This is a genomic window from Moraxella marmotae (assembly GCF_042219885.1).
Lineage (GTDB): Bacteria > Pseudomonadota > Gammaproteobacteria > Pseudomonadales > Moraxellaceae > Moraxella > Moraxella marmotae.
Map to the genome: position 1 here is coordinate 1,326,123 of NZ_JBHJHR010000002.1, position 230,686 is coordinate 1,556,808.

185 protein-coding genes, 7 tRNA genes, 3 rRNA genes and 1 pseudogene (2 of these 196 only partly in view) are annotated in these 230,686 nt (G+C 45.0%); 104 read left to right on the plus strand and 92 right to left on the minus strand.

Annotated features, from left to right (window positions below; all coding sequences use genetic code 11):
• A protein-coding gene (locus tag ACFBZI_RS06145) for a pseudouridine synthase (RefSeq protein ID WP_375715518.1) crosses the window boundary here: on the plus strand, positions 1 to 391 show its 3' portion. It extends 359 nt beyond the left edge of the window; 391 of the gene's 750 nt are visible here — the last part of the coding sequence; its start codon lies off the left edge, out of view; its stop codon occupies positions 389 to 391.
• 5 nt (positions 392 to 396) lie between these two features.
• Here the strand turns inward: ACFBZI_RS06145 and ACFBZI_RS06150 are convergent, their stop codons facing one another.
• Both ACFBZI_RS06150 and ACFBZI_RS06155 read right to left on the minus strand, forming a co-directional pair.
• Positions 397 to 801 carry a hypothetical protein gene (locus tag ACFBZI_RS06150; protein WP_375715519.1) on the minus strand — a complete coding sequence of 135 codons (405 nt, stop codon included), beginning with the start codon at positions 799 to 801 and terminating at the stop codon, positions 397 to 399.
• 147 nt (positions 802 to 948) lie between these two features.
• Positions 949 to 2,715: a M61 family metallopeptidase gene (locus ACFBZI_RS06155; protein ID WP_375715520.1), complete on the minus strand. Its 1,767-nt coding sequence runs from the start codon at positions 2,713 to 2,715 to the stop codon at positions 949 to 951.
• Positions 2,716 to 3,218: 503 nt separating this feature from the next.
• Between ACFBZI_RS06155 and ACFBZI_RS06160 the strand changes: the two genes are divergently transcribed.
• Positions 3,219 to 3,704 (plus strand): FKBP-type peptidyl-prolyl cis-trans isomerase, encoded by a 486-nt coding sequence (locus ACFBZI_RS06160; RefSeq protein WP_375715521.1) that lies wholly within the window; start codon positions 3,219 to 3,221, stop codon positions 3,702 to 3,704.
• Between the two features lie 277 nt (positions 3,705 to 3,981).
• On the opposite strand, the gene nqrF is transcribed toward ACFBZI_RS06160, so the two are convergent.
• Genes nqrF through ACFBZI_RS06190 form a run of 6 tightly spaced genes read right to left on the minus strand, consistent with a single transcriptional unit; the run spans position 3,982 to position 9,877 of the window.
• Positions 3,982 to 5,217: an NADH:ubiquinone reductase (Na(+)-transporting) subunit F gene (gene nqrF / locus ACFBZI_RS06165; RefSeq protein ID WP_375715522.1), complete on the minus strand. Its 1,236-nt coding sequence runs from the start codon at positions 5,215 to 5,217 to the stop codon at positions 3,982 to 3,984.
• A gap of 10 nt (positions 5,218 to 5,227) precedes the next feature.
• Positions 5,228 to 5,833, minus strand: a complete 606-nt coding sequence (nqrE, locus tag ACFBZI_RS06170) for an NADH:ubiquinone reductase (Na(+)-transporting) subunit E (protein ID WP_375715523.1) — start codon at positions 5,831 to 5,833, stop codon at positions 5,228 to 5,230.
• Positions 5,833 to 6,492, minus strand: coding sequence for an NADH:ubiquinone reductase (Na(+)-transporting) subunit D (locus tag ACFBZI_RS06175; RefSeq protein WP_375715524.1), 660 nt, complete (start codon positions 6,490 to 6,492; stop codon positions 5,833 to 5,835). Before ACFBZI_RS06175 ends, nqrE begins: the two co-directional genes overlap by 1 nt.
• Before the next feature lies 1 nt (position 6,493).
• Entirely contained in the window at positions 6,494 to 7,306 is an 813-nt protein-coding gene (locus ACFBZI_RS06180) for a Na(+)-translocating NADH-quinone reductase subunit C (protein ID WP_375715525.1), read from the minus strand.
• Positions 7,290 to 8,519 carry an NADH:ubiquinone reductase (Na(+)-transporting) subunit B gene (locus ACFBZI_RS06185; protein ID WP_375715526.1) on the minus strand — a complete coding sequence of 410 codons (1,230 nt, stop codon included), beginning with the start codon at positions 8,517 to 8,519 and terminating at the stop codon, positions 7,290 to 7,292. The genes ACFBZI_RS06180 and ACFBZI_RS06185 overlap by 17 nt, the downstream gene beginning before the upstream one ends.
• Before the next feature lie 2 nt (positions 8,520 to 8,521).
• The gene (locus ACFBZI_RS06190; RefSeq protein WP_375715527.1) at positions 8,522 to 9,877 is read right to left on the minus strand and encodes a Na(+)-translocating NADH-quinone reductase subunit A; all 1,356 of its coding nucleotides are present in this window, start codon (positions 9,875 to 9,877) and stop codon (positions 8,522 to 8,524) included.
• Positions 9,878 to 10,375: 498 nt separating this feature from the next.
• Between ACFBZI_RS06190 and hisA the strand changes: the two genes are divergently transcribed.
• Positions 10,376 to 11,101 (plus strand): 1-(5-phosphoribosyl)-5-[(5-phosphoribosylamino)methylideneamino]imidazole-4-carboxamide isomerase, encoded by a 726-nt coding sequence (gene hisA, locus ACFBZI_RS06195; RefSeq protein ID WP_375716325.1) that lies wholly within the window; start codon positions 10,376 to 10,378, stop codon positions 11,099 to 11,101.
• A 120-nt stretch (positions 11,102 to 11,221) separates the two neighbouring features.
• On the opposite strand, the gene rnr is transcribed toward hisA, so the two are convergent.
• Positions 11,222 to 13,540, minus strand: a complete 2,319-nt coding sequence (gene rnr / locus ACFBZI_RS06200; RefSeq protein WP_375715528.1) for a ribonuclease R — start codon at positions 13,538 to 13,540, stop codon at positions 11,222 to 11,224.
• A 101-nt stretch (positions 13,541 to 13,641) separates the two neighbouring features.
• On the opposite strand from rnr, the gene rimI reads away from it, so the two are divergent.
• Entirely contained in the window at positions 13,642 to 14,223 is a 582-nt protein-coding gene (gene rimI, locus ACFBZI_RS06205) for a ribosomal protein S18-alanine N-acetyltransferase (protein WP_375715529.1), read from the plus strand.
• Between the two features lie 53 nt (positions 14,224 to 14,276).
• On the opposite strand, the gene ACFBZI_RS06210 is transcribed toward rimI, so the two are convergent.
• The 3 genes from ACFBZI_RS06210 to thrS form a co-directional block, all read right to left on the minus strand.
• Positions 14,277 to 14,573, minus strand: a complete 297-nt coding sequence (locus ACFBZI_RS06210; RefSeq protein WP_375715530.1) for a hypothetical protein — start codon at positions 14,571 to 14,573, stop codon at positions 14,277 to 14,279.
• Between the two features lie 169 nt (positions 14,574 to 14,742).
• Entirely contained in the window at positions 14,743 to 15,240 is a 498-nt protein-coding gene (infC, locus tag ACFBZI_RS06215) for a translation initiation factor IF-3 (protein WP_375716326.1), read from the minus strand.
• A gap of 295 nt (positions 15,241 to 15,535) precedes the next feature.
• Positions 15,536 to 17,464 carry a threonine--tRNA ligase gene (gene thrS, locus ACFBZI_RS06220; protein WP_375715531.1) on the minus strand — a complete coding sequence of 643 codons (1,929 nt, stop codon included), beginning with the start codon at positions 17,462 to 17,464 and terminating at the stop codon, positions 15,536 to 15,538.
• A 127-nt stretch (positions 17,465 to 17,591) separates the two neighbouring features.
• On the opposite strand from thrS, the gene ACFBZI_RS06225 reads away from it, so the two are divergent.
• From ACFBZI_RS06225 to ACFBZI_RS06255, 7 genes are all read left to right on the plus strand, one after another.
• A complete protein-coding gene (locus ACFBZI_RS06225; RefSeq protein WP_375715532.1) occupies positions 17,592 to 18,602 on the plus strand; it encodes a threonine aldolase family protein in 1,011 nt (336 codons plus the stop codon).
• 603 nt (positions 18,603 to 19,205) lie between these two features.
• Positions 19,206 to 20,734 (plus strand): 16S ribosomal RNA (locus ACFBZI_RS06230).
• Positions 20,735 to 20,795: 61 nt separating this feature from the next.
• Positions 20,796 to 20,872 (plus strand) — tRNA-Ile (locus ACFBZI_RS06235).
• 5 nt (positions 20,873 to 20,877) lie between these two features.
• Positions 20,878 to 20,953: transfer RNA gene (locus tag ACFBZI_RS06240), tRNA-Ala, on the plus strand.
• A 260-nt stretch (positions 20,954 to 21,213) separates the two neighbouring features.
• Positions 21,214 to 24,068, plus strand: a 23S ribosomal RNA gene (locus ACFBZI_RS06245).
• 143 nt (positions 24,069 to 24,211) lie between these two features.
• Positions 24,212 to 24,325, plus strand: a 5S ribosomal RNA gene (gene rrf, locus ACFBZI_RS06250).
• The 16S, 23S and 5S rRNA genes sit together here with 2 tRNA genes alongside, the layout of an rRNA operon.
• A gap of 204 nt (positions 24,326 to 24,529) precedes the next feature.
• A complete protein-coding gene (locus ACFBZI_RS06255; protein ID WP_375715533.1) occupies positions 24,530 to 26,038 on the plus strand; it encodes a M48 family metalloprotease in 1,509 nt (502 codons plus the stop codon).
• 221 nt (positions 26,039 to 26,259) lie between these two features.
• Here ACFBZI_RS06255 and ACFBZI_RS06260 read toward each other — a convergent pair whose 3' ends face one another.
• A complete protein-coding gene (locus ACFBZI_RS06260) occupies positions 26,260 to 26,913 on the minus strand; it encodes a YcxB family protein (protein ID WP_375715534.1) in 654 nt (217 codons plus the stop codon).
• Between the two features lie 295 nt (positions 26,914 to 27,208).
• On the opposite strand from ACFBZI_RS06260, the gene serS reads away from it, so the two are divergent.
• The 19 genes from serS (at position 27,209) to exaC (ending at position 52,125) form a co-directional block, all read left to right on the plus strand.
• Positions 27,209 to 28,477: a serine--tRNA ligase gene (gene serS, locus ACFBZI_RS06265; RefSeq protein ID WP_375715535.1), complete on the plus strand. Its 1,269-nt coding sequence runs from the start codon at positions 27,209 to 27,211 to the stop codon at positions 28,475 to 28,477.
• Positions 28,478 to 28,754: 277 nt separating this feature from the next.
• The gene (gene tkt / locus ACFBZI_RS06270) at positions 28,755 to 30,743 is read left to right on the plus strand and encodes a transketolase (RefSeq protein ID WP_375715536.1); all 1,989 of its coding nucleotides are present in this window, start codon (positions 28,755 to 28,757) and stop codon (positions 30,741 to 30,743) included.
• A 191-nt stretch (positions 30,744 to 30,934) separates the two neighbouring features.
• Positions 30,935 to 31,660, plus strand: coding sequence for a UMP kinase (pyrH, locus tag ACFBZI_RS06275; RefSeq protein ID WP_375715537.1), 726 nt, complete (start codon positions 30,935 to 30,937; stop codon positions 31,658 to 31,660).
• A gap of 136 nt (positions 31,661 to 31,796) precedes the next feature.
• Positions 31,797 to 32,351, plus strand: a complete 555-nt coding sequence (gene frr / locus ACFBZI_RS06280) for a ribosome recycling factor (RefSeq protein ID WP_375715538.1) — start codon at positions 31,797 to 31,799, stop codon at positions 32,349 to 32,351.
• An 88-nt stretch (positions 32,352 to 32,439) separates the two neighbouring features.
• Positions 32,440 to 33,204, plus strand: a complete 765-nt coding sequence (uppS, locus tag ACFBZI_RS06285; protein ID WP_375715539.1) for a polyprenyl diphosphate synthase — start codon at positions 32,440 to 32,442, stop codon at positions 33,202 to 33,204.
• A gap of 68 nt (positions 33,205 to 33,272) precedes the next feature.
• Positions 33,273 to 34,121 (plus strand): phosphatidate cytidylyltransferase, encoded by an 849-nt coding sequence (locus ACFBZI_RS06290; RefSeq protein ID WP_375715540.1) that lies wholly within the window; start codon positions 33,273 to 33,275, stop codon positions 34,119 to 34,121.
• Between the two features lie 196 nt (positions 34,122 to 34,317).
• Positions 34,318 to 35,565: a 1-deoxy-D-xylulose-5-phosphate reductoisomerase gene (dxr, locus tag ACFBZI_RS06295; protein ID WP_375715541.1), complete on the plus strand. Its 1,248-nt coding sequence runs from the start codon at positions 34,318 to 34,320 to the stop codon at positions 35,563 to 35,565.
• Positions 35,562 to 36,938 carry an RIP metalloprotease RseP gene (gene rseP, locus ACFBZI_RS06300; RefSeq protein ID WP_375715542.1) on the plus strand — a complete coding sequence of 459 codons (1,377 nt, stop codon included), beginning with the start codon at positions 35,562 to 35,564 and terminating at the stop codon, positions 36,936 to 36,938. Before dxr ends, rseP begins: the two co-directional genes overlap by 4 nt.
• Before the next feature lie 166 nt (positions 36,939 to 37,104).
• Positions 37,105 to 39,537, plus strand: coding sequence for an outer membrane protein assembly factor BamA (bamA, locus tag ACFBZI_RS06305; RefSeq protein ID WP_375715543.1), 2,433 nt, complete (start codon positions 37,105 to 37,107; stop codon positions 39,535 to 39,537).
• Positions 39,537 to 40,550, plus strand: coding sequence for a UDP-3-O-(3-hydroxymyristoyl)glucosamine N-acyltransferase (lpxD, locus tag ACFBZI_RS06310; RefSeq protein WP_375715544.1), 1,014 nt, complete (start codon positions 39,537 to 39,539; stop codon positions 40,548 to 40,550). The genes bamA and lpxD overlap by 1 nt, the downstream gene beginning before the upstream one ends.
• Positions 40,551 to 40,575: 25 nt before the next feature.
• Entirely contained in the window at positions 40,576 to 41,103 is a 528-nt protein-coding gene (fabZ, locus tag ACFBZI_RS06315) for a 3-hydroxyacyl-ACP dehydratase FabZ (RefSeq protein WP_375715545.1), read from the plus strand.
• Positions 41,104 to 41,146: 43 nt separating this feature from the next.
• Positions 41,147 to 41,920, plus strand: a complete 774-nt coding sequence (gene lpxA / locus ACFBZI_RS06320) for an acyl-ACP--UDP-N-acetylglucosamine O-acyltransferase (RefSeq protein WP_375715546.1) — start codon at positions 41,147 to 41,149, stop codon at positions 41,918 to 41,920.
• 560 nt (positions 41,921 to 42,480) lie between these two features.
• On the plus strand, positions 42,481 to 43,968 hold the full coding sequence (locus tag ACFBZI_RS06325; RefSeq protein WP_375715547.1) for a sodium-dependent transporter: 1,488 nt from the start codon (positions 42,481 to 42,483) through the stop codon (positions 43,966 to 43,968).
• A gap of 12 nt (positions 43,969 to 43,980) precedes the next feature.
• Positions 43,981 to 44,109, plus strand: coding sequence for a methionine/alanine import family NSS transporter small subunit (locus ACFBZI_RS06330; protein WP_375715548.1), 129 nt, complete (start codon positions 43,981 to 43,983; stop codon positions 44,107 to 44,109).
• A 428-nt stretch (positions 44,110 to 44,537) separates the two neighbouring features.
• Positions 44,538 to 46,130, plus strand: coding sequence for a cytochrome ubiquinol oxidase subunit I (locus ACFBZI_RS06335; protein ID WP_375715549.1), 1,593 nt, complete (start codon positions 44,538 to 44,540; stop codon positions 46,128 to 46,130).
• A 17-nt stretch (positions 46,131 to 46,147) separates the two neighbouring features.
• Complete coding sequence (gene cydB, locus ACFBZI_RS06340) at positions 46,148 to 47,287, plus strand: cytochrome d ubiquinol oxidase subunit II (RefSeq protein ID WP_375715550.1); 1,140 nt, start codon at positions 46,148 to 46,150, stop codon at positions 47,285 to 47,287.
• Positions 47,288 to 47,403: 116 nt separating this feature from the next.
• Positions 47,404 to 47,541 (plus strand): cytochrome bd-I oxidase subunit CydX, encoded by a 138-nt coding sequence (cydX, locus tag ACFBZI_RS06345; RefSeq protein WP_375715551.1) that lies wholly within the window; start codon positions 47,404 to 47,406, stop codon positions 47,539 to 47,541.
• A gap of 451 nt (positions 47,542 to 47,992) precedes the next feature.
• Positions 47,993 to 50,134 (plus strand): protein-disulfide reductase DsbD, encoded by a 2,142-nt coding sequence (locus tag ACFBZI_RS06350; RefSeq protein ID WP_375715552.1) that lies wholly within the window; start codon positions 47,993 to 47,995, stop codon positions 50,132 to 50,134.
• Between the two features lie 479 nt (positions 50,135 to 50,613).
• Complete coding sequence (exaC, locus tag ACFBZI_RS06355) at positions 50,614 to 52,125, plus strand: acetaldehyde dehydrogenase ExaC (protein WP_375715553.1); 1,512 nt, start codon at positions 50,614 to 50,616, stop codon at positions 52,123 to 52,125.
• Positions 52,126 to 52,421: 296 nt separating this feature from the next.
• Here the strand turns inward: exaC and ACFBZI_RS06360 are convergent, their stop codons facing one another.
• Together ACFBZI_RS06360 and ACFBZI_RS06365 are read right to left on the minus strand one after the other, a co-directional pair.
• Positions 52,422 to 53,930, minus strand: coding sequence for an alanine/glycine:cation symporter family protein (locus tag ACFBZI_RS06360; protein ID WP_375715554.1), 1,509 nt, complete (start codon positions 53,928 to 53,930; stop codon positions 52,422 to 52,424).
• Between the two features lie 583 nt (positions 53,931 to 54,513).
• On the minus strand, positions 54,514 to 57,612 hold the full coding sequence (locus ACFBZI_RS06365) for an autotransporter domain-containing protein (RefSeq protein WP_375715555.1): 3,099 nt from the start codon (positions 57,610 to 57,612) through the stop codon (positions 54,514 to 54,516).
• 281 nt (positions 57,613 to 57,893) lie between these two features.
• On the opposite strand from ACFBZI_RS06365, the gene ACFBZI_RS06370 reads away from it, so the two are divergent.
• The 6 genes from ACFBZI_RS06370 (at position 57,894) to zupT (ending at position 62,227) form a co-directional block, all read left to right on the plus strand.
• Complete coding sequence (locus ACFBZI_RS06370; protein ID WP_375715556.1) at positions 57,894 to 58,541, plus strand: LemA family protein; 648 nt, start codon at positions 57,894 to 57,896, stop codon at positions 58,539 to 58,541.
• 63 nt (positions 58,542 to 58,604) lie between these two features.
• Entirely contained in the window at positions 58,605 to 59,726 is a 1,122-nt protein-coding gene (locus ACFBZI_RS06375) for a TPM domain-containing protein (protein WP_375715557.1), read from the plus strand.
• Positions 59,720 to 60,337, plus strand: coding sequence for a TPM domain-containing protein (locus tag ACFBZI_RS06380; protein ID WP_375715558.1), 618 nt, complete (start codon positions 59,720 to 59,722; stop codon positions 60,335 to 60,337). Before ACFBZI_RS06375 ends, ACFBZI_RS06380 begins: the two co-directional genes overlap by 7 nt.
• A 236-nt stretch (positions 60,338 to 60,573) precedes the next feature.
• Complete coding sequence (gene rplU / locus ACFBZI_RS06385) at positions 60,574 to 60,885, plus strand: 50S ribosomal protein L21 (RefSeq protein ID WP_375715559.1); 312 nt, start codon at positions 60,574 to 60,576, stop codon at positions 60,883 to 60,885.
• A 65-nt stretch (positions 60,886 to 60,950) separates the two neighbouring features.
• Positions 60,951 to 61,208: a 50S ribosomal protein L27 gene (rpmA, locus tag ACFBZI_RS06390; protein ID WP_003659274.1), complete on the plus strand. Its 258-nt coding sequence runs from the start codon at positions 60,951 to 60,953 to the stop codon at positions 61,206 to 61,208.
• A 227-nt stretch (positions 61,209 to 61,435) separates the two neighbouring features.
• Positions 61,436 to 62,227, plus strand: a complete 792-nt coding sequence (zupT, locus tag ACFBZI_RS06395) for a zinc transporter ZupT (RefSeq protein ID WP_375715560.1) — start codon at positions 61,436 to 61,438, stop codon at positions 62,225 to 62,227.
• Between the two features lie 140 nt (positions 62,228 to 62,367).
• Here the strand turns inward: zupT and ACFBZI_RS06400 are convergent, their stop codons facing one another.
• The 3 genes from ACFBZI_RS06400 to ACFBZI_RS06410 form a co-directional block, all read right to left on the minus strand.
• Positions 62,368 to 63,003 (minus strand): DUF2057 domain-containing protein, encoded by a 636-nt coding sequence (locus ACFBZI_RS06400; protein WP_375716327.1) that lies wholly within the window; start codon positions 63,001 to 63,003, stop codon positions 62,368 to 62,370.
• 185 nt (positions 63,004 to 63,188) lie between these two features.
• Entirely contained in the window at positions 63,189 to 63,971 is a 783-nt protein-coding gene (locus ACFBZI_RS06405; protein ID WP_375715561.1) for a DnaA ATPase domain-containing protein, read from the minus strand.
• Positions 63,972 to 64,240: 269 nt separating this feature from the next.
• Positions 64,241 to 65,365: an AI-2E family transporter gene (locus ACFBZI_RS06410; RefSeq protein WP_375715562.1), complete on the minus strand. Its 1,125-nt coding sequence runs from the start codon at positions 65,363 to 65,365 to the stop codon at positions 64,241 to 64,243.
• A 538-nt stretch (positions 65,366 to 65,903) separates the two neighbouring features.
• Between ACFBZI_RS06410 and purM the strand changes: the two genes are divergently transcribed.
• Together purM and purN are read left to right on the plus strand one after the other, a co-directional pair.
• Positions 65,904 to 66,947 (plus strand): phosphoribosylformylglycinamidine cyclo-ligase, encoded by a 1,044-nt coding sequence (gene purM, locus ACFBZI_RS06415; protein ID WP_375715563.1) that lies wholly within the window; start codon positions 65,904 to 65,906, stop codon positions 66,945 to 66,947.
• Positions 66,947 to 67,609, plus strand: a complete 663-nt coding sequence (gene purN / locus ACFBZI_RS06420) for a phosphoribosylglycinamide formyltransferase (protein WP_375715564.1) — start codon at positions 66,947 to 66,949, stop codon at positions 67,607 to 67,609. Before purM ends, purN begins: the two co-directional genes overlap by 1 nt.
• Positions 67,610 to 67,668: 59 nt before the next feature.
• On the opposite strand, the gene ACFBZI_RS06425 is transcribed toward purN, so the two are convergent.
• Together ACFBZI_RS06425 and ACFBZI_RS06430 are read right to left on the minus strand one after the other, a co-directional pair.
• Entirely contained in the window at positions 67,669 to 69,366 is a 1,698-nt protein-coding gene (locus tag ACFBZI_RS06425) for a LeoA/HP0731 family dynamin-like GTPase (RefSeq protein ID WP_375715565.1), read from the minus strand.
• Positions 69,367 to 69,404: 38 nt separating this feature from the next.
• Positions 69,405 to 71,840, minus strand: coding sequence for a hypothetical protein (locus ACFBZI_RS06430; protein WP_375715566.1), 2,436 nt, complete (start codon positions 71,838 to 71,840; stop codon positions 69,405 to 69,407).
• Between the two features lie 365 nt (positions 71,841 to 72,205).
• On the opposite strand from ACFBZI_RS06430, the gene ACFBZI_RS06435 reads away from it, so the two are divergent.
• The 3 genes from ACFBZI_RS06435 (at position 72,206) to ACFBZI_RS06445 (ending at position 72,456) form a co-directional block, all read left to right on the plus strand.
• Positions 72,206 to 72,281: transfer RNA gene (locus ACFBZI_RS06435), tRNA-Lys, on the plus strand.
• A gap of 20 nt (positions 72,282 to 72,301) precedes the next feature.
• Positions 72,302 to 72,377: transfer RNA gene (locus ACFBZI_RS06440), tRNA-Lys, on the plus strand.
• A 3-nt stretch (positions 72,378 to 72,380) separates the two neighbouring features.
• A tRNA-Asn gene (locus ACFBZI_RS06445) sits at positions 72,381 to 72,456 on the plus strand.
• Positions 72,457 to 72,611: 155 nt separating this feature from the next.
• Here the strand turns inward: ACFBZI_RS06445 and ACFBZI_RS06450 are convergent.
• From ACFBZI_RS06450 to leuS, 5 genes are all read right to left on the minus strand, one after another.
• On the minus strand, positions 72,612 to 74,597 hold the full coding sequence (locus tag ACFBZI_RS06450) for a MacB family efflux pump subunit (RefSeq protein ID WP_375715567.1): 1,986 nt from the start codon (positions 74,595 to 74,597) through the stop codon (positions 72,612 to 72,614).
• A gap of 19 nt (positions 74,598 to 74,616) precedes the next feature.
• Entirely contained in the window at positions 74,617 to 75,915 is a 1,299-nt protein-coding gene (locus tag ACFBZI_RS06455; protein ID WP_375715568.1) for an efflux RND transporter periplasmic adaptor subunit, read from the minus strand.
• 468 nt (positions 75,916 to 76,383) lie between these two features.
• Positions 76,384 to 77,436, minus strand: coding sequence for a DNA polymerase III subunit delta (holA, locus tag ACFBZI_RS06460; RefSeq protein ID WP_375715569.1), 1,053 nt, complete (start codon positions 77,434 to 77,436; stop codon positions 76,384 to 76,386).
• Positions 77,390 to 77,896 carry an LPS-assembly lipoprotein LptE gene (locus ACFBZI_RS06465; RefSeq protein ID WP_375715570.1) on the minus strand — a complete coding sequence of 169 codons (507 nt, stop codon included), beginning with the start codon at positions 77,894 to 77,896 and terminating at the stop codon, positions 77,390 to 77,392. Before ACFBZI_RS06465 ends, holA begins: the two co-directional genes overlap by 47 nt.
• Positions 77,896 to 80,532: a leucine--tRNA ligase gene (leuS, locus tag ACFBZI_RS06470; RefSeq protein WP_375715571.1), complete on the minus strand. Its 2,637-nt coding sequence runs from the start codon at positions 80,530 to 80,532 to the stop codon at positions 77,896 to 77,898. Before leuS ends, ACFBZI_RS06465 begins: the two co-directional genes overlap by 1 nt.
• A gap of 133 nt (positions 80,533 to 80,665) precedes the next feature.
• Here leuS and ACFBZI_RS06475 point away from each other — a divergent pair, with 133 nt between their 5' ends.
• Together ACFBZI_RS06475 and ACFBZI_RS06480 are read left to right on the plus strand one after the other, a co-directional pair.
• Positions 80,666 to 81,031 (plus strand): ArsC/Spx/MgsR family protein, encoded by a 366-nt coding sequence (locus tag ACFBZI_RS06475; RefSeq protein ID WP_375715572.1) that lies wholly within the window; start codon positions 80,666 to 80,668, stop codon positions 81,029 to 81,031.
• Positions 81,032 to 81,041: 10 nt separating this feature from the next.
• On the plus strand, positions 81,042 to 81,791 hold the full coding sequence (locus ACFBZI_RS06480; protein ID WP_375715573.1) for a DUF4850 domain-containing protein: 750 nt from the start codon (positions 81,042 to 81,044) through the stop codon (positions 81,789 to 81,791).
• 187 nt (positions 81,792 to 81,978) lie between these two features.
• Here ACFBZI_RS06480 and ACFBZI_RS06485 read toward each other — a convergent pair whose 3' ends face one another.
• The 3 genes from ACFBZI_RS06485 to ypfJ all read right to left on the minus strand — a co-directional run bounded on the left by ACFBZI_RS06485 (position 81,979) and on the right by ypfJ (position 87,393).
• Positions 81,979 to 82,842, minus strand: coding sequence for an ATP-binding protein (locus ACFBZI_RS06485; RefSeq protein WP_375715574.1), 864 nt, complete (start codon positions 82,840 to 82,842; stop codon positions 81,979 to 81,981).
• A 259-nt stretch (positions 82,843 to 83,101) separates the two neighbouring features.
• Positions 83,102 to 86,104 carry a TonB-dependent hemoglobin/transferrin/lactoferrin family receptor gene (locus ACFBZI_RS06490; protein WP_375715575.1) on the minus strand — a complete coding sequence of 1,001 codons (3,003 nt, stop codon included), beginning with the start codon at positions 86,102 to 86,104 and terminating at the stop codon, positions 83,102 to 83,104.
• Between the two features lie 392 nt (positions 86,105 to 86,496).
• Entirely contained in the window at positions 86,497 to 87,393 is an 897-nt protein-coding gene (gene ypfJ, locus ACFBZI_RS06495) for a KPN_02809 family neutral zinc metallopeptidase (RefSeq protein WP_375715576.1), read from the minus strand.
• A 682-nt stretch (positions 87,394 to 88,075) separates the two neighbouring features.
• Here ypfJ and ACFBZI_RS06500 point away from each other — a divergent pair.
• Entirely contained in the window at positions 88,076 to 88,747 is a 672-nt protein-coding gene (locus tag ACFBZI_RS06500) for an alpha/beta hydrolase (RefSeq protein WP_375715577.1), read from the plus strand.
• Between the two features lie 232 nt (positions 88,748 to 88,979).
• On the opposite strand, the gene ACFBZI_RS06505 is transcribed toward ACFBZI_RS06500, so the two are convergent.
• Positions 88,980 to 89,951, minus strand: a complete 972-nt coding sequence (locus ACFBZI_RS06505) for a hypothetical protein (RefSeq protein WP_375715578.1) — start codon at positions 89,949 to 89,951, stop codon at positions 88,980 to 88,982.
• Between the two features lie 232 nt (positions 89,952 to 90,183).
• On the opposite strand from ACFBZI_RS06505, the gene ACFBZI_RS06510 reads away from it, so the two are divergent.
• Together ACFBZI_RS06510 and lolD are read left to right on the plus strand one after the other, a co-directional pair.
• A complete protein-coding gene (locus tag ACFBZI_RS06510) occupies positions 90,184 to 91,428 on the plus strand; it encodes a lipoprotein-releasing ABC transporter permease subunit (protein ID WP_375715579.1) in 1,245 nt (414 codons plus the stop codon).
• Between the two features lie 9 nt (positions 91,429 to 91,437).
• Positions 91,438 to 92,112, plus strand: a complete 675-nt coding sequence (gene lolD, locus ACFBZI_RS06515; protein WP_375715580.1) for a lipoprotein-releasing ABC transporter ATP-binding protein LolD — start codon at positions 91,438 to 91,440, stop codon at positions 92,110 to 92,112.
• A gap of 193 nt (positions 92,113 to 92,305) precedes the next feature.
• Here lolD and ACFBZI_RS06520 read toward each other — a convergent pair whose 3' ends face one another.
• From ACFBZI_RS06520 to ACFBZI_RS06530, 3 genes are all read right to left on the minus strand, one after another.
• Positions 92,306 to 92,650: a DUF3144 domain-containing protein gene (locus ACFBZI_RS06520; RefSeq protein WP_375715581.1), complete on the minus strand. Its 345-nt coding sequence runs from the start codon at positions 92,648 to 92,650 to the stop codon at positions 92,306 to 92,308.
• Positions 92,651 to 92,761: 111 nt separating this feature from the next.
• Positions 92,762 to 93,922, minus strand: a complete 1,161-nt coding sequence (gene metK, locus ACFBZI_RS06525) for a methionine adenosyltransferase (RefSeq protein WP_375715582.1) — start codon at positions 93,920 to 93,922, stop codon at positions 92,762 to 92,764.
• 359 nt (positions 93,923 to 94,281) lie between these two features.
• Positions 94,282 to 94,947, minus strand: coding sequence for a DUF2062 domain-containing protein (locus ACFBZI_RS06530; protein ID WP_375715583.1), 666 nt, complete (start codon positions 94,945 to 94,947; stop codon positions 94,282 to 94,284).
• 200 nt (positions 94,948 to 95,147) lie between these two features.
• Between ACFBZI_RS06530 and orn the strand changes: the two genes are divergently transcribed.
• Positions 95,148 to 95,735 carry an oligoribonuclease gene (gene orn / locus ACFBZI_RS06535; protein WP_375715584.1) on the plus strand — a complete coding sequence of 196 codons (588 nt, stop codon included), beginning with the start codon at positions 95,148 to 95,150 and terminating at the stop codon, positions 95,733 to 95,735.
• A gap of 242 nt (positions 95,736 to 95,977) precedes the next feature.
• On the opposite strand, the gene ACFBZI_RS06540 is transcribed toward orn, so the two are convergent.
• The 4 genes from ACFBZI_RS06540 to ACFBZI_RS06555 form a co-directional block, all read right to left on the minus strand.
• Positions 95,978 to 97,057 carry a zinc-dependent alcohol dehydrogenase family protein gene (locus ACFBZI_RS06540; protein ID WP_375715585.1) on the minus strand — a complete coding sequence of 360 codons (1,080 nt, stop codon included), beginning with the start codon at positions 97,055 to 97,057 and terminating at the stop codon, positions 95,978 to 95,980.
• Positions 97,058 to 97,413: 356 nt separating this feature from the next.
• Positions 97,414 to 99,246, minus strand: coding sequence for an autotransporter domain-containing protein (locus ACFBZI_RS06545; RefSeq protein ID WP_375715586.1), 1,833 nt, complete (start codon positions 99,244 to 99,246; stop codon positions 97,414 to 97,416).
• 146 nt (positions 99,247 to 99,392) lie between these two features.
• The gene (locus ACFBZI_RS06550) at positions 99,393 to 100,193 is read right to left on the minus strand and encodes a UDP-2,3-diacylglucosamine diphosphatase (RefSeq protein WP_375715587.1); all 801 of its coding nucleotides are present in this window, start codon (positions 100,191 to 100,193) and stop codon (positions 99,393 to 99,395) included.
• Positions 100,194 to 100,210: 17 nt separating this feature from the next.
• Entirely contained in the window at positions 100,211 to 100,720 is a 510-nt protein-coding gene (locus ACFBZI_RS06555; protein WP_375715588.1) for a peptidylprolyl isomerase, read from the minus strand.
• A gap of 603 nt (positions 100,721 to 101,323) precedes the next feature.
• Between ACFBZI_RS06555 and nirK the strand changes: the two genes are divergently transcribed.
• From nirK to ACFBZI_RS06590, 7 genes are all read left to right on the plus strand, one after another.
• On the plus strand, positions 101,324 to 102,826 hold the full coding sequence (gene nirK / locus ACFBZI_RS06560; RefSeq protein ID WP_375715589.1) for a copper-containing nitrite reductase: 1,503 nt from the start codon (positions 101,324 to 101,326) through the stop codon (positions 102,824 to 102,826).
• Positions 102,827 to 103,066: 240 nt separating this feature from the next.
• Entirely contained in the window at positions 103,067 to 103,834 is a 768-nt protein-coding gene (locus ACFBZI_RS06565) for a formylglycine-generating enzyme family protein (protein ID WP_375715590.1), read from the plus strand.
• Between the two features lie 103 nt (positions 103,835 to 103,937).
• Positions 103,938 to 104,627 carry an SCO family protein gene (locus ACFBZI_RS06570; RefSeq protein ID WP_375715591.1) on the plus strand — a complete coding sequence of 230 codons (690 nt, stop codon included), beginning with the start codon at positions 103,938 to 103,940 and terminating at the stop codon, positions 104,625 to 104,627.
• 190 nt (positions 104,628 to 104,817) lie between these two features.
• Complete coding sequence (locus ACFBZI_RS06575) at positions 104,818 to 105,672, plus strand: WG repeat-containing protein (RefSeq protein ID WP_375715592.1); 855 nt, start codon at positions 104,818 to 104,820, stop codon at positions 105,670 to 105,672.
• A gap of 135 nt (positions 105,673 to 105,807) precedes the next feature.
• Positions 105,808 to 107,568 (plus strand): glutamine--tRNA ligase/YqeY domain fusion protein, encoded by a 1,761-nt coding sequence (locus ACFBZI_RS06580; RefSeq protein ID WP_375715593.1) that lies wholly within the window; start codon positions 105,808 to 105,810, stop codon positions 107,566 to 107,568.
• 90 nt (positions 107,569 to 107,658) lie between these two features.
• A complete protein-coding gene (locus ACFBZI_RS06585; RefSeq protein WP_375715594.1) occupies positions 107,659 to 109,530 on the plus strand; it encodes a DEAD/DEAH box helicase in 1,872 nt (623 codons plus the stop codon).
• On the plus strand, positions 109,520 to 110,599 hold the full coding sequence (locus ACFBZI_RS06590) for a type I glyceraldehyde-3-phosphate dehydrogenase (RefSeq protein ID WP_375715595.1): 1,080 nt from the start codon (positions 109,520 to 109,522) through the stop codon (positions 110,597 to 110,599). The genes ACFBZI_RS06585 and ACFBZI_RS06590 overlap by 11 nt, the downstream gene beginning before the upstream one ends.
• Positions 110,600 to 110,675: 76 nt before the next feature.
• Here the strand turns inward: ACFBZI_RS06590 and ACFBZI_RS06595 are convergent, their stop codons facing one another.
• The 9 genes from ACFBZI_RS06595 to ACFBZI_RS06635 all read right to left on the minus strand — a co-directional run bounded on the left by ACFBZI_RS06595 (position 110,676) and on the right by ACFBZI_RS06635 (position 118,090).
• Positions 110,676 to 111,305: a histidine phosphatase family protein gene (locus ACFBZI_RS06595; RefSeq protein ID WP_375715596.1), complete on the minus strand. Its 630-nt coding sequence runs from the start codon at positions 111,303 to 111,305 to the stop codon at positions 110,676 to 110,678.
• 230 nt (positions 111,306 to 111,535) lie between these two features.
• The gene (gene fdx, locus ACFBZI_RS06600; protein WP_375715597.1) at positions 111,536 to 111,874 is read right to left on the minus strand and encodes an ISC system 2Fe-2S type ferredoxin; all 339 of its coding nucleotides are present in this window, start codon (positions 111,872 to 111,874) and stop codon (positions 111,536 to 111,538) included.
• Between the two features lie 33 nt (positions 111,875 to 111,907).
• The gene (gene hscA / locus ACFBZI_RS06605) at positions 111,908 to 113,767 is read right to left on the minus strand and encodes a Fe-S protein assembly chaperone HscA (protein ID WP_375715598.1); all 1,860 of its coding nucleotides are present in this window, start codon (positions 113,765 to 113,767) and stop codon (positions 111,908 to 111,910) included.
• A 153-nt stretch (positions 113,768 to 113,920) separates the two neighbouring features.
• Positions 113,921 to 114,454, minus strand: a complete 534-nt coding sequence (hscB, locus tag ACFBZI_RS06610; RefSeq protein ID WP_375715599.1) for a Fe-S protein assembly co-chaperone HscB — start codon at positions 114,452 to 114,454, stop codon at positions 113,921 to 113,923.
• An 88-nt stretch (positions 114,455 to 114,542) separates the two neighbouring features.
• Positions 114,543 to 114,863 carry an iron-sulfur cluster assembly protein IscA gene (gene iscA, locus ACFBZI_RS06615; RefSeq protein WP_446221237.1) on the minus strand — a complete coding sequence of 107 codons (321 nt, stop codon included), beginning with the start codon at positions 114,861 to 114,863 and terminating at the stop codon, positions 114,543 to 114,545.
• Between the two features lie 69 nt (positions 114,864 to 114,932).
• Positions 114,933 to 115,316, minus strand: a complete 384-nt coding sequence (iscU, locus tag ACFBZI_RS06620) for a Fe-S cluster assembly scaffold IscU (protein ID WP_375715600.1) — start codon at positions 115,314 to 115,316, stop codon at positions 114,933 to 114,935.
• Between the two features lie 119 nt (positions 115,317 to 115,435).
• Positions 115,436 to 116,659 carry an IscS subfamily cysteine desulfurase gene (locus ACFBZI_RS06625; protein WP_375715601.1) on the minus strand — a complete coding sequence of 408 codons (1,224 nt, stop codon included), beginning with the start codon at positions 116,657 to 116,659 and terminating at the stop codon, positions 115,436 to 115,438.
• The gene (locus tag ACFBZI_RS06630) at positions 116,656 to 117,162 is read right to left on the minus strand and encodes an Rrf2 family transcriptional regulator (RefSeq protein WP_375715602.1); all 507 of its coding nucleotides are present in this window, start codon (positions 117,160 to 117,162) and stop codon (positions 116,656 to 116,658) included. Before ACFBZI_RS06630 ends, ACFBZI_RS06625 begins: the two co-directional genes overlap by 4 nt.
• 250 nt (positions 117,163 to 117,412) lie before the next feature.
• Positions 117,413 to 118,090 carry a hypothetical protein gene (locus ACFBZI_RS06635; protein ID WP_375715603.1) on the minus strand — a complete coding sequence of 226 codons (678 nt, stop codon included), beginning with the start codon at positions 118,088 to 118,090 and terminating at the stop codon, positions 117,413 to 117,415.
• Between the two features lie 582 nt (positions 118,091 to 118,672).
• Between ACFBZI_RS06635 and hbs the strand changes: the two genes are divergently transcribed.
• The 3 genes from hbs (at position 118,673) to dusA (ending at position 122,326) form a co-directional block, all read left to right on the plus strand.
• Complete coding sequence (hbs, locus tag ACFBZI_RS06640) at positions 118,673 to 118,945, plus strand: non-specific DNA-binding protein Hbs (protein WP_375715604.1); 273 nt, start codon at positions 118,673 to 118,675, stop codon at positions 118,943 to 118,945.
• 280 nt (positions 118,946 to 119,225) lie between these two features.
• The gene (locus ACFBZI_RS06645; RefSeq protein WP_375715605.1) at positions 119,226 to 121,076 is read left to right on the plus strand and encodes a SurA N-terminal domain-containing protein; all 1,851 of its coding nucleotides are present in this window, start codon (positions 119,226 to 119,228) and stop codon (positions 121,074 to 121,076) included.
• A gap of 230 nt (positions 121,077 to 121,306) precedes the next feature.
• Complete coding sequence (gene dusA / locus ACFBZI_RS06650) at positions 121,307 to 122,326, plus strand: tRNA dihydrouridine(20/20a) synthase DusA (protein WP_375715606.1); 1,020 nt, start codon at positions 121,307 to 121,309, stop codon at positions 122,324 to 122,326.
• A gap of 146 nt (positions 122,327 to 122,472) precedes the next feature.
• On the opposite strand, the gene ACFBZI_RS06655 is transcribed toward dusA, so the two are convergent.
• Both ACFBZI_RS06655 and ACFBZI_RS06660 read right to left on the minus strand, forming a co-directional pair.
• Positions 122,473 to 123,291 carry a CPBP family intramembrane glutamic endopeptidase gene (locus tag ACFBZI_RS06655; protein ID WP_375715607.1) on the minus strand — a complete coding sequence of 273 codons (819 nt, stop codon included), beginning with the start codon at positions 123,289 to 123,291 and terminating at the stop codon, positions 122,473 to 122,475.
• 204 nt (positions 123,292 to 123,495) lie between these two features.
• Positions 123,496 to 124,407 (minus strand): alpha/beta hydrolase, encoded by a 912-nt coding sequence (locus ACFBZI_RS06660; RefSeq protein WP_375715608.1) that lies wholly within the window; start codon positions 124,405 to 124,407, stop codon positions 123,496 to 123,498.
• 409 nt (positions 124,408 to 124,816) lie between these two features.
• Here ACFBZI_RS06660 and glmM point away from each other — a divergent pair, with 409 nt between their 5' ends.
• The 20 genes from glmM (at position 124,817) to ACFBZI_RS06760 (ending at position 147,103) form a co-directional block, all read left to right on the plus strand.
• Complete coding sequence (glmM, locus tag ACFBZI_RS06665; protein ID WP_375715609.1) at positions 124,817 to 126,172, plus strand: phosphoglucosamine mutase; 1,356 nt, start codon at positions 124,817 to 124,819, stop codon at positions 126,170 to 126,172.
• Between the two features lie 312 nt (positions 126,173 to 126,484).
• Positions 126,485 to 127,126 (plus strand): pyridoxamine 5'-phosphate oxidase, encoded by a 642-nt coding sequence (pdxH, locus tag ACFBZI_RS06670; RefSeq protein WP_375715610.1) that lies wholly within the window; start codon positions 126,485 to 126,487, stop codon positions 127,124 to 127,126.
• A 322-nt stretch (positions 127,127 to 127,448) separates the two neighbouring features.
• Positions 127,449 to 128,111: an outer membrane lipoprotein periplasmic chaperone LolA gene (gene lolA / locus ACFBZI_RS06675; protein ID WP_375715611.1), complete on the plus strand. Its 663-nt coding sequence runs from the start codon at positions 127,449 to 127,451 to the stop codon at positions 128,109 to 128,111.
• Between the two features lie 202 nt (positions 128,112 to 128,313).
• Positions 128,314 to 128,529, plus strand: a complete 216-nt coding sequence (locus ACFBZI_RS06680) for a heavy-metal-associated domain-containing protein (protein WP_375715612.1) — start codon at positions 128,314 to 128,316, stop codon at positions 128,527 to 128,529.
• Positions 128,530 to 128,818: 289 nt separating this feature from the next.
• Positions 128,819 to 129,421: an NADH-quinone oxidoreductase subunit A gene (gene ndhC / locus ACFBZI_RS06685; protein ID WP_375715613.1), complete on the plus strand. Its 603-nt coding sequence runs from the start codon at positions 128,819 to 128,821 to the stop codon at positions 129,419 to 129,421.
• A 147-nt stretch (positions 129,422 to 129,568) separates the two neighbouring features.
• Positions 129,569 to 130,240 (plus strand): NADH-quinone oxidoreductase subunit B, encoded by a 672-nt coding sequence (locus ACFBZI_RS06690; RefSeq protein ID WP_375715614.1) that lies wholly within the window; start codon positions 129,569 to 129,571, stop codon positions 130,238 to 130,240.
• A gap of 132 nt (positions 130,241 to 130,372) precedes the next feature.
• Entirely contained in the window at positions 130,373 to 132,121 is a 1,749-nt protein-coding gene (gene nuoC / locus ACFBZI_RS06695; protein ID WP_375715615.1) for an NADH-quinone oxidoreductase subunit C/D, read from the plus strand.
• Positions 132,122 to 132,151: 30 nt separating this feature from the next.
• Positions 132,152 to 132,598 (plus strand): GNAT family N-acetyltransferase, encoded by a 447-nt coding sequence (locus tag ACFBZI_RS06700; RefSeq protein WP_375715616.1) that lies wholly within the window; start codon positions 132,152 to 132,154, stop codon positions 132,596 to 132,598.
• 146 nt (positions 132,599 to 132,744) lie between these two features.
• Positions 132,745 to 133,254 (plus strand): NADH-quinone oxidoreductase subunit NuoE, encoded by a 510-nt coding sequence (nuoE, locus tag ACFBZI_RS06705; protein WP_375715617.1) that lies wholly within the window; start codon positions 132,745 to 132,747, stop codon positions 133,252 to 133,254.
• On the plus strand, positions 133,251 to 134,675 hold the full coding sequence (gene nuoF / locus ACFBZI_RS06710) for an NADH-quinone oxidoreductase subunit NuoF (RefSeq protein WP_375715618.1): 1,425 nt from the start codon (positions 133,251 to 133,253) through the stop codon (positions 134,673 to 134,675). The genes nuoE and nuoF overlap by 4 nt, the downstream gene beginning before the upstream one ends.
• Complete coding sequence (gene nuoG / locus ACFBZI_RS06715; RefSeq protein WP_375715619.1) at positions 134,675 to 137,671, plus strand: NADH-quinone oxidoreductase subunit NuoG; 2,997 nt, start codon at positions 134,675 to 134,677, stop codon at positions 137,669 to 137,671. The genes nuoF and nuoG overlap by 1 nt, the downstream gene beginning before the upstream one ends.
• On the plus strand, positions 137,671 to 138,702 hold the full coding sequence (nuoH, locus tag ACFBZI_RS06720) for an NADH-quinone oxidoreductase subunit NuoH (RefSeq protein ID WP_375715620.1): 1,032 nt from the start codon (positions 137,671 to 137,673) through the stop codon (positions 138,700 to 138,702). The genes nuoG and nuoH overlap by 1 nt, the downstream gene beginning before the upstream one ends.
• Before the next feature lie 12 nt (positions 138,703 to 138,714).
• A complete protein-coding gene (nuoI, locus tag ACFBZI_RS06725) occupies positions 138,715 to 139,263 on the plus strand; it encodes an NADH-quinone oxidoreductase subunit NuoI (RefSeq protein WP_375715621.1) in 549 nt (182 codons plus the stop codon).
• Positions 139,260 to 139,901, plus strand: coding sequence for an NADH-quinone oxidoreductase subunit J (gene nuoJ / locus ACFBZI_RS06730; protein WP_375715622.1), 642 nt, complete (start codon positions 139,260 to 139,262; stop codon positions 139,899 to 139,901). The genes nuoI and nuoJ overlap by 4 nt, the downstream gene beginning before the upstream one ends.
• Before the next feature lie 50 nt (positions 139,902 to 139,951).
• Entirely contained in the window at positions 139,952 to 140,272 is a 321-nt protein-coding gene (gene nuoK / locus ACFBZI_RS06735) for an NADH-quinone oxidoreductase subunit NuoK (protein WP_375716329.1), read from the plus strand.
• 3 nt (positions 140,273 to 140,275) lie between these two features.
• A complete protein-coding gene (nuoL, locus tag ACFBZI_RS06740; protein ID WP_375715623.1) occupies positions 140,276 to 142,147 on the plus strand; it encodes an NADH-quinone oxidoreductase subunit L in 1,872 nt (623 codons plus the stop codon).
• A 1-nt stretch (position 142,148) separates the two neighbouring features.
• The gene (gene nuoM, locus ACFBZI_RS06745) at positions 142,149 to 143,924 is read left to right on the plus strand and encodes an NADH-quinone oxidoreductase subunit M (RefSeq protein ID WP_375715624.1); all 1,776 of its coding nucleotides are present in this window, start codon (positions 142,149 to 142,151) and stop codon (positions 143,922 to 143,924) included.
• Between the two features lie 2 nt (positions 143,925 to 143,926).
• Entirely contained in the window at positions 143,927 to 145,405 is a 1,479-nt protein-coding gene (locus ACFBZI_RS06750; RefSeq protein ID WP_375715625.1) for an NADH-quinone oxidoreductase subunit N, read from the plus strand.
• Positions 145,406 to 145,639: 234 nt separating this feature from the next.
• Positions 145,640 to 146,449 (plus strand): ferredoxin--NADP reductase, encoded by an 810-nt coding sequence (locus tag ACFBZI_RS06755; RefSeq protein ID WP_375715626.1) that lies wholly within the window; start codon positions 145,640 to 145,642, stop codon positions 146,447 to 146,449.
• 33 nt (positions 146,450 to 146,482) lie between these two features.
• Complete coding sequence (locus ACFBZI_RS06760; RefSeq protein WP_375715627.1) at positions 146,483 to 147,103, plus strand: nicotinamidase; 621 nt, start codon at positions 146,483 to 146,485, stop codon at positions 147,101 to 147,103.
• Positions 147,104 to 147,248: 145 nt separating this feature from the next.
• Here ACFBZI_RS06760 and ACFBZI_RS06765 read toward each other — a convergent pair whose 3' ends face one another.
• The 8 genes from ACFBZI_RS06765 to murB all read right to left on the minus strand — a co-directional run bounded on the left by ACFBZI_RS06765 (position 147,249) and on the right by murB (position 153,608).
• The gene (locus tag ACFBZI_RS06765) at positions 147,249 to 147,611 is read right to left on the minus strand and encodes an AzlD domain-containing protein (RefSeq protein WP_375715628.1); all 363 of its coding nucleotides are present in this window, start codon (positions 147,609 to 147,611) and stop codon (positions 147,249 to 147,251) included.
• A 67-nt stretch (positions 147,612 to 147,678) separates the two neighbouring features.
• Complete coding sequence (locus ACFBZI_RS06770) at positions 147,679 to 148,365, minus strand: AzlC family ABC transporter permease (protein WP_375715629.1); 687 nt, start codon at positions 148,363 to 148,365, stop codon at positions 147,679 to 147,681.
• A 41-nt stretch (positions 148,366 to 148,406) separates the two neighbouring features.
• Positions 148,407 to 150,134 (minus strand): arginine--tRNA ligase, encoded by a 1,728-nt coding sequence (argS, locus tag ACFBZI_RS06775; protein WP_375715630.1) that lies wholly within the window; start codon positions 150,132 to 150,134, stop codon positions 148,407 to 148,409.
• A gap of 349 nt (positions 150,135 to 150,483) precedes the next feature.
• The gene (locus tag ACFBZI_RS06780; protein ID WP_375716330.1) at positions 150,484 to 151,116 is read right to left on the minus strand and encodes a LysE/ArgO family amino acid transporter; all 633 of its coding nucleotides are present in this window, start codon (positions 151,114 to 151,116) and stop codon (positions 150,484 to 150,486) included.
• Between the two features lie 91 nt (positions 151,117 to 151,207).
• A tRNA-Ser gene (locus ACFBZI_RS06785) sits at positions 151,208 to 151,298 on the minus strand.
• 102 nt (positions 151,299 to 151,400) lie between these two features.
• Positions 151,401 to 151,491, minus strand: a tRNA-Ser gene (locus ACFBZI_RS06790).
• A 334-nt stretch (positions 151,492 to 151,825) separates the two neighbouring features.
• Positions 151,826 to 152,572 carry a YdcF family protein gene (locus ACFBZI_RS06795; protein WP_375715631.1) on the minus strand — a complete coding sequence of 249 codons (747 nt, stop codon included), beginning with the start codon at positions 152,570 to 152,572 and terminating at the stop codon, positions 151,826 to 151,828.
• Entirely contained in the window at positions 152,565 to 153,608 is a 1,044-nt protein-coding gene (gene murB, locus ACFBZI_RS06800) for a UDP-N-acetylmuramate dehydrogenase (protein ID WP_375715632.1), read from the minus strand. Before murB ends, ACFBZI_RS06795 begins: the two co-directional genes overlap by 8 nt.
• A gap of 520 nt (positions 153,609 to 154,128) precedes the next feature.
• Here murB and ACFBZI_RS06805 point away from each other — a divergent pair.
• The 5 genes from ACFBZI_RS06805 (at position 154,129) to ACFBZI_RS06825 (ending at position 165,575) form a co-directional block, all read left to right on the plus strand.
• Positions 154,129 to 155,361 (plus strand): porin, encoded by a 1,233-nt coding sequence (locus tag ACFBZI_RS06805; protein WP_375715633.1) that lies wholly within the window; start codon positions 154,129 to 154,131, stop codon positions 155,359 to 155,361.
• Positions 155,362 to 155,386: 25 nt separating this feature from the next.
• The gene (locus ACFBZI_RS06810) at positions 155,387 to 156,688 is read left to right on the plus strand and encodes a porin (protein ID WP_375715634.1); all 1,302 of its coding nucleotides are present in this window, start codon (positions 155,387 to 155,389) and stop codon (positions 156,686 to 156,688) included.
• Positions 156,689 to 156,796: 108 nt separating this feature from the next.
• Entirely contained in the window at positions 156,797 to 159,484 is a 2,688-nt protein-coding gene (locus ACFBZI_RS06815) for a prolyl oligopeptidase family serine peptidase (protein WP_375715635.1), read from the plus strand.
• A 330-nt stretch (positions 159,485 to 159,814) separates the two neighbouring features.
• The gene (metH, locus tag ACFBZI_RS06820) at positions 159,815 to 163,576 is read left to right on the plus strand and encodes a methionine synthase (RefSeq protein ID WP_375715636.1); all 3,762 of its coding nucleotides are present in this window, start codon (positions 159,815 to 159,817) and stop codon (positions 163,574 to 163,576) included.
• 316 nt (positions 163,577 to 163,892) lie between these two features.
• Positions 163,893 to 165,575 carry a DUF262 domain-containing protein gene (locus tag ACFBZI_RS06825; RefSeq protein ID WP_375715637.1) on the plus strand — a complete coding sequence of 561 codons (1,683 nt, stop codon included), beginning with the start codon at positions 163,893 to 163,895 and terminating at the stop codon, positions 165,573 to 165,575.
• A gap of 103 nt (positions 165,576 to 165,678) precedes the next feature.
• On the opposite strand, the gene ACFBZI_RS06830 is transcribed toward ACFBZI_RS06825, so the two are convergent.
• The 6 genes from ACFBZI_RS06830 to ACFBZI_RS06855 form a co-directional block, all read right to left on the minus strand.
• Positions 165,679 to 166,176, minus strand: coding sequence for a DsbA family oxidoreductase (locus ACFBZI_RS06830; RefSeq protein WP_375715638.1), 498 nt, complete (start codon positions 166,174 to 166,176; stop codon positions 165,679 to 165,681).
• A gap of 40 nt (positions 166,177 to 166,216) precedes the next feature.
• Positions 166,217 to 166,543, minus strand: a complete 327-nt coding sequence (locus ACFBZI_RS06835; protein ID WP_375715639.1) for a carboxymuconolactone decarboxylase family protein — start codon at positions 166,541 to 166,543, stop codon at positions 166,217 to 166,219.
• A gap of 611 nt (positions 166,544 to 167,154) precedes the next feature.
• Positions 167,155 to 167,334 carry a hypothetical protein gene (locus ACFBZI_RS06840; RefSeq protein ID WP_375715640.1) on the minus strand — a complete coding sequence of 60 codons (180 nt, stop codon included), beginning with the start codon at positions 167,332 to 167,334 and terminating at the stop codon, positions 167,155 to 167,157.
• 329 nt (positions 167,335 to 167,663) lie between these two features.
• Positions 167,664 to 167,867, minus strand: coding sequence for a hypothetical protein (locus ACFBZI_RS06845; protein ID WP_375715641.1), 204 nt, complete (start codon positions 167,865 to 167,867; stop codon positions 167,664 to 167,666).
• A gap of 945 nt (positions 167,868 to 168,812) precedes the next feature.
• Positions 168,813 to 170,270: an NAD(P)H-hydrate dehydratase gene (locus ACFBZI_RS06850; RefSeq protein WP_375715642.1), complete on the minus strand. Its 1,458-nt coding sequence runs from the start codon at positions 170,268 to 170,270 to the stop codon at positions 168,813 to 168,815.
• Positions 170,271 to 170,330: 60 nt separating this feature from the next.
• The gene (locus ACFBZI_RS06855; protein ID WP_375715643.1) at positions 170,331 to 171,029 is read right to left on the minus strand and encodes a MiaE family protein; all 699 of its coding nucleotides are present in this window, start codon (positions 171,027 to 171,029) and stop codon (positions 170,331 to 170,333) included.
• 685 nt (positions 171,030 to 171,714) lie between these two features.
• On the opposite strand from ACFBZI_RS06855, the gene ACFBZI_RS06860 reads away from it, so the two are divergent.
• Positions 171,715 to 172,668: a porin gene (locus tag ACFBZI_RS06860; protein WP_375715644.1), complete on the plus strand. Its 954-nt coding sequence runs from the start codon at positions 171,715 to 171,717 to the stop codon at positions 172,666 to 172,668.
• 141 nt (positions 172,669 to 172,809) lie between these two features.
• On the opposite strand, the gene ACFBZI_RS06865 is transcribed toward ACFBZI_RS06860, so the two are convergent.
• From ACFBZI_RS06865 to rsmD, 6 genes are all read right to left on the minus strand, one after another.
• Positions 172,810 to 173,466, minus strand: a complete 657-nt coding sequence (locus ACFBZI_RS06865) for an esterase/lipase family protein (protein ID WP_375715645.1) — start codon at positions 173,464 to 173,466, stop codon at positions 172,810 to 172,812.
• A gap of 145 nt (positions 173,467 to 173,611) precedes the next feature.
• Positions 173,612 to 173,833 carry a translation initiation factor IF-1 gene (gene infA, locus ACFBZI_RS06870; protein WP_029102801.1) on the minus strand — a complete coding sequence of 74 codons (222 nt, stop codon included), beginning with the start codon at positions 173,831 to 173,833 and terminating at the stop codon, positions 173,612 to 173,614.
• Positions 173,834 to 173,930: 97 nt separating this feature from the next.
• On the minus strand, positions 173,931 to 174,737 hold the full coding sequence (truA, locus tag ACFBZI_RS06875; protein ID WP_375715646.1) for a tRNA pseudouridine(38-40) synthase TruA: 807 nt from the start codon (positions 174,735 to 174,737) through the stop codon (positions 173,931 to 173,933).
• A complete protein-coding gene (locus tag ACFBZI_RS06880) occupies positions 174,734 to 175,729 on the minus strand; it encodes an asparaginase domain-containing protein (RefSeq protein ID WP_375715647.1) in 996 nt (331 codons plus the stop codon). Before ACFBZI_RS06880 ends, truA begins: the two co-directional genes overlap by 4 nt.
• A gap of 212 nt (positions 175,730 to 175,941) precedes the next feature.
• Positions 175,942 to 177,060, minus strand: coding sequence for an aspartate-semialdehyde dehydrogenase (asd, locus tag ACFBZI_RS06885; protein WP_375716331.1), 1,119 nt, complete (start codon positions 177,058 to 177,060; stop codon positions 175,942 to 175,944).
• A gap of 313 nt (positions 177,061 to 177,373) precedes the next feature.
• Positions 177,374 to 178,000: a 16S rRNA (guanine(966)-N(2))-methyltransferase RsmD gene (gene rsmD, locus ACFBZI_RS06890; protein WP_375715648.1), complete on the minus strand. Its 627-nt coding sequence runs from the start codon at positions 177,998 to 178,000 to the stop codon at positions 177,374 to 177,376.
• A gap of 364 nt (positions 178,001 to 178,364) precedes the next feature.
• Between rsmD and ACFBZI_RS06895 the strand changes: the two genes are divergently transcribed.
• From ACFBZI_RS06895 to adk, 6 genes are all read left to right on the plus strand, one after another.
• Positions 178,365 to 179,687, plus strand: coding sequence for a DUF445 domain-containing protein (locus tag ACFBZI_RS06895; RefSeq protein WP_375715649.1), 1,323 nt, complete (start codon positions 178,365 to 178,367; stop codon positions 179,685 to 179,687).
• Positions 179,688 to 179,969: 282 nt separating this feature from the next.
• Complete coding sequence (locus ACFBZI_RS06900; RefSeq protein WP_375715650.1) at positions 179,970 to 181,979, plus strand: heme lyase CcmF/NrfE family subunit; 2,010 nt, start codon at positions 179,970 to 179,972, stop codon at positions 181,977 to 181,979.
• Positions 181,980 to 181,981: 2 nt separating this feature from the next.
• The gene (locus ACFBZI_RS06905) at positions 181,982 to 182,560 is read left to right on the plus strand and encodes a DsbE family thiol:disulfide interchange protein (protein WP_375715651.1); all 579 of its coding nucleotides are present in this window, start codon (positions 181,982 to 181,984) and stop codon (positions 182,558 to 182,560) included.
• A gap of 9 nt (positions 182,561 to 182,569) precedes the next feature.
• A complete protein-coding gene (locus ACFBZI_RS06910) occupies positions 182,570 to 183,127 on the plus strand; it encodes a cytochrome c-type biogenesis protein (protein ID WP_375715652.1) in 558 nt (185 codons plus the stop codon).
• Between the two features lie 12 nt (positions 183,128 to 183,139).
• Positions 183,140 to 184,399, plus strand: coding sequence for a c-type cytochrome biogenesis protein CcmI (gene ccmI / locus ACFBZI_RS06915; protein WP_375715653.1), 1,260 nt, complete (start codon positions 183,140 to 183,142; stop codon positions 184,397 to 184,399).
• A gap of 328 nt (positions 184,400 to 184,727) precedes the next feature.
• Positions 184,728 to 185,384 (plus strand): adenylate kinase, encoded by a 657-nt coding sequence (adk, locus tag ACFBZI_RS06920; RefSeq protein ID WP_375716332.1) that lies wholly within the window; start codon positions 184,728 to 184,730, stop codon positions 185,382 to 185,384.
• A gap of 153 nt (positions 185,385 to 185,537) precedes the next feature.
• On the opposite strand, the gene ACFBZI_RS06925 is transcribed toward adk, so the two are convergent.
• The 3 genes from ACFBZI_RS06925 to ACFBZI_RS06935 form a co-directional block, all read right to left on the minus strand.
• Positions 185,538 to 187,712 (minus strand): lipase family alpha/beta hydrolase, encoded by a 2,175-nt coding sequence (locus ACFBZI_RS06925; protein ID WP_375715654.1) that lies wholly within the window; start codon positions 187,710 to 187,712, stop codon positions 185,538 to 185,540.
• Positions 187,713 to 188,056: 344 nt separating this feature from the next.
• Entirely contained in the window at positions 188,057 to 188,878 is an 822-nt protein-coding gene (locus tag ACFBZI_RS06930; RefSeq protein WP_375715655.1) for a tetratricopeptide repeat protein, read from the minus strand.
• A 158-nt stretch (positions 188,879 to 189,036) separates the two neighbouring features.
• Positions 189,037 to 190,368, minus strand: a complete 1,332-nt coding sequence (locus ACFBZI_RS06935; RefSeq protein WP_375715656.1) for an MFS transporter — start codon at positions 190,366 to 190,368, stop codon at positions 189,037 to 189,039.
• A gap of 122 nt (positions 190,369 to 190,490) precedes the next feature.
• Between ACFBZI_RS06935 and ACFBZI_RS06940 the strand changes: the two genes are divergently transcribed.
• Both ACFBZI_RS06940 and ACFBZI_RS06945 read left to right on the plus strand, forming a co-directional pair.
• A complete protein-coding gene (locus tag ACFBZI_RS06940; protein ID WP_375715657.1) occupies positions 190,491 to 193,418 on the plus strand; it encodes an autotransporter assembly complex protein TamA in 2,928 nt (975 codons plus the stop codon).
• Positions 193,419 to 193,614: 196 nt separating this feature from the next.
• Positions 193,615 to 198,648 carry a translocation/assembly module TamB domain-containing protein gene (locus ACFBZI_RS06945; protein ID WP_375715658.1) on the plus strand — a complete coding sequence of 1,678 codons (5,034 nt, stop codon included), beginning with the start codon at positions 193,615 to 193,617 and terminating at the stop codon, positions 198,646 to 198,648.
• Between the two features lie 382 nt (positions 198,649 to 199,030).
• Here the strand turns inward: ACFBZI_RS06945 and hemP are convergent, their stop codons facing one another.
• Positions 199,031 to 199,192 (minus strand): hemin uptake protein HemP, encoded by a 162-nt coding sequence (gene hemP, locus ACFBZI_RS06950; protein WP_375716333.1) that lies wholly within the window; start codon positions 199,190 to 199,192, stop codon positions 199,031 to 199,033.
• 295 nt (positions 199,193 to 199,487) lie between these two features.
• Between hemP and ACFBZI_RS06955 the strand changes: the two genes are divergently transcribed.
• The 4 genes from ACFBZI_RS06955 to ACFBZI_RS06970 all read left to right on the plus strand — a co-directional run bounded on the left by ACFBZI_RS06955 (position 199,488) and on the right by ACFBZI_RS06970 (position 203,437).
• Positions 199,488 to 200,564 carry an NUDIX domain-containing protein gene (locus ACFBZI_RS06955; RefSeq protein WP_375715659.1) on the plus strand — a complete coding sequence of 359 codons (1,077 nt, stop codon included), beginning with the start codon at positions 199,488 to 199,490 and terminating at the stop codon, positions 200,562 to 200,564.
• Between the two features lie 205 nt (positions 200,565 to 200,769).
• Complete coding sequence (locus ACFBZI_RS06960; RefSeq protein ID WP_375715660.1) at positions 200,770 to 201,282, plus strand: hypothetical protein; 513 nt, start codon at positions 200,770 to 200,772, stop codon at positions 201,280 to 201,282.
• Between the two features lie 100 nt (positions 201,283 to 201,382).
• Complete coding sequence (locus ACFBZI_RS06965; RefSeq protein WP_375715661.1) at positions 201,383 to 201,769, plus strand: hypothetical protein; 387 nt, start codon at positions 201,383 to 201,385, stop codon at positions 201,767 to 201,769.
• Positions 201,770 to 202,093: 324 nt separating this feature from the next.
• Positions 202,094 to 203,437: a glyceraldehyde-3-phosphate dehydrogenase gene (locus tag ACFBZI_RS06970; protein WP_375715662.1), complete on the plus strand. Its 1,344-nt coding sequence runs from the start codon at positions 202,094 to 202,096 to the stop codon at positions 203,435 to 203,437.
• Between the two features lie 85 nt (positions 203,438 to 203,522).
• Here the strand turns inward: ACFBZI_RS06970 and ACFBZI_RS06975 are convergent, their stop codons facing one another.
• The 7 genes from ACFBZI_RS06975 to ACFBZI_RS07005 form a co-directional block, all read right to left on the minus strand.
• Positions 203,523 to 204,044 (minus strand): GNAT family N-acetyltransferase, encoded by a 522-nt coding sequence (locus tag ACFBZI_RS06975; RefSeq protein WP_375715663.1) that lies wholly within the window; start codon positions 204,042 to 204,044, stop codon positions 203,523 to 203,525.
• Positions 204,045 to 204,279: 235 nt separating this feature from the next.
• Positions 204,280 to 205,254 carry an NAD(P)H-dependent flavin oxidoreductase gene (locus tag ACFBZI_RS06980; protein ID WP_375715664.1) on the minus strand — a complete coding sequence of 325 codons (975 nt, stop codon included), beginning with the start codon at positions 205,252 to 205,254 and terminating at the stop codon, positions 204,280 to 204,282.
• Between the two features lie 125 nt (positions 205,255 to 205,379).
• Positions 205,380 to 206,738 carry an NtaA/DmoA family FMN-dependent monooxygenase gene (locus ACFBZI_RS06985; protein ID WP_375715665.1) on the minus strand — a complete coding sequence of 453 codons (1,359 nt, stop codon included), beginning with the start codon at positions 206,736 to 206,738 and terminating at the stop codon, positions 205,380 to 205,382.
• A gap of 152 nt (positions 206,739 to 206,890) precedes the next feature.
• Positions 206,891 to 208,903 (minus strand): DNA cytosine methyltransferase, encoded by a 2,013-nt coding sequence (locus ACFBZI_RS06990; RefSeq protein WP_375715666.1) that lies wholly within the window; start codon positions 208,901 to 208,903, stop codon positions 206,891 to 206,893.
• A gap of 234 nt (positions 208,904 to 209,137) precedes the next feature.
• Entirely contained in the window at positions 209,138 to 209,326 is a 189-nt protein-coding gene (locus ACFBZI_RS06995) for a YgaP family membrane protein (RefSeq protein WP_375715667.1), read from the minus strand.
• 3 nt (positions 209,327 to 209,329) lie between these two features.
• Complete coding sequence (locus ACFBZI_RS07000; protein ID WP_375715668.1) at positions 209,330 to 209,875, minus strand: rhodanese family protein; 546 nt, start codon at positions 209,873 to 209,875, stop codon at positions 209,330 to 209,332.
• 10 nt (positions 209,876 to 209,885) lie between these two features.
• Positions 209,886 to 210,194 carry an ArsR/SmtB family transcription factor gene (locus ACFBZI_RS07005; protein WP_375715669.1) on the minus strand — a complete coding sequence of 103 codons (309 nt, stop codon included), beginning with the start codon at positions 210,192 to 210,194 and terminating at the stop codon, positions 209,886 to 209,888.
• Positions 210,195 to 210,393: 199 nt separating this feature from the next.
• Here ACFBZI_RS07005 and ACFBZI_RS12100 point away from each other — a divergent pair.
• Both ACFBZI_RS12100 and ACFBZI_RS07010 read left to right on the plus strand, forming a co-directional pair.
• Positions 210,394 to 210,618 (plus strand): annotated as a pseudogene (locus ACFBZI_RS12100) (IS1/IS1595 family N-terminal zinc-binding domain-containing protein); the annotation flags it as partial.
• Between the two features lie 32 nt (positions 210,619 to 210,650).
• Positions 210,651 to 210,968 (plus strand): hypothetical protein, encoded by a 318-nt coding sequence (locus ACFBZI_RS07010; protein WP_375715670.1) that lies wholly within the window; start codon positions 210,651 to 210,653, stop codon positions 210,966 to 210,968.
• Positions 210,969 to 211,403: 435 nt separating this feature from the next.
• On the opposite strand, the gene ACFBZI_RS07015 is transcribed toward ACFBZI_RS07010, so the two are convergent.
• Genes ACFBZI_RS07015 through ACFBZI_RS07025 form a run of 3 tightly spaced genes read right to left on the minus strand, consistent with a single transcriptional unit; the run spans position 211,404 to position 213,325 of the window.
• The gene (locus tag ACFBZI_RS07015; protein WP_375715671.1) at positions 211,404 to 212,522 is read right to left on the minus strand and encodes a DNA-methyltransferase; all 1,119 of its coding nucleotides are present in this window, start codon (positions 212,520 to 212,522) and stop codon (positions 211,404 to 211,406) included.
• A 1-nt stretch (position 212,523) separates the two neighbouring features.
• Entirely contained in the window at positions 212,524 to 212,790 is a 267-nt protein-coding gene (locus ACFBZI_RS07020) for a hypothetical protein (RefSeq protein ID WP_375716352.1), read from the minus strand.
• The gene (locus ACFBZI_RS07025; RefSeq protein ID WP_375715672.1) at positions 212,759 to 213,325 is read right to left on the minus strand and encodes an HpyAIV family type II restriction enzyme; all 567 of its coding nucleotides are present in this window, start codon (positions 213,323 to 213,325) and stop codon (positions 212,759 to 212,761) included. Before ACFBZI_RS07025 ends, ACFBZI_RS07020 begins: the two co-directional genes overlap by 32 nt.
• A 423-nt stretch (positions 213,326 to 213,748) precedes the next feature.
• Here ACFBZI_RS07025 and ACFBZI_RS07030 point away from each other — a divergent pair, with 423 nt between their 5' ends.
• From ACFBZI_RS07030 to ACFBZI_RS07040, 3 genes are all read left to right on the plus strand, one after another.
• The gene (locus ACFBZI_RS07030; protein WP_375715673.1) at positions 213,749 to 214,579 is read left to right on the plus strand and encodes a type II restriction endonuclease; all 831 of its coding nucleotides are present in this window, start codon (positions 213,749 to 213,751) and stop codon (positions 214,577 to 214,579) included.
• A gap of 5 nt (positions 214,580 to 214,584) precedes the next feature.
• Positions 214,585 to 215,481: a DNA adenine methylase gene (locus ACFBZI_RS07035; RefSeq protein WP_375715674.1), complete on the plus strand. Its 897-nt coding sequence runs from the start codon at positions 214,585 to 214,587 to the stop codon at positions 215,479 to 215,481.
• 91 nt (positions 215,482 to 215,572) lie between these two features.
• Positions 215,573 to 216,052 carry a TetR/AcrR family transcriptional regulator gene (locus tag ACFBZI_RS07040; RefSeq protein ID WP_375715675.1) on the plus strand — a complete coding sequence of 160 codons (480 nt, stop codon included), beginning with the start codon at positions 215,573 to 215,575 and terminating at the stop codon, positions 216,050 to 216,052.
• A 71-nt stretch (positions 216,053 to 216,123) separates the two neighbouring features.
• Here ACFBZI_RS07040 and ACFBZI_RS07045 read toward each other — a convergent pair whose 3' ends face one another.
• On the minus strand, positions 216,124 to 216,426 hold the full coding sequence (locus ACFBZI_RS07045) for an NIPSNAP family protein (protein ID WP_375715676.1): 303 nt from the start codon (positions 216,424 to 216,426) through the stop codon (positions 216,124 to 216,126).
• Between the two features lie 158 nt (positions 216,427 to 216,584).
• Here ACFBZI_RS07045 and ACFBZI_RS07050 point away from each other — a divergent pair, with 158 nt between their 5' ends.
• A complete protein-coding gene (locus ACFBZI_RS07050) occupies positions 216,585 to 217,145 on the plus strand; it encodes a TetR/AcrR family transcriptional regulator (RefSeq protein ID WP_375715677.1) in 561 nt (186 codons plus the stop codon).
• Between the two features lie 49 nt (positions 217,146 to 217,194).
• Here ACFBZI_RS07050 and ACFBZI_RS07055 read toward each other — a convergent pair whose 3' ends face one another.
• Positions 217,195 to 218,097, minus strand: a complete 903-nt coding sequence (locus tag ACFBZI_RS07055; protein ID WP_375715678.1) for an alpha/beta hydrolase — start codon at positions 218,095 to 218,097, stop codon at positions 217,195 to 217,197.
• 106 nt (positions 218,098 to 218,203) lie between these two features.
• On the opposite strand from ACFBZI_RS07055, the gene ACFBZI_RS07060 reads away from it, so the two are divergent.
• Entirely contained in the window at positions 218,204 to 219,073 is an 870-nt protein-coding gene (locus tag ACFBZI_RS07060) for a LysR family transcriptional regulator (protein WP_375715679.1), read from the plus strand.
• Positions 219,074 to 219,406: 333 nt separating this feature from the next.
• On the opposite strand, the gene ACFBZI_RS07065 is transcribed toward ACFBZI_RS07060, so the two are convergent.
• Positions 219,407 to 219,853 (minus strand): hypothetical protein, encoded by a 447-nt coding sequence (locus ACFBZI_RS07065; protein ID WP_375715680.1) that lies wholly within the window; start codon positions 219,851 to 219,853, stop codon positions 219,407 to 219,409.
• Between the two features lie 156 nt (positions 219,854 to 220,009).
• On the opposite strand from ACFBZI_RS07065, the gene ACFBZI_RS07070 reads away from it, so the two are divergent.
• Both ACFBZI_RS07070 and ACFBZI_RS07075 read left to right on the plus strand, forming a co-directional pair.
• Entirely contained in the window at positions 220,010 to 220,447 is a 438-nt protein-coding gene (locus ACFBZI_RS07070; RefSeq protein ID WP_375715681.1) for a MarR family winged helix-turn-helix transcriptional regulator, read from the plus strand.
• Between the two features lie 262 nt (positions 220,448 to 220,709).
• Positions 220,710 to 221,234, plus strand: coding sequence for a DUF1643 domain-containing protein (locus tag ACFBZI_RS07075; protein ID WP_375715682.1), 525 nt, complete (start codon positions 220,710 to 220,712; stop codon positions 221,232 to 221,234).
• A 165-nt stretch (positions 221,235 to 221,399) separates the two neighbouring features.
• Here the strand turns inward: ACFBZI_RS07075 and ACFBZI_RS07080 are convergent, their stop codons facing one another.
• From ACFBZI_RS07080 to ACFBZI_RS07115, 8 genes are all read right to left on the minus strand, one after another.
• On the minus strand, positions 221,400 to 223,187 hold the full coding sequence (locus ACFBZI_RS07080) for an aminopeptidase P family protein (RefSeq protein ID WP_375715683.1): 1,788 nt from the start codon (positions 223,185 to 223,187) through the stop codon (positions 221,400 to 221,402).
• 250 nt (positions 223,188 to 223,437) lie between these two features.
• Positions 223,438 to 223,878: a nuclear transport factor 2 family protein gene (locus tag ACFBZI_RS07085; protein ID WP_375715684.1), complete on the minus strand. Its 441-nt coding sequence runs from the start codon at positions 223,876 to 223,878 to the stop codon at positions 223,438 to 223,440.
• Between the two features lie 78 nt (positions 223,879 to 223,956).
• Positions 223,957 to 225,405, minus strand: a complete 1,449-nt coding sequence (locus ACFBZI_RS07090) for an oligopeptide:H+ symporter (RefSeq protein WP_375715685.1) — start codon at positions 225,403 to 225,405, stop codon at positions 223,957 to 223,959.
• Between the two features lie 680 nt (positions 225,406 to 226,085).
• Positions 226,086 to 226,490 (minus strand): Hsp15 family ribosome-associated heat shock protein, encoded by a 405-nt coding sequence (locus ACFBZI_RS07095; RefSeq protein WP_375715686.1) that lies wholly within the window; start codon positions 226,488 to 226,490, stop codon positions 226,086 to 226,088.
• A gap of 38 nt (positions 226,491 to 226,528) precedes the next feature.
• Positions 226,529 to 228,070 (minus strand): threonine ammonia-lyase, biosynthetic, encoded by a 1,542-nt coding sequence (ilvA, locus tag ACFBZI_RS07100; protein WP_375715687.1) that lies wholly within the window; start codon positions 228,068 to 228,070, stop codon positions 226,529 to 226,531.
• Between the two features lie 18 nt (positions 228,071 to 228,088).
• Entirely contained in the window at positions 228,089 to 228,634 is a 546-nt protein-coding gene (locus ACFBZI_RS07105) for a hypothetical protein (RefSeq protein ID WP_375715688.1), read from the minus strand.
• Between the two features lie 112 nt (positions 228,635 to 228,746).
• On the minus strand, positions 228,747 to 229,496 hold the full coding sequence (locus tag ACFBZI_RS07110) for a YebC/PmpR family DNA-binding transcriptional regulator (protein WP_375715689.1): 750 nt from the start codon (positions 229,494 to 229,496) through the stop codon (positions 228,747 to 228,749).
• 88 nt (positions 229,497 to 229,584) lie between these two features.
• Positions 229,585 to 230,686, minus strand: the 3' portion of a protein-coding gene (locus ACFBZI_RS07115) for a sugar transporter (protein ID WP_375715690.1). It continues 95 nt past the right edge of the window; 1,102 of the gene's 1,197 nt are visible here — the last part of the coding sequence; the start codon falls outside the window, past its right edge; the stop codon is at positions 229,585 to 229,587.

Genomic DNA, 230,686 nt, shown 5'->3' on the forward strand with positions numbered 1-230,686 from the left:
GCATTTGCCCATCACGCTTTGGCAACGCCAGCCACCAATCCGCCAACGCATGAGCATTCCCACGGCATGGCTTGCTATCAGCATTTGCGAAGGTAAAAACCGCCAAGTGCGGCGTATGCTGGCACAGGTGGGATTGCCGTGCTTACGCTTGATTCGCTATCAAGTGGGGCAGTGGCAGCTGGGCAATTTGGCAGTGGGCGAAAGTCGCACGCTGCACATCAGTGATGACCAATTGCTAAAGCTGGGGGTTAATGACACAACAAAACCCCAAACCAATCAACAACCGCTCAAATTCGCCAAACCATTTACCAAAAAACCCAGCAAATACACGCCCAAGCAAACCAAAAACCTGCGAACACGACCACCAAAATTCACAGGCAAAGCTAAGTAACCAAGCTAAAAGAACAGTGTTTTTGTGGGTAAATCATGAAAAAAGATACCACCATGACCGTAATCTTCTTCACGAAATTCTACATTTTTCATCTCGCCTTTGTACGCCTTGGGTAGTGCAAAATTTGAGATGACGATTTTGTGAGTTTGGTTATTAACGGCGACATAAGGCTCGGTTTCAAGCGGGTATTCGGCATAATTTTTATAGTATAATTGAACAGTGCTATATATTCTACCTTCATAAACTCTGATAAAAGTATCCCTGCCTTGATAAAATTTCACAAAAGTGACACAGTGATTGTCGTGACAAAAGTAGTTGGTTTCACGATAAAATACACACGCCTGTATCACATATGCGATAAACAAAAATATCGCAAAAATTGTCAGGTATAAAAATTTCTTAATACTCATTTTGGCTTTACCTTTTTAAGATACTGATTTGCTTGGTTTTATCGCCTTTAGTTTTACCATTTTTAAAAACAAAACACCGACCGCCAAGGCTAAATGTCTGGCAGGTCGGCTATGATTAATAATGGGTAATTAACTAACTAACTAATATTATAAAATGGTATCAAAATTTAACCATTTGCCACCATCGCCAGATAGGGCGATTTTTTGGTGGGTGGTTTTGGCAGGGTGGATATGCACACAAATCAGCTCATCACGGCGAAACGCATGCACCGCCAAGGCTTGATTGCTGGTAGTTTGCTGCTCAATCAAGCGTGTCAGCACGGCAGTTGTCGCCTTTAGCCCATCAATGGCGATGATGGTATCGCCATAAGACAGCCCGGCACGACTGGCGGCACTGTCTCGGTGAATGTGCTTGATTTTTAGCCCATCGGCTTCCTCATCAAGGGTTAGCCCCCAAGGTTTTTGGGTATCTGTCAGCTGGCTTTGGACGGCAAATTTATCAAAATACTCAAGCAGCGGTAGCTCATCAGTACCGATCACAAAGCGAGTATAAAACGCTTGCCACGCTGCTACGCCCATCATTTGGCTGACGATGTCGCCCAAGATTTCTGTGGATAGAGCAAAGGGCTGATTGTTGCTGCGTTGATAGCAGGTTTTGATGACATCAAACAGGCGGTATTTGCCATCGGTGGTATCAAGCAGTGTCATATCCAACAGCAAAGCAACCAACGCCCCCTTGTTATAATAGCTGATGCCTTGATTGGCGGTGTTTTCATCGGTGCGGTACAGCTTAATCCAAGCATCAAAGCTGGATTCGGCGACACTTTGATGGAATCGTCCATCGGTCTGGTAATAGCGATTGATTTGAGCATCTAAAAGTTTTAAATAGCTTGGCTTATCAATCACGCCAGAGACCAGCAGCATCAAATCGTCCAAATACGAAGTAAAACCTTCAAACACCCAAAGCAGCGGCGTGTAAGCTTCATCGGTCAGCTGATTACCAAGCATCACATCAGGCTTGACGGTCTTTACCCACCATGCGTGGAAATATTCGTGGCTACACAAGCCCAAAAAGCGTTGATAGGCATCGCTTGGCACGGCAGGCTCGGTGATGCTTGGCATATCGCTGCGTGGGCTGATGAGTGCGGTAGAATTGATATGCTCAAGCCCGCCATAGTCGCTGCCTGTTACCATTGTCAAAAAAGTATAATCGGCAAATGGGGCATCGCCAAGCCAGTCAAGGTAGGTTTGGCAAATTTTTTGTAAATCCTGCTCTAGGCGTGGCAAATGGCCGTGATGACGACCTGCCAAAAAAAATTGGTGCAAAATGCTGCGTTTGGCTGCTTTGATTTGAAAATCAAAACCGTCCTGTGTGCCAATCTCAAATGGATAATCTAAATAATCAAACGCTGGCATGGCAGCAAACCGATAGCAAAGCCCATCTGGCGTTTGCTCGCTTTGATGCACCAAGCCACACGCCATGCGACAATCTGGGTGCTGTGCCAAAAACGCCTTAGGAATGTGCAAACCAAGCGTGGCTGGTGTGAATTTGTCAGCGTCAGGCAGTAGCAGCAGCGAGCTAAAATTGCCAAAAATCCGCTGATTGTCAATAAACGCTGTCCGCACGGACAAATCACGGCAATACGCTTCATAACTGACATCGAGCCAGTCGCCAGCCTTGGCATGGCTCAGCACAAAAGTGTTTTTGTTTTGTTTGTCGGCACGGTGGCACTCATCGCCGATTTGGTAATGCACCGCTGTGATATGGCGGCTAAATTCTCGAATCAAATAACTGCCAGCAATCCAAGTAACCATCGACAAACTTGGGGCGTGGCAAGGTGCTTGCAGGCGAATGCGGACATCTGCCAAATGCTCGTTAAACCGCTCAAAGCTGATTTGATAATCTAAGTTCATGATTTTCCTTAGTAATTTTGATTTTAAATGTGAATTTGATTAAAATTTGACTGTTTTTATTTGTGTTGCTCGAAATGCCGATTTCTCCACTTTGCCGATTTTGACCATTTTATCAATGCTGATAATTTTGGTTTGGCGAAAGCTGATGGACAACATGGCTTGATGGATAATGCACTGACACTGTATTGATATTGGCGTTTGCTAAGCTATGCCATTTGCTTAAGGTTGTAAAGTAAGCCAAAACAATGCAAAAAACAACTCTAAACAAGTCAAAATACAAACACGACAATCATAACAAAAAATTTGCCAAATTGAAAAATATTCTTTAGCCGATGGCATCTTTTACATGTTGTAACGAGTTTTTTGTCAATCATTGGCAAATCGTTGGGAAATTTTTGGCAAAATATGGCGGTTTTCTGTTATAATGTGAGTGATTTTTGCCATTTGATAAGCCTTGGCATTCGCCAGAGTTTCGATGGCTAATTATTTTTAAGGAATTTTTTATGACAACTATCACCAATGATACCGTTGTACAATTCAACTACACGCTGACCAATGCACAAGGCGAAGTTCTTGACCAATCTCGTGAAGCACCGTTGGCATATTTACACGGACATCACAACATTATCCCGGGTCTAGAAAGCGAAATGGCCGGCAAAAAAGTGGGCGATAAGTTCACTGTAACCGTCGCTCCTGAAAATGCCTATGGCGAATATGTGGCAGAAGCGGTGCAAGAAGTACCCCGTGCCAACTTCCAAGGCGTGGACAATATCGAAGTGGGTATGCAATTTCAAACACAAACCCAAGACGGTCATGTGATGCTGGTTAGTGTCAAAGATGTGACGGACGATGTTGTCGTGGTTGATGGTAATCACCCATTGGCAGGCGTTGAGCTGACCTTTGATGTTGAGATTGTTGAAGTGCGTGAAGCAACCGCTGACGAAATCGCTCACGGACACGCTCACGGTGTTGGCGGTCATCATCACTAATTTGACGCCAGATTCTAATCCAAAAAGCCTAAGCAATTGCTTGGGCTTTTTTGTTGTCAAATTTATCATTGTGAGTTTTGGCTTTGGTGTTTTTGATTTGTCATTTGAGATTTTAAGTTTATAATAAGTTTAAAATTTAAATCAACGAACAACAATGAACAACAATTAAGCCAAAAAACACCCAAATAAAAGGTCTTAGCAAAATCACTAAGACCTTTGTTCATCTTTGCCAGTGTACCAAAATTGGTTATTGGTTCGTTATGGCAAAGTATGGCGATTAACCACCAAAGTTATCCAGCATGATGTTTTCATCTTCTACGCCTAATGATTTGAGCATTTTGATGACCGCATCGTTCATTACTGGTGGCCCACACATATAAAATTCACAATCTTCTGGTGCTGGGTGATCTTTGAGATATTCTTCAAACAGCACATTGTGAATAAAGCCAGTGTAGCCTTCCCAGTTGTCTTCTGGTTGTGGATCTGATAGGGCAACATGCCATTCAAAGTTATCAAACTCTTTGGCAAGTCCATCATAATCTGCGACATAGAACATCTCACGCTTTGAGCGTGCGCCATACCAAAAACTGATTTTGCGGTCAGTTTTTAGGCGTTTTAATTGGTCAAAGATGTGCGAACGCATCGGTGCCATACCTGCACCACCACCGATAAATACCATTTCAGCTTTGGTATCTTTGGCAAAAAATTCGCCATAAGGACCTGATACGGTAATTTTATCGCCCGGTTTTAGGCTAAAGACATACGATGACATCTTGCCCGGTGGGATACCTTCAGGGCCACGGGGTGGCGGACTGGCGATACGAATGTTAAATTTGATGATGCCTTTTTCTTCAGGGTAGTTTGCCATCGAGTAAGCACGAATCACTGGCTCATCAACCTTTGAAGTATAACGCCACAGATTGAAATTGTTCCAATCTTCGTGGTATTCTTCGGCAATGTCAAAGTCCTTATAGTGGACTTCGTGTGGCGGTGCTTCTAGCTGCACATAGCCACCTGCACGAAACGGCACGACTTCGCCTTCAGGAATTTTTAGAGTCAATTCTTTGATGAATGTGGCGACATTGTCATTAGAAATGACTTCACATTCCCATTTTTTGACATCAAAAAATTCAGGGTCAATCTCAATTTGCATGTCTTGCTTGACGGCAACTTGACACGCCAAACGCATACCGTCACGGATTTCACCTTGGGTAAAATGACCTTCTTCGGTCGGCAAAATATCACCGCCGCCAGAGATGACTTTACAGCGACATTGGGCGCAGCTACCACCGCCACCACAGGCTGATGATAAGAAAATGCCTTGTGAAGCTAGGGTTTGTAGTAGTTTGCCGCCAGCTTCGACGCTGATGTTGTTATCAGGGTTGTCGTTGATATTGATGGTAACTTTGCCAGTGTTTACCAGTCTGGCACGAGCCAACAGGATAACCACGACCAAGCTCATGATGATGACGACAAACATGCCGACGCCACCAAATAAAATGCCAAAATCCATTATCCGCTCCTTATAACGACATACCGCCAAAGGACATGAAGCCAAGAGCCATCAGTCCTGCGGTAATAAAGGTGATACCAATGCCACGCAAAGGGGCTGGCACATCTGAGTATTTGAGCTTTTCACGGATACCTGCCATGGCGGTAATTGCCAACGCCCAGCCAATGCCTGAGCTAAAGCCATAAACCAACGATTGGCTAAAGTTATAATCACGCTCAACCATGAACAGCACACCACCCATGATGGCACAGTTTACGGTAATCAATGGCAAGAAAATGCCCAACGCATTATAAAGTGCTGGCATGAACTTATCTAGGAACATTTCTAGAATCTGCACCACAGCAGCAATCAAGGCGATGTAGCTCAAAAAGCCCAAAAAGCTCAAATCTGCATTGGGATAACCTGCCCAAGCCAATGCACCGTCTTTTAGCAGATATTGGTACAAAAGGTTGTTTAGCGGCAAAGTGATGGTCATCACCACGACAACGGCGATGCCCAGACCCAATGCGGTAGAAACTTTCTTTGATACGGCGATAAAGGTACACATTCCAAAAAAGTAGGCAAGAGCCATATTTTGGATAAATACCGAAGTAATAAATAAATTGATATAGTCCATTAATGCCCTCTCATACCTTTAGATTGTGGTTTTAGTACAAAATCGGCAGGCTCTTGTAGGTTTTTGTATTTCATACGCAACAAAGCGATGAACAAAGCAATTACAAAGAACGCTGATGGTGGTAGCAGTAGCAGACCGTTTGGTACATACCAGCCGCCATCGGTAACTTTTTGTAGGATTTGGATATCAAACAATGAACCATTACCAAAAAATTCACGAATCACCGCCACCAAAAACAGCATCAATGAATAGCCCAAGCCATTACCGATACCGTCCAAAAAGCTTGGTACGGGCGGATTGCTCATGGCGAACGCTTCGGCACGACCCATGACGATACAGTTGGTAATAATTAAGCCAATAAATACCGACAGCGATTTACTGACATCATAGACCACCGCTTTTAGGATCTGATCGACCACAATGACCAAAGAAGCGATGATGACCATCTGCACGATGATGCGAATGGACGACGGAATCTTATTGCGAATCAATGAGATAAAAAAGTTAGAAAATGCCGTAACCAAGGTCAGGGCAATGCCCATCACCAACGCATTTTTGATGCTAATGGTTACTGCTAACGCCGAACAGATACCCAAGACTTGCACGGCAATGGGGTTGTTCTGAATAATTGGCGAAATGAGAATTTTTTTGTCAGCCATATTAATTCTCCTTACCTTGACTGCCGTTTTGACGCAAGTTATCCAAGAATGGCTTATAAGCTCGCTCGCTTAGCCAAAATTGAATCATGGTGTTCACGCCACTGCTGGTTAGGGTTGCCCCAGTGATGCCGTCCACATAGTTGGGTGTTGGCTTATGTGCGCCTGATTTGACCACACCAGTAACGATTTTGTCGCCATCATAGGCTTGTTTATCATGCCATGTGGCACGCCATTTGGGTTCTTCGATCAATGCACCCAAGCCCGGCGTTTCTTTGTGTTGATAAAAACTGATGCCTTCGATGGTGTTAATATCGCTTTTTAGGGTCAAAAAGCCATAAATTTGTCCCCACAAGCCATAACCATTAATCGGCAGGACGATGTTTTTTAGTTGTCCTTGCTCATCATTAATGATGTACACTTTGGCAAATTGTGGCAAAGCACCGATACGAGCTGGATCATCACCGCCCAAGTCAATGCGAGTTGCTGGATCTTTGGTGGCTTTGGCGACATCATAGCTGGCGACATCGCTGATGCCTGCTGCCGACAGCTCATCGACACTGGCAAATTGACCTGTTTTTAGATTGATCAATTTGGTTTCGACATTTTCAAACAATTTGGCAGCATCACTGGCATTGTCCTTGGTGGGGTCAAATAAATTTGCCGCCATTAGGATATTTTTGTTACGGTCAAGCTCGACATTGGCCAGCTGCTTGGATTTCATGCTAATGGCTGCGGCAGAAACCATCACCGAGCAGACCAAGCACAAGACCAATGCTGTGGCAAGCGTGCTGATATTACTATTCTTGGCTGACATGGCTTAATCTCCGTGCAGTTTGGCGTTTGATATTGGCTTGAATGACAAAGTAGTCAAACAATGGGGCAAACAAGTTGGCAAACAAGATGGCAAGCATGATGCCTTCTGGGAATGCTGGGTTGATGACACGGATAACCACGGTCATAAAGCCAATCAGCAAACCATAGCACCAGCGGCCTGTGTTGGTATGTGCTGCTGACACTGGGTCAGTTGCCATAAATACCGCACCAAACATAAAGCCACCGATCACCAAATGCCAATGAGCAGGTAGGTTCATCATTGGGTTTTCGCCGCCGATTAGGTTAAAGATAAAGGCAGTTACCACCAAGCCAATCACCGAGCCTGCAATCACACGCCATGAAGCGATGCGAGTCCAAATCAAGCCAATCATACCGATTAAGATGGCAAGGGTAGAAACTTCGCCGATAGAGCCTTGCATATTACCAATAAAGGCATCTGCCCAAGTGATGGTTTGTCCATAGGCGTCCACGAATTTATCAGGGCTGACACCCAATGCTGACAAGCCAAGCGGCGTTGCTCCCGAAAAACCGTCCACCGCCGTCCATACTGCATCGCCTGACATATACGCAGGATAAGCAAAGTATAAGAAAGCACGACCAGCCAAGGCAGGGTTAAGGAAGTTTTTACCAGTACCGCCAAACACTTCTTTGGCGACCACGACACCAAAGCTGATGCCTAAGGCAACTTGCCACAGTGGCACATCAGGCGGTAGCGATAGGGCAAATAGCACCGAAGTGACAAAAAAGCCTTCGTTGATTTCATGGCCACGCACGACGGCAAAGATAACTTCCCATAGGATACCTACGGCAAAGGTTACGATATAAATCGGCAAAAACTGCATCGCCCCATAGATAAAACACGCCCAAATGCTTGTGGCGTCATAGCCTGCCATATCGGTGATGATGGTACGCCAGCCTTCTGGCGTGATGCCCATCGCTTGAATGGCGGTCAATGCCTGAAAGCCGACATTATACATACCCCAAAACATCGCTGGGAATGTGCATAGCCAAACGGTAATCATGATGCGTTTTAGATCGACACCATCACGCACATGCGAAGCACTGTAAGTCTGAGATGATGGCTGACGGAAAAAAGTGTCAAACATCTCAAATACAGCATAATATTTTTCGTATTTACCACCCTTAGTGAAGGCTGGCTCCATACGGTCAAAGAGATTGTGAATGAACTTCATGCTTAGCCTTCCTGCTCAATACGGGTCAAATTATCACGCAAAATATCACCAAATTCATATTTGCCAGGTGATACAAAGGTGCATAATGCCAAATCTTCTTCATCAAGCTCTAACGCCCCCAAATCCACCGCCGTAACGATATCTTCGATGATTAAGGCACGCAGTAGCTGGGTTGGCAGATAGTCTTGTGGCATCACGGTTTCAAACAAGCCGATTGGCACCATCGCACGGGGTGAGCCGTTGGTACTGGTGGTAAAATCGTATTTTTTGTTTTTGAAAAATTGCGAAATGTAGATTGGCAATTTTGAAAAACGATTTGCCCCCAGTGTAAAAAAGTGCAAAGCAGGGCGTTCACGACCTTCGCTCAATGCCGATACTTGGTTATGAAAGCGACCCAAAAACGCCACCACGCCTGTGGCAGTGCGACCTGACAGCACTGAGCCTGAGATGACACGGTTGTCATTGCCAGTCAGCTCACCAGCGGTCAGCTCATTTAGGTCAGCACCACGAATGGTACGCACAAGGCGGGGATTTTTTACCGCAGGGCCAGCCAGACTAATCAGACGCTGGGTGTGAATGCGGCCTGTGGTAAATAATTTACCGATGGCGATGACATCTTGATAATTAATCGTCCAAACGCTGGTACCACGAGCCAATGGGTGCAAAAAGTGAATGTGCGTGCCAGCGTTGCCAGCAGGGTGTACGCCATTAAAGCCGTGATAAGTGGTTTTGTTACCTTCGGCAGTTTTGCTAATTGCTTCTGGAGCGACATCGCCATGACAAACATAAGTTTTTGCCGATAAAGTGGATAGCACCGCCAAACCGTCATTAAATGCTTGAATTTCTTCAAATAGCACCATTGCAGGATCAACAGCCAGTGGATTGGTGTCGGTGGCAGTAACAAAAATGGCACTTGGAACACTGTCAATCTCTGGAGTGCGGCTAAATGGGCGTGTGCGAAAAGCTGTCCATTCGCCAGAAGCCACCAACTGATTGACGACAGTTTGGCGGTCTAGGGCGGGCAAATCTTCAGGGTGATAGGCGTCAAAAGTGATTTCGCCTTTGTCGGCTTGTGCATCGACAGCGATGATTAGGCTTTTAAAGACACGGCGTTCGCCACGGTTGATGGCAACGACAGTCCCACTCACTGGTGCTGTATAACGCACGCCGATGCGTTTTTTATCTTCATACAGCACTTGTCCTTTGACAACTGTATCACCTTCTTTGACATACATGGTCGGACGCATGCCCACATAATCGTAGCCGACTAACGCCACCTTAGTGGGCGTGTGCTCGCTAATTTGCTTGGACGGCTCGCCAGTAATCGGCAAATCCAAGCCTTTTTTGATGGTAATCATAAGCGGATACTTAAATTGAGATCAGAACATACCAGCCAGTACCAAATGGCAAAACTTAAGGCTGGTTACCAAATTTCCTAAAAATATCAAAACCGCAGCGGCCGATGGGTGGCTTGGCGGATTTGTTCTAAAGGATGGGCATGAATTGCACAGAGTTGTCAAAACTTGCAAAAACTTGACAAAGCTCACGCAATTTTTGCTAAAAAACAATTATTCACACCATTAACCTACCAATTATACGCTAAAATGGCAAAAAATCACAGGGCTAAGGGTGGATTGTATGGTAAAAAATCATGGAAATATTTACAAAATTCATAATAAAAGCCAGATTTTTGATTATTTTAAGTTAATTTAATAATTTTATAAATTAATGAATTGCTGCCGATTTTGCATTGGCTAGGATAATTTGCCAAAAGCTGTTACAATAACTGGGCATTTGAGTGCAGCTGTCGTGGTATTAAGATTGGTTGAGTTAAAAATAAGGAAAAGTTTATGTCTATGCTGATAATTCCTGCCATCGATTTAAAAGATGGCAAATGCGTGCGTCTAAAACAAGGTCGTATGGAAGACGATACGGTATTTGGCGACGATCCTGTGCAGATGGCGAGCCAGTGGGTGGCTCAAGGGGCAAGGCGTTTGCATTTGGTGGATTTGAACGGAGCGTTTGATGGCGTGCCAGTGCATAAAGCGGTGGTTACCAAGATTGCCAAAGCACACCCAAATTTGCCCATTCAGTTGGGCGGCGGCGTGCGTAGCTTAAGCACCATCGAGCATTATTTGCAAGCAGGGCTAAGCTATATCATCATCGGCACTAAGGCGGTGGAGTTGCCAGAGTTTGTTGAAGAAGCCTGCCGTGAATTTGCAGGGCATATCATCGTGGGCATCGATGCCAAAGACGGCATGGTGGCAACGCACGGCTGGGCAAATGTTACCGACACCAAAGCGACCGATTTGGTGAAGCGATTTGCCGATGCTGGCGTATCAAGCATTGTCTATACCGACATTGCCAAAGATGGCATGATGCAAGGGGTTAATATCGAGCAGACCGTTGAGCTGGCTCGCCATAGTCAATTACCAGTGATTGCATCGGGCGGCGTAACCAATCTGGACGATTTGCAGGCACTCAAGCCGTACAGCGAGTATCTGCTGGGGGCGATTACTGGCCGTGCGATTTATGAAGGCACGCTCAATCTTGCCGAAGCTCAAGCCTTGCTTGATGCCTAAGATTGTTTTGATTTTAATAAATCTCAATCAAACAAAATTAAAAACCCTTTAAGAGTTGACTTAAAGGGTTTTATTTGGCATAAAATTTTCCAATGCTTGATTAAATGGGCAATTCACCACTCAACTGGCGGATTTGCGCTTTTTGGCTTTTGTGTTGGTATTGGATTTTTTAACGCCAGCCTTATTTGCTGATTTACCTGCCGATTTGCTCGATGGCTTGTTAGTTTTTGGTGTGGCGGTGCTGCCTAATTGTTCAATGAGTTGAAAATCAATTTGTAGTAAATCCATATTCACGCCAGCGACTTGAATGAGCAGGCTGTCGCCCAAGCCAAAACTTGTGCCACGCTCACCGATGAGTTTTTGTTCACGCTCATCGTATTCAAAGTACTCATTGCCCAAGCCTGAAATGTGAATCAAGCCTTCGATAAACAAGTCATTTAATGTTACAAACAAGCCAAAACTGGTAACTGTGCTGACCGTGGCGGTGAACTCATTACCCAAATGGCGTTGCATATAGTGGCATTTTAGCCAAGTTTCGACATCTCGAGATGCTTCTTCAGCACGGCGTTCAGTTAGGCTGGTTTGTTCGCCAGCTTCGTCAAGTGTCTTATAAATCGGCGTCTCTGGCTTGTGATGACCGACTTTGTCTTTGATGGCACGGTGCAACATCAAATCTGGATAACGGCGAATCGGACTGGTGAAGTGGCTGTATTCATCATACGCCAAGCCAAAATGCCCGATATTATCAGGGCTATAATTGGCTTGCATCATCGAGCGTAGCAGCATACTGTGAACGCTGATGGCATCAGGTCGGTCGGCGGTCGCTTTGATGATGCGTTGATAATCTTCGTGTGTGGGCGATTCGCTGGGGAATGATAAGCCAAAACTTTTGACATATTCGTGCAGGCGTGCCGATTTTTCGTCATTGGGCTTGTCGTGATTACGGTACAGGACGGGCAATTCGTGCTTTAGGGCAAAATTTGCCGCACAAGTATTGGCAAGCAGCATACATTCTTCGATTAATTTGTGAGCATCACCACGAGTGCGTGCGACAATATCGACAATGTCGCCATCTTTATCAAACTTAATATAAGTCTCTGCCGTCTCAAACGCCATCGCACCACGCTCTTCACGGCGAACATCAAGGATTTGATACAGCTGATGCAGCGTGTCGATGGATTTTAGCGCGCCGCTATTATGAATCAAATCATCAGGCAGCGTTTCGTTGGTCGGATTGTCAAAATAGGCATTGACTTGGTTATAAGTCAAGCGAGCTTGCGAGTGCATGACGGCTGGATAAAATTCATAGCCAGTCACTTTGCCGGCACGAGACAGCTTAATATCAGCAACCATGCACAAGCGATCGACTTTGGGATTGAGCGAACACAGCCCATTTGATAACGCTTCTGGCAGCATCGGTATCACTCGATGGGGAAAATACACCGAAGTGCCACGCTCATAAGCATCGCTATCCAATGCCGAGCCTGTCGTTACATAATGGCTGACATCGGCAATGGCGACAATCACCCGATAATTACCGCCAGCACGCTTTTCGGCATAGACAGCATCGTCAAAATCTCTGGAATCTTCGCCGTCAATGGTTACCAGTGGTAAATGTCGCAAATCCACACGGTTTTTGAAGTCTTTTTCGCTAGGCTCATGAAAACTTGCCGCTTGCTTGTGGGCGGCGTGGCTAAATTCGTGCGGAATGGCATAATTGTACAGCGTCGTTTCGATGATTAACTCACGGTCGTTTAAGCTGGTCAAAAGCTCCGTGATTTTGCCTGTGGCAAATTCTTGATAAGTCGGCAAGTCAATCAAGGCAACTTTGACATCATCGCCAACGCCAGCATTCATCGCTTCGACATTGTCCGTGGTAACGGTGATGGGCTGATGGGCATTAGCACCTGACAATTGCACAAAATAGCCTTCATCGTCCGAGCTTAATTTGCCGATAAATTCCAACTGGCTGCGTTTGGTAACATTGACGATACGAGCTTCTGCCTTGCCACGATATTCGCTGGCAACCACTTCAACGCAATCGCCATCAAACACCAGCCGCATCTGTTTTTCGTGCAAGAACAAATCTGGCATATCATCAAGCACCACAAAGCCAAAGCCTTTGGGATTGGCAGACACCGTACCGCTTAGAATGCTTGGCACAGGAGCGACGCTAAAATGAATGCCGTCCTGACGCTCCAGCTGTCCATCACGCAGCATGGCCTTTAGGCGATTGGTTAGGGCAAAAAACTTGTCTTCATCGTCCAAAAAGCCAAAATGCATCGCCAAAGATTCTTGAGTGGCAGGGTTGCCTTGATTGGTGATGCCAGCGACTGTCTGCAAAATCAGCAGGCGTGATGGAATGGGATTGGTGTATTTTGATGCTTCGATATCGGCATTTGGGTCATTCCATTTGGTTTTTTTTGTTGTGTTTGTCATATTACTTACCTAAAATTATTTACCTAAATTTACTTTTTCATAAAATCGCTTTATTGTATCATAAAGCCCAAGTCGTGTGTTGTGTGTGTTTGGAGTGTCGTATGTATTTATCTGTTATCCAAAAAAATCAATTAACCAGCCAATCTGCTCAGATGATTTTTGGGCAAATCATTGCCCAAATCGCCGAGCTTGAATTGCTGCTGCTGCCTGATGATGCTTGGTGTCAAAAAGACATTGATGAGATTTTGGGGCAATTTGGTGCAGGGCTTATGGTGATGACCAATCGGGCGATTGATTGGAACGGAGTGGAAAAAAGTTTTCAGATTGAGCAAAATTATCAAACTGGGCAAACTGACGAAACGACTCAAAATTTAAAAGCCCCCATCGCAGTTTTGGGTTATTGCTTGTACCAAATCGTCTTTGAGACAGGCGAGCTGCACCGCATCGGCGTCAGTCCAAGCCATCAAAGGCAGTCGATTGCCAGTCGGCTGATAGCGGCATTGATAAGCACCATGCAAAAGGCAGATGCCGATAATCTGCTACTAGAAGTGCGTGCGGATAATTTGCCTGCCATTGCTCTATATCGGCGTATGGGTTTTGATGAAATCGCTGTCCGCAAAGGCTATTATCAAGTTGCCAATCGGCGTGTTGATGCAAAAATTATGCAATATCTTTTGAGTTAAAATTAAAATAAATACAGTTTGATAATTGTGATTTTACCAATTTATTACCAATCTCAAACTTCAAACGAAAAATAATATATCATTATTAAATACAAAATCAATAGCAGGATAAACCAATAAGCTCGCTCTAGCTTGCTATCCGTAGATTCTATTTTAGAACCAAACGACCAAAAATCTTCACCTTGGATATAATTCCAAATATCTTTAAACACCAGCAAAGAAAAGGGTAATATAATAAAAAACTCGGAAAGGTTAAAATAATAAGGTGCATCAAAATTAATAGATACAATAATGCTGGCTAAAATCGGAATAATAACAAACCATTTGTTTTGGCTTTTTTTGATACGCATAATTCTGTTTGCCGTTTATTTAATTTCAATGCGGCTAAATTTTGGTCATTTGCCAAATTTCAGATTCTAAAATTTAAAGCACCCAACCAAGCAAAAAGCAAGCGATGGATAACCACGGCTTGCTTGTTGTCAAAATCGGTAAAGCTGTACGCCCATTTTGGGTGCTGGGTTATTTTTTCTTGGCAGGACCAAGCAGCATACCCATTTGGCGGCCTTCGACCTTTGGTGCTTGCTCGACACTGGCAATCTCGGCGGTGTCGGCGATGATGCGTTCTAGCTGGGCTTTACCAATTTCTTGGTGAGCCATTTCACGACCACGGAAACGAATGCTGACTTTGACCTTGTCTTTATCGTTTAAAAATTCAATAATTTTACGCAATTTGACCTGATAGTCGGCTTCTTCGGTACCAGGGCGTAGTTTGATTTCACGCACTTGGGTCTGTTTTTGGTTCTTTTTGGCTTCTTTGGCTTTTTGTTTTTGCTCGTAGATATAACGCTTGTAATCCATCACTTTACAGACAGGTGGTTTTGCGTCAGGTACGATTTCAACCAAATCCAAGCCGTCATCATTGGCGACTTTTAGGGCGGCTTGAATATCTACCACGCCAAGCTGTTCGCCGTCTTCTTTGACCAAGCGGACTTCTTTGGCACGGATTTCTTCATTGATGTTTAAGCGGTTTGACGGTTTAATAATGGATACTCCCAAAGATAAAAATAGCCTTTCAATTCTACTTAAAATTGTTGCTAATTTCAAGGGGTTTTAGTGTTTTACTAAAAATAATAATCCGCCCTGTGTTTTTAATCGGATTTTATGCCAGGCTTTTTCTTTTGGTAAAGAAAACCAAACTGTATTTTATCGCAAATTCTTTTTTTTTTAAAAAAAAAAAAAAGTCCATCTTTGGTTAATTTTAAGAATAAAAAAACGCCAACCGAACCGATTGGCGTTTTTGGGTAGATTGGGATTACTCTGCTTTTTGTTCAATCCGACCTTTTTTGTCAATGGCTTTTTGTAGCACAGCGATAAAGTCGTCAAGGCTCATACTGCCTAAGTTCTCGCCTTCACGAGTACGGACATTAACCGTGCCGCTTTCTACTTCTTTGTCGCCCAGCACCAGCATGAACGGAATCCGCTCTAGGGTGCGTTCACGGATTTTAAAGCCGATTTTTTCGTTACGCAAATCGCTGATGGCTCGATAGCCTTTGGCGGTAAGTTTGGCGGTCGCATCATTGACGGCATCGGCTTGCTTGTCGGTGATGTTCATGACGACCACTTGTTGTGGGGCAAGCCATGGCGGCATAAAGCCAGCGTAGTTTTCGATCAAAATCCCAATAAAACGCTCAAACGAACCCAAAATCGCACGGTGCAGCATCACAGGGCGTTCACGCTCGCCTTGTTCGTTGATGAACTCAGCACCCAGACGCTCTGGCAAGTTAAAATCAAGCTGGATTGTGCCGCATTGCCACACACGACCTAGGCAGTCTTTTAGGCTAAATTCAATTTTTGGGCCATAAAATGCCCCTTCGCCTTCTTGTAATTCCCAAGCCAATCCCGCTTCGTCCAAAGCGTCCGCCAAGCCTTTTTCGGCATCGTCCCACATTTCGTCAGAGCCGACACGCTTTTGGGGGCGAGTGGAGAGTTTCATTGAAACTTCATCAAAGCCAAAATCTTTATAGACATCTAAAGTCAGCTTAATAAAGTCTTGAGCTTCTTGTTTGATTTGGGCGTGCGAACAAAAAATGTGGGCATCATCTTGGGTAAAGCCACGCACACGCATGATGCCGTGTAGTGAGCCAGACGGTTCGTTGCGGTGGCATGAGCCAAATTCAGCAAGGCGAATTGGCAAATCACGGTAGGATTTTAAGCCTTGGTTGAACACTTGTACATGACAAGGGCAGTTCATTGGTTTGATGGCATAATCACGGCTTTCAGAGCTGGTGGTAAACATATTTTCGGCATAGTTTTCCCAGTGTCCTGATTTTTCCCACAGGCTGCGATCGACAATTTGCGGCGTTTTGATTTCCAGATAGCCGTTGTCTTTTTGGACTTGACGCATATATTGCTCAAGCACTTGCCAGATTGTCCAGCCATTTGGGTGCCAAAACACCATGCCGGGGGCTTGCTCTTGCATATGAAATAGGTTTAATGCCTTGCCGATTTTGCGGTGATCACGCTTTTCGGCTTCTTCGATGCGAGCGATGTAGGCTTTTAGCTCTTTTTTATCCGCCCAAGCTGTACCGTAGATGCGTTGTAGTTGCTCATTTTTGGCATCACCACGCCAGTAAGCACCGCTCATTTTGGTCAGTTGAAATGCTTTGAGAAATTTGGTGTTTGGCACATGTGGGCCACGGCACATGTCGATGTATTCTTGGTGATAATACAGACCCATGTGCGTCTCATCAGGCATATCGTCAATCAGACGCAATTTATAATCTTCGCCACGAGATTTAAAGATTTCAATCACTTCATCACGGGGCGTCATTTTTTTGATGACATCATAATCTTGGTCAATCAAGGTTTTCATGCGAGCTTCGATGGCTTGCATGTCTTCAGGGGTAAAAGGGCGTGGGCTATAAATGTCATAATAAAAGCCATCTTCAATCACAGGACCGATGACCATTTTGACTTCAGGATACAGCTGCTTGACGGCATGGCCAAGCAAGTGGGCGCATGAGTGGCGGATAATCTCCACGCCTTCTTGATCTTTAGCGGTAATGATCGCAACGGTTGCATCGGTGGTGATGGGATCGCAGGCATCAACCAATTTGCCATTGACACGACCGGCAATGGTGGCTTTGGCAAGGCCGGGGCCGATATTTTGAGCGATTTGCATGACTGTGGTTTCGCCATCAAACTGGCGGACGCTACCATCTGGTAAAGTGATTGCAACCATAATATTACCTTATGTGTTGATAAATAACTGTTGATATAAAACACTTGATTATAGCAAAGTTTTCCTTGTGTGGCGATAGTTAAATGATGCTATAATGTAGTTTTTTAGCAAGTTGGGCGATAATTTGATGAAACATTTTGCTTCTGATAACTATGCAGGCGTGCATTCGAGCATCATGCAGGCGTTGATTGATGCCAATCACGGACACGAACCAGCGTATGGGGCAGACAGCTACACCAAGCGGCTGGGCGATGTGATTTGCCGTGAGTTTGGTGAGCGGGCAGTGGCTTTTCCTGTATTTAATGGCACTGGGGCAAATGTGCTTGGCTTACAAAGCCTGATGCCACGCTACGGTGCGGTGATTTGTGCCGAAACTGGGCATATTAACCAAGACGAGAGTAACGCCCCACAAGCGGTTGGCGGCTTTAAATTGTGGACTGTACCGAGCGATGACGGCAAATTAACCCCAGAGCTGATTGAGCCTGTTGCCAAGGGTTTTGGTGATGAGCATCGAGCTCAGCCTTTGGTGGTGTATATCAGCCAAGTCAGTGAGTGCGGCACTTGTTATAGCATCGATGAAATTGCTCAGCTTGCCGATTTTTGCCATGCTCGTGGTATGAAATTGTTTGTTGATGGGGCTCGCTTGGCAAATGCAGCAAGTTTTTTGGATTGCAGTTTTTATGAGATGATTACCAAAACAGGCGTGGATATGGTGTCGTTTGGCGGTACCAAAAATGGCTTGATGTTTGGCGAATGCTTGATTGATGTGACAGGCAATGCTGCCCAAGATATGAAATTTTTACGCAAAATGAGTATGCAGACAGCATCAAAAATGCGGTTTATTTCGGCACAATTGTTGGCGTTATTTGACAATCAATTATATAAGCAGCTGGCAGATCATAGCAATGCGATGGCAAAATATCTGGCGGATAGGCTTTGCCAGTTGGACGGCGTTGAGCTGGTTTATCCCGTGCAGTCTAATGGCGTTTTTGTCAAAATGAGCCAGCAAATGATCGAATCGGCTCGCAAACAAAGCATATTTTATGATTGGCACGATGGGGCGGTGCGACTGATGTGCAGCTTTGACACCACCAAGGGTGATATTGATGCGTTAATTGATGCAACAAAAACCCCCTAAAAACCAACAACTTACAAACTTTCTCCCCACCACCCAAAAAAACCCCTTTACAAGACAAACAATGATACCTATAATACGCACCACTCAAGCAAAGCAGATAAACAAAATCTTCTGCTAAATCAATAACTTAGCTAACACTTTATCATATTACTTTATCATACAAAGTATCATAAAGCTGCCTAAGATAAATTGATTGATCACCGATTTAAAATTTGACAATTTGACTTGACAATTTGCATCAAATCAATCAAATTGAAAAATTTTAAAAAAAAGTGAAAAAGACGCTTGACAACAAATTTTAAGCGTGTATAATACGCAACTCATTGAACAACTGGACGACAGTGTTCAACACTATTTAAAATCCAAACTAAAGAACAACTTGTGTGGATTTTTGTCAATACAAGATACTTAAAAATATTATCATTTATTGATACTTTTACTTATCTTAGTATTACACTTATTTAAGTAAGGCAAAAATACTCAAAGTTAATTCATTTACACGATGAGCAAATATTTGCTAGTAAGTACGATAAATGAGCCAACATTAAAGCCCTATCGATTTAACTTAGTTTACTAAGTCAAACTCATAGGCAAAACAAGATTAAACTGAAGAGTTTGATCATGGCTCAGATTGAACGCTGGCGGCAGGCTTAACACATGCAAGTCGAACGAGGTTAGAAAGCTTGCTTTTGATACCTAGTGGCGGACGGGTGAGTAATGCTTAGGAATCTGCCTAGTAGTGGGGGATAACTTGGGGAAACTCAAGCTAATACCGCATACGACCTACGGGTGAAAGGGGGCGCAAGCTCTCGCTATTAGATGAGCCTAAGTCGGATTAGCTAGTTGGTGGGGTAAAGGCCTACCAAGGCGACGATCTGTAGCTGGTCTGAGAGGATGATCAGCCACACTGGGACTGAGACACGGCCCAGACTCCTACGGGAGGCAGCAGTGGGGAATATTGGACAATGGGCGAAAGCCTGATCCAGCCATGCCGCGTGTGTGAAGAAGGCCTTTTGGTTGTAAAGCACTTTAAGTGGGGAGGAAAAGCTAATGGTTAATACCCATTAGCCCTGACGTTACCCACAGAATAAGCACCGGCTAACTCTGTGCCAGCAGCCGCGGTAATACAGAGGGTGCAAGCGTTAATCGGAATTACTGGGCGTAAAGCGCGCGTAGGTGGTTACTTAAGTCAGATGTGAAAGCCCTGGGCTTAACCTAGGAATTGCATCTGATACTGGGTAACTAGAGTAGGTGAGAGGGGAGTAGAATTCCAGGTGTAGCGGTGAAATGCGTAGAGATCTGGAGGAATACCGATGGCGAAGGCAGCTCCCTGGCATCATACTGACACTGAGGTGCGAAAGCGTGGGTAGCAAACAGGATTAGATACCCTGGTAGTCCACGCCGTAAACGATGTCTACCAGTCGTTGGGTCTCTTGAAGACTTAGTGACGCAGTTAACGCAATAAGTAGACCGCCTGGGGAGTACGGCCGCAAGGTTAAAACTCAAATGAATTGACGGGGGCCCGCACAAGCGGTGGAGCATGTGGTTTAATTCGATGCAACGCGAAGAACCTTACCTGGTCTTGACATACACAGAATTCGCTAGAGATAGCTTAGTGCCTTCGGGAACTGTGATACAGGTGCTGCATGGCTGTCGTCAGCTCGTGTCGTGAGATGTTGGGTTAAGTCCCGCAACGAGCGCAACCCTTTTCCTTAGTTACCAGCACTTCGGGTGGGAACTCTAAGGATACTGCCAGTGACAAACTGGAGGAAGGCGGGGACGACGTCAAGTCATCATGGCCCTTACGACCAGGGCTACACACGTGCTACAATGGTAGGTACAAAGGGTTGCTACACAGCGATGTGATGCCAATCTCAAAAAGCCTATCGTAGTCCGGATTGGAGTCTGCAACTCGACTCCATGAAGTCGGAATCGCTAGTAATCGCAGATCAGAATGCTGCGGTGAATACGTTCCCGGGCCTTGTACACACCGCCCGTCACACCATGGGAGTTGATCTCACCAGAAGTGGTTAGCCTAACGCAAGAGGGCGATCACCACGGTGGGGTCGATGACTGGGGTGAAGTCGTAACAAGGTAGCCGTAGGGGAACCTGCGGCTGGATCACCTCCTTAACGAAGATATCTGATTGGCAAGAATTCACAACAAGTTGTTCTTTAGTAAGATGTTTAAAACGGGTCTATAGCTCAGTTGGTTAGAGCACCGTGTTGATAACGCGGGGGTCATAAGTTCAAGTCTTATTAGACCCACCATTTATGGGGCCATAGCTCAGTTGGTAGAGCGCCTGCCTTGCACGCAGGAGGTCAGGAGTTCGACTCTCCTTGGCTCCACCAATCATTAAACATCAAGCATACATAAGCGATTTAAGAAAGATTTCTTATCTATGCTTTAACTTTATAAACTGACGAAGTTTATATTATTATTTAACAACATGATTATGAGTCTGGGTTAATAAATTATCCAACGTAATTTATTAACCATGCTAAGTACACCCCAAAATGTACTTAGCTAAAGTAAAGAGAACTGAATCAAGCGTAAACATAGGTGAATCGTTACACATTACCCATACATTAAAGACCCTTTGGGGTTGTATGGTCAAGTAATGAAGTGCACATGGTGGATGCCTTGGCAGTCAGAGGCGATGAAAGACGTGATAGCCTGCGATAAGCGTCGGTGAGGTGGCAATATCCTGTGACCCGGCGATTTCTGAATGGGGAAACCCACCTAAGATAACTTAGGTATCATAATTTATTTTATGAGGCAAACCGGGAGAAGTGAAACATCTCAGTACCCCGAGGAAAAGACATCAATTGAGATTCCCCAAGTAGCGGCGAGCGAACGGGGAGGAGCCGATCAATTAAACAGTAGCAAAATGGCGTGGGAAAGCCAACCATAGTAGGTGATAGTCCTGTATGCGAAACTGTTTAAGCGACATATTAAGTAGGGCGGAACACGAGAAATTCTGTCTGAAGATGGGGGGACCATCCTCCAAGGCTAAATACTCCTGACTGACCGATAGTGAACCAGTACCGTGAGGGAAAGGCGAAAAGAACCCCTGTTAGGGGAGTGAAATAGAACCTGAAACCGTGTGCATACAAGCAGTCGGAGCGGACTTGTTCCGTGACGGCGTACCTTTTGTATAATGGGTCAGCGACTTATATTCTGTAGCAAGGTTAACCGTATAGGGGAGCCGTAGGGAAACCGAGTCTTAATAGGGCGTTTAGTTGCAGGGTATAGACCCGAAACCGAGTGATCTATCCATGAGCAGGTTGAAAGTGCCGTAACAGGCACCGGAGGACCGAACCCACTCCCGTTGAAAAGGTAGGGGATGACTTGTGGATAGGGGTGAAAGGCTAATCAAACTCGGTGATAGCTGGTTCTCCCCGAAAGCTATTTAGGTAGCGCCTCGGACGAATACCATTGGGGGTAGAGCACTGTTTCGGCTAGGGGGTCATCCCGACTTACCAAACCGATGCAAACTCCGAATACCGATGAGTAATATCCGGGAGACAGACGGCGGGTGCTAACGTCCGTCGTCAAGAGGGAAACAACCCAGACCGCCAGCTAAGGCCCCAAATTCCTAGTTAAGTGGGAAACGATGTGGGAAGGCACAGACAGCTAGGAGGTTGGCTTAGAAGCAGCCACCCTTTAAAGAAAGCGTAATAGCTCACTAGTCGAGTCGGCCTGCGCGGAAGATGTAACGGGGCTCAAACTAGGAGCCGAAGCTGCGGATTTAATTGTTTCAATTAAGTGGTAGGGGAGCGTTGTGTAAGCCTGTGAAGGTGTATCGTAAGGTATGCTGGAGGTATCACAAGAGCGAATGCTGACGTGAGTAACGACAAAACGGGTGAAAAGCCCGTTCGCCGGAAGACCAAGGGTTCCAGTCCAACGTTAATCGGGGCTGGGTGAGTCGACCCCTAAGGCGAGGCCGAAAGGCGTAGTCGATGGGAAATCGGTTAATATTCCGATACTTGTTTATGATGCGATGGAGGGACGGAGAAGGTTATGCCAGCCTGGCGATGGTTGTCCAGGTGGAAGGATGTAGGTAGGTTTAGTAGGCAAATCCGCTAGACTATTACTGAGATCTGATAGCAAGCCAGTTTACTGGCGAAGTGGCAAATACCATGCTTCCAGGAAAAGCTTCTAAGCGATAGTTATAAACAAATCGTACCCGAAACCGACACAGGTGGTCAGGTAGAGAATACCAAGGCGCTTGAGAGAACTCTGCTGAAGGAACTAGGCAAAATGGTACCGTAACTTCGGGAGAAGGTACGCTGCCGACGGTGAAACCCTTGCGGTGTAAGCTGTTGGCAGTCGCAGATACCAGGCTGCTGCAACTGTTTATTAAAAACACAGCACTCTGCAAACACGAAAGTGGACGTATAGGGTGTGATGCCTGCCCGGTGCTGGAAGGTTAATTGATGGGGTTAGCGTATGCGAAGCTCTTGATCGAAGCCCCAGTAAACGGCGGCCGTAACTATAACGGTCCTAAGGTAGCGAAATTCCTTGTCGGGTAAGTTCCGACCTGCACGAATGGCATAATGATGGCAGCGCTGTCTCCAGCAGAGACTCAGTGAAATCGAAATCGCAGTGAAGATGCTGTGTACCCGCGGCTAGACGGAAAGACCCCGTGAACCTTTACTACAGCTTTACATTGAACTTTGACCTAACTTGTGTAGGATAGGTGGGAGGCTTTGAAGTGGCGACGCCAGTTGCCATGGAGCCAACCTTGAAATACCACCCTGGTTATGTTGGGGTTCTAACTCAGATATCACAATATCGAGGACAATGTATGGTGGGTAGTTTGACTGGGGCGGTCTCCTCCTAAAGAGTAACGGAGGAGTACGAAGGTGCGCTCAGAACGGTCGGAAATCGTTCAAAGAGTATAAAGGCAAAAGCGCGCTTAACTGCGAGACCCACAAGTCGAGCAGGTACGAAAGTAGGTCTTAGTGATCCGGTGGTTCTGTATGGAAGGGCCATCGCTCAACGGATAAAAGGTACTCTGGGGATAACAGGCTGATACCGCCCAAGAGTTCATATCGACGGCGGTGTTTGGCACCTCGATGTCGGCTCATCTCATCCTGGGGCTGAAGCAGGTCCCAAGGGTATGGCTGTTCGCCATTTAAAGAGGTACGCGAGCTGGGTTTAGAACGTCGTGAGACAGTTCGGTCCCTATCTACCGTGGGCGTTGGAAATTTGAGAGGATCTGCTCCTAGTACGAGAGGACCAGAGTGGACGAACCTCTGGTGTTCCGGTTGTCACGCCAGTGGCATTGCCGGGTAGCTACGTTCGGATGGGATAACCGCTGAAAGCATCTAAGCGGGAAGCCCACCTCAAGATAAGATTTCCCTAAAGAGCCGTTGTAGACTACGACGTTGATAGGTTGGGTGTGGAAGCGTAGTGATACGTGTAGCTAACCAATACTAATTGCTCGTTTGGCTTGACCATACAACACCCAAGTGGTTTAGTATGATAAAGTGTAAAGATTTTACCTAGCAAGCTTGAATCAATCTTGAATAGCTTTAAAAAGATAACAATTTAAAGTAAAAATTAAATAACAGACTCATAAGCAGCGTTGTTAATCCTTTTACGCTGACGACAATAGCAAGATGGAACCACCTGATCCCTTCCCGAACTCAGAAGTGAAACGTCTTAGCGCCGATGGTAGTGTGGTTCGCCCATGTGAGAGTAGGTCATCGTCAGCACCTTATTTCAGACCCCCGTACGAGAGTGCGGGGGTTTTTGGTTTGGGGGGATATTAATAACAATTTTATGCAGAATAAACAGACTGCTGTGATAATTTTTGCGGTACAATCAACATAATATTGATCTGATAAATAAAACAAATCAGTGGTGATAAGATGCCAAGCAGTTGTAATTTAAAACTCTTAACCTTGATAAATCCCATAATGATTGCTCTGTTAAGTATGATCATGTCGGCACAGGCGATGGATCTGCCTTATCGCTCAATGCAGCCATCTCAGCCATTGCCAATATTGCAGCCGCAATCATCAGCAAACTATCAATTGCCCAGCTCAACCAGCGGCCAAGGTTTTTATGATAAATATCGCAATGAGCAAATCGCCGCTTGGTCGCTGCGACAGATTCACGCCAGCTTGCCTGTGATTGATGATCCGTGGGTCAATCAAGTGCTGACACAGATGGCTGGGCAGATGAACGGTGTGGTGCGTACTGTACCTTTGTATCACACGGTGCTGCTCAATGATACCAATATCAATGCATTTGCGGTGCCGGGTGGGCTGATTGGTATTAACGCAGGGGTGATTTTATCCACTCAGAGCATCGATGAAGTGGCGAGCGTACTGGCTCATGAGATTGCTCACATCAGCCAGCGGCACTACGAGCATCGACTGGACAATCGCAAGCAGCTCTTGGCTTGGCAGCTGGGCGGCTTGCTTGCAGCATTGGCGGCGGCATCGTCAGGGGATTCTGATGCAGCATTGGTAGCGATGGCAAGCTCGCAAGCTGCCAGTGCCGAAACTGCCGCTAACCATAGCCGAGAGCATGAGCGTGAAGCGGATAGAGTGGGTATGCAGATTTTGGCACAAGTGGGTTATGATGCCGAAGCGATGCCCAGATTTTTTGCCAAAATGCAGCGGCAATTGTCGCTCAATCAAGCCAAAAACGCTTTTGTGCCAAGTTTTGTTCAATCGCACCCATTCACTGCCGAAAGGCTTTCTGAAGCGACAACACGAGCTAAAAGTTATCGGCGACCAAGTCAAAAAGCCCTGCATGAGCAGGCGGTACTGTTTGACCAGTTGTATTGGCGGGTCAAATATTTAAGCAAACAAACCAGCAAGACTGAACTTATAGCAAATGCCAAACAAAGCCAAGGGGCAAGCCTTGCCCTTGCCATGCATCTGGCGGATAATGGTGCGTTTGATGAAGCGTTTAATCAGCTGGATTTGGTGTCTTTGGATAAGCATGAGCCTGTGATGTGCTTGACCAAGTCGCACATTTTGGCAGCTGCCAAGCGTCATGCCGACAGGGTGGCTGTGCTACAAAATTGCCAGCCAATTTACCCTGAACGCCGTGATTTGCGATTGGCGTTGGCGGACGCTTTGGTGGCGGATAGTCAGCCCACACAGGCTTTGCTGATGCTGACGCCTTTGACAAAAGACGGCTCGCTGGATATTTTGGCTTGGCAAACCGCCTACCGTGCCTACGAGCAGCTGGCAGGGCAGGCGCAGGACGAGACCGCCAAAAAACTGGCGGAGATTCACGCATTACGCAGTCGCAGCCAAATTGAACTTTGGCATGGCGAATACACCAAAGCCTTACAGTCGCTTGCTCAAGCAGAGCAAATCGCCCAAACCGACCCCAAGGCAGCAACTTTATCAACTTTATTAAAAAAGGACAAAGAGCAAATCAACACCGCCAAAGATTTTAAACCGTGATTTATTTTATTTGATAAGTTTGGTAAGTTTATTTATCATTTTTAAAATTTGCCAAAAATTATTTTAAACTTTTTTGTCAATTATTTTTTATCATTTATGCCAAATTAAAAATAAACACTTGGCAAGAGTTCGACCCATTGCCCAAGTGCTTAAAATTATTTAATAGCATTGATAAATTTATCAAAAAACGCCAGTAAATTGATAAAATCCATCAAAGTCAATTATGGCATTTGCACCATCGATTCTAAGCCTTGTGGTTTAATTTCGCTTAGGTGTTTTTTGATGGTATCGATGGGTAAGCCTTGATTTTCTAGGCGTTTTGGGATAATTTGACTGCCTTTTTGTCCTTTGAGTTCAAACATCACAAACACAAATTTATCAGTCTCGTCCCAGCTGCTGACTGCTGACCAAGGGATACTTGCCGATTGCGTCGCCCCTGCACGCATCTGCATACCACGCATTTGCGGTGCGTTGAGCATTTCGCTTGGTGCAGGCATCGCCATCACCAGCCCATGCGACTGCACGCCAAGCTGCAGCTGCTGCATTTGCTCAGGCATCTGCGTACCCAGCACTTGTTTTTCGTACTCACGCTTCATGTACCATTTTAGCCCCAAAGTTCGTGCCACCAGATATAATGCCGACAAAATCAGCATCAGCCAAAACAAAATGGTTGAGTAGCCATTGACCAGTACCAAGCCTGCAATCGCTGCCACAACCACCACCGCCAGCACAATCCACTCGGTGGTTTTTAGTGATTTTAGCGAAAAATTGCTGGCACTTTTTTCAAAAAGCGACAACTGGGCGGCACGAAATTCCGCTTCGCTCATGTTCAAGGCGACAGGTTTTAGGGTATAAGGATAAAGAGCTTTGGTCATTGTAAAAATCCTAAAAATAAACTTTGTCTATATTACCGATTTTATGAACAAAAATAAACTAAAAGTTAGAATTTAGCAAATTTTTTTGGCTTTTATGCCATCTGCGGTGAAATGGACTTAAATTTTGGGGGGAAATTTGCTATCATAGAGCCATTATTTATCTCATAAATTATCTCACAAGTTGTCTCACAAATTTTATTCAAAATTACTTTGATAAGTTTTTATGAATAATTATAAATTGTTATAAAACGCTGCCTTGTGTCGGTAAGCGTTTTATTGATTGATAGGATTGGATATGTTAGACCCAAAATTTTTGCGAAATCATTTGAAAGAACTTAAGGAAAAACTTGCCACTCGTGGCTATGAATTGGATATCAATTTTTGGCAAAATGTCGAAGAGCAACGCAAATCTATTCAGGTAAAAACCGAAGAATTGCAAGCTCAGAAAAACGCAGGTGCCAAAAAAGTCGGTGAATTAAAGCGTCAAGGCGAAGATGCCAGCGAGCTTTTGAATCAAATGCAAGCCATCAGCGAGCAGATGAAACTTGCCGAAAATGAGCTTAAAGAGCTGCAAGCCACCATCAATGCAGCAGCATTACAAATCCCCAATATCCCAGCCGATGGCGTGCCTGTGGGAGCAGACGAAGCGGATAATGTGCAGGTGCGAGTATGGGGTGAACCCAGAGTCTTTGATTTTGAGATCAAAGACCATACCGATGTCGCCGAAGGTTTGGGCATGCTGGATTTTGAATTGGCAGCCAGACTGACAGGCAGCCGCTTTAGCGTCCTAAAAGGCAGCATCGCACGGCTAAATCGTGCCTTGATTCAATTCATGCTGGATACGCATACCCAAAAATACGGCTACACCGAAATGTATGTGCCGTACATGGTCAATGCCGACAGCTTGCATGGCACAGGTCAGCTGCCTAAGTTTGAAGAAGATTTGTTCAAATTGCGTGGCGAAAAAGAATATTATCTGATTCCGACATCTGAAGTGCCACTCACCAACAGCGTGCGTGATACGATTTTATCGCCCAAAGATTTGCCAATTAAGCTGACTGCACATACGCCATGTTTTCGCAGTGAAGCAGGCAGTGCAGGGCGTGATACTCGTGGCTTGATTCGCCAGCACCAATTTGAAAAAGTGGAAATGGTGCAAATCGTCAAGGCCGAAACTTCGATGCAGGCTCTCGAAGAGATGACGGCACAGGCAGAATTTATCCTACAAAGCCTAGAGCTGCCTTATCGTGTGGTGCAGCTATGCACAGGCGATATGGGCTTTAGTGCGGTTAAGACTTATGACATCGAAGTGTGGCTACCAAGCCAAAACACCTATCGTGAGATCAGCAGCTGCTCAAACTGTGGCGACTTTCAGGCACGGCGTATGGCAGCTCGCCTAAAAGATGGCAAACAAACCGAACTTGTGCATACACTGAACGGCTCAGGCTTGGCGGTCGGCCGTACGCTGCTTGCCATCTTGGAAAACCACCAAAATGCTGATGGCACGGTAAATATTCCTGCGGTGTTGCAGCCATACATGGGCGGCATGACAGTGATTGCTTAAGTTTTGGTTTTATTTTGATATTAAAAAGTAAAAGACAAAAACAAAAAGCAAAAAAGCTCAGTTACCATACTGGGCTTTTTGTTCATCTTGGACTGTTAAACCAAATCACAAATCAGCCCAAATGGTTGGACAGATAAAATTTGTAAATGCCATAGGCAGGTTAATTTTGATATCAAATGGTATTTGCCAATTCAAATTAGGGAAAATGTGCTATAATTTGCCCAATTTTAGTTTGATTGCAATCCAATTTATTTGATCAATTTGTTAGGAATAGCCAATGCCAAGCCAGCTTAATCAACGACCAAATGCCAATGCCATTCGTATTTTAGCGATGGACGCCGTCCAACAAGCCAATTCAGGACACCCCGGAGCGCCGATGGGCATGGCAGATATTGCCGAAGTTTTGTGGCGTGAGTTTTTAAAACATAACCCAAAAAATGCCAAATGGGCAAACCGAGATCGTTTTGTGTTATCAAATGGTCATGGCTCAATGCTAATCTATGCATTGCTGCATTTGACAGGCTATGACTTGTCCATTGACGACATCAAAAATTTCCGCAAATTGCATTCTAAAACCGCCGGCCACCCAGAGCATGGCTATGCTGACGGTATCGAGACGACCACAGGCCCATTGGGTCAAGGCATTGCCAATGCAGTGGGTTTTGCTTTGGCAGAAAAAACTTTGGCGGCACAATTTAACAAGCCAGAGCATGCCATCATTGACCATTACACTTATGCGTTTTTGGGCGATGGCTGCTTGATGGAAGGGGTTAGCCACGAAGCCTGTTCATTGGCAGGTACTTTGGGCTTGGGCAAATTGATTGCTTATTATGACGACAACGGCATCTCAATTGATGGCGAAGTGGAAGGCTGGTTTGGTGATGACACTGCCAAACGCTTTGAATCCTATGGCTGGCAAGTGCTGGCAGTCGATGGGCATGATCAAGATGCGATTCGTGCCGCCACCGAGCAAGCACGAGCTGAGACCAACAAGCCAACTTTGATTATCTGCAAGACCATCATCGGCTTAGGCTCACCAAACAAACAAGGCAAAGAAGACTGCCACGGTGCGCCGCTTGGTGTTGATGAGATTGCTTTGGCTCGTGCCGAGATGGGCTGGGCGGACAGTACGCCATTTGCCATTCCATCGCAGATTTATCAAGCATGGGACGCCACCGAAAAAGGAGCGTCGCAAGAAGCGGCTTGGAATGCACAATTTGCCGATTATCAAGCCAAATATCCAGCCGAAGCTGCTGAGCTGTTACGCCGCCTAAGTGGTGAATTACCAGCGGGTTTTGACAAAATTGCCGATGATTATATCAAAGCGTGCAACACCAAAGCCGAAAGTATCGCCACTCGCAAAGCCAGCCAAAACGCCATCGCAGCCTTAGTGCCAAATTTGCCAGAGATTCTTGGCGGTTCGGCGGATTTGGCAGGGTCAAATTTGACTCTATGGAGCGGTGCTAAGGGCGTACAAGACCATGCAGATGGTAACTATGTGCATTATGGCGTGCGTGAATTTGGCATGACTGCCATCGCCAATGGCGTGGCGTTGCATGGTGGCTTTATTCCTTATACAGCGACTTTCTTGATGTTTATGGAATATGCTCGCAATGCCGTGCGTATGTCGGCATTGATGAAACAGCGTGTGATTAATATTTATACGCATGACAGCATTGGCTTGGGTGAAGATGGCCCAACGCATCAGCCAGTTGAACAAGTCGCCAGTCTAAGAAATACGCCAAATCACTTCACATGGCGACCATGCGACACGGTGGAGACGGCTGTGGCTTGGAAAGTGGCACTAAAAACCACCAATGCACCATCATCGCTGATTTTATCACGCCAAAACTTGGCATTCCAAAGCCGTGATGATGCCCAAATCGCCAATATCGAAAAAGGCGGTTATGTCTTGGCTGCCGAAAAAGGCGAGCTAAAAGCCATCATCATCGCCACAGGTTCGGAAGTTGAATTGGCAATGAATGCCTACGAACAGCTGGACGGCGTGCGTGTGGTGTCGATGCCATGTGCCGAGATTTTTGTTAAGCAGTCTGCCGACTATATCCAAAGTGTGCTGCCAAGCGATGTCCGTGCTCGTGTGGCGGTGGAAGCAGGCATCAGCGATTATTGGTATAAATTTGTCGGCTTGGACGGCAAAATCATCGGCATGACCACTTTTGGTGAGTCAGCCCCTGCCAAAGAGCTGTTCAAGCATTTTGGTATCACCACAGAAGCGGTGGTGGAAGCGGTGCAATCGCTCATTTAATCGCACTTTAATTGCATTTTAAATATCCCAAAGCCACAAATCAGACATTGCCAGCCAGTGTCTGATTTTTTTATTGTTTGCAGCTTTTAAAATCGGCAACATTTGGCTATATCAAAAGCAAGCAAAATATGCTAAAATTAGACAATTTGTCTAAGACTTGATCGGTGAATCTTGATATTCTAGAGGGTGCTATGTCTAATAAAAATCCAAAATTTTCTCGCATTTTATTAAAACTGTCAGGCGAAGCATTGGCAGGTGGTCGTGATATGGGGATTGATGCTTCTATCCTAGATCAGATGAGCCTGTCCATCGCTCATTTGCGTGGTCTGGGCGTGCAAGTGGGTATCGTCGTTGGCGGCGGCAACTTGTATCGTGGCAGCACCCTACAAAAAGAAGGCTTGGTCGGTCGTGTGACTGGCGATCAGATGGGCATGCTTGCCACAGTGATGAATGGACTTGCCATGCGTGATGCATTGGTTCGTCGCAACATCAAAACTCGCCTGATGTCAGCGATTGCCATCGATACGGTCGTTGAGTCGTATTCTAGCCGTGATGCTATTCGCCATCTAAATAATGGCGAAGTGTGCATTTTTGTGGCAGGTACGGGCAATCCATTTTTTACCACAGACACAGCGGCGTGCTTGCGTGGCATTGAGATTGAAGCAGGTCTGATCTTAAAAGCGACCAAAGTTGATGGTGTGTACGACAAAGACCCAACCACCAACGAAGATGCGATCAAATATGATAGCCTAAGTTTTGATGAAGTCTTGGAGAAAAAATTGGGCGTGATGGATTTGACCGCCATCGCCTTGTGCCGTGAGCATAGCGTCCCATTGCAAGTGTTCGACATGAACAAACCAAACGCACTGCTTAATGTGGTGATGGGTAAAGACGAAGGCACTCGAGTGTATCACTGATTTTGGTGTTTTGGCAATTTAATTTTTGTAGATTTATTAAACAATTTGCCGATTTGTCCAAATTTTGATTTTAATCAACAACTGTTTTAGATTAATAGCAGTTCTAGATTTAGATTGGTAATATTAAGGAAAAATGATGATTAACGATATCAAAAAAGACGGCGAAAGTCGCATGCAAAAATCTATTGACGCACTTGAAAATGCGTTTAGCAAATTGCGTACGGGTCGTGCTCACCCCGGTGTGCTGTCAGGCGTGATGGTGAGCTATTATGGCTCAGAGACGCCACTAAACCAAGTGGCAAGTATCAATGTCGAAGACAGCCGTACTTTGTTGGTGCAGCCGTTTGATCGCTCGATGGTGCAGGCGGTGGATAAGGCAATCCGTGAAGCCGATTTGGGTCTAAACCCAATGACTGCCGATGTGATTCGTGTGCCGATGCCAGCTTTGACCGAAGAGACTCGCCGTGATATGCAAAAAATCGCCCGTGCCGATGCCGAGCAGGCTCGTGTATCGGTGCGTAATATCCGCCGTGATATGCTGGGCGATATTAAAGATTTGCTAAAAGAAAAAGAAATCTCAGAAGATGACGAGCGTCGTGCTGAGACCGACATTCAAAAGCTGACCGATGATTTTATCAAAGCCATCGATACTCGCCTTGCCAAAAAAGAAAGCGAATTGATGGAAGTATAGGCCAAGTTTTTATCAACATGGGTGATGAGTTGCCCATGTTGATTATTTATTTATATTAAATATTAGATTAATACGGCATTGACAGATTATGAACATATCAAGCAAGCCTGCGGTTATCCCTAAGCACATTGCCATCATCATGGACGGCAATAATCGCTTTGGCAAATCCAAAAAATTGGCCATGGGTGCAGGGCATATTGCTGGTAAAGATGCTTTGGATCCGATTGTTGAGCATTGCTTAACGCTGGGCGTGCAGGTCTTGACTGTCTTTGCCTTTTCTAGTGAAAACTGGGCTCGCCCAAAAGATGAAGTGGATTTGTTGATGCAGCTTTTGGCTCAGACGATTCATGAGCAGATGCCACGCATGAACAAATACCGCATTCGTTTACGCTTTATTGGCGATCGCAGTCAGTTGTCTGCGGATTTGGCGGCACTGATGGCAGATGCTGAAGCAAAAACGGCACATTTTGAAGCGATGACCTTGGTGATTGCCATCAGTTATGGTGGGCGTTGGGACATTGCTCATGCTGCCAAGCAGTTGGCTTATGAAGTCGAGCAAGGCAAAATCTGTGCCGATGATATCGATGATAATGCTGTCGCCAAGTGGCTGCAATTGTCCGATTTGCCTGAAGTGGACATGCTGATTCGCACAGGTGGCGAGTATCGGATTTCCAATTTTTTATTATGGCAAGCGGCATATGCTGAGCTGTTTTTTACGCCAACTTTATGGCCAGAATTTGGCAGTGATGAGCTTGATGAGATGATTGCTATTTTTGCCAATCGTGAACGCCGATTTGGCAAAACCAGCGAGCAAGTCCAAAATTTGCAATCAAGCAATTTGCCCAATAATTAATTATTTTTAATAAAATATTTATAAACAAATCGCCAAATTTTATCAACACCCAAGAGAGCAACTCAACCATGTGGCAACGAATCAAAACGGCAATCGTACTGGTACTTATCGTGGGATTTGCATTGTTTGCAAGTTCGTTGCCGATTTTTATTCTGCCCTTGTTGGCGGTGGGGGTGCTGATTGCATCGCACGAATGGACAAAGCTGATGCCAAGATGGCAGCCGCCCATTTATTTTGTGCTAACAACCTTTGCCATCACGACAATATCGCTTTATTTTGCCCAAAGTTGGCTCTTTTGGTGGGCGGCATCGCTGATGATTTGGGCGATGGCGAGCGTGTGGGTGCTGCAGTACCCTACCAAGCAAAGCTGGCATAACAAGGGCTTGGCAGTGATTGGCGTGGTGCTATTGACTGCTGCCATCACCGCCATGTACGCACTGTGGCAAATGTCGCCGTGGTGGCTGATGTATGTGTTTTTGTTGGTGTGGTGTGCTGACAGCGGTGCGTATTTTGTGGGGCGAAAATTTGGCAAACGCAAACTTGCCCCTGCTGTGTCGCCCAACAAAAGCATCGAAGGTTTATTGGGTGGCTTGGCGGTGGCAGGCATCGTTACGGTGCTTGTTGGCAATTATTTGCAATTATCAGGCGTGGCGTTGCTGCTGTTTTTGTTATTATCGTGGCTGACAGTGCTGGCAAGCGTACTGGGCGATTTATTTGAATCAATGCTCAAACGCCGTGCCGACATCAAAGATTCTGGCAATATCCTACCGGGACATGGTGGCGTGCTGGATCGCATCGATTCGTTGTTATCGGCGATACCGATTTTTGCCCTTGGCTTTTGGCTATTGTCAAAACTGGGTGTTTTTGCCGAAGTGTGGATACAGGCACATTCGGCGATTATGCAAGTGCCGTTTTGATGACACAATCTTGACAGATGGCAAATCCATACTTTTTATTTTATAAAATGATGGAATCATTTTGGCCATGATAAATAATAAAAAGCACATTGGCAAAATACTGCTGCAGATTATGGCAGATTATGAATGCAAGCCTTAGCCAATTTGCCGTATGAATTGATAAATTTACTAATAAAATTGATAAAGATAATTTAATATGACAACACAATCCCCCCAATCCATCGCTGTGCTGGGTGCAACAGGGTCTATCGGTGATAGCACGCTGGCATTGGTGCGTCAGCATGCCGACCGCTATCGGATTTATGCTTTGACAGGGTTTGGGCGTGTGGATAAGTTATTTGCTTTGGCACAAGAATTTTTGCCACAAAAAATCTGCACTTCTGATGATAATCACGCCATTTTAAGCCAAAAAATCCAAGCGGCAGGGCTGGCCATTGAAGTGCTATCAGGTGATGATGGATTGGTGCAAATCGCCAGCGACCCAAATGTAGATACCGTGGTGGCGGCAATTGTCGGAGCAGCAGGGCTGTCATCGACCTTGGCAGCGGCACGAGCGTCCAAGCGGATTTTGCTTGCCAATAAAGAATCTTTGGTGATGGCAGGTGAGCTGGTGATGCGGACAGCACGCCAGCATGGGGCGACGATTTTGCCGATTGATTCTGAGCATAATGCCATTTATCAATGCCTACCCAAAGCGGTGCAGGCGGACAATACCGCCATTCACGACGGCAAGCATGGCATCAAACGGCTGTGGCTGACGGCATCAGGTGGTGGATTTTTGTACAAATCGCTTGAGCAAATGGCGGCTGCCAGCGTCGCTGAAGCGGTCAAGCACCCCAATTGGTCAATGGGTCAAAAAATTTCCATCGACTCAGCAACGATGATGAATAAAGGTTTGGAGCTGATTGAAGCCTGCCATTTGTTCAATCTTGACGAGCAGCAAATTTCGGTGGTCATTCACCCAAACAGCGTGGTGCATTCGTTGGTTGAGTATGTTGATGGCAGTTTTTTGGCACAGCTTGGCAGCCCTGACATGAAAACGCCTATCGCTCATGCCTTGGCGTATCCTGACAGGATTGATGCTGGCGTGGCAAGTCTTGATTTGTATCAATTGTCGGCATTGACTTTTTTGGAGCCTGATTTGCATAAATTCGCCTGCCTGCGACTGGCAAGAGATGCCGCCAAGCAAGGCACTGGGGCATGTATCACGCTCAATGCCGCCAATGAAATCGCCGTTGCTGCATTTTTGGCAGGGCAAATTCGCCTAACCGACATCGCCTTAATCGTTGAATCTTGCCTGTCTGATCAGGCGATTGTTGCCGATTATGAGCAAGATTTTTTGGACGAACAAACCGCCTTGCCGACTATTTTGGCGATGGATCATAAAGTCCGCCAAATCGCCAGCGACAAGGTCAATCAACTGGCACAAGGTGCGTTATCATGACGGCATTATTGATGATATTGGCGGCATTTTGTGTGCTGGGGCCTTTGGTGGCGTTGCACGAGTTTGGGCATTATTTTATCGCCAGACTTTGTGGTGTCAAAGTACAAACTTATTCTATTGGTTTTGGGCCAAAATTATTCGGCTGGCAAAGTCGCCGCTCAGGCATCAATTATCAAATCGCTGCCATTCCATTGGGCGGCTACGTCAAAATGCTCGATGAACGCAATGAACCTGTGCCAGATGAGCTTAAGCCAGTGGCGTTTAATAATCAACACCCCTTAAAGAAAATCGCCATCGTCGCTGCCGGCCCTGTGATGAATTTTCTTATCGCCATTGGGCTGTTTTGGGTGCTGTTTTTGTTCCCCAGTGAGCAGCTAAGCACTCGCATTGGTAAGATTGTCGCCGATTCACCAGCAGCAAACAGCGGCTTGATGGTTGATGATAAAATTGTCGCCATTGACAATAAAGCCATCGACAGCTGGCAGCAGATTGTCTATGCTTTGACCGCCAAAATGGGCGAAAATACCGACATCGTCGTCAGTGTTGAGCGAGCTGGGCAAATCCAGCACGAGTCAGTGGCGGTGTCGCATTTTATGCAGACTGTGGACGACAAACGCCCCAAAGATCCGCTGGGTAGCCTTGGTGTGCTGCCATATCAGCCGCACATTGCCCCAGTGGTTGGCGAAGTGCTGGCAGATGGCCCAGCGGCTTTGATGGGACTTAAAACTGGCGATCGCTTTGTCAGCATCAATCAGCATCAGGTTGATGACTGGTTTGCAGTCAGTCAAATTATCCACCAAAGCCCAGAAATCATGCTTGACACGGTCATCATCAGAGATGGCAAAACGCAGTCGCTTAAGCTGATGCCCAAAGGCGTCAAAACTCGTGATGGCGTGATTGGACAGCTGGGGATTCGTCCGCAGATGGATAAGCAGCCAATTCCTGACAAATATCTGACCACCATTCATTATACGCCGACCCAAGCACTCATGCAGGCACTGCAACGCACTTATGATCTGTCGATGATGACAGTGGGAGCGATTGGCAAGATGATTGCTGGCGTGATTGGCATTGACAATTTGTCAGGCCCTTTGACGATTGCTGAAGTGTCAAAGACGAGTTTTGAGATGGGTTTTATGCAGGTGCTTGCCACGGCAGCGATGATTAGCCTAAGCCTTGCGGTACTCAATTTACTACCGATTCCGATATTGGACGGCGGACATTTGCTGTTTTATACTTATGAATTAATCGTGGGCAAGCCGCTTGCCGAGTCGTTTCAGATGGCGGCATTGCGGCTGGGGGCGTTATTGCTTTTTTGTTTCATGCTGCTTGCAATTGGTAACGATATCATGCGATTTTTTGGCCAGTGGTGAAATTATCGACAAATTCACAAAAAATTTGCTGTTTTTGCTGTGAAATACTTGCTAAATTTAACTTTTTGGCTTACCTTTACACAATGTAAATTTGGCCAATGCGTCATTTTGTGGTGCAGACGGTTGATTTTTTATATAAATTTTAAAATTAAGTTTGGATAGACTTATGAATAATACATCTTTGAAAGGTTTTAAATTCAATGCCCTTGCCTTGGCTGTCGTGATGATGGCAACCCAAGCTCAGGCGGCAGATGTCATGGCAACCGACATTGCCATCACAGGCTTGCAGCGGGTTACTATCGAAAGTTTGCAGACGGTTTTGCCGATTCGCACAGGTCAAGCGGTTAGCGATGAGCAGCTTGCCGAAGGGGTAAAGGCACTGTATGCCACAGGGAATTTTTCTGATGTGCAGGTCTATCACCAAGACGGACGCATTATTTATCAAGTTACCGAACGCCCATTGATTGCCGAGATTAACTTTGACGGCAACCGCCTAATTCCCAAAGAAGGCTTGCAAGAAGGCCTAAAAAGCGTGGGCTTGACTGTGGGTCAGCCGCTCAAACAATCCACCGTGCAGCTCATTGAATCAGAGCTGACCAATCAATACATCTCACAAGGCTACTACAACACCGAAATCAGCATTAAGCAAACCGAGCTTGATGGCAACCGTGTGCGGTTGGATTTGATTTTTGCCGAAGGTAAGCCTGCTCGTGTGGTGGATATTAATATCATTGGCAATGAGCATTTTAGCGATAAAGATTTGATTGATGAATTGGCAATCAAAGACCATAAGATTAATCCGCTGTCCAAGGCAGACCGTTATAGCCAAGAAAAATTGGTGGCAAGCCTTGAAAAATTGCGTGCCAAATATCTCAACGCTGGTTTTGTCCGATTTGAAGTCAAAGACGCCAAGCTCAATATTGACGAAGATCAAAACAAGGTCTTTATTGAGATTTTGGTGAATGAAGGTCAGCAGTACCAATTTGGCGACATCAAATTTTTGGGCAATTTGACCTATCCAGAGCCAGAGCTTGCTAAGCTACTTACCTTTAAGACAGGTGAAGGTTATTCACAAGCCAAGCTGGATCAGACCGCTTTAGAAATCGGCAGTAAATTTGGCGATGATGGCTATTATTATGCTCAAATTCGTCCAGTGATGCACATTGATGATGCCAATCGCACGGTTGGTGTGGATTATTATATCGATCCTGTGCGTCCTGTGTATGTTCGCCGTATCAATTTTACAGGGAACTTTAAGACCAAAGACGAAGTGCTACGCCGAGAGATGCGTCAGCTGGAAGGGGCGTTGGCGTCCAACCAAAAAATCCAGCTATCACAAGCTCGCTTGATGCGAACAGGGTTTTTTAAGAATGTGACTGTGGATACTCGTGCTGTACCCAATTCGCCAGATCAGATTGATGTCAATTTTGTGGTCGAAGAGCAGCCATCAGGCTCATCAACCATCGCCGCAGGTTATTCGCAAAGTGGCGGTGTAACTTTCCAATTTGATGTTTCCCAAAATAACTTTATGGGAACGGGCAACCGTGTCAATGCGGCGTTCTCACGCTCTGAGACTCGTGAAGTGTATAACTTGGGTCTGACCAATCCGTATTTCACCACCAATGGCGTCTCTCAAAGTCTAAACGCCTATTATCGTAAAACCAAATACGACAACAAAAACATCAGCAACTATGTGCTGGACTCACTGGGTGCGTCATTAAGCTATGGCTATCCGATCGATGAGCATCAGCGCCTGAGTGCCGGCCTAAATGTCGATAACACCAAAGTGCGTGGCGGCGGCTACATGGGTATCAGCAATGTCAAGCAAATTTTGGAAGATGGCGGCACGGCAGACTTTGATGGTGGTGTCAGCTTCCAAAACGACTACACCACTTATAATGCGATTTTGGGCTGGAGCTATTCAAGCCTTGACCGCCCTGTATTCCCAACTAAGGGCATGAGCCACAATGTGGATTTGACACTGGGCTTTGGCGATAAAAACTACCAAAAAGTGGTTTATCAAGGCAATATTTACCGACCATTTATCAAAAAGAGCGTCCTGCGTGGCTATGCACGCTTAGGCTATGGTAATGATTTGCCATTTTATGAAAACTTCTACGCTGGCGGCTATGGCTCGGTGCGTGGCTACGACCAATCCAGCCTAGGCCCACGCTCGCAGGCGTACGATGTCGCCAGACGCAGTAAAGAAACTTTGCGTGGCGAAGTGGTGGGTGGTAACGCCTTGGCAACTTTTGGGGCGGAGTTGATTTTGCCATTGCCATTTAAAGGCGACTGGGTAGATCAAGTGCGTCCTGTGCTGTTTGTCGAAGGGGGTCAAGTCTTTGACACCACAGGCTTGGACAAAGAAACGATTAACTTAGCCAAATACGGCGACCCAAATGTTGAGACTTCTCAAGGTTCGGCAGCATTAAACTATCCGCTATTAAAACAAGACAAAGAGCTGCGTTATAGTGCTGGTGTGGGTGCGACTTGGTACACGCCGATTGGTCCATTGTCCATCAGCTACGCCAAAGCGTTTAATAGCAAAGACACGGACGAAACGGACAAAGTCCAATTCCAAATCGGTAGTGTGTTCTGATGATTACTTTAGCTCAACTTATCGATGCCATCGAGACACGCCAAGCGGTACAAAACAAAGACCGCTTGGTACTGGATAAGCCAATTGATGGCGTGGCAAATTTGACCACTGCGACAAGCTCACAAGTGGCTTTTTTGGCACAACCCAAATACGCCGACGATCTAAAGACAACGCAAGCAGGCGTGGTATTGGCATCGGCACGCTTTGTCGATGCGATTGATACGGATAATCTAAGCACCCAGCTTGTCATCGTCAAAGATGCTTATTTGGCCTATGCTTGTATCAGTACGCTGTTTGTGCCGACAGCGACAGCCGATAAGCACCCAACCGCCATCATCGACCCATCGGCTCAACTGGGGCAAGGCGTGAGCATTGGTGCTTATGCGGTCATCGGCCGTGGTGCGGTGATTGGCGATGGCGTGGTGATTGGCACGCATACAGTGATTGGCGATGGCGTGGTGATTGGCAATGACAGCCACATTGACGCATCGGTGGTGATTCATCACGGTTGTGTGGTTGGCGAGCAAGTGCGTATCCACAGCCATGCCAGTATCGGCTCAGAAGGCTTTGGCTTTGCTCCAACGGTGGCAGATGGCACTGTCCGCTGGCAACGCATCGCCCAGCTGGGGCGTGTGGTGATTGGTAATCGTGTCCGTATCGGTAGTAACACCTGTATTGACCGTGGTGCGGTTGAAGACACCATCATTGCTGACGATGTGATTATTGATAATTTGGTGCAAATTGCCCACAATGTACACATCGGACAAGGCACAGCAATCGCTGCCAAAGCTGGCATCGCAGGCAGCACCAAGATTGGCAAAAACTGCATCATCGGTGGTGCGGTGGGGATTAATGGTCATCTGACCATCGCCGATGGCGTAACTTTCACAGGCATGAGCATGGTGATTGGCGACATCAGTGAAGCGGGGACTTATTCATCAGGCACAGTTGCCATGCCACAGGCAAAGTGGCGACGAGCAGCCGTCAAATTCCGCCAGATGGGCGAAAAATAGTTTTATGGATTGTAAGGAAAAATTTATGTCAGTTGCACAGATTGATTTTGATTTGCTCACCGAAGCGGACATCGCTGCACTTGATGAGCGTGGGATTAGCTTGCCACTTCGCTATGACCAAATCAAGCACTATCTACCGCATCGTTATCCGTTTATGCTCATTGACCGTGTTACTGCTTGCCGTCCTAACAAATGGATCACTGGTTACAAAAACATCAGTATTAACGAAGAGTTGTTTAACGGCCATTTTCCTGATAACCCAATCATGCCGGGCGTGCTGATGGTTGAAGCGATGGCACAATTGTCTGGCATGTTGGGCTTTATCAGTGCTGGCCAAACTTCAGACGATGGGTATCTGTATCTGTTTGCTGGTGTGGATAAGGTGCGTTTTAAAAAGCTGGTTACGCCCGGTGATCAGCTGGTGATTCGCTCAAAAGCTACGATGAATAAGCGTGATATTTATAAATTTGAATGCACCGCCCATGTCGAAGGGCAGTTGGCTTGCAGTGCTGAGATTATGATTGCTCGCCAAAAGGTTGATGGCATGAAATGATTTTTCAATCTTATGCTCAATCATTTCAAAATCGGAGACAATCATGACAATTCACCCAACCGCCATCATCGATCCCAGTGCCAAGATTGACGAAACGGCAACCATTGGCCCTTATTGTATCATCGGCAAAAACAGCAAAATCGGCGCTCATACGGTACTGCGTCGCCATGTCATCGTTGGCGAAAATACCAGCATCGGTGCGTATAATGACATCTATCAATTCGCCAGCGTCGGCGAAAATCCGCAGGATTTGAAATATCAAGGTGAAGATACCTATCTGCAAGTGGGCGATTATAACCGCATTCGTGAGTCCTGCACCATTCACCGTGGCACTGCCCAAGATGGCGGCATCACTCGCATCGGCAGCCACAATCTATTAATGGTCAATGTGCATATTGCCCATGATTGCGTGGTAGGCGATCACAATGTGCTTGCCAATAATGTCGGTGTGGCAGGGCATGCACACATCGGCAACTATGTGATTATCGGTGGACAGTCTGGCGTGCATCAATTTTGCCGTATCGATGATTATAGCATGATCGGTGGGGCAAGTTTGATCGTCAAAGATGTGGCGGCATTTGTAACCGTCTCGGGCAATCCTGCCAAAACGCATGGACTGAACAAAGAAGGCATGCGTCGCAAAGGCTGGTCAGCACAGACGATTAAGGTCATTGATGAGGCTTATCGTGTGATTTTTCGCTCGGGGCTATTGCGTGATGAGGCGTTGGTTGAACTTCATGCTTTACTTGAACAAGAGCCAAAAGTGCAGCTGTTGATTGACTCAATCAAGCACAGCAAGCGCGGTTTGGTGCGTTGAGTTTAGTTAAATCTTTATTTTGATTGAATTTTAGCTAAATTTCAATACCAAATGGCGATGTGAACAGCTTTGAGCAATTTTGAGTAGTTTTGAGCAGCTTTAAAAAAACTTGAAAAACTTGAGCAAGTTTTAGTCATCATAATCATTGTTATCAATTTGACCAAAATTTTGTCAAGTTAGCTCAAATCGGCTCAGATTGTCTCAAATCGTCCCAAAATCCGCCAATATTGCAAACCTGTAACGATTTGTTGCAGGTTTTTTGTTAATAATGACAATTTTTTATTTGTTTTTATTTGACATTTCTTAATTGTTAATTCAAACTATGCTAGTCGTTTTCTTTCTTGGAATTTGCTGATTGACGATTGGGCAAACTTTAGGGATAAAACACTGTAAAATAAAAATTGGGTGCGGCAAGTGTGCCTTGTGCGACTTAGGTGGCTTGGGCATAAAGATGTGGTGTAATGGATTTATCATTAAATAACAAATCTTGTATAACAAATCTTGCCGCAAGGTATTGAATACTTCATAAACTGAAGTGAATTGAATGAATTGGAGGGCTTATGTCGGCACAACGAGAAAGTTGGTCAGCACGCTCTGGCTTTATTTTGGCAGCGATTGGTTCTGCCGTTGGTTTGGGGAATATTTGGCGTTTCCCTTATGTTTCTTATGAAAATGGTGGCGGTGCTTTCTTTTTGCCATATTTGATTGCCTTGGCAACCGCTGGTTTTCCGCTGCTGTTTTTGGATTATGTCGTTGGTCAAAAATACAAAGGCGCACCACCGACCGCTTATCGCCGTTTGGTCAAATCCGCCGAAGGCATCGGCTGGTGGCAAGTGGCGGTGTGTACCATCATCGGCATCTATTATGCTTCGGTTTTGAGCTGGGCAGGTAACTACACCTTGTTCGCCTTTGGGCAACAATGGGGCGAAGACACCGAAAACTTTTTCTTTAACACCTATCTACAAAATGCCAGCGAATTAACGCTGACTTATTCATCGCAGCTTTTGACAGGCTTGGTGATTGTCTGGGCACTGATTTTGTTCATTTTGTATGGTGGTATCCAAAAAGGCGTTGAATTATCAAACAAAATTTTTATCCCCTTGCTGGTGGTGATGTTTGGTATTTTGGTGGCTCGTGCTGTGATGCTACCAGGGGCAACTTTGGGTCTAGAAACTTTCTTTGCACCAAACTGGGAAAAAATGGCCGATCCAAAGGTTTGGCTGGCGGCTTATGGCCATGTGTTTTTCTCCATGTCCATCGGCTTTGGTATCATGGTAACTTATGCGTCCTACCTAAATCGCAATGCCAACCTGACCGCATCAGGCTTGGTGGTCGGTTTTGCCAACTCATCGTTTGAGCTGTTGGCAGGTATCGGCATTTTCTCGGTGCTGGGCTTTATGGCTCAAGCGTCAGGCGTGCCAGTGGCAGAAGTGGTCAAAGGTGGCATCGGTCTTGCCTTTATCGCTTTCCCAAAAATCATCTCAACAATGGGCGATGCAGGCAACTTGGTTGGCATCTTGTTCTTTGGCTCGCTGTTCATCGCTGGTGCAACTTCGATGGTATCGATTTTGCAAGTGCCAATCTCGGCGGTGCAGGACAAATTTGGCTGGTCAAAAAACAAAGCCGTTACCATCGTTGGTGTGGGTTCGGCGGTGATATCGATTGCCTTATTTGCTACCCAAAACGCCATCACTTTTGTGGACATCATCGATAACTTTGCCAATAACATCGGCATCGTCCTTGGTGCGATTTTGTCAATCGTGTGGGTAACTTGGTTTAACCGTGAAAAATTGCCAGTGCTGATTAACCACATCAATGCCATCTCAAGCATGAAAGTGGGTGCGGTATGGTCGTTTATGCTGACGGTGGTTACACCAGCGGCATTGATTGTGACGCTTGGCTTGACCCTAAAATCATTGGCAACCGAAGGCTACGGCGGCTATCCTGCCAGCGTGCAACTCATCTTTGGTTGGGGTGTGGTGATTGTCTGTGCCATCATTGCACTCTTGCTACCACGCATCAAAGGCCATTCATCGCACGAAGAATAAGGAGCAACTGACATGCAAACATTAACTTTGGTAATCATGATTTTTGCGATGGTGGCGATTTGGGGCGGCTTGATCGTCTCGGCGATTCACTTGGCAAAAAACCCTGACATTGACATGGATAAAGTGCCTGCCGATCATTGATTTGGTGAGTTTGTCAAATTGGTTAAAATTTATCAAATTTGTGAAATTTACTGATAAATTAATAAATTGACAATGCACTTTATCTGATTTTATCTGATAAAACACGCTAAGATAACTTGGCGTGTTTTATTTTTATTTTTTTGGCGTTTTTGATTATTTTGGTAAATTTGCACGGTTTTGCAATATTTTGTTAAATATATAAATAAAATACATGAAATAATTATTGAACTTTGTATAGTATTTGTACAATTTATCCGATATAATGTTGCTTTATGCAAATTTTGCAAAATGTTATCAGTCAATCATCGCAGCTTGGCAACATTAGGCATCGTTGATGGCGTTTTTACCAAAAGCAATCAAAAAGCAACCGCCACTGGCAGTGTTTTGGGTTTAAGGCGGTAAGGCTTTTATCACACAAGGGGGCTGGCATGATTAGCGAGCATTTGGTGGATATTTCTCGGCTGCAATTTGCCGCAACGGCATTATTTCACTTTTTATTTGTACCTTTAACGCTTGGTATGACTTGGATTTTGGTCATCATGGAAGCGGTGTACCTGACGACTGGCAAGGCGATTTGGAAGGATATGACTCGCTTTTGGGGTAAGTTGTTCGGTATCAATTTTGTGCTTGGCGTAACGACAGGCATTACCATGGAGTTTCAATTTGGCACCAACTGGGCGTATTATTCGCACTATGTCGGTGATGTGTTTGGTGCGCCACTTGCCATCGAAGGCTTGATGGCGTTTTTTCTTGAATCCACGATGGTTGGCTTGTTCTTTTTTGGTTGGGATAAAATGTCTCGCCTGCAGCATTTTGCCACCACTTTGCTGATGGCATTGGGAACCAGTTTGTCAGCGTTGTGGATTTTGGTGGCAAATGGCTGGATGCAAAACCCTGTTGGTGCTGAATTTAACTATCAGACCATGCGTATGGAAATGGTGAGTTTTGCTCAGATTTTTCTAAATCCTGATGCCCAAAATAAATTTGTGCATACCGTGTCGGCAGGCTATGTGACAGGGGCGTCTTTTGTGCTGGGGGTTTCGGCGTGGTATCTGCTTAAGGGGCGAGATGTCGCCTTTGCCAAACGCAGCTTTCATGTGGCGGCGGCATTTGGGTTTGCGGCGATTTGTAGTGCCATCGTGCTGGGCGATGAGTCAGGTTATTCGATTGGTCAAGCACAGCAGACCAAACTTGCCACGATGGAAGCGATGTGGCAGACCGAACCTGCTCCAGCAGGATTTAATATCATTGCTGGCATTAACGAACAAGAGCAAAAAAACGATTGGGCGTTACATGTGCCGTATGTGATGGGCTTAATCGGTACTCGTTCGGTGGATACTGAGATTTTGGGCATTAATGATATCAAAAAACTCAACGAAGAGCGTATCACTAATGGCATCACGGCGGTTAAGGCGTTGGATATTATGCGTGCCAATCAAACCAATGGCGTGGACAACCCGCAGGCACTGATTGATGAATTTACCGCTCACAAAGACGATTTGGGGTTTGGGCTTTTGCTCAAAAAATACACCAGCGATATGGACGCCGTCACGCCAGCGATGATTGCCCAAGCGGTCGATGACAGTGTGCCAGCGGTGACGCCGATGTTTTGGACATTTCGTGTGATGGTTGGCATGGGATTTTTGATGTTGATTTTATACGCTTTGTGCTTGTTTTTTACTTTGCGGGGTGATTTTTTATCAAAACCATGGCTGCTTAAGTTTGCTCTGTACATGATACCAGCACCTTGGATTGCTCTTGAAGCAGGTTGGTTTGTCGCCGAATATGGCCGTCAGCCGTGGACAGTTTATGGGGTTTTGCCAACGCATTTGTCGGTGTCAAATATTGACGCTGCTCATGTGTTGTGGTCGCTGCTCGGCTTTGTGCTGTTTTATGTGATTTTGGCGGTGGTTGAGATGTATTTGATGGTCAAATATGTGCGTCTAGGCCCAGCATCGCTAGGAACGGGCAAATATTTTGGTGAGCAATCATCGGCTTTTTTAATCAAGCCAAATAAATAAGCAAAGGGGTGTGTGAGATGTTATTTGATTATGAAACGCTAAAGTGGATTTGGTGGCTGCTGGTTGGTGTGCTGCTCATTGGCTTTGCGATTATGGACGGTCATGATATTGGCGTGTGTGCATTGCTACCTTTTGTGGGTCGAGATGACAGCGAACGCCGTGTGATTGTCAATACCATTGGCCCACATTGGGAAGGCAACCAAGTCTGGTTCATCACTGCAGGTGGGGCGGTTTTTGCGGCATTGCCTTTGGTGTATGCCACGGCGTTTAGCGGTTTTTATTGGGCGTTGATTGCGGCATTGTGGGCGTTATTTTTTCGTCCTGTGGGTTTTAAATATCGCAGTTTGATAAAAAACGACACATGGCGTAGCGTGTGGGATTGGCTGCTATTTGTTGGCTCTGTCGTGCCTGCGTTAATCTTTGGCGTGGCGTTTGGCAATTTACTGCTGGGCGTGCCATTTACCCTTGACCAAAATTTACTGTCAATGTACACAGGGACATTTTGGCAGCTGCTGACGCCATTTGCCCTGCTTTGTGGCGGGGTGAGCGTGGCGATGCTCACCATGCAAGGCGGTGTTTATTTGGCACATCGTACGACAGACGGCATACATCAGCGAGCCAAAGCAGCAGCCAGCTTGGCGGCAGTTTTGACGGTGCTGCTGTTTGTGGTGGCAGGTTTTTGGGTGTATCAGCTTGATGGCTATGTGCTGGTGGGTGAGATTGATACCAATGGCGTGATTGACCCTTTGGCCAAACAAGTACAAATCCAAGCAGGTGCATGGCTCAATAATTACGCCGATTATCCTGCCTTATGGACGATACCGCTGCTTGGCGTGTTGATGCCATTATTGACGGCGGTATTACTAAAATTCAATCGCACTTTGCTGGCGTTTGTTACTTCAAGTGTGGCAGTGCTTGGTGTGATTGCCACCGCTGGCGTGGCGTTATTTCCATTTTATATGCCATCGTCTGCCGATCCACGCTCCAGTCTCACCGTTTGGGATTCGACATCGAGCCATTTGACCTTGATGATTATGCTGTATGCGGTGGTTGTGCTGCTGCCTGTGGTGCTGGCTTATACCAGCTGGGGTTATGCGGTGATGCGTGGCAAAGTAACCAAGGCGTATATTAAAGAAAACGAACACACGGTTTACTAATCATGATCATTTGGCAAGTTTATTTGATAAATTTAATTGTTAATTGACTTTATAAAATCAAAAATAAGCCAAATGAACATTAAAAATTAACCGTATCAATAACAAAAGGAGTAACCATGTGGTATTTTGCTTGGATTTTGGGCTTGGGTTTTGCGGTGCTGTTGGCGATTTTAAGTGCCGTTTGGGTGGAGTTTGAGAGCAGTCGACAAGCATCGTTTGGCGATGCGGATAATGTGGACAATACAGACGATTGATTTGGCGACAATTTTCCCAGTTGATTGGTCAATCTATCGATTGGGAAAATTGCTAAAATTGCTTAAGTTTGCCACTTGCTCACCATTTATCCGCAATTTGCTTGAAATTTATCCGCAATTTGCCAAAACCCATTTAATCAATTGCCCAAACTTATCTAAACTTATTTAAAAAACTACCCAAAAACCACCAAAGGATTACCAAAACAAGTCTTGATTATCGCCGTCAAAGTCGCTAAATTTGACTGGCGATGACCCAGCGATAACAAATTGTAAAAATTTATGCCGACTGGATAAGCATTGTGTGATATTTTTGTGTTATCATATCACAATTTGTTATTATGCCATAATCAGCGGTGAATGGCATGGATTGGCGTATTTTTGCGTATTGCCAATTGCCATCGCTGATTGATTAGAATTTTATCGTTATCATTTGGTCTTTTGGGGGTGTGTCGTGTTACAAAAAACTTGGGCGTATTTGCCAATTTTTACTGCTGCCGTGCTGGGCGTGGGGTCATTGCCGAGCGTATCAGCACACGCCAACGATTTGACGACATTGTTTGCTCAAGCAGACGATCAGCCAGAGTTTTTGCCAGTTGAAAAGGCTTTTGCAATCAAGCCTACACAAATGGGTGATGAATTGGTGGTCAAATTCACCGTAACGCCCAAGCATTACATCTACCAAAACCGCTTATCGCTAAAACTGCCTGATGGCATCACTGCTGAGCCGTGGACTTTTGATAAGCAGGCCAATCTGATTGATGATCCGACTTTTGGCTCTGTGCCTGTGTTTGAAGAAAATGTCGTCGCGCGCACTCGCCTAACCAGCACAAGCCAGATGAGTAATCAGCCGATTACCATTCGCTGGCAGGGCTGTGCCAAGGCAGGGCTGTGCTATCCGCCCCAAAACACCGTGCTAAAGGTGAATTTGGCAACGCACGCCAAAACTTCGGACGCCAAAAACTTAGCAAAAACTGGCGAAACAACCGCCAACCCAAAAGCTGATGACAAAGCTGGCAACAAAATCAGCAATACCAAAACTGCCGACAAATCCGACAAAGCCGATAAAAACGACAAAACCGCTACTCAGTTGGCACAACAAAAAACCGATGCGGACAAATCAGCATCTGATGCCAAAACTGCCGATAAAGCAGACGATAAAAACAGCAATCTGGCTGCCCAAGATACAGCGGCCGACACCGCCCAAAATACAACGGCGGACAATGCCGATGACCAAAATCTGCTTGAGCAGCCAAACGATGACGAAAAAACTGCCCAAGATGATGCAGCATTGGCAAGTGCATCTGATGAAGTGGCGGCAGATGACGCAGCTGATGATGGCAAATATACGCTAAATCACAGCTTGCCTGCGGTGGAAAAAGAGACGACAACGCCGATTTTATTTATTGGGCTGTTATTACTGGCGGGGCTTTTGTTGTCATTTACACCGTGTGTGTATCCGATGATTCCGATTGTGGCGAACATTGTCGCCAAACAGCACGCCAAAGCCAATGCCAAGCGTGGCTTTATGTTGTCGTTGGCGTATGGCGTGGGCGTGTCCAGTGCTTATGGCATTTTGGGGGCATTGACGGCATGGTTTGGGCAGGCGTTGGGCATCGCCACTTGGTTGCAGCGTGCCGAAGTGCTGATGGTCGTTGCTGCTTTGTTTGTGATTTTTGCTTTGGTGATGTTTGGCTGGCTGCAGTTGAGATTGCCCAGTGCCATTTCGGACAAATTGTCCGCCAAATCCCAAGCGGCGGATAAGTGGCTTGGGACATTGGCAGGCAGTTATTTGTCGGGTCTTTTGTCCGCTTTGGTGGTGTCGCCGTGCGTGTCAGCACCGATGGCAGGGGCTTTGACCTTTGTGGCGACCAGTAATAATGTGCTGTTTGGCTTTGCTGCCTTGTTTGCGTTTGGGCTTGGTTTATCTGTACCGCTGATGATTATTGGCACGATGCAGGGCAAATGGATGCCAAAATCTGGTGCGTGGATGCAGCACATTCGCACGCTGGGCGGATTTTTGCTACTTGGCGTGGCGTTGCTGTTGATTGAGCGAGTGCTGCTCAATTCGGCAATGCTGGCACTGTGGGCGGTGTGGTTTGTGGCATTGGCGGCTTGGCTGTTCGTTGCTGTTGGTCGTCATACACGCATTTTTAGAGCGTTGGCAATCATTCCGATGGCGTGGGCAATCGTGCTGCTGTATGGCGTGAGCCTAGGTTCGGCGGACGCATGGCACCCATGGCAAAAACCGACCGCCAGCCAAATCGCTCAGCCAGACATTCATGCCGAAACGCTGGCACAGCTTGATGCTGTATTGGCAAGCCATGATAAGGTACTGGTTGATGTAACTGCCGATTGGTGTATCGAATGCCGAATCATGGAACGCACTTTGTTTACCAATCGCCCAGAGCAGTTGGCAGAATATCAAGTGGTCAAGCTCGACATCAGCGAAACCAACGAAAACAGCCAAGCGATATTGGCACGCTATCAGTTGTTTGGGCCGCCAGCGTTATTGATTTATCATCAAGGACAGCTGACCCAAGTGCTGCTTGGCGAGACCAAATTGGACACATTTAAGGCAGCTTTGAGCAAATAATTGGTTATCAATTGATTAAAAGCTGACAAAACTTATGCCAAACTTGGTTAAAACCCAGCTAAAATTTGGTTAAAGTTTAGCCAAATCTGAGTTAAAAACGCTCTAAAATTCATGTAATTTTGGGGCGTTTTTGATTTTAAAATTTAAAACCTTTGATAAGCCTTTGATAAAAATGCATCTTTGCTCAATCATTGGTTAAAATCAGCAGGATAAATTTGGCAAATTTTTGGCAAACTGTTATCAAATTTTTATCAAAATTATCATCAAGTTAGCAAGCAATTGAGCAAATCATTGAGCAAATCTTGGACAGGTTTTGGACAAATCATTGAGCGATTGACTGGCGTGATGGCGTGGATAAAATTGGCAAATAAACTTGCTTTTCGCCCCAAATTGATGCATGATAGATAAACCAAGTCATGTGTACACCAAAAATGGCGTGCCAACCTGGTATCTATCAATCAGAACAAAGGAGTTGTTTTATGCGTTATGCCAATCCAAATACCGAAGGCAGCAAAGTCTTTTTTAAAGAAAAATACGACAATTTCATTGGCGGCAAATGGGTTGCCCCAGTTGATGGCGAGTATTTTGACGACATTTCTCCAGTGGACGGCAAGCCTTTTGCTAAGGTTGCCAGATCCAATGCCAAAGATGTTGAGCTGGCTTTGGACGCTGCCCACGCCGCCAAAGATGCGTGGAATCAATCATCACCCACCGAACGCTCAAACCTATTGCTAAAAATTGCCGACCGCCTAGAAGCCAATTTGGAGCTGCTTGCTGTTGCCGAAACTTGGGAAAATGGCAAGCCTATCCGTGAGACTTTGGCGGCAGACATTCCGTTGGCAATTGACCATTTCCGTTATTTTGCTGGCTGTATCCGAGCCCAAGAAGGTTCGATTGCCCAGATTGATGCCGACACCGTGGCGTATCATTTTCATGAGCCGATCGGCGTGGTTGGACAGATTATCCCTTGGAATTTCCCAATTTTGATGGCGGCATGGAAGTTAGCCCCAGCCTTGGCGGCAGGCAACTGCGTGGTGCTAAAACCTGCCGAGCAGACGCCTGTGAGCATCATGGTGCTGATTGAGCTGATTGAAGATTTGCTGCCAGCAGGCGTGCTAAATGTGGTCAATGGCTTTGGGCCAGAAGTTGGCGAACCTTTGGCGACCAACCCACGCATTGGCAAAGTTGCCTTTACTGGCTCAACCGAAATCGGTCAAAAAATCATGCAATTTGCCACCAAAAACATCATTCCAGTCACTTTGGAGCTGGGCGGCAAATCCCCCAATGTGTTCTTTGCTGATGTGATGGACAAGGACGATGAGTTTTTGGACAAGGCACTTGAAGGCTTTGCCATGTTTGCCCTAAACCAAGGCGAAGTTTGTACTTGCCCATCTCGTGCCTTGGTACACGAAAGTATCGCCGAAGCGTTTTTGAAAAAAGCAGTCGAGCGAGTACGCCGTATCAAGACAGGCCACCCACTGGACACCGAGACGATGATTGGGGCTCAAGCATCACAAGAGCAGCAGGACAAAATTTTAGGCTGCATCGCCAAAGGCAAAGCCGAAGGGGCGGCAGTGCTGACAGGCGGTGAAGCTCGCCACGATGTCGAAGGCGGTTATTATATTGAGCCGACCATCTTTAAGGGCGAAAACAGCATGGAGATTTTCCAAGAAGAGATTTTTGGCCCTGTGCTGGCGGTAACGACCTTTAAGGACTTCGATGAAGCGATGGCAATCGCTAATGACACCATGTACGGACTGGGTGCAGGCGTGTGGTCTCGTGATGGCACGACCGCCTACCGTGCTGGGCGAGCGATTCAGGCAGGGCGTGTGTGGACAAACTGCTACCACATCTATCCTGCTCATGCGGCATTTGGCGGCTACAAAAAATCAGGCATCGGTCGTGAAACCCACAAAATGATGCTTGATCATTATCAACAAACCAAAAACCTACTGGTCAGCTATTCGCCAAAAGCGATGGGATTTTTCTGATCTGACCGATCGGATTAATTTGATTTGACTGGATTTGACCAGTAGTTCAAAAACTTGGCTTAAATTTAAGCCAAGTTTTTTTTTATTTAAGTTTCAATAAAAGCTGAGAATTGCAGGTTAAAAGCTGAAAGTTAAAAACTAAAAGCCAAGCGTCATACTGTAAAATTAAACTTCAAGAATTAAAAGTTGCAAATTGACAGTCAAAAATTAAATGGCGATAAAAACCAAAAGCCCCGTGAATTGATCACAAGGCTTTTGGTGCTGTTGGTGAAGTGAGCTAATGATCTAAGAATGGCTTATTTTTGGGCATTCTTTTTGTTCAGCTCTTCCCAGAAAGTGGCGTTTTTGATACCCAATTTGACAGGGTCAAAGGTGTATTTTTTGATGCCAGCTTTTTGTTGGGCTTCATAGTCTTTGAGTGCCAACAGGGTTGGTTTTGCCATAAAGAAAATCACCAAAATGCCGACAATGTTTAGCCAAGCGGTCATACCAGCACCGACATCGCCCATTGTCCAGATATAGCCTGAGCTATTGACCGCACCATAAGCCACGGCAAAGATTAGCACCAGTTTGATGATAAACAGTGCTGCTGTACTTTTCATTGAGCGAGTCAAATAGGCGACATTCACTTCAGCGATATAATAATAGGCAATGATGGTGGTGAATGAGAAAAAGAACACCGCCACCGCCACAAAGATGTTACCAAAGTGGCCAAAAATGCTAGAAACCGCCATCTGAGTAAAGGCAGGGCCATTGATGATGGTATCGGTGGCGACATTTTGGACAAGGAATTGACCGTCAGGCAGCGTGCCTTGGATATTGTACATGCCAGTCATCAAAATCATAAATGCCGTCGCCGAGCAGACAAACAGCGTATCGACATAGACAGAGAACGCTTGTACGATGCCTTGTTGGGCGGGGTGTTGTACTTCGGCAGCAGCAGCATGGTGCGGGCCTGTACCTTGACCAGCTTCGTTAGAATACACGCCACGCTTGATACCCCAGCCGATGGCAGCACCAAAGCCAGCTTGGGCTGACCAAATATCGCTAAAAATCAAGCGAACCACATCAGGCAGCTTGTCGATATTAAATAAAATAATCAATACCGCCATCAAAATGTAGCCCAATGCCATAAATGGTACGACAAATTCTGCCACACGAGCGATACGCTTGATACCACCAAAGATAATCAAGCCCAAAATAACGACAATCACCAGCGTAACCACCAGCGTGTTCGTGCCGATATTACCAAAAGCAGTATCAACCATCGCACCTTCGCCAGTGATGCCTGTGATGGCTTTGACGACACCGTTTGACTGTACGCCCGGCAAGAACAGACCGCAAGAAATCAAAAACGAGATGGCGACCAAAGTGCCGTAGAATTTACCAAAGCCACCGCCAAAAAATTTCTCAAAATAATACGCAGGACCGCCACGGTATTGCCCACGGTCATTTTCTTTATAAATCTGACCTAGGGTTGATTCGACATAAGCGGTGGCTGCACCCAAAAATGCCACTGCCCACATCCAAAAGACCGCACTGGGGCCACCAAAGCCAATGGCAGCGGCGACACCAGCGATATTGCCCATGCCGACACGGCCAGACAGCGACACAGACAACGCCTGAAATGAGCTGATGCCTTCTGGTGAGTCATTGCGAGCAAACAGCAAGCGGAGCATTTCTTTGAAATGACGCACCTGCATAAAACGAGTAATGATTGAAAAAAACAAACCGGCTGCCAAGCACAGATAAACCAGTGCAGGACTCCAAATAATGCCGTTTAGCGTATTAATCACGCTTTCCATAAACACATTCCTTATCGTATCCCTTGTTGTCATTAGGGGATTTAATCATGATTGATTGACCAAGCCAAAAACCAACGCCCACCGACCGCTCATGAGTCATCGCTTGACTGGTACAAATCCACTTGCCCAAGTCTGATACAAAACTTCACAATCAATGGCATGATTGCAACATATTGACTTAGATAATTGCAATTTGCCACAAATCGCCAATAAAATCTAGTAAAAAATGCAATTTTTCATAAAAATTTATAAATTTTTTAGAAGTTCCAATAATTTGTTATAAAATATAAATTAAATCTGAACAATCTCACCAAAAATTTTAAATTCTTATCAACAGATGGATTCATTGGGTTATCAAGAAAAATGATACAAATCAAACCAATTCAAATCAATTTCAGCCAAGCCAATTTAAAAATAATCTCAGCCAATTTACAATAATCTTACTATAAAAGCCAAAAAAGCAGCCCTGCACCAAATTGGCATAGGGCTGCTTGATGGTCATTTTAAAATCAGTTGTGTGATTATCTTGTGCAATGATTAAAATGATTAACAATCATCACCAAAAGACAATCTAAAACCAACATTAAAAGACGGTTTTGATGCCGATGACACCGCCTTGGCTGTCGTAGTGTGAACGCCATTCGCCACCATACGCCGCCGAGATGCTAACTTTTGGTGTGATGTCATAAGACACACCCAGATTAGCAATGCCAGCACCACGGCCGATTTTATGGCCTTTGGTGTCAAATTGACGGTCGCTGCCGATAAAGCTGGCGGTAATGTCAGTTCGCTTGTCGCCATTTTCTAGTACGCCAGCGATGGTGGCAGTCACGGCAAGTTCTGGCGTGATGGCTTGTTTGAGCGATACACCAGCCGTGGTGCTGATACGCTCATGAGTGGCTTTGGCGACATCAAGGTTATAGACACCAGCACCAGTTTCACGATAGGCATCTGAACGAACCTTGGCATAATCTAGGCGAGCAAATGGCGTGATGTTGCGGCTGTCATCACCGATTTGATGGCGAATGCCAATGCCAGCACCGTAGGTATTGACATCATAGTCAGATTTGGCGGTAGTAGAGCGATTATTTGTCAAAGTCTGAATGCGGCGTTCACCTTCGACATTGCTACGAGCAACAGCGATATGACCGTGCAACAAGGTATTATCCGCCACCGCATAATCGCCATAAACGATGGCTTGGGCGGTCTTAGCGGTAACATCGTGATAAATGGCGTGCTTGTCGGTGTCGGCATCGCTTTGGGTATAAGCTGCTGCAATGCCCAGCGTGCCTTTGCCAATGGCAGCATCACCACCGATGATAAAGCCCTTATTGGTGTTATCATAGCCGACCAAGCCTTGTGGGCGGTGATCCAGTGTGGATTGATTGCCCAAAACTTTTGCCCACAGCGTGTGTTTGCGGTCGCTGTCGGTTGGTAGGGCATTGATGGCATCACGATGGGTGTCGTAGATGATACGATTGACCGAGCCGACCAGTAGCGGTTGTAGTTCGCTAACACCTTGGGCAAGGCGTTCTTGGCTTAAGCCGTGTTTGGTCAGTGTCAGTGTTGTACCCAGTAAACCACCATTATCAATCGCAGTATCCAAAGCCTGTGCCAGTGACGGATTTGCTGATTGCTCGGCATTGGCAGCATTAGCAAAACTTGTATTTGGTTTGGTCGGCTCAACTGGTTTTTCAGGTTGAACAGGTTCAGCTGGTTTAACTTCTTCCGCTGGCTTTGGTTCAGCTGGTTTGGCTGGTTGTTCAGCTGGTTTTTCCGCAGGTTTCTCTGTAGGCTTAGCTGGCTGTTCCGCTGGTTTTGGTTGCTCCGTTGGTTTTTCAACAGGTTGTTCCGCTGGCTTAACAGGCTCAGCTGGTTTCTCAGCAGGTTTGGTAGGTTGCTCCGCTGGTTTTGTCGGTTCAGCTGGCTTAACTTCTTCCGTTGGCTTTGGTTCAGCTGGTTTGGCTGGCTCTGTTGGTTCAACAGGTTTTTCAGGCTCTGCTGGTTTTGGTTGCTCCGCAGGTTTCTCTGCAGGCTTGATGGGTTCAATAGGTTTTGACTCAACAGGTTTTTCAGGTTGAACTGGCTTAACTTCTTCCGCTGGTTTTTCAGGCTCCGCTGGTTTTGTCGGTTCAGCTGGCTGTTCTGCTTTTGGTTTGATAACCAAGTGAACTTTATTGGCATCGCTATAATCAGCGGTTAATAAAGTGTCAATGGTGCTACCATCTTCATTTAATAAAACAGATACACCCTTAAATTTACCCACCAATTTATCTGCACTGACGATATTTTTGTATTCGCCTGTTGGATTGTCGCCAGTGATCAGTTTTTCGGTGATTTCATCTGCCCAGACTTTAAGATAACCATTGCCAATATCGGCAGTGCCAGTAACCACCAATCTGCCTATTTCATCATCGTCCACTTTGCCATCTTCATTCCAGTCCAAAAGACCAATAACAAGATTTTCGCCATTATTGATGGTATAGTTACCGTTAATTTTTAGCGTACCTTGTGTAACGGCAATATCACCTTTGAATTGTTTGCTTTTTTCAGAAATTTCTAGCGTGCCTAAACCATATTTAGCAAAGCCACCAAATAAGTCATCATCTTTTAGAGAATAACGGAAATTACCAGCATCACCAGTGATGACAGCATTTGGATTGATGGCAACATAGATTGGCAAGTGTTCTTCACCATTGGTAGTGGTTGCGATTTTGTGAGTTTCAAATGTTACACCACGATTGCCGATTTCAATGGTGTCATTGTGGTCAAAACCAGCAAATAAATTGGGCTGATCGTCTGTAATGCCGATGGTGCCGCCATCAATATAGATGCTAGACGATTTGGCATCTGCACCACGGCTGATTTGCTTAACATCAAGCTCTGTCAAATACTCATCAGAATTTGTGCCTTGTAGTTTTAGCACACCTGTGCCTTTGTTACCAACGACAAGTTCATTGGTAACAAAAGTGCTATCCTTTAGGATAAATGTACCAACGCCTGTCGAGTCAGCACCCAAAGTGACATTATCAGCTCTGGCATGACCAACATCGTATCGTGAATTATCATTTAAGATAACTTCACCATGACCCTGCTCGCCGATGATTAAAGTGCCGTTGATATTGATAGGTACATAGCCATTGGTTGTCAGTTTGCCATGAGCGTTATTAAAATCGCCAAGCACCACACCGCCCAGCGTTCCCAAGCTGCTATCTTGTTTGTGACCAGATTGTGCCATAGCATATTCTGCGGCATTCAGCGTTAGTGTACCAGCGGCATTTTCACCAATAATGAGTGCTTTGGGGTCTTTGGCTTTGATTTGAATACCCTGTGCTGACTCTAGCGTAATATCGCCACCATGATCGATGACAGCGGAATTGGCAATGGCGGTTGCACCATCTTTGATCAGTAGTTTGCCATCAACTCCAATGTTTAAATCTTGAAATTCCACCGTCACATTTTTGCCAGAGATGGTATCATTTTTGACGGTGTAAAGATCTTGTGAAACGGTTGTGTTGGCGGTGTAATCAGTTGCCCATGCGTGGCTTGCCATGATGGCAGTTGCCAAAGCAGCGGCTTTGACGGTTTTGCTTTTACTTTTGCCTTTGGCACGAGCCAGCTCGCTGACACATTGCCATACGCCAGTGGCGTGGTTAAAGATAACTTTAAAATTACGATTCATCAGATTTCCTTAATAAATCCAGAACACACAAAACACTCAATACGATTGTGGTATTATAAGCCAAATTGAGCAAATAGGGAAAGATTTATCATTTCGGCGTGTGCAAATGATAAAGCTTTTGGGCAGTTTGTCTGTTTTTGGTAAGCTTGATTGCAAAATTTGCCCAAAAACGCTATGGTATGGGTAAATGACCAATAATTATCCGTGCTAAGTTTACGAAATATTGGTTGCAATGATAAGTTTATTTATATATTAAATTTATTAATTATCAAAAATTGGAGATGATGATGAAAAAACAACTGCTATTATCCAGCATTTTGGTGGCGACGCTTGGGCTGTCAGGCTGTGGCTATAACACCTTGCAAGCCCAAGATGAGCAAACCAACGCCGCATGGTCAGAAGTGGTCAATCAATACCAACGCCGAGCGGATTTGGTACCCAATTTGGTACAAGTGGCAGAGCGTTATGCGACGCATGAGCAGAGCGTTTTTAGTGAAGTAGCACAAGCTCGTGCCAAAGTCGGCAGCGTGCAGCTGACCCCTGAGACGCTCAACGACCCACAGGCGATGCAGCAATATCAAGAAGCACAGGCTCAGATGGGTTCGGCATTGTCTCGCTTGATGGCGGTGTCTGAGCGTTATCCAGAGCTAAAGGCGGATGCTGTGTTCCAAGATTTGCAAGCCCAGCTTGAAGGCACCGAAAACCGCATCGCTGTGGCACGCAACCGCTATATCCAAGAAGTTCGCACCTACAATACCACCGTGCGTCAATTCCCCACCAATCTGACCGCCAAAGTGTTTGGGCTACACACCAAGCTAAATTTTACTGTCGAAAATGAAACCGCCATCTCAACCGCTCCCAAGGTGGACTTTGGCAATCACGGTGGCAGTCGCAATGGCAATGATAATGCCCCAAGCGATGCCAAATAAAGCTGTGCCAAATAATTTGATAAAATTGATAAAATTTGCCAATCAAATCACGGTAGGGTGCTTATGAGTTATCCAATATTTCGCCAAATGCTGATGCGTGGTGGCTGGGTGCTGCTGTCACTGATATTGTCAATGCTGTCGGTATTGGCGATGGCAAATCCTTCGCCTGCTCATCAGATGGCAGATGCTGAAGATGAATTGGCGGCGGTGGTTCTGGGCGGTTCACAAACTGACACGCCAGTTGGTGAATTGGTGAAAAATTTTACTGATGAATTGCAAGACACACCCAAAAAACCAAGCCAAAATTTAAATCAAAACACCCAAACCAAGCCCAGCGTATCGTCCACCGATGCCGTGCCGCATGATAAGCTGATTTTAAATTCGCCAGTAGTGGACGCTGCCAAGATTTTAAGCCCTAGCGAGTATTTGCAATTAACCGAGCAGCTCCAAAAAATCTACCAAGACCATTTGGCACAGGCGGCATTGATTATCGTGCCAACCACGGGTAATGTGGATATTTTTGATTATGCGATGGCGGTGGCAGAGCGGTGGCAACTGGGACGAGATAAGGTTGATGATGGCTTGCTGATTGCCGTTGCCATCAATGATCGCAAATTGCACATTTTGACAGGCTACGGCTTAGAAGGCGTGCTGCCTGATGCTGTCCTAAAACGCATTATCCGTGAAGACATCACGCCAGCATTTAAGGCAGGGGCATATGCCGAAGGCTTATCAGCTGCCATTGCTACCATTGATGAACGCTTGCGAGCCGACCCTGAGACTTTGGCTCGTATTGATGCCAAGCACCAAGCTCAGGATAATTTGGCGGATTCGGACGGTGTGGATTGGCTTGGTTTGCTCATCATGGCGGCGGTGGCAGGCTCATTTTTAAAGGCGATTTTGGGCAGATTTTTGGGAGCGAGTATCGCAGCGGCAGGTTTTGCGTTTTTTGCCATCAGCACAGGGGCAGGCGTGATGATTGGCATGATAGCGGCGGTGGCGCTGTGGCTGTTTTTATTATTTAGCGGTATCGTGCCGTTATCAGGTGGTGGCGGTGGCTTTGGCACAGGTGGCGGCTCTGGTAGTGGTCGAAGTGGTGGCTTTGGTGGCGGTAGTTTTGGCAGCGGCGGCTTTAGTGGCGGCGGTGGTCGCTTTGGCGGTGGTGGTGCAGGGGGTTCATGGTAATGCAAAACACGCATTCAACTTCAAAAAATTCAAATGTGACTGATTTAAACGGCAATGCCAATACCGATTTAAATCAAAGCCCAAACAGTAAGCCAAGTAAAAACGCAACCAAAACCCCACAAAACAGCGTGGCAAGATGGTTGCGCCAGCTGCTGTACATACCGTTTTTGCACAATCGCTGGCTCACCCAAGCTGTCAAAGACAGTCTAAGTGATGCCATCATGCAGGCAGAGCGTGGGCATCGTGGCGAGATTTATCTGATTATCGAAAATCAGCTGCCGCTTGCCACCGCCTATGCCCAAGATTGCCACGAACGAGCGTTGCATCTGTTTGCCACGCACCGAGTGTGGGACACGCAGGATAACACAGGCATTTTGGTGTATGTCAATTTGTGCGAGCATCAGCTGCAGATTGTCGCCGATCGTGGCATCGATCAGATTTATGACAATTGGCAACCGCTATGCGATCAGGCGTTGAGCCAGTTTCGTCAAGGGCAAATCCAAACAGGTCTTAATGAGCTGATTGCCAAGCTGGGCGAGCTGTTATTGAGCCATTATCCTGCTGATGATGTGTCTGGCAATGAGTTGCCCAATCAAGTCAAGCATTTATAGCTTATTATGATAAACCGTTAAATCGTTACACCATTAAATTGCCAAATAAAACCGCCAAACCCTAAGCGGCATCGACAAAACCAGCACTGGCGACACCCAATAAATTGTGCAAGAAGTGCTTGCATTTGTCTATGATTTTTAGTAAAATACGGTCTTATTTTGCATCCTTGTCGTGTTCGTTAATAAGTGTTATCAAGGGATAGCCACGGCACACAGGTTTATCTGGAGAACTCAAGATGTACGCAGTAATTAAAAGTGGCGGTAAGCAACACCGTGTTAGCGTTGGCGAAACTCTAAAAGTTGAGCTGCTAAAAGCCGAAAAAGGCGAAACGCTAAAAATTGAAGAAGTGCTAATGGTTGTCAATGGCACAGACATCAAAATCGGTGAGCCGCTGGTTGCTGGTGCCAGTGTAGAGGCTGAAGTGGTTGAGCATGGTCGTGGCAAGAAGGTGCGTATCGTGAAGCACCGTCGTCGTAAGCATTACCACAAAGAGCAAGGTCACCGCCAATGGTTTACTGAGCTAAAAATCAAAGCCATTAACGCTTAATTCACCACATTTAGTATTTGATACCTAGGGCGTGGCTCACAGGTATTTTAACAGGAGATATTCTCATGGCACATAAAAAAGCCGCAGGTTCTACTCGTAACGGTCGTGATTCTAACCCAAAAATGCTTGGCGTAAAAGTATTTGGTGGTCAAGATGTTGTTGCTGGTAACATCATTGTTCGTCAGCGTGGCACAGAATTTCACGCAGGTGAAGGTGTTGGCATGGGTCGTGACCACACACTATTTGCCTTGACCGAAGGTGTTGTTAAATTCGAAACCAAAGGTCAATTTAACCGTCGCTATGTTTCTGTTTTGGCAAAATAATTTCGCCAACAAAATTTAGCCAAAGATCCGTCATGATTGCATGATGGGTCTTTTTGTTTAAATGCCAAAAATCATCGCCAATTTGACAGGTCAAATGGGGCAAATAACAACTGGCAAATAGCAAATGGCTAATGATTGATTAACGACAATCAATGACTTAAATACGATAAATTTTATCAATACAACCAAATAAATTGAGCAAATAAAATTGATGGATTGAATTTGTGATGGCTGACAATGTTTTGATTGCTTTTTTGATTACCTTGGCGGCAGGATTGGCGACCGTTTTGGGTAGTGCGTTGGTGTTTTTTCAAAAAAGCCCATCGCCACGCATTTTGGCTTTTGGTTTGGCATTTTCGGCAGGGGCGATGGTTTTTGTGTCTTTGACGGAGATTTTTTCTAAGTCGGTGGAGAGTTTTTCATCAGACACTGATTTGGGTTTTGCATGGGCGGTGGCGGCATTTTTGACAGGGCTTTTTGCCATCGTGCTGCTCGATCGGCTGATTCCCAATCCGCATGACACGCTTGATGTTCACGATCCCAGATTTCATGATAACAATCAAAACTATCTAAAACGCATTGGCTTGATGACCGCTTTTGCCATTACTGCACACAATTTCCCAGAAGGTTTGGCGACTTTTTTTGCCACCTTAGAAAGCCCCACTGTTGGCACGCCCTTGGCATTTGCCATCGCTGTGCATAATATCCCCGAAGGAATCTCAATCGCTGCACCGATTTATTTTGCCACCCAAAATAAGCAGCTGACCGTGCTGGCGTGTTTTATTTCTGGTTTGGCAGAGCCTTTGGGGGCGGTGATGGGTTATGCGATTTTACGGCCGTTTTTGTCGCCTGCAATTTTTGGCTGGGTATTTGGCATCATCGCAGGGGCGATGGTCTTTTTGGCGATGGACGAGCTGTTACCTGCTGCCAAGCGATATTCTGACGGCCATGAGACGGTTTATGGCTTGATTGGCGGCATGGCAGCGATTTCTATCAGTTTGGCATTGTTTGATGTTTAAAATTGATGTTTAAAATTTGCCATTGGATATTTTCAGCGATACTTTAAAATACAAAAATTCCACCAAATAATATTCAAAAATAAAAACCCCACCAAATCTGGCAGGGTTTTTATTTTTATCAAACTGCTTTTAAAATAGGCTTATTTTTCAACCCATTGGCGGATTTTTTCACGCTCTTCATCGCTGGCATTGAGCCACAATTTCATAAAGCCGTCCAAATTATCACCAGTGCGAGCCGTTGGAGTGGTGCTGGGCTGTTGGTCGGCATTGATGGCGGCGATGGCTTTTTGATTGGCGGTTACTGCTGAATCGCCACGGCCAAAAATACCGCCGATGGCATTGGTGATGCCAGTTAACACGCCTGTGCGGCTGTCGGTATCGCTTTGTTCGGCGATGACTGTGCCGTTATGTAGGACTGCCAATGTCGGTGCTTTGGCGTATTCTTTGGCGGCGGTGTAGTTGTTCGGCTGATTTGGCATGGTTAGCTGATAGCTTTGATTATCCGCCAAGTCAGCGGTAACGGTGATGTTGTTGGATTTTAGGTAATCGTGTTCATTATTACGCAGCTCAAACAGTCGGTCATAGCGTGCGGTAATCACATGGCGACCCGGCTGTAGGGTAAAGCTTTTTTGTAGTGGTTGTAGCAGCCCATGGCGAACTTCTTGACCGTTAATGGCGGTTACTTTGATGTTCTCGTCAATGTTTAGCTGGACTTGAGCGGCGGCGGCAGTGCTAAGCAGGGCAGTCGCTGATAGAGCAAGGGCAAGTTTTTTCATAAAATATCCTGTAAATATCCTGTCGGTTTGGGCGGTTGTCAAATGCGTGTTGATGATTTGTGGTGTTTGTTGGTTAATTTGTTCGGTAATCATCAAGCAAATTGCTTAACTTGTTGAATTTTACTTGATTTTACTTAATAATCGTATTTAACATATTAAGCATATGCCAAGCATATACCAAACTGCTATGATGGCGTTGGATAATTGGGCGAATGCTGCTCATTATCAACAATTTCTAACATAAAAGTCTCACGCAAAATGATATTTTTGGCTTCGGTGATGGTTTTTTTGGAAATTTGCACACGAGATAAACTGGTCAATAGCGGACGAATAAACTCAAGCACCGTGATGATGTCGCCAGCATTGTGCGGCCCTTCTTGTAATAAATACTCAAAAATCTCTTCGGGCAATTTCCAGTTTTTCTTGGTCAAAATGGTATCAAGCAACGCACGGCGATCGCTCACATCATCATGGTCTGGCAAGGTCAGCATCGGTGCCAGCGACAGGCGTGTCTGCAAATCCAGCAGGCCAATTTGTAGCTCACGAGCAGGATTGTCGGCAAAGTACAAAATCTGCTTTTGGTTCTCACGGATACGGTTAATCAGATGAAACAGACCTTCTTGCCATTCGTAGCTGTGATGGACGATTTGCAAATCATCAATGATAATTAAATCAAACATCTCAAGCCCAACCAACGCAGTGGCGTGCGGATCTTGTTCGATAAGCTCTGACAGATTCAGACTGATGGCGGTTTTGGCGGTGCGTGCGGTGTATTCATCATAGACGGCATTGCACAGGTGCGTTTTGCCAAAGCCATACGGACCAACAATAAACAGCTCAAGCAAATTGCCATGAATGAGCTTATCCACAGCGTCCAAAATGGGTCGATAGCTGCGTGACAAAAAGTCATCGAGCGACGCTTCTGGGCGAATGTCGAGATTGAGTGAATTTTGAATCGCTTCGGTCATTAGACAGCCTTGGTTTTATCCATCAATCAGCCGCCAAACGCCCAATCGGCTTTATCATTGTTATCAAATTTTGTGCATTGCCAAGCTGGGCGTTCGTTGGTGATGAATTACAGTTCTTGTGATTTTTAACGCTTATATATAGCACATTTTGTATATTGCAATCAAGCAATTTATCATAAATCAGCAAAAAAGCCAAATTAATTAGCCCAATCCGCTTGGCTGCGATATTGGCTAAAAGATTGGGCAAATCCGCCAAATTATCGCTAACGCTAACTGTCTGGATCGTCTGGGTGATTCCATAGGGATAATTGCCGATTGCCTTGATACCACACGCTGTCCAGATAAGCTTCATAAGCATAGCGAAACAGTACATTAAGCACCGCTGAAGCAGGCAGGGCGATGAGCATACCCACAAACCCAAACAATGACGCACCAGCCAACACCGAAAAAATCACCCAAAGTGGCGACAACCCAATTTTATCGCCCAACAAAAACGGCTGCAATACATAACCTTCGGCAACTTGCCCAACCATAAACGCCCCAAAAATCAAGCCAAGATGCACCCAATCTAGCCCAAACTGGAACAGCCCTGCAATCAAGGCGGAGATGATGCCCACGCCAAAGCCCAAATACGGCACAAAGCTGGCAATGCCTGCGGTGATGCCGATAATCAAGCCCAATTGTAAGCCAATCAACTGCAGCTGTACCGCATAAATCACGCCAAGCAGCAGCATCACCAAAAACTGACCTTTGGCAAAGTTCATCAATGCTTCGTGGCAGTCTTTGGTGATTTGTACGACTTTTTTGGTATAAGGTTTGGGGACGGCACTTTGCCAAGTTTTTAGTCGCTTATCCCACCCAATCAAAAAATAAAAAGTCAAAATCGGCACCATCACCCCTAGGCTGATGTTATTGACTGCACTTAAACCTGAGCTAAACACTTGTTTAATCACACCTTGAGCATCGGCGACTTGGTAGTTATTTTGAAAATAAGCGATGATCGAATTGGAGATTAAATTAATATCCAAGGGCAAAAGCTCGCTGTCGGTACGCTGAGCAATCCACACACGCCCTGTGTCATTATACCAGCTGATGATTTGTGGCAGTGACTCCCACAGTAGCTGCAGCTGCTCCCATAGCATTGGCACCAGCCAAATCATCAGAGCAACGGCAAACACAAAGCAGCTGATATACACCACCAAAATCGCCAAAATTCTCGGCATGATTTTGGATAGCTTGCCAACCAAAGGGTTAAGAAAATACGCCAAAATAAATGCCGCCACAAAAGGCATGATGACACCTTTCATCAAAAACAGCGTATAAAGAAACAGGCTTAACGCCGCCAAAATGAACAGACGGCGAAAAAACGGATCAAGTCTGGGTGGGTAACTCATGTTTGCTACTATCTACCAAAAATTTAGCGACAATTTAGCGATCAATGCCATTGCCAATTTATCACCATTTTATCATCAATTTACCGCCCAATTTGGAGATTTATCACGCATCATTGATTAATAATAATTTATCATTAAAAACATAAATAAATCATCAATAAAGCATGAAAATCTGCCACAGGCGTTCATTGGCCAATTTAAAATGTCAATACAGAACAATGATGGATAATCTAAAAGGGTTTATTATAGGGGGTTTTTGGGCAATTTTCATGGTTTTTTTTTTCGATATTGTTACACTTTTTTTTGGGATAATTGGTATTCATTAATATAAAGAGTAGAAAAATGCAAAAATGCGGTAAATTTGGGTCAATTTGTCAGCTTTTTGACAAAAGCCATCTTTAACTGTCTTAAAACACAGCTATTAAACAAAATAAATTGCAGGCTGGCTGATATTTTTGGTTAAAGTTTGGTATAATTGACTTTTATTCACCATTTTGAACTTTTTGGTACTTTTAGACGAATAGACGAAGGGTAAATCATGACTCAGCAAACTTCATTGAGCTATAAGGACGCAGGCGTTGATATCGATGCAGGCGAAGCACTGGTTTCACGCATCAAATCGGTGGCAAAAGCGACCAGTCGCCCAGAAGTGATGGGTGGTTTGGGTGGTTTCGGGGCGTTGTGCCGCATTCCAACAGGGTACAAATCGCCATTGTTGGTATCAGGCACTGATGGTGTAGGTACAAAATTAAAACTTGCCCTACAACTCAATCGCCATGAGACCATCGGTCAGGATTTGGTGGCGATGTGTGTCAATGACTTGCTGGTGTGTGGTGCTGAGCCGCTGTTTTTCTTAGATTACTATGCCACAGGCAAACTCGATGTCGATACAGCGGCGACGGTGATTGCAGGGATTGGCGATGGCTGTCAGCTGGCAAATTGTGCCTTGATTGGCGGCGAAACTGCCGAAATGCCGGGCATGTACCAAGATGAAGATTATGATTTGGCAGGGTTTTGTGTTGGCGTGGTTGAAGAGTCTGAAGTCATCACAGGCGACAATGTCCAAAAAGGCGATGTGCTGATTGCTTTGGCATCAAGTGGTGCGCATTCTAATGGCTATTCGCTCATTCGCAAAGTGATTGAAGTTACAGGCTTCGATGTCGCCACTGAGCAGCTGGACGGTCAGCCGTTGGCAGATGCGTTGATGGCACCGACACGCATTTATGTCAAATCGGTCAATGCACTACAAAAATCATTGGGTAATGCCAACATTCATGCGATGGCACACATTACAGGTGGCGGCTTGACCGAAAACTTGCCACGAGTGCTACCAGAGCATTTGGCAGCCCAGATTGACACAAGCAGCTGGCAGTTGCCAAGCGTCTTTCAATGGCTACAAAAAGGCGGCAACATTGACACGCTGGAGATGTACCGCACCTTTAACTGTGGCGTGGGCTTTATTTTGGTCGTGCCAGCGGATAAAGCAGAGCAAGCCATCAGCGAGCTGACCGCCAGCGGTGAGCAAGTGTGGCAAATCGGCGAAATCGTTGAGCGTAGCGACAAAGCAGTGGTGTATGCCTGATGAGTAGCACACCCCTAAAAATTGCCGTTTTGGTGTCAGGCAGCGGCTCAAACTTGCAGGTGATGATTGATGCCATGCAGGCAGGTACTTTGCCGATTCAGATTATCGGTGTCATCAGTAACCGTGAAGATGCCTATGCTGTCACTCGTGCCACAACTGCCAATATCCCAACGGCTGTGCTGTCGTATACCGCCAGTGGCAAACGCATGAGCATTGCTACCTTCGAAAAACACGCCTTGGAACAAATCCGTGCTTGGTCGCCAGATTTGGTGGTGCTGGCAGGATTTATGCGAGTGCTGTCGGCTGAGTTTATCCATGCCGTGCCGTGTGCGATGATTAACCTGCACCCGTCGCTTTTGCCAGATTATAAGGGACTGGATACGCACGCCAGAGTGCTGCGTTCAGGCGATAGATATCACGGCTGCAGCGTGCATCTGGTAACGCCAGAGCTGGACGCAGGGCAGGTGCTGACGCAGGCGTGGCTTGCGGTCAATGCGAGCGATACCGCCGCATCGCTGGCTGGCCGTGTCCAAAAACTGGAGCATCAACTGGTGCCACATACGCTGTCATTAATCGCCAAAGGCGTGCTAAATCTTGAGCAGGTACAAGCGGGGCAGGTTGGTGGCTTTGTGCCATTGCCGTATCGGTTGTGGTTGGATTGATTGTCATTGCTCAAAAAGCACCGCCTAAATTCAAGCGGTGCTTTTTATATTGTTTATAACTAATTTAACTCCCGAAATTCTCCATCAATCACTTCTCCTTGCTTTTTCCACTCATTAAATGCTCGCTGTCTATCATCTTCGGTTTGTTTTTGTTTGCCCAAGTCTTCTACGGCTTTTTTGAGTTCAAAATACCCTTGAAAGAAAGCAGGTATAAACTGATCGCCATCAATAAATTTCAATAATTCCGCTTGCTGGCTTTGTAGGTCATTTTTAAAATCAATAATTGCTTGCTGAAATTTTTCTTCTTCTTGTGCTTTTTGATAGCTGTCCCACGCTTCCATCAAAGGACCTAATGCAGCAAAAGCAACATTAAGCTTATCGGCAAATTTAATCGCACCATAGGGCTTAAATTTCATTGCCTTGGATAAATCAAGCCCTAGCATACCACCCACACCTCTAATACCATCTCTAGCAGCAATCACCATTGTGTTATTTATCTTAATATTTTTAATGAGATGATTGACGCCTTGTTTCATCATTTGGCTGGCTGTGCTGTCAATACGATCCAGTTCGGCATTAAACTTAATCATTTGATTATTAAGATTAGATGTAATGCCTGCTGTTTCGTTGGAAAATATCTGCTGAATATTGCTATCCATAACAGCACCTTCTTTGCCGATTTCGGTATTAAAGAAATTTTGAGCGGTCTGCAAACCCAAACCATTCACTTGCATTAATAAGTCAGCAAAGTATCCATTGAGTTGAGTTTTAATTTGACCACGAGCATGATTGATGCGTTTGCTCAATTGTTCCAATTCACCATTTTGCATGATAAATGCATGACTCAACTCCTGCGTTATTTTGCTCATTTCCTTGTTTTTTTGTTCAATTTTTGGAATTTCTTGCAAAATAATATCGCTAAAAATTGTCTTTTTGGTTTCATTGGCAATTTGGTTAATGCCGCCATTGTATTCCACAATTGCTTTAGTGGCTGATTGTAATGTACCAATGTGCGATAACTGTTCAAACTCTTGTGGATTTTGTAGCCAGTACTCAATCCCTTCGTCAAAAGGGTTGGCAGATACGCCGACAATGCTCAGTTGATTCACTTGCTCTGGTGATAAGTTTAAAAAATCTTTTAATCTTTCCTTAACATTATCTTGTTTGATTTTTAGGTAGTATTGATATTCTCGCTCATCTTCCACATCAGCCACTTCATCAAAGCGACTTAATACAAAAACGGTACGATCCAATAAATTCAGTTCTTTGAATAACCAAATCAAATCTTCTTTGTGGCTTTCTTTGATGGGGTTTTTTGAATTCATTACATATAGGACGATATGAGCTTCGCTGACATATTTTTTGGTAATGTCTTTGTATTTTTCAATTTGATGCTCATCATTTTCTTGTGTTTTAAATCCGTACAGGCCCGGTGTGTCAATTAACACGCATTCATTATCAATATCATATACAGTAACTTCATTAGAAGACTCGGCAGCACTGATTTTCATTGATGTCTTGTCCAATTTGCCCAGCCAAGCTGCGGCAATGGAAGTTTTCCCTTCAGAAAATCCACCGATTAAAGCGATTTTTAGTTTTTCATCGGCTTGTTTGTTGATATTTTCTAATTTGGCGTACATTTCTTTTGGTAAATGCAAGCCAAATTCGCTGCCTTGTTTGATAAATGAATTAAGTTTGTTCAATAAAGCAATCAAATGTTGTTGCTTGTCTTGATAGGCTTTGATGGTATCAGTCATAAAAAACTCCAATTTAACTTTTGATTTTTGACTTTGATTTAAGCGTAAGCGATGTCGGCAGAAATTTTATCCAAAGAGCGAATGGTTTTTGCCAAATCTTCATTTAGCACAGAAATCGGCTTGGTGATTTCATTCAAATCAATTAAGATTTTTTGTTTGTTCTCATTCATTTTTTGGGCAAGTTCAGACAAGCTGTTATTTATTTCTGATTTTAGGGCATCAGTGATTTTTGGTAAATTACTATCCACATTTTTGCGTTGCTGTTCTTTTTTATAGTCGGAATCAAAAAATCCCCAAACCGCCTTTGCAAATGCAATGGCTAACCCACTAACAGTTGCTGCAATGGCAAACCAGCCCACAGGATTCCACCACATGGTGGCTAGGATACCAATACCTACCCCAAATAGCTGTTTTGTATTGATGCCATTGTCAATATTAAATTTTAGCTCTACACCAGAATTATTCAGCTGGCTATATTGTTGGTAGTCTTTGCTTAATTCATTAATATTTCTTAATAAATCTTTTTGTGATTTTTGGGTATTTTCTTCCAATTTTTTGGCATATTCATCAATACTGGTTTTGATGTCTTGTTCAAAAACTTGAATTTCAGATTGCACAATATTATCAAAATGTCGTTTAAAATCATCATTATCGATATCATTGTTAATCTTCTTATAAATCTGACTGCGGATTTTTTGAATACAGTTATTGATGGCACTGTTGGATGCACCGCCCAGCTGTATTTCAAATTCGTCAAAGTAGCCTTTGATGGATTGCTGTGCCAGTTGCACTTGTTTTATCAAATCTTGTGCAAAATCATCATAAGTTTGGTGAATCTTGGTCAGTTCTTCTGTGTGTTTTTTAACCAGCACTTGAACTTTATTAAAATTACTCTTTTTGATTTTGGCAGGCACATCACCAACAATATCATTTTTTAATTTTTGGTTTAAGGTTTCCAGTTCAGAGAATTGATATAAGCCACCACGACTGTGTTTGTCTAAAAATTTCTGTTGTTGATTGTATGCAATAAATAAAGGTTCATTATCCCCTTCATTAAAGTGTTTTAGGCAATCAATGTCTGAAAAAGGCAAAATACAAGTGACTTGAGAATAGAATGCAGGCAATCCTGCCAAGACCATCAAACCACGATAATGTTCGCCCAGAGTTTCTTTTAATATTTCTTCCAAACCGTTTAATGATTGCTTTTCATCATTGCCTTTGATGAGCTGGTTATTGAGCCGACCTGGGTTTGTGATTTGCTTATTATAAATTGCCCATACTTCAGTTTGGTCGTTCAGATAGGTTTTGATGCGTTCTAGCGTACCTTCATTTGGCGGAGTACCTTTATTGGTCACATAAAAAACCGCATGAGCTTTTTGTACAGATTTGCTGATTTCATCTTTTACCTGTTTTTCATTACCTTCAATGCCTGGCACATCAATCATGGCGATAGGGTACTGGTTAATCTCAAATTGATAACTGGTATTATTACGAGTAAAATCATTGTGACCATTACCAATAATTTGACCATCTAAATAAGGCTTGAGCTGCTCTTTTTTGCGATCAAATTCATCAAACCATTGTTGCAGCGTTTGCTTGTTTTGCTCATAGGATTTGGCATTGTCATCAATGGTTTGTAGTTCAGAGTGTTGTTTGGTGGCAAGTGCATCTTTTTGTTGTGATATTGGGGATAATTCGTCATCTTTTTGGCGTTGCAGCACTGATGTTTTGTCGTCTTTTGTGTGTTCCAATGCTTTTAATTCATCGGATAAGGTTGCCAGCTCTTTTTGCTCATCAAGTTTAATAAAATAATAAATAATTTTTAAAAACCAAGACATATTGGCTTTTATGTCTTTGATTTTTTCTTTTAAATGGTCAATCTTGGTTTGGTAATTGCCTACGGTAAGCTGATATTCTTGCTGGGCGGCGTGTATTTGGCTGTCCCATTTTTGGGCAATGTTCAGCTCTTGCTGAGTTAATAAATTCAATTCGTCAGCATATTGTTGTTCAATGCGTGATTTTTGTTCATTGATTAAATTTAATTTTTCTTCAATGCTTTTTAATTCGTCTTCCATTTGGTAGAATTTTTCGGCAGAAATATCCAATTTATTGGCGATTTCTTGAAATTTTCTTTGTTGCTCTGCTTTTGTAGGCTCGTTTAGCAAGATACGCAAAGTTTCAATAATGGTGGATTTGCCCGCATTTGTTTCACCAAAAAAGGCAATCTGAAATCTTTTCCATTCGGCATTGTTTTCCAAATCATGAACAGATAGCCCAATATCTGCTTGTAGCTTTTTGATAATTTGATAAGCTTGCTGATTGTCAAGTTGCTCTTTTTGAGCATGAAGGTTTTGAGCATTAATACTTTGAATATTAAGATTGCTATTTTCCAAGTCTTGAATTCGATCGGCTAATTTACCAACTTCTTGATTGATAAACTGATAAATATCCTTTGGATTGTTAAAATAATGCATGAAATATCCTTGATTTGGTTACAAATAATCACTGTAATTATACAATTCCCCCCCCCCCATGATTTCAAACATTTTTTATGCGTGTGCTGTATTTTTTATTTTCATTTTTATTTTGCGATGGTTAAGATGATGGTTAAAATGGCGGATTGATTATAGTTTTTGATAAATATTAAATATGTTTTTATTTATAATAATTAATATCTTAAAAAAATTAGTGTGATTTTATCCAAAAACACAAAAAAAACCTATTTTTTTGAAAAAAATTCAAATTTTTGCAAATAAATGCTTGCAATCATAAAAATTTTGAGTATAATGTGCATCACATTAGCGATATGGCATACCGTATCCGACTAGGAAAGATAAATGGGTCGTTAGCTCAGTTGGTAGAGCAGTTGACTTTTAATCAATTGGTCGCAGGTTCGAATCCTGCACGACCCACCATTTATCCTAGAGTTCGCTAAGGGTCGTTAGCTCAGTTGGTAGAGCAGTTGACTTTTAATCAATTGGTCGCAGGTTCGAATCCTGCACGACCCACCACATTCCCCAATAGCTCAGTCGGTAGAGCATCGGACTGTTAATCCGTGTGTCCCTGGTTCGAGCCCAGGTTGGGGAGCCAAATTCAAAAACACCCTTAGTAAATTACTAAGGGTGTTTTTTATGCTCAATGCGTAAATGCTTGTGCCAACTGTTTGGGTTTTTGATTTGCTTTTTGTTGGCATAAAAATAAGCAATCAACTGCCAAATTGATTGCTTATGGTTGATGGTCAAAAATCAGTTGCGGCTCAAGGCATCGATGGGGTTTAATTTGGCGGCATTTTTGGCAGGTAAAAAACCAAAAATCACGCCAATAAGCGTTGAGCAAATAAAGGCAGCCACAATCGATAAGGGCGAATAAACCACCACAAAATCTTCACCACCAAAGCGGTTAATCAGCCCGCCAATGCCAAAAGCCAACGCCACGCCCAGCACACCACCCAAAATACACACCAGCACCGCTTCAATCAAAAACTGCTGCATAATATCACCTTGGCGAGCACCGACCGCCATGCGTACGCCGATTTCGTTGGTGCGTTCGGTAACAGAAACCAGCATGATGTTCATCACGCCGATGCCACCAACAATCAAAGAAATGATGGCAATCGATGAGATGAGCAGCGTCAAGGCGTTGGTGGTGGATTGGACAGTTTGGCGAATTGAATCGGTATTAAAAATATCAAAATCGTCCGTGCCATGCCGTGCCTGAATCAGATCTCTGATGGCGGTTTCGGCAATTTTTGAAGGTGTGGTTTCATCAATCAGCACCACAAAGCGGTCAATATAACTGGTACCAAGCATACGATGCATGACGGTGGTGTAGGGCATATACAGCTGCGGCGTGTTATTTTGACGACCAAAATTGGTGGTCTTATCCGACAACACGCCCACCACTTGCCCGGGGACATTGCCCACTATAATCACTTCGCCAATAGGATTGCCTTCACCATTAAAAAAGGTCTTATAGGCGTTATTATCGATAATGATGTCTTGGGTGAGCTGGCTGATGCTGTTTTTGTCAAAGCTGTTACCCATCGCCAGCGTCTCGCCAGTAACTTTTAGATAATCTTCACCGACGCCATTGATGCTGGCGGTGGTTTCGACATTTTTATAGCGAGTGCTGACGCTGCTATCCACTAAGGGGCTGACGCTTTTGGCATAAGGCTGTGCTGCCACGGCATCGGCATCGGCGGTGGTGAGATTGTCATGCCCAAAGCGGCGGCGTGGATCGCCAAACGGATAGCCGTCCAGTACGGTGATGGTGTTTGTGCCTAGTTGACTGATGTCGGCTAGGATTTTTTGTTGTGAGCCTTGCCCCAGCCCCACGATGGACACCACCGAAGCGATGCCGATGATGATGCCCAGCATGGTCAAAAGCGTCCGCATTTTGTGGGCTTTCATGGCGTATAGCGACATTTTAAAGGCTTCTTGCAAGCGGTCAAAAAAGCCAAACAGGGCGTTTTTGTGGCTGATGGGCTGGCGAGTGGGCAGATTATCAATGTGTTGGCGTGCGTGCGGCGTGTAGTAATCGCTGATGATGCGGCCATCTTTTAGCTCAATCACTCGCTCGGCTTCACTGGCAAGCTTAGGATCGTGCGTTACCATAATGATGGTATGCCCTTGCTGTTTTAGCCTGTGCAAAATTTTCATCACTTCAACGCCTGATTGGCTGTCCAAGGCTCCTGTTGGCTCATCGGCCAGAATAATATCACCGCCATTCATCAAGGCTCGTGCGATAGAAACACGCTGCTGCTGACCGCCAGAGAGCTGATTGGGGTGATTGTGCAATTTATCCGCCAGACCTAGGGCTGTCAGTAGCTCACAAGCTCGCTGCTTGCGTGCCTTGGTATCCATGCCAGCATAGACAGCAGGTACGGTAACATTGTCTTGGGCATCGATATCGCCCAGCAGATGATAACGCTGAAAAATAAAACCAAAATGCTCACGGCGTAACTTGGCAAGCTCTTGGGTGTCCATCTCATCAACCGAACGCCCAAAAATGGCATAATGCCCACCGCTGGCTTTGTCCAAGCAGCCCAAGATATTCATCAAAGTGGATTTGCCAGAGCCAGATTGTCCGATGATGGCGACCATTTCGCCTTGATACAGTGTCAGATTGATGTCGTGCAAAATGCGGATTTTGTCATCGCCAGCAGGAAAATCACGCACCAAATTTACCACTTCAATCAGCGGCGTTTTGGTGGTGGGAGTTGTTGTTGTCATGATTTGTCCTTAGGCAGTATTATTGCACCATCATTGGGGTGTTGCCATGAGCTTCACCAATAACGATAACATCGCCTTTTTTAAGCCCCTTTAGCACTTGGGCATTGACACGGTTATTGATGCCAACGCTAATCTCAACAGGCTTGGCAAAGCCGTCTTCGCCGATGACACGCACGGTGGTTTTGCCGTGTTGTGTCTCAATGGCAGATGATGGGATAATTAGGGCGTTTTTGGCTTGGTCAATGATGATATTGACCTGTGCCGTCATGTCGATGCGAAATTTGCCTTCATTATTATCGACATTCAGATAGCCGATATAATACACCGCTGCATTGGTGCTGCTTGAGCTGCTGATGCTCTCAGGTGCAGGCTCAATGCCCGCCAAAACAGCATCGTACTGCTGCTCAGGATTGCCGATGATGTTAAATCGCACGGGCAGATTTGGGTGGATATTGACCACATCGGCTTCGGAGATTTGGGCATTAATCCGCACACGGCTAAGATCGGCAAGCGTTACGATGGTGGGGGCGGATTGGTTGGCATTGACGGTTGTGCCTTGTTTTTGGGTGATGGATACGACCGTACCGTCCATCGGTGCACGAATGGTGGTGTAATTGAGATCTTCTTGGGCGGTAACGACATCATTTTGGGCTTTGGTGATGGCGGCTTGTTGGCTTGTGATGGCAAGCTTGGCATTTTTGACGGCGGTCAAGGCGTTTTGGTGGCTGGCCTGAGCAGCGTCCAATGCCGCTTGGGCAACCGCTACTTTGGTGCGTGCTTCTTCGTATTCTTCGCGGCTGATGGCATCAATCTCAATCAAACCTTGTAGCCGTTCAAGGCTTTGGCGAGCTCGAGCCAGCTCAGCCTTTCGGCTCTCAACGGCAGCGGCGGCACTGCTGACTTCGCCTTGTCTGCTTGCCAAATCGCCCTTGGCTTGATTTAGGCTGGCGTTGGCTTGATTGAGTGTGGCTTGGGCATTTGAGACCACATTTTTTTGCCCAACTTGGCTAATTTGGGCGATGATGTCGCCTTTTTTGACAAAATCGCCAATATCCACAGACAGCTTGACAATCTCACCTGACACCTGCGCACCGACATCGACCGTTTCGATGGCTTTGATTTTGCCAGATGCCATCACGGTGTTTTCGATGTCGCCAGTTTCGACCGTGGTGGTGAGATATTCTGGCGGCGTGGCAGGCGGATTGAGTTTTTTGTAAATCAATATTCCAGCAGCCACCACCACGATGGCGGCGACAATCCACTTAATCAGTGGGCGAAAACGCAAAGGTTTTTTGGCAACAGGCTTGGCGATAGACATAGTTTTTCCAAATAAAATGGCAAAATTATTTTAAAATACTTAAAAATCAGTAAATGAAATTAGCAAATTTAAAAAGCTGCGTGAGATTGTTTGATAACATCGTCAATGATAACAAGATTTATTCAATGAATAGGGCGGCTTTTGTGATATTTTGTAACAAAATCGTGTGTTTTTGTAAATTGGCGGTGGCTTGCAGAATTTTAAAATGAGCTTTTAAAATCAACTTTTAAATCAATTTTTAAAATTGGCTTGTAAAACCGCTAAATCAATTGCTAAATCAAACATCAATAACGCCAAATTAACTGCCAAATTAATCATCAGCACCGCCAAATCAATACTGAATTAACAGTTAAATTAATAAAAAAATTTATCAAAATTTATAATGATTTGTCATCATGCATCATGATTTTTGTCATTAACACAACCAATTTGCCAAAAAAACCACCAAGCCTACAAAACCTACAAAATCTACAAAACCGCCACGCCACACATCAGCAGTGCCGCACGCTCAAGCAGCCGCCACGGATTTTCATTGCTTAAACCTTTGATGGCTTTGTCGATTTCGTAGCCGATGGCCAGCAGTTCGGCAAGTGCCTGTGGCTGGATACGGCGTGATAGGGCTTGATAGGCAGCAACTTTATTACGCCAAATACCAAGCGTTGTTGGGTCTTGGGCGTTTTTTATGCCAGCGATGGCGTGAATGTCTCGTAATATCGCCCACAGCACGATACTGGCGGCGGTGTCGGTGTTTTTGAGATGATGAATGATTTTGATGGCGGCGGTGGCGTTATGGCTGATGATGGCATCGGATAAGTCAAATACGCTAAAACTGCCACCATCGACCAACAAAGTCATCAGTGTCGGCACATCGATGGTGTTGCCGTCATTGTGGGTGTAGGACAGCCGCCACAGGGCCTGATAGGCGTTTAGTAAATCATGCTCGGTATGGCTCATCAGCACCTGCCAAGCGTCTGCCGTGAGTGTCAGGTTGAGTTGTTTTGCCTTGTCGGTGAGCAGCTCACGGCGGACACGCTCATTGGCGATATTGCCATCGATAATCAGCCCTTGATTGTCAAATAATTTAAAGGCTTTACTGGCTTGTGCTTTTTTGTCTTGTTTGGGCAGTAGCCACAGCAGATGGTGCTGGCTGTTGCCTGCTTTGGCATCGTCAGCAAAGCGTGCCAGCTCGTTTGCGGTGGCATCGTCCAGTTTTTGTTTGCCAGTGATGATGATGGCGGTGGATTCTGCAAATAAAGATAAGGTGGACAGTTCGTTGATGACTTCTTGCCAGCTTTTGGCGGCGGTCAGCTCGATGCGTTTGATGATTTGGTGATGCTCTTGCCAACTGGGCCGGCAGGCATCGACAAGCCACTGCAACACCAATGGCTCATCACTGTGTGCCAGCCATAGCCCAGTGATAGAGCTGGGCTTTTGTAGAAGTGATTGGCTAACTGCCAAAAACGGCTTGTGCATATCACTGGCTCGCAGATTGGCTACCAAGTGCGTAATACTGCTCGGCAATGCGGTGTGCCAAGCTGTCTTGTAGCCAGATTTTGGCTTGTTCGCCTTGTTGATCGCTGGTGGTAACGCTGGCTTCATTATGCTGATAGCTGCGTTCGGTCTGAACCGTGCGGACGATGGTCTGTCCGTTGATTTGATAACCGACATCGGCAGTTAGCACCAAGCGGATTTCGGTCAAAACCCCAAGCAAGCGATATTCACGATAACGCAAATTATTCACACGGATTTGGTTGGGGGCATCGGCGGCGGTTGCCACGCCAATCTGTGCCAACTGCGTGCTAAGTCGTGGCTTAAAGGCATAAGCCACGGCATTATTGTCAGTGATAAGATTTACCTGACTGTACGCTGGTGCCAGCTGTATGCTGTTATCGCTGATGCCACGCAGTCCAAAGCCGCACGCACTCAGCGACAGCACGCCGATGGCTAACAGACCGCTTAGTAATAAATTTTTGATTTGCATTAAGCACCTGCCACCACAAAGCTGATCAGTTTATTTGGCACGACGATTTGTTTTTTGATTTCGCCAGTTAGGAATTTGGCGACGCCTTCGATGGCCTTGGCTTCAGCGATGAGCGTGTCGTTGTCCGTGCCAGCAGCGACTTCCATTTTGCCACGCACTTTACCATTGACCTGCACCACCATGGTGATGGTGTCATTAACCAAGGCAGCTTCATCAAGCACAGGGAATTTGGCGGTGCGAGCATCGATGCCAATGGCTTCAAGCAAATATTCGCCAACATGCGGTGCATACAGCGACAGCAGGGTCAATAGGGCGATGATGGCTTCATGACGCACGGCAAGGTCGCAAGGTTGCTCGACTTTAAAGTTGGCAATCTCATTACAAAGCTCCATCAGGCTAGACACAGGCGTGTTCAGTGCCAAATGCTCGCCTAGGCTGACATCGATTTTGGCGATGGTTTCGTGCGTTTTGCGGCGTAAGTCTTTGGCAGGCTTGGATAGGTTGGTTTTATCCAGTGCCAAATTATCAGCCGCCACGCCTTCGATGGCAGCCAGATGCTCATGCACGGTACGCCATACTTTTTTGACAAAATTGTGCGGGCCTTTTAAGGCACTGTCTGACCATTCTAGCGTCTGATCAGCAGGGGCGGTAAATAGCGTGTACAAGCGAACCGTGTCTGCTCCGTATTGCTCGATAATCTGCTGCGGATCGACGCCGTTGTTTTTTGATTTACTCATTTTTTCGATTTTGCCGATGATGACTGGCTGACCGTCCGCCTTGAGCGTCGCCCCAGCCACTTCTGTGCCATTCATCACCAAATCAATCTCATGTGGGAAATAGTACGACTTGCTGCCGTCGGCATTTTCACGGTAATAAGTGCCTGCCAGTACCATGCCTTGAGCCAAAAGATTGGCAAATGGCTCATCGCCACCAACTAAGCCTTCATCTCGCATGACCTTATGGAAAAAGCGAGCATACAGCAGGTGCAGTACGGCGTGTTCGACACCGCCAACATATTGATCGACAGGCAGCCATTTGTCGGCGGCGTGGCGTTCGATCATTTGTGAATCGTCGTGTGGGCTGGCAAAACGCTGGGCATACCAGCTGGATTCGACAAAGGTATCAAAAGTATCGGTTTCACGCTCGGCAGGCTGACCGCATTTTGGGCAAGTGGTGTGCAAAAATTCAGGCATATTTTTTAGCGGATTGCCACGGCCATCTGGAATGACATCGGTCGGCAACACCACTGGCAAATCCGCTTCGTCCACAGGTACAGTACCGCAGTATTCGCAGTTCACCATCGGAATCGGACAGCCCCAATAACGCTGACGGCTCACGCCCCAATCTCGCAGGCGATACTGAATGGTGGATTTGCCCAAGCCTTTTTCGCTGACGATTTCGTCAATTTTGGCACTGGCATCGACAAATGACAGACCGTCCAGCACGCCAGAGTTGATACAAAAACCTGTTTTGTCGCCATACCATTCTTGCCATTGCTTGTCATCGTATTGACCTTGTTTGTCTTGAAAATCAATGACTTGCTTGATGGGCAGTTGGTATTTATTGGCAAATTCAAAATCACGCTCATCGTGTGCTGGCACGCCCATCACCGCCCCTGAGCCATAGCTCATCAGCACATAGTTGGCAACCCAAACAGGCACATTTTCGCCAGTGATTGGGTGCTTGGCAAATAGGTTGGTCGCCATGCCGACTTTTTCGGCTTTGGCTAGGTCTGCTTCGGCAACTGAGCCTTGTTTGCATTCGGCACAAAATTCAGCAATCGCTGAGTTTTGCTTGGCGGCGTATTGAGCCAGTGGGTGTTCGGCGGCAACTGCCAAATAACTGACACCCATGATGGTATCAGGGCGAGTGGTAAAGACACGCAGCACATCATCACGACCGTCCAACGAGTAAGCAAAATCCAGCTCCATGCCTTGGCTTTTGCCAATCCAGTTATGTTGCATTGACAGCACTTGTTTTGGCCAATGACCTTCTAGCGTTTTTAGATCGTCAAGCAATTCGTCAGCATAATCGGTAATTTTAAAATAATACATCGGAATATCACGCTTTTCGACAATCGCCCCAGAACGCCAGCCACGACCATCAACGACTTGCTCATTTGCCAGCACAGTGTTATCCACAGGATCCCAATTGACGGTGGCAAGTTTTTTATAGACCAAGCCTTTTTTATAAAGCTGCAAAAACAGCCACTGCTCCCAGCGGTAATATTCAGGCGTACAGGTGGCAAATTCACGAGACCAATCGATTGACAGACCCAATGCCTTTAGTTGCTCACGCATGTTGGCGATATTTTCAAAAGTCCACTTGGCAGGGGCGACAGCATTGGCGATGGCGGCATTTTCGGCAGGCAGACCAAAAGCGTCCCAGCCCATCGGTTGCATGACATCATAACCTTTTTGGCGATAGTAGCGACTTAGCACATCGGTGATGGCATAGTTACGCACATGACCCATATGCAGCTTGCCGCTTGGGTAAGGGAACATCGACAGCATATAGCGGGTTGGTTTGTCGGTGGTGTCGTTTGTTGTGTGATAGCGTTTATCACTTTCCCATTGGGCTTGTAATTTTTGCTCAATTGCTGAAAAATCGTAGTTTTCTGAAGAAATTTGGCTCATGTTGCTATCCAAAATAAGATGAAAAATAAGAAAAAATAAGCATATAAACAGGTTATTATACCTAAAATCCGTGCCAATTTGCTATAATTTAGCAAATTTAACCAAAAATCTTTTATATATTGGGAGTTTGATGATGGCAATCACCGTTTATGGCATCAAAAATTGCAACACCATGAAAAAAGCCTTTGATAAACTTGGGCAAATGGGCGTGGCGTATGAGTTTTTTGATTATAAAAAACAAGTGCTAAGTGCTGAGCAGTTTGCACAATTTGTGGCGATTTTTGGCGAAAAAGTGATCAATAAACAAGGCACAACTTACCGCAAACTTGACGATGACCAAAAGGCGATGATTGCCAAACTTGGCACGGCAGACGATTTGACCGCAGTGCATGACATTGTTAAAGCCAACCAAAGCGTGTTAAAACGCCCAATTATCCTAGGTGGCAGCGAGCCAGTGCTAGGCTTTGATGATGAATTTTATCAAACGGTGTTTGGGTAAGGGGTGTTACATGAAAGTTCAAAATTTTTTCAAATCAACAACAGTCGTTGTTTTTACTACAATTTTGTTATCATTTTTGTCAGTGCTGCCATCAGCTCATGCTGATACTTTAAAATTAGGGCTTAACCCAGGCAATTCCGCTTTTGAAAATACTAGCGATCTACCCAAGCCTGTTTATCTTGGCATGGCAACCTTGGCAAACGGTGTGCGAGTGCCGGCTTATCAGGTTTTTGATCAAGATATGGATATGGTTTATGGACCGTCCAGTCTTTATATTGACAAAAAACTGGACGCAGCTTACAAAACGCAAGTGGCGGTGTATTATTTTCATTATCAATGGTTTTTGATACCCAAAAATTGGCGATTAATTTCTGCCAATATTGGTATGGGTGGTAGAGCTTGGATTGTCTTTGCACCACCCAAAGGACAAAAGGGGTATTTTCAATGGTGGATAAATTACGGTGGCTGTGAGCGTTGTGTATTAAGCTTTGCAAGTTATTTTTTTAAGCAGGCAGATATACTAAATCAGCGTGAGTACGGTGCCAAATCGCGATATTTGGACATTTCACCAAAAATTTCTTTTGTATCTTTGGATCGCTATACAAAAGCGTGGCGAGCCACTGTTGAAGGTCAGCAGGTGGATGGCGTTGCTTATTTTAATCCAGATGAAGATCTGTTTGCGATGGATGTTTCTGTCAGTCTGCCCAAGGCACAGCGAAAATTGGCAACCCCAATATTAAATTGGCGGCTGATAAAATAAGAGTAATTTTGAGTTTGGTAAAATTGGCAAAACTTCAAACCCAAGTAATAATTACCTAAGCCAACACCCAGCACCTTGCCTATATTTTTTTTAAAACCGCTGATTTTTATCAAAATTTAATTCATATGATGATAAATGTAAAATGATACAAATCAGCGGTAAAATGGCAAAATTTTGGCAAATCCACTCAAGCACGCAGGCGAGCTTGCCCAATCCAATGTTGACAAAATTGATAGGCAATGCGTCCTGATCGGCCGCCACGAGTGCTGGCCCATGTCAGAGCTTCAGCCTGCGCCATGCCGTCAAATGGCAAATCCGCTTTGGTCAATAAATGCTGCACAATCTGCAAATACAGCGGCTGATTCATCGGCAAAAACGACAGCCACAGCCCAAATCTGTCCGACAGAGAAACAGTCTCGTCAATGGTTTCATAGGGATTGACTTCATCGGTCTGTCCGTTGTAGATATTGACATTGTCCTTCATCAGCTGGGGTAGCAGATGGCGGCGGTTGCTGGTGGCATAGACGAGCAGTTGGCTGCTTTCGCTGTCTAACGCACCGTCCAGCACGCTTTTTAGGGTGCGGTAATTTTCATCTTGAGTATTAAACGCCAAATCATCGCAATAGACGATATAGCGGTTTTGGTTGCCAGCTTGATAAGATGCCTTGATGGCGGTGCGGATTTTATCGAGGTGCAACAAATCATCACGAGCCACTTCGATAATACGCAAGCCTTGATGGTGATACGCCTTGAGCAAGGCACGAATCAGCGACGATTTGCCAGCACCCCGAGAGCCAGTCATCAGCACATGGTTGGCAGGCAGTTTGGCGAGAAATTGTTCGGTATTGGCAATCAGTTTGGCTTTTTGGGTATCGATACCAAGCAAATCCGCCAAATCGCCACCAAAACTGACATCAATCGGCACCAGCCGCCCAGTAAGACCACCAACCCAGCGATACGCCAGCACATCAGGATCAATGCTGATGGCTTGGCTGGTGTGTTCGTGCAAATATTGAGTGAGTAGCTCAATGAGCGTGTCGGGCAGCTGCATGATAAATCCTTATAAAGCGATGATTTTGTAAAAAGGTGGTTTTGGGCAGTTATTTAAAGACAAATACCATAATCGCCCAATTATAACACCAAATGGATACCATAACAAAACTACCCAAATTTGGCAAATTTAATAGATTTGACAGATTGGGCGATGCGGTTGGTTTTTTTAATTCTCAAATAAAAACCAAATCCCCTTGGTAAAATAAAACAAGGGGATTTGGTTGGTTTGTTAAATGATTAAAATCGGTAAAATCCGCTTAGAACACCAATTCGGCACTGAATTTAAAATTACGCTCAGGGGCATAAAAACGCTCAATGCCTGTGCCATCACGACCGATTAAATTGCTCGTGCCAAATGAGCGGATAGAGCGTGCCGATTCCCAAGTGAGATATTTTTCGTTGGTCAGATTGTACACGCCAGCTTGCAGAGTGAGATTTTTGGTTGGCTTGACATAAGCGGTCAAGTCCACCAAAGCGTGCGAATTGCTCCGCCATTTGGCATGGCTGTTGTCGGCGTTTTCTTCTTTCCAAAAGATATTATAAGTGTCTTTATCTTTTTTGGCAGCGATATGGCTTAGGTACAAATTACCGCCAAATCGCTTGTTTTTGCTGTCATAGCCGATACCAAATACCGAAGCGTCTGGCTGAATGGCATTCATCGGAATGCTGCCATCTGCCAAGCCTTTTTGGTGCGTGTATTTATAGCTGACATTCAAGCCTGCCAGTGCTGGCGACAAAGCACCGATATCCAGCCGAGAGTTAATCTCAAAGCCATCAACTTTGGCTTTTTGGCGGTTGATGCTTTGATACAGCGGATAATTGCGAGAGCTGGCAGTGCCGCCGTACAAGTTTTTCAAATCTTTATTACCAAGATACTGAAAATCAATAAAATCATCATAATCCGTGCGGAACACGCTGCCAGTGATAAAGCCAGCTTGACCGTGCAAGGTCAAAGCCAGTTCTTTGGTTTTGGCAAGTTCTGGTTTTAGCCCAACATTTGGCAGCACGGTAATATCTGGGTGCTGGAAGGTAAAGTACATCTCATCGACAGTCGGCATTCTAAAGCCTTGGGCGTATTTGGCTTGTAGGCGTAGATGGCTAAAGGCATCAAAAGTCGTCGCCAGTGAATACGAATGCTGATTGTGCTTGCGATTTTGGGATAAAAAGGCGATATTTTCGGCAGGGTTATTGGCGACAGCTTGCTTATAGGCTTTATCCGCTTCTTCCCAAGCAGCCTTATCTGCTAAGTATTTTGGATCGCTGTAACCTGAATAATTCCACCATTTGGGTTCATCGCCATGCGTGGCTTTGGGCAGGGCGATAAATAAGCCTTTGACCATATCGTCAGGGATTTTGGCGGTTTGACCTGCGACATATTTGGGTTGATATTTGATTTGGTTGTAGCGATAGCCGACATCGACACTGACTTTATCGCCAAGGGTTAGATGATTGCTAAAGTACAAGCTGCTGTCTTTGGTTTTGACAGGAATTAGGAATGAAAATTTATCTTCGGTTGGGCAGACAACTGGTGATGGATATTCAAAGTCGTCTTTGGCTTCTTGGCACGATGCATAAGGCTTGCCTGTTGAACGATTTAGCCCCAGATATTGCTTTGTCCACCACTGCGGATCTCGCCCGCTGACGCCAGCGGTGTTGACCATGGATTTTTCGGTTTCGCTATATGAGATGCCATAACCAAGCTGATGGGTAACTTTGCCAGTGGTGAGATATTTTTTCAAATCCAAATCCAGCTGCTTGGTATCGGTGTTCAGATCTCGATCGCTGTAATAATTGGTCAAGTAACCCAAAGTGTTCGGTATGGCATAGCTGTCTTGGTAGCTTGCTTTGTCAAAATTGGCAAAACGCTTGCCCTGACTGTCGGTAACAATATTGGCATCTTTAAAGTCAAACTTGGCATTGTTGTAATGATGCTCAAAGTTTTCGGCATCGTACTCATCTTTATTGGCAGTAATTGAGCCATTACAGTCAAATACTGAGCAATCAAACCAAATTTCTCGCAGTCTTTTGGGGGTGTAATGGTCTGTATGCTCTTTGCCATCAATCACCAGCGTGTGAGTGTAGGCATCTGTTTTGTTGAAAGTGGCAGCTTTGCCGTTTTTGTCCACCAGCTGATTATTGACGATGTGTAAACCCAGTGGATTGGCGACGCTGTTGCATTGCTCGTTGCCATCGCAGTAGTCGTCAGTGCGTGCTTTGGTGGTGATTTTTTGGTTAGAAAATGAGATTTTGGCACTGTCCCAAAGAGCATTGGCGGCTGTGTTTTCATAAGCGATACCAAAAGTGCGGCGTTTGCTTTTGTCGTTTGTGTGGCGTAGATCTTCTTCTAGCGGATTGTAATAAGCGGAATATTTGAGTGTATAAGAAAAATCATGCCCTTGGTTTGTGCGTTCTGTATTATCGCTTATGATGGTGAAGCGATGATTGTCGTTGGGTGAGAAAGAGATTTTGGCAAGTGTGCTGTCTTGCTTGATGTCATAAGGATCGGCTTTTTTGCGTTCTCTGCCTTGCACTCGTTCGTCATACTGGTCGTAGCCATAATTTTTTAGCTCATGACCATCACGGCGTGTGGCGACCACCAGAGCATCAAATTTCCCCAGTCGTCCTGCCAAGGTTAGGCTGTTTACTTTTTGTTCATCAGCACTGGCGTAGCCTGTTTTGTAGCCGATATGCCAGTCTTTATCCAGCAGATAATCTCGTGCGTCTTTGGTCTTAAAGACCACCGCACCACCCAACGCACCGTTGCCTGACGCCACCGAATCAGCACCTTTTTTGATGACGGCACTTTGTAAGTTTTCGATTTCGACACCGTTGCGAGTGTTGTTAAAATTGCCATAGCCTTCAAATAACTCTTTAAAGCCTTGCGATGACAGGGTTTCGGCTTGGCGTAGTCCATCGATGCTGATTGCCACACGGTTTTCGTCCACGCCACGCACCGAGTAGCCACTGGCACCAAAACGGCCAGTTTCGACGACGCTGACGCCAGTTTCATGCCGCACCAAATCACGACTATCGGACACCATCTGCTCTGAGAGTTCTTTGGCGGATTTGCTGATTTGGGAAGTGGATTGTTTTTGTGGCGTGTTATTGGGATTGACGCCGATCACTTGCATGGTCGGCAGCTGCACGGTAGGCAGGGCATCGGCATCATCGCTGTCATCGGCATAGGCGGCCATGGATTGCATGGCACATAAGATGCAGACGGATAACGCATGATAGCGAAAGTGGGTTTTTTGCTTCATAAGTAACACCTTGGGTATTGATAATGCGTTGCTTATGATAATGATTATTGTTTATTTTGTCAAGTTATGTAAAATTGTCTATATTTTATTTACAATATGTATCTAAACCAGCAATATTTTTATCTTTTTGTAATCATTTTTTATATAAATAATCATTATTATCATATGATATGGTAAATCATTCGCTTTTATGCTTGATTCCACAAATAAAAAAGAGCGTATTTTTACGCTCTTTTGTTGGTGGTGGTTGGTTTTTTTTGGCTTGCTTAAATGGCTCAAATGATTTCAACGGCTAAAATTGGCAAAATCTTCCCAAGTGTTTTAATCATTTAAATAAATCATTCAAACCGCTTGAAATTTACCATAGCCAAAATCGGTAATGAATGCTGCGTCTAAAGTTCTTTGGCGGCAAAAGTATCGCACTGGTTGATGTCGCCAGATTCAAATCCACGATAAAACCAACGCTGACGCTGCTGGCTGGTACCATGAGTAAAGCTGTCTGGCACGGCATGACCATGGGCTTTGTGCTGCAGATAGTCGTCGCCGATTTTTTCGGCAGCATCAAGGGCTTCTTCGATGTCGCCTGCACTCAAAAACTGCGTGCGTTCTTGGTTATGTCTTGCCCACAGCCCAGCAAAACAGTCGGCTTGCAGCTCTTGGCGTACCGACAGATGGTTGGCGGTGGCGGTGTTTGCTTGTGCTTGAGCTTGGCGTACTTGCGATGAAATGCCAAGCAAAGTCTGTACATGGTGGCCGACTTCGTGAGCGATGACATAGGCTTGGGCGAAGTCGCCTGCTTGGTCGTGGCTGGATAATTGGCTGTCGTTACGCTCGCCTGTGATGCCCAGCTGCGTCCGCATATCACGGAAAAACTGCGTGTCCAGATACACCTTCAGATCGGCAGGGCAATAAAACGGCCCGCTGGCGGCACTTGCCAAGCCACAAGCCGACTGCACCGAGCCACTAAACAGCACAAGGCTTGGCGGCTGATAATTTTTACCCATACTGGCAAAAATCGGCGTCCAAACATCTTCGGTATCTGCCAAAACGGTGGCGACAAATTGATACGATTCGTCCGAGCCGTCGTCGTGCTTGGCAGGCGTGTCGGTTTGGGCGGTTTGGATTTGCTGAGTAACGCCCAGCGTGGTTTCAGGACTGATGCCAAACACTTGCCACAAAATCAGGGCAATAATCAGCCCAAAAATACTGATACCGCCGACTTTTTTGCCACTGCCACCGCTGCGTCTGTCTTCGATATTGCTACTTTGTCTGCGTCCACGCCATTGCATAATTCACCTTTTGCGTTGATGATTGATTGTTTTACATTGTTTTAACTTACTTGAAATTGCTTTCATCTAAATTGTTCTGATGGTATTTAAACTTGCGATATTTAAATTTCAGTAAATTTTAAAAACACTTAAATTCATTTACCAATTTGTCAATTTATTAAATTGTCAAATTGTCAAATCGCCAAATGATTTTGCCAAATTTTTGATAAATCTGGGTAAATTGGGATAAATTTGGATAAAATTTTTGGCTTATTATACGCAATTTATCCGCAATTTGCCCCAATAATCACCCAAAAATCTGCCATCGTTACGATATTTTACATTTTATATTGCTGGGATTTTGAGATTTATTAAATGGGCAAATTGCCAAGCTATTAAATTGGTCAATGAGTAAATGATTAAACGCCAAATCGGCTGACTTGGTAGACGGCGGTCAAGTTGCATTTTTGCTGGCATCAGCGTATCATGGCGAGCAGGGCGTTTTTGGTGGATTGGATAAACTTATCAAGCATTTCAAGAATAAATCAGCCAAGCCAATAAGTTGATAATCGATTGATAAATTGACAAAATGGCAAGTTGGCAAATGTATCAACCGATGGTAATTAACCACCAGCCACCACAAATTCACGCCCACCATTTTCATATTTAATAAATTTAATCAATTAACCAAAAGGAAATGATGATGGCAACATTAGATTCAGTGATTGTTGAGCATAACCCAAACGCCAAGCCGATTCGCCATGCGGTGATTTGGCTACACGGCTTGGGGGCGAGTGGCCATGATTTTGAGCCGATTGTACCTGAGTTGGGTTTGTCTGCTGATGCGGCGGTGCGGTTTATTTTTCCGCACGCACCAAAGATGCCAGTAACGATCAATGGCGGCTATGTCATGCCAGCGTGGTATGATATTTTGGAGATGAGTTTGGAGCGTAAGGTTGATGTCGCCCAAATCGCCCAATCCAGCCAGCTTATCAATCAAATCATCGATGAGCAAATCGCTCAAGGCATCGACAGCCAAAATATCATCATCGCTGGCTTTTCGCAAGGCGGAGCGGTGGCGTATCATACGGTACTGACGGCAGAGCGTCCGCTGGGTGGCTTGTTGGCGTTGTCCACTTATTTTGCCACTGCCGAGCATATCAGCCATGCAGGGATTAACCAAAACATTGCCGTCAAAATCGATCATGGGGATTTTGATGATGTCGTGCCAAAGGTTTTGGGCGTGCGTGCCAAGCAAAGCCTTGAGAATTTGGGATTAAAGCCAACTTTGAGCAATTATCCGATGGCTCATCAAGTTTGTCTGGCTCAGATCAAAAATATCGGCTTTTGGCTTAATGGCTTACTTGCCGATTGATGGTAAAATTTTGATAACAATTTGCTATCAAAATTTACTGGCAACAATTGGCTTGCAACAATTTACTATAAAAATTCACTGGCAACAATTGACCACCAAATCATCAACCCAATCAACCAAAAAACACCGCCCAATTGAGCGGTGTTTTGGTGAGATAAATACCATTTGGCGATTTGTCCATTTGCCTGTTATGACAATCTGTGGCATCGATTAATTTTAAATTTGGCTAAAATTAAGATTTGTTTTGATTGTCAGCATAGATGGCCGCTTGTAGCCAGATGTTGGCTTGGATATAATCTTGCACGGCGATGGCGTCAGTTACTGGCGTGGTCGGCGTGGCGATACGCACCACAAAAGGATCGGTATCAGGCTCACGCAAAATCACCACATCAAACAAGGTAATCGGCTGATCAAAAAATGTGGTCGCCGATTTGCCTAGCACTTGACCTTGGCACCATGCTTCGTCTTCTTGCCCAAAAGTATCGCCGTACAGATAAGCACACATATGCCCAAGGTTAATCTCAACAGGGGCGAAGGGCTTGCCGTCTTGGTGGTCGTCAGGCAGCCAATGGCGAATCTGCTCATCGATATCATCAGGGATTTTGCCGTCATTTTTGGCGACAATGTCATTAAAGGCACGATGATGGCGAATGGCTTCTTGGTCATCGATGGTAATGGTCTCATCTTGGCGGCTTGGCTCGATGTGATACGCCCATGCACTAAAATTGACAAAATACTGTCTTGGCGTGCGATAGTCAGTGCGATTAATCGCATACAGCTGATCGAAGGCGTAAATTGTCGCTCCATCAGGTGTCGATAAGCACAAAATGGCATCAGAAGTGGCATCACAGCGGATAATCCGCTCAATCTGACAAGTCAAACCATAGGGACTATTGACCGCAGGAAAGGCATTGATAAAGGCTTGTGGCTGACCGTCTTTGATGGTGAGAATTTGCTTAATGTGGCAAGTGTCGTTACTGGCTAGCAGTAGTTTGGCGTTGTTGGTGCTGTTTTGGGCGGATAGACCTTGTGGCAAAGTGGCACGATCCAGCATTTGTTGCAGCCAGTTTGGCACATCGTGGGCAATGTCATCGGTCAAAATCGCCCAATGATCGCCGTGGCTGGCATTTTCATCACAGGGCAAATCCACCTTCATTGGCGGCGTTTCTGGATTGTATTGATAACGAAAAGTCTGATTGCTCATAATCATTACTCATGGATAACTGCTACCCTAAATGGGGATAGGTGATAAAATATCAAGTCAATCCCTTGATAATTTTGTGGTGATAAATTGGTGGTGATAAATTTGCCAAATGAATAAAAACGCTTGGCAAAACATGGGTAGATTTTTGCCAAAACGCTTTATTTGCTATTTATTGCCAAAAATTGCCAAAAAATGCTAAACTAAGCCGATTAAATCGTTTGGATTACTGATTATGTTTCGTCCTTTGGCATTATTTATCGGACTTCGATATACCAAAGCTAAACGCAAAAATGGCTTTATTTCCTTTATTTCTTTTATCTCCGCCATTGGTCTAACGCTGGGCGTGGCGGTGCTGATTACCGTGCTGTCGGTGATGAATGGCTTTGACCGTGAAATCAAATCTCGCATTTTGGGCATGGTGCCACAAGCGGCGGTAACTTCATCGGAGATTATCAGCGACTGGCAGCCACTTGCCGAGCAGATTTTGGGCGAAAATAAAGAAGTGCAAGCCACCGCTCCTTATATTCAACTACAAGGCATGCTGACTGCCGAAGGGCAAGTGTCTGGCATTTTAATCTCTGGCATCGAACCCAAATACGAAAAGCAAGTGTCAATCATCGATCAGCACATGGTGGCAGGCAGCCTAGATGACCTAAAAGCAGGCGAGTTTGGCATCATTTTGGGCGAGTCGATGGCGATCAATATGGGGCTAAGACTGGGCGACAAAGTTACTTTGGTGTTGCCTGAAGCATCGCCGTCAGCGGCGGGCGTGATTCCCAGATTTAAGCGATTTACCTTAGTGGGCGTGTATCACATCGGCAGTGAAATTGATGGCACAATGGGCTTTGTGCAGATGCGTGATGCTGGCGTGATGCTCAGATTGCCAGAAGGGGCGCAGGGGATTCGCATGAAGCTTGATAATATCTTTAAAGCCCCACAAGTGGCAAATCGTGCTGCCAATATTGATCCTGTGCGACTGTATCCGAGCGACTGGACGACAACGCACGGCAACCTGTTTAGTGCCATTCAGATGGAAAAAGCCATGATTGGTCTGCTCCTATTTCTTATCGTGGTGGTGGCAGCGTTTAATATCGTCTCAAGCCTTGTGATGCTGGTTACGGACAAAAAATCCGACATCGCCATTTTAAAGACTTTTGGGGCATCGCCAAAACTTGTGATGCAAGTATTTATGGTGCAGGGCATGATTATTGGCGTGGTTGGCACAGTGATTGGTACGATTTTGGGCGTAACATTGGCATTGTCGGTGAATGACATTTTGGTATTTATCAGCCGTGTGTTTGGCGTGAATTTGTTTGACGGCAGTGTCTATCCTGTGGACTTTTTGCCATCGCAGATTGAGGTGCTTGATGTGCTGATGATTACCAGTGCGTCGTTTTTGCTCAGTTTTTTGATGACGATTTATCCAGCACGGCGAGCAGCAAAAATCGAACCTGCCCAGACCTTACGCTACGAATAGGAAATGATGATGAGTATAATTTTGCAAGCCATAAACATCAGCAAAGTCTATCACGAAGGCAAAATCCAAACGCCAGTGCTGACAGGTCTGGATTTGACGGTGCAAGCAGGCGAGCGTATCGCCATCGTGGGCAGTAGCGGCTCTGGCAAATCCACCTTGCTGCATCTGCTTGGCGGCTTGGATACGCCCACTACTGGTGAAGTCTGGCTAAAAGGCGTTTGTTTGACACACTTAAATGAGACCCAGCGTGGCGAGCTGAGAAACCGCCATTTGGGGTTTATTTACCAATTTCATCATCTGCTGGCGGAGTTTGATGCCACCGAAAATGTCGCCATGCCGCTGCTGATGCGTCAAGATGTCAACATCAAAGAAGCGACACGCCGTGCCAATGCACTGCTTGAGCGTGTGGGCTTGGGTCATCGGCTGCATCATCGCCCAAGCGAGCTGTCAGGTGGTGAGCGTCAGCGTGTCGCCATCGCTCGTGCTTTGGTGACTGAGCCGGCATTGGTGATGGCAGATGAGCCGACGGGCAATTTGGACGACGAAAACGCCCAAGCAGTGTTTGAGCTGCTTTCAGAATTGCAATCGTCCATCGGTATGGCATTATTGATGGTAACGCACGACAGACACCTTGCCGCTCAAGCGGATAGAGTGCTAGAAATGAAAAGCGGTCAATGGCTTTAATTGGCTTTAATGGCAATATTTTATTGATAATTTGATTGATTAATCATTAATAAATTTTGATAAACCATTTAAAATGATTGATAAATAAACACTTGGCAAGATTGAAAATTATTAAGTAAAACTAAAAAATCAAGCAACGGTGATATTTGCTTGATTTTTATTTTTTTTAAATTTTGATAATATCGCACCAAAATTATTGCGGATTTTGGGCAAGATTGGTGTATTTATCAAAATTTTCGATGTACTGATCAAGGTTTTCGGCGAGCATCTGCTGGTATTTTTCGGTATAAAATTTGATAATGTCGTCTTTTTCTTTTGCCAAATCGCTGCCTTTGACAAAGCCGATGGTTGCAGCCGATACCGCAAAGCGAGCGGCGGCATAGTTTAGACTGGCAGCAACTTGCCCTGCGTGCGATGCTGGCGACAGCTGGCTATTGGCAAGGCTGATGACCGCATCAGCACGCTCAAAAAACGCATTCATCTGTGCTTGAAATTCTTCTTCGTTAAATTCTGGATTGCCAGTTTGATTATCTGCCATGATTGTCTCCGAACAAATAAAAGATATGAGATAAAATGTAAAATAAAAAGATACAAAAAAAAGCCTTAGAAAAGAACATTCTAAGGCTTTTGGCTGATTTATGCAAGCAGCTCAGATGGCGGCACGCAAAATATCGGCTTTGTCGGTTTTTTCCCAAGTAAAGGCATGATCTGAGCCAGTGCGACCAAAATGCCCATAACTGGCGGTAACTTGATACATGGGTTGTAACAAATCGAGCATGCGAGTGATGGCATAAGGGCGTAAATCAAAATGCGTACGAATCAGTTTGACGATGTCGCTGTCGCTGATTTTTCCAGTGTTGAAGGTATTGACCGAGATGGAAGTTGGCTCTGCCACGCCGATGGCATAGCTGACCTGCACTTCGCAGCGATCTGCCAGACCTGCGGCGACAATGTTTTTGGCGACATAGCGGCCAGCATAGGCGGCACTTCTGTCCACTTTTGAAGGATCTTTACCGCTGAATGCACCACCGCCATGGCGAGCCATACCGCCATAGGTGTCCACGATGATTTTACGACCTGTCAAGCCAGCATCGCCCACAGGGCCGCCGATGACAAATTTGCCCGTTGGGTTGATGTGATACAGCGTGTCTTTGTGCAATAGGTTGGCAGGAATGACCTTTTTGATGATTTCTTCCATGACCGCTTCTTGCAGGTCTTTTTGGCTGATTTCAGGGTTGTGCTGGGTTGATAACACCAAAGCATCGATGGCAAATGGCTTAAACTGCTCATCATAATGCATAGTAACCTGAGCTTTGGCATCAGGGCGTAGCCAAGGCAGCGTGCCGTTTTTACGCAGTTCAGCCTGACGCTCCATCAGGCGGTGGCTTAACTGAATCGGTGCTGGCATCAGTACATCGGTTTCGTTGGTGGCATAGCCGAACATCAAGCCTTGGTCGCCAGCCCCTTGATCTTCAGGGTGCTGTCTGTCCACGCCTTGGGCGATGTCTGGCGATTGCTTGCCAATCATATTAATCACCGCACAAGTTGAACCATCAAACCCCAGATCGGAATGGTTGTAGCCGATTTTATTCACCGTATCACGCACGATGGCTTCGACATCGATGTTGGCATGCGTGCTGATTTCACCTGCCAGCACTACCGCACCTGTTTTTACCAAGGTTTCGCACGCCACACGGGCGTTTTTGTCTTCTGTCAAGATGGCATCTAACAAGGCGTCAGAGATTTGATCTGCCATCTTGTCTGGGTGGCCTTCGCTGACCGATTCTGAAGTAAATACTGAATAGTTCATAAAAATTCGCTTAAATCATATTAAATAAAAACAAAATCGCACAAGTTCTGGTGGCTTTTTTAGGCTTGACAGAACAAATACCCATTTGCACGAGACAAAGCAGCAGCCAAAACAGTCATGGCTGATTACTAACACCAATTGCCAGTCGATTGATAGCAGTGCCAAAGTGCATCAAATTGCCGGCAATACCAATAATAAGATAAACTGTGGATATTTGGGGGAGAATTATACGCCAAATCAAAGCAAAAGACTAATGAAAAATTTTCATACCTTCATGAAAAAGCCATAAAAAGTCAAAAAAAATCACCGTAAGGCAGGCTTTAGCGGTGATGATTTATGATTTAAATTTGAAATTTAACTCAAATGGAAAAATCGTCTTTGTTGGCGGTGTTTTGATTGGTACTTTGGTTGGCATTTTGGCGTGCTTGTTCACGCTGTTTGTGTCCTTTTTGCTGGCGAAATTTGGGTGCTTTGGCGTTATAGCCGTGGCGAGCTTGCCAGTCTTTGATGGTGCGATAATGCCAAAATAGCCGAAACGCCATGCCCAGCACCACACTAGTGATGATGGCACTTAGCACCAAACCCAGCACCATCGCCTGCCAAGAAAAAATCTTGTGATGATCTAAGGGGTTAGCACCGTCAGCGGTCATCCATAAGGTCAAATCGGTCAAAATCATGCCGATGGCACGAATGCCCAAAATCGGCTCACCAAGTAACGCCGCCCCCAGTGAATAAGCCAGCCAAAACACAGGAATGGCGGTCAAAGGGTTGGTAATCCAAGTCAGAGCAACTGCCATCGGAATGTTGGCACGAAAAATGAGCGAGCCGATGATGGCAAGTGGCATCTGCCCGGGCAAGGGGAAAAACGCTGCCAAAACACCCACATAAACGGCACGATTGAGCGAACCACGATTCATCTGCCACAGGCGTGGATCTGTCAAAAATGGTGCAAACATCGCAACCAAGCGATTTTCTCGCAGCTTTTCAGGTGTTGGTAGCCAGGCTTTGATTTTATTTTTTGGCATGGGGCTGGTATGAATAGAAAATTGATATTATAACAAAATTTTGCCAATAAAACGAGTGCCAAACCATCGCCTTTGGTGGATTTTGGGGCGGATTTACCGCAGTTTTATCAAAGTGGGCAGCAAAATTGACCGTGTGCAAAAATGTGTGTGGCAAAATCCATCGGCTGTGGTAGAATGTGGCAAATGATTAAGGATTTGCCATGATTGATAAAATTAAAATTCAAACGCCCAAACCGTCCGCCAAGCCAAAAAAAGCCTTGATTTGGATTGATCTTGAGATGACAGGACTGGACACTCAGCATGACGAGATTATCGAGATTGCGACCATTGTTACTGATGATCATTTGAACATTTTGGCAGAAGGGCCTGTGCTGGCGATTAAGGTGAGCGACATGGTGTTAAACGCCATGGACGACTGGAACAAAAATCAGCATGGACAATCAGGCTTGATTGACCGTGTCCGCCGCAGCACGATTACACTGGCAGAAGCCGAACGCCAGACGCTGGAGTTTTTGGCAAAATGGGTGGACGCAGGCATCTCGCCGATGTGTGGCAATTCCATCTGCCAAGACCGCCGTTTTTTGGCACGACAAATGCCCGCACTTGAGCGATATTTCCACTATCGCAACCTAGATGTCTCAAGCGTCAAAGAGCTGTGCTATCGCTGGCGACCTGATGTGGCGGCAGGTTATCATAAGGGCGGGGCTCATCTGGCGCTGGACGATATTCGTGATTCGATTCGTGAATTGCGTCATTATCGTGAGCATTTTTTCCAATTACTTGATTAATTAAATTAAATTTTGATTTAAATTTATATTAAAATTTAACGATTGGTTTTAAGATTTTTTTTATCATTTTAATTGTTAAAAATTTATCAATTCAATAATTATTATTTATTATCAAAATTTACCAATTCACCAAAAGTAACAATCCGCCAAGTGTTGTGCTTGACGGATTGTTTTATGTATAAATTTGTGAAATCAGAAAACTAAAATCAGTAAACCAACATCAGCAAATTAGACCAAATGAATTAAAATTCAATCACCACTTTCATGGCTTTGTTTTCGCTGGCGTGCTTAAAGACATCGTAGGCTTTTTCGATTTCGTCAAATTTGAAATGATGTGTTGCCAGTTTTTCCATCGGCAGCTTGCTGCATTGGCAGGCTTTGAGCAGCATGCCTGTGGTGTTGGCATTGACCAGCCCTGTGGTGATGGTTAGGTTTTTGATCCATAATTTTTCAAGCTCAAAATTCACCGAAGTGCCATGCACGCCGACATTTGCCAAGTTGCCACCTTCTTTGACGACTTTTTGGCAAATATCCCAAGTGGCAGGGATACCGACCGCTTCCATCGCACAATCCACGCCACGCCCATCGGTGATTTGTAAAATGCGAGCCACGGCGTCTTCAGTGGCAGAATTGACGGTGTGCGTTGCACCCATTTGTCTTGCCATCTCTAGGCGGTTGTCGTCCATATCAACGACAATGATGGTCGCTGGTGAGTACAGTTGGGCGGTCAATAAGCAGCCCATGCCCACAGGACCTGCACCGACAATGGCGATACTGTCGCCGGGTTTGACATTGCCGTATTGTACGCCGATTTCGTGTCCTGTTGGCAGTGCGTCTGACAAAAACACCGCCACATCGGTATTTAGACCTTCGGGCAGATGATACAGCGAATTGTCGGCAAATGGCGTGCGGACATATTCTGCCTGCGTGCCATCAATCATATAGCCCATAATCCAGCCACCATCTTGGCGACAGTGCGAGTACAGCTGCTTTTGGCAGTTTTCGCATGAGCCACAGCGAGAGACGCACGAAACCAGCACTTGATCGCCTTTTTTAAAATTACTGACCGCTGAGCCGACTTCTTCGACAATGCCGATACCTTCATGCCCAAGGATACGACCGTCCCATTTGCCAGTTTTTTGGCGAGCGGTGGCTTCAATCTCTGGATTTTTGCCTTTCCAAATGCCCAAATCCGTCCCACAGATGGTGGTTTTGACCATGCGAACGATGGCATCGGTTGGCTCGATGATGACAGGTTTTGGACGCTCTTCAAAGCGAATATCGTCTTTGCCATAATAAGTCATGGCTTTCATTGTACTCATAACAGTCTCCTTGGTTGGTGGCACAAAATTATGATTTACCTTAAGTACAACATAGCACCATTATCGCCCAAAGTAAAGCACATAATGAACAATTATTAATCAATTTATAAAGTTATATTATAACAAAATGCTGTTCAGTACTGATGTTTATTCAAGTCAAGCAAAGTTAAATAAAGTGAAATAAAATTAGGCAAGGTTAAGCAAAGTTAAACGGTGCAACCGATGAAGTCCGAACAACAAAAAGCACCCAAAATTTTGAGTGCTTTTGTAGATGGTTAAATTTGGATTGGCTAAATTTTTTATACTGGGTTAAATTGGGTTAAACTTTTATTAAAAATACGCCAAAATTCAACCGACTAAAACCGACTTTGTACGCCTATAAATCCACCGACATCGGTATCGCCATCGCTGTGCGTGGCATCGACGCCTGCGGTGAGCTGAGCTTTGCCAAAGTCAAATTTTGCCCCTAAGTGGGCGATGCTGCGGTGCTGTTTGTCGTTTGCCACAGGCAGGCTAAAGCCACGAGTGTAGCCGTCCAGTGAAGTGATGCCAGCGGTGATTTGGCGTGGATCGTCATTAAATTCGTGCTGATAGCCGACACCGCCAAACAGTTCGGCTTTATCGCTGATATTGGCGGCAAGATTCAGACCAATCTCGCCTTGGGTGGATTTTTGTTTTTGACTGTCAAAACGCATGGCGGTGGAGAGTTTGGGCTGATTTTCGATCAGTGTTTTGACCTTGACCGTCTGCGTACTGACACCCAGATAAGGGCGATAGGTTACTTTACCAACACCAATACCATAGCTGCCTTGCAAGCTGGCGTAGGTGCGTCTGCCTGTGCCATCGGCTTGGTGGCTGCGTGCCGCACCGTCCCACACGATTTGGCGGTCAGTCTGGATATCCAAGCGGTCAATGCCGACATTGGCGGTCAGATTGAGCTGATTAAAATCGTGGCTGTGGTACACGCCGACGCCTGTTTGTTTGCTTTGGCTGTCGGTGTGCGTGCCTAGGCGGTGTGATTGTTTTTGATGCTGCACATAAGCACCTGTGCGATAGTTCGGCTGGGCAATATCCAGCCCCACGATGGTATTTGGGCGGTTATTATCACTGCCTGCGACATCTACCCAAATGGACTGTTCGTGATTGTCCAGTCGTGCCAGACGGCGGTGTAGCTGGGTGTTGGCATATTTACCATCGCTGATGAGATGAGTTGGCAAAGTGGCGACTTGGGCAGGGCTGTCAATGATGGATTGATAATACTGTGCCAAAATGCGGTGCGTGCGTCCTGATGGGTGGATACCATCGGCAAAGGCGTAGGTTTCGTTGGCATTTTCGGCGGTTTTTTGCCAGTCTTTGGGCTGACAAGATAGCGAAACTGAAACCAAAGAAGCGTTGGTGCAAGCAGCCTTATCCACATTGACAAAGCCAAAATTTGCCTTATCCTGCACCGCTTCTTGGAGCAGGGCAAAGGTATTGGCGGCAATCACATTGGCATCGCTTGCGTTCAGCGTCTGATACAAGGTTTGGTTGTAGAGCTTGGCGGCAGTGGTGGCGGTGGCAGACTCTTTGGGGTTGTGGACTTTTTCAGGGGTGATGCCGACATCTGGCAGGCTTGGTACGAGAATGTAATTTGCCCCTGCTTGCTGCAGTCGCTGAATTTGTTCGGCTTGCTCTTTGGCGGATTTTTGAATCAATGCCAGTGCCGCCGCTTGGTTGCTCATTTTGCCAGCGGCTATCAAATCATTTGCCCCAATCCATACGCTGTATAAGGCGTTGGGGTCGGCTTTGTTATTCGTTTGGGCAAAATATTCGTCAATTTGCTTGGTAACAGGCGTGCGTTCAATGCCAAAACTGTTTTCAAGCGTGCTAACTCTAGCACCGCCAACGGCATAGTTGGTATGGGCAATGTCGCCATCAAAAGCGGTGGCGGTGTGTCCGTACGATTTTGCCAAAATCTTTGACCAAGGGTCGTCAGGATTGGTGGTAAATGATGGCTGGGCTTGCCCAATCAATAAGCGAGGAAGTGACAGCGGCGGCAGACTGTTGATTTGCTCAGACAGTCGCCCTGTGTCGGTCAAGCTGTCGCCAAAAAACACCGTTTGGCTAAATGATTCAGCATGGGCAGGCAGAGCAATCGCACAAGCGATGGCAAGTGGGCTTAATTTGATGAGTTTTCCCAAAGTTTTCATAAATACAAATCCTTTTTGGTGAACGGTTGTATCATTGTAATGAAAACTTCGGCAATGTGCAAGATAAATTGTTTATTTAATTTATCAAACCGATTAAATGAATCAAAAAAATAAAGTGAATTAAGAAAATTTTTATCAAACAAACATCAGCCAAACTCAGCCAACACCAACTGCTCTTGTACCAAAAAGCCAATTTCGGCCTGCACTTTTTGTCCATCATCACGCCAGTCGCCCAGCACGATGCGAGTTTTGCCAGCATCGACGGCATCATGATGCACGGCAGGTCGGTGCGTGTGTCCGTGTAGCAGCACATCATAGCCAGTTAGGGCGGCTTTGATGGCATCGGCGTTGGCGTCCATGATGGCGGTGGTTTTTTGGGCTTTGTCGGCTTTGGATTTGTTTTTGATATTGCCTGCCAGTTTTTGGCGAAATGTCAGTGGCAATTTGGCAAGCAAAAAACGCACCACAGGGTGGCGAATCACGGCACGGTAGCGTTGATAGGCGACATCGTCCGTGCATAGGGCATCGCCATGCTCTAGGCGAATGCGTTGGCTTGCGGTTGTCAGCACAAATGGCTCATCAATCAACGCACCGCCAAACAAGCGGCACAAACCTTGACCGATGGCAAAATCACGGTTGCCATGCATGACAAAAATCTGCACCCGCTTATCCGACAGCCGCTTTAGGGCAGTGATGACAGGGTGCAGCCAGTGGGCGGCTTGGTCGGTGGGATTGAGATTCAGATAAGTATCATCGCCCAGCCATGCATCTAGCCAATCGCCCAAAATGTATAAACTTACCAGATTGGGCAGCTGGCATAAGTCGTTTATCAGAGCAATAAACGCCTGCGTAAGCCTAGGTGTGTCCGCCGATAAATGCAAATCGCTAACAAAAGCCGCCTGAATTTCAGACGGCTTGGTGGTAAACAGATAATCGCAGCTTGGCATCTGATTTCTTGGTGCTGTTATTTTTTGATAATCTTGGCACTGTGAATCACCACAGGCTGAGTCGGTACATCGGCATGATAACCAAAGCGGCCTGTTGGCACGCCTTTGATTTGGTTTACCACGTCCATGCCGTCAATCACTTGACCAAAGACTGCATAGCCCCAGCCTTGTGGCGTTGGGCTTGAGTAGTTTAGAAAATCGTTGTCTTTGACATTGATAAAAAACTGTGCCGTGGCTGAATGTGGATCAGAAGTGCGAGCCATGGCGATGGTGCCAACGGTGTTTTTCAGGCCGTTGTCCGCTTCGTTTTTGATGGGTGTGCCGGTACGCTTTTCGTTCATCTGAGCGTCCATACCGCCACCTTGAATCATAAAGCCGTCAATCACACGGTGAAAAATCAAGCCGTCATAATGGCCAGATTCGACATAATCGATGAAATTGGCAACCGTAACAGGTGCTTTTTCGGCGTTTAATTCGATGACGATTTGACCAAAGCTGGTGTCAAATTCTACAACAGGCATATCCATAAAAAATCCTTACAAATCAACAATGTAACAAGATAAAAACTGCTTAATAACGATTTAAAAATCAAGGTTAAAAGCGTCAAATCAATGAAAAATTAAGGCTCATTATAACACAAATAACGCAAATTATAACAAACTCACCGATATATGGGGTGTGTTGTGAGAATTTAAAGTGTGATGTGCTGCTAAAATTAAAATGGCAAAATGGCGATGTATTGAAATTTAATAAGGGCAAAGGTTGTGATGACTGCGATAACAGTGGGGTTTTGCTGTATTTTGATGAATTTTGGTGATGGTGGCTGCTGTTGATGATAGCTGGCAAAAATTTGTGATATTTTTGGATAAGCTGAATTTTTTACAAGTTTTGGCTAAGTTTGACAAATTTTGTTCAAGTTGTCATGTGTCTGGATTATTACTAAAGGTTTGCGATTTTGTCAAATACCAAACATTTAGCAAAAAATCTGCAAAAGTAGTTGTATTTTTTCAAAGATATATTTAAAATGAATGTTAAAAATGGTGCCAAGCCACCCAGAGCAAAAACGCAATTTTTGACAAATATCTAGGCAGCTTGGCAAGTGTCGATGATTTACGCTCAAGGAGACAATCATGCGTTCATTAAACTTTACCAAAACTGCACTGTGCATCGCCTTGGCATTGGGTGTGGTCGCTTGTGGCGACAAACCTGCCCAAGAGCCAGAAACCAAAGCCAAAGCCACCGCCAAGGCATCAGACGATACCGAAGTCAAGCTACTCACCGAAGCAGAAATCGCCAAATTGCCTGTGATTGAAGCGGTGCTGACTCACGCCCCTGAAGTACCGCCACCAGTGAACCGTGATCACCCAGCCAAAGTGATTGTCAAAGTTGAAACGGTCGAAAAAACCATGCGTCTGGCAGATGGCGTGGATTACAATTTCTGGACTTTTGACGGTCAAGTACCGGGTCGCTTTATCCGTGTGCGTCAAGGCGACTATGTCGAATTTCATCTATCAAACCACCCAGATTCTAAGATGCCGCACAACATTGACTTGCATGGCGTGACAGGACCCGGCGGCGGTGCTGAAGGCTCGTTCACCGCACCGGGTCATACATCGCAGTTTAGTTTCCAAGCATTGCAGCCGGGCTTGTATGTCTATCACTGTGCGGTCGCCCCTGTGGGTATGCACATCGGTAACGGTATGTATGGCTTGATTTTGGTTGAGCCACCAGAAGGCTTGCCAAAAGTGGATAAAGAATACTATGTGATGCAGGGCGATTTTTATACCAAAGGCAAATACGGCGAGCCGGGCTTGCAGCCATTTGACATGGATAAAGCGATTCGTGAAGATGCCGAATATGTGGTCTTTAACGGCTCGGTGGGTGCTTTGACTGGCGAAAAAGCCCTAAAAGCCAAAGTCGGTGAGACAGTTCGCTTGTTTGTCGGTAACGGTGGTCCGAACTTGACATCGTCATTCCATGTGATTGGTGAGATTTTTGATAAGGTTTATATCGAAGGTGGTAGCCAAACTAACCACAATATCCAAACTACGATGATTCCTGCTGGTGGTTCGGCGATTACTGAGTTTAAGGTCAATGTACCGGGCGATTATGTGTTAGTAGACCATGCCATTTTCCGTGCCTTTAACAAAGGGGCATTGGGTATCTTGCACGCTGATGGCGATGAAAACCACACCATCTACTCGCACAAACAAAAAGACACCGTGTATTTGCCAGAAGGTCAGGCAACCCAAACCATGCCAAACGCCGCCGCTGAGTCTGCTGCCAGCAAACCTGCCGCTGCCAAGACCAAGCAAGAGCGTATCAAGCTGGGCGAAGCCATCTATAACGCCAACTGTGCAGCGTGTCACCAACCAGGTGGTACAGGCGTACCAAATGCCTTCCCACCACTGGCGAAGTCTGACTACCTATTGGCGGACAAAACTCGTGGTATTCATGCGATTAAGAAAGGCTTAAGCGGTAAACTGACCGTCAATGGCAAAGAGTTTAACAGTGTGATGCCAGCGGTTAATCTTAACGATGAACAAATCGCCAATGTCCTAACTTATGTGCTTAATAGCTGGGGCAATGACGGCGGTGAAGTTACCGTTGATGAAGTCAAAAACCACAAATAATCCACAATTTACCCAAAATGTGCGATAAGATAATTTGGTGCATTTGATACAATCATCAAACAGTTATCAAACAATTATCAAGACAATCAAAACATTTTGGGTAACTGGGATAATCAATCAGACAAAGCAACATGGTGGTGGCTATCGCTGTGTTGCTTTTGTCCAATCAAAGGGGGAGTTATGGCATTATTCAGCTGGCAGTGCCGATATTTACCGATGATACCAATGATAAGGGCGGCTATGATAACCGCAGCGGCGATGGCGGCGTTTTTTGGTGCCAATGCTTATGCCGCCGCCAAGCAGGTCAAAATCTCAGGCGGTATCTATCGCCCATTATACCTAAGCAAAGACAGCCCAAAGGTGACGGTCAAGCCGTTTTCGCTCGATGTTTTGCCAGTAACCAATCGAGAATTTCAAAGTTTTTTACAAAAAAATCCCAACTACGCTCGGGGTAAAATCGCACCGATTTTTGCCGATACTGGCTATCTAAAACACTGGCAAAAAACCAGCACAGGCTTTGTGCCAAAAGCTGCGGATATGAATAAGCCAGTAACCAACATCTCTTGGTATGCCGCCAATCAATATTGCAAAGCCCAAGGCAAGCGACTGCCCACGGTCGAAGAGTGGGAATATGTCGCACGAGCGTCCGCCAAAAACAAAGACGGCAGCCGTGAAAAAGGCTACAATCAGCGGATTTTGGATTGGTATGCCAAATCAGCGTCCAGCAGCTATCAGATGAGTGAAGTCGGTCAATCGCCTGCCAATTATTGGGGCGTCAAAGATATGCATGGCTTGATTTGGGAATGGACGGAGAATTTCAACTCCGCCTTGGTCAGTGGCGAATCTCGTGCCGACAGTCAGCTAAACCAAACCATGTTTTGTGGTTCGGGGGCGGCAGGTGCAGCAGACCCCAGTGATTATGCCGCCTTTATGCGGTACGCTTTTCGCTCAAGTTTGACCGCCAAATACACGGTGGGTAGTCTGGGTTTTCGCTGTGCGTCATCGTGATGGTGATGATGAAAATTAGCCATTTTATGTTAATTTTACTAAAATCAATCCGTGTTTTATCTGAATTAATTTATCTAAAATACCAAACCACTTGGGGCAAATCATGAAAAAAATCAACAAATTAACCGCACTGGCGATGATGGCAACGATGGGCTGGGTGAGCTTGACAGGTTGCCAAAAAACAGCAGACACCACACAGCAAGACACCGCACAAACCGCCAGCGACACGCCAGCGTCACACGATGCACATTCTCACGCCGAGCATGAGCAGATGACATCAGAGCCAGCCGAAGCCTTGGGGCAGGATTATTCGCTGTATCAAATCGGCGGCGAGTGGCAGGACCAAAACGCCACCATGCACAGCCTTGATGAGCTGCGTGGCAAATACCAAGTGGTCGCCATGGCGTACACCAGTTGTCAGCATACTTGTCCGTTTATCGTGCGGTCGATTAAGCAGATTGAGCGTGCTTTGACACCGCAAGCACTGGCAAATACCAGCTTTACTTTGGTAACTTTTGACACCCAGCGAGACACGCCAGAAGTGATGGCGAACCATTTTAAGCACAACGAACTGAATGACAACTGGCGTTGGCTGCGTAGCGATGATGCCAATACACGCATGCTTGCCAACACGCTCAACATCAAATACCACTATGCCGAAAATGGCGACATCAACCACTCAAACACCATCTCCATTCTGGACAAAGAAGGCAGACTGGTCGCCCAAGGCAATGGCGTGGCAGACAGCGGTATCAAGCCGTTGATTGAGTATCTGAACACCAACGCCCAATAATCAGCCAACGCACCCAAACGCCTAAGCACCCAAAACTGTGGGTGCTTTTTTAATCACGCGATACAATCTATTAAAACCTATTAAAATCCACTTGCCAAAAATCTCAAAATCCATCATCATAATCAGCAGACTGGTATCGATACTGGCGTGTATTTGTCTTAAGGATTTGGTTAAATAATCGGAGATTTATATGAAATTACTTTTATGCAATAAAATTATCTTGGCTATCGGCTTATCCATGGCGGTGCTGACAGGGCAGTCGGCAAATGCGACAGCAGCAGTAGCAGAAGCAGCAGCGGCGGCAGAATGTCAAAATTCTGCAGTTTTTGATCATGATACTGAGAGCTATCTAGATAGTTTATTTACCTTTAAAAAAGATGATAAATGCGGTTTAATTGATGGTATGGGACGGATTGTTGCATCGCCTAGTTATGACTATATCGCAGGTTTTAAAGAAGGCTTGGCAATAGTCTCAAAAAACGACAAAGTCGGCTTCATCGATAAAACTGGTAAAGTGGTTGTTCCCTTACAGTATGATTATGCTTTTGATTTTAAAGAAGGCTTGGCAGCAGTTAAGCAGAATGATGAATATGGTGTCATTGACAAAACTGGCAGAATGGTAATTTTGCCACAATATGACTCTATTACAGGTTTTAAAGAAGGCTTGGCAGCAGTAGAAAAAAATAACAAACATGGCTTCATCGATAAAACTGGTAAAGTGGTTGTTCCCTTACAGTATGATTATGCTTTTGATTTTAAAGAAGGATTGGCAGCGGTCGAGAAAAACAACAAATGGGGATTTATTGACAAAACTGGCAAAGTGATTATCCCTTTGCAATACGATCGAGCTTGGGAATTTCGCAAAGGTTTAGCGATGGTCTCAAAAAACAACAAATGGGGATTTATTGACAAAACTGGCAAAGTGATTATCCCTTTGCAATATGATTATATCGTACCTTTTTTAGGAGATCAGGCACAGGTTAGCTTGGGTGACGGTGTGTTTTATATTGATAAAACTGGTAAAATCGTTGGTATCGCTCAGTGATTTTTAATCAATTTTATCACCCAACCATACCACCGCTGTATTTTGGCGGTGGTATTTTGTATTTATCAAAACCGTGCAAATTGTGCTAAAATAGCCAAGTTATCCCAGTTTAATTAATAAGATACGGAACAAACCATGAACAACCAACCCCTAGACAGCACAGCGGACAAAAACGACTTTATCCGCACCATTATCCGTGATGACCTAGCCAGTGGCAAGCACGACAGCATCATTACTCGCTTTCCACCTGAGCCAAACGGCTACCTACACATCGGCCATGTCAAATCCATCTGCCTAAATTTTGGCGTCGCCAAAGAATTTGCAGGCGTGTGTAACCTACGCTTTGATGACACTAACCCCACCGCCGAAAAGCAGGATTTTGTCGATGGCATCAAGCAAGATGTGCAGTGGCTGGGCTTTGAGTGGGCAGGCGATGTCCGCTATGCGTCTGGTTATTTTGATCAGCTGTATCAGTGGGCGGTGCAGCTGATTGAGCAGGGCGATGCTTATGTGGATTTTCAGACGCCTGATGAGATTCGTGAAAATCGTGGCGGTTTTGGTAAGCCGTCCGTGGCGTCGCCACAGCGTAATGCCACGATTGATGAGAATTTGGCTCGCTTTGACGACATGAAAAACGGCAAGTATAAAGAAGGCGAGGCGGTACTGCGTGCCAAGATTGACATGAATCACGCCAATATGAATATGCGAGATCCTGTCATTTACCGTGTCATGCACGCCCATCACCATCAGACAGGCGATAAATGGTGCATCTATCCGATGTACGACTACGCCCACCCATTGTCAGATGCCATCGAGGGCATTACCCATTCGTTGTGTACGCTGGAGTTTGAGGATCATCGTCCGTTTTATGATTGGGTGATTGACAAGGTGGGCTTTGATAAGCCGCCGCATCAGTACGAATTTAGCCGTCTAAACATTGACCATACTTTGACATCGAAGCGTAAACTCAAGCGTCTGGTGGATATGGGCGTGGTCTCAGGCTGGGACGATCCCCGTATGCCGACTGTGGCAGGTATGCGTCGCCGTGGTTATACGCCTGAAGGCTTGCGTGATTTTTGTGAACGCATCGGCATCACCAAATCAGACGGCTTGGTGGATCATCGCATGCTAGAGTTTAGCGTGCGTAAGTCGCTAGAAGACAGCACGGCACGAGGTATGGCGGTTTTGCGTCCTTTAAAGGTAGTCATCACTAACTTTGATGAAGCGGTCGCCAAATTTGCCACACTAAAAAATGAAAAAACCGTGGTAGAGTTTGACGGTGAAGTGCTGTGGCTCACTCAGCCCAAGCACCCACATTTGGACATGGGCAATCGCCGCATTCCCTTTACCAAGACCATTTATATTGACCAGACGGATTTTGAGATTGAGCCGCCAGCAGGCTATAAGCGACTGTCGCCCCAAAATCCAGAAATTCGCCTGCGTAACAGCTATGTGCTAAAAGTCGATGAATACAAAACAGACGACAACGGTCAAGTCGTTGAGCTGATTGCCACGATTGACGAAAACACCCTTGGTAATAACCCAGAAGGCCGCAAGGTCAAAGGCGTGATTCATTGGGTATCGGCAAGTCATGGCGTGCCTGCCACCGTGCGACTGTATGAGCATTTGTTACTTGAAGATGACGAAATCGCCGACAATCCGCCAGTCGATGACACGCTGGACGCTGATGCAGCATGGATTTATCAGCATTTAAACCCCAATTCTTTGACCGTCTGTCAAGCGGTGGTTGAGCCTGATTTGGCGACGGCAGCAGCAGGCGAGCGATTCCAGTTTGAGCGTGAAAGCTACTTTATCGCCGATACTGTCGAGCATAGCGACAGCTCGCCTGTGTTTAACCAAATTGTCGGTTTAAAAGACAGCTTTAAGCCTGAATAAACATGGCAAAACCAAGCTCAAGTGGGCTTGGTTTTTCGTCTGTTGCTTTTTAGATAAAATTTTTAAAAACCGCCAAAAAAAGATAGTGTTATGAAGCAAGCCACCGCCTTAGCGATTTTAAAAACTGGACAAAATGTCTTTTTAACAGGTCAAGCTGGTGCAGGTAAGACCTATGTGCTTAACCAGTACATCGACTACCTGCGTGTGCGTGGCGTGCCAGTGGCAATCACCGCCAGTACAGGCATCGCATCGACACACATGAACGGCATGACGGTGCATGCTTGGTCAGGTATTGGCATTCAGAACGAATTTACCAAGCTGAATTTAAAAAAACTGGCGATGCGTGAAGATTATCTTGATCGCATCTTAAAAACCAAAGTGCTGATTATCGATGAAATTTCCATGCTGCACGCCAAGCAGCTGGACACCATCGATGCGGTTTTGCGGCATTTTCGCAAAAATGATATGCCGTTTGGCGGTATGCAAGTGGTGTTTTCGGGAGATTTTTTCCAGTTGCCACCGATTGGCGAAAAGGGCGAAACTTCCAAAGAAAAATACGCCTTTATGTCGCAGGCGTGGCTGGATTGTAAATTTCAAATCTGCTATCTGACCGAGCAGCACCGTCAGATGGGCGGTGATGAGCAGGCACGATTTGGCTTATCGCTGAATGATATCCTAAACCAAATCCGCAGCCAAACCGTTACCCAGCAGGCGATCGACATTCTAAAAGCCACCGAAAGCCACACCATCGACATGAATCGCACACGGCTATACACGCACAACGCCGATGTCGATAGCATCAACCAAAAACAGCTTGGCGAATTACAAGCCAAATCCATCACTTTTAGGGCAGTAACCACAGGCGAAAAGGCACTGCAAGAGACGCTCACAAAAAGCGTGCGAGCCCCTACCGAGTTGACGGTTGCCATCGGTGCTAAGGTGATGTTTGTCAAAAATCTGCCGCTGCTTGGCGTGTATAATGGCACGATGGGCGAAGTGATTGGCTTTGTTGGGACTTCTGGCAAGACTTATAAAGACAGCCAAGCCAAGATTGACGAGACGACATATCCGCTGGTACGGCTCAACCACGGTGGTGAGTTGGTTGCCGAGCCTGAGACATGGACGGTTGAAGACAAAGACGGCATGGTACTGGCAAGCTATGCCCAAGTGCCGCTGTGTCTGGCGTGGGCGATTACCGTGCATAAATCCCAAGGCATGACTCTAGATGCTGCCGAGATTGATTTGTCCAAGACCTTTGAAAAAGGGCAGGGCTATGTGGCATTGTCCAGATTACGCACGCTAGATGGGCTAAAATTGCTTGGCTTTAACATCAAAAGTCTGCTACTGGACGAGTGGGTGCAGCGTGTGGATAAGCGGCTGATTGAGCTGTCGAGCGAACACGCTGCGGCGTTTTCTGTGCTTGATGATGCGATGCTTGATGAGATTTACAAGGCATTTATTGATGCTTGTGGCGGCACAAATAATCCCAAAATTATTGAGATGAATCAAAAACACCTACAAGCCAAAAAACAAGCCATCGCCAACAAAAAAGCCAAAATCGACAACGAATCTGGCTCAAAAGACAATGCCAAAATCGAAAGCAACGGCTTGACTGCTACCGTCAATGCCACTTATGAGCTGATTCAAAAAGACCTTGACATCGCCCAAATCGCCAAAGAACGAGCCTTGGCAACTGCAACCATCGCTGGGCATGTGGCGGACATTGGCAAGGTGCTGGGCGAAGATGCGATTGCCGCTTTTCGTCCAGAGCAGGCGGTGCTTGATGAGATCTTGGCGGCGATTGTCAGACTTGATGAGCAAGGCGAGCTGGAGCTGACCGACGGCATCAAAATCAAGCCGATTCGTGATGAATTGCGTGAAAAATACAGCTATGCCGATATTCGCTTGGCGTTGGCGTTTATTGATACCGCTAAGATTGAAGGGGCAAGCGATGACAAATAAACCAAAGGGCAAGCTGCGTCTGGCGATTAACGGCTTTGGGCGGATTGGGCGTAATCTTTTGCGGACTTATGTAGAGCGTTTTGATGAATTTACCGACATTGAGATTGTTGCCATTAATGACATTGCTGCCAAAGATGTGCTGCTGCATTTGCTAAAATTTGACAGCACGCATGGGCGATTTAGCCAGCTTAATCATCATCAAGCCGATGCGACTTTGGGCAAAAAGGGCAATCAAGACTGCCTAAAAATCCAGCGTGGTTTGTCATCGTTTGAGATTTTGTTATTTGATAAGGCTTGTCCTGATGATTTGCCGTGGGCGGATTTGCAGATTGATGTGGTCTTAGAATGCACGGGCAAATTTCGCTCTTATCAAGATGCGATGCGACACCGCACGGCAGGGGCAGGGCAGGTGATTGTTGGGGCAGCACCGTTTGACGAAGTGGACGCCAGCATTGTGATTGGGGTCAATGACGACAAACTTAGCCGCCATTTGCCGATTATCTCCAGTGTGTCCTGCACCACGCAGGCATTGGTACCGCTGCTTGATGTGTTAGATAGTAATTTTGGCGTGGACAGCGTGATGATGACCGAGATTCATGCCGTAACCGCCGATCAAAGCGTGCTGGATCAGGCACATCGAGACTTTCGCCGTGCCAGAGCCAGTGGGCATAATATCATTCCGACCACATCGAGCAGCATCAACGCCACCCAAGCGGTCTTGCCAAATATGCGTGGCAAAATTAACGGCCATTCAATCCGTGTGCCGACCATCAATGTCGCCGCCATTGATTTGACGGTCAAATTCTCCACACTGCAGCCGCTTGATGCGATTCGTGCGGCGTTGGTGGCAGCCAGTAGGGGTAAATTGTCTGGCATCATGGCATATACCGATGAGCCGTTGGTGTCCAGCGATTTTATTGGCGACAGTCATTCGCTGGTGATTGATGGTGAGCAGATGATGGCGGTGGGCGAGCTGGTCAAAATCTATGCATGGTATGATAACGAATGGGGCTACGCCAACCGCTTATTGGAGCTATGCCACCGCTTGGCACAGCTTGATGTCGATTGATTTGCTTGATTGGTTTTGGCTGACTGATTTGAGCTTATCAATTTTGGTTATTGATGAATTGACTCTGATTAATTGGTTATTTTTTTTTTAAATGTTCAACATCATTAAATACAACCAGCTGCCGATGATTTGGCTCAATCGTGGCGATGGTGATGGCGGTATTTTGTACAAAGTCGTGCAATTTTTCATCACGGAACGCTTGCCACGACAGCCCCTTTAAGACAGCGGTCAAAAGGGTCAGCGTGATGCCGTGCGACACCAATAAAATATGCTCACCGTCCTTGTGCCGTGCGATAATTTGCTCAAAGCCGTGCATCACTCGCTGATAAAAGTCCGCCATGCTCTCACCTTGATTGGCGATGCCATCAAAATCCGCTGGGTTTTGGCTGAGTGTCAGATAGGCAGGGTGGTGGCGAAGTTCGGCGATTTTTTGCCCTTCCCACAGTCCAAAATGCAGCTCATTTAAGCCTTTATGATGAAAATGCGGAATCTCTCGCTCACCGATGATATAATCGGCGGTGTCTTGAGCTCGTTTCATCAGGCTAGAATAACAGGCGACAAAAGGCACATCAGCCAGAGCTTGACCAGTTTGCCGAGCAGCCAAAATCCCTTCATCAATCAAAAGGGAATCTTGAAAACCTTGCAGCAGACCTGCCACATTCCATTCGGTGCGACCGTGGCGGATAAGATAAACGGTTAATGCCATGTGATTTGCCTTTATGATATTGATTAAAAATACTTAATTGATAGGGTGCGGTTTTTGGGTGTTACTGTCAGATTGCCGTCAAGGTTGCCATAAAATTACCACAAAAACTGTGATAAAAATTGCCATAAAAATTACCACAAACCCACCACCAAGACCGCAGTACCGCTAAAAACTGCCAAAATAAAATCAGCTGGCGATTTGACCAACTGATTTTTGGCGTATTACAAGCGTTAGTGATTTTCTTTGGCGTGGTTGAGCGTGTATTTTGGAATCTCAATCACCAAATTTTCATCAGCAACGATGCATTGGCAAGACAGGCGAGAATCAGGCTCTAGCCCCCAAGCACGATCGAGCAAGTCGCCTTCGATGTCGTCCATCTCTTCTAGGCTATCAAAACCTTGACGCACGACGACATGGCAAGTGGTGCAGGCTTTTGACATATCGCAAGCGTGCTCGATTTTTATGCCACGCTCAAGCATGGCTTCGCACAGATTTTCGCCAGCATTGACTTCGATAGTTGCCCCTTCTGGGCAGATTTCATGATGGGGTAGGACGGTTACGGTAGTCATAATATTCTCTTATTGGTTAATATGGCTATGGTTTTACCAATCGCTTGTGTGTGTACCAGCCAAAGCGTCTTTGACATTTTTATTCATAATCACACTGGCGAAATGATCGCTGTGTGGCTTAAGTTTGCCTAAGGCATCATCAAGCACGGCTTTGTCATCTTGGGCGATGGCAGCTTGCACCGCTTGCATCTTGTCGGCCAGTGCTTGTTTTTGTTCATCGCTTAACAGCTCGGCAAATTCTTGCAATGCTGAATTTAGGGCGATGAGTTCACGCTCGGCATCGACTTTCAGTTCAATGAGCATGCGAGCCGCTTTGTCTGCTTGAGCGTACTCAAAGCCAGCTTTTAGCAGCTGCTCTTGTTGTTCTTCGGATAAGCCGTAGCTTGGGCTGACCTGAATTTGGCTGACAACATCGGTGGTGGTCTCACGAGCCGACACAGTCAGCTGACCGTTGGCATCGATGGCATAAGTAATCTCAATGCGTGCCAAGCCTGCCTTCATCGGTGGAATGCCATGCAGCTCAAAGCGTGCTAAACTGCGACAATCCGCCACCGTATCACGCTCACCTTGTACCACATGCACCACCATGCCAGTTTGGCCGTCTTGGTGCGTGGTGAATACTTGACGGCGAGTGACAGGAATTGGCGTGTTGCGTGGGATAATCACTTCCACCAAGCCGCCCATGGTTTCCACACCCAAAGACAGTGGCGTAACATCAAGCAGCAGCAGGGCGTTATTGGATTGATTGACCAACTGATCAGCGGCGATGCTGGCACCGATGGCGACCACTTCGTCAGGGTTGATACTACAAAGCGGCGTCCGCCCAAAATGCGTTTGCACCGCTTGGCGAATCACTGGCATGCGTGTCGAACCACCGACCAAAATCACATCGTTCAGCGTGTTTTTGTCAATCTTGGCATCTGCCAATACCTGCCCACAAGCCAAAATAGTGCGGCGAATCACTGGCTCAATAATCTGGCTTAGGGTTTGATTATCCAGTGTGGTTTGTAGCGTTTGCCCTTGGATATTTATATCGATGGCGACCGTGTCGCTGTCGGTCAAGGCTTGTTTGTATTGTTTGGCAAGTTTTGCCAGTCGAGATTTTTCGGCATTGTCAATATCGGCAGGGTTTAGATTGGCGGTTTTGATTAGCCAATTGGCAAGCAAGCGGTCAATGTCATCACCGCCCAAGGCTGAGTTGCCGCCTGTGGCAAGCACTTCAAACACGCCATCTGACAAGCGAAGTAGTGAGACATCAAAAGTCCCACCGCCCAAATCATAAACCAAATATACGCCATGCGTGGTGTTTTTATCCAAACCATAAGCGATGGCAGCGGCAGTTGGCTCGTTTAGCAGTCGTAAAACGGTCAAACCTGCCACCGTGGCAGCGTCTTTGGTGGCGGTACGCTGGGCATCATCAAAATAAGCTGGCACGGTAATCACCGCCCCTTGAATGCTGTCTGGCGGTAGGGCAGCAGCGGCGTGGTTTTTTAGGTGTTTTAGGATATGTGCCGAAGTTTCCACAGGGGATTTTTCACCTTGAGCAGTGATAAACGCTGGCATGGTCTTATCGCTGCCTGCCAACTGATAAGGGTGCGAAAACTTAATATCAGACTTGGCACGCCCCATAAAACGCTTGGCAGAGATGATGGTATTGGTCAAATCATCAGCATATGCCAACGCCTGCTCGCCAACCAGTGGCGTCGTGCTTTGATTGCCATAATACACCACCGATGGCAACAGTGGTGAATGCTCAAACGGCAATACGCCAGCCTTGCCAGAGCGGACGACGCTCACCAAAGAATGCGTCGTCCCAAGGTCAATGCCTAGTGCGTAGCGGTGCTGATGCGGATTTTTACTTTGGTTGGGTTCGCTGATTTGTAATAAAGACATGAGCAGTTCTTATAATTAAGTAATTAAGCAATGATTTACTGATAATACAGTATATCTAATTTTAAATTGAATAAATTTTTAATGAATAAATCCAAAACTTGACGGCTGTCGATCATCGACTGTGTGGCTGATTTTACCCAAAGATTGGTAAAATTAGACATACAAGTCATCATCGTGGCTATCTTGGGACAAGGTTTGGTTAATTTTATTATCAATATCTACAAGCAATTTGCCAAGAAATTGCAATTTGCGTGTCGCATCATCAGCGGCGTCCCAGTGCTGGGCGTGATAAGCCTTGACAAATTGTTCTGCTTGGGTTTGGCTGATTTTTTGTACTGCTTGACTGATGGGATAAAGGCTGTCTGGGCTGTTGGCGTTGTCCAGTGCGATACGCAAATCCATCATTTCGTCCAAAAAATCCCAATCATCAATCGATTGCGACAAATCTGGTGCATAACCTGCCAGTTCAAGCAAATAAGCAGCACGGCTGTCATCGTGAGCTAAGATTTGATAAGCGTGATTGATTAGAGCAGCTTGCTGCAGACTGTCTTGGCTGGCATCACTGCGATCGGGGTGATGCTGCTTTTGTAGGGACAATAGGGCATCTTTGAGTGCCGTTTTATCAATCTGAAAATCTACAGGCAAGCCAAACAAGGCGAAAAAATGAATTTGGGTCATCTTAGTCATAGCAGCTCTCAATCAAGCCAATAGCCAGTGCCAATATTGGTATTGTTGGCATCATGGCTATCGTGGCGTTGTGGTATTTTGTCAATCATCAGACGGTAAAAGACTCACCGCAGCCACATTCGCCAGTTTGGTTTGGGTTGGTGAATTTAAAGCCAGAGTTTAGGCCTTCGGTAACATAGTCCATCTGCAGTCCGTTTAGATAAACCAAACTTTTGGGATCGACAAACACCGACACGCCTTCACTGACAAAGCGTTCATCGTTATCATCAGGCTGATCCACGAACTCCAGCACATAAGCCAGACCAGAACACCCCGCCGTACGCACGCCGACACGAATGCCTTCGCCGCTACCACGGTTTTTAAGAAAATCTTTCACATGCTGTGCAGCACGAGTGGTTAAACTGATCATAATCGCTCCTTTGTTTTACCAAATTGACCAACCCATCACCGATGATGGCGATGTGCCACCATCACTGGATTAGGCTTGTGTTTTGGCTTGATAATCTTCGATTGCCGCTTTGATGGCGTCTTCGGCAAGTACTGAGCAGTGTACTTTGACGGGTGGCAGTGCCAACTCTTCGGCGATGTCTTTGTTTTTGATGGCGGCAGCTTGGTCAAGCGTTTTGCCTTTTAGCCATTCGGTAACTAGCGAGCTTGATGCGATGGCTGAACCGCAGCCATAGGTTTTAAATTTTGCATCTTCGATAATGCCGTCATCGCCAACTTGGATTTGTAGACGCATCACATCGCCGCAGGCAGGCGCACCCACCATGCCAGTGCCGACATTTTTGGCGTTTTTGTCTAGGTTGCCGACATTGCGGGGGTTTTCATAATGATCGATGACTTTATCTGAATATGCCATGATTAACTCTCTTAAACTCTAAAACTTAAATCAATTTATTTTTGTTTGACTTACAAAATCTTGCGATGGCTAGACTTTGTAAGTCTGATGCAATGTTAATTCATAATTTAATGAATGGATTAATGCTCTTGCCATTCGACACTGTTTAGATCGATGCCTTCTTTGAACATATCCCAAAGTGGCGACAGCTCACGCAGCTTGTCCACCGCATCATGAATCTGTGCCAAAACACGGTCAATGTCTGCTTCGGTGGTGTAGCGACCGATACTAAAGCGGATAGATGAATGTGCCAGCTCATCAGGGCGACCGATGGCACGCAGCACATACGATGGCTCAAGGGTTGCTGAAGTACACGCCGAACCTGACGACACCGCCAAATCTTTTAGCGACATCATTAGGCTTTCGCCTTCAACGAAGTTAAAGCTGACATTAATAACATTAGGAATGCCTTGCTCCAGTGAGCCGTTTAGATACACTTCTTCGATATCTTGTAAGCCTTGCCACAGTTTATCACGCAGGGCTTTGATATGGGCATGATCTTCGTCAAAGCGTTGTACAGACAGGGCAAATGCTTCACCCATACCGACAATTTGGTGAGTCGCCAAAGTGCCTGAACGCATGCCACGCTCATGACCACCGCCATGCTGCTCGGCCTTGATGCGTACACGGGGTTTGCGACCGACATACAAAGCACCGATGCCTTTAGGGCCGTAGATTTTGTGCGCACTAAAGCTCATCAAATCAACTTTTAGCTCGCCAAGGTTAATCTTGATTTTGCCGACAGCTTGGGCGGCATCAACATGAAATAGCACGCCTTTGGCACGAGTGATTTCGCCGATGGCAGCGATGTCGGTAACTGTACCAAGCTCGTTATTGACCGCCATTAGGCTGACCAAAATGGTATCATCACGCAACGCCTGCTCAACTTGTTCAGGGCGAATCAGACCTGTGCCTTGCTCTGGCTCTAGATAGGTGATTTCAAAGCCTTCTTGCTCAAGCTGGCGGCAAGTGTCTAGCACTGCTTTATGCTCAATCTTACTGGTGATGATGTGCTTGCCACGAGCTTCATAAAAATGTGCCACGCCTTTGATGGCAAGGTTATCCGACTCAGTTGCCCCTGAAGTAAAAACAATCTCACGGGGATCAGCACCGACCGTTTCGGCAATTTGCAAGCGGGCATTTTCAACCGCTTCTTCAGCTTGCCAACCAAAGCCATGCGAGCGGCTGGCAGGGTTGCCAAAAATACCGTCAAAAGTCATGTATTGCACCATTTTGTCAGCCACTTCTTTGGCGACAGGGGTAGTGGCGGCGTAGTCTAGATAAATCAGTGATGTCTGGCTCATGCTGGATTTCCAAGTAAATTGATGGTTGTAATTTGTGAATGGTTGTTTTTGTTGCCACCCAATCGATGCTCTTGATGATCGGCGATGGCTTGTGTGTTTTTGGTTTCTAAAAGCTGTGCCAAGGTCACATTTTTTAGATAACTTTCAATGTGAGTTGATAAATTGTGCCACAAATCATGTGTCAGGCACATTGAGCCATCATGACAGTCGCCTTTGCCACCGCACTGGGTAGCATTGACGCTTTCATCAACGGCGGTAATAATGCTCATGATATCAATCTCTTCTAGTGGCTTGGCAAGGTGATAACCACCAGATGCCCCACGAGTGCTATTAACCAAGCCTTTTTTGCGTAGCTTAGAAAACAGCTGCTCAAGATACGATATGGAGATGGATTGGCGTTTTGCAATGTCTGATAAAGACACCGCACCTTGATGGCGGTTCTCTTGGACAGCCAAATCCAATAAGGCAGTGACGGCATACCGTCCACGAGTTGTCAAACGCATTGTAGTTTTTCCATAATTGCCTAATTCTTCGGTGTTGCCACTTTGAATTTGGGTTGTGAATGGGAGTATTATAATAATCCCTACTAAATAGGTCAAGATTAAAATGCATAAAAAATCCATCAAATTTTTAAATCTGATGGATTGATTTTATTAAACTGTTATATTATAACAATTAATTGGGCAAATTGTCGCAAATTTCAGATGCTGCTTTTGTTTTTATCAAATGACCAAATTGCCAAACTTTGACCAATCAAATCACAAAATGGCTAATCACGCTAATCACAGCGATGACAGCGGTCAAAATAAAGCCAATAAAAGTGGATTTTTGTTTGCCTTGCAGCTCAGCAAGCTGGGTGTCTAGACGCTTGTTTTGGGTGGCAAGCTCGTCAATGCGTGCCGCCTGCTCGCTGATTTTACGCTTGTATTCGGCGATTTTTTCGCTTTTTTGTTCGGCGGTGGGTTTTTGTTTGGGGTTTGTGCTGACTTTGGCAAGCAAATGCTGTATTGGGCCACCGATACCAACACGCACTAAAAACTGCGTCAGGGCTTCAATCATCACGCCATCGCCACGGATTTGTAGCTGATTGAGTATGTCGGCATTGTGGCTGATGAGCAATTTGCCAAGATGAAAGCTATAAGCGTTAATGGTAATGTCGGCGTGGGCCTTATCAGGGGCAAGCTCGGTATCAAACAGCACACCATGATGGCTAAAAGTGGCATACACTTCGGTGTGCGGTAGGTATGAGCGAATGCGAACCACAGTGTTTGCCTTGGCGAGTGGATAGGCAATTTGGCGAAGTTCTGGGTCGGCACGCAGCGTCAGCGAGATGGCAGATTCAATAAAAATCAATAAAATATTTAATAAACTTTTTGAAACAATACCGCCAGTCTGCGGTTGTTGGTTTGGCTTTGAATCGTTTGCTGTCATTGAATTTTCCTGATGTTTATTGATGCCCGATTTGTCCGTTGGTTTGGCTGATTTGTCAATCTCATATCATTTGCACGGCAATCTTTCGGCATTTTTGATTGATGCCAAAATTCACACCCACAACCAAAACCTGCAACCAAACAGATTGTCAAACCAAATTTTGCATACATGTAAATTTAACTTAGATAAATTTAAATAAAATTTATACCAATGCCAAAGCACAAAGGCAAAATTTCCCTTTGGCTGGGCTTTTGATCTTATTTTTATCTTGGCTTTTTGTCTTAACAAAGATAAACAAAGCATACCGATGAAATGCCATCTCGTCAATGCTGGGTTACGCAAAAAATACCAAATGTTAAAAATTCTGTCTTATGGCTAACCGTTTTTTACCAAAATTGCCCAAAAATTTGCCGATTTTCCAAGATTTTGGCATAAAAATACAGGATTTTGCAAAATTTATGCAAATTTTTGTATTTAGCACTTGTAAAACGGCGTTGATGCTTTTAAAATGCGATTCTATGGAACTGCTTGGGCAACTTAGCGATACATTTTATCATTGTTTTATGAAAAAGAGGGTATGTTATGAATAAATCAGAATTGGTTGATAGCGTTGCACAAAGTGCTGGCCTAACCAAAGAGCAAGCGGCAAAAGCGGTTAATGCTTTCACCGCCAGCGTACAAGGTGCATTACAGCGTGGTGATGATGTTGTTTTGGTTGGTTTTGGTACTTTTAGCGTCAAAGAGCGTGCTGCTCGCACAGGTCGCAACCCAAAAACTGGCGAAGAAATCCAAATCGCCGCCAGCAAAGTGCCAAGTTTTAAAGCAGGCAAAGGCCTAAAAGATTCTGTAAACTGATTTTATCAATCAAAGCACAGATAAAAAGCCGCTCAGTTTTGAGTGGCTTTTTGGTTTTTGTGCATCTTTGTGCATCGATGTGCTGACATTGGGCGATATTAGCCATAAAATTTGGCGGTTAAAAGGTGGTTAAATTGGGCTTTTGGGCAAGAAAATTCATTTTTCGTGCATCGGTTACAAAAAGTATTTTGAGAATTGGCACAAATTAGCGTATCATATTAAGGTTTTTGATATTGATAATTCACCAATTAGAGTAAAAAGTTGCAATCCTATGGAAAAAATGCGTAACTTCCTAAATAGCTGGCCGGGTCGTTTGATGCTGGTGGGGACTTTGATACCGATGGCTTTTTTGGGTACAGGCACCTTTGGCAAAGCGTCCATTCAGCCGAACGAGCTGATCAAGGTTGGCGAGCAAGTGGTTGATGTCAGCACCTTTCAAGCAGAGGTCAATGCCGAGCGAAATGCTTTATTGGCATCGGGCGTTGATGCCAGTTTGATTAATGAAGAGGTGTTGATACAGCTTGTCCTAAAACGCCTAACCGATAAGGCACTGCTTGAAAACCAAGCGTCTGTGCTGGGCATGACGGTTTCTGATGAGATGATTAGTAGCCTGTTGCAGCAATACGACATTTTCCAAGACAATGGGCAATTTTCTAATGACAAATTCGCCACTTATCTGCAACAAAACCGCCTAACCAAAGATGCCTTATTTCACCTAGAGCGTCTGCGGCTAAGCCTACGCCAGTTGGTTACGAGCATTGTCGGCACAGCAATTTATCCCAATGATCAAATCTCACGCTTGATTGATTTGCAGCTTGAGGCTCGTGAGGTATGGGTGCATCGTTACACTTGGCAGGATTATGTCGATCAAGTTGAGATTAGCGATGCTCAGATTGAAGAATATTTTAACAAAAACCAAGACAAATTGCTCAAGCCTGCCACGGTAGATCTAAGCTATATCGAGCTAAATCCCGAAACGCTAAAAGTTGAAGAGCCAACCGAAGATGACATCAACGCCCAGCATGCCGCTTACCTAAAAGAAAACGGCATCAGCGATGGGCGTGAGTTGGCACAGATTCTCTTGACAGGTGCTGATGCTGCCAAAAAAGCCGAAGAAGTCCGCAAAAAACTGGACGCTGGCGAGTCGTTTGAAGCACTTGCCAAGCAGTATTCGGACGACCCAAGCGGTGCAAATGGCGGTAATATCGGCACATTTAAGCCAGCGGTGTTTGGCGATGCAGCTGCCAAAGTTGAAGCAGCCTTGTCAGGCTTGACGGTTGGTCAGACTAGCCAGCCTGTGCAGAGCGGTTTTGGTTATCATATTTTTAAAGTGACTAAGGTTAATGATAACGCTGCTGCTTTGGCGAGCGTTCGTGATCAGATGATTGACCGTGCGTCTAAGTTTAAACGCAGCCAAGCATTTGAAGATTTGTCAGCACGCATTAACACCATGGCAACAGACGGCATGGGCGTGGCGGATATCGCCAAAGAAATTGGTGTACAAGTCGGCCGCATCGATGGCTATGCACAGACTGACAATCGCACGCCATTGGCACAGCCAGCGGTGATTGCGGCAGCTTTTGATGATTTTTTGATCCAAGATCAAAGCGTTAGCCCAAATATCTCACTGGGCGATAAAAATGTTTGGGTGCAATCAAGCAATTATCAGCCATCACGCCCATTGACACTACAAGAAGCTCGCCCACAGATTCAGCAGATTTTGGCAAAACAAAAAGCCATTGAGCTGGCATTGGCAGATGCCAAAAAGCAAGCCGAGCAAGCCAAAACATCTGGCACGGCAAGCCTAACTGTCCCAAGTGCTAACATTGGCATGATTACACGCATCACGCCGCTATTGTCGCCGCTTGAGCTGGCAAGTCTGTTTTTGCACCAAAGTGCTGAAGGTAATGATGTATGGGCGGTGCAGACCGAAGAAGGGGCAAGCGTCATCGTTGGCGGCCCTGTCAATAAAACCCAAGAAAGTCAGCTATCAGCCACCGATCGACAACGGGCAGCGACCGTGATTCGTGATAATGTCGGTGCTGATCAGTTGGAAGATTATCTGCGTTATTTGCGTGATAGCACCGAAGTTATCATCAATGACAAAGCCTTGCAAGAACAGCGGCATTGATTGGTTTTGCTGCCAAAAGTCAGCCGCACCTTGGGTAATGTTTGCCACAGGTGCGGTTTTTCTTGCACGATTTTTGGCGTGTGATTTTTGGGGTTTGATTGGTCAATTTGCAAATTAAACTTAAAATTAAACTTATCATTAAAAATTAGCAATTTTAATGGTATTAATTAACCAAATTTACCAAATTCAACGGATTTGACCAAATTTATCTTTGAATGTAAGGCAAGTGTATGGCTGATTTGATTAACGACAGTTTTTTTGATAATTCTTTACAAAATCAACATCTTATGAAAAATAAACGCATCAGTCTGGCACCGATGATTGATTATACGACTGCAGATTTTAGAGCATTTGCCAGATTGTTTAATCCAGATATTTATCTGTACACTGAGATGATCAGCACCAGTGCGATTTTAAAGGGCGATGCTCGCCATGTGCTAAGAGCTGACGCCAGCGAACACCCTACGGTGCTACAACTGGGTGGCTCTGATGCTGGCGAGATGGCGGCGGCGGTGAGTATTGCCGAGCGTCTGCCAGTGGCGTATGATGAGTATAATATCAATGTCGGCTGTCCGTCCGATCGTGTTCAGCATAATAAAATCGGTGCGTGCTTAATGGCAGAACCGCTGACGGTGGCCAATATGGTGCGTGCGATGCGTGATGCGACCGATAAGCCAGTAACTGTCAAGCATCGCATTGGCATTGACCACCATGACAGTTATGAATTTATGCGAAATTTTGTGGAAACGGTGGCAGAGTCTGGCTGTCGGCATTTTGTCGCTCATGCACGCATTGCATGGCTACAAGGGCTATCCCCCAAGCAAAACCGTGAAATTCCGCCACTTCGCTACGAAGATATTTATCGCCTAAAGCAAGAATTTGCCGAGCTGACCATTGAGATTAATGGCGGTATTCAGACGCTGGAAGCAATCCGTGAGCATTTGCAATATGTCGATGGCGTGATGGTTGGGCGTGCGTTTTATCACAATCCATTTTTGATGGCGCAGTGCAACGAGCTTTGGGGGCGTGATGTGCCAAGCCATCGCCAGATTTTTGATGCCTTGCTTGAGTATCTTAAAAAGCGTGAAGACGAAGGGGCGAACTTGGCGACTTTGGCGCGCCATTATTTGGGGCTATTCCAAGGGCTGGCAGGTGCTCGTCGCTGGCGACAAGAGCTGAGCGGCAAATCGACACTGTCTTTGGCACAAATCCGCCACGCTGGTGAGCAGGTTTTGGCTCAAAATTCATGATGGATAAAGCCAATGGGACAATTGGCAAATTTTAAAATAATTTTAAATTTGGTAAATAAAACCTTGTGATAAACGAATGAATTTTAAAATTTTTCGTTTGTTTGAATTTATTTTAAGTGGTTTTGGTTTGTTTTGAAAAATTTTAATCAATCCAGCAATATCAAGCACAAAGCCAAAGCGTTATTCAGACCGTGCAACAGCATGGGGGCAAATACCGAGCCTGTCCGTATGCGAGCGTAGCACATCGCCAGTGAGATGGCGAACATCACCATCATATCCATCAGATGATGCCTAAAATGCAGTAGGGCAAAAATCACGCTGCTTAGCACACTGGTGGCGATGGCCATTTGGCGTGGTGTGGATACAATTGGCGAAAAAATGTCCCAACCCAATCGCCAAAACAGCCCACGGCAAATCAGCTCTTCATACGCTGGTGCAAATACCAGCACCAACAGCGAAAACAGCCAGATGGGCGTGCCATCATCAAGCAGCTCACTAACGCCTGCAGTTGGCGTGGCGTCAGTGCCAAGCATATCGCCTATCATCGCCACCAAAAAACTGGACAAAATAATGGCGGCAAACAGTAAACAGACGCTTTGCAGTAGGATTTTGGCGTTGGATTTGGTGAGTTTTATTGGCATAATGCCCAAATATTGCCGGCAGCGTGCGATGGCTTGGCGGTGAGTTTTTAAGTCTTGGCGATTTGCAGGGCTGTTTTTTAGGCGAAAATATTGCCAAATAACCAACAGAGCAATCATTGATATTGCTGTTAAAATCAGCGAAATCACAGCAAGTGTGCCATTGCTGGGGCAGCTTACAGCGTGCTGAGCATGGCAAATGGCTTGGGCGGTATTGTTCATCAACAGCTGCCAAGCATTTTGTAGCACAAAAACACTACTCACCGTGGCAATGACAAGCAAGGCGGCAGTAGTGGGGCGATAGCTTGGTAGTTGATTGTTTGGCATGACGGCAAAATCACCAAATTTAAAAATAAACAATTTATCTAAAATATGCTGTTTAAATCAATTCTTTGAACAAATTATCACAACGGATTATTAAAACTAAATATTAAAACCAATTATTACAATGCGTTATTAGACAAACCTTTCAATAACGCATTGATTTTACTGGTTTTATTGAATTTATCAAATTTTATAAATTTATCAAACTTAAATATTTTTGATAATCACATCAAGCACATCATTGGCCACACGCTCAGGGTACTCCAAGGGAAACATGTGCGAGCCGTGAACATATTTGACGGTGGCGGCAAATTTTTCTTGGGCGTTTTGATACGAGCCGATTTTGGTAAAATAGCTGTCATCGCCAGCGATGATGGTCGCAGGTTTATTGCTGGTCAGTGATTTTAGCCAATACAGCGAAGGAATGGTGCGAAAAACTGCCGTTTCTACCGCTTTGGGAATGCTTAGGCGAACCTTGCCATCAGCAGTGAGTTCAAAGCCGTATTGGATATAATTTGCAAAACTTTGTGGGTGAAATTTGGCAAATAGGGCTTTATTTTTGAGTGCTTGATAAGCGTCCTGATGGCTATCAAAAGTGTCTTTGCGGCGTTTGGATTGGCGAGCAGGCGACATTTTGTCGGTCAAATCATGAAAATCGTGAAATTTTGGCAGCCGTCCAAGGCTTTTATTGATGCCTTTTTCGATGATTTTGGCACAATGAAACGCCAGTGAATGTTTGGCGGTCAATAAGGCTGGGTCAAACAAAACAGCTTGACTGATAAATTTGGGATTGCTATTGAGTGCCTGCAAAGTCGTGGTTGCTCCCAGCGAATGCCCAAGCGCAATCAGCGATGAGATGCCATGCTCTCGGCAAGTATCATCGATGCTGTCGATGATTTGGCGTGTCAGACTTTGCCAATGATTATCCACAGGGTAATTGGGGTGCATGCCAAGCCCATCGACAGTAACAATCGTAAAATACGGCGACAGCTCGTCAAATAGCGGCTGATAACAGGGGGTGGGTATGCCGTTGGCGTGAGCAAAGTGCAGCACAGGTTTGCCAGTCAAGGCGGATTTTGGCAGTGTGTCAAGTTGTTTTTGGATATCGGCAGCAGTCATTGCGGTTTTCCTTGTTATTCCTTGCGGTGCTTGTGGTTAATGCGGTCAATCTTTGGCAATTTTGATAATTTTAAAGATTTAACAATTGAATGATTTTAAAATTTTACCAAACTTGATGTGCTGATTAATAAGCATACAGGACTTTTTGTGATTTGACCAGTATCAACTTTATCACAACTGTATCAAATTTTGCCCAAAATATGCAAAAATTATACCAAATTTACATTTACCAGTGATTTGCCATCGCTGCTGTGTGCTATAATTGTTGGCGGTAAAATGGCAATCGCTGGCGTGTTGCTGGCTTTTTAGCTTTTGCTTGTTTTGACAAAAGACAGTGATTGCTTTGATGATTTTTTGGCACAAATTTAACGATAAAATTTGACACATCGCCGCAAAAAAGGAGTGGCTTATGAGTTATTTTGGTACAGATGGCATTCGTGGTCAATTTGGTGTTTTTCCAATTACACCAGATTTTTTGTTGCGTTTGGGCTTTGGGGCAGGTCGTGTTTTGGTCGCCCAAAATCCCAATAAGCGTCCCAGCGTGCTGATTGGTAAGGACACTCGTCTGTCGGGCTATGTGATCGAAGCGGCATTGCAAGCAGGGTTTAACGCAGCGGGCGTTGATGTGTATATGCTTGGGCCGTTGCCGACGCCTGCGATTGCCCATTTGGTCAAAAGTTTCCATGCCGATATGGGCGTGGTGATTTCGGCATCGCATAACCCTTATCAAGATAACGGCGTCAAATTTTTCTCGCACGAAGGCAAAAAAATCTCTGATGAATTGCAAGATGCCATCAATGTCGAGCTAGACGCTTTGGTTGGTGATACCGATGCTCGCTTGGCACGCTTGGCGGACATTAAGGCAGACGCCATCGGCAAAAACCACCGTGTTGGTGATGCCAAAGGTCGCTATATTGAGTACTGCAAGGGCAGTTTCCCTTATCATTTTAACCTATCGCATCTGACCGTTGTGGTGGACTGTGCCAATGGTGCAGGTTATAGTGCCGCTCCCCGTGTGCTGACTGAGCTTGGGGCAAAGGTCATCGCCATTCACAACCAGCCAGACGGTATCAATATCAACGATAACTGCGGCTCAACGCACCCAGAAGTGATTCAGGCGGCAGTGCGTGAACATGGAGCAGATGTTGGTATCGCACTTGATGGCGATGGCGATCGCATTATTATGGTCGATGAGTGTGGCAATATCGTGGACGGTGATGGCATTTTGTATGTGCTTGCCAATCACCTAAAACCTGCTGGCGTGGTCGGCACTTTGATGAGTAATGTGGCATTAGAGCTGGCTTTAGCGAATATGGGCGTGGCGTTTCACCGTGCCAAAGTCGGCGATCGCTATGTGATGCAGGATTTGCAATCTCGTGGCTGGACGATTGGCGGTGAGCCATCAGGACATATTTTGTGCTTAGATAAGAGCCGCACGGGCGATGCGATTGTCGCAGGCTTGCAGGTGCTGACTTGCATGGCAGAATCAGGCAAGACACTAAGTGAGCTGACCGCAGGTTATACGCCATTTCCGCAGACACTGATTAATGTTCGCCTAAGCCAGATGAGCGATCCGTATGCCAATGACGAACTCAAAGCCATCTTTGATGACGCAGAGCAAGCCTTGGCTGGCAAAGGCCGTCTGCTGATTCGCAAATCTGGTACCGAACCTGTGATTCGTGTGATGGTCGAGCATCAAGATACCGATATTTGTCAAGCGATGGCAACCAAACTTGCCGATGCTGTCAAGCGAGTGCTTGCTTAGTCAGATTGGCGTTGTTTTTGGTTTAATAAAATCAGCCTGTCAAACGATGGGCTGATTTTTTTTTGATGCGTATTTGATCAAAACAATTTTGCCAAATCAGTTTTATCAAAATCCATGATAAAAATTATCGATACAAATCCGTGATAAAAACAATCCGCCAGTCGCCAAACAAAACGCAATTTTTATCCACAAATGATGTATAATAAAGCCAAACTTATCAAGTTTATACCATCACGATTGGTGATGGTGGCTTGATGAGAGATTTTGTGCCATTGGGCAATTTGACCGCTGATAAATCGTTGGGAGTTTTGTATGGATTTGACCGATCATAGACAGTCTTATGAACAACACACTTTGCCTGATACTGGCTTGCCAAGCCAGCCATTTGCTTTGTTTCGCACTTGGTTTGATGAAGCGGTGGCGGCAGGGTTGCCTGAGCCGTATGCGATGAGCTTGGCAACTTGCGGTGCTGACAATCGCCCAAGCGTGCGTATCGTATTGATGCGTGAGCTGACCGAGCAAGGCATTGTTTTTTATACCAATTATGACAGTGCTAAAGGGCAAGACATCGCCAACAACCCCAATGCTGAAGTGCTGTTTTTTTGGCAAGGTTTGGAGCGGCAAGTGCGCCTAAGTGGGCAAATCGTCAAGGTCGATGCCCAAAAATCGGCGGCTTATTTTGCCAAGCGTCCCCGTGAAAGCCAGCTGGGTGCGTGGGTTAGCGAACCACAAAGCGGCGTGGTGGATAGTCGTGAGACGATGGAAGCTAAGTTTGCCAAACTTGAGCAGACTTATGCTGCAGAATCGAGCGTACCTTATCCAAATTTTTGGGGCGGTTATGAGCTGATTGTTCAGCGTGTCGAGTTTTGGCAGGGTAGAGCAGGGCGAATGCACGATCGCATGGTGTACACCAAAGATGCTGACGCATGGACAATCCAGCGCTTATTGCCCTAAAATCGCCACGGCTCACCACAGCCTTTAAATGCAATATTCATGACAAATTGCCAATCCAACCGCTGACGACTGGTGGTATTGGTCATATTTTGTTACAAATATCGCAAAAATTGGCGTTGTTGGTAACTTTTTTGCCAAAATTTGCCAATGTTTGCACTTTTAGCAACAATCAGGTGGGCTTATTTGCATTTTTTATGTAGATTGCAATACAGTATTTTGGCAAAATACATCTCATCAAGATTCACACGATTGGGGCGGATTTGGCGATTGTTTGTTAATCTGACAAATCTGACCGCAATCGCATTATTATTGGGAGAAAAATATGACAACTTCACGCATCAAAGCATTTGCCATCAAGGCGGCAATCGCCAGTGCCAGCATTGTCGCTGCTGCACCAATGGTACTGACTGGCACGGCATATGCCGCCGCTTCTCAAGAGACAGCCGCCAAAAATCTGAATCAGCAGCTGCTTGGCATCAAGTCCATGACGGCAAATTTTAAGCAAACCACACAAGCAGGCGGCAAAAAAACCGTTTTTAGTGGCAGTATGAGCGTCCAACGCCAAAACCAGTTCCGCTGGGAAACCAAATCGCCAGCCGAGCAGCTGATTGTCGCCAATGGCAGCACGATGTGGATTTATGATAAAGATTTGCAACAAGCCACACGCCAATCGGTAAGCAATCAAGTTGGCGAAACGCCAGCATTGTTGCTATCAGGCGATCCCAATCAAATCAGCCGCAGTTTTAATGTCAATCAGCCAAACACCGCAAAAAACTATTTTGTTTTGACGCCAAAATCTGCCAATGCCAACTTTAAGAGTTTGTCGCTCAGTTTTAATGGCGGTCGTCCTGTGATGATGGTGCTAAATGATGCCATTGGTCAGACCACCACCATCAATTTTAGCAACATTACGCTCAACAAAAAACTGGCGGCCAATTTGTTTAACTTCACGCCACCTGCTGGCACTGATGTGATTAGCCAATAATATTTAAGCTGTTAATTTTATTGGTTTAATCAGTTTAATTATTTTAGTTGGTTTGATTGTTTTGCCCAGCCCATCACGGTGATGATGGGCTTTGGTGCAGACTGGTGGTAATTGGCAGATGATGACTTTAAGTAAGCCAATATTTTATTATTCGATGATTTTAGACTTTTAAAAATTTTAGATTTATAAAAAAGGAGCAGTAATGACAACGGCGACATTCCAAGTTGAAGGCATGACTTGCAACCACTGTGCCAACAGTATCCAAAATGTGCTACAAGCCACGAGCGGCGTACAGAGCATTTCGGTGAGTTTGGCAGATCATTGCGTGGTTGTGCAATATGATCAAACCGCCGTCAATGCCCAGACGCTATCGCAAGCGATTGAAGAAGCGGGTTTTGATGTGGTTGGTCAATCTTAATCCAAACATTCTTAATTTAAGTATTTTTAATCCAAGCATTTTAACCCAGACATTGCAAATGGCGATATTGCTGGCGTGATTTTGGGTGGGTTAATTGCAAATCAGGGTAGTTAAAAGACAGCTCAAGATTTTATGGGATTACAGTAAGATTTTCATGGGGAAAATTGATTATTTGATAACAATTTGAAATAATTTTGATAGATAAATTGATGGCTGGCTATGTTGTTGCCCACAAATTGTGATATAATAGAACCTTTATGAGATAACAGGAAATCACATCGAGGTGATTATGTTAGCCAATTGGTCAGCGATTGCATTTTTGCTAGCCGCCTTGGGGCTGGTTATTTTTATGTTGGTTGTGCCACGCTTGTTGGGCGGACGCTCTGCAGGCTCTCAAAAGCAGGAAACTTTTGAGGCAGGCGTGGTATCGGCAGGTTCGGCACGAATCCGACTGTCTGCCAAGTTTTATTTGGTTGCCATTTTCTTTGTCATTTTTGATTTGGAAGCGTTGTTTTTATACGCTTATGCGGTGAGCGTCCGAGAAGTAAACTGGTATGGCTTTACCGCTGCGGCAATTTTTATCGCCATCTTATTTGCAGGGCTTATCTATGAGATGCGTTTGGGTGCGATGAACTGGTCGCCTGCCGACAAACGCAAGAAAAAACCACGCATTGTCAGCCGCCCAGAAGGATTTGATTTGGCGACAATTACCGCTTTTCATGGTATTGATGAATTGCACACCGACCCAACAGGCAAAGTGCCTGCACAGTCATCAGGTCGTATCAATGTCTCCAATGACATCGAAAAAAACCGTGCACACATGGCAAATCTTGACCACATTAATACCACAGGTCGTGTAACAACCCAAGATTTTACCCAATCTAGCGATTGATTCCAAAAAGCGTTACGGCAATGGCTGTGGCGTTTTTTGTCTTTTTAAGATACAAAGTAAACTCAAAGGAATGTTGCCACTTGGCAAACTTAAGCCAGATTTTTCTAGCGATTTGACAATAATTCACAAACGATAAAGTGTACCGTTATGAAATATACACTAACCAAAGCCAATCAATCGGCACAAAACTATCCAAAACAATCACGAGAAGTGATTGACGACATCACCCAAGCAGAAGTTGAAAAAAATGTCTTTATGGCGAAGCTTGAAGACCTAACGCACGCTGCTGCCAACTGGGGACGCAAAAACTCTCTTTGGCCGTTTAACTTCGGTACCAGCTGCTGCTATGTGGAATATGCCACGACTTTGACAGGCGTGCATGACTTATCACGCTTTGGTGCTGAAGTCATTCGTGCGTCGCCACGCCAAGCCGATGTGATGATTGTGGCTGGGACTTGCTTTGTCAAGATGGCACCAGTGATTTTGCGTCTGTATGAGCAAATGCTTGAGCCAAAATGGGTCATTTCTATGGGGGCGTGTGCCAACTCTGGCGGCATGTATGACATTTATTCGGTGGTGCAAGGTGTCGATAAAATCCTACCTGTCGATGTGTATATCCCCGGTTGTCCGCCACGCCCAGAAGCACTGATTCAGGCGTTAATGCTACTTCAAGAGTCCATCACGCATGAGCGTCGTCCGTTGGGTATTCATTTGGACGAGCAGGGCATCATTCAGCCAGTGATGACGCCAGAGCGAGATCGCAAAAATGCCGAGCGTATCGCTGTGAAAAATTTACGCAGCCAAGACGATGCGTTTTAATTGTAACAAGCAAGCAGTGAGATTTGGATTGCTGTCTGGTTTTTTGGCTTATTAAATTAAAAATAGTTAAAATCGCTAGGACTTAGCATCAGCACCAACGCCAGCAGCATAAAATAATTGGAAAAATAAGCAATGAGCATAAACCACATTCATGATTTTAGAATTTTGGAGACTTTGACTGCCAAAAATCACACATTCAGCGTCCAAGAAACGGCTGATGGCATTCCGACGATTTGGGTTGAGCCAAGTGCGGTGCTAGATGTGCTTTTGACTTTGCGTACTGTGCCAAAGCCTTATGTGATGCTTGTGGATTTGTCCGCCATCGATGAGCGTCTGCGGACACATCGCCACGGCTTGCCTGACAGTGATTTTACCGTGTTTTATCACTTGATGAGTCTTGAGCGTAATAGCGACATTCGTGTTAAAGTCGCCCTAAAAGACGGCCAAAGCATTCCAAGTGCCACCAAGATTTATCCAAATGCCAACTGGTATGAGCGTGAAGTTTGGGATATGTTTGGTGTGGTATTTGACGGACACCCACATTTGACACGCATTTTGTTACCCAAATACTGGGAAGGCCACCCGCTGCGTAAAGAATATCATGCTCGTGCCACCGAGTTTACGCCTTATTTTCTAAACACTGCCAAGCAGCAATTTGAACAAGAAAATCTACGCTTTGTTCCTGAAGAATGGGGCATGAAACGCTCAGGCCGTGATGAAGACTTTATGTTCCTAAATATCGGCCCAAATCACCCTTCGGCACACGGTGCATTCCGCTTGGTGCTGCAGCTTGATGGTGAAGAAATCATCGACTGTATCCCAGACATCGGCTACCACCACCGTGGGGCTGAAAAGATGGCCGAGCGTCAGACTTGGCATTCATTTATCCCTTATACCGACCGCATTGATTATCTGGGCGGTGTGATGAATGAGCTACCGTACATTATGGCGGTAGAAAAGTTGGCTGGCATTACCGTGCCTGAGCGGGCCCAGACCATTCGCATTATGATGAGTGAGTTTTTCCGCATCACCAATAATTTGCTGTATTGGGGAACATTTATCCAAGATGCTGGTGGTATGACACCTGTGTTTTATATGTTTGCCGACCGCCAAAAAGCCTACGATGTCATCGAAGCGGTAACAGGCTATCGTATGCACCCAGCGTGGTTTAGAATCGGCGGTACAGCACACGATTTGCCAAATGGCTGGCAAAAACTGGTGCGTGATTTCCTAGACTGGATGCCAAAGCGTATTGATGAATATTACAAAGCCACCATGACCAACACCGTGCTAAAAGGTCGTACCCAAGCCGTTGCCCAATATGACGCCAAACAAGCTCTGGCGTGGGGTGTAACAGGGGCAGGTCTGCGTGCTACTGGCATTGATTTTGATTTGCGTAAGGCTCGCCCATACATGGGTTATGAGAATTTTGAATTTGATGTGCCAGTATTTTATAACGGCGACGCTTATGACAGATGCTTGGTCAAGATTGAAGAAATTCGCCAATCGCTGCGTATTATTGAACAATGCCTAAATAACATGCCATCTGGTGCGTACAAAGCCGAACACCCACTGGCAGTGCCACCACCAAAAGATCGCACGCTACAAGACATCGAGACTTTAATTAACCACTTTGTGTCGGTATCGTGGGGGCCTGTGATGCCAGCAGGCGAGTCGGCTTGTATGGTTGAAGGCGTCAAAGGTCTAAACAGCTATTATGTGACCAGCGACAACTCAACGATGAGCTATCGCACTCGCATTCGCACGCCAACTTTTGCTCATTTGCAGCAAATGCCAAGTGTGATTAACGGCTCATTGGTGTCTGATGCGATTATTTATTTGGCAAGTATTGATATTGTGATGGCGGATTGTGACAGATAAACTGTCGTGATTTTTGGTAAGATTTGCTAAATGAACATATCAATCGCACCGATGGCTATCAGCGACTACGATGCTGTCCATACGCTGTGGCTATCGTGTGCTGGCATGGGACTTAATGATATTGACGACAGCAAAGCGGGGATTGATAAATTTTTGCAAAGAAATCCCAAAACCTGCTTTGTGGCGACGCACGATGAGCAAATGGTTGGCGTGATATTGTCAGGGCATGATGGACGGCGTGCTTATATTTATCATTTGGCGGTCGCCCCAACACATCAGCGACAAGGCATTGCTACTGGCTTGGTTGATAAAGTGATACAAGCACTGGATAAGATTGGTATCAGCAAAGTCGCCTTGGTGGTGTTTGACGATAATCATGCGGGCAATGCGTTTTGGCAAAATCAAGGTTTTGATGAACGCACAGATTTGGTTTATCGTGACAAAAATTTGGTAAAGCTGGTGCGAATGGATACTTGATAAAATAGTTAATTTTACTAATAAATTGAATGATAAATATGATGATGGAAAACTTAGTCAGTAAGTAAAGTTTGGTTGTAGCGAAACGCCCAATAACATATTGATAAGCTACATAAAAATTTAGATGATTGGCAAATGGTAACTTTATGAAAATTGTAACTGATAAAAAACCCAAAGTGGATATAGAATCCATTTTGACCAGCGATGAGATTGCAGGCATCGATGAGTACATTCATCACTACCCACAAGCTCGAGCTGCGGTACTTGACGCCCTAAAACTGGTTCAAAAACGCAATGGCTGGGTCAATGACGCCCAAGTGGCTGCCATCGCCAATATGCTGTCCATTGCCGTGACAGATGTTGAAGGCGTGGCGACATTTTTTAACCGCATTTACCGCAGTCCTGTGGGTCGCCATGTGATTTTGATTTGTGATTCGATTGCCTGTTACTTAAATGGCTCAGAAGCGTTGTCGGCGGTGTTTCGCCGTGAATTGGGCATTGAGTTTGGCCAGACGACGCCAGATGGTCGCTTTACCTTATTGCCGATTTGCTGCTTGGGTAATTGCGACAAAGGGCCAAGCGTGCTGATTGATGAAGATACTTATGGCCCTGTTGATCCGTCTGAGGTCAAGTATTTATTGGAGCAATATGTATGAATGTACAACAACAAATCCAAGCTCGCAAAGATGGACTGGCACCCAGTCAGCTAAATCGCCAACGCATTCCCATCTATGGCGTGGGACTCAAAGAAGGCGAAGAGCCAACTTGCCTAACGCACCCTTTGACTTGGCGACTGTTTCACAAGGACGCTGTGCTAAAACTGGCGGATTATTTGGCACTCAAAGGTTTTGAAGGCCTAAAAATCGCCTTGAGCAAAACCCCTAAAGAAGTGGGTGAGATGATCAAAAATGCCAATGTGCGTGGCCGTGGCGGTGCAGGCTTTAACGCAGGTCTAAAATGGACCTTTATGACGCCACCAGATGGCGGCGTGCGTTATTTGATTTGTAATGCTGACGAAATGGAGCCGGGGACTTTTAAAGACCGTCTGTTGATGGAGCGTCTGCCATTTCAGCTGATTGAAGGTATGCTTATCAGTGCTTATGCCATCGGTGCATCGGCAGGGTATATCTTTATCCGTGGCGAGTACATTTTGGCAGCCGAGCGACTTGAAGCGGCGATTAAAGAACTATACGACAATAACCTGATGGGTGATAATATCCTAGGTTCGGCATTCAAGTTTGATTTACATGTGCATACAGGGGCAGGGCGATATATTTGCGGTGAAGAAACGGCATTGATTAACTGCCTAGAAGGTCGCCGTGCCAATCCACGCACCAAACCGCCTTTTCCACAGGTTTCAGGTGCTTGGGGTCGCCCAACGGTGGTCAATAATGTAGAAACACTAAATAATATGTCCGCCATTATGCTCAATGGCGTGGATTGGTATTTGGACTTACCAAAAGCCAAAGGCAAATCCCAAACGCCAGGTACTAAGATTATGGGCTGCTCTGGCCGTGTCAAAGACGCAGGTTTGTGGGAAGTGCCGTTTGGTTATACCGCTCGTGAATTGATTGAATTTGCTGGCGGCATGCAAGATGGACTAAAACTCAAAGCATGGCTACCAGGTGGGGCGAGTACCGACTTTTTGACCGCCAGCGATGAGCATTTGGATTTGGTGATGGATTTTGATCCCATCATGAAAGCAGGCAGCCGCTTGGGAACTTGCCTGATGATGGTGGTCGATGAAACCCAAGATATGGTGAGCTTGTCCAAAAATTTACAACAGTTTTTCCAAAGAGAATCTTGTGGCTGGTGTACGCCATGCCGAGATGGTTTGCCTTGGGGCGTCAAGATGCTAGATGCCATTGATAATGGTCAAGGTCACCCTGAAGACATTGATAAATTGTCCGAGCTGACTCGTGATTTGTGGATTGGTAAAACTTTTTGTGCGCACGCACCGGGGGCGATGGAGCCTTTGATGAGTGCCTTAAAATATTTCCGCCACGAATTTGACCACAAAATCAACTCAGCCAATAATTTGGTTGAACCATCGCTCAATGAACAAGGGGGTGCGTGATGGCAGTCATTCATATTGATGGCAAAACGGTCGAAGTCGATAGTGCAGACAATTTATTACAAGCCTGTCTATCGCTAGGAATTGATATTCCGTATTTTTGTTATCACCCAGCATTAGGCTCGGTTGGCTCGTGTCGCCAATGTGCGGTTAAGCAGTACAACAGTGCCGAAGATTATGAAGCTGGGCGTGGGCGATTGGTGATGAGCTGTATGGTCGCCCCAACCAACGATATGTACATTTCGGTTGATGACGAAGAAGCCAAAGGATTTCGCAAGCGTATTGTTGAGTATCTGATGACCAACCACCCACACGATTGCCCAACTTGCGAAGAAGGCGGACATTGCCACTTGCAGGACATGACTTATATGTCAGGGCATCGCAAGCGTCGTTATCGCTTTACCAAACGCACGCATCATAACCAAGATTTGGGCCCATTCATCAATCACGAGATGAACCGCTGTATCGCTTGCTACCGCTGTGTGCGTTTTTATAAAGACTACGCTGGCGGCGAAGACATGGGCGTTTATGCGTCTAATAACCGTGTGTACTTTGGTCGTGAAGCAGACGGTCAATTTGAGAGCGAATTTAGCGGCAACTTGACCGAAGTTTGCCCAACAGGTGTATTTACCGATAAGACACATTCGGATCGCTATAACCGCAAATGGGACATGCAATACGCCCCAAGCATTTGCCATGGCTGCTCAACAGGCTGCAATATCTCAGCAGGCGAGCGTTATGGCGAATTACGCCGCATCGAGAACCGCTATAATCATGATGTTAATGGTTACTTTTTGTGCGACCGTGGGCGTTTTGGCTATGGCTATGTCAATCGTGCCGACCGCCCAATCCGTCCTTATCAAAACACCTTGACAGGCAAAATTGAGCTAAATGCCAATGACGCACTGGATTTGGCATTTGAAATCATCAAGGACAAAAAAATCATCGGTATCGGCAGCGATGCCAGCAGTCTAGAAAATAACTTTGCACTCAAGCAATTGGTCGGTGCGGACAATTACAGCACAGGTCAAAGCATGGCAATGCAAAATTTGGTCAATCGTTCGGTTGCCATTTTGCGTAATGACAGCGTGTATAATGTGTCGGTTGCTCAAATCGAGCAGGCCGATGCGGTGTTTATCTTGGGCGAAGACATTACCCAGACATCGGCACGAGTGGCACTGTCTGTGCGTCAAGCTGCCAAAAATAAAGCTAAAACCATGGCAACAGCATTACGCACCGAGCATTGGCTTGCCGAGCCAGTCAAGCGTATCGGTCAGACGGCATACAGTCCGATTTATGTGGTCGATGTGGTCGATACCAAACTTGATGACATTGCTCAAGTGTCGGCAGTGGCGACCATCGAAGATGTGGCACGCCTAGGCTTTTTGGTCGGTGAAGTGATTGACAGCTTTGATGATGAGTTGGGCAAATTGTCCAAACCAAGCATTGATGCTGATGAATCGATGCTGGATTTGGCGTATCAAATCGCCGTGGATTTGGTGTCGGCAAATCAGCCGCTTGTCATCTCTGGCACATCGCTATCATCGCCTGCGGTGATTGATGCAGCAGGCTATGCGGCACAGGCTTTGAGCAAAAAACGCCAAGCGATTAAACAAGCCAATGATGCCCAGATTGCCGCTTATCAAGCACAACAAGCAGCCAATGGCGACACTGACGAAACTGACAAAGCTGATGCACCCAAGGCATTGGACAAAGGTTTTGCACCGCTTGCGGCGATTTATTTGGCACTGCCAGCAGCCAACAGCGTGGGCGTAAGCCTGCTTGGCGGCAAAGCCATCGAAGAAGTGCTGGCAAGTGATTATGATGTGGCGATTGTCCTTGAAAATGATTTGAGCCAAATCAGCACGATTAATGTGCTTGAAAAGATGGCAGACAAGACGGTGATTGCCATTGACCATCAAAATTACCCATGGCACGCTGGTGCAGCCTTGGTGCTGTCTGAGTCAAGTTTTGCAGAAAGTGATGGTACGCTCATCTCTGCCGAAGGTCGAGCGCAGCGGTTTTTCCAAGCCTATGACAAAAAATATTATGAGCCAACCAGCGACATTAAAGACGGCTGGCGTTGGCTGTATGCCTTGGCACACGAAGCAGGGCAAGCGGCATCGGCGGCACATTTGGACGAAGTGATTGACGACATCGCTGCACAAATTGACGAATTGGCGTTAATCAAAGACGCAGCACCAGCGGCAGATTATCGCATTACAGGGCTAAAAATCGCCCGTGAGCCACGCCGCTACTCAGGTCGTACGGCAATTCGTGCGCCACTGTCAATTCACGAACCGATGCAGTCTAAGGACATTGATACGGCTTTGACTTTCTCAATGGAAGGCTATGTGGGCAATCAAACCAACCCTGCCAGCATTCCGTTTGCATGGGCGGCAGGCTGGAACTCACCACAGGCTTGGAACAAATACCAAGACAAGGTCGGCGGCAAGCTAAAAGGCGGCGATGTTGGCGTGCGTTTGTTTGATTATTTGCCACGCATCAATGAGCAGTACACTTCAGCTCGTCATCAAATCCAAGATGCTGCCAATACCAGTGTTTTCCATGGTGTGGTGCGTTTGGTACCTAAGCACAATTTGTTTGCGTCCAGTGCGTTGGCGAGTCGCAGCCCTGTGGTTGCTAGCCAAATTAAGCCGATTGGCTGGTATGTCAATAAAAATGACGCCGATCATTGGCAAGTGCGTGAAGGGAACTTGTTGGCAATCGCATCGGTACAAGGCGAAATCGTCTTACCAGTGATTTTTGATGAATATATCCCAGATGGCTGCATCGGCTATGCCGCAGGACTGGTGCCGCTCAATCCACACATACCAACCACAGTCAAGCGTGCCGATTCGGTGGCGGAAGTCTTTGAGCCAAGCTATGCCGCCAGCCTAAAAAATCTACCAACACAGCATCGTGGCACTTTATTTAAGGCAAGTGAAGTCAAAATCGGTGAAGTGGTGCAAGTCGCCCCTGCTATGGAGAGAGTGTGATGTCAGTTCGTATTATTCCAGAAGTGCCATCATTTTTGGCAAATGCGATAAGTTTTGATGTTTGGTCGCTGCTGTTCTTGGTGGTTCAGGCTTTGGTGATATTTTTGGGCTTGGTCATTGTGGCTGCCTTGATGATTGTCTATGAACGCCGTATGCTGGCATTGTGGCAAGATCGCTATGGCCCAAACCGTGTGGGCTGGCAAGGCTCATTGCAGCTGGTGGCTGATATGCTAAAGATTTTTTTTAAAGAAGACTGGGTGCCAGAATTTGCTGAGAAAAAAATCTTTATCCTAGCCCCAGCGATTGCGATGTTTACCGCTTTGGCAAGTTTTGCCATTATTCCGCTATCGCCAACTTTGGGTGCAGCAGATTGGAACATTGGCTTGTTGTTTTTCTTTGCCATGGCAGGGCTTGCGGTTTATGCGGTGATGTTTGGTGGTTGGTCATCTGCCAACAAATTCTCACTGCTGGGCGGTTTGCGTTCGTCAGCACAGACCATCAGTTATGAAGTGTTTTTGGGCTTATCTTTGATGGGTGTTGTGGCGATGGCAGGCTCGTTTAATCTGCGTGACATCGTTGAAGCACAAAGCACAGTTTGGAATGTCGTGCCACAATTTTTTGGCTTTTTGACTTTTGTGGTGGCAGGCGTGGCAGTAACACACCGTCACCCATTTGACCAGCCAGAAGCCGAGCAAGAGCTTGCCGAAGGTTATCATGTGGAATATTCTGGCATGAAATTTGGTATGTTCTTTATTGGTGAATATGTCAATGTCGTGCTGATTTCAGCGTTGATGACTTGCCTGTTTTTTGGGGGTTGGTTGCCGCCATTTGGCCTAAACATTCCCTTTGTGCCGCCAGTGCTTTGGTTTGTGATTAAGACTTTGTTTTTTATGACAATGTTTGTATTGGCGCGTGGTTCTTTGATGCGTCCACGCTATGATCAGGTGATGAATTTTGGTTGGAAGGTGTGCCTGCCGATTACTTTGGTCAATTTGCTTGTGACGGCCGCCGTCATATTATCAGTACAATAAGGATAGGACATTATGCTTACAACCCTAAAAAATACGGCAGTTGGCATTGCAAGTATCGTCCGTTCGATGTGGATGGTCAATAGCCATGCCCTGCGTCCACGAGATACCATTTTATATCCAGAGCAGCCAGTTCCAGTACCGCCAAGATTTCGTGGCCGCATTGTGCTGACTCGAGATCCAGATGGTGATGAACGCTGTGTGGCGTGTAACTTATGTGCGGTGGCGTGTCCAGTTGGCTGTATTAGCCTACAAAAGGCCGAGCGTGAAGATGGCCGCTGGTATCCAGAGTTTTTCCGAATCAACTTTAGCCGCTGCGTGTTTTGTGGCATGTGTGAAGAAGCCTGCCCAACAACGGCAATTCAGCTTACGCCAGATTTTGAATTGGGCGAGTATAACCGCCAAAATTTGGTGTACGAAAAAGAGCATTTGCTGATTTCAGGGCCGGGTAAATATCCTGAATATAATTATTATCGTGTGACGGGCATGGCGACCAAAAATCAACCCAAAGGGTCGCATCAAAACGAAGCTGCACCGATTGATGTGCGGAGTTTATTACCATGATAGCCATATTATCTGATTTATTAAGCAATGCCAATGCGGTGGGCTTTTATGTGCTTGCGGCAGTTGCCATTTTTGCCAGTTTGCGTGTGGTCATGCATGCAAATCCTGTGTATGCCATTTTGTCAATGATTGTGTCATTGCTTGCTGTGGCAGGGATTTTCTTTATTTTGGGTGCGCCATTTGCAGGTATTCTTGAGATTATCGTCTATGCTGGTGCGATTTTGGTGCTGTTTGTCTTTGTGATTATGATGCTAAATTTGGGCAAAGATGTCGCCGAAGAAAAAGCATGGCTTAGTGCCAGTGCGTGGGCAGCACCTGTGTGCCTAACTTTAATCATTGGCGGTATGCTGACGGCGTTTATCCTAAGCTCACCAAATGCATCGGTAACATTATCCGAGCAGAGCATTGATGCCAAACAAGTCGGTATCAGCTTATTCACCCAATATGTGCTATTGGTTGAAGTGGCGGCGTTTTTGTTGTTGGGTGCGTTGGTGGCGGCTTATCATTTGGGCAAAAAAGCACTGGACGATGAGAACTTTAGCCATTATCAAGATTCAAAAGCAGGTGCTAATGCTGCCAACCATCAGCCAGATGGACCAGTATTCACTGACCACTCAAAACGACAAGGGGGTCTGTAATGACAGCGACTGTGCATACAACCATTGAACAAATCAGCACACAAACCAACATGGTTTTTGCCAATTTGGGCATTCCTGCATCGCACGCCTTGATTTTGTCGGCGATACTGTTTGCCATTGGCTTGGCAGGGGTGATGGCTCGTCGCAATGTGCTGTTTATGCTGATGAGCCTTGAGATTATGATGAATGCCACGGCGTTGGCGTTTATTGTTGGTGGCAATATTTGGGGTCTTGCTGATGGACAAGTGATGTTCATTTTTGTACTGACTTTGGCGGCAGCAGAAGCGGCGATTGGATTGGCGATTTTGTTGCAATTTTATCATCGATTTGGCAATCTTGATGTTAATCAAGCCAATAAGTTAAAGGGGTGAGTGATGAGTATGCTAGCATGGACTTTTATTTGCCCATTGATTGGATTTTTGTTATTGGCAAGCCTGCGAGATCGCTTATCGCAGTTGGCGGCGACTATCATCGGTGTCGGCTCAATGCTATTGTCCGCCATTGCCGCTTTGATGGCATCAATAGATTATTTACAAAATTTTAATGGTCAAGCGGCCAATGTGCCTTTATGGACTTGGCTAAAAGTGGGCGAATTTGCCCCAGCGTTTGGGCTACATTTTGATGGTTTGACCTTGACCATGACAGGCATTATTACAGGTGTTGGCTTTTTGATTCACCTGTTTGCTTCGTGGTACATGAATGGTGAGACAGGATTTGCCAGATTTTTTAGCTATCTGAATTTGTTTGTCGCCAGTATGTTGTTACTGGTGCAGGCGGACAATTTGCTGCTTTTGTATTTGGGCTGGGAAGGCGTTGGTATCTGCTCGTATTTGCTGATTGGCTTTTATTTTCATGAGCGTGCCAATGGCCGTGCCGCCATCAAAGCCTTTACGGTAACTCGTGTTGGTGATGTCTTTTTGGCGATTGGTCTGTTTTTGCTGTTCCGTGAATTTGGTACTTTGACCATCAGCGAAATCATCACACGCACGCCAGAAGTTTTGAGCCTAAATAACCCAACCGCCATCTTAATCACTATGATGCTCGTTGGTGGTGCTTGGGGTAAGTCGGCACAGATTCCGCTACACACTTGGCTGGCTGATGCGATGGCAGGTCCAACGCCAGTGTCGGCATTGATTCACGCAGCGACGATGGTTACTGCAGGCGTGTACTTGATTGCTCGTATGCACCCACTATTTATCCTAACGCCTGAAGTGCTGCTGTACTGGGTTGGTGGCATTGGGGCAATTTCAATGCTGGTGGCAGGTTTTTGTGCTTTGGCACAGACGGACATCAAACGCATCTTGGCATACTCAACCATGAGTCAGCTGGGCTATATGTTCATCGCTTTGGGTGTGGGTGCATGGCAAGCGGCGATTTTTCATTTGATGACGCACGCATTTTTTAAAGCCTTGCTATTCTTGGCATCTGGTGCGGTGATTATCTCTGTGCATCACGAACAAAACATCTTTAAGATGGGCGGACTTGCCAAAAAAATCCCACTGGTCTTTGCTTGCTTTGTGGTCGGTGGCGGTGCTTTGGTGGCATTGCCTTGGATTACCGTGGGCTTTTATTCCAAAGAAGCTATTTTGTGGGAAGCCTATGCAGGCGGCTATCAAACCCTATTTTGGGCAGGGGTATTTGGGGCGTTTTTAACTTCCATTTATACCTTCCGCTTGATTTGGATTACCTTTTTTGGCAAAGAAAAAACCCACGCCGAGAAACTGTCTGGCATCTCTTACTGGCTACCTTTGACGGTGCTATTGGTGCTATCGACTGGCTTGGGGGCGATGATTGTGCCACCTTTGGGCGAAGTGTTGCCGCTAGGACCGGGTCAGCTATTAGAGCAAGCTGGTGAAGCGCACATCAAGCACACTGCCGAGTACATCGCTTTGGCGGCGATGGCAGCAGGTTTGGTGCTTGCGGTGATTTTATATGCCATCAACCAAGGTCGCTTGTTGCAAAATTTCAAAAACACGGCGATTGGTGGGGCGTTATACCATTGGTGCTATCACGGTTTGGGCTTTGATGCACTGTATGACTTTGTATTTGTAAAACCATTTTTAGGCATTGCCAAACTGCTCAAAGGCGATCCAGTGGATAAATTGATCAACATTTTTCCAGCACTGGCGTCTGTGGGCAACAAACTGGTTGCCAAAACTCAAACAGGACTGTTACGCACCCATGTGCTTGGTTTTGGTTTGGGATTGGTGATTGTCTTAATCTTAGCAATGATGATGGTGGTGTAAAATGACATTAGAACAAAATTGGATACTGCCAGCATTGATTGCAATCCCGTTTATCACTGGTTTGTTGTGCTGGTTGATTGAGAAAGTCAGCGACCGCTTGCCACGCTGGATTGCACTTTTTGGCATGGTTGCCACTTTTGGCTTGGCGATGACGCTATGGCATCAAGGTGATTTTGACACTTTGTTGGCGACAGACGGCGTGGTCAATCCTGCCAATTTGCCTTGGGCGGCACAGTTTATTGTGCCGTGGATTCCAAGTTTTGGCATCAGTTTTCATTTGGCAATGGACGGCTTGTCTTTGCTGATGGTGGCTTTGACGGCGTTTTTGGGCATCATGGCGGTTGGCTGTTCATGGGGTGAGATTCAACGCCGTGTTGGGTTTTTTCACCTAAATCTGCTTTGGTCATTGGGCGGCGTGATTGGTGTATTTTTGGCAGTGGATTTATTCTTATTCTTTTTCTTTTGGGAATTGATGCTGTTGCCGATTTATTTTCTGATTTCGCTATGGGGGCATAATGCTACTGGCGGCCGCACCAAAGAATACGCAGCAACCAAGTTCTTTATTTATACCCAAGCATCTGGCTTGATTATGCTGATTGGCATTTTGCTGTTGGTGATTATCCACTTTAGCCAAACAGGTGTGTTAAGTTTTGATTATCATGATTTGCTGGGTCTGAACTTGGGCAGCTGGGAATATGTCATCATGATTTGCTTTTTCATCGGTTTTGCGGTGAAATTGCCAGTGTTCCCATTGCATGGCTGGCTACCAGATGCGCACGCCCAAGCACCAACGGCAGGTTCGGTGGACTTGGCAGGTATTTTGATTAAGACGGCGGCGTTTGGCTTGTTGCGTTTTGTGATTCCACTATTTCCCAACGCATCGGCAGAATTTGCACCGATTGCCATCACTTTGGGTATGATTGGCGTGTTTTATGGGGCGTTTTTGGCATTTGCTCAGACGGACATCAAGCGTCTATTGGCTTATACCAGTGTGTCGCACATGGGCTTTGTCGTGCTGGCGATTTATGATGGTGGATTGATTTCGCTACAAGGTTTGATGGTGCAGATGATTGCTCATGGTCTATCCAGTGCGGCATTGTTCATCATGGCAGGTCAGCTCTACGAGCGTCTGCATACACGAGATATGACTTTGATGGGTGGTATGTGGGGACAATTCCGCTATATCGCACCGCTGCTTATGTTCTTTAGTGCGGCATTGTTGGGCATTCCGGGTACAGGTAACTTCATTGGTGAGTTCTTGATTTTGCTTGGCTCATTTGCCAAACACCCAATTTTTGTCACATTGGCGACGGCAAGTTTGGTCTTGGCAGGTTTGTATGCTTTGATTATGATTTATCAAGCGTTATTTGGCAAAAACACCACTTTAGATTTGGTACAACAAAACCAAGGCAAGCTAAAAGACTTGGGCAAGCGTGAATTGGTCTTGCTGCTGTCTTTGGCAGCAGGTTTGGTGTGGCTTGGTTTGTATCCACAAGCATTATTGGACAAATCCGAAAGCTCTATGCAGTGGATCTCAAGTGCCTATGCCAGCGAAGTGATGCCATTGGACAAGCCCAATCATGGCGTGCGTTTGATTGATGGCAATATGGGGGACTATATGCACGAGCATCATCACCAGTTGCACGGTCAAGGTTATGATGCCACTGCCCATCATCACGATCATGAACATGATCATCATGAGCATGACGAGCATCATGACCACGATGACCATCATCACAATCATGAGCATAACCACCAATCTGAGCAAGGAGAGTAATCATGGACCATATGATTTTTGCATCTGTTTCGTCATTGCTGCCTGCGTTGGTGGTGGCAATCACTGCCCTTGTGGTGATGATTGCCATTGCTCTTAAGCGTTCGCATTTTTGGACGGCAACCTTAAGTGTCATTGGACTAAACGCCGCTTTATTGGCGGTGGTGGCACAAGCTGCAGGCTTGATCTCTATCGGTAGTACTTTTGGTGAGCTGTTTGTCTTTGATGGCTTGGCGATTTTTAATACTGGTGTAATTTTGATTGCATCATTAGCATGCTGTACTTTGTCTTATGGATATTTTGAAACTCTAAAAGACAACAAAGATGAGCTGTATTTGTTGATGCTGATTTCAACGCTTGGTGCGATCTTGATGACTGGTGCTGAGCATTTGGCAGCGTTTTTGATGTCGCTTGAGCTGTTGTCCGTACCAATGTATGGCATGTTGGCGTACACTTTTTTACGCTCTCGCTCGCTGGAGTCTGGCCTAAAATATCTCATCATGTCGGCGGCAGCATCGGCGACGCTCTTGATGGGCATGGCGTTGATTTTTGCTGATACAGGCACTTTGTTGTTTAAGGATTTGGCAAAGATTTTATTATCAGGGCAAATCTCAAGCCTAACTGTCGTCGGTGTGGTAATGATGCTGTCGGCAGTTGCCTTTAAGCTATCGGCTGCACCATTTCATGCGTGGGTGTCCGATGTTTATGAAGGTGCGCCAGCACCAGTGGCGGCATTTTTGGCCAGTGTGAGCAAAGTTGCCATGATGGCATTGGCACTTCGTTTCTTTATTGGCAGCTTGGCGATGATGACACCTGCCTTTGATACCGTGCTGATTGTGGTGATTGTGCTGTCCATTGTACTGGGTAACTTGTTGGCAATCCGTCAAGACAACCTAAAGCGTATGCTGGCGTATTCGTCCATTGCCCACATTGGCTATGCACTGATTGCACTGCTGTCTGTTGGTGCAGGCAGTATCGGCTTGGTCAGTATGTACATGGCGGTTTATGCATTGACTTCCATCGGTGCCTTTGGGGTGATTACACTGATGTCTAGCCCATATCGTGAGCGTGGACACACTTCCATTGGCGGTGAAGCGGACGATTTGCGTTTTTATCAAGGTCTGTTCTGGCGTCGTCCAGTTTTGACGGCGGTATTGACGGTGATGTTGCTGTCTTTGGCAGGCATTCCACTGACCGCAGGCTTTATCACCAAGTTCACCATTTTCTTGGCGGCGGTGCAGGGTTTGCAGTTTTGGGCAGCAGGCATGATTATTTTGGGCAGTGCGATTGGTTTGTATTATTACCTACGCATTTTGGTCAATCTGTACAAAAAACCGAAAGTCAATTTTGAATTTGACGCCCACGAACATTGGGGCATCAAAGCTGGTGGCGTGATGGTGATGATTGTTACGCTGCTGGTTGTGGTGTTTGGTATTTTACCAGAAGGCATGATGCAGCTGGCGAGTTTGGCATTTGTTCGCTAATATCCGCCACACTACTGCTAAAATCAGTAGCAACAAACAAGCACCAATCGGTGCTTGTTTTGTTTTGTGGGCTTTGGTATAGTGGCAATTTAGCAGACAATTTTAATTGGCTAATTTTACACAAATGATTTTAAACCATGATTTTGGGTAAATCATTTTGGTGTATTGCTGACAAGTACAATGCCGACAATTTAATTTGCATAAAACACACAACACAAACACAGGAATATAATCATGAGCGATGACAGTGCAGTTGCTATAACCGTCTTATCAAAAACCGTCTGGTCGCCGACATTGTTCAGTTTTACCACGACACGCCCTGAAGGTTTTCGCTTTGAAGCAGGGCAATTTGTCCGTCTGGGTATGGCAGCCAGTGAATTGGCAGCCAATGCCGACCAGCCCAAGCCTGCGATTGCAGCACGCATTTTTCGTGCTTATTCGGTGGCATCATCGCCTTATGATGAAGTGCTGGAGTTTTTTTCGGTGGTCGTGCCTGATGGGGCGTTCACTTCGCAATTGCAGCATCTGCAAGTGGGCGATAAATTGTACCTTAATCCCATGCCGTTTGGCTTTTTGACGCTGTCTCGCTACCAAGAGCCAGCACCAAAAACTCTGTGGCTATTGGCGACAGGCACAGGATTGGCGCCGTTTTTGTCGATTTTGCAGGATTTGTATGTCTGGGAAAAATACCAAGACATCGTACTGGTGTACAGCGCTCGCACGACTCAAGAATTGGCTTATCAAGAAAAAATTAACAATTTGGCTGATGAATTTGGCTCGCTGGTCGAAAATGCGGCTCGTTTTCATTATTTGCCGATTGTTACTAGAGAAAAAGTGGCAGGCTGCTTGTCTGAGCGTATCCCTAAGCTGATTGATGATGGCGAATTGACCAAAGCCACTGGCGTTGCCCTTGATGACACTGCCCATGTGATGTTGTGTGGCAATCCGCAGATGGTCGAAGACACCAAAGAAGCACTCAAGGCTCAGGGCTTGACGATGAACCGCCGTGGCGTGGGCAATATCGCTGTTGAAAATTATTGGTAAGATAAATTTAACAAATCGGTAAAGGGGGTATGTATGCCAGTATCAATTGATTCAATCAACCAAGACAGCACGGCATTGATTGTCGTTGATGTGCAAAATGGCTTTATTGGCGGCAATTTGGCGGTCGCTGGTGCTAAGAAAATTATCCCAACAATCAATAACTTGGCGGCAAAATTTCACCATGTGATTTTGACCCAAGATTATCACCCAGCCAATCACATCTCATTTGCCGACAATCATCATGGTAAGAACCCTTTTGAAATCATTGACTTGCCTTATGGTAAGCAAGTGCTTTGGTCCAGTCACTGTGTACAAGGTACGGCGGACGCTGATTTTCATGCCGATTTGTCCATCGCCCATGCCGAGCTGATTATCCGCAAGGGCTATCACCCAGCGGTGGACAGTTATTCGGCGTTTTTTGAAGCCGATGGCAGGCGTACGGGTTTGGCGGGATATTTGAACGAGCGTGGCATTGACACGGTGTATGTGGTCGGCATTGCTCTGGATTATTGCGTGGCGTGGACAGCGATGGACGCCATCAAGGCAGGTTTTCGCTGCCATGTAATCCAAGACGCAACCGCCGCCATTGATCAAAATGGCTCACTGGCACAGGCGATGGCGGCAATGCAAACGGCAGGCGTGATTTTGCTTTAGCTGATAAGCTGCGTTGTGCTAAAGTGGTGGATAATTGGATAATTGGATAATTAGATAATTGGATAATTAGATAATTAGATAATTGGATAATTGGATAATTTTTAAGCCAATTTTAATTACCACTTATTACAAATGTCATAAGCTATCATAAACCAAACAATTTAACAATTAACACGCCCAATAAAAACCCCATCATGCCAATAATCACGCTCATGCCTGTATTGACGCCACGCCAAGTGGCGATGATGGTGGCGACGATGCCAAAAATACTGGCAAGCCAAGGACTGTTAGCATCGCTTGTGCCAAAAAACGGCACGGCAAGTACCATGGTCATGGCAATGATGATTGCACCGCCCAGTGGTGCCAACGGAGAGTTTTTGGCGGTAAAAAAACGAATCACTGGCGAATCATCAGGCAACAAAAACGGCAAGGCACGAGATAAGGCGGTCAAAATTGCCATGCTGATGACGGCGATGATAAGCGTTGTAACATTGGCTTGGTTGAACATGATTTTTGGGTTTAGGTTTTTAAAATTATTTGGCTATGTGGGCGGTTTATTGTTAAATGTTTGGCGGTCAGCGTCGCCATTTATCAAGCACGAACTGGGCGATGACACCAGCAAATCCCGCCACCAATAGGGCAACTTCACCATGACCAAAGTGCGTACATAGCACGGCGATGATGGCTGCGACGATCAAAGCAGGGCGAAAGCGGGGTTCTTGGAGAAAGGCGTGCGTGGATAATGAAACAAATAACGCCACAAAGGCAAAATTCATAGTGGCACTCATGATGGGGTAATTTGCCAATAATTTACCGCCAAAAATCCCCAAAATCGTGCCACCCCACCACGACACCCACGACACCACCGCCAGACCGACAAGCCATGGCTTTTGTCGCTCGATGCCGTCAAGCTTTGCCATGGCGGTAGCAAACACTTCATCGGTAATCAGCGGTGCTACCCAAATCATGCCTTGACTGGATTTTAGATGTCGCTTCATCAGTGGTGCATAAAGCAGATGCCGACTGTCAAGCAAAGCACACAAGCCAACAATCGCCAAAACGCTGGCACCACTCATGATAGACGCAAACAGCAAAAACTGGCTGGCCCCTGCATAAATAAACACGCTCATGGCGATGATAATCCAAATCGGCAAATCCGCTGCCGCTGCTGCCATGCCAAAAGCAATCGCCACAGGGACATAGCCCAAGGCAATCGGCAGGGCGGACTGGCAGCCGTGGATAAATGCTTGCGTGTTTTTCATAGATTAATCACACACCAATCATACGCTGACACATGCCAAAATTACATTTTTTCAACGGTCTTAATGCCAAGCAAGGTCAAGCCCTGTTTTAGCGTTTTGGCGGTCAAAGCAGCCAGCAGCAGACGACTGGTTTTGGTTGGCTCTTCGGTGCTTAAAATTGGGCAGGATTCATAAAATCCTGAGAAAATGCCTGCCAATTCAAACAGATATTGGCACAACAGATGTGGCATGCCGTCTTTGACGACTGACAATAGCACTTCTTCAAATTGTAATAATTTAATCGCCAACTGGTGCTCTTTGTCATTACCGATGGCAATTTCGCCTGTCAAAGCGTGCAAATCCAAGCCAGCTTTGGTAAAGATAGAGCGAATGCGTGTGTAGGCGTATTGCATATAAGGGGCGGTGTTGCCTTCAAAAGACAGCATATTGTCCCAATCAAACACATAGTCGGTGTTGCGGTTTTTGGACAGATCCGAGTATTTGACCGCGCCGATAGCCACCGCATCAATCACCGCTTGTTTTTCGCTGTCGCTCAATTCGGTATTTTTTTCGTCAATCAACACGCTGGCTCGCTCAATCGCTTCGTCCAACAAATCGGCCAGTTTTACCGTACCACCGCTGCGAGTCTTAAACGGCTTGCCATCTTTGCCTAGCATCATGCCAAAGGTAAAATGCTCAAGGATAAAATCGTCAGGCACAAAGCCACCTTTACGGGTAATCAGCCATGCCTGCTGCATGTGCTGTGCTTGGCGACTGTCCGAAAACACCATGGCACGGTCTGCTTTAAGCGTGTGGCAGCGATAGCTGGCGGCGGCGATGTCGGTGGTGGTGTACAGATAGCCACCGTCTTTTTTCTGGACGATAACGCCCATCGGATCGCCGTCTTTATTTTTAAATTCATCTAAAAATACAACCACTGCACCATCATCTTCACTTGCCAAGCCTTTGTCTTTTAGCGTCTGTACCACATCAGGCAGCATCGGATTGTACAGACTTTCACCCATGGTGTCTTTGGTGGTTAGTGTAACATTCAATCTATCGTAGGTGCGTTGGCACTGCTGCATGGTGATATCCACCAGCTTACGCCACATGGATAAGCAATATTCATCACCACTTTGAAGTTTAACCACATAATTGCGTGATTTTTCAGCAAAATCGGCATCATTGTCATAAGTGGCTTTGGCTTCACGATAAAAGGCTTCTAAGTCAGACAGATCCATATCGGTAGCGTTGCCATTTTGCATTTTTTCTAAATAAGCAATCAGCATGCCAAACTGCGTTCCCCAGTCGCCGACATGATTGGCACGAATCACTTGATTGCCCAAAAACTCCAGTGTGCGGACGACACTATCACCGATAATGGTTGAACGCAAATGCCCAACATGCATTTCTTTGGCGACATTGGGCGATGAATAGTCCACCACGATGGTCTGTTTTTGGTCGGTGTCAATGCCTAGTGTTTGGCTTTGATTTGCTTTGGCAACACAATTTGCTAGCCATTCATCTTTTAAGAAAATATTAATAAAACCTGGACCTGCAATTTCTAATTTGGTGGCAATGTCGTCCAAATTGAGCTGCTCTAGCACCGCTTGGGCAAATTCACGGGGATTTTTGCCCAGTTTTTTGGCGGCGGCCATGATGCCATTGGCTTGATAGTCGCCAAATTGCGGCTTGCCTGACTGACGCACCAAGGCTTCCACTGGCTCGCTTGCCCCAGCTGCAATCATCGCTTGTTTGATTTTATCGGATAAAATGTGTTGAATATTCATGAGTTTCCTGTTATTTATCAAAGTTCTAGATGAAAAATAAAAATAAAAATAACGCCAAAATGCCGTTAAAACGCTGACAATACCACGCTAACAAATGCTGATAAATGTTGATTAAAACGAATAATGATAACAAATTTTTGCCAAAAAATCTTGCAAAATTATCAAAAATCCACGCCAAGCGTTTGATGACTTATTATTTTTATGGGTTTGATGATGGATTTTTGTTACAAACTTTGATAAAAATTGGGCAATATAAAAAAAATGCTTGCTTTTACTACAAAAGCAAGCATTGATTTAGAATTGATTAAATTTAATATTAGTTAAACCAAATTGGTAGGGTAAATTGGCATCATGACAAATACAGCTGATAAGCATACATGGCAAGGCTTAGGGCGATTGCCCACATCACTAAGGCGATTATGCCGTCCAAGACTCGCCAAGTGACAGGTTTATTAAATAAAGGAATGAGCAGGCGGGCTCCGTAGCCTAAGCCAAAAAACCACAGGGCGGACGCTGTGAGCGAACCTGCCAAAAAGGCGAGTTTTTGCTCTGGCGTTAATGTCCCTGCGACACCGCCGATAATCACCACGGTGTCCAGATAGACATGGGGGTTTAGTAGGGTGAGTGCCAAAGTCGTGCCGATGGTGGCGGCGATGGTGGCTTGCTGCTGACTTGAGTCGATTGCCAAGCCACTGCTGCCGCTGATGGCAGAACGCAACGCACGCAAGCCATAGACAAACAAAAATAACGCACCAACGATGGCAAGGACGATGGTTGCCATAGGGCTTTGGCTGATGAGCGAGCCAAAACCAAGTACGCCAAAGCTGATTAGCACAAAATCACACAAAAAACAGGTCAATGCCACCCAAAAAATATGATTTTTTAGCAAGCCTTGTTTGAGTACATAGGCATTTTGGGCGCCGATGGCGACAATCAAGCCGCCAGATACCAACAAGCCTTGAATAAAGGCAGGCGAAAACATGCTATTATCCATACAACCCTTAAATAAAAGCATACAAAAACATCAAAGAAACAAACGCCCCAATCCAACCAGATGGGGCGTCGTATAATAATGGCGGAAGCTGAGAGATTCGAACTCTCGGTGGGCTATAAACCCACGCCGGTTTTCAAGACCGGTGCATTCAACCGCTCTGCCAAGCTTCCTAAAACTTATCAAAAGCTATTAATACTATTAATATTAATGCTCTATAAAAAGCAACTTGTATCATTTGCAATCACAAATCATACAAAATGTATCAAAAATAATGGCGGAAGCTGAGAGATTCGAACTCTCGGTGGGCTATAAACCCACGCCGGTTTTCAAGACCGGTGCATTCAACCGCTCTGCCAAGCTTCCAATGCGTGGTATTATAGCTTAATTTTTTGCAAATGCAAGGGTTTTTTATCGGTTTTTATCAATTTGCGTGAAATTTTTGTCGGATTTTGCCGTGCCTGAAAAAATTAACCGATTGGCTTTGACTGTTTGAATGAGTTAATATCCTAAATCATGCCTTAAATCGCATCATTGAAACACAAATCATTAAACAAAAATCATTCAAGACAAAATAGCTAAGATAAGCCAAGTTAGATCAAGTTAAGCTAAGCTAAGCCAAATCAAGGTTGAAAAATCACAAGATCAAGATAAGGATAATTTTATAAATAATTTGCAAAAAAAAGCAAATAAAAGCGATTTATAAAAACAGTTTTGGTTCACGGCGGGGTGTGCTGATTTCTTCGATGCTGATTTGATTGTCCGTGCGGCAATTTTCTTGGGGAGCGAAAATATCTCGCATCAAGGCAGCGATTTCATAAATCGTGCGGCGAGTGTGGATCAGGTTATCCTTTGGGCGTGTCCAGCTGGGACTGATGGCAAGCGGTGCTGGTATGGCGATGGTGTCAATACCAGCCTTGGCGAACTGGCGACGAGCTCTGGCCATGTGGTAGCGGTCAGTCACCAGATAGGCGGTGGTGGGCAGCTCGTGATGACTAAGTAATTTGGCGGTAAAAACGGCATTTTCGCAAGTGTTCATACTGGCGTTTTCGTTGATGATGATGGCTTTTTGTCCCAAATGCTCCAGCAGATAATCACGCAGCCATGGCGATTCGACACCGCTGGTGATGATGTTTAAGGGCTTATCGTGATGTAGGCTGATGGCTTGATCGGCACGGCTTTGGCTATAATGATTGAGCGTGATATTGCCTGTTGATGAGCGTGTCAATCCGCCACCCAGCAGGACAATGCTGCTGGCAGGGGTGGAGACTTTGGGCAAGGTCAGCGTGGAATATAAGGACAACAGCCCTGTGCCGACATTGGCAAAAATCGGCGTCAGCATACTTGCTACAATCACAGCGACGCCGATACTGCCGATGATGATAAATCGCAGCAGTTTTTTGACCATACGGCGTAATGCCGACGGTTTGGGGTTGTGGTTAGGCATAGCTACCATCGTGATTGACCCAGACAGGTTCACGCACCAAAGTGATGCCAAATTTTTGTTGCACTGTCTTGATGATGTGCAAGGTGGTAGCGGCGATGTCGTCTTGGGTGGCGATGAGCGGTGCATGATTGGTTAAGACCAGTGCCTGCTTGGTGTGTGTCAATATCGGTGCGATGCCGCCGCCTTTGAGTCCTGCTTGATCAATCAGCCAGCCTGCAGGGATTTTGACAAATTGTTCATAAGCAGGATAGCTGGGCAGATTTGGGTGCTGGGCTTTTAAGTGGTTAAATTGCTCAAGCGAGATGATGGGGTTTTGGAAAAACGAGCCGCAATTTGCCAAAACTTTGGGGTCAGGCAATTTACTTTGGCGAATGGCGATGACCGCATGATAAACATCTGTAGGGCAGATGGTATCACGCCCATCAGCATGTGCTAAGGCTTGTGCGTGTGTGTGCAAATCGCCATAGCTTGAGCGTGTGCGTGTGCTGTCTTTGTGCAGGCGTAGGGTGATGGCGGTGATCAGATAGCGGTTTGGCTCGTCCTTAAAAATGCTGTGGCGATAAGCAAAACGACACTCACGATTATCCAAAGTTACAAACTGACCGCTTGCCCATTCATAGACACGCACGCTGTCTAGCACATCTTCAAGCTGCACGCCGTAAGCACCGATATTTTGTACAGGGGCTGCCCCTGCCAAACCGGGAATCAGTGCCAAATTCTCCAGTCCGTACCAGCCTTTGGCGGTGCAATCACTGACCAGCTCATGCCAATTTTCGCCAGCATTGACTTGCAGCAGGACGCTTTGTTCGTCTTCGTGCAGGACGGTTTTGCCCATCATGCGTGGCAGAATCACTGTGGCGTGCAAGCGACTGGGCAGCAGCACATTACTGCCACCAGACAGCACAAACCACGGCGTGGTAGGGCGAATGCTTGGCAGCTGATTTTCATCATGGACAATAATGGCAGTGTCTGTGTATGAGCTTAGTGCCATGGTGTTCATGGCGGATAAGTCATAATTTTGGTAAGTATTTGTCATCGGCGGTTTGGCTAAATTGGGCAAAATAAGTTAAGGATAATCATGCTTTCATTATAGCGGTAGCAGGCGGGCTAAGTCAATGAAGGGGTGGTATTGTCTGGATTGATCATGATAATTTAATTGAGATAATTTGATAATGGTAATAAAGATGGATTGACAATTAATTTTCACCTAAGATACATTAAGACATGCCAAATTATCAATAATGAACCATATTAAAACAAGGGAAAATAAAAATCACCATTTATTGGTCTGAGATTCCATAACGACTTATAACCACCAAGCATAATAAAAAGACAAAAAAGCTATTTTTTTTCTTGACAATTTCCAAAATCAACATTATTCTACGAAAACAAAAATTTTTGTATCATTTGGTTACATTAGCACAATCTTTAGTTATGTTTATGTAAGCAAATGATATACGGTAGCCGTCTAAGTCTGATGACACAAGATTAGCTAATCAATCGTTTGTATCTATGACTTGGATGTTATTTTTGGTGTTAAGGAGAACAGATTTTCTATGCACAAGCCATCTCACCCCCCCCACCTTCACCCACTGGCTAGACAGCTTTGCTGGGCGATTTCTGCATCTGCTTTGGCGTTGGCTGTAATGCCAGCTCATGCGATGTATTTACAGATACCATCGGTTAAAAACGGCCTAACTCTGGGTATCTATGGTACAGTCAATCCTGAATTTAGCACAAGATCCAATAAGTTTAACTATACTTATGGCGATCCTGAGATTTTTGGTGAAAATGGTAGCATTGCTGATGTACTTGCCAACCAAGATCGTAAGGATAGCGATGAGCAATTAAGACTTGATGGGCTAAATACAGGGACAATCCAGTTTTACGCCAGCCAAAAATTAACACCAAAAATTACCGCCAACAGCTCTCTTGTGGTAGAAGCTAGAGAAAATTCTGCCAGCAACTGGGGTGCTTATTGGGGTGTGGGCTTTGACTTTGGTTCGTTTGGTGAATTGGGCAGTATTAACATCGGTGGATATAATAACGGACTTGGTGTCAGCCAAACTGGCTTGGGACTGCTCAATACTTTAAATGATTCAGGTACTAATATTAATGCCAGCTATACAGGCATTCCCAATCTGACCTTGTCTGCTTATCACATGCTAACTCAGTCGGCAGATATTAATGATAACAAGGATACAGGCTGGCATCATAGTGATGGTGCTTCTGCCAAATATGAGTTTGATTTTGCCCCAAGAAAAACGCTGACACTGGCAGGCGGTTATGCTCGTAGCAAAGGTCATGACAGTTCATATTACTATGACGCAGCTCAAAAGGCAGATGCTTACTTGTTGGGTGTTGGTTTTAATTACAACAACTGGAAAGTTGATTTGGATTATGGCAAACGCCAAGAGACTTACAATGGTGTTGCAACCAGTGGGATCGATAAGACCACTTACGGTGCAAAGCTTAATTATGAATTTACGCCACGCCTAAAAGGTACACTAAGCTACGGACGCAGTAATTCTAAAAATGACAGACCGGCAGACTTTGCAAAACTTTTGGATTTGAACGCTGGTTTGGAGCCTTATTCTAGTGCAGAAGCAGTTGTATTTAACCGAGTCAAAAAAGAGCGATACAGTGCCGGCTTGCAATATAAGCTATATAAAGGTGTTACCCTGAATGGTACAGTCAGTGACTTACGAAGCACCAACTATATCACCGAAGGCGAGTTTAGTAACCGTAAACAGTTAACTACCAATGTTGGCGTATCATTCTCATTCTAATATGTTTAAATTAAAGGAATTTTTTATGAAAACAACAAAAACTTTTCAATTGACCAAACTTGCCTTAGTTACAGGTGCTATCTTGGCAGCCACCAGCTCGCATGCGGTTTATAATCTGTACAAAAAAGACGGCCTGACCTTGGATATTGGCGGTCAGATTGATATGCAGGCCACCAAGCAAGATGAGAAATTGGTTGTGCAAAACTCAATGACAAGAGCAACCATCAATAATAGCAATAGTAAGAAATGGTATAAAACCCGAGTTGTTCCAGCAGGCACAGAATTATCAGCCACTGACAAAAAACCACGCCTAGGACAAAGTCATGGTGTCTCTTATGTAGATTTTCGTGGTTCGCAAGAGCTACCAAACGACTGGCGAGTAACGGGTAATATCGGTTTTGGTTATAGTGATTCACGAGATTTTTATCTGTCAAACTCCAGCCTATCGTTTGATAAGCGTAATTTGGGGGCGATCAGCCTAGGCCGTCAGTACCTACATACCAACTTTGTCAATCGCTCTGGCACGGACACGCCACTGGATATCTTTAGCAGCAGTGCGGTGCGTGCTGATTATTATGGTATCAAAGGCTTGCAAGCCAGTGCTTATTACAGCTTTGCAGGCTATAATGATGTTACTAAAGAAAACAACACCAAAGTGGACTCAGGTTATGGTGCATCAGCCAGTTATCGCTTCCCTGTGGCGGATAACCAAAGCCTAAGAGTGGCAGTGGGTTATACACATAGTAATTTTAACCCTGTAACCAATATTGCAAATGACCAGTGGACTACTAACAAAAATACCCTAAACCGTTATCCACAAAAAGTTGATGGTATCGCGGCATCGCTAGAATATCAAGCGGGCAAATTCTTGGTCGCTGCTGATGTCGGCCGTAAAAAAGAAACCATGTCAGACAGCCCTAATACTTCGCTAGATAAGCGTACCACTGATTATTTGGGTGCAAAAGTCGCTTATGACATTAACCCAGTCTTTCAGGTCAGTGCTGGCTATGGCAGCAAAAAAGCCAAGACAGATCTTAAAGCAGGTGCTGCAGCTCTAACCAATGATGCAGATGCTTTATATACTCGATATGAAGATAGCGATTGGAAAGATTTGGCAATGTTCTCTTATGTCGGTGCTGGTGAGCAATACCTGTATGACAAAGCTGATACCAAAGAAGCCTATGCTCAGCTAGACTACCGTGTCCGCCCAAATGTCCGCTTATATGGTCGTTATGACACCGAAAAAACCACCTATAAAGTCGGTGGTCAAGACACCAGCAAGCTGACTGATAACAATGCACGCATAGGTGTTGTCTTTACCTTCTAATGCACAACTGATGCACCATAACAATCAACTGCAAGGGTGGGGTAAGCCTACCCTTGACAGGCATAACTGCTAGGTTAATTTGCCATGGAAAAAATTAAGGAATCCCCCATGATAAAATTAAAACTGACTACGCTGGCATTGGCGGTGGCATCGTGCGTCTATGCAGCGGCTGCACACGCCGAAGAAACCACACAGACCAACAGCAACATCAATTACCCAAAAACTCGCCTGCATGAAGAAGGTTATGATCCTTTTTTGAGCGGTGAATTTGGTATCTCTGCCAATACTGCAGGCATCAAAAACGCTCAATACATCGACAAGCAACACGGTCCAGATGATGGCGTCGATCATTACCCAAGTGCAACCCATGTGGACAAATACCGCTGGCTTGAAGAGTATGACAACATCGATGCTTATGTTGCCAAAGAGACCGATGCTGACCGTGAGCGTAACTTTATTGGTACTCGCTTTGAAGATGATCGCCCATTGGCAGCTGAGACCACCAAATACCTACAAACGGTACAGCCCAAGGTCTCCAGCGAAGTCAATGATTGGGTCAATGCCCAAAACCAAGTGACCAATGAGTATATCAAAAACTCTCCAATTTATGACCAGCTACAAAAGAACTATAATGCCTTAAAAGATGTTGAGCAGACTTTTAGTCGCATTTACCGTGATAAAATCGGTGAAATCCGCTTTTATCGCCACGCCGATGGTTTTAACCGTATTGAGCGAATTGCTCCAGATGGCACTCGTACAGAGTTGGTTAACCAAGCGACACTTTCTGCTGATGGTCAGATGGCACCAGATGGCAATGCCACATTTAGAGGTGTCAAAGTAAGTAAAGACGGTTCTTATATCTCATTCTTTGTACATCAAGGTTCATCTGATGTTGATCCAAGATTTTTACATGTGGTTGATGCCTATACAGGTAAACTTGCTACACCTATTATCAAAGGTCTAAACAGAAACAACTTGACGGCCACATGGGCAGATGATGATACTTTGTACTACGGTGCTAGCGTGCCACAGCGTGGGGTGTATCGCCGTGATATCGGTAAAGAGCGTTTTAATGACCCTATTGAAGCCAGCTCCGATTCTGTTGATGGTGGTTGGATTAATAGCATCTATTTTGATGGTGATGATGACCGCTACTTGGTTTTTGATGATGTGTCATATTGGGGTGCGCCTTCTGTCTATATTAAAGATCGAAAAACGGGCGATGTCTATCGTTTGCATGATTCTAAATTCTTTAATAAAGTTATCAGATATAATTCATCGTTTAACAACAATATTTTGGCAAAATTGGTACATTTTGACCCAAAAACCCGTAATGTTTGGTTTATCAGTGGTGAAAATGACCGCAGAGGTCAGCTAATCAAGAGTAATCTGGATAACCTGAAAAAGCGTGAAGTGGTGGTCGATATTCCAAAAGATTTGGACTTGATGCGTGACGCCTATTATCACGAAGAAGGTGATGGTTATTTCTTGGTCACTTATCTAAAAGATGGTGTGAGCCGTCTTAAGCTGGTCAATGCCAGAACTGGTGAATTCTTAAAAGACTTAACCCCACCACAAGGGGCAGGCTATATCTCCAACCTGTCTGGCAATGTGGTTGATAAAGAACAAACCGACTCAAACCACGAAGAAGACGAAAACGATGCCGAAGCGAACCAAAACTATGTGAAGTTCCGTTTCCAAAACCCAACATTCCCACCGACGGACTATAAATACAGTATTGCCAAAGATGAGTTTTTGGACATTCGCCGTTATGACTTGACACCATTTGACGAAACCAAGTATGAAAGTAAAGTAGTATTCTACACTTCTTATGATGGCACGCAAGTCCCAATGAACATCAGCTATAAAAAGGGCATTACTTTAGATGGCAAAAACCCAACCTTGCTGTATGGCTATGGCGGCTATGGCGTGATTTATGATCAAGCCTTTGGTTTCCCTGCCAATACCGCATGGCTAGAAAATGGCGGTGTTTGGGCGCATGCCTTTATCCGTGGTGGTGGCGAGTATGGTGATGAATGGCAAAATGCCGCTAAGCACACCAAACGCTTGACAGGCTATGATGACTTTGCTGCTGCTGCTGATTATCTCAATCAAGCTGGCTATGCTGATCCTAATCATTTGGGTATCATTGGTGGCTCTAACGGCGGTCTGTTGGTCGGTGCGGCAATGGTTCGCCACCCAGATAAGTACCGTGTGGCATTCCCACAAGTAGCGGTACTGGATCAGCTACGCCAAGCAGACATGGGCATCACCCAGTACTGGATGGAAGAGTATGGTGTGCCGTCTGAGGGTCGCCGCGTCTATGATGTGTTGATGAGCTATTCACCATATCACAACCTAAATGCTGGCACTTGCTACCCATCGACTTTGGTGCAGACATCTAAGCGAGACGACCGTGTCGTACCATCGCACTCTTATAAGTTTGTTGCACGTTTCCAAGAAATTGAAAGCTGCGGTCGCCCAGCATTGCTATATGCTGCCGAAAATCACGGACACAGTCCAAACACTTATAAAGAGCGAAAAGCCGATGAGCTGATGACCCTTGCTTTTGCATTCCAAGAAATGGGCATTACCAGCTTGCCAAACTTGGAAACACGCCCAACGGCCGATGAGCTAAAAACTGACAAATGGCGTGCCGAAGACGAAGCCAAACGCCAAAAGCAGCTCAAAAAGAAATTGGGCGAGCAAAAATCTGGTGAAAAACCTGATGAACAAAAATCAGGTGAACAAAAGCCTGATGAACAAAAATCAGACGAGCAAAAATCTGGTGAATAATTTGGTATAGCATACACTGTGTGCTAATCAATATCAAATAACACCAAGAAGCCCACACCCACAGCCATCTGTCATCGATGGACGCTGTGGGTGTTTTTTTGTCAGTTTAATTATCAATCTTTAATGATGAATTCTTAATTATCAAGTTTAAGTACCAAGTTTTGATTGTTAAACTGGTTTGACAAATCCACTTGATTTATCCACTGGATTTGCCACTTGACAACTGCACTGGATAAATCACAGACAGGCTAAAAAATCCTACCATTCAATGTTATAATAACCCAATATTAGCCAATTTATTTGTTAGCCAATTGAACATTTGGATATTCTATGAGCGTCTCAGCAAGCAACAATACCGCCCACAAGCCACACAATCCTGATAATTTTACTCTAACGCCGCCCAAGCATTTTGCTCATCAAGCGACTCAAGCAAGCAATAAAGCACGGTTAAGTCAGCTGCTATCTGAGCGGATTTTATTTCTTGATGGGGCGATGGGTACAGAGATCCAAAATTATAAATTGGCAGAAAGCGACTACCGTGGTGAGCGTTTTGCCAATATTAATAACGATGTCAAGGGCAATAACGATTTGCTGGTGCTGACTCAGCCAGATATTATCCTAGCGATTCACAAAAGCTATCTTGAGGCTGGTGCAGACATCATCGAAACCAACAGCTTTAATGGCACGCAGATTTCGATGGCGGATTATCACATGGAGCATCTGACCTATGAGATTAACCGTGAAGCGGCTCGTTTGGCTCGTTTGGCGTGTGATGAGTATAATGCTTTAACTCCTAATAAGCCGCGCTTTGTGGCAGGTGTCATTGGGCCGACTTCTCGCACTTGCTCCATCTCGCCTGATGTCAATGACCCAGCATTTCGTAATGTTACTTTTGATGAGCTGGTGGATAATTATACCGAAAGCACCTTGGCACTCATCGAAGGCGGTGCTGATATTATCTTGATTGAGACAGTGTTTGACACGCTAAATGCCAAAGCGGCGATTTTTGCGGTAACAGGGGTGTTTGAACAGATTGGCTTTGAGCTGCCGATTATGATCAGTGGTACGATTACTGACGCATCTGGGCGGACGCTGTCAGGGCAGACGGCAGAAGCCTTTTATAATTCGGTGCGTCATGCTAAGCCGATTTCGATTGGTTTTAACTGTGCTTTGGGGGCAGATGCACTAAAACCGCATGTCAAAACCTTATCCGATGTTTGTGAGACTTTTGTCTCAGCACACCCAAACGCTGGCTTGCCGAACGAATTTGGCGAATATGACGAAACGCCGATTGAGACCGCTACGATGGTGGAGGGCTTTGCTAAGTCTGGCATTGTTAATATTGTTGGCGGCTGCTGTGGTACGACCCCTGAGCATATTCGCATGATGGTTGAGAAGGTGTCGCCTTTTGCACCACGACCATTGCCTGAGTATGTGCCTGCGTGCCGCTTGTCGGGCCTAGAGGCGTTTAATATCACTCGTGATAGCCTGTTTGTCAATGTTGGTGAGCGTACCAATGTGACAGGTTCAAAGAAATTTTTACGCCTGATTAAAAACGAAGAATACGCCGAAGCACTCGATGTTGCTCGCAACCAAGTTGAGGGCGGTGCTCAAGTGGTGGACATTAACATGGACGAGGCGATGCTTGACAGTAAGCAGGCGATGATCCATTTTGTCAATTTGGTGGCGTCTGAGCCAGACATTAGCCGAGTGCCACTCATGATTGACTCAAGTAAATGGGACATCATCGAAGCTGGCCTAAAATGCACGCAAGGCAAGCCGATTGTCAATTCCATTTCGCTAAAAGAAGGCTATGATGAATTTGTCGCCAAAGCCAAATTGTGTATGCGATTTGGGGCGGCGGTGATTGTGATGGCGTTTGATGAAGTGGGGCAGGCCGACACCGAAGCACGCAAGATTGAGATTTGTAAACGCTCGTACGATATTTTGGTGGACGAAGTCGGTTTTCCTAGCGAAGACATTATCTTTGACCCTAACATTTTTGCGGTTGCCACAGGTATCGAAGAGCATAATAACTACGGCGTGGATTTTATTAATGCCACTGGCTGGATTACCCAAAATCTGCCCAACGCCATGGTGTCAGGCGGTGTGTCTAATGTGTCGTTTTCGTTCCGTGGTAATCCGATTCGTGAAGCGATTCATGCGGTGTTTTTGTACCATGCGATTAACAATGGCATGACGATGGGCATTGTCAATCCTGCCATGCTGGAGCTGTATGATGAGATTGAGATTGACGCCAGAAATGCCATCGAAGATGTGATTTTAAACCGCAATAATGACAATAACGAAGCGACCGAAAAGCTGCTGGAAGTTGCCGAGCATTATCATTCAGGCGATAAGAAAAAAGACGCAGGCGTGGACTTGGCGTGGCGTGAATTGCCTGTCGAAAAACGCATCGAACACGCTTTGGTCAAGGGCATCACCACTTTTATCAACGAAGACACCGAAGAAGCTCGCCAAAAATTCCCCCGTCCGCTTGATGTCATCGAAGGGCCGCTGATGGACGGCATGAATGTGGTGGGTGATTTGTTTGGGGCAGGTAAGATGTTTTTGCCGCAGGTGGTCAAATCCGCCCGAGTGATGAAGCAAGCGGTGGCATGGCTAAACCCTTATATCGAAGCTGAAAAGGTGGCAGGCGAGTCTAAGGGCAAGGTGCTGATGGCGACAGTCAAAGGTGATGTGCATGACATTGGCAAAAACATCGTCGGCGTGGTTTTGGGCTGTAATGGCTATGAGATTATCGATCTTGGGGTGATGGTGCCTTGTGAGACGATTTTGGAGACTGCCAAGCGTGAAAATGTGGATATTATTGGTTTGTCTGGGCTGATTACCCCAAGTCTGGACGAGATGGTCTATGTCGCCAAGCAGATGCAAGAGCAGGGCTTTTATTTGCCGCTACTCATCGGCGGTGCGACCACTTCCAAGGCACATACGGCGGTGAAGATTGAGCCAAATTACCAAAATGACATCGTGGTCTATGTGGCAGATGCCAGCCGTGCGGTGGGTGTGGCGACGACGCTGCTGTCTAAGGACAAAAAAGCCGATTTTGTCGCTGACATTCGCCAAGAATACGCCGAAGTGCGTGAACGCTTGGCAAATCGCAAGCCAAAAGCCGCCAAACTGAGCTATTTGGAAGCGGTTGAGCAAGGTTTTATGGCAGATTGGGATAATTACACGCCGCCTGTGCCTAAACAAACAGGTCAAGTGGTGCTGGACGATTATCCGCTTGGTGAGATTTTGCCTTATGTGGATTGGACACCGTTTTTTATTTCGTGGGGTTTGGTTGGTAAATATCCAAAAATCTTTGACGATGAAGTGGTTGGGGCTGAAGCCAAGACGCTATTTGCTGATGCGATGGCGATGATTGAGCGATTTATTAAAGAAAAATCAGTTACCGCCAAGGCAGTGTTCCGCCTAGAAAAAGCCAAGCGTATTGCCCCTGACACGGTTGCCGTCTATGACGAAAAGGGCGATGAGCAGTACCATTTTGAGCATCTACGCCAGCAGTCGGATAAGGTGACAGGTAAGCCAAATTATAGCTTGGCGGACTTTATTTCGCCCAATGATGGCGATTATTTGGGTGGCTTTACGGTGTCGATTTTTGGCTCAGAAGAGCTGGCTGATGATTATAAGGCAAAAGGCGATGACTATAACGCCATCATGGTGCAGGCGGTGTGCGATCGCTTTGCCGAAGGCTTTGCCGAAAAACTACACGAAATGATCCGTAAGCAATACTGGGGCTATCAAAGCGACGAAAATCTAAGCAACGAAGAGCTGATTAAAGAAAAATACATCGGTATCCGTCCTGCTCCCGGCTATCCCGCCTGCCCTGAGCATACCGAAAAAGGCAAGCTGTTTGCGTGGCTGGACACCACCCAAGCCATCGGCACTTATCTGACCGAGAGCTTTGCCATGTGGCCGCCATCGAGCGTATCGGGCTTTTATTATAGCCACCCTGACAGCACCTATTTTAATGTCGGCAAAATCAGCTCCGATCAGCTAGAAGACTATGCACGGCGTAAGGGTTGGGATATTAAAACTGCCGAAAAATGGCTCAATCCGAATTTGTAAGGCTGAGAAATGCAATCGCAAAAAACAATATGATGGCAGAGCGGCTTGCCGATATTCCAACCTTTTTTTATCAAAACATCTCTAGATTAAAGAATCTATTAAAGAACCTGAGAGATTTTTTGAAGTAAAAAAAGTCGAAGAAAATCCAAAAGTCAAAAGTTTGAAAGTCTATGAGGAACAGTTTTAGCCTGAACAAGCGATTCGTTTTTCAATGGTTGATTTTTTTTGTGAGCGAGATTGGTTGGTGAATGTGCCGTTGCATAGGGCTGTTCTGTTTGATAATATATTTACACATATGATTAACTAAGGAATAAATATGAGCATTCAAGATTATGCTATTAACGGTGAAGCATTTTATTTAAGTAAAGTGTTTAGTTCAGATTTTCAGTATAAAATACCTGATTATCAACGACCATATTCTTGGGAAGAAAAACATATCAAACAGCTATTTGATGATTTGTACGACTTTTATCAGCTAAAAACAGATGAAAGCTATTTTTTAGGTAGTATTGTGGTTATTAAAAAAGATCGCGAACCACTATGCGACGTGGTTGATGGTCAACAACGGCTAACCAGTTTAACCATATTAATTGCTGCATTAACCCACTATTTCTCAGATGAAGATAAAGCTGAGGGTCAAGAAATCTTGCAACAACCCGCTAAAAAAGCGCAGAATCTTGCTGCACAACCAAGATTAACACTTCGTCAGCGCGATAAAGATTTTTTTAGAAAATATATTCAAGAACTAAGGTTTGAGGAATTAAATAATTTGAATATAGATCATGACTGTAAGACGGAGGCTCAAAAAAATATTGTTAAAAATGCAAAAGCAGTGTTAGGTCGTATTCAAAGTACATTTCATAATAATAATACCGATATTTTTAAGTTTTTTAGTTTCCTAATTCAGAAATGTTGTTTAGTTATTGTCTCTACACCTACTCAAAAATCTGCATTTCGTATTTTTTCTGTTATGAACAATCGTGGATTAGATTTATTACCAACAGATATTTTGAAAGCAGATTTAATAGGGAATATACAAACAGAGCAAGACGAATATACTAGAAAATGGGAGGATTTAGAACAAGAGTTAGGGAGAAATTATTTTAATGAATTATTTACGCATATTCGTATGATTGAACTGAAAGTGAAAGCCCAAAGAAGTATTTTAGAAGAATTACAGGAAAAAGTTCTGCCTAAAATTTCTTCTATTACAGGTTTTATTGATGATGAACTTTCTAGTTATGCTTCAGCATTTGGTATATTGAAAAATAATAATTATCCGACCCCAAAATATCAACTAGAGATAAAACAATATATTACTTGGTTAAATCGTGTAGGATTTTCTGAGTGGCTGCCTGTGGCTATATTATTTTTGTATCAAAAACCTGATGAAGAACAAGCAGTCCAATTCTTTAAATATTTAGAAATTTTAACTTCTTATCTATATTTATCTGCAAAAGATGTTAATAAACGTATTGAACGATATGGTTCAATACTAAAAGAGTTGGAAAATAATCCAAGACAATGTACTGAAAAATTATTATTAGATGACGAAGAGAAAAAGTCTTTTAAAACATTATTGAATAATAATATTTATAATGAAATGACAGTAGGGAGAAGAAATTATCTCATTTTAAGATTAGATACAATGGTTTCTGATGGAGCCGCAAATTATCAAAATCAAGTGGGGCTATTGACTATTGAACATGTTTTGCCACAGAAAATTGATAGCCAGTGGCGACAATTTTGGTCTGATGAGGAACACAAATTATGGTTGCATCGCCTAGCTAACCTTATACCGCTAAATAAGCGAAGAAATTCTGCTGCATCTAATTGGGACTTTAAAACGAAAAAAGATAAATACTTTAAAGGAAATAATAATGTTTCATCATATGCTTTAACTACTCAAGTATTACATGAAGAAGAATGGAGACCTGAAATTGTACAAAAAAGACAAGTTGAATTATTAGCTAGACTTTGTAAAAATTGGGAACTTTAAAAATAAAAAATACCGTCTGGAAATTTAAACTTCAGACGGTATTTTTCATTAAAAAACTCTCAAAAAACCGTCCGCTCTTTTTAACAAACAGTCAAAAATCAATTTACTCACACCCATCAATCCCACAAGTCTGTCCATTAAGCAAGGTTTGAGGTTGCTTGCTTTCTTCGGCTTGTAGCTGGGCGAGTACTTGTAAAAAGACTTGTACAGGCTGGGCCCCTGAAATCAAGTATTTGTCGTTAAACACAAAAGCTGGCACGGAATGAATGCCTTTGGCTCGTGCTTCGTTTTCATCGGCAAGGCTTTCTGCTTTAAAAGCGTCGGATTGCAACATTGCAACAGCTTCGGTTTTGTCTAAGCCTGCTTGCTCGGCAAGGTTGGTTAAAGTTGCCAAATCCGCCAAATTTTGACTGTCGGTAAAATAGGCGTGGTAAAGTTTAGCGTTCAGCTCGTCGCCTTTAACTTGGGAACTTGCCCATTTTAACAAGCGGTGAGCATTTAGGGTGTTGGTGTGTTGGGCTTGCTCCACATTCATAATTAAGCCAACATCTTTGCCCGCTTGGTTGATGTAATTAAAGAGAAAGTTAAAACCCCAGTACAAAGCTGGGGCTTGCGGTTAGGCAAATACTTCAGCGAACGTTTTACAGCTCATCATAAGCATCAACCACACGGCCTGAATACACATAAGCTGCACCTGTATTTAATGCAATCGCCGTGCCGAGAGCAGCGGCAACTTCTTCTTTGCTAGCCCCTGCTTTTTTGGCGGCGTGGACGTGTGCCGAAATACAGCCGTCGCAACGAGTAGTTACGGCAACAGCCAAGGCGATCAGTTCGTGGGTTTTGACGTCCAGCACCGAATTTTCACGGGCTGTCGCATTGAGTTGGCGTACCGCATTTGCCACAGGTGGGTTTGCTTTGGCGAAGTTGCCCACGCCTTTGATTAGATCAGATAAGGTTTCTTTCCACATTTTTTACCTCCTATTTGGTTTAAATGCTGTGCCGTTAAATCACGAACACGAGATTATTATAATGCGTTTTTGGTGATAAAACTTGCCTAAAACAATCCAATTATTGCCTAATTTGACAAGTTTTTATCTTTTGTTTTTCTTTATAAAAGAGTGTTTGCTTGATGCTGCGTATTATAGGCTTATTTTTATGGTATTATTTGCCTAAAATACGCTAATTCTTGCCTAATTTGATAAACGAGCGATTAAAATGAACGACGACAAACTTCACCAACTTGCCGAGCTGATTGAAAGCCATACTCTAAAAGACGACTGTTTTTTTTGACCACCGATATTCCGATTTTGAGCTTACACCAATGGTACAAAAAAAACCAAGCCGCAAGCCAAGCACTCAAAAAGATACTACTGCCAGCACCAAGGCACCGAACTGTGCAAGCGTTGTTATAATTCAAGGATCTTGGCATATTCCACCAACGCCACCTTAATTACCTTTGCTCTTGAGTAGTGATGATGGGCGATGATGGCATCTAAGGTGCTCAGTGCTTCAGGCTTGTTATGGCTGATGATAAGGGCGATATTAGCCAGAGTTTATTGCGATAAGTATTGACGACTTTTTACTGCTGCTGCTCCCAGACCCCCACCGCTTGGCGGATAATCTCGCCTTGGGGAATATTGTGCTGCTCTGACAGCTGGGCGATTTTATCAATCAGCTCAATGGGCAGCTTGTAGGTTTTGGCTTTTACGCCACGCTTGGCGTCTGATTTTGCGACAATTTGACTTGGTGTGAGTGCCATATTCATTCCTAATTTGACCCAGTAGCGACTACCACCGATACCGCTGGTGATAGCCGCTTGGTTAATTATGCTTGACTTAGCTACTTGAGCGTAGTAAGATAATCAACACAAGGATAATTGCGATTCTGATAAAAGTTTTCATCGCTTTACTCCTTACTGGGTGGTTGCTGCTGCTTGTTAGGTGAGCAGCGGTAACCTACAAAACAGGTGTTGCGTCACCTGTTTTGATATGTACATTGTAAGTGTACTAAATAAAAAAGTCAAGTAATTTCTAAACTTTTTAAGTTGTGAAACGCTTGGCTTTTTTGTTGTCTAAAAAAAAGAGGGGGTCATTCTTCCTTTAATGTCTTGGCATGGGCAACAATCGCCGCCTTAATCGCACCGCTTGCCGTGCCATAATGGGCAGCCAGCATTTGCAAATCGTCATAAATCGCCTGCTCATGATGGCTAAAGGTAAGGCTCATTTGTTTAAGTAGCTTCTTGCGATAATTGGCTTTGGCTCGTTTGGCATATTCGGTGTTGTTATAACTCATCTTGACTTTTCCTATTTGATACTATGATAGTGAGCAAAAAGGGCATTGGACAGTACTGTCATACCATCTAACGCCCACGGTATAACGCTAATTATTCTGCGGGCTTATTGCTTGGTAAGCACCATTACTGATGAAGTGGTAAGACAACAAGAACGATGATTTGGATTAAGCGGGTCATCGTTTTCTCCTTGAGTGCGACAACGGTGGCTACCGTTTACCAATCTGGCAATCATTGTTGGGTGAATGTGCTTCGTTTATTTAATATAAACAAAGCCAAAAACAGAGTCAAATATTTTGTGCTTTAAAATTTCAAAGTGCAAATATTTGGCTTTTTTGTCATTTGTCATCATGGATAGTTTGGTTGGTGCATTTATTAAAATTGATGACAAAGCATTGTGGATATATCAGCTAAAGTATCAAAGTAAAAGACTGGGCTGAGATTGATAGCCATCTTTTGCCGCTAGCACAAGCACAAAGCATTGCCAATTTATTAAAAGCATCAAATATCGAACATAAAATACAGGCATGATGATTGTGAGTGTTAATGTCAATGCTGATGCTTTAAAGACAACACGATAATAAAACCATGTCATTATAACAAGTCATTAATGTCTTAAAGATGGATTTAAAAAACGCCATGTGGATTAAATGGCTTTTATGATTGGAATCAAAAACTGCCAAAAAACCGCTCACGCCTTTCGCAAGCAATCTATTTTTCAATGTGTTGCAGAATAAAATAGGCGCAGCAGATTATTTTCAATAAATTAAGTGGCTTCTGCTTTATAAAAAAATGCCGTTTGAAGTTTACATTTTAAGTTTAAATTTCTAACGGCATTTATTGGCACTCATTAACGATTGGCGGAATTGCGATATTGATATTATCTGTAATGGTATTTGATATTATCACCCAAGCCAATTTTTAAAAATTTCCCTTGCTGTCAGCGATCAAAACTCCGCCAACAACCGATTTGCCACTACCGCCATTTGATTGACATCAACCACTAGGCTATCTTTTGCCAGCAAATCGCCACAGTGAGCATGTAGGGCAGTGATGGCAGCGATGGTGGCGGTTGGTGCTTGAGCCAGGATTCCTGCCATCATGCCAGACAGCATATCGCCCATGCCAGCGGTTGCCATGGCTGCATTGCCCAGTGTGCAGATGCGGACATTGGCTTGGTCATCGATGGTTAGCGAATTTGCCCCCTTGAGCAGCCACTGACCGCCGTAGCGATGTTGTAGGGCTTTGATGGCGGCGATGCGGTCGCTCTCCACGGCATCGGCACTGATGCCTAGCAGTCGCCCAGCTTCGGCATGGTGTGGTGTGCCGATAAAGTGGCTGGGCAGACGAATGCCTTGATATTTATCACGCCCCAGATGCCACAAGCCATCAGCGTCCAGCGCGACTGTGATTGGCAAATCCATCAATGCCGCCAGCCATTCATCAAAAACCCGCTCAGACCACAGATCTCGCCCAAGCCCCATGCCGATACAGACGGCGGTCATTGCCGATAGTTGCTTTGGGCAAATGTGATGAATATCACCAAGCATCAGATTGGGCGAGCGAGCAAGAATGGCGGCATGATGGGCAGGGTGGGTCATCACGGTAACACGCCCAGCACCTGTTTTTATGGCAGCTTCGGCACTCATGATGACCGCACCGCCCATTGTCGCACAGCCACCAACGACCATTACCGAGCCATAGTTGCCTTTGTGCTGATGACTGTGCTGAGTGTGGCGAGCAAGCTTAGGCAGGGCATTATCAATACTGGCAATGGGCGACAGCTGATTATCGGCAGGGATTAGTGGGTGATTGATGATTTGCCCCACATGGCTTTTGGCATGACCCATCAAAAGACCCGCTTTATAACCCATCAAGCACAGCGTCATATCGACAGACACGCATTTGGGCAGGGGCATGCCAGTATCAGGGTGCAGCCCTGTGGGCAGGTCAATGGCGATTTTTTGCCCATCGGCGGCGTTAAATTGCTCAATCACATCGCACCACGCATCAGACAGCGGACGCATCAGCCCATTGCCAAACATCGCATCAATATGCACATCGGCACTGACAGGGTGATTGGTTATCGGCAGGGTGTTTTTGGCGATTTGTTGGGCTTGTATGGCGTCGGTGCTGCTTGGTGTGGCGACCTGATAAATATGCACCTGATACCACGCCGACAGATACACGCCGAGCAGATAGCCATCGCCGCCATTATTGCCGCTACCACACCAAATGCAGAGCCGACTGCCAGCCTTTAGGTGTGATTTTAGGGTATTTGCCATCGCCAATGCCGCCTGCTGCATCAGCCCAAAGCTCTGATTACCAAGCTCAAACCAACGCTGCTCCCACGCCTTCACCGACTTGGCATCATACACAGGTGTTAGAAAGTGTTTTGCTGTCATATCCATGCCGCCTTTGTCGCAATCGCCAAAATGAGAAAGTTTAAAAATCAAGTTAAATCATCAACTTGCCAGCAAAGTCTCATCAGGCGTACCACTATGAAATCTGAGTTCGCTATCTGGCGACTCGATCAGCTCACGCTCCACTTGTCTAAAAAACGCCACACGCTCATCGATACTCTCATCAGTGATGGAGCGTGCCAATGCCAAATAATCTTCATAATGGCGACTTTCTGATTTTAGCAGATATTTATAATAGCGTGCCAATTTCTCATCATCAATCACATCTGCCAACGCCCCAAACCGCTCGCAGGAGCGTGCTTCAATAAACGCCCCAATAATCAGCACATCGACCATTGCCGCAGGTTCGTAGGTGCGTTTGTGCTTGAGTAGCCCTTTGGCATAGCGACCTGCAGGCAGATGATGCCAATCAATGCCACGCTGTTTCATTAAGGTAATCACTTGCTCATAATGCAGCATTTCTTCACGCACCAGTTGTGCCAATTTTTCTTGTAATTCACGATGAAATTCATAACGAAAAATCAAATTCATCGCCGTGCCAGCAGCTTTTTTCTCGCAGTTGGCATGGTCTTGTAGCAGCAGCGGCAGGTTATCCTTGGCAAGTGTCAGCCAGCTCTCAGAAGTGCGACAGCCCAAAAACTCATAAATGTGGCTAATGTCCGTCTTGGCTCGGCTTTGGGTGGTGATGGTGCTTAGGTTGTCTTCATCGCTGATGTCGGTGGTGTGCGGTGTCTGTGTCATATCATTTACCAATGTATCAAATCATGTTTGGTGCAGTTGTCATTGAAATTATCATCAATTCATATACCTTTATTATAGCACAGTTATCGATAGCCGATGGATTTGGGTATAGTGATAAAAAAAGAAAAAGGGCGAATTTGGCAGTGCGACGATAAAAACACTTAACAAAATTTCAGCAATATTTGTGATAATTGAGTAATGTTGGGTAATATTGCTACAATGTATAGTCATATTTTCACCAGTGAAAATGCGTATCTTGTGCATTTTGTCAAGCCAAACGCCGTCCAAGTTGTAACAAATTATAAAATTTATCGCCAAAATCGCCCAAAAAGTTACCCAAAAATCAGCAAATTTCCCTAAAAATCGCCCAATTTTATCATAATAATAAAAAATACTGAAAATTATATTTTTTGATAAACTATAAAAATCAATTAGTTATAAAAACAATCCAACCATGATAAAAAATTTCACCCAAAAAGGTATTGCAAAATATTTCAAACTTGGTATTCTATACCCACAGTATGAAGCTTGGTCATCTGTATTGCTACATTGTGTAATCTTATGTTACTCTATCGGCGATGGACGACCATCACAGTTCATGATGCATCAGCAAATCTGCCAATGCATCATTAGACGAATAGTCTTGTACAGGGCAACGACTGCCCATTTAAAGTGGAGAAAACCCATGAAAAAACTAGTTCTAGCAACTGCTATCGCTGCTCTATCTGTCACTGCTGCCCAAGCAGCACCGACCGTTTACGGTAAAGCATTCCTAACTTTGGACGCTGTCGATGGTAACGACAACAGCAGCGTCAAAGACTCTCGCACTCAACTAAATTCAAATGCTTCACGCATCGGCCTAAAAGGCTCTGAAGCCCTAACTGCAAATACCGATCTTGTTTATAAACTAGAGTATCGTGTAGACATCGATGCAGACACTCAACAATTCAAGTCTCGTGACACTTACCTAGGTCTTTCTAACAAAACCTATGGTACACTACTTGCTGGTCGTCTAACTGCGATTGATGACTTTGTAAACTATGCCAATGTTACCGAAGGTGGCGTACTTGGTGGTGACAATGTATTGGCAAGCTTTGATGCACCTCGTGCAAACAACACTTTTGCCTATGTATCACCAAAATACAATGGTCTGACTGCATCAGCGATGTATGTACTTGATGAAAATAATGCTACTGACAACCTAGGTCGTGATGCCTTTGGTGTGGCAGTGCAATATGAGCCAGAAGCAGCTTACCGTGCAGGTGCAAGCTATATTCAAGCTGGCGACCTAAAAGCAATCCGTGTTAGCGGTAGCTACGATGTAACGCCAGCAGCTACTGTTGGTGCTTTATATCAAAACACTGCTCGTGGCAAAGACCTTAAGAAAGAAAATGCGTTTACCGTAAGTGGCACTTATAAAGTGGCTCAAACTCCATGGTCTACCTACGGTCAAGTAGATGTGGTTGATAATGTTGAAGGTGCTGAAAATACAGACGCACAACGCCTAGTATTGGGTGGCAAATATGCCTTTAATAAACAAACCACTGGTCACCTATACAGTGCATACCTTCGTGAAAAAGATAGCCATGACACAGCTAAGTCATATGGCATCGGTGGTGGTCTAGAATACAAATTCTAATCCCACTCAAGCGTTTCGCCAAAAAGCTCATCTGATGATGGGCTTTTTGTTGTTTTGGGTGATGGGTGATTTGCTAAAAGTAAAATTTTGACAAATGGTTTTATTTGTAAAAATTAATAATATGGCATGAAATTTAACTGCTTAACGCCAAAACTGCCCATGTTGCAAAAAATAAATCACCTGTTTTGCCACTGCATCATTAGTCATTAGCCCTGTATGACTGACTGGCAAAACCAAATAATCGCAAGCACTCTCAAGCCGTGTCTCAGACACAAACACCGTACCATCATGCTCACCATCGGCAGCGGTTAGGCGGTGTCGTCGGCGGTGCAGTGCGATAAATGGCAATCCCAAACCAACTGGTCGGTTGCCAGCAATGACGCCAATTTTGGTATCAGCAGGCGGTAGTGGGCAAGTGCCGTCCAATGCCCCAGCGTAGGCTGGCTTGACAAGCATTGGCAAATATTGATAAGCGTAACGAGCTACTTGGCTGCCAGTGTGTGGCGTGCCGAGTGTGACACAATGCTGCACTTGCCACTGGCGATGATTTGCCAAAAAATGCCGCATCACCAAGCCGCCCAAACTATGCCCAACCAGATGAATCGGCTGCTTTGGATCGTGATGCTGTGTCAGATAGTCATGCAGACCTTGACTGTGCTGGGCGACGGATTGCCTTAGGCTGGGATAGCCGTAGCAATAGGTAGCTAAGCCTGCACGGCTGAGCTTTTTGGCAAGTGGTTTCATATACCAAGGATTCATGTGCAGCCCATGAATCAAGATGGTCAATGGTGTATTCATAAGGGTAAAAATAAGCCCAACAGAGCATGGATAGGCTTTTGGGCGTGATTTTGATGGCTTTATGGTATTAATAAATTGTAATAATCTGGCGGGTATTCACCAAACAAAAAGCCCAACCGCAGGGCTGGACTTGCTTGTTTGGGAATTATTTGCCACGGTAGGTGATGCGACCTTTGCTCAAATCATAAGGGGTCATCTCAACCTTAACCTTATCACCAGTCAAGATGCGGATATAGTGCTTACGCATCTTACCAGAGATGTGGGCGATAATCTCATGCCCATTGTCTAGGCGTACTTTAAACAGGGTGTTTGGCAAGGTGTCAATCACTTCGCCTTCAAATTCGATGATGTCGTCTTTTTTTGCCATAATCTAATAATCAAGAAAAAATTTGGTTTATTATACTCTTTTTTTGAACAAAAATACAGTACTGTCTGCATTTTATTCATCAGTCGGTATCATTGGCTCATGCAGGCAGATTTAACCACAAAGGGGTCAGTGGTATATCAGGCAGCAGTGACTGAAATTCATCAGGATAATAAGCATTGATAAAATACAAACCATCTGCCGCAGCGGTCGGCGGTGCCAGCTTGCGATCACGAGCCGCCATCAGCGTTGATAAGTCGGCAATGCTCATCTCATGGCGTCCGATGGCAAATAACGCCCCCATGATGTTACGCACCATGTGGTGCAAAAAGCCATCGGCTTGAATGTCTAGCACTAAATACGAGCCATGGCGGAACAAATCGGCATGGCTGACGGTGCGGACAGGTTGATTGGACTGGCAAGCGGCAGCACGAAAACTGCTAAAATCGTGCGTACCGACCAGCAGCCGACTGGCGGCAATCATCTGCTCAATGTCCAGCGGTGCAAATTCGTGCGTTACTTGATGGCGTAAAATCGCAGGGCGGTAGGGCTGATTGAGCGTAATGTAGCGATAGCGGCGTGCGATGGCACTAAATCGTGCGTGAAAATGCTCAGGCATGGGCGTCAGCCAACGCAGGGCAATATCATCAGGCAGCATACTGTTTGCCCCACGCAGCCAGCTGTACGCTGTACGCTCGGCGGTGGTTGTAAAATGAGCAATCATGTTGCCAGCGTGTACGCCAGCGTCTGTTCTGCCAGCGGCAATCAGCTCAATGGGTTCATTGGCGATGGTGGATAGGGCTTTTTCGATGACGGCTTGCACGCCAACGACTTCTTCTTGGCGTTGCCAGCCACGGTAGCGTGTGCCGATAAATTCGATGCCAACGGCGAGCGTGTGTCGTTTCATGAGATTTTCCAATGTGTCAAATCCAGCTGATGATTCACAGCCAACCAAAGTGCTTGCCCATAAATGCCAGCGATGCTCAAACTCCCTGCAGCCCAAACACCGTGCTGATATTGCCACGCTCCAGCGGCGTAATTGGCGTTCGTGCCGCCATAGGCGCACATGGTGGTGCAGATGACGGCAATTTGACGCTGTGCCAGCTGCTCTAAGGCGGCGATAATGGCGTCCGATTTGGGCAAATTGCCCGCCCCAAAGCCGATTAAAATCACCGCTTTGGTCTTATCATTGACGGCATTTAACGCATAAGCCAAAGCATCGCTGTCGTTGGGCAGGGCATAGATGGCTTGGATTTGTGTGTGTTTGGCGGCATGGATTAAGGTGGGTAAATTATCCAAATAAGTATCAATCAATACAGGCTGGCTGGGTGATTGCCTAAAATCAGCAGGCAAACCAACAAAAGCATCGTGCGACTGGCTGTTGATTTTTTGGGTGTTTTTGGCATTCATGGCCTTGTGATAAAATTGCATAAAAATGCCGTTATTTGCCATTGCCAAATCCAGTGATTCGCTCAAATTTGCCCAAGCATCGCTGGCTGTGTCGATTTGATAATTTGGATTGTCGGCAATCAGTAGCGGCTGCATACTGCCAGTAATGACAAGGCTGATGTCAAAATCTGCCAAAGCGTTTGCCAAAAATGCCGCCAAAAAACTCAAACTGTCCGTGCCAGTAATCAGCACAAAACGGCGATGGCCTGATTGATAAGCCTGCAAAATAAGCTGATAAAACTGCACAAAATCCGCAGGCGTCAAGGTGCTGGAGTCTTTGACAATCTCATTATCCAAAATCTGCACCTGATAGCCATGCTGGGATAATTGCTCGCTCAGTACGGGCAAAAACTGCTCGGCAGCCAAAGGCGACAATGGCACGCCATGACTGCCAAAAGTGCCGCCAGCATAAATCAGAGCAATCGGCAAATCATCACAAATGTTATTCATAAAATCAAAACCATCAAAAAGCTGCCAAGTCGGCATTGTCAGCCACAAAAGCTACAAAAGCCCCAAAATTGGCTGTATCTTGCCGTATCTTTATATTAATAAAAGATAATGGATAAAAGCGTTTATTATAAAGCAAATGGCGAACAAACCAAAGGGCAAAATAACAAAAAAGCACATCAAAGGGCTTGATGTGCTTTGTCTGGCAGGACAGGTTAGATGCGGCCTTGTAGGATAGCGAGCATACGGCGTAGCGGCTCGGCAGCACCCCAAAGCAGCTGATCGCCCACGGTGAACGCCGTTAGGTATTCGCCGCCCATGTTCATCTTACGCAGACGACCGACGGCGACGCCCAATGTGCCTGTTACCGCCACAGGTGTCAGGCGTTCCATGCTGGCTGGCTTGTCATTTTCGACCACATCGAGCCATGGGTTATCGCTTTCACGCAAGGCTTGCTCAATTTGCTCTAGCGGAATGTCTTGGGTCAGCTTGATGGTCAGAGCTTGGCTGTGGCAACGCATCGCACCCACACGCACGCAGATACCATCGATATTGATCAAGTCGTCAGCGGTTTTGCCCAAAATTTTGTTGGTTTCGGCTTGACCTTTCCACTCTTCACGAGATTGACCATTATCCAGCTGGCTGTCGATATAAGGAATTAAGCTGCCTGCCAACACCGCCCCAAAATGCTGTTTTGGGAAATCAGCACTACGCTGCGTGTCGGCGATGGCTTTATCAATCTGCAAGATGGCAGACGCAGGGTCAGCAAGTTGGTCAGCGACGGCATCACGCAGCACGCCCATGCCGCTGATCAACTCGCGCATATTATTTGCCCCAGCACCAGAAGCGGCTTGATAAGTCATGGCAGACACCCACTCAACCCAACCACGGCGGAACAGCTCACCAATTGCCATCAGCATTAGGCTGACGGTGCAGTTACCGCCGATAAAGTCTTTTTTGCCATTGGCAAGAGCGTTGTCAATCACATCACGATTGACAGGGTCTAGGATAATGATGGCATCATCGTCCATGCGTAGCGAGCTGGCAGCATCAATCCAGTAGCCATTCCAGCCACTGGCACGCAATGCCCCATGTACTTGTTTGGTATAATCGCCACCTTGGCAGGTGATGATGGTGTCGCACTTGGCAAGCTCATTGATGTCCGATGCGTCCTTTAGCGTACCAGCATCGACACCAAAATCAGGGGCTTTGCCGCCTGCATTACTGGTTGAAAAAAACACAGGCGTGATGTGTTCAAAGTCGCCTTCTTCGACCATACGGCTCATCAACACCGAGCCAACCATGCCACGCCAACCCACTAAGCCAACGACCATTTTTTCTGCCATGTCATACTACCTTTGTCTGGTGAAAAACGCCCAACCGCAACAAGCGACTGGGTAAAATCCAAAAGCTAACTATGCCTTTTTATGACAAAAAAATCAAGTTTTTTTTATGGACTTTTGCACAGTTATTTTTTGGGTCGGTAAAAAACCTTTGGTTAATTGTGGTCAATTGCGATAAATTTTGGCAAATGATGGTCAAATCAGGACAATTTGACTATACCAATATGATTGCATAAAAGTGATTATCTGCAAGGTGAATGCATCAAGGTGGCTGCATTAAAATGATTGCATTAAAGTGGCTGTATCAAGATGACTGTGCCAATTTTAGCAAATAAGCACCAGCTTGCCCCACTTTGGTATCTTTGACAATCTCAAAAGCTGCCAGCAAATCATCGCCCAGCACCGTCGCCAACGGCTTGTCTGCTTCCAGATAAATCAAGCTGTCTGCTGTAATCAACCGATTGTCCAATAAAGTGGTCAAAATCGGTCGCCACAAATTCAAAGCATAGGGCGGATCGATAAAAACAATGTCAAATACACCTGTCAAAGTCGGCAAAGCGTGCAGGGCATCGTGATTGATAACGGTCATTTGCTCATCGATACGCAGCGATTTGGCGTTGTCGGCCAGCAGGTGAGCTTGGGCAGTATTTGGCTCAATCAGTGTCGCCATCATCGCCCCACGAGAGATGGCTTCAAAGCCCAACGCACCACTACCAGCACAAGTATCCAGCACTTTGGCATGATACAGCTGACCTGTCAGCCAATTAAAAATCGTCTCACGCAAGCGATCAGGCGTGGGACGCAGACCGTCAGCGTCGATAAAGTTTAGCAGGCGACGCTTGTGCAGACCGCCGATGATACGCACTTGATTGCTGGGTTTGTGTCGTGATTTGGGCGATGGTCTTTGTGCTGGTTTTTTGGGGGATTTCATGGTGTTTTATTTGTATTTAATTTAATATTAACTTACATTAAAAATGATTTAAAATACTGATCAAAAACTTCGGACAAGTTACCCAAAATCAATGATGCATTGAAAATTGGCGATTAGCTGGCGATCGATTGCAATCAGTTATCGTGCGATTTGGCAGCGTCGTTTTGCGGCTTTATTTTACCGTATGTTGTGATTTTGTGATAGCATTAATTGCATCATTTTATCACACCAGTCTGGGAAGTATGGTACAATACAAGGTTAAACTTTGTCCAAATTAACCGAATCGACCAAATTTACCAAGATTACTTAACAAGCACCCAAAACTTTTTGATAAATCCATTGCAATCAAACCCAAGATATCGTTATGTTTTCATCTGTTTGGCAAGCCTTAGCAGCACACCCTGAATTTATCGCCATGCTGACCATTCCGCCAGTCACGGCGTTTGTCACTTGGGCGCATGTTTGGATGGCGTTGGAGATGCTATTTCGCCCAATTAAGTTTTGGGGCATTGCCATCGATAAGATGCCATTTGGGCTAAAAGGCTTGGGCTGGCAGGGTATCGTACCTGCCAAGGCAGGCAAAATCTCTGGGGTGATTGTCGATCAAACCTTATCCAAATTGGGTTCTTTGGACGAGTTTTTTCAGGCGATGGAGCCTGAAGAGATGGCGGATTTTATCACCGAAACGGTCGATAAAAACCTAGAAAATCTCATTGATGAGATTATGCTGGAGCGGTCTTATACGCTATGGACGCATCTGCCTTATGCCATTCGCCGCCGCATTTATTCGCATGTACACGCCCAGTTGCCTGATATTATGAAATCTTTGGTGCTGGATTTGACTTATAATGTCGAGTCCTTGGTGGATATGCGTGCGATGATTGTTACCAAAATGGAAAACGATCGCAAGCTGATGGTGGATATGTTTTTGCGTGTCGGCAAAAAAGAGATTAATTTTATTTGGAAAATCAGTGCCTTGATTGGCTTTGTGTTTGGTGTGCTGCAGATGGCGATTTTTTATTTTGTACCGCAGCATTGGACAGTGCCATTTTTTGCGATGATTTGGGGGGCTTTGACCAACTGGATTGCCATTTGGATGGTGTTTAACCCAGTTGAGCCACACAGGATACCGTTCATTCGTCTGTTTCGCTATGAGATGGTGGACGGCAAAAAACGCACCATTTGGCTGCGTCCGCATTGGCATCGCTACAATTGGCAGGGTGGTTTTATGAAGCGTCAAGACGAAGTGTCGAGCGTGTTTGCCGAAATTGTCGTCAAAGAGTTGGTAACGCTTGAAAATATCATGCACGAAATGATGTACGGCAGCCGAGCCGATAAGACCAGAGAGCTGCTCAAGAGACATCTGTATGCCATGCTTGATGAGCCTGTGGTCGCCACCACGCTAAAAGTCGGCATGGACGAGCATGACCTTAGCACCTTTAAGGACATGATTTTGGACAAATCCATCGATGCCACCATGGTGCCAATCCGTGATCCTAAGCTCAACACTTCTCGTGCCAGCAAGATTTTTGGCTTGTTTGAGAGTCGTATCCGTGCTTTGACACCCAAAGAATTTCAAAATTTATTAAGACCAGCTTTTCAAGAAGATGAAACAACCTTAATTATTTTGGGCGGTATCACTGGATTTTTGGCAGGCTGGCTGCATTTGACTGTGGTATTTTTCTAAAATACATTTAAACAGATGTAAATTTATTTAAATGTATTGTTGATTTAAATTTGATACTGGTTTTATATTTATATAAAATTTTTATGAAATAATTTTATGAATTTTATTTAATTTATCTATAAAATTGCATCGTGATATTTTGCCAACATTAATGGCAAAATTAAAAAAAATACTTAAAAAACTATTTGAAAATAAGCAACTTATCATCTGATTAGCCAAATAAGCCAACCAAGATGAATCGTAAAACCCTGCAAACTTGCAAGGCAAAATGAGTGACTGAGCATGTTAATAACAGAACTTGGATATTTTTCATTATTATCCGCTTTTGTGCTGGCGATATTACAGGCGATACTGCCTGCCATCGGCGTGATAAAACATCAGGTGCAATGGCAACGGCTGGCACCCAGCTTGACCGTGGCACAATTTTTGGCGATGATGCTGTCGTTTTTGGCATTGATTGCTGGGTTTTTGTACAATGATTTTAGCTTGGTGTATGTTGCCAAGCAGTCAAACAGTTTGCTGCCTTGGTATTATAAACTGTCGGCAACTTGGGGCGGACATGAAGGCTCGCTGCTTTTATGGATGATGATTTTGGCGACTTGGTGCATGCTGGTGTCGGTGTTTAGTCGTGGGCTGCCACTGGATATGCGAGCCAGAGTGCTGTCGATTTTGGGCGGTGTGCAGGCGATGATGCTGACGATGATGATTTTTACTTCATCGCCATTTGACCGTGTACTGCCCAATTTACCTGTCGATGGGGCGGATCTTAATCCGCTGCTACAAGACCCCGGTTTGATTTTTCACCCGCCAATGCTATACATGGGCTATGTGGGGCTGGCAGTGCCGTTTGCCTTTTGTATGGCGGCATTGTGGGCAGGTCGCTTGGACGCCGTTTGGACTCGCTGGAGCCGACCTTGGACGCTGATGGCGTGGGCGTTTTTGACGCTGGGCATCGCTTTGGGTTCATGGTGGGCATACTATGAATTGGGCTGGGGCGGCTGGTGGTTTTGGGACCCTGTGGAAAATGCGTCTTTGATGCCGTGGCTGGCATCGACTGCCTTGCTGCATTCGTTGGCAGTTACCGAAAAGAGGGGTGTGTTCAAGGCATGGACGATGATGCTGGCGATTTTTGCCTTTGCGTTAAGCCTGCTGGGTACTTTTATGGTACGCTCTGGCGTGATTACTTCGGTGCATTCGTTCGCCGCCGACCCAACTCGTGGCTTGGCAGTACTGGCGATTTTGGCGATTGTCATTGGCTTTGGTTTGCTGATGTTTGCCCTGCGTGGCTGGCGATTGACCGTGGAGAGTAGCTATCGGCTAAAATCTCGTGAATCGATGCTGGTGATTAATAATCTGATTTTGTTGATTGCTACTTTGGTGGTGCTGCTTGGCACGCTGTATCCGATGATTGCAGAATTTTTCCATTTGGGACAGGTGTCTGTTGGACCGCCGTACTTTAATGCGTTATTTGTGCCATTGACTTGGCTGCTGCTAGGCTTTATGGGTGTCGGTGCTGTCATGCGTTATAAATACGACAGTCGGCCGCTGCTGACCAGTATCTTGGCATGTGCTGTGAGTGCTTTGGTACTGGGTTCGGTGCTGGCGTATATGGTGGCACAGCTGGCAGAGAGCTATGTTTTTGATTATAGCGTTGAGATTTCGGCGGTGCTGTCGATATGGGTGCTGGCGTTTGTGGTGCTTGATATTAAAGACAAACTCCGTCACCAAAAACACAGTTTGGCGGCAGGCTTGACAAAACTTAGCCCAAGCTACTGGGGTATGCAAATTGCCCATATTGGTGTGCTGGTCTGTGTGATGGGTGTGGCAGCGACCACCAGCATGAGCATCGAAAAAGACATCGCCATGACGGTGGGCGATAGCGTGCATGTGCAGGGTTATGATTTTTATTTGCAAGAATTTGAGACCATCAAAGGGGCGAACTATGACGCCACCCAAGCCACCATCACCGTCAAGCATGATGGCAAACTCATCAGCACGCTGTACCCACAAAAACGCAACTATGTGGTCAGCATGATGCCGATGACCGAAGTGGGCATTCGTCCAAGTCTGTTTAACGAGATGTATGTGGCACTGGGCGAGCCAATCGCCAAAGACAACGGTCAGGTCGATGTGAACACTTGGGCGGTGCGTGTGTATGTCAAGCCAATGGTGCGCTGGATATGGCTGGGAGCGATTTTGATGGCCATCGGTGCTGCCGTCGCCATCACTGATAAGCGTTACCGCTTCAAAAACAAACAAGTCATTCAAACAAATACCAACATGGGGGCATAATTATGGCACGGTCAAACAAGCGTTTATTGGCGTTTATCATTCCGCTGGTGATTTTTGCGGTATTTGTTGTGATGTTGTTTATGAATTTGGGCAAAGACAGCCATATTAACACCAGCCGTGTGGTTGGTCAGCCGCTGCCAGCTTTTAATTTGCCGTTATTATCCGACACCACACGCACGATGACGGCGGCGGATTTGCCAAAACAGCCATTCATTCTCAATGTGTGGGGTTCGTGGTGTCCAACTTGTCGCATCGAGCACCCATTTTTGTTGGATTTGCACGCCAAAGGTGTGCCTTTGGTTGGGGTGAATTATAAAGATGAGCTGTCTGATGCCTTAAATTATCTTAACGAAAACAAAGATCCTTTTGTTTATTCACTACAAGACAATTCTGGAGAATATGCACTGGATTTGGGCTTAATGGGCGCACCTGAAAGCTATGTTGTCGGTGCTGACGGTGTGGTTTATAAGCACATTGTCGGTGAGATTGGCGAGAGTAATTGGGGGCAGATCGAGTCTTGTCTGACAGCGGTTGCCGAGCAGACGCTGGATACCAATGCCAAGCTGAAAGCCTGTCAATAAGGGGATATTATGAAATCAGCAATCATCGCCTTGCTTTTGGGCATGAGTGTGGCAAGTGCCGCCTTTGCCAGCATTGATATTTATGAATTTGACTCACCAAACCAAGAAGTGCAATATCGCAGACTTATCGAAGAGCTGCGTTGCCCAAAATGTCAAAATCAAAATTTGGCAGGCTCAGACGCACCGATTGCTCAGGATTTGAAACAAAAAACCTACGAGATGGTCAAGGCAGGACGCACCGATGACGAAATCCGTGATTATATGTTTGCACGCTATGGCGATTATATCAGCTATAAGCCGCCAGTGCGTCCATCGACTTGGATTTTGTGGTTTTTTCCGCCAATATTGTTGGTGCTGCTGTTGTTGGGTTGGATTTATAAAGCCAAAAAAGGGCGGACGGCGGTGGCTGACATTGGCAATGCACCGTTATCAAGTGGCGAAGAAGCAAAACTTGCCAAGATTTTATCGCATTATGGCACAAGTCATCATGACAAAAATCATGCTGGCACAAATCATGGCGACAATGCCAACCATCAAACCAATTCGCCAGATAAGACGGCAAAATAAGGTGTGCAATTTATGACAACAAGTTTGATTTTGTTTTTTTCGCTGTGTGCGGTTTTGGTGGTATTGCTGTCTTTGGTGGTGATTTTGCCATGGCTGCGGACACGCCCAGTGGCGGATAATCAGCTGATGGCGATTAATGTGCAGGTGTTTGGCGAGCGTATCGCCGAGCTTGATGCGGACAAGGCGGCAGGCGTGATTGATGATGCCCATTACCAAGTGCAAATCACCGAACTAAAACGCCAGCTGTTAGATGCCCAAAGTGTCGCCGAGTCGCATGCCCCTGTTGGCATCAAGGGGCGAGCGATTGTGATGATTTGGATTCCGATTTTGGTGGCGATTGCCTATCTGACCACTGCCGACCGCACGCCAGTGTATGCCCTTTGGCAAGCCCAAGATACGGTCGGTCAAGTGGCAGACGATTTATTGACTGGCAAAATTGACACGCCGCCAGAATGGGCAACCAAGGATTCTGCCGCCTTAATCACCGCCATGCAGACCAATGTGCATCATCACGCACATGATGCCAACCGCTGGATGCGTCTTTCTGAGCTGTTTATGATGCTAGAAGCACACTCACAGGCGTTGGAAGCTTTGGCTCGTGCCAACCGCCTAGAGCCTGATAATGAAGAGATGGCATTGACTTATGCTCAGACCAGCTTTTTTGTCAATCAAGGGCGAATGGACACGACAACGCAGCACATCTTGACCGACATTTTGGCAAAAAATCCCAATCATGAAGGCGCGATGATGATGATGATCATGGGCGAAGCTCGCATGGGCAACTACCCACAGGCCAAAGCGTGGATTGCTCGCCTGCGTTCTAGCATCGTAGCACGCTCAGGCGATCACAGTGAAGCGTTGGGCAGTTTGGATAATTTGGTCAAAAATATCAATGAACAAGAAGCGACCATCGCACAGGGCATCAGTGTTGAGATTGGTCTTGAGCCAACCTTGAGCGGACGCATCGGCTCTGATGATGTGCTGTTTGTTGCCATCAGTGAGCAAACAGGCGGCGCACCATTTGCGGTCAAACGCATGGCCGCCAGTGAGCTAAAAGGCGGCAAACTCTCGCTACGACTTAGCGACATGGACGCCATGATGCCAAGCCGCACGCTGTCGTCTGCCAGAGCGGCTGGCACGCCTTTGGTGGTCAATGCTCGTATCAGTGCCACGGGCAATGCGACCGCCCAGTCAGGGGATTTGGCGGCAAATCCTGTGGTGCTGGACAAGCAAACCGAAGTGGCCTTGACCATCTCGCAAGTTGTTCCGTAATATTTGCTTAATTTTTGATTTATTTTTAAAATTATCAATTATTACATTGATTAAATTACCGAAAACAAAACCCAATGTCTTAAAATGTTAAGATGTTGGGTTTTTATTTTGACCAAAACCGCCATTTGCCAAGCTGTTTTGGGTAAATTTTAAAATTAGTAAATACAAATATTTATAAAAACTTGTGATTTCATTGGTTTTTGTGATAAAAGCACTTGAACAATTTTGCAATGTGTTTTATAGTACTGTTTGTTGATAACCATGATTGATAATGAGTTCGGCTGTCGGCAGGCAGATTTTTTCACGATATTTTTGGAGAGTTAAGATGATGCGTATTATCCTACTAGGCCCACCCGGTGCAGGCAAGGGCACTCAGGCTCAACTGATTTCAAAAGAATTTGGCATTCCGCAAATTTCAACAGGCGATATGTTGCGTGCGGCGATTAAGGCAGGCACGGAGCTTGGCAAACTTGCCAAAAGCGTGATGGACGCAGGTCAGCTGGTATCTGACGATTTGATTATTAATCTGGTCAAAGAACGCATCGCTCAGCCAGACTGTGCCAATGGTTGTATTTTTGACGGTTTTCCACGCACCATTCCACAAGCTCAAGCGTTGGCAGCAGCAGGCGTGGACATTGATTTTGTGATCGAAATCAGCGTGCCTGATGACGAAATCGTCAGCCGTATGTCAGGTCGCCGTGCCCATTTACCATCAGGTCGCACTTATCATGTGGTGTACAATCCGCCAAAAGTTGAAGGCATTGACGATGTTACTGGCGAGCCACTGGTGCAGCGTGATGACGATAAAGAAGAAGTCGTCCGTGATCGTTTGTCGGTTTATCATGCCCAAACAGCGACTTTGATTGATCATTATCAGGCAGTGGCAAAATCTGGCGAAAATGCACCAGCCTACCATGATTTTGATGGTACCAAAGCCATCGACACCGTGCGTGATGAGATTTTTGCTGTCCTAAAAGGCAAATAATCCAAGCCAAACATAAGCCAAACAATCCAAACATTGTGGGCGTCGCCACAAGCGTTTGTGGGCGTTTTAATCCAAAACCCAGACAGCTAACATTGTCTGGGTTTTGTTTTTGGATTGATAAGTTAAATTGAATAACTAAACTTGATTATTGATTTAGTTATCTGAGCTGTTTTTGAGATGATTGTGCAAAATTTTTCTAAGCTGGGCGATGGTTTTGGGGTGTTCGTGGATATTATGTTTGCCCTGAATGATGGTCTCAGACGCTGCACCGTCAAGGTGTGAGCTATGATACGGAACGATACCGTCTGAGATGGCAGCACCGACGGCATCGCCATGGGTATTTTGGTGGTCGGTGGACGAATTATCGCCAACGATGGTGTGGTAGCTGACTTGTGGGTGGATTTTTATATCGCTGGTTAATGCCATAAATGCCGAGCGGTCGGACAGTTGACTGGCACCATTTTGTAGGTATAACGCCCCCAGCACGCTTTGGTTGCTACTATCAATATTGACAATCGCCCGAGCGGCTTTGGTTAAGTCCAAAGGCAGGCGAATAATACGGCGAGCGGCTCGAGTAAACCAGCGGTCGGCGTAGTCAGTCCCACGAAATGGTGCGGACAAAAAGATGGCGGTGTTTACTTGCGGTAGGTGCGACAGTTTGAGCCTTTGGTTGATGGTTTGTTTTTGGTCATCAGGCAGTTTGTCCAGCAGTTTGGCTTGTTTATTATCGGACAATTGATCCAAATTGGCACTCAAATCATCGTCTGACACCAGCATACGAGCGATGACGCCACCCATGCTATGGCCGATAATAATGGCATCGTGGCTGGCAGGGCTGTCGCCTTTTGGGTCGACACTGGCAAAGGCTTGGCGAATGAGCTGCTCGATGTGATAGCGATTTTCAAGAATGGGCAAATTGGTCGAGTAAGCGATTTGCCAAACTTGATAATTATCATTCAGCGTCGCATCGGCAAGCAGGGTGTTGGTGAGATTGACCCAAGTGGCAGGGCTGGACGCCAGACCGTGCAGCATGATGATGACTTTTTGGTGGCGATCAAAAGGCTTTAGCATAAACAGTTCAGGCAAGACGGTAGCATCGTGGCGTGAGACCATATTCATCAAGCTGACCTGCTGCAACTGATTTTCGTTCAGCCATAGGGCGTAGCTGGCGGAGAAATTGGCAGCCAGCGGATAATTTGTGCCTTTGATGTCAATTTGCTTATCGTGCTGTGGGTTGAACAGATAACTATCAAATTGCCGAGTGTTTAGCACTTGCTCGATACTATCGCCCTTTGGTGTGATCAGTGCGGTCAGTTGCAGATGACCGATGGTGTGGATACGATCTGCGATGGCTTTGTTGGGTTTGATGGCTTGATTTTTGCTTGGTAGGGCGTTGGCTGTGTGCCGAGATTGTATCGCACCAATAAAGCTAACCCCAAGCCCTGAACGGCGTGAATGAGCATCTAGGTGCGTCAAGCGAGAATCATACGCTGAGACCAATTCTGAAAAGGCGTTATGCGTGCCATCATTTTGCCGCATCTGGGCGATGTAATATGGGTCATTGGTGATGGAAACATTTAGGTGATTTGCCCCACCACGGTCTTGACTGTCAATGGCTAATAGCCGAATTTGCTGATATATTGGCTCTTTTTGGGCGGTATTTAAGGCATGATGAATCTGCTGGGTGTCGCCAAAAATGCCATCATCGCCACGATACAGCTGGGTCACCAAATCATTAATCGCCAAATGATAAAAATCCAGCGTTCGCACATCTGACTCTTGGGGAATGGGCGAAGGAACACCAGCACCGCCCAAATCATAAAAAAAGACATAAGCGTAGCTGGTGCGTAAAGTCTGGTACAAGGCATGGCGATAATCGGCAAAGCAGGTGGCTTGGGCTTGCTTTTTTGCCAATTTTTCGGCAGGGCTAAGTGGTGCATTGGCATAATAAGCATCGACAGGTTGCCTGTCAAGCTCGGCACGGCAAGCATCTTGGCTTGATAGATATTGAGCTTGAGCATAATAAAGCTCGCTTAGAGTGGCAAGCATTTGCCGATCAATTTGACTGCCCAAAAATGACGCTTTGACCGCTTGCACACATTCATCAAAATCTGCCATGCAGCTGTCTTGAGCATAGCCTGATGACAGTAGCACCGAGCGTGTCGCTGCACTGACGGTGCTGCTGGTGATGATACTGCTGCGAGTTTGTTCAAGCAGTTTGGCAGGGCTTTGCTTGGGTGTGGATAAGCTGCTACAAGCACTTAGTATGCCAATGCCGATTGCTAGGCTGCCCAATCTGACAGCACAGGATAAAAGCTGATGTGCCATGGCTTCTCCACGATATGCCCATTCTTTACGATATGCTTATTTTATCCGCCAAAGCTGCCAATTTACCAACAGTCAAGCGGTTGTTACCGTTTACCAAAATTTACCGCAATTTACCGCAATCCAATGCAGCTTAATATCATTTGATACAGTCAGCCAATGGATAAAACCCGCACACGCCAAAACGAATGCGGATTGATAATCATTGGCTTATTGAACCACAATTATTTGCACGACAATAACTTTAAATAATCCAAATAGTTTAAGCCGTTTAAACAGCTAAGATTGAATTAGTCATTAGTTTGTTGTTGTCAATTTGCCCAAAACAGTAGTATTAAACAGTATCATTATTTGATAGGTTTGACATGCAAATTGTCATCTTTGATATTCCAAATATAATAGCCGTTGCCTTCGACGATGGCGATTTGTTGGGCAATTTGGGCATTATCAGGGTGCTTGGCAGCCAGTGCTTTTAGGCGTTTTAGGGCGGCACTGCGGTTGTCGTTGAGTAGGTCGGCTTGGGCGATGCTTTGCTCAGCTTCGATGCTGCCCAGCGATACCGCTTTGTCCAGATATTTGCGACCTTCTTTAAAGCCACCAGTTTCGGATAACATCATACCAAACAGGTAATTGGCTTCGATGTCGTTCGGTTTTAGTTGTATGGCTTTTTGCATATGAACGCCTGCTCGCACGGTGTAGCTAGTACCCAGATTTAGGTTGCGAGCCATGCTGTTTAGCTTGGCAGCACGCAGCACCACATCAAAGCTAGCATCTGCAGCACTGGCATAAGGCTCAATCCAGTCTGCCAAATGCTTGACATTTTCGGTGGTGATGTATTCGGCGGTGCGAGTTGGGAAATTGGTTGGATAATGGCGAGCGTTCGGCGACACATCATCAATAAATTCATCAATTAAGGTAACATCAAGCAGCACAGTGCCAGCGGTGTTGGCAGCGATGGTTACTGTTGGGATATTTTTGATTTCGGTAACGCTAATGTTCGGTGCTGGCAAGCCTTTAACCACCGTCTCAAGCAAGTTGGCAGTGCCAGCTTTTGGGGTGATGGTTTCGATGATTTCGCCACGCATGGTAGGGCTTTGGTAGGTGCTTTGGGCATTTGCCAAGCCAGAGATGGCGGTACAAGCTGCCAAGGCAAGAGTCAGTTTTTTCATAAAAGTATCCCGAATTTACATGATAAATTAAATAAAAAAGCCAAATTGATTGATAAATTTTAAAAAATCGCAGCCATCATAGCAGATTTGAGCCGATTTTAGGGTAAAAATTTACAACATTTTGCATAAAATGTTGCCAATTTGTATCTAAAATGCAATCACGACAGCATCGGTGTGTCATCGGCGTTCATCGGCATGCTGTCTTTGTATTTGCATAATTTGATGTACAAAAATGCCCCAAAAACGACATTTAACACAGCACAAATCATGAATAACTGAGCAAGACTCATCTTAACCACCGTCAGCACCACGATGGCAAAAATCGCCGAGATGACCATAAATAAGGCATTAAAAATGTTATTAGCACCGACAATGCGTGAGCGATGATCGATGGGGGCAAATGCCTGCATGCTGGCATACAGCGGCACGATATAGATACCGCCACTTAGTCCAATTAAGAACAATTCGGCAAAGACATGCCAAGCGTCCTGCACGCCAATCAGCTGCATGATGGTGTAGGGTTCGGCAGATGTCGGCAGTGATAAATTGCCCAAAGAAACAGACAACGCCCAGGCAAACACCGACAAACCCACCAAGCCAAACGGCAGCAGATGAAAGTTCACTTGGTTTTTGGTCAAACTTTTGCACAGCAAGGAACCTGTGGCAATGCCCACCGAAAACAGCGTCAATAAAAAGATAACCACCGACTCATCGCCATGCAAGATAACCTTACTGACTTCAGGGGTTTGGGTCAAAAAAGTCGCCCCATAAAACCAAAACCAACTGTTGCCCAAAATGATAAAAAACAATAAAGGCAAACTGTATAAATATTTAATAATATCCCAACTGGTGCGAGCGATATTCCAGTCAATTTGTAGATTTGGCACATGCACAGGCATGGCAGGGATTTGCCGAGCGGATACATAGCCCAAAACCGCCACCAAAATGGTCGCTACCGACAGCCAATACTCGGACAAATACAGCTGCGACAATACGCCAGCAAACATCATACCTGTCAAAATCGCCAAGCTGGTGCTGGTCTGAAACAGTCCATTGGCGGCGACCAGTTCGTTACTGTGCATCGCTTCTGGCAGATAAGCGTATTTAATCGGCCCAAAAAAGGTCGAGTGCGTCCCCATCAAAAACAAGCAAACAAACAGCAGGCTGTAAATTTCATAAATAAAACCAATCGCCGCTGCTGCCATGATGACTATCTCAAGCAGCTTAATATAGACGGTGAGCTGGGATTTTTCGTATTTGTCCGCTAACTGTCCTGCCACGCCTGAAAATAAAAAATACGGCAAAATGAACAGCAAAGCCGCCAAGTTATTAAGCAAGCTGACTTCCACGCCAAGCTTAAGTGCTGCTGAATAAGTCAGTACCAAGATGAGTGCTTGTTTAAACACATTATCGTTAAATGCCCCAAAAAATTGGGTAAAAAACATGGAAGTGAATGCACGACGCTGAAACAAAGAAAGTTGGCTTGCCATAACAAAAAACTACTAGTGGGTAAATGGTGGTGATATCAGTTTTCAATCAGTTTGGACTTTTATCACCCATAAACTCTGCTATAATAACAGGAAATTGATTTTTTATCTTGGGTTTTTTTTGTATGTCGCAGCCAATTTTGTCAGTGAATCGGATTTTTCGGCCAGCAACACTTTGTATTTGCCTGCCGTTTTTGGCAATGCCAGCAATGCCAGTGATGGCAGCACAGACGGCTCGCCACGCCATAGATACACCGCAGGCAGCCGACCAGTCCGCTGTCGAGAGTGCCACGCCATCACTATTAACCCCAGAGCAGATTGAAGCTCGCCTAATCGCTGCCAAAAATACTCAGCTGCCTTCGCCTTGGCAGTCGCTGGTTTTGGCTGAGACCGATGATGGCATTGTCAATCAGTTGCAAGCCGATTCTGATTTGCCGATTGCTCGCATTCATGAAGCACAAATTCCCATCGGGCTAAATGCTGACGAAATCCAAGAAATCACCCCAGTGGCGGCCGAACAGCTTGCTCAAGATTTTACTTATCAAGGGACTGACTATCAACAGACCGAACATCAAGATGCCAACTCTCAAGATGTAAACCACCAAAATGCAAACGCTCAAGACAATCACCAAAATCAAGACGATGATGGCGGTAATGTCGATGGCGACGCCAGTGCTGATGATCGTTTATATGCTTTAACGGCGGACACCACAGGCACGCCAGAGACGGACGAGATGCCCACGGATAAGGTTTTGACCCCCCAAAAGCCGGGCGTGGTGCAGCGGCTGTACGACAGATGGTTTAATGATGGCGTGAGTAAAGCCCCACGCCTAAAAGTCAAATTTTATCAAACGGACGATAGTGGCGAAACCATCGCCATCAAATCGTCCGAGCAAAAAACCGAGCCTTATATCAATATCAAAGCCGCCCTTGAGGATATTACCCAAGAATCGGTACTGGACGCCACAGGTTCACTGGCACGGCTAAGACAGACCGCCAAAGCTGCCGCCAGAGCGGTGGGTTATTATGAAGTGGACTTAACCATCGTACGCCGTAGCGTGGGCGAGGTCGATGTGGTTATCCGTGATTTGGGGCAGCCAGTGCGTGTGGATTATCGTGCCATCGAGGTGCGTGGCGAGGGTGCGGATAATGATGCCTTTGTCCAAGCGGTTGATAAAATCGCCTTACAACCTGGTGATGTGTTTGATCATGGGCGTTATGAAGTCAGTAAGCATTTGGTCGAAGATGCCAGTGCTGAGCAGGGATTTTTTGATGGCAAATGGCTGGACAATTCGGTCGATGTCGTCTTACCTGATAATGTGGCTGATGTCAATTTGGTATATGACACAGGCACGCAGTATGACTTTGATGAAGTGGTATTTTTTACCATTGACCCAGCGACAGGCCAGCTGACCACTGATCCTGACAAATTGCCCGTCAAGCCCAAAATTTTGCACCAGCTGCTCAGTTTTGAGATGGGCGATGCTTATAATCGCCAAGCGGTGCGTGCGTTATCCAATGATTTGCTGGCGACAGGATATTTTAATATCGTCAATACCGAGCCAGTATTGCCAAGCTCACAGCCTGTGGCAGGCATTGGCTTTGAGCAGTCGTCAGGCAGTGATGACAAAATCCAAATCACCCAAAACGATTTTGGCGAAGGCGATCCTTTGACCCAAAGCATCGAGCTTGATGATGGCTTGATTGCTGACATTGCACCGATTGAGTTTAGCACTTCGGTGGTGGTCAAAGAAAAGCTGGATTTGGTTGCAACCAAAGCACGTCATTTGTATGAAATGCCAGACGATCGTGTGCTTGCCATTAATACCAACGAACACAAAAACCGCTCAATCTTAGGGCGGATCAGTGATGCGGTGAGTAATATTGCCAAAGCGATTTTGCCTGATGAGCCAGAAAGCACAGCACTGGATTTGTCGGACAATGCCGAGCGGCCAAGCCTTGCCAATCGTAAGAGTGCCGAGCAAGTTTATCAAGATAAAAAAGTGCCGCTGTATGTCTTTGTGATGACTGACAAGCCCCGTGATGCTCACATCGGTATCGGTTGGGGGTCGGATACTGGCACACGCCTGATTACCAAGTTTGAGCATAATTTAATCAATCGCAGTGGCTATCAAGCAGGCACAGAGCTGCGTCTGTCTGATGACAAAAAAGGCGTTAAACTGTACGCCACCAAGCCGATGAGCCACCCACTCAATGACAAATTGCAAGCCAGTCTAAGTTATGAAGAAGAAGTGTTTGGGCAATCAACAGGCGGATTTGATTTGTCGGCACGCACGCTCGAGCAGGGTCTTAGCCGCACCATTGCCAGCAAGCACGGTTGGAATAAGACTTTTTCGTTACGCTATCGCTTGGACGAGCTAGAAACCAAAGCATCGCCAGACACTTGGCAGGATTTGCCAGTGAACTTCGTGGGCGGCAAGCCAACCCAAGAAGCGGTGCTGGCAGGCGTGGCATTTCATAAAACAGTGGCGGACGATACGGTTTCTCCGATGCGCGGTTATCGCCAGTTTTATTCGCTAGAAGCTGGCAGTGATAAGCTGATTTCTGATGCCAATATGGTGATTGCACGGGCAGGTCTTGGCGGTGTGTACAGCTTTGGTGATAATGCTTATGGCAAAAATCGCGCTCATCAAGTGGTGGGCAGCGTGCAAGGCGGCTATATTTGGTCGGATAATTTTAATAATGTGCCGTACCGCTTGCGGTTTTTTGCTGGCGGCGATCAGAGCATTCGTGGCTATAATTATAACAGCTTATCGCCCAAGTCGGACAAGGGCTATCTGCTTGGCGGTCAGGCGTTGGCGATTGCCAGTGCTGAGTACAATTACGAGATTTTTCAGGATTTGCGATTGGCGGTGTTTGGCGATGTCGGCAATGCTTATAATAAAGATTTTAGCAATCAAACCAAAATCGGTGCAGGCGTGGGCGTGCGTTGGGCATCGCCTGTGGGACAGGTGCGTGTCGATGTCGCAACAGGCGTTAAAGAAGAAGGCAACCCCATCAAGCTGCACTTTTTTATTGGTGCACCGTTTTAGGTTGGGCAATTTTGCTAATTTTGGTAATTTTACTGATTTTGGCGATTTTGATAAATTTGATAAAATTTTTGATAAAATCATGGCATAAAACGCTGAAAAGATTGAAAATTAAGCGGTTTAATTTGGCAGATGAATTGCTAATTTTGGGCTTTTATGATTAAATGACAGGCTTGATAATTGGGTGAATGGGCAACACATGAATCAGCAGGACAATTCACAACTTCCCACATCGGCAGATGACAGCACTGCCAAGGCGGACGCATCGGCTGCGTCTGTGCCGTCTGCCATGCCACCCAATAACCCACCGCCGCACAAATCACGCTGGTTGGTGTATCTGATTCGCTTTTTTTTGACGGCGATTGTGGCGGTGTTATTGCTGCTGTTGTCCTTATTTTATGCCGCCAACAGCGAAACTGGCTCAAAATTTTTACTTGAAAAAATCGCCCTAGAAACTGGCACAGAGCTAAAATACGCCAAAGGCTCACTGGCAAAGGGCTTGTGGGTGTCGGATATTAAAATTGCCCAAGGCGAAGACATCACCGTGCAGGTCAATCAAGCCTATGTACAGCTGGGCTGGCGAGCATTATTTGCTCGTCAAGTGCATTTGGTCAATACGCAGGCGGACGAAGTTTTGGTGATCAACAAAAAACCTGCCAGCGATGAGCCATTTGATTATGCCAGTATTGAGCTGCCCATCACGCTACAATTGGACAACGCCCAAATCAACAAAATCCGCTATGAGCAGGCAGGCAGCACGCCCATATTGTTACACAATATCAAAGCCGAACACGCCAAATGGTCAGGCTCCAAGGTTGAGATTGTCAATGCCAATCTAAGCTATGACGATGATTTGGATATTAGCCACGCCACAGGCGAGATGGATTTGCAAGGGTATTATCCATTGACGCTGGCGGCCGATGTGCATGTGGCGGCACTTGACGATGTGTATTTTGATACTCTGCAAGTCAAGGCAGGGGGCAGCCTTAAGCGTACCACTGGCACTTTGAGCGGTAAATACAACCAATTTCCCATCACAGGCAGCTTTGCTGCCCAAGGCTTGGATAAAGATGTACCGCTAAACGCTCGCCTAGATTTTGATGAAGTGCTGCTACCATATGCCGATGAGCAGCAGATTCGCCTAAAAAATGGTACCATCACCGCCGATGGTGTGATTTCAAACCTTGAGCTGCGTATCAATGCCGACTTGTCCGCCAAAGACATTCCAGATGGACATTATCATGGGCGTGGTATTGTCCGTGATGGCGGTATGGACATTCCTTTTTTGCAGGCAGACACCGCCAATGGCGTGCTGACCGCCAAAGGTAGCATGGAATGGTCGGATAATTATCAGCTGGACGCAACCTTGTTTGGCGATGGTTTTAAGATTCGCCAAGCCATTCCTGATGAGTACCGTGATTATCAAGCGTATCTGCCACAGAGTTTGACAGGCAGTCTTGGGGTGAAGTATTTTTTGCTGGACAGCAGCAATCAGGACACACGCTTTGAATTTGACCTAAATCAAAAAGATGGTGAAAAAATCCGCGCTACCATCAGCCAAAACCAACAAACCGCAAATGCACCTTGGCAAATCAAGGCATCATGGGCAAATCTGATACGCCACCAAGTGCCACAAATTGGCGAGATTAATAGCCACTCTGGACAGGCAAGCATTGTCCTAGACAGCCATCACACCACCATCGACGCCAAGGCAGATATCACAAAATTAAACGCCGCACCAAGCGGTCAATACGCCATCAAAGCCGTGCTTGAGCAAGATAAACGGTTGAATTTAAACGATTTTTATTATCAAGGAGTGATGGGTAAATTGTCTGGCACTGGGCGGCTGGATTTTGCCACTGCACAAAAGCCCCTAACTTGGCAGGTTAATCTCAATGCCGACGCACTGCGTCCCAATGCGTATTTTGATATGCCCAATAAGACGCCGATTGAGAGCATCACAGGGCGTATCATCGCCACAGGTCGCCTGCGTGATGAGCGTGATTTGGCGGTGCATGATATTGATATTAGCGATAGCCAGTTGCGTGCGACCTTGATTGATGGCAAAACAGTGCATCTGACAGGCAAAGGCAGTAGCAATGTACGCCTAAAAAATGGCGATATTGAGCATTTTGTTGCCAAATTTGACGGCAGTGTCGAACAAAACCTGCTACAACTTGGCAAAACTGACTTTGGCATCGATATTGCTGGCAATTTGGATAAGCTGGATATTTGGCGTGCCAATTTGGCAGGCGAGTTTGGCAAATTGTCCTTGACTGGCAAGCTGGCATTGGGCGAGAGCGATGCCATCGGTTGGGATATTAAGGGCAAACTTGACGGCGTGGACACTGCCAAATTTGTCAATGATGACAATCTGCTGGCGAACATCACAGGCAACCTTGGCAGTACTGGCAAATATCGCAAGGGGCGGTTTGACAATCTGGCGGTAAAATTTGACGGCAATATCCGCAATCAGCACCTACCACAAGGGCAGCTGAGTTTGGACATGACTGGCAAGGGTCAGCGTTTTGAGATAAAACGCTTGACGCATCAAGGTCAGGCAGGCGGACTGGACGCCACAGGCTGGCTGGATATGAGCAAAGGCTTGGCTTGGCAGTTAGACACCAGCATGAATGAGCTGAATTTAGGGGCGTTTGTCAAGTCGCTAAACACCAATCTTAATGGCAAAATCAGCCTAAATGGTCGCTGGCAAGATGCCGTGCAGGTGATTGATATTGCCAATCTTGACATCACGGGTAACTATCACGGTCAGCCGCTGAGTGCCACAGGGTCGCTATATGCCGAACTTGCCTTGCCAAAAGATTTGACAGGGTATATTAATCAAATCAAAGCCGCCAGCCGCCGACCCAAGACTTCAGATGAGCTGCTTGGTTTGCGTGGTCGCATCGATGCCAATGCTCGCCAAACGCAAAATATTATCCGTAAATTAAAGGCAGACGACCTAAAAATCCAAATCGGCAGCAATCAACTTGCCATGACAGGCGATGAGCAGCAGCTGACTGCCAGTGTCAATGTGGTGGATTTGGGACAGATTATTGACAAAGCCAATGGTGTCATTAAAGGCGGCGTGATTTTGACCAGTGATGACAATCAATTGCCGACCTTGTACATCGATGTGGCGGTATCAGGGGTGCGTATGCCCAATATCGTCATTCAAAACGCCCAAGCCATCGGCAAAATCGTCAATTTGGGCAACAGCGACAGCCAGCTGTTGGTGCAGGGTAATGACATTATCGTGGTTGGCAAGGTCATTAAGTCGGCACGCATGGATTTTTCGGGTACTGAAGATGCTCACACGCTCACACTGGCTACCAAAAGCGGCGACATCGAAGCGGCAACTCAGCTGGTCGGCTCGCTAAATCGTAAGACGATGAAATACACAGGCGTGCTGTCCGAAGGCTTTATTAAGAGCAAATTTGGGCAAATGGTGCAGCGTCAGCCGACCGAATTTGCCTACGGTATCAATGATGGTAGCGTGCAAGTGGCGGCACATTGCTGGCAGACGGTGCATGTCAAAGACGATGGTGTGGGCGTGATTTGCCTACAAGACACGCTCAATTATACGCCAACGGCAGGCCATATCAATTTGGTCGTCCAAAACCTAGACACGCAAGTATTTTCGGCGGCATTGCCAAGTGATATTCAGTGGCAATCCACGCTAAATGGGCGAGCCAAAGCCACCTGGGGTCATCAAGCAAATCCTGAAGTTGATGTGGCTTTGTATTCGGACAATGGCAGCATTGGACTGTCCCAAGAAGGCACTGGATATGTGCAGATGCCCTATCGCCATGTCGCCATCGTTGCCAAAAGCGTCGAAAAAGGGCTAAAAATCCGCACCGATGTGCTGGGAGCGGCAGGCCGTGGCTATGCCGATGTGATTGTTGATCCATATCAAGCCAACAAAACCATCTCTGGGGCGTTGGTGATGAATGATCTTAATCTGGCGGTGCTGCGTCCGTTTTTCCCAAGTATTCAGACGCTGTCCGGCAAGGTAAGTTTGGCAGGCGGTTTGGGCGGTACTTTGTCCAAGCCATTATTCTACGGCAATGCCAATTTGGAAAATGGGGCATTGACCATCGTGGGCGTGCCGCTGCCATTGACAGACATCAATGCCACCATGAACATTCGTGGTACGCACGCTGCACTGGACGGCAGCTTTGCTGGTGGCGATGGTCAAGGCATGCTGTATGGCGATGTCGATTGGGCAAATGAAGTTAAGGCATTGCTTGGCATTTCTGGCGAAAACTTAACCGTCAATCGTCCGCCGTTGGTGGTGGCACAGATCAGCCCAGATTTGGAAGTGATTATTAAACCATTCCAAAAATCGGTCGATGTCGAAGGCGTGATCAGCATTCCTAATGCCACCATTCGCCCACCTGAATCCACCGCCCAAATCGTCAGCGAGTCGCCAGATGTTTCGGTGCTTGACCGCCGCATCACAGGCAATGTCGATCAAGTTTTGGCGGTGGTTGAGCCATGGAATATCAACGCCAATATCGGCGTGGACTTGGGCAATAAGGTGGAGTTTCGTGGCTTTGGGGCAAGATTGCCACTGGCGGGGGCATTGCATTTGACCCAGTCAGGACAAGGGGCAATGCAGGCGTTGGGCGTGGTGCAGGTGTCTGAACGCACCAAAATTGACGGTATCGGACAAAATCTGGAGCTTAACTATGCCCAAATCCGCTTCGATGGCGATATGCTCAACCCAAGACTGTCCATCGAAGGCGAAAAACAGGTCGAAGGGCAAACTGTTGGCGTGCGGATTCGTGGTACGGTGAATAACCCTGATATTGTGGTGTTTAATGATGCAGGCTTAAGCGAACAGCAGGCGATGAATGCACTGGTAACAGGGCGTATCAGTGAGTCAAACGACACTGGCATTACCCAGCAGGGTTTTCGCTCACAAGTCACCAATCAGCTGGCAGCAGCAGGCTTAAGCCTTGGCTTGTCAGGCACACGCAACCTAACCAATCAAATCGGTCAAGCCTTGGGCTTACAAAGTCTAACCATCGACGCTTCTGGCAGCTCGGACGATACCCATGTCAATGTTACTGGCTACATTACGCCAGATTTGTACTTGCGTTATGGTGTCGGTGTCTTTAATGCCGAAAGCAGCTTATCACTTCGCTATCAGCTCACTCGCCGTGTGTATATCGAAGCGACCAGTGCTACTGAGAACATGGTTGATGTGATTTATCGCTGGAAGTTTTAGCCATCGGTTTGTTTTTGCCAAGGTTTTGTTGGCGGTTTGTCAAATAGGCTAATAAATCGGCTAACAATCGGTTAATAACTGGCTAAAATTGTTTAAAACTTGGCTAAGTTGGTCACCCAGCCATTGCACCAACTTAGCCATTTTTTACATTCATCAAATTCATCACACCTATCAAATTCGCCATATCAGCCAATTTTTCACCAATCTCATCATCTTTTTTTTGCTTTGCATTAATTTTACTTTTGCTATTTTTTATCGGTCAAAAACCCAACAGGCACCACGATTTGTGATGCCTGTTGGGTTTGGAGAAAGTCGGTTTAAATCGGTTATTCCAAATGGTATCATTCACCAAAAAAACTCAGAAACCTTTGATTAATAAGACTTATTTGGTCAAAATCAGACGGTTATTGCGTGTTAGGCGTAGGCGATATTCTTCACCTTGATGCTCGATGCGAACTTCCTTGGTCATGGCAAATAGGTTTTGTGAATATAGCGTTGGTAGACGAATGCTGTCACGGTTGCTAAAATAACGAGCGATACTCATAGTCATGGCGATTTTCCTTTTATTGACGGGTGATGGGTGGTTATCCCAAGCCGTATGCTAAACTATTGAATTGTTTGAAAACAATATGTTTATAAAAACAATGTTTTGATTCGTGATTGCAAAATTGCAGTTAAAATGATAATTTAAATTACTTAGTGAATGATACTTGTTTTTAAACAATAATAATTATCATTTGTGGTAATAATAACAGATTTTTGATAAATTGCAAATATAAATTGCAAAAATTGGCAAAATTTATCAAAAAAGTTTATAACCAATTGAAATATAACAAATTATGAAAAACTCAAAACCAAGCCCTAATCCAAATTTAAATCCAAACCCAAACCCAAGCTCAAAATTGGTGGTGGTGGAAGTTGCGGTGGCAATTTTGCGATATGCCGAGCAGTTTTTATTGGCCCAGCGCGCCTTACATCAGCATCAAGGGGGTAAGCTGGAATTTGTCGGCGGCAAGATTGAGCAGGGCGAATCTGGCAAGGCGGCACTACGCCGAGAAGTGCAAGAAGAAATCGGTTTACATTTACAATCCGACCAGTTGGTCTGTATTGGTAAAATCCATCATGATTATGGCGATAAAGCGGTTTGTTTGCATATTTATGAAGTTCATCTTAATGAAGGCCAGTATCAATCATTACGCCATCGCCGCACAGGTGCCGAGAATCAACGCCTGTATTGGCTGACTTTGCCACAGATTTTGGCGAATGCCGAGCGTTTACCTGCTGCCAATTTGCGTATTTTGTCATGGCTGAAGTTGCCACCGCTGATTTATATCAGTCGGGCGTTGGGCGAGTTTGCCAGTGCTGATGATTTTGTGCATTATTATGTAGATAATCTAACAAATCAAGCGTATTTTTATTTACGAGCTTGTGTGTCTGTCGATGCCAGCATTGCTTTGTTGGCTGCGATACGGTGTCGGCGTGATGACATTGTACTGATTGTGCCGTATTCGCTTTATCAAGCCTGTAAGCATCAGGCGATGGCAGTTGATGGCTTATTGGTGAAATTGACCGCCGATGAGCTGGCTTATTTTTATCAAAATCCTTGGCTACTGGATAAACACTTGCCGATTTTTGTCGGTGTGCATGATGAAGTAGAGCTTATCAAAGCAAACGCACTGGCACGCTCGCATCAGGTGTTGGCGGCGTGGATTTCGCCTGTGCAAGCAACCCTGTCGCACCCAGACGCTGCGGCATTGGGCTGGCAAGGTTTTGCCAAGCTGAGCTGTCAATGTGATGTGCCGTCTGTGGCATTGGGGGGCTTGAGCGTGGATGACTGGCACACCGCCAAAGCACATGGGGCAATCGCTGTCGCAGCAATTCGTGGTTTATTAAAAATGACTGATGAAAACTGCTGACATTTGTGAAAATTTTAGTTAGAATAACTGCAATGATTGGTCAAATGTTTTGTTAAGGATTGTGATAAATTTCAGATGGTGATTGATTAAGATAGTGATGTGATAAGATTGTAAAAATCACCGATAAAGCATTAAAGCATTGAGCAAGTGTAAAATGCGAACAAATATGAATAAGCAGTGATAAATTATATCAAAGGAGATTGTGATGAAAAAACTGATACTTGCGGCGGCGTTGGCACTGGGTTTGGCTGCTCCTGCATGGGCGGACACGCCAGAGATTGATGTGGTTAGGCAGGTTTATGAAGACTTTGCCAGTAGCAGCAGCGACCAATGGATAAACTATCTGGGCAGTCAGGAATTGAAGCAGAATTTAATTCAGCGTGATAATTATGAATATTGGTTTAATAATAATTATCAAGGCGAAATGAGTGAATGTGCCGAAAGTATACACATTGCTTATCCTGGCAATGATGACAGTTTTTTAAATGAGATTAATTATTACCAAGATGATGACTGGGTGGTTGCTGAGATTATACCGCAAGATTCAGGTTTTGAAGTGGACGAGCCGATGTATGTGGGCTTTTCGCTAATTAATGAAAATGGCAAGATTGTGATTGATGATGTTGGGCCTGTGTACGACGATGGCGATGGCACGGTGTTTCATTCGTTCAAAGAGCAAGTTAGCCAAATGTGTGATATTGACAATCCTGCGTTATAATCAATCAGTTTAATGACTTTAGTCGAATTTTTAATCACTATTTTTTTTAACCGATGTTAATCAGTTTTAATCAATCTTAACCACAATCAAGGAGTTATCGATGAAAAAAGGTCTTATCAAAAGTGTGATTATCGCCGCAAGTCTGGCGGTTGCTATGACTGCATCGGCAAAAGCCACGCCGATTAAATTTGCCAAAGGCAGCTACTGCGGCTCATGGTCTGGCGAGTTTTATGGCGATACCAAGACTTTTAGCTTAGGCTTGGGTGCTGGCCAAGATGTGAGCATTTCGGTGGCTGATGGTTCTGTTTTGTCAAAATTTAGCGGCCCAACTGGTGAGCTGCGCAGCTATGGCGGTGATTATTCTTCGAGCTATTTCAAAACCAAAAAAGCTGGCATGCACTATGTGACGGTGGTGTACATTCCGCATAAATACGCTGATTATCAAGGGCCAAAATCATCGGCAAGCGTTGAAGTTTGTGCTTATTAAACTGCTCAAGCTGGGGCGTGGCGATGGTTGGGTTTTGCACTGGAATGATATGCTGGTATGAATTAAAAAAATACCACCATTTCTAAAATAAATTAACATTGCCAAGCCATGCCGTTTGTTTTATAATCCAGTTGTTTGAACAATCTAATCACAAGGTATCGGACGCTTGTGGCTGGTGGGTTAAGATTTATTTTAATGTATTTTAATGTCATTTGGGATAAATTTATTACCAGTGGATTTGCTCGGTTTGGTTTGTGAGTGAATCGCCTGCAGGCGTGCGATGCGTTTTTAATGCTTTTGACTTAACATTGTAAGGAATATGCTATGTCAGATTTATATTCTACCCATTTATCCGCTCGTAAAGCACAAGAATCTCAAGCAGTTGAGCTGTTGGTTGTGCTAAATGGCTTGGCAAATAACCAAGTTTCGGTTACTTTTTTGGGAGAGCGTGTTGCATTGAATGTGGCAACGCTGATTGCACTGCATGATGACAGCGGTGTGGCGTTGGCTGACACTTTGGCATTGGCAAAAGCATTGAGCGACAAGGGCTTGGCAAATACCACGCTTGACATTGCCCAAGCGGTCAAAGCAGGCAAATCTGCCGATGATTTTACCAGTGGTGCTGATGTGCCAGCCACTGATGTGGTGCTGTACGGCTTTGGTCGTATCGGTCGCATTTTGGCACGCTTATTGATGAGCCGTCCAGCGTCAGATAAGGGCTTGCAGCTAAAAGCCATCGTCGTGCGTCCAGCAGGCGACGGCGATCTTGCCAAGCGTGCGTCATTGCTTGAGCGTGATTCGGTGCATGGCTGGTTTGATGGCTCGGTGCAAGTGGACACCACCAACCATGGCATTGTGGTCAATGGCCGCTTTATTAAAGTGATTTATGCCGCTGATCCAAGCGAGATCGACTACACCGCTCATGGTATCAATAACGCCATCGTCATTGATAACACAGGCAAATGGAAAGATGAAGCAGGGCTTGGCAAGCATTTGGCAAGTCGTGGCGTGGCCAAAGTGCTACTGACCGCACCAGCCAAAGGCGACATCAAAAACATCGTTTATGGCGTCAATCACGACACCATCGGCAGTGATACCATCGTTTCGGCGGCAAGCTGCACGACTAACGCCATCACCCCAACCCTAAAAGTACTACACGATGAATACGGCATCGTCAATGGCCATATGGAAACCGTTCACGCCTTCACCAATGACCAAAACTTGGTGGACAACCATCACAAATCTGACCGCCGTGGCCGTGCTGCACCACTAAATATGGTGATGACCAGCACAGGGGCGGCATCGGCGGTTGCCAAGGCAATTCCTGAGCTAAAAGGTAAGCTGTCTGGCAATGCAATCCGTGTACCGACGCCAAATGTTTCATTGGCAATTTTGAATCTAAACTTTGATAAAGCCGTGGGTGATGCCGAAGCCGTCAATGCCTTTATCAAAGCCAAATCACGAAGCGAACAATGGCAAGCTCAAATCGATTATTCAGACTCATCAGAAGCGGTTTCGACCGACTTTGTTGGCTCTGAAAAAGTGGCAATCTTTGACGCCAAAGCCACCATCGCCAGTGATAACCGTGCCACTTTGTATGTGTGGTATGATAACGAAATGGGTTATAGCACCCAAGTTATCCGTGTCGCTGAAGTGATGGCGAAGTGATTTTCATGAAGTTATTCATGATTTAAAAAGCCAACAAAAACCCTATCCGATCAAACTCGATAGGGTTTTTATTTTTAAGTATTTCTTATAAATTTATCCAATAACGCCGCACGATTTTGTCATTTAGTGTGAGCTTGTTTTCAAGTACGCCACCGACTTTTTCGATCACTTTGGCAGATGCTAAGTTGTCATCATTGCAGGTGATAAGAACTTTATCCAGTCCTTTTTGTTTACAATGGGTGAGTGTATTTTTTAGCATCGTACTTGCCACGCCTTGACCCCAAAACGCTGGGTGTGTGCTATAGCCGATATGTCCGCCTTGCATTCTTAAAAAGTCATTTAATTCATAACGAACATTAATAATCCCAAGCACTCGTCCCAATTCATCAATACCCAAAAAGGTATCATCAGCGACTTTAATAAAGGCATTATTGGGTGCAGGCGTGCCAGCAGGGGCATCGGCAAAGTTTAGCCAATCTTGATAATTGTCAAACATCGCCAGTGATGCTCCGTGTAGGAACAACCCTTGCTCTTCAAAAGATTTGGCAAGTGCCAATACGCCATCTTGATGCTCAAGTGTTGGCTTGGTCAGTGAAATGCTTGGCATAAACACGCTCCGCTGTGCTTGGTGGAAATGTAAATACTGCGGTTATCATAACATGGGGAAAAGGCGGTGTCCAGAAAAGCAAATTGCTTACCGATTTGTGGTATCATGAATATCATAAAAGCATTTGATTGAATCAACCAAATAAATAATATTCGATATACTAAAATACAATCTGAAAAGTAGATTTTCAGACGGCATTTATCATTAAAAAACTCTCAAAAAATCGCCCACTCTTTTACACAAAATCCTGCATCAAATCTTCCACCACCTCTTTTACAGGGCGGATAGCGTGAATATAAGTAATCCCGTTGCCCACGGAAATATAGCCTTTTTCCAAATCGCCGAGTAGCATTCCCTGACGCATTCCATAGCCGCCAGTTTGGGCTTCGGCGAGTGCTTCTCGGCTTGCACCGTTTGCGTCCATTTCCACCAATTTATGTGCTAATTGGGTCGGCAACGAGCGGTAGTAGGCTGGCAGGGTGCGGAACAGTAATAAGTCTTGTGCGGTGCTGTCCACCAGCATTTGTTTGACGCTGTCGTGCATTCGGTTTTCTTCGGTCGGCAACAACACCGAGCCGACAAATACGCCTTCTGCACCTAGGGCGAAACTGGCACGCACGCCACGCACATCGGCGATACCGCCTGCTGCCAGCACAGGAATGCTCACTGCGTCCGCCATTTGTGGCACGATGGAAAATGTGCCGATGACTTTTTCAGGCACTGTGCCACCTTCATCAAAGCCTGTTGCCACAAAAATATCCGCACCGATTTCTTCGGCATAGCGAGCGTTTTGCACGGTCGGCGTGAGTGGACGGAACAGAGTTTTGATGCCAGCGGCTTTGAATTTTGCCATCATAGGTTTGTAGTCGTAGCCGTCAATGCCGTTGAGTAACGCCACCGGCACTTGCTCTTCAATCAGCAAGTCCACGATCAAATCAATGGTGCTAAAGTCATACGACAAAATCACTGGTGCACCGAACGGCTTGTCGGTCAAGGCTTTGGTTTTGCGGATTTCTTCACGGAACGTACGGATCAACTCTTCGGTAGTTTTTGGGGCGTTTTGCAAGCCAGCGTTCGGCCCGAGAATGCCCAAACCGCCGGCATTGCTCACCGCCGCCACAAATTTAGCGTCCGTCATCCACGACATCGGGCCTTGAACAAGGGGGAATTTAATGCCTAAAATTTCTGTTACACGATTACAAGCGGTCATTTTGTTGTCCTTTTTTGCAAATTGAATTTAAACTGGCACTATTATAATTTCCCAAAATCAAAATAAAAACCGCCTAATTTAAGAATTAGTTTCTCAAATTTGCAAAGGTGTATCATTTTATTGGGCTATTTTCTTACGCCATATTGATAGCTTACGCCCAAATGTTCACGCAAGGTTGAGCCTTCATAATCGGTGTGGAAAATTCCTCGAGCTTGCAAAATCGGCACGACCTGTTCTACAAAATCTTTCACGCCTGTTTGGCTGTCTGGTGCGAGCGAAAAGCCGTCTGTCGCCCCTGCTTTAAACCATTCTTCCATAAAATCGGCGACATCTTCTGCCGTGCCGACCACCACAGGATGATAGTTAATCACGCCGTTGGCAAGCACATCTTTGGGCGATAAGCCTTGTTTAATCAGTTCCACCGCTCTTGGCGAACGCGGATCGTGCGGATGTGGCGTGGCTTGCTTTTGTAAATGAGTGGGCAAAGGTTGATTGACATCTAAATGCTGTAAATCCACGCCGATCATCGCCGATAAATAGCGAATTTGTCCGTAAAATTCATCATCGCTCATAAAATCAAGCAGCTGATGACGGCGAGCCAGAGCGTCTTCGTATGTTTTGCCGATGGTAAACATAAACCCAGAAAACATATTGATTTCATTAGGATTTCTGCCGTGTTTGATGGCACTTTGCTTTAAAATGTGGCGGTAATGTCTTGCCTCTTCAATGCTAAATGGATTGGCATACACGCCGATGGCAAATTTCCCTGCCAATTCAATCCCTTCAGGGCTAGGGCCTGCCTGAAAAATGGGCGGTTGTCCTTGGGCGGTGGCAGGAATGGGCAACGCACCTTTGACTTGGTAGTGTTTGCCTTGGTAATTGGCAGGCTTGATTTGGCTCATATCGGCAAAAACGCCTGATTTTGGGTCGGCGATGTAGGCATTTTCGCCAAAAGTTCCCCACAGCGTTTGCACCGCTTCCACCATTTCGTGTGCCATCTCGTAGCGAGTTGTGGTGTCAGGCAAGGGCTTGTTGCCAAAATTATAGGCAGTAAACGCCGTGCCAGTCGTTACCGCATTCCAGCCAACTCGCCCACCGCTTAGGGTGTCGAGCGTTTTTAATTGGCGAGCCAAATTGTAGGGTAGATTGTAAGTGGTGGAAAAGGTCGCCACCATACCGATTTTTTGCGTGGTATAGGCAACGGCAGACAGCATCACCATCGGCTCAAGGGGAAACGCAGGCGAGCGAGTGCTGATGTCCGTACCACCGCCAGCACCGCCAAATGACGGCGTATCAGCGATAAACAGCGTGTGGATTTTGCCTTGTTCGGCGAGTTTGGCAAGTTCGACATAATAACGGACATCGGTGTAGGCACGCTCGTTACTGTCGGCAAGCCGCCACGATTGAAACTCTCCGCCATAACCTGACACCAGTTGCAGGGCGAGTTTGATTTGTTTGTTTGAATTATCAAGATAATCAGCCATTTTATTTCTCCGCATAAAATTGATGGGATTATTATAGGTTCTTATTTTTAAAATAAGAATGGCGATTTTTTGGAAGTTATTTCTTGAAAATGGGAAGGTGAAACGAAAACAGCTTAATTTATTATTTAAGCTGTTTGTTGATATTTTTAACCTTAAGATTTCGCCAATCGTAACTGTAAATTTAATTTAAAATAAAATTTACCATTTTCTTGATATACCAACCCAAAGCGATGGCGAGATGATGAAGGTGTGTCAAAAAAAGTATTTTGGTAGAAAAAGTTCTTTAAAATATGGTCTTTGTTAGTATGATAAAATAATAATTCGCCTGAATCATTAACCAACAATACGCTATTAGCTGTCAAATTACCATCCCATTCATGGGTGGGGAAAATCCCCAAAATACTGGCTTTGATAAAATCTTTTAATCGGCAATGTACTTGATCTCGTTGTTCTAAATCAACAATTTTTTGTATAGGGTAGTCCGCTAGACGATTCGTAATTTGCTTTTGGAAAAATGCAAGTAATGCATCTGCCAACATTTCAGGCATATAGCTGTCTGTTTTTCGCAAAGTGGATTCATAAATAGGATTTTCGCATTTTTTAAAGATTAAACTTCCGCCCAAATCAGAAATTTTTTGCAAACGATCTTTAATTTTAGAGCGTGTATTAATCGCATTAATCTGCTCCATCATTTCGCTATTGATGTTTTCAATTTCATAAATAAAATTTGTTGCTTGTGATGCATTAATGAGTGTTGGCGAACCACCCAAAAATGATTTAATGCTGGCATTTTGCTGGTTAAAAATATGTCCGTTATCATCAAATGATAAGGAAATATCTCCTTTTTCATAAGCAGTACCTTTGCTTTTTTCTAGACCTAATAAATCAACTTTATCATCCAATACCGAACTGGAAAAAGTACTTCTGCCATTTTTAATATCATTCACAATTTGTGTTAATTCATCAAGTCTAATGAATTGTGATAACTCTATATTTTTTTGCTCTCCGTTTTGATGAATAATTATTTCGCTTCTATTTAAATCGATGCGTGATTGTTCTGTATGTATTTTTAATACACTAATATAATCATTGGAAAATTGTGCGTTCAGATCACCATAATATATTTTTTGTTCAAAAATTACTTTGCATAAAGCATAGATTTCACTTAATTCGCCTTTATTTCTTTTAATTGCCATATCATCTTGCTCGTTAAAAAAATCTTGATTGATATTCAAATAGTTAATAACTTCATTTGCTACCCGCCTCACCACTTCCACGCAGACACTGTTACCAAGCTGTTTCATTGCTTGAGTTTTTGAAACAGGAAAATGATAAGTGTCTGGAAAAGCCATCATTTTTTTACTTTCATTAATACCAATGCGTTTTACTTCACCATCAACACGGTAAAATTCCCAATTGCGTCTATCATCGATATTTGAGCCTTTTCCTCCCACTCGTAGGGTAAAGCCAATTTCTTTTTCACAATGACCGCCCCAAATATCACTCATTGTATAAGTTAATGGCAGTTTTGGCGGAAATTGAAAAGGCGGTAATTCATCAGCATTCCTAAATCCAATAATAAATACTCTAGGGCGATGTTGTGGAATGTTATAATCTGATGCTTTCAATACTTGATAATAAACACGATAACCTGCTTTTTTTAATAAAGTTTGAATGATTTCAAACGTTTTGCCATCATCGTGATTAATCAAATGACGCACATTTTCTAATATAAAGGCTTTTGGTCTTTTAGCTTCAATAATATCTAGAATGCAGAAAAATAAATTACCTCTTTCTGAATCTTCACCATCATCAAAACCTTTTTTTAAACCTGCTTGTGAAAAAGGCTGACAAGGAAATCCAGCACATAAAATATCATGGTTTGGGATTTGATTTGGGCTAATCTTGCGGATATCATCATTAAATTCAAATTCTTGCGTATTAAAATTATGTGAATACGTTTGGCGAGCGTGAACATCTTTTTCACTAGCAAACACACATTTTGCACCCAAAGAATGCAATGCCAAATGAAACCCACCAATACCTGCAAATAAATCAATAAATTTAATATCTTGTAATTGGGGGGTAGTAATACGCTCTTTTTGATTACCAAAAGAGAGTGGTAGTTGCTGTTGATGTGAATGGTGATAAGCTGAAATACTCAAATGGGTTACCTTTTTTTAAATTTCAAAGGGAAATGACTTGGGTATTATAGCTTTTTGGGGGATAAAAATCCATTTTCAGGCTGACTATCTAAGCCAAAAAGAGAAAGGGGGGGGGGCTGTAGTGTCAAAGACCGCTTAAAAGTGCCATAAAAAAACACCATGCAAATCAACCGTACCCCAAAATTTAAAGATAGGGCTTATTTGCACGGTGCTTTAATTTACCTTGGATTAACCTCAATCTTTGTTTTTGGTCGAAAATCCAAAAATCCGATAAAGGGGACAAAAATTAATCAACGCCGTAACCACCAATACCGCCCCGACATAGCCCCATTCACCAATCACGCCCATGGCTGTCAAGCCAATTAACACCACGCCAGCAAGCAAGCGTAAGATGCGGTCAAAACTGTGTAGATTACTTTTCATGATTTACTCCTTTGTTGAGTTACAAGAACAAGATAACGCACGATTATAAGGTAACAACGCCAACAGTTTTGCCATACCACAAAAACCAGTCAGTCCAGCGAACAGTAGCCCTGCACCGACAAAAGCACTTATGCCATAAAACAGCGGTGAGACTAACGCTCCCAATAGCACGCCCAACAAAATCAGCAGACCTGCCACGATTTGCACTTGCCGCATAAGGCTGATGGGCTGAGAACGGTCAATCTCTGTCGGCAGTCCTGCCTTTTGCCACGACTGCAAACCGCCGTCCATAATGTAAGCGGTGCAATTTGCCGTACAACCTGTGATTTTATCGGCATTTTGGGCGGTTCTCATCCCTGACAGGCAATGAAAAATTACAACAGAATTGCCCTGTAATTGACTTGCATCAAGGCTATCAATCGGCATACATACCGCACCAGGGATATGCTGGCGGGCAAATTCATCGGACGAGCGAATATCGATCAGCGTCGCCCCTTGTGCCAATTTGTCGGCAACTTCGTTTGGGCTGATTTTGAGGATTTGGGACATATTTTTTTCCTTATGGACAAAAAATTTCCTTTAAAACCAAAATGATACGAGCCACTTTGTCATCACAAATGCAATAAAATAAGGTCTGCGACTGCCGACGGTAGCCGATCAGTCCTTCATCTCGCATTTTTGCCAAATGCTGTGAAAGTGCCGACTGGCTGAGCGTGGTCATTGCGTGTATCTGCCCGACACTCATCTCGCCATGTTCTATCAGTAGGCAGAGAATCTGCAGTCGGTTTTCGTTTGCTAAAACTCGCAAAAAATCGCTTGCTTGTTTGGCTTGTTCAGGAAATGTGGGATTGGGTAAAATATCTTTCATAATTTAGAACTCTCTAATTTAGTAAATTCTAATATAAATCATTGAAAAGGTCAAGTGGTTATTTTTAATACAACCATTTATTTTTGCCAATAAAAAGCGGTATAGTAGAAAAAATGGTTGCTAAAAAGTGGGTTAAACCCTTATAGTACAAGGCTTTAACCCACTTTTTTTTGAAAAATGAACAAAAAACTGCCCTTTTTGCACAAGTTCTAATATTAAGAAAAACGGTATTAGAAATAATATTCAACGTTATAAATGCAATCACTGTAATAAAGTTTTCACCTTTCAAATAAAATTAAATCCTGAAAAGATTTGGCAAGATTATTCATCAGGAAAACAAACCTATAAAGAGCTCGCTAATAAATACCAATGCTCTGTCAGAACTATTCAAAGATATATTGAAAAGCCCCTAAATCTATCTTAAAAGAGCCTATTTCAACCAAATTAAACCTAATTATGGATACGACATTTTTTGGACGAGAATTTGGTATTTTAGTTTTAATGGATAGCTTAACGAAAAAAGTGGTTTATCATCAAATCGTGAAGCCTAAAAAGGATGTTTACTACGTGTTGGCTATGAATAAATTAAGAGAAAAAGGATATATAATTCAATTAATTACTTGCGATGGTCGCCGTGGTTTACTAAAGGATTTATTTGATACCCCAACACAGATGTGCCATTTTCATATGGTTGCAATCGTGATGAGAAGATTAAGGAAAAAACACCAATCTCTAGCGGGAAAAGAATTAAAAGTGATTGTAAAAAAAATTTAAAAGAAAGTCATAAAAATGATTTTTATCGGCGATTACATCAATGGTATTTAAAACATCAAGAATATTTAAATGAACGCACTTCCAAACCGAATAAAAAAGGTTATTTTTCTTACAAACATCATAATGTAAGGGGAGCTTATGCGAGCTTGAAACGTTATGAGAAATATTTATTTACCTTTGAGAAGTATTCTGAATTAAATATTGAGAGAACAACTAATAGGTTAGAAGGGCTATTTAGTGAGCTCAAGCGGAAATTAAATAATCACAATGGATTAACGAAAAAATATAAGATATTGTTTATAAAGGATTTTTTGAATAAAAAGAGTTGCTAACAATGTAAAAAAATAATTATTAGCAACCATTTTGTCCACTACACCAAATTTACAAAGAAAAACACCGATTGAAGTGTGTTTAAACGGTGTTTTATTAAGATAATTATCGCACCGACTGACGATAATTTTCCCTAATATCGTCAATACTTACTTTTATCTTATTTCTTTCAACTTGCCACCAAGAAAATCCATTTAATCTCTCTGCCTTTACCCTTTTGATTTTTGCCGACAAGGTGTGCATATCATAGATTTGGGTTTGATAAATCAGCTTTCCGTCTGCAGTTAATTCGGCAAATTCATCACTATTTTTTAAATAAAATCTTTCGCCAATTTCAAAAAAACCTGCTTTAATCATATCAACCATAGGAGCTTTTAAGGGCTTTTCATCAAACTTTGCACGAGCAATTTCATTATCTTCAAAAACTACTTGATTTACTCTTTTTATGCCCGCTTGAACATATTCTAGCTTCTGCTCAATTGCCAAATAATTTCTACCTAATTTTTTCGCAACTGCTGATGTAGTCATTGTGCCACCAAATGGATCAAATACTATATCGCCCATATTAGAAGTTAAAGCAATAATTCTATATAATAATTCTTCTGGTTTTTGGGTTGAATGTAATTTTTCGCCATGAGCATTTTTTAATCTTTCATTGCCGTTGCATACTGCGAAACGCCACACCGACCCCATCTGTTTCCGTTTACCGCTATCAAATAAATTCATACTAATATTATCCGTGTTTAATTGTTTAGCTGTTTTATAATGAAAAGTAAATTTGCTTTTTTTGTCTTTGGTTGCCCAAATTAAAGTTTCGTGCGAATTATTTAAACGAGTTCCCATAAAATTGGGTGTTGGATTGGTTTTGTGCCAAATTACATCGTTGATGAACCAAAATCCTAACTCTTGCATAATTGCACCAATAGTATAAATACATTGCATTCCACCAATAACCCAAATGGAACCATTTTTTGTTAAAATACGATAACATTCTGTCAACCATTGGCGAGTAAATTCAGTGTAATCTTGATTGGTATTAAAAGTATTATCCCATTCATCATCACAACCTGAAAAATCTGTACCTTCCGGACGTTTTAATACGCCCTCAACTCTCATCCAATAAGGCGGATCTGCGAAAATTAAATCAATACTATTGCTGGGGATTCTTTTCATTTCTTCCAAGCAATCACCATGGATTATGATGTTTTTTTGCAATTCTTCCATATTACAATCCTTGCAGATTTTTACCAGTAGGAAATAATTCTTTTCTTAATTCTATAAAATCACTGTTATCCGATAATAATTTTTGAATTAATCTTGGCTCATTAGTTTTTAACTTTTGTAATGCTAATCTGATCTCATCACTAGAATCAAAGTCAGGTACACTCAAAATATCCTTACTGTGCTCACTTTTATTTTGTTTTAAATGAGAAATTAGCTCTTCCCAAACATCTATCCTTTTAAAAAAAATCAGAAAAAATTTCTTGCCCATACCACAAGTGTAATTCTAATAAATCATCAGTATTTGTATCAATACTTTCTTGATAATAGCGTTTATTTTTGGCAAGGCTGGAATCAGTAAACCACATACCTGCAATAATTTTCTGATTGGGATATTGATTTTTTAATGCACGAATTTTTTTGATGAAATTAAGGTATTGACCACGCTTTTTTGTACTGTCATGGTCATCACGAACTTTTTGCTCAATCAAATAAACCTGATTATCTTTCATAAAAACTTGATCGGCACTCAATGGATTACTTTCTTCATCAAGTCCAATATTTTTATTTAGATTTTGATAACCCATTTCGACAATATATTGAGTAAATATTTCTTCCAAAAAATCACCAAACTTAATTTCACAACTTTGTGTTAGATTTTGAATAAGTTTAGTTTTGGCATTGGTTATACGAAATAACCCAATATAACGTTTTGGATTTAACAAAACAGTTCTTAAAATCTCATAATTTAAATCATCTCCAAAAACCCGCCCTTGCAGTTTTTGTTTAAATTCACAATATTGCATTCATCACACCTAGTAAGTTTGATTATTTTAAAGCTGACTATTATACCTTTTTGAGAGCTCAAAATCCATTTTCAAGCATACTAAAAAGTGATTTTGAAAAATTTAAAAGGAAATATCACTTAAAACAATAAATGGCGTTTTGGGTAATTTGATGATTTTTATTTCAAACTCTGCCCAAATTCAGCATACAAATCAGGCAACACTTTTGCCAAACAGCTAAATTGTTTTTGACAAACTGCGCTTACATACCTGCTTGAAAATAGTGAATGGGGGTTTGGGTTAAATCGTAGTGCATTTGCCTACTCCGTTTTGCTTTGTAAAAGATGTGCCTATTTTAACCGCTTGTTTGACAAATAAATACCATCAGTTTTGGCTTAATATGCTATAATGCCAAAATTTTTTAATTCTTTAGGTAATTAGACGATGGCTGATGTAAAATACGATTTCGAAAATTCTTTGAATGCTTTTGTGCAAACTTTGCAAAAGCACATTAGTGATGAAGACAATAAATGGTCTATTAAGGGATTTATTGATATTTATAAAAATATTTATACCATTTCTGCGGATACTAAAATAATATCAAAGGTTTTAGAAATTCATATCTTTCCATTATTGCTACAATTTGCTGAAAAGTATAATTACAAAATAGTTTTGGCTGAACACCAGAATTATTATCCAGATATTTCATTTGTACATAATCAAAATGAAAAAATTCGTTTTGCAGTTGATTTTAAAACTACTTATCGTAATCCAAAGAAACCACATTTATGTAACGGCTTTACTTTAGGGTCTCACGGTGCTTATTTTACTGACAGAAATAGCACTAAAAATATCCAGTTTCCATATAGCAGCTATCTAGGGCATTATTGCTTAGGCATTATTTATGATAGAACTTTAAATACCGAGATTGATGAAACAAAAATTTTTGACATCAATCAACTGCATTCCATCTCGTCAGTCATTGGTAATTTTCAATTTTTTGTTACAGAGAAATGGAAAATTGCAAGCGATAAAAGTGGTAGTGGTAATACTGCGAATATCGGTAGCATCAATAATATCAATGATATTATTATGGGGCGTGGAATGTTTGCTCATTTAGGCGAACAATGGTTTGATGATTATTGGATAAACTATCGTAAAATCCAAGTCAAACAAGATGATGGAAGTTATAAAATCATTAGCAATCTAAAAGATTTTGTTCTATATCGTGGAGGAAATCCTGATTTAATAATTTATAAAAACAATCAGGAGTAAATAAGATGAAGGTTGTTATTCCTCCCATCAAATCACAAGGTATTAAAACAAAGCTTGTACCCAGCATTGCTAGCCATATTCCAAAAAACTTTAATGGAACTTGGATTGAACCATTTATGGGGACTGGCGTTGTTGGTTTTAACCTTGCTCCAAATAAAGCCATTTTTTGTGATACTAACCCACATTTAATTCAATTTTATCAACAAATTATCAACAAACAAATTACATCAAAAATAGCCCGTGAGTTTTTAAGTGATGAAGGCTTTTTGTTGTTGGAAAAAGGTGAGCAACATTACTACGACATTAGAGAGCGTTTTAATCGATTTCATAACCCATTGGATTTTTTATTTATAAATCGTGCTGGCTTTAATGGAATGATTCGTTTCAATAAAAAAGGGGAGTTCAATATTCCATTTTGTAGAAAACCCCAAAGGTTCGCTCAATCCTACATCACAAAAATTGTGAATCAGATAGAAAGAATATCGGAAATATTTGCAATAAAAGACTTTCAATTTATTTGCCAGACATTTGAAAAAACCGTTGATATGGCAAGCGAAAATGATTTGATTTATTGTGATCCACCTTATATTGACAGACATACTGACTATTATAATCAATGGCAAGAAAAAGATGAATTTAAACTGCACGAATTACTAAAAACTACACCTGCTTATTTTATCTTATCCACTTGGCATCATAATATTTATAGAAAAAATCAATATATAGATACTCTGTGGGGGGAGTTTAATATTTCTACACAAGAGCATTTTTATCACATAGGAGCAAAAGAAGCCAATAGAAACACTATGATGGAAGCAATTATTTGTAATTTTAATGAATTAGATTCATCAATTACTCGCAATAAAATTAATGTACTTGAAAAACAGTTGGTTTTATTATGAATGTGCAGAAAATATGAAATCTAAAAAAACAAGATTTACGAGTTATCCGCACCCACAAACTCATCAAAAACGCATTGATTGAACTGTTAAAGTGAAAGAATTTGAACAAATTGCCGTGCAGGACATTGTGGATTTGGCAATGGTTAATCGGGCGACTTTTTATAAATACTATTCAGGCAAAAGCGATTTGGCAGGGGCATTGATTTCTGAATTTAAAGAAAAATACCAAACAGCATTAGAACAAAAATTTGGCAAAGATAACAACATTGCCGAATTGATGAACAATCAAATTCCAGCTTTATATGCCGAACGCCAAACCATTTTGGCACTTTGGAAAATCAAAACCAAGCGACATCATTTGTACGATGATATGTTTTTGATGATTAAAAACAATTATATCACCTACCAAAAACAGCTTAACCCCAATCAAAATTTTGATTATCAAGGACAAATTTTAGCAACCATTATCTTAAATACTGCTCGCTATTATTTTGAAAAAGATTTGCCCATTCCTGTTAAACAAGTTTGGGCGGATATTGAAATGACATTAAAAACGGTGCAGGCAGCCTAAAACTTAATTCCAATAAAAAAAACACCGCCCAAACCCCAAACTCAAGCGGTGTTTTCAATACAAATCGTGGATTAAATATAATCGGCTTCGTGCAATAACGGGGTTTCTGTTGAAACCACTGCCGTAATAGGCACAATACCTTCAAAATCCTGCAAAATATCAGGGCTTTGCATATAGGCTTTTTCTGCTTGAACAGGATCGTTATCGCCATAATCGACGATCGCCACGACCTGCGGTTTGCCTTGCACACGAAACACACTCAGTGGTTTAATGCCAAATTTTGGCAAAGAATCCAAATGATTTTTCCATACTTTTTCAAAATACAGATCGGCACTTTGTTCGCTGTCTAGGGTGTAAATGCGTAATTGATACATAAAAAAACTTTCCTTCTTAAGTTGACTCGTTATTGAGTGCGTGTATTTTAGTGCTTTACCCTATCAAGAGAAACGGTTAAAATCCATTCATTTATATTATTATTCATACAAATTTTATTTTTTATCCCAATAAGTAGATAGTTTTAGGTAAAATTGTTATGCCGTCTGAAAAACAAGATTTGCGAGTAATCAAAACCCATAATGCGATACGCACAGCTTTTATTGCGTTACTACAAGAAAATGCCTACGAAAATATCAGTGTGCAAGATATTTTGGATAAGGCATTGGTCAATCGCAATACGTTTTATAAGTATTATTCAGGTAAAAGTGCTTTGGCTGGAGCGATGATTGAAGATTTTCGGCATCGTTATGAAATGTTGATGAACGAACGCTTTTCAACAAATGTGAGTTTAAACAAGTTATTAGAGATTTCCGCTCAGTTATTTGATTATCGCAATGAATTATTGGCATTATGGGCAATCAAAACCAAAAGACATCATTTATACGACGATATGTTCTTTATTTTAAAAGAAAAATTTATTCGCTATGCCCAATCTAAATACCCATCCACCCAACCGCAAGATTGGGATTATCAAGGCGAATTATTTGCCACAATGATGGCGATGTCATCTCGTTATTATTTTTCTCGCAATCAACCTGTGCCAATCAAAGAAATGTTAAAACATTGGCAACAAGTGATTGATTTATCCACCATATAACAAAAACACCGCCCAAATCCCAAACTCAAGCGGTGTTTCATTTCTATTTCTATTTCGCTCTATCGCCAATAAACCGAACAATATCATCTACCACAATATCGCCTTTTGGCTCAAGCATCAGCATATGTCCTAAGCCGTTGTAAAGACGCAGGTTTTTGTCTTTGGAATTAACTTCGTTATAAAAATCAATGGCATCTTTTGGCACGACATACAGATCCGCATCGCCGCTGACCAGTAACACTGGGGCGGTGAATTGGTTATCGTGGTCTTTTAAGTATTGAATGCCTTCTTTAAAGCTGTTTGGGAACGATACAGAAAATTTCTCCAGCATTAACGGATCGTTCGGCAACGACAAGCCAGCTCCTGTTTCAGGCAGTGGTAAATTTAAGGTTTTGTGAGCCACTTCAAAGCCGTTTACAAAGCTGTCTTTCGGCTCAGGGCGTGGCAAATGGCCGAAATTCATCTGATTGTAACGCAACACGCCTGCCGCCAGAATAAAGCCGCTCGCCTCATCAGGGTATTTGGTGCCGTACAATGCCGCAATGTGTCCGCCCATACTATGCCCCAGCACGAATACTGGCGTGCCTGGGTTTTTGGCTTTGGCTTTTTGCACCACTTGGCGTAAATCTTCCACCATTTCAAAATAACTTTTGATGTGAATACTGTCTCGTCCGTCCGATTTGCCGTGTCCGCGATGGTCAAAACGATAAACCGCAATGCCGTTGGCGTTCATCGTTTTGGCAAAATCGGCAAACACGCCCGAATGGCTCGCCAAACCGTGTGAAATCACCAAAACCGCTTTGAGCTTGCTGTCAGGATAATCTTTGTTTAATTGCAAGTTCAAACCGTCTTGGGTTTTGATGGTGTGCGTGCTATGCGTATCCGCCCACGCCATTGGGGTTATCAGGGCAAGACTTGCCGCAAGTAAACTGATTTTAAGGAATTGTTTCATCGTATCACCTTGTAAAATTAAGTTGCTATGGCGATATTATAACTTTTCAAATTTTGATGAGAAGATGGTAAAATAATAACCAAATTTGCAAAAGTGAGAAGATAAAATGGACTTAAACAACTTACGATTATTCGTCGCCGTTTGCCAAGCCCAAAGTTTTTCTAAAGCTGCCGAACAGCTTGAAATGCCAGTAGCGACAGTGAGCCGCCGTATTGCCGAGTTTGAAAAATCACTGCGTACCCAGCTGTTTGACCGCTACAAAACTGGCGTAAAACCCACCGCATTGGGTTTGCAGCTGTATGAAAAAGTCTATTTGAGTTTGGATAATTTAACCCAAGCCACGCAGGATTTTGTCGGCGACCAGCAGGCGTTGAGCGGTTATCTGCGAGTTTCCACGGTGTCCGCCTGCGAGCCGATTTGGGCGGCGATTGTTGCTTTTCAGACGGCTTATCCGCAAGTCAAAGTGCATTGTCAGGCAACGGATCGGGTGTTGGATTTGATTGAAGACGGCATTGATGTGGCATTTCGAATGGGTGATTTACGCACCGAAAATGTCATCGCTCGCAAAATAATGGAATTAAAATCGGTGTTGCTCGCCCACCCTGATTTTCTCGCCAAACACGGCACGCCGCAAACGCCTGAAGATCTCGCCGCACTTCCCTTTGCTTGCTGGGCAAGAGCCGGGCAAAAAACTGCCACGCTAGAACTGGGCAATCAAGCGGTCAAAATCGAGCCGATTTTTACTTCTAACGATGTGTACGCCATCGCCCACCAAGCCAAAACCGCCCACGCCATCTGTCAGCTGCCTGACTATATGGCAAGCGAACTTGTCGAAAAATTCGGTTTGATGGAACTGTTAAACGATTATCCTGCAACGACTTATCCTGTCCACGCCATTTATCCTGCCCACCGCCACCCGTCGGCGGTGGTGAAGACTTTTTTGGGATTTTGTGAAGGGTATTTGAAAGGGGAATAGAAGTAAAAAACTCTCAAAAAATCGACCGCTCTTTTTGTGCAAGCGGTCTTATTTTTCAAATTTTCTGCAAAATGCCGTCTGAAAAACACTTTCCAGACGGCATTTTAATTAAAAAAGCCGTAACCTTAATTAGACTTTTCCAAAGCCGCAACCCAATATTTTCCGATGTCCAAAAAAAATGCTGAATTATGCTTGCATCTTATTCACCCAAGCTACTTTTCTGCTTTTGCCCAGCATGGCAAAAAAATTTGCAATTTTCGAGCGTTTATCTGCTTGATATAAAAGCCATCTAAGCAATTTAAACGCACCGTTTGCAATGTGATTTAATAGGGCTTATGCTTTTTGTTTTCTTATTGCCAAACCATCTTTCATAGACAATGCCATTAGGCTCAAATTTGCCAATCCAGCCACAAGCTCCACGCCTTGCACTGCATAAAACAGATGGTCAAATTGTGCCAAATTCGCCTTATGACACAAATAAAACGCACAGGGCAATAAAACAAATAGTCCGTTTAAAACTATCAATGGCATTCGTTTTTTCTTAGCCACAATGTTTTGATGCCTAGATTTTCCACCCATTTTAAAGCCTGTTGCCCCCGTGATTGCCATTGCCGTCATCAGCAAAAACACACCGTAAGCAATGGCATTTTTAACCCAAATTACCGCAGGCAATGGCAAAAATAGCTCGCTTATCAGAGTGCTTGCCCAAAAGACGGCAATACATAAAAAAGCGGTACGGCTAGCGGCTAAATGCAGTTGGCGTAAATGTGCGCGTGTCATAGTGTTTCCTTATTTAATCAAATTGGTTAAAATAGATAGCAAGCTAAGCTATTGAACTAAAATTAGTATAGCATGCTATGTATATAAATAGCAAGCTATGTTTTTTATTTTTTGATTAAATGGCTTTCTAACCAGTTCATAAACCAAGAGATTTTCATGAAACGATTACATTCGGCAGGCTATTTGATGAACCATATCGCTCGCCAATTTGCCATTTTGCTAAATGATGGATTGAAACCGTTGGGCATCAGCCCTGCCCAATTTCCGATTTTGCTGACCTTGTGGGAGCAAGATGGATTAAGCCAGCAAGAGCTGGTTGAAATTGCTGATTTAAAACAAGCAACCATTGCCAATACGCTGTCCAGAATGGAACGAGATGGCTTGATTGTGCGACAAGACAACCCAAATGATGCTCGCAGCCGTTTGATTTTTTTGAGCGATACCGCCAAAGCCTTGCAAACTCAAGCGACCCAAATCGCCCAAGCTATCAACCATGAAGCACTGTCGGTATTATCTCCCAAAGAGCAAACGGCGTTTTTGGCAATGATGGGTAAAGTTGTGGTACAGCAGAAAAAGATGATTGATAAAAACTAGAAAAACACGAATAAGTTAGATGACTTGGTGGCTTGAGTTAGGTTTTAAAAGCTGCAACTCAATATTGCAAGCATCTAAATAAATATTGTGCTATGTGCATACTTTGCACAGTCAAACTATTAAAACAAAAAAATTGACCGCTCTTTTTTGTAAAAAGAATATCCAAAAACTCAAAAAAATATAGCAATTATTTTTATCATAAGATAATATATATCATTGATTTTGATGAATAATCACTCAACTAGCAATGAGGAGTTAACTGATGGATTACCAAATTGATATTTATAAAACAGATGAGTTAAATCATCATCGTTTTGCATTGGGTAGTGTGTCTAAAAAAACATTATTTGTTTTTGGTATAAACCCAAGCACGGCGGATGATAAACAGCCAGACCCAACTATTAAAAAAGTTATGGGTTTTGCCGAACAAAATGGATATGACAGTTTCGTTATGTTTAATTTGTATCCGCAAAGAGCAACCAATCCTAACGATCTTTCTGATGAGAGTGATAAAGACATCGTGTCAAAAAATATTGCAATTGTTGAAGAAATTATTACATCGCAAAAACAAGCTGATATTCTATTGGCGTGGGGCGGTTTATTTTACGCCAGAAAGTATTTACAAGAATGTATGCAGCAAATCTACGAGACATTGTCAGCAAGTCAGACACAAATCAAATGGTTAAGAATTGGTGATATGTTAAAATGCGGACAACCTAGACATCCTTTATACGCTGGCTATGGGTTGCAATTGCAAGAAATGAATATGGCAGATTATGTGCGATAGATGAACAGCTCTTAAAAATTTGGCTATTACGCCACAATCTACTTATTCTTACAAATGATCAAAATTTGCTAAACTTTCTGCAGAAATGCCGTCTGAAAACCCCTTTCCAGACGGCATCTATTTTCCAAAACAATAAAACCGTTAAACGATTAAACCATCACGCCATCAAATCGCTTCGGTTCGTAGCAGCAGCCAGTCTTTGGCTTCGCCGTCTACCAGCGGCAGCAGCTCTTCACGGACTTTGGCGTGGTAGGCGTTGAGCCATGCGGTTTCTTCTGCGGTCATCAACGCTTTGTCAATCGGACGAGTGTCGATTGGGCAAAGGGTTAGGGTTTCAAAGTATAGGAATTTGCCGAAATCGGTCTCTTGTGGGTTTTCGACCGCTCGGTTGGCGACCAAGTTTTCGATGCGGATACCCCATTTGCCGCTGCGGTACAGCCCCGGCTCATTGGAAGTAATCATGCCGATTTTCATGGCGTGGTTTGGGTTTGGCTTGGCTTGGTAAGCGATGACCTGTGGGCCTTCGTGGACATTCATAAAGTAGCCCACGCCGTGGCCTGTGCCGTGGCCGTATTCGCATTGTGCCTGCCATAAGGGTTTGCGGCAGATGGCATCAAGAACTGGCGAGCTGATGTTTTCTGGGAAAACGGTCTCGGCTAGGGCGATATGGGCTTTTAGCACCAAGGTGTAATCTCGTTTTTGTTCATCGCTGATGTCGCCGACCGGCACGACACGGGTAATGTCGGTCGTACCGCCCAAGTATTGTGCACCTGAGTCGATAAGCAGCAGGCCGTTGCCGCTGATTTGGCTAAAGGCTTCAGGCGTTGCCGAATAGTGCGGCAAAGCACCGTTGGCGTTGTAGCCGGCGATGGTGTTAAAACTGAGCGACACAAAATTTGGGCGACGGCTGCGGTGGGCGTGCAGCATGGTGTCGATGTCCAGCTCGTTCATGGCCGTGCCGTTTGCCAAATTGCGTTCAAATTCGGCAAAAAATCCGCACAATGCCGCACCGTCTTGACGCATGGCTTCACGGACATGTGCCAAATCGGCATCGCTTTTGACGGATTTGAACAGGGTGCTTGGGTTGATGCTTTCGATTAGTTGCACGCCGCTTGGCAGCTGTGCCAAGGTGCTGACGGCGGTTTTGTTGGGATTGATGAGCAGGCCGTCTGAAATCTCGCCCACGGCTTGAGCGATCTTATCATAAGGGGCGACATCGATGGCGGCAGCTTGCAGGGCGGTTTTGGCGTCAGCGTTGAGTTTGCTTTCATCGACAAACAAAGTCGCTGTTTGCTCGCCAATCAATAAATGCGACAAAAACACCGGATTGTACGACACATCATCGCCACGCAGGTTGGTCAGCCAAGCAATGTCGTCCAATGACGAAATCAAATGCCAAGCCGCTTGTTGCTCGGCCATCGCTGCACGCACACGGGCAAGTTTGGAAGTGGCAGTTTCGGACACAAATGCCGCATCATGCACATAAATCTCGCTGCTAGGCAAACTTGGGCGGTCTTGCCAAATGCCGTCTGCCAAATCATGCTCGGTGTTTAGGCGGATATTTTTATCGGCAAAAACCGCTTCAAGCTCACGCTGATCGCTCAAAGCCAGCATATCGGCTGCCACGCCGACGGTGGCATTTTGTGGCAAAACCTGTGCCAGCCAATCGCTAAATGGAGCAACTTTACCCAGTTTTTGCAATTCGATGCCGCTGCCAGCCAACTGTGCCGCTGCCTGCTCCCAATAGCGGCTGTCCACCCACAAGCCGGCTTGGTCGGCAGTGACCACCAGCGTGCCGACCGAACCGGTAAAGCCTGAAAAATACACACGGGCCTGCCAATGCTCAGGCAGATATTCGGACAAATGCGGATCGGCAGACGGCACAATCCAAGCGTCCAAACCCTGTGATTTCATCGCTTCACGCAAAGCGGCGAGTTTTTGAGTTACATTCATAACATGATTCCTTTTGTTGGTTTGTTTGATTTGCGGTTAAGTTGAGATAGGTGTTAAACCCATTTGAATTAAAATTAAATACAGTAAATCGAACAAGTTTTAATGGTAATGCCGTCTGAAAAAGTGCATGGCAATTTTCAGACGGCTTGGCGGTTTGGGATAATGGCTATCAAACCATGTGCCAAATCGCCAAAATTATTGCACTGAAAATTATCACACTAAAATTGCTGCACCGAAATTTACACTAAAATTATCGCACCGAGCCAAGCTGTTTATCCGTTTCATCACCTTGAATTAGGCGAGTGAGTTCATCACACAGCAGGATTTTGCCCTGTTTATCAAAGTTAAACTGGGCAAGCACCTGCACCGCAACTTGCTTACCGTCCGTTTTTTCGGCACGCACAATGTGATTGCTAAACACCGTATCGCCTTCGGCAATCAGCGTGATAAATTCGGTTTGGGCGTGGCGAATATGCTGTTTTTGGGCGCGCAGATGAGCAATCAAGCCGTCCAAATCCAGCGTTTTGCCGTCCACTTTTTGCACATAATCAGCGGCAAACAGCTGGCGGACGGCGGTTTCGTCCACATGGTTGCTGCCGATGATGTCGGTAAAAACTTGTCGGATAATGTCTTTTTTATTCACTGCGTTATCCTGATTGTTTGGGTGATGGCAAGCCGTCTGAAATTGCATATTATAGTTTTCAGACGGCTTGGCGGTATTTTTATTGATACATTTGTTGATATAATTGATATATTGGTATCGATTATATCAATCCGCCCCTTTGAGCAGTTTGTTTAATATCGGTACAAACAGCAGCAAAATCAAGCCATTTGCCACGCCGATGGTGCATAATAATTGGCAAAACTCAATGATGGTCTCGGCTTGGTAATAATTTTTGAACAACACGCCGCCCAAAGTAAAGCCGATGGACAATGCCAAAAAGTTCAACGCCACCATTTGTGCCTTAAAATTCGGCGGTGCAATTTTGGTGGCAAGCGACAGCGAAATTGGCGATAAGCACAATTCACCGATGGTAATGCCCAAAATCACCAAAGCAAAAATCCACAGCGGCATTGCCGTACCTGCCGACACAAACGGCACAAAACCCAAATACGACACGCCGACAAACAGCATGGCGATGGCAAATTTTAGTGGCGTTTTTGGCTGTTTGTCGCCCATTTTTGTCCACATGGTCGCCAAAAGCCCTGAAAATAAAATCACCCACATCGATTGCAGCGAATCTTTCCAAGACACTGGAATGGTAAAGCCTGCGATGGTGCGGTCCATCATCTCATCAAAATACACCGTCGCCACCGTGTACACCTGAAACCACACCGCCCAAAACAGGCAGATGGTCAAAAACAGCGGAATATACGCCATGATATAGCGTTTGTTTTGTGCCGCCACTTTGGCAGAAGTCAAAAGACGCACAAAATACACCACCACCGCCGCAATCACCACATACAGCAGCACTTGCGAGAAGTTTTGCAGGTTCAGCCAGCCGGCCTTAATCACACCAAGCAAAGCCGCCACACCAAGGGCAACCACCGCCAACGCCACTTTGCCTTGGTTTGGCTTGAGCGGATTTGGCACGGTGCTGGCCGGCAATTTGCTGCGGCCGCTCAAATAACGCCACAAGCCAAACGCCATACCGATTGCCGCCACGCCAAAGCCGTAATGAAAGCCGTATTGTTCTTGTAACACGCCAGTCAATAACGGCCCCAAAAAGCCGCCGATATTAATCGCAATATAAAAAATCGAAAACCCAGCATCACGCAAAGGCTTCATATCAGGCGTTTCGTACAAAGAGCCGACCATCGCACTGGCAGTCGCCTTCACGCCGCCGCTGCCCAGTGCCACCAGCACCAAGCCCGCCAGCAGCCCATAAACGCCTGGCAAAAACGCCAACGCCAAATGCCCAAGCATCACCACCATGCCCGAAAACAGCAGCGTCTTTTCAGATCCCCAAACACGGTCGGCAAGCCACGCCCCAAAAATGGTCGATAAATACACGCTGCCGCCATACGCACCGACAATACCGCCCGCCAGCGACTGGTCAATGCCCAAACCGCCTTTATCGACCGTGTAATACAGGTAAATCAGCAAAATCCCCTGCATGCCATAAAACGAAAAGCGTTCCCACAATTCGATATGAAACAGCGTGGATAACGCCAGCGGATGCCCGAAAAAGCGTTTTTCGGAAACGGAATTTGACATGGGTTTCTCCTTTTGGTATTTGAATGAGTGATACCAATGACCAAGCAGGGCGGGCAAATGATAAATAATCTGTTAGTTTTGATAACAAATCGTATCGGTAACTGTGCCTGTATGTTGTATGAATATTTTAATTATACAAAAATATTTTATTAATTTAATAAAAAACTCATGCGGTCAAGGTTGTTGTTTTGGTTGCCAATTGACTGGCTTGGCAACATCGACCGCATCACCCCAAAAAATCATTCACATCAACGCAATCAATCCTTTATGAACAAATAAAACAAAACAAAAAAATGCGGTTTATAAAAATAAACCAAATGACAATTTTAATCATGAAATCAAATCGTCAAATCAAGGTGGGCAAGGCAAATCAGCCATTGCACCGCTTTGTACAAAAATAACACAATGCATATTTGTGGCTTTAGATTACTGGATTTTGATAAAAATTTCAAATCTTTTCTTTGGTTCGTGCAGGTTTTGAGATCGATTTTTTTTAATTTTTTGCCAAAAAAAATTAAAAAAAGCATTGAAATTCTTGATGTATGGTGGATAAGCAGTCCGTCACCTAAACAGATGCGGAGAATTTTTTTTAAAATTCAACACATAAAAAGCAAAAACAAAAGAACTGGTGTAGATTGTCATCTAAAATAAAATCACTTGGTGGGTATTTTCAAATACCATCACCATTGATTTTTAAATTTACTTAACTCACGGCGTTGTTTTTTGTCAGGCTTGGTGTCAGGGCGAGCCAGATTCATCAGCTTTCGTTGCTCTGCCATAAACTCACGCCGAGCTTGACTTTCGGCAGTTTCTTGGTACAGCGTGGCGGCAATGGTTGCACTGCCACGATTATCGGACAGTGCGGTGATGATGATGGTTTTTTCTTCAAGTCGTGTGGCATGACCTTGGCGGACGGTTAGGGTATCGCCAACTTGTAGCTCACGGCTGACCTTGATTTTGCTGCCGTTCATGTGGACTTTGCCAGATTCGATGGCTTCTTTGGCAAGACTTCTGGTGCGAAAAAATCTTGCTGCCCACAGCCATTTATCGGCACGCACTTTGGACAATTCGGTGTTTTGGCTCATAATCGTTCAACCGTGTAAAATTTTTAACAATCAGTCATTTATTTTAAAAACAACTGATAGCCGACATTATCGGTCAGGCTTTCGCATTCGTAGCCGATGTCGGTCAAGGCATCAAGAATCTGGCGGCTGCTGCCTTTACTGGCTTGCAATCCCACCAAAATCCGCCCTTCGGCAGCACCGTGATTACGATAGTGAAACAGCGTGATGTTAAAATCCTGCCCCAGCTTTTCTAAGAAATTTAACAACGCCCCCGGACGCTCTGGGAAAACCACTCGGAATAAAGCTTCATCAGCGATACCAGCATGACCGCCGATGAGATAGCGGATATGGGTTTTGGCAGCTTCATCATCGGTCAAATCATGGGTGGTGTAGTTGCCATCATTGAGCAGATTCATCAGCACCGAGCGTTCTTTTTGACCGTCTTTTAGGCCGATACCGACAAAGATATGGGCTGGTGCATCAGGATTGCTGGTGTCGGCACGGTAGTTGAATTCGGTGATGTTGCGGCCTTGTAGCGTGCGACAAAATTCCAAAAACGCCCCTGTTTGCTCAGGAATGCTCACCGCAAAAACCGCTTCTTTGGATTCGCCAATCTCGGTGCGTTCGGCAATATAACGCAGACGGTCAAAATTCATATTCGCCCCTGAAACGATGGCGACGCAGTTTTTGTTGCTAAGATTATGAATTTTAATGTATTTTTTTAGCCCAGCCAACGCCAATGCTCCAGACGGCTCAACGATGTGGCGGTTTTCTTCAAAGATATCCTTGACCGATGCACAGATTTCATCGTTATTACAAGTGATGACATCATCAATCACTTTGCCTTGTCCGTTGGATTTGGTCAAATTGGCAATATCAAAAGGGATTTGTCCGATTTGGGCGACCGCCACGCCATCGGCAAATAGCGAAACTTGCGGCAGGCGAGTGCGTGCGTTGTCTTGCAGGGCTTTTTGTAGGCAGGCAGCCCCTTCAGATTCGACCGCAATCACTTTGACATGTGGAGCAACTTCACCCAAAAACGCCGCCACACCAGCCACCAAACCACCACCACCGACTGGCACAAAGACATATTCCATCTCACGCCAATCTTGCGACAGCTCCAGTGCTACCGTGCCTTGTCCTGCGATGACCAGCTCATCATCATAAGGAGCAATGTAGGTCATGCCGTCCGTTTCTGCTTTTGCCATGGCAAAGCGGTTGGCTTCGTCAAAGCTATCACCATGCAAATGAACCGTACCGCCAAATGCCTTGACTGCTTGCACTTTGATGTCTGGTGTGGTCTTGGGCATGACGATTAAGTTATTAAGATTTAGGCGATTTGCCGAATATGCCACCCCTTGGGCGTGGTTGCCAGCAGATGCACAGATGATGCCTTTGGCTTTTTGTTCGGCAGATAATTGGCTGATTTTATTGTACGCACCACGCAATTTAAAGCTAAAAACAGGCTGCAAATCTTCTCGTTTTAGGCGAATGTCATTGCCAAATTTGCGTGATAATTTGTCCGCCTTATCAAGCGGCGTGCGAATGGCGACATCATAGACGGTGGCTTGCAAAATGGCTCGGACATGGGTGGTAAGCATGGTGTTTCCTTGTTGTGGTTATTCGACAAAAACGGTTTGGGTGCTTTTGACTTTTTTGATTTGCTTAAAGGTTTTGGTTTTTTCGTCCCAAACAAAGACAAAATGCGTGATATGTTGTTTGGCTTGATTGCCAATCGGCTCGTCTTGGTCGCAGTTTCGACTGATAAATAGTCGGCTGTTTGGATAAAATACCACGCTATCATTATCAAGTGGGTAGCAAGATAAATCATAGGGTGTCACGCCATCATCGGATTCAATTTCACCAATCGGCAAGCCATAGACTTTGCCCGTGCGTTTGTCAATCATCGCACCTGTGACGCAGCCTGCCCCGCAGCCCCATATACTGACCATATAATTACCCGCAAAGTCAATTTGACCATCTTTATGCGTTTCTCTTAATCTGGTGCGGAACATTTTCCAGTCGCCAAGTTGCAAGGCGGACTTTTTGCCTTGATAGATTTTGGCAGGGTAATTTTCAAAACTATAGCCTGCAAGCGTTTTGGCATGAGCTGACAGGCTACTTAAGCCTAAGATGGCTGCAAATAATAAACCAAGAATTTTCATAACATCTACCTTTTGGCAAAATAGGGATATGTTTGGTGGTTGTTTTAAACTGTTTGGATAACTGTTATCATAAAAAATTTGGCTATTGCATCACAATAGCCAAATCATAAAATCACGCATCAAGCTCACGCATCACTTCGTCGCTAAAATTGACATTGGTGTACACTTCTTGGACATCGTCCAAATCTTCAAGCATATCAATCATTTTTAGCACTTTTTGGGCATCTTCGATATTGTCAATGTCTGCCGTGGTGCTTGGCGACATGGTTACTTCCATGCTGTCAGGGGTCAAATTGGCAGCGGTTAGGGCATCGACCACCGCACCAAACTCAGCAGGCGATGTGATGACCAGCAGACTTTCGCCGTCATTTTCGATATCATCAGCACCAGCTTCTAGGGCGATTTCCATCACGCTATCTTCTAGGCTTAGATCGTTAAACACGATTTCGCCACGCTTGGTAAACAGATATGCCACCGAGCCTGAAGTGCCTAAGTTGCCGCCGTTTTTGCTAAAGGCGTGACGCACTTCGCCAACGGTGCGATTGACATTGTCAGTCATGGTCTCAACAATCACCGCAACACCGCCGATGCCGTAGCCTTCGTAGGTGATTTCTTCCATGTTGTCGTTATCGCCGCCACCAGCACCACGCTCAATGGCACGCTTGATGACATCTTTGGTCATGTTGGCAGCGTTGGCTTTTTCTAGGATAGCACGCAGGCGTGGGTTATTGGCAGGGTCTGGATCGCCAGATTTGGCTGCCGAGACGATTTCACGGATAATTTTGGTAAAAATTTTGCCTTTTGCGGCATCTTGTTTGGCTTTGCGATGTTTGATATTCGCCCATTTACTATGACCTGCCATAGACTCTACCTTAATATTAAATAAAAATTCAAAAAATAAAATTAAGCCCTTTATTATACAAGTTTTTGGGTGTTTTGCCAAATTTGCTTTATGGCTTTTGTGGGGTTTTTTGGCGAAAAATCACAAAAGCCGCCAACGCCAGCACAGCAATTGCCATGCCGACATAGCCGATGGCAGGCAGTCCAAAATAAGCAAGGCTTAGGCCGCCAATCATCGCACCACCACCAATGCCGATATTAAAAATCCCAGAAAAAATCGACATGGCGACATCGGTGGCGTGCGGTGCCAGTTTTAGCACACGAATTTGTAATGATAACGCCAACGCCGTAAACGCCACGCCCCAAATGACAATCAGCAGCGTCCAGATGCCAAAAAATTGACTCACAGCAAGTAGCAGCCCCAAGGCGGTAATCAGACCAACAAAGCCTGCAGCGATGAATTTGTCCGCCAATTTTTCATAATAACGACCGAACAAAATACTGGCAATAATACCTGCTATCCCAAAAATCAGCAGGGCGATTGTGGCAAACACTGCCCCAAAATCAGTGATGTGCAGGATAAACGGCTCAATATAACTGTAAGCAGTAAAATGTGCCGTTACCGTCAGCACAATCATTAAATACACGCCAAGTAGCGGCTTGTTTTGTAAAATGCTTGGCAGGCTGGACAGATTACCAGAGTTTTTGGCAGGTAAAGTCGGTAGCAGATAAGCCAGTAGCAGCATGATGATAAGCCCTGTGATGCCAATCACCCCAAAGCTGCTTTGCCAACCCAAGGCCTGACCCAAAAGCCTACCTAGTGGTAAGCCAAGCACCGTGGCCAAGGCACTGCCTGTGGAGAGCAGCCCCAATGCCTTGGTTTGTTTACCAGCAGGGGCAAGACGCACGGCAAGACTTGCGGTAATCGACCAAAATATCGCATGACAAATGGCAATTAACGCACGACTAAACAGCAACATACCAAAGCTGTCGGCAAGATAAGATATGCCATGACTGATGATAAATAAGCCAAAAATCACGAGCAGCAGCTTTTTACGCTCGATATTTGCCGTCAGTAGCATCATCGGCAAGGACAGCACCGCCACAATCCACGCATAAATGGTCATCATCACGCCTGCGGCATCGGCAGTCATGCCAAAACTATGCCCAATGTCGGTCAATAAAGCGATGGGGATAAATTCGGTGGTATTA

Excerpts from the sequence above, each read along its gene's own strand:
- ACFBZI_RS06150 (WP_375715519.1), bottom strand. The coding sequence starts at position 801 with ATGAGTATTAAGAAATTTTTATACCTGACAATTTTTGCGATATTTTTG.
- ACFBZI_RS06155 (WP_375715520.1), bottom strand. The coding sequence starts at position 2,715 with ATGAACTTAGATTATCAAATCAGCTTTGAGCGGTTTAACGAGCATTTG.
- ACFBZI_RS06160 (WP_375715521.1), top strand. The coding sequence starts at position 3,219 with ATGACAACTATCACCAATGATACCGTTGTACAATTCAACTACACGCTG.
- nqrF (WP_375715522.1), bottom strand. The coding sequence starts at position 5,217 with ATGGATTTTGGCATTTTATTTGGTGGCGTCGGCATGTTTGTCGTCATC.
- nqrE (WP_375715523.1), bottom strand. The coding sequence starts at position 5,833 with ATGGACTATATCAATTTATTTATTACTTCGGTATTTATCCAAAATATG.
- ACFBZI_RS06175 (WP_375715524.1), bottom strand. The coding sequence starts at position 6,492 with ATGGCTGACAAAAAAATTCTCATTTCGCCAATTATTCAGAACAACCCC.
- ACFBZI_RS06180 (WP_375715525.1), bottom strand. The coding sequence starts at position 7,306 with ATGTCAGCCAAGAATAGTAATATCAGCACGCTTGCCACAGCATTGGTC.
- ACFBZI_RS06185 (WP_375715526.1), bottom strand. The coding sequence starts at position 8,519 with ATGAAGTTCATTCACAATCTCTTTGACCGTATGGAGCCAGCCTTCACT.
- ACFBZI_RS06190 (WP_375715527.1), bottom strand. The coding sequence starts at position 9,877 with ATGATTACCATCAAAAAAGGCTTGGATTTGCCGATTACTGGCGAGCCG.
- hisA (WP_375716325.1), top strand. The coding sequence starts at position 10,376 with ATGCTGATAATTCCTGCCATCGATTTAAAAGATGGCAAATGCGTGCGT.
- rnr (WP_375715528.1), bottom strand. The coding sequence starts at position 13,540 with ATGACAAACACAACAAAAAAAACCAAATGGAATGACCCAAATGCCGAT.
- rimI (WP_375715529.1), top strand. The coding sequence starts at position 13,642 with ATGTATTTATCTGTTATCCAAAAAAATCAATTAACCAGCCAATCTGCT.
- ACFBZI_RS06210 (WP_375715530.1), bottom strand. The coding sequence starts at position 14,573 with ATGCGTATCAAAAAAAGCCAAAACAAATGGTTTGTTATTATTCCGATT.
- thrS (WP_375715531.1), bottom strand. The coding sequence starts at position 17,464 with ATGGTTGCAATCACTTTACCAGATGGTAGCGTCCGCCAGTTTGATGGC.
- ACFBZI_RS06225 (WP_375715532.1), top strand. The coding sequence starts at position 17,592 with ATGAAACATTTTGCTTCTGATAACTATGCAGGCGTGCATTCGAGCATC.
- ACFBZI_RS06255 (WP_375715533.1), top strand. The coding sequence starts at position 24,530 with ATGATTGCTCTGTTAAGTATGATCATGTCGGCACAGGCGATGGATCTG.
- ACFBZI_RS06260 (WP_375715534.1), bottom strand. The coding sequence starts at position 26,913 with ATGACCAAAGCTCTTTATCCTTATACCCTAAAACCTGTCGCCTTGAAC.
- serS (WP_375715535.1), top strand. The coding sequence starts at position 27,209 with ATGTTAGACCCAAAATTTTTGCGAAATCATTTGAAAGAACTTAAGGAA.
- tkt (WP_375715536.1), top strand. The coding sequence starts at position 28,755 with ATGCCAAGCCAGCTTAATCAACGACCAAATGCCAATGCCATTCGTATT.
- pyrH (WP_375715537.1), top strand. The coding sequence starts at position 30,935 with ATGTCTAATAAAAATCCAAAATTTTCTCGCATTTTATTAAAACTGTCA.
- frr (WP_375715538.1), top strand. The coding sequence starts at position 31,797 with ATGATTAACGATATCAAAAAAGACGGCGAAAGTCGCATGCAAAAATCT.
- uppS (WP_375715539.1), top strand. The coding sequence starts at position 32,440 with ATGAACATATCAAGCAAGCCTGCGGTTATCCCTAAGCACATTGCCATC.
- ACFBZI_RS06290 (WP_375715540.1), top strand. The coding sequence starts at position 33,273 with ATGTGGCAACGAATCAAAACGGCAATCGTACTGGTACTTATCGTGGGA.
- dxr (WP_375715541.1), top strand. The coding sequence starts at position 34,318 with ATGACAACACAATCCCCCCAATCCATCGCTGTGCTGGGTGCAACAGGG.
- rseP (WP_375715542.1), top strand. The coding sequence starts at position 35,562 with ATGACGGCATTATTGATGATATTGGCGGCATTTTGTGTGCTGGGGCCT.
- bamA (WP_375715543.1), top strand. The coding sequence starts at position 37,105 with ATGAATAATACATCTTTGAAAGGTTTTAAATTCAATGCCCTTGCCTTG.
- lpxD (WP_375715544.1), top strand. The coding sequence starts at position 39,537 with ATGATTACTTTAGCTCAACTTATCGATGCCATCGAGACACGCCAAGCG.
- fabZ (WP_375715545.1), top strand. The coding sequence starts at position 40,576 with ATGTCAGTTGCACAGATTGATTTTGATTTGCTCACCGAAGCGGACATC.
- lpxA (WP_375715546.1), top strand. The coding sequence starts at position 41,147 with ATGACAATTCACCCAACCGCCATCATCGATCCCAGTGCCAAGATTGAC.
- ACFBZI_RS06325 (WP_375715547.1), top strand. The coding sequence starts at position 42,481 with ATGTCGGCACAACGAGAAAGTTGGTCAGCACGCTCTGGCTTTATTTTG.
- ACFBZI_RS06330 (WP_375715548.1), top strand. The coding sequence starts at position 43,981 with ATGCAAACATTAACTTTGGTAATCATGATTTTTGCGATGGTGGCGATT.
- ACFBZI_RS06335 (WP_375715549.1), top strand. The coding sequence starts at position 44,538 with ATGATTAGCGAGCATTTGGTGGATATTTCTCGGCTGCAATTTGCCGCA.
- cydB (WP_375715550.1), top strand. The coding sequence starts at position 46,148 with ATGTTATTTGATTATGAAACGCTAAAGTGGATTTGGTGGCTGCTGGTT.
- cydX (WP_375715551.1), top strand. The coding sequence starts at position 47,404 with ATGTGGTATTTTGCTTGGATTTTGGGCTTGGGTTTTGCGGTGCTGTTG.
- exaC (WP_375715553.1), top strand. The coding sequence starts at position 50,614 with ATGCGTTATGCCAATCCAAATACCGAAGGCAGCAAAGTCTTTTTTAAA.
- ACFBZI_RS06360 (WP_375715554.1), bottom strand. The coding sequence starts at position 53,930 with ATGGAAAGCGTGATTAATACGCTAAACGGCATTATTTGGAGTCCTGCA.
- ACFBZI_RS06365 (WP_375715555.1), bottom strand. The coding sequence starts at position 57,612 with ATGAATCGTAATTTTAAAGTTATCTTTAACCACGCCACTGGCGTATGG.
- ACFBZI_RS06370 (WP_375715556.1), top strand. The coding sequence starts at position 57,894 with ATGATGATGAAAAAACAACTGCTATTATCCAGCATTTTGGTGGCGACG.
- ACFBZI_RS06375 (WP_375715557.1), top strand. The coding sequence starts at position 58,605 with ATGAGTTATCCAATATTTCGCCAAATGCTGATGCGTGGTGGCTGGGTG.
- ACFBZI_RS06380 (WP_375715558.1), top strand. The coding sequence starts at position 59,720 with ATGGTAATGCAAAACACGCATTCAACTTCAAAAAATTCAAATGTGACT.
- rplU (WP_375715559.1), top strand. The coding sequence starts at position 60,574 with ATGTACGCAGTAATTAAAAGTGGCGGTAAGCAACACCGTGTTAGCGTT.
- rpmA (WP_003659274.1), top strand. The coding sequence starts at position 60,951 with ATGGCACATAAAAAAGCCGCAGGTTCTACTCGTAACGGTCGTGATTCT.
- zupT (WP_375715560.1), top strand. The coding sequence starts at position 61,436 with ATGGCTGACAATGTTTTGATTGCTTTTTTGATTACCTTGGCGGCAGGA.
- ACFBZI_RS06400 (WP_375716327.1), bottom strand. The coding sequence starts at position 63,003 with ATGAAAAAACTTGCCCTTGCTCTATCAGCGACTGCCCTGCTTAGCACT.
- ACFBZI_RS06405 (WP_375715561.1), bottom strand. The coding sequence starts at position 63,971 with ATGACCGAAGCGATTCAAAATTCACTCAATCTCGACATTCGCCCAGAA.
- ACFBZI_RS06410 (WP_375715562.1), bottom strand. The coding sequence starts at position 65,365 with ATGAGTTACCCACCCAGACTTGATCCGTTTTTTCGCCGTCTGTTCATT.
- purM (WP_375715563.1), top strand. The coding sequence starts at position 65,904 with ATGACTCAGCAAACTTCATTGAGCTATAAGGACGCAGGCGTTGATATC.
- purN (WP_375715564.1), top strand. The coding sequence starts at position 66,947 with ATGAGTAGCACACCCCTAAAAATTGCCGTTTTGGTGTCAGGCAGCGGC.
- ACFBZI_RS06425 (WP_375715565.1), bottom strand. The coding sequence starts at position 69,366 with ATGACTGATACCATCAAAGCCTATCAAGACAAGCAACAACATTTGATT.
- ACFBZI_RS06430 (WP_375715566.1), bottom strand. The coding sequence starts at position 71,840 with ATGCATTATTTTAACAATCCAAAGGATATTTATCAGTTTATCAATCAA.
- ACFBZI_RS06450 (WP_375715567.1), bottom strand. The coding sequence starts at position 74,597 with ATGACAACAACAACTCCCACCACCAAAACGCCGCTGATTGAAGTGGTA.
- ACFBZI_RS06455 (WP_375715568.1), bottom strand. The coding sequence starts at position 75,915 with ATGTCTATCGCCAAGCCTGTTGCCAAAAAACCTTTGCGTTTTCGCCCA.
- ACFBZI_RS06465 (WP_375715570.1), bottom strand. The coding sequence starts at position 77,896 with ATGCAAATCAAAAATTTATTACTAAGCGGTCTGTTAGCCATCGGCGTG.
- leuS (WP_375715571.1), bottom strand. The coding sequence starts at position 80,532 with ATGAGCCAAATTTCTTCAGAAAACTACGATTTTTCAGCAATTGAGCAA.
- ACFBZI_RS06475 (WP_375715572.1), top strand. The coding sequence starts at position 80,666 with ATGGCAATCACCGTTTATGGCATCAAAAATTGCAACACCATGAAAAAA.
- ACFBZI_RS06480 (WP_375715573.1), top strand. The coding sequence starts at position 81,042 with ATGAAAGTTCAAAATTTTTTCAAATCAACAACAGTCGTTGTTTTTACT.
- ACFBZI_RS06485 (WP_375715574.1), bottom strand. The coding sequence starts at position 82,842 with ATGCAGCTGCCCGACACGCTCATTGAGCTACTCACTCAATATTTGCAC.
- ACFBZI_RS06490 (WP_375715575.1), bottom strand. The coding sequence starts at position 86,104 with ATGAAGCAAAAAACCCACTTTCGCTATCATGCGTTATCCGTCTGCATC.
- ypfJ (WP_375715576.1), bottom strand. The coding sequence starts at position 87,393 with ATGCAATGGCGTGGACGCAGACAAAGTAGCAATATCGAAGACAGACGC.
- ACFBZI_RS06500 (WP_375715577.1), top strand. The coding sequence starts at position 88,076 with ATGGCAACATTAGATTCAGTGATTGTTGAGCATAACCCAAACGCCAAG.
- ACFBZI_RS06505 (WP_375715578.1), bottom strand. The coding sequence starts at position 89,951 with ATGAGCAATCAGACTTTTCGTTATCAATACAATCCAGAAACGCCGCCA.
- ACFBZI_RS06510 (WP_375715579.1), top strand. The coding sequence starts at position 90,184 with ATGTTTCGTCCTTTGGCATTATTTATCGGACTTCGATATACCAAAGCT.
- lolD (WP_375715580.1), top strand. The coding sequence starts at position 91,438 with ATGAGTATAATTTTGCAAGCCATAAACATCAGCAAAGTCTATCACGAA.
- ACFBZI_RS06520 (WP_375715581.1), bottom strand. The coding sequence starts at position 92,650 with ATGGCAGATAATCAAACTGGCAATCCAGAATTTAACGAAGAAGAATTT.
- metK (WP_375715582.1), bottom strand. The coding sequence starts at position 93,922 with ATGAACTATTCAGTATTTACTTCAGAATCGGTCAGCGAAGGCCACCCA.
- ACFBZI_RS06530 (WP_375715583.1), bottom strand. The coding sequence starts at position 94,947 with ATGCCAAAAAATAAAATCAAAGCCTGGCTACCAACACCTGAAAAGCTG.
- orn (WP_375715584.1), top strand. The coding sequence starts at position 95,148 with ATGATTGATAAAATTAAAATTCAAACGCCCAAACCGTCCGCCAAGCCA.
- ACFBZI_RS06540 (WP_375715585.1), bottom strand. The coding sequence starts at position 97,057 with ATGAGTACAATGAAAGCCATGACTTATTATGGCAAAGACGATATTCGC.
- ACFBZI_RS06545 (WP_375715586.1), bottom strand. The coding sequence starts at position 99,246 with ATGAAAACTTTGGGAAAACTCATCAAATTAAGCCCACTTGCCATCGCT.
- ACFBZI_RS06550 (WP_375715587.1), bottom strand. The coding sequence starts at position 100,193 with ATGCCAAGCTGCGATTATCTGTTTACCACCAAGCCGTCTGAAATTCAG.
- ACFBZI_RS06555 (WP_375715588.1), bottom strand. The coding sequence starts at position 100,720 with ATGGATATGCCTGTTGTAGAATTTGACACCAGCTTTGGTCAAATCGTC.
- nirK (WP_375715589.1), top strand. The coding sequence starts at position 101,324 with ATGCGTTCATTAAACTTTACCAAAACTGCACTGTGCATCGCCTTGGCA.
- ACFBZI_RS06565 (WP_375715590.1), top strand. The coding sequence starts at position 103,067 with ATGATAACCGCAGCGGCGATGGCGGCGTTTTTTGGTGCCAATGCTTAT.
- ACFBZI_RS06570 (WP_375715591.1), top strand. The coding sequence starts at position 103,938 with ATGAAAAAAATCAACAAATTAACCGCACTGGCGATGATGGCAACGATG.
- ACFBZI_RS06575 (WP_375715592.1), top strand. The coding sequence starts at position 104,818 with ATGAAATTACTTTTATGCAATAAAATTATCTTGGCTATCGGCTTATCC.
- ACFBZI_RS06580 (WP_375715593.1), top strand. The coding sequence starts at position 105,808 with ATGAACAACCAACCCCTAGACAGCACAGCGGACAAAAACGACTTTATC.
- ACFBZI_RS06585 (WP_375715594.1), top strand. The coding sequence starts at position 107,659 with ATGAAGCAAGCCACCGCCTTAGCGATTTTAAAAACTGGACAAAATGTC.
- ACFBZI_RS06590 (WP_375715595.1), top strand. The coding sequence starts at position 109,520 with ATGACAAATAAACCAAAGGGCAAGCTGCGTCTGGCGATTAACGGCTTT.
- ACFBZI_RS06595 (WP_375715596.1), bottom strand. The coding sequence starts at position 111,305 with ATGGCATTAACCGTTTATCTTATCCGCCACGGTCGCACCGAATGGAAT.
- fdx (WP_375715597.1), bottom strand. The coding sequence starts at position 111,874 with ATGACTACCGTAACCGTCCTACCCCATCATGAAATCTGCCCAGAAGGG.
- hscA (WP_375715598.1), bottom strand. The coding sequence starts at position 113,767 with ATGTCTTTATTACAAATCAGCGAACCCAACCAAAGTAAAAATCCGCAT.
- hscB (WP_375715599.1), bottom strand. The coding sequence starts at position 114,454 with ATGACTAAGATGACCCAAATTCATTTTTTCGCCTTGTTTGGCTTGCCT.
- iscA (WP_446221237.1), bottom strand. The coding sequence starts at position 114,863 with ATGATCAGTTTAACCACTCGTGCTGCACAGCATGTGAAAGATTTTCTT.
- iscU (WP_375715600.1), bottom strand. The coding sequence starts at position 115,316 with ATGGCATATTCAGATAAAGTCATCGATCATTATGAAAACCCCCGCAAT.
- ACFBZI_RS06625 (WP_375715601.1), bottom strand. The coding sequence starts at position 116,659 with ATGAGCCAGACATCACTGATTTATCTAGACTACGCCGCCACTACCCCT.
- ACFBZI_RS06630 (WP_375715602.1), bottom strand. The coding sequence starts at position 117,162 with ATGCGTTTGACAACTCGTGGACGGTATGCCGTCACTGCCTTATTGGAT.
- ACFBZI_RS06635 (WP_375715603.1), bottom strand. The coding sequence starts at position 118,090 with ATGACAGCAAACGATTCAAAGCCAAACCAACAACCGCAGACTGGCGGT.
- hbs (WP_375715604.1), top strand. The coding sequence starts at position 118,673 with ATGAATAAATCAGAATTGGTTGATAGCGTTGCACAAAGTGCTGGCCTA.
- ACFBZI_RS06645 (WP_375715605.1), top strand. The coding sequence starts at position 119,226 with ATGCGTAACTTCCTAAATAGCTGGCCGGGTCGTTTGATGCTGGTGGGG.
- dusA (WP_375715606.1), top strand. The coding sequence starts at position 121,307 with ATGGCTGATTTGATTAACGACAGTTTTTTTGATAATTCTTTACAAAAT.
- ACFBZI_RS06655 (WP_375715607.1), bottom strand. The coding sequence starts at position 123,291 with ATGCCAAACAATCAACTACCAAGCTATCGCCCCACTACTGCCGCCTTG.
- ACFBZI_RS06660 (WP_375715608.1), bottom strand. The coding sequence starts at position 124,407 with ATGACTGCTGCCGATATCCAAAAACAACTTGACACACTGCCAAAATCC.
- glmM (WP_375715609.1), top strand. The coding sequence starts at position 124,817 with ATGAGTTATTTTGGTACAGATGGCATTCGTGGTCAATTTGGTGTTTTT.
- pdxH (WP_375715610.1), top strand. The coding sequence starts at position 126,485 with ATGGATTTGACCGATCATAGACAGTCTTATGAACAACACACTTTGCCT.
- lolA (WP_375715611.1), top strand. The coding sequence starts at position 127,449 with ATGACAACTTCACGCATCAAAGCATTTGCCATCAAGGCGGCAATCGCC.
- ACFBZI_RS06680 (WP_375715612.1), top strand. The coding sequence starts at position 128,314 with ATGACAACGGCGACATTCCAAGTTGAAGGCATGACTTGCAACCACTGT.
- ndhC (WP_375715613.1), top strand. The coding sequence starts at position 128,819 with ATGTTAGCCAATTGGTCAGCGATTGCATTTTTGCTAGCCGCCTTGGGG.
- ACFBZI_RS06690 (WP_375715614.1), top strand. The coding sequence starts at position 129,569 with ATGAAATATACACTAACCAAAGCCAATCAATCGGCACAAAACTATCCA.
- nuoC (WP_375715615.1), top strand. The coding sequence starts at position 130,373 with ATGAGCATAAACCACATTCATGATTTTAGAATTTTGGAGACTTTGACT.
- ACFBZI_RS06700 (WP_375715616.1), top strand. The coding sequence starts at position 132,152 with ATGAACATATCAATCGCACCGATGGCTATCAGCGACTACGATGCTGTC.
- nuoE (WP_375715617.1), top strand. The coding sequence starts at position 132,745 with ATGAAAATTGTAACTGATAAAAAACCCAAAGTGGATATAGAATCCATT.
- nuoF (WP_375715618.1), top strand. The coding sequence starts at position 133,251 with ATGAATGTACAACAACAAATCCAAGCTCGCAAAGATGGACTGGCACCC.
- nuoG (WP_375715619.1), top strand. The coding sequence starts at position 134,675 with ATGGCAGTCATTCATATTGATGGCAAAACGGTCGAAGTCGATAGTGCA.
- nuoH (WP_375715620.1), top strand. The coding sequence starts at position 137,671 with ATGTCAGTTCGTATTATTCCAGAAGTGCCATCATTTTTGGCAAATGCG.
- nuoI (WP_375715621.1), top strand. The coding sequence starts at position 138,715 with ATGCTTACAACCCTAAAAAATACGGCAGTTGGCATTGCAAGTATCGTC.
- nuoJ (WP_375715622.1), top strand. The coding sequence starts at position 139,260 with ATGATAGCCATATTATCTGATTTATTAAGCAATGCCAATGCGGTGGGC.
- nuoK (WP_375716329.1), top strand. The coding sequence starts at position 139,952 with ATGGTTTTTGCCAATTTGGGCATTCCTGCATCGCACGCCTTGATTTTG.
- nuoL (WP_375715623.1), top strand. The coding sequence starts at position 140,276 with ATGAGTATGCTAGCATGGACTTTTATTTGCCCATTGATTGGATTTTTG.
- nuoM (WP_375715624.1), top strand. The coding sequence starts at position 142,149 with ATGACATTAGAACAAAATTGGATACTGCCAGCATTGATTGCAATCCCG.
- ACFBZI_RS06750 (WP_375715625.1), top strand. The coding sequence starts at position 143,927 with ATGGACCATATGATTTTTGCATCTGTTTCGTCATTGCTGCCTGCGTTG.
- ACFBZI_RS06755 (WP_375715626.1), top strand. The coding sequence starts at position 145,640 with ATGAGCGATGACAGTGCAGTTGCTATAACCGTCTTATCAAAAACCGTC.
- ACFBZI_RS06760 (WP_375715627.1), top strand. The coding sequence starts at position 146,483 with ATGCCAGTATCAATTGATTCAATCAACCAAGACAGCACGGCATTGATT.
- ACFBZI_RS06765 (WP_375715628.1), bottom strand. The coding sequence starts at position 147,611 with ATGTTCAACCAAGCCAATGTTACAACGCTTATCATCGCCGTCATCAGC.
- ACFBZI_RS06770 (WP_375715629.1), bottom strand. The coding sequence starts at position 148,365 with ATGAAAAACACGCAAGCATTTATCCACGGCTGCCAGTCCGCCCTGCCG.
- argS (WP_375715630.1), bottom strand. The coding sequence starts at position 150,134 with ATGAATATTCAACACATTTTATCCGATAAAATCAAACAAGCGATGATT.
- ACFBZI_RS06780 (WP_375716330.1), bottom strand. The coding sequence starts at position 151,116 with ATGTTTTCGCCTGCCTTTATTCAAGGCTTGTTGGTATCTGGCGGCTTG.
- ACFBZI_RS06795 (WP_375715631.1), bottom strand. The coding sequence starts at position 152,572 with ATGCCTAACCACAACCCCAAACCGTCGGCATTACGCCGTATGGTCAAA.
- murB (WP_375715632.1), bottom strand. The coding sequence starts at position 153,608 with ATGACAAATACTTACCAAAATTATGACTTATCCGCCATGAACACCATG.
- ACFBZI_RS06805 (WP_375715633.1), top strand. The coding sequence starts at position 154,129 with ATGCACAAGCCATCTCACCCCCCCCACCTTCACCCACTGGCTAGACAG.
- ACFBZI_RS06810 (WP_375715634.1), top strand. The coding sequence starts at position 155,387 with ATGAAAACAACAAAAACTTTTCAATTGACCAAACTTGCCTTAGTTACA.
- ACFBZI_RS06815 (WP_375715635.1), top strand. The coding sequence starts at position 156,797 with ATGATAAAATTAAAACTGACTACGCTGGCATTGGCGGTGGCATCGTGC.
- metH (WP_375715636.1), top strand. The coding sequence starts at position 159,815 with ATGAGCGTCTCAGCAAGCAACAATACCGCCCACAAGCCACACAATCCT.
- ACFBZI_RS06825 (WP_375715637.1), top strand. The coding sequence starts at position 163,893 with ATGAGCATTCAAGATTATGCTATTAACGGTGAAGCATTTTATTTAAGT.
- ACFBZI_RS06835 (WP_375715639.1), bottom strand. The coding sequence starts at position 166,543 with ATGTGGAAAGAAACCTTATCTGATCTAATCAAAGGCGTGGGCAACTTC.
- ACFBZI_RS06840 (WP_375715640.1), bottom strand. The coding sequence starts at position 167,334 with ATGGCACTCACACCAAGTCAAATTGTCGCAAAATCAGACGCCAAGCGT.
- ACFBZI_RS06845 (WP_375715641.1), bottom strand. The coding sequence starts at position 167,867 with ATGAGTTATAACAACACCGAATATGCCAAACGAGCCAAAGCCAATTAT.
- ACFBZI_RS06850 (WP_375715642.1), bottom strand. The coding sequence starts at position 170,270 with ATGACAGCAAAACACTTTCTAACACCTGTGTATGATGCCAAGTCGGTG.
- ACFBZI_RS06855 (WP_375715643.1), bottom strand. The coding sequence starts at position 171,029 with ATGACACAGACACCGCACACCACCGACATCAGCGATGAAGACAACCTA.
- ACFBZI_RS06860 (WP_375715644.1), top strand. The coding sequence starts at position 171,715 with ATGAAAAAACTAGTTCTAGCAACTGCTATCGCTGCTCTATCTGTCACT.
- ACFBZI_RS06865 (WP_375715645.1), bottom strand. The coding sequence starts at position 173,466 with ATGAATACACCATTGACCATCTTGATTCATGGGCTGCACATGAATCCT.
- infA (WP_029102801.1), bottom strand. The coding sequence starts at position 173,833 with ATGGCAAAAAAAGACGACATCATCGAATTTGAAGGCGAAGTGATTGAC.
- truA (WP_375715646.1), bottom strand. The coding sequence starts at position 174,737 with ATGAAACGACACACGCTCGCCGTTGGCATCGAATTTATCGGCACACGC.
- ACFBZI_RS06880 (WP_375715647.1), bottom strand. The coding sequence starts at position 175,729 with ATGAATAACATTTGTGATGATTTGCCGATTGCTCTGATTTATGCTGGC.
- asd (WP_375716331.1), bottom strand. The coding sequence starts at position 177,060 with ATGGTCGTTGGCTTAGTGGGTTGGCGTGGCATGGTTGGCTCGGTGTTG.
- rsmD (WP_375715648.1), bottom strand. The coding sequence starts at position 178,000 with ATGAAATCCCCCAAAAAACCAGCACAAAGACCATCGCCCAAATCACGA.
- ACFBZI_RS06895 (WP_375715649.1), top strand. The coding sequence starts at position 178,365 with ATGTTTTCATCTGTTTGGCAAGCCTTAGCAGCACACCCTGAATTTATC.
- ACFBZI_RS06900 (WP_375715650.1), top strand. The coding sequence starts at position 179,970 with ATGTTAATAACAGAACTTGGATATTTTTCATTATTATCCGCTTTTGTG.
- ACFBZI_RS06905 (WP_375715651.1), top strand. The coding sequence starts at position 181,982 with ATGGCACGGTCAAACAAGCGTTTATTGGCGTTTATCATTCCGCTGGTG.
- ACFBZI_RS06910 (WP_375715652.1), top strand. The coding sequence starts at position 182,570 with ATGAAATCAGCAATCATCGCCTTGCTTTTGGGCATGAGTGTGGCAAGT.
- ccmI (WP_375715653.1), top strand. The coding sequence starts at position 183,140 with ATGACAACAAGTTTGATTTTGTTTTTTTCGCTGTGTGCGGTTTTGGTG.
- adk (WP_375716332.1), top strand. The coding sequence starts at position 184,728 with ATGCGTATTATCCTACTAGGCCCACCCGGTGCAGGCAAGGGCACTCAG.
- ACFBZI_RS06925 (WP_375715654.1), bottom strand. The coding sequence starts at position 187,712 with ATGGCACATCAGCTTTTATCCTGTGCTGTCAGATTGGGCAGCCTAGCA.
- ACFBZI_RS06930 (WP_375715655.1), bottom strand. The coding sequence starts at position 188,878 with ATGAAAAAACTGACTCTTGCCTTGGCAGCTTGTACCGCCATCTCTGGC.
- ACFBZI_RS06935 (WP_375715656.1), bottom strand. The coding sequence starts at position 190,368 with ATGGCAAGCCAACTTTCTTTGTTTCAGCGTCGTGCATTCACTTCCATG.
- ACFBZI_RS06940 (WP_375715657.1), top strand. The coding sequence starts at position 190,491 with ATGTCGCAGCCAATTTTGTCAGTGAATCGGATTTTTCGGCCAGCAACA.
- ACFBZI_RS06945 (WP_375715658.1), top strand. The coding sequence starts at position 193,615 with ATGAATCAGCAGGACAATTCACAACTTCCCACATCGGCAGATGACAGC.
- hemP (WP_375716333.1), bottom strand. The coding sequence starts at position 199,192 with ATGAGTATCGCTCGTTATTTTAGCAACCGTGACAGCATTCGTCTACCA.
- ACFBZI_RS06955 (WP_375715659.1), top strand. The coding sequence starts at position 199,488 with ATGAAAAACTCAAAACCAAGCCCTAATCCAAATTTAAATCCAAACCCA.
- ACFBZI_RS06960 (WP_375715660.1), top strand. The coding sequence starts at position 200,770 with ATGAAAAAACTGATACTTGCGGCGGCGTTGGCACTGGGTTTGGCTGCT.
- ACFBZI_RS06965 (WP_375715661.1), top strand. The coding sequence starts at position 201,383 with ATGAAAAAAGGTCTTATCAAAAGTGTGATTATCGCCGCAAGTCTGGCG.
- ACFBZI_RS06970 (WP_375715662.1), top strand. The coding sequence starts at position 202,094 with ATGTCAGATTTATATTCTACCCATTTATCCGCTCGTAAAGCACAAGAA.
- ACFBZI_RS06975 (WP_375715663.1), bottom strand. The coding sequence starts at position 204,044 with ATGCCAAGCATTTCACTGACCAAGCCAACACTTGAGCATCAAGATGGC.
- ACFBZI_RS06980 (WP_375715664.1), bottom strand. The coding sequence starts at position 205,254 with ATGACCGCTTGTAATCGTGTAACAGAAATTTTAGGCATTAAATTCCCC.
- ACFBZI_RS06985 (WP_375715665.1), bottom strand. The coding sequence starts at position 206,738 with ATGGCTGATTATCTTGATAATTCAAACAAACAAATCAAACTCGCCCTG.
- ACFBZI_RS06995 (WP_375715667.1), bottom strand. The coding sequence starts at position 209,326 with ATGAAAAGTAATCTACACAGTTTTGACCGCATCTTACGCTTGCTTGCT.
- ACFBZI_RS07000 (WP_375715668.1), bottom strand. The coding sequence starts at position 209,875 with ATGTCCCAAATCCTCAAAATCAGCCCAAACGAAGTTGCCGACAAATTG.
- ACFBZI_RS07005 (WP_375715669.1), bottom strand. The coding sequence starts at position 210,194 with ATGAAAGATATTTTACCCAATCCCACATTTCCTGAACAAGCCAAACAA.
- ACFBZI_RS07010 (WP_375715670.1), top strand. The coding sequence starts at position 210,651 with ATGGATACGACATTTTTTGGACGAGAATTTGGTATTTTAGTTTTAATG.
- ACFBZI_RS07015 (WP_375715671.1), bottom strand. The coding sequence starts at position 212,522 with ATGGAAGAATTGCAAAAAAACATCATAATCCATGGTGATTGCTTGGAA.
- ACFBZI_RS07020 (WP_375716352.1), bottom strand. The coding sequence starts at position 212,790 with ATGGGCAAGAAATTTTTTCTGATTTTTTTTAAAAGGATAGATGTTTGG.
- ACFBZI_RS07025 (WP_375715672.1), bottom strand. The coding sequence starts at position 213,325 with ATGCAATATTGTGAATTTAAACAAAAACTGCAAGGGCGGGTTTTTGGA.
- ACFBZI_RS07030 (WP_375715673.1), top strand. The coding sequence starts at position 213,749 with ATGGCTGATGTAAAATACGATTTCGAAAATTCTTTGAATGCTTTTGTG.
- ACFBZI_RS07035 (WP_375715674.1), top strand. The coding sequence starts at position 214,585 with ATGAAGGTTGTTATTCCTCCCATCAAATCACAAGGTATTAAAACAAAG.
- ACFBZI_RS07045 (WP_375715676.1), bottom strand. The coding sequence starts at position 216,426 with ATGTATCAATTACGCATTTACACCCTAGACAGCGAACAAAGTGCCGAT.
- ACFBZI_RS07050 (WP_375715677.1), top strand. The coding sequence starts at position 216,585 with ATGCCGTCTGAAAAACAAGATTTGCGAGTAATCAAAACCCATAATGCG.
- ACFBZI_RS07055 (WP_375715678.1), bottom strand. The coding sequence starts at position 218,097 with ATGAAACAATTCCTTAAAATCAGTTTACTTGCGGCAAGTCTTGCCCTG.
- ACFBZI_RS07060 (WP_375715679.1), top strand. The coding sequence starts at position 218,204 with ATGGACTTAAACAACTTACGATTATTCGTCGCCGTTTGCCAAGCCCAA.
- ACFBZI_RS07065 (WP_375715680.1), bottom strand. The coding sequence starts at position 219,853 with ATGACACGCGCACATTTACGCCAACTGCATTTAGCCGCTAGCCGTACC.
- ACFBZI_RS07070 (WP_375715681.1), top strand. The coding sequence starts at position 220,010 with ATGAAACGATTACATTCGGCAGGCTATTTGATGAACCATATCGCTCGC.
- ACFBZI_RS07075 (WP_375715682.1), top strand. The coding sequence starts at position 220,710 with ATGGATTACCAAATTGATATTTATAAAACAGATGAGTTAAATCATCAT.
- ACFBZI_RS07080 (WP_375715683.1), bottom strand. The coding sequence starts at position 223,187 with ATGAATGTAACTCAAAAACTCGCCGCTTTGCGTGAAGCGATGAAATCA.
- ACFBZI_RS07085 (WP_375715684.1), bottom strand. The coding sequence starts at position 223,878 with ATGCAATTTCAGACGGCTTGCCATCACCCAAACAATCAGGATAACGCA.
- ACFBZI_RS07090 (WP_375715685.1), bottom strand. The coding sequence starts at position 225,405 with ATGTCAAATTCCGTTTCCGAAAAACGCTTTTTCGGGCATCCGCTGGCG.
- ACFBZI_RS07095 (WP_375715686.1), bottom strand. The coding sequence starts at position 226,490 with ATGAGCCAAAACACCGAATTGTCCAAAGTGCGTGCCGATAAATGGCTG.
- ilvA (WP_375715687.1), bottom strand. The coding sequence starts at position 228,070 with ATGCTTACCACCCATGTCCGAGCCATTTTGCAAGCCACCGTCTATGAT.
- ACFBZI_RS07105 (WP_375715688.1), bottom strand. The coding sequence starts at position 228,634 with ATGAAAATTCTTGGTTTATTATTTGCAGCCATCTTAGGCTTAAGTAGC.
- ACFBZI_RS07110 (WP_375715689.1), bottom strand. The coding sequence starts at position 229,496 with ATGGCAGGTCATAGTAAATGGGCGAATATCAAACATCGCAAAGCCAAA.